The organism is Pseudarthrobacter sp. NPDC058196 (genome assembly GCF_042882685.1).
Classification (GTDB): Bacteria; Actinomycetota; Actinomycetes; order Actinomycetales; family Micrococcaceae; genus Arthrobacter.
Genome location: NZ_JBHVVN010000002.1, coordinates 288,245 through 510,721, shown reverse-complemented (window position 1 = coordinate 510,721; position 222,477 = coordinate 288,245). Strand labels below are relative to the sequence as shown.

Genomic DNA, 222,477 nt, shown 5'->3' with positions numbered 1-222,477 from the left:
CGGAACTCCGCCCCATAAGCCGTGGGCATGGTCAACATCCTTCCACGAGCACAAGCTCGCTAGGTCAAGGAGTCAACAAAACCGGGGGCAGTCCCAAGAACATGCGCCCCCAACTCGACGAAGTCATGTTGTGCCCGCAAGCCAGGACCATGAACTGGTGTTGGCCACCCCCGACCAACCCGACACAACCGGAACGAGGAACCGCATAACCCAGCCACAGTAGGCGGAAGGCCCACCAGCCAGGGACTTGAACCCGCCACCCACGCACCTGAATAGGCTCCGCGGCAGCCAGGCCAAAGCCCCGCGACCTAACCCGTCAGACGACGCGACCGCAGGCTTTGTACACACGTCAAAGCAAAATCGCCCCTGACGAGGGAATACGTCGTGCCCGAGGTGGGACTCGAACTACATTCCCACCCTTGGAAACGCTAGGAACCCGCGAAAACACGCGGAATACGGGCCAATCCTGGCCCTAAACCACCCGGCCCGAACCGCAGAGTGTGGACATTGTCCACAGTCTTTGATCGGGCAGTTAAGCGAAGTCCGCGAAGCTGACGGAATCTCCATTATCGGTTCTGGGAAATGGCCGAGGCAGGGAGCCCTGGAAGGGGCTCCAGGAGTACTCTTCGCTGCTGTCCGGTTCGGCCCATTCCCGGGCCGCGACGAGGTGTCCCTCAGCGGGCAGGCCCTGCTGTTCCGCAGCCGGGAATCTGCTGTAGGTGCGGCCGATGACCGTTTTGTCTCAGTTTGACCGGCCCAGGCTGCAGCGGAAGCTGCGGGAACTCTTGCTTCCTGCAGATCGGATGCCGACCATCGCTGACACATGCCTATGGACTAGTTTGTCGTATCGCAGAATGCACGCTGTGGCAGTGAAGAATTCAAGCCGCCATGATCTCTATCGGGCCGCTGCCTGGTGGGAACCTTTACTGTTCCTGCAAGTAGTAAGTAACCGCACTTTGCGGGTGGGGCGTCCAGCAGTGAGGCATCGCACTCCAGACCCACCTACACGGCGGTGGCGGTGGCGCCGGCGCCATCTGCACGCCAGCTCCCCCGGCCCGTGCCAGGTCGAGGTCAAGCGGCTTCACGTAGACAGCCGAGGGGTCAAAGGTGGGTGTTGCGAGTCCAATGCGACGCGAAGTGGTCAACATTCCTAGGGACTCAGTTACTGTGGGTACCGATTCCGGAACCTTTTCGGCTGGGGAGCAAATGAATGGAACCGCTTAGAGTTGGCGGTGGCAAGGGTGTTGTGGGTCTCGAGCCACCAGGTCTTATCCACCTTGTCTGGGATCCCGATGTTCGTATCGAGGAAGTGGATGCCAGGGCAGCCATGGCATCGGTCAACACAGTCGCCAACGGCGCGGAATACCCGATGCTTGTTGATATGGCCACTACACGTTCGGTGAGCCGGCAAGCCAGGGCTGTGTTTTCCATTCGTTGCGCAGCATCCCGGATCGCGCTTTTGGGCACCAGCCCCGTGGACCGTGTTTTAGCCAATTTTTTCTTGGGCATTCACGTCCCGCCATGCCCTACGCGATTCTTTACTTCGAGGGCCGCTGCACTGGAATGGGTCATGAGCGACAACCCCTAAGAACCTTTCGTGCGAGACTACATCACCAGCGTCCGGGCCCAGGCCGAGGAGAACGGCATCGACGTCCCGTGGGCTATATCCGTCGACTGGCAAATGGGCCGTTCAATCTGCGAAATCCGGCTTCCGCGTCAGGGATGGTGGGTCCAGATCAACGACTCCGCAACCCTCCGGGCCCTCGAAGCCCTGACACCCACAACGGCGGGACTGACCGAACGCCTCCAGCTCCTCACGTCCGGCTTCCTCACCGGAGACGACCGGGACCTGACAACCCTTTGACGGGCCGGTCCCCTGCCGGGTTCCAGGTCGACGTACTCTTTTGATCAACGAACAGCAGTAGCGAACTGATGGAGTGCAGTCATGAACGCTGATAACTACCTCCGGTTCATCTCGGAGTGCATTATCAAGGACCCTGATAAGGAGTCCGGTCTTCGCGATGAGGAGATGTACGGCCTCCACCTGAGCTGGTGCGCCCTCAACGGTAAGAAGCCGAGCTCAGACCACGTCTTTTGGTCGGCAATCAAGGAACTCGGGCACACGAGGAACTACCACCACGACGATGGCCACCACCTCTGGCCCGGCCTCTCAATGACGGGCCCGGCAGCATTGGATTACATCCTCTCCAGCCAACCTGATCTCATCTAGCGCCGGCAGCGCCTTCACCCATCACGACTGCGAGGGGCCGACGAGACCAGGGGTACGAACTGAACGGCAGTTCGCTTCGCTGTCGGCCCGGCCTTTGCGTGCTTTCGCGCAGGAACACGCTGCCCCTAGGAACAAAGATAGAAGCCTCCCGCGTCTATGTCAGCACGAAAAAGCACCCAATCCTTCACGGAGGGCCGCGGGACCGCAAGGATCCGGCGCACAGCAAACTGCCACGGGAACAGCCCTCATAATGGCGCCAGCCCTGCCGGTCGAGTGTGCACAGGGGCAGGAGGACTACGGCCGAGGGCTGTGGCCGGCCGGATCCGCGGAGTCCTCATCACTCCTGGGAATGCTGTCCTTGATGTGCGCCTCCTCGAGGTGCCGCTCAAGCTTTTGTTCGGCGTCCTTCCGCCGTCGACCTTGCGCCCACAGCTGCTCTTGAGTCAGCACTTCGTGGCGGTAACCGTGCCCGGTGTTCTCACCGTAGCCCCGGACCCGCCGCAGCGGGGCCTGATCCGAATCATTGAGATCCATGCAGGAATGATCTCACGACCAGAGTCCCGGAAACAGGGCCTCCGGGCAGGCGTCAGACGCATGAGCCCTCACATGCCATTACGGCTGATGGTGACAAGCGTGGGCGTGCGACGCCGTGCCTCAGTCAATGATTTCCATCTGGAATCCACAAGCGCACTTCAGGACCCTGGTGCTCAAATACACGTCCAGAACAGGCTCGACGCCCTCCTCCGAGGTCACCGGGGCATAGATGCTCCGCTTTTCTGACCCTGCAGTGTGCATGGGCTGACCACAGTGAATATACGTTCCGCCGAACTGCAAAACGCCTGATGATGTCCTGGAATCAGGGCGGTTGAGAACGCAGGCGACCTGGGCAACAGTAGCGGCATGGGAGTAAGAGAATTCGCACGCCATGGAAGTGTAGGCGACGTCAACGAGTACTTCCCCAAGAGCCGTGGCTGGCCCGTAGGGATTAATGGAAGCGCTGACCGAATGCTTGTTCGTGCAGCACACGGTGCACCAAAGCTGCTGGCCGATCGGCTGCGGGGAACTTCCGGGCCGGTGGACGTGGGAGGTAGGACAAGCCTGCAATGGCGCCAAAGACGACAAATGACCCGCCATGAAATGGCCGCCACGAATTTCTGCCTGTTAGCGGTCCCCTTCGGCGTTCGCGAGGGCCTCTCTGCCACAGACGCGTCATCGGCGCGAGGGTGTCCTCGTCCGGACCGCAGGGGCGCTTTAGAGACCCCTCCCGGCCGGTCAGGAAAGGCTGTGGATTGCCCCGGCCCAGCGGGCCCCGGAGACGGCTTTGCGGACTGCCTCGGCGCGGGCGTCGAAGCTGATCTTTGATGTCTTCAGAGGATCGGCGGATTGACTTGCCGGGTCGTCGGAGGTTCTCGATTCTGTGGGAGGGGCTGCCGTGCAGGAGTCGGTGATCAGACCCATGCCGCGTACTCTCGGACGGCGGCATGCCTGCCACGGACTCTTTTCTTGGTGGTAAGGGGTTTGGTACGGCCATAACGGTGCCGTCTGGTGCTGTTAGGCGGAACCTGAAGTCAGATTCCGCGTCGTTGAACAGTTCGAACATTCCTGCCAATGCGATCGTTTCGGTCTCCGGACCCCTTGGACCGGACACCACGAAAGCGCTGACAACGATGCCAAGCGCACGGGCGCTAACGATGACGGTATCGCCGGCCTGCCTCACGACGATCTTGCCGTCGACGATGATCATCAGCGCCCGACTGTCGGGGTGGGATCTGCGAACCTCATGAGCCACTGTTAATAAGCGAACCTTCGAACTATTCTGACGCCAACGTCCGTAGTTGAAGCGGGCGGATTCGCGCGCCAAGGTTCTGCATTGCTACGCCTCGTAGGACTTGTGGGCCGTGGGGCGGGTGGAGTTGCGTACAACAAGGGTAGGCGCGATCGGGGTGCGGTCCACATCGCGCCCTTCCATGGCACCTAGAAGCACTTCCATGCTCATAAGCGCTAAAGCCGTGAAGTCCTGGCGAACAGTGGTAAGGGGAGGCAGGAAATAGTCGGAGCCTTCGATGTCGTCGAAACCGACCACGCTCACGTCCTCCGGGACCCTGAGCCCATTTTCAGCGAAGGCGCGTATTAGTCCGAGAGCCGTGTGGTCGCTGGCTGCGAAGATTGCCTGCGGCACCTTATGTTCCCGAACGAGCTGGAGGGCGGTCTCATAGGCCCATCGCGGGCTCCAATCGCCTTCGAGGCACAGCCCTGGTGTGAGGCCGGCGTCGCGAAGCGCCGTTTCCCATCCGCGTTTGCGTACCCGGCCGTCGAACCAGTCCATGGAGCCGGCGAAGTGGGCGATGTCGGTGTGGCCCAGGTCTATCAGGTGCTGGGTGGCCAGCCGTGCACCCAACTCCTGGTTCTCCGAATAGGAGAAGACGTTGGGAGTCGATGAGGCTCCTGCTGCGATCATCTCCACCGGTACGCGGCACGAGGCGTTCCATACGGCAGCTGCCATCTCCACCACCGGGGCGATGACAATGATTCCCCCCACGCCGGTATCGTCCAAGGTGTCCAGGGCGGCCTGAACCGACTCACCATAAGGCCGTTCGACGCTAATGACAGTCGTGGCGTAACCCTTCCTGCGTGCAATGTTCTCGAGGGCCATGAGCGTGCCCACCGGGCCGAACCGGGGGGAGCCGTCGGAAAGTATGCCTATGGAAGTGGACCGGCTGGTGACCAGCGCCGTGGCGGCCCGGTTCCTGCGGTACCCGATGTCCTTGATGACCTGCAGAACCCGTTGCCGGGTTGCCGCACTTACGTCCGGTGCGTCATTGAGTACCCGCGAGACGGTGCCAAAGGAGACGCCGGCGATGCCCGCCACATCGTTGATAGTGGGCTTCCGGCGCGGTGGGGCGGCCGGTGGCCCCCCGTTCGCCTCGCGGGGAACAGCTGCGCCTGCCATGCTCACTCCTGTCTTGCGTCTCACGGTTGGAATCTCTCGGTTCCCTGCCTCTCGATCTTACGTCGGGCCGTAACCGCACATCCGCTGAAACAGCTGCTGACGTGACTCTTGACACTAATCTCCGTAAACGTTTACGATGATGTCCGTAAACGTTTACGAACTATCCGTGAACGTTTACGTGACCATTTATTTCAATGAGGAAAGGGAGCGCGATGCCCGACCAGATCGTCTACGCACTCGCGCTCGATCCGGACGCCGGGCTTCGGGATGTCGACCAGAACCAGTGGGCAAATCTCGAAGTGCTCTTGAGGGATACAGCGCCAGGCGATCTGGCAGTCGCTGTCCGCACCTTCGTCTCCGCCGGCTCTTCGGCGGTCGTCGGAATCTTCGATGAAGACCGTCTCTGGGCAAGCCTGGTGGTCTCCGTCGACAACTCGGGCAAACCCGCATTAGCGTCCACCCTTCGCGCCCCGGCCGCGGAAGCGGGCGGTGACATGTCGAAAGCGGCCAACGCGGCGGTGAAGTGGGTCCAAGCCCACCACGGACCGTGTTCCTTGGGCTTCTTCGTCGACAAAGTACACGCAGAGGCGGTCTTGAGAGCTTCAGACAAGGCCACCGCCATCCGCACAGCCTCGGCCTCCGGCGGCCTCGTCCTGTCCCCGGTGCCGCCGGCCCTCGCTATCGCCCTCGCCTGAGCTACCCCAGGCGTCCATCCCATCCACCCAAAGCACTGGAGAACAATGATGATCCGCAGGCTTCCCCTTGTGGCCCTTGCCGCAGTACTGTCCCTTTCCGTCGCTTCCTGCAGCAGTTCGGCAACGAGCTCGTCGAATGCTCCCGACTCCGGCGTGTCCGGCAAGGCCCAGAAGGCCCTTGATGAGATCAGGGGACAGGTCCTCAGCAAGGGCCCCAACGGCGAGACGCCTTCGCCGGCGTCGGCAGCAGACCTGACGCCCCAAGAGATCGACAAGGTCAAGGCACTCAACGCCAAAGCAGCCATCGTGATGCACTACGGTGGCAACGACTGGGCCACCGCCCAGATCAACGGACTGAAGACCGAGTTCGACAAGCTCGGGATCAAGGTCATTGCCACGACTGACGCTAACTTCAAGCCGGACAAGCAAGTCTCGGACATTGAGACGGTCATGTCGCAGAACCCGAACATCATCGTCTCCATCCCCACGGATCCTGTGGCTACCGCCTCCGCCTACAAGAAAGCCGCGGACGCCGGCACCAAGCTCGTCTTCATGGACAACATCCCCCAGGGACTGACTGCCGGCAAAGACTATGTGTCCGTTGTTTCCGCTGACAACTACGGCAACGGCGTCGTCTCTGCCCACCAAATGGCCAAAGCGCTCGGTGGCAAAGGCAAAATCGGAGTTATCTTCCACCAGGCCGATTTCTTCGTGACCAAGCAGCGCTATCAGGGATTCAAGGACACGATTACCAAGGAATACCCGGACATCAAGATCGTCGAGGAAAAGGGGATTGCCGGTCCGGACTTCGCAGGAGATGCCCAGGCTTCCGCGAACGCAATGCTCAGCAAGCACGCCGACCTGTCCGGAATCTGGGCGGTCTGGGACGTTCCCGCAGAAGGTGTCATGGCCGCAGCCAGGGCCGCAGGCCGGCCGGACCTGAAGATCGCCACAGAGGACCTCGGCAAGAATGTCGCGATTGCACTGGCCAAGAATGAACTTGTCGTCGGCCTTGGAGCCCAGGTTCCGTTCGACCAGGGCGTCACGGAAGCCCGGCTGGCCGCAGGAGCGCTCATCGGCAAGACAGCGCCCGCTTATGTGGCGCTGAGTGCCCTTCCGGTTGACCACTCCAACGTCCTGGACGCCTGGAAGCAGGTCTACCACGAGGACGCCCCGAAGGACATCCAGGACTCCTACAAGAAGTAGCGAACGCCGCGGCGCGGGGGTCCCGCCCCCGCGCCGCGCCGAAAGGGCAACGATGAATACCGCAGACAATGTCGTCGAGATGCGCTCGATTTCCAAGAGCTTCAACGGCGTTCCCGTATTGAAGGATGTCAGCTTCGACGTCCGCAAGGGTGAGGTCCACGCGCTGGCGGGGGGCAACGGCGCGGGAAAGTCCACGCTCATGAAAATCCTTCAGGGCGTCTACCAGGCGGACGCCGGCACAATCCTCATCGGAGGCAAGCCAACCGCCATCAACTCGATCCAGGACGCGAAGGCCGCCGGGATCGGAATGGTCTTCCAGGAGTTCAGCCTGGTACCGACCCTGACCGTTGCACAGAACATCTTCCTGGCCGCCGAACCGCTCGCCAAGGGCGGGCTCATTGACGACCGTGCCGCGGTGCGCCGCGCCAGGGAGGTTTTCAATGAGATGGAGGTCGACGTCGACCCGCGCGCCGGCGTCTCGCGGCTCGGCACCGCCTACTGGCAGCTGACCGAGATCGCCAAGGCGCTTGCGCAGAATGCCCAGGTGCTCATCATGGACGAGCCCACTGCCAGCCTTGCCCGGCATGAGTCCGAAGCGCTCTTCGAACTGATTGATCGACTAAAACAGCGAGGTATCTCGATCATCTATATCTCCCACCGCATGGATGAGGTGTACAGGCTGGCGGATCGGATCACCATCCTCCGCGACGGCCGCCACCTCCTCACCGCGCCGCTGACGGACGTCACTCCCGAACAGATCGTGGAAGGCATCGTCGGCAGGAGGATCGAAGGCCAGCTCTCCTATCGGGCGCGTGATCATGGCGCCCACGACGCGGAGCCGCTGCTGGAAGTCCGCGGACTTAATGCAGGCCACCGGGTGAGGGACGTCTCGTTCGTGCTCCGGCCCGGCGAAATCCTCGGCCTGGCAGGGCTGATGGGCAGCGGGCGAACCGAGCTCGCCCGTGCCCTCTTCGGCATTGACAAGGTGGACAGCGGTCAAATCCTCCTGCGGGGCAAAAAGGTCAACCTTGGCTCGCCGCAGCAGGCCATCAATGCCGGCGTTGCCCTCATACCGGAGGACCGGAGGGCCCAAGGCCTCGTCTTGGAGCACTCCGTCCAGGACAACCTGCTGCTGCCGCTGCTTGGCCGGATTCAGAAGGGGCCCTTCCTGGATGGCGCCAAGGGCAAGGAGTTGTCCTCGTCGCTGATCAAAAGGTTCGCAGTAAAGGTCGCCCACCCGCACCGCCCGGTGCGGCTCCTCTCAGGCGGCAACCAGCAGAAGGTGGTGATTGCCAAGTGGTTGGGCACCGATCCGGACATTCTGATCCTGGATGAGCCAACGGCCGGCGTCGACATCGGCACCAAAAGCGAAATTCTGGACATGATTCGGGAGCTTGCCAGTGCCGGCAAGGCCGTCATTGTCATCTCCTCCGAGTACCCCGAACTACTCGCGGTCAGTGACCGCGTCCTCGTCGTCAAGGACGGCTCCATCATCCGTGACATCCCCCGCAGCGAGATCGCTGACGAGGAATATCTCCAACTCGCAGTACAGGGAGTCTGAAAGTGAGCAAGGTAAACACCGTCGCGCCCCGGGACACCGTGGCCCCCCGAAACTTCGGCACCATACTCAAGGAACTCGACTGGCGTCGCTACGTCATCTACATCGGCTTCGTCGTCGTTTTCCTCTTCTTCGCCGTTCTCCTCCGCGACCAGGGCTTCCTGTCGCCGAACAACCTGCTGAACATCTTCCGGCAAACCGCCACGATCACCGTCATCGCCGTCGGCATGACCTACGTGATCGCGTGTGCGGAGATCGACCTTAGCGTTGGATCCGTGGCTGGCCTCTCCAGTGTGTGCACCGCGATGGCGCTCTCCCAATGGGGCCTGGTCCCCGGCATTCTCGCCGGCCTCGCCGTCGGGCTTGTCGTCGGATCGATCAACGGTGCCTTGGTCAGCCTCCTTGGCATCCCGTCGTTCCTGGTGACACTCGGCATGCTGGGCATAGCCGTCGGCGTCGCCCAGTGGATCACGGCGTCGGCGCCCCAGCCCATCCTGAGCGATACGTTCAACATGGTGTTTGGATCCGGCAACTTCGGTCCTATTCCGGGCCTGGTTGTCTGGAGTGCAATCTTCGTCGCCATCGGCGCCGTCGTGCTGAACCGTACCAGGTTCGGCCGCCAGGTCCTGGCCACAGGAGGAAACCGCAACGCCGCGGAGTTCACCGGCATCAACACCAAGCGCATCAAATTCCAAGTGCTCCTCATCTCGGGCATGGTGGCAAGCGTCGCCGGCATGCTCTACGCCGGCCGGCTCCAGTCCGGACGGTTCCAGTGGGGAGCGGGAGACGAACTCTCGGCCATCGCCGCCGTCATCCTGGGCGGAACCAGCCTCTTCGGCGGGTTCGGCTCCATCATCGGCACCCTCTTCGGTGCGCTGTTGATAGGCCTGATCAACAACGGGCTGATCCTCGCCGGACTCGACAGCAGCCAACAGCAGGTAGTCCGCGGCGTCATCATCATCCTGGCCGTCGCCCTCGCCCGAAAGAAGTAGCGACCGTGGCTGTCCAACTACGCGCCGGAATTATCGGAACAGGATTCATGGGTTCTGTCCACGCCAACGCGGTCCGCGCAGCAGGCGGTGAAGTCATCGCAATCGCCGGGAGCAGCCAAGCTTCCGCAGAAGCCGCAGCATCGGCGCTCGGCGCCCGCTTCGCAGCCGAATCCCCTGAAACACTCATCGCACGATCAGATGTGGATGTCATCCACATCTGCACCCCGAACGCGACCCATGCCGACCTCGCACGCAAGGCCATTGCGGCAGGAAAAGCGGTTATATGTGAGAAGCCCCTCGCCACCAGCGTTGAGGACGCCCGGGAACTGACGAACCTCGCCGATCGGGCAGGCGTCGTCACCGGGGTGCCTTTCGTGTACCGGTTTTATCCGGCCGTCCGCGAGGCCCGCGACCGTATCCTCCGCGGCGACGCCGGCCGGCTCTGGCTCCTGCACGGCTCCTACCTGCAGGACTGGCTGGCCGGCGCGGAAGCCACAAACTGGCGCGTCGATTCAAAGCTCGGAGGAGCCTCCAGGGCGTTCGGTGACATCGGCGTCCACTGGTGTGACCTGATGGAGTTCACCACCGGGCACAGAATCACCAGGCTTGTGGCGAAGACCAGCCGGGCCTACGACGAACGCGAAACCGGCGGCCGGTTGTCCTCCGTTGCCACCGAGGACGGCGCCACGCTCCTGTTCGAGACGGACAAGGGTGCCACAGGGTCTTTGGTGGTCAGCCAAGTCAGTCCCGGCAGGAAGAACCGCCTCTGGTTCTCTTTCGACGGAACCGAAGCGTCATTCATCTTCAACCAGGAGCGACCGGACACCTTGCACGTGGGCAGGACCGAGTCCAGCTCCGACATCGCCGTCGGCCCGCAGACCCTCAGCACACCCGGCGGCCGGCGATACGCCAAACTTCCCCCGGGCCACCCGCAGGGATACCAGGACAGCTTCAACGCCTTCGTCGCCGACGTATACGCAGCTATTCAGGGGCTGGCACCCGAAGGCCTGCCTACGTTCCGGGACGGCCTGCGCGCAGCACTCATTACCGATGCGGTCGTAGCCTCTGCTGCCCAGCAGCGGTGGGTCGACATTCCCCACGACAACGACCTCATCGGATCACTCAAGTCTTCCCCAGCAGCTGAAAGGCAAAAGCAATGAAACTCGGTTACTGTTCCATCACCTGGGGCGGCGTGGTCGGCCACCCTCAAGGCGTGACGAGCGTGAAGGACCTGTTCTACATGACCCACGGGTCTATGCGGGACGCGGTCCGGGACATCGCCTCGGTCGGCTACCAGGGTGTTGAAATGTTTGACGGCAACCTCGTGGAATACGCGGAGAAGCCCGAAGAACTCAAGGAAATCCTGGGTACCGCCGGAGTCGAACTAACAAGCGTCTATACCGGGGCGAACTTCATCTACGCCGACATACTTCCGGACGAAATGCACCGCATTCACCGCGCCGCCGAATTGGCCGCGAGCTTCGGAGCGGAACGGCTCGTCGTGGGTGGCGGAGCACGGCGCGCCGCCGGAACTACTGACGAGGACTACCATCGCCTCGGTGGGGCTCTGGACGGAGTAGCGGACATCGCGGAAGGCTTCGGCCTGTCGGCAAGCTACCACCCGCACCTGAGCACCATCGTCGAAAGCCCGGAAGAACTGGACAGGCTGATGCCGCTCACCCGAATCGGCTTCTGCCCGGACACCGCACACCTTGCAGCCGGCGGAGCAGACCCGGCCGCAGTCATCCGGAAGTACCCCGACAGGATCCAGCACGTCCACCTCAAGGACTTTCAGAAGGACCCTTTCAACTTCCTGCCACTGGGACAGGGCGAGCTGGACTTTCCGGACATCATCGCCGCCATCCGGGAAAGCGGATACGACAGCTGGCTCATGGTCGAACTCGACAACTACGACGGCGACCCCCGGGAAGCAGCAGTCCTCAGCAAGAAATACCTCGACAAGCTCCTCTCCCACTAATTTTCAACCGCAGGGGACTGCCACAGCCGGCAGCTGCCCCGCCCTCCGGAAGGAACAAGATTCACATGCAGAACCTCAACGTCGGCCTCATCGGAGGCGGCTTCATGGGCAAGGCCCATTCACTGGCTTACGCCGCCATGCCCATGTTCTTCTGGCCCGCACCTGCACTCCCGGTCCGCAAGGTCATCGCTGAAGCCAACCCGGATCTCGCCGCGGAGGCGGCCCGCCGCTTCGGGTTCGAGAACTCCACCGCGGACTGGCGCAGCATCATTGATGATCCGGACATCCACGTGGTAGACATCGCCACGCCCAACCATCTCCACGCCGAAATTGCTATCGCCGCCGCCGAAGCAGGGAAGCACATCATCTGCGAAAAGCCCTTGGCGCGTACGGGCGAAGAATCCAAAGCGATGTACGACGCGGTCAAAGACAAGAACATCGTCCACATGGTCGCCTTCAACTACCGGCGCACACCCGCCGTCGCGCTGGCAAAGAAATACATCGAAGAAGGGGCAATCGGACAAATCCTCAACTTCCGTGGCACCTACCTGCAGGACTGGAGCGCCGACCCCAACTCCCCGCTGTCCTGGCGCTTCCAGAAATCCATCGCAGGTTCCGGCGCCCTCGGCGACATCGCAACGCACGTCATTGACATGGCGCGCTACCTGGTCGGCGAGTTCAGCGCCGTCAATGCCCTCCTGTCCACCTGGATCCCCGAGAGGCCGCTGCAAACCGGTGGCGCCGACGCGCTGGGCTCCGTACGCGGCGGAGAAGGCCCGCGCGGCCAGGTGGATGTGGACGACGAGGTCATGACCATGATCCGCTTCGCCAACGGAGCGGTGGGTTCGGTGGAAGCAACACGCAACGCCCACGGACGGAACAACTACATCACCTTCGAAATCCACGGGACCGAAGGAAGCATCGTGTTCAACTATGAGCGGCGCGACGAACTGCAGGTCTGCTTCGCTTCCGACCCAGGTGACCGCCGGGGATTCCGGACCGTTTACACCGGGCCCGCACACCCCTACGGAGAAGGACTCTGGCCCATCCCTGCCCTCGGCATTGGATACGGCGAAACGAAGATCATCGAGGCGCACGACTTCTTCAAGGCCATTGCGGAAGGCGGAAGCGTCAGCCCGAGCTTCGCCGACGGCTACCAGGTAGCCCTCATCGATGACGCAATCGTCGAGTCCGCTGCAAAAGAATCGTGGGTCGACGTGCCACAGATCACCGCCTGACCTAAGCGGGGAGGGCCGGCACAAAGCCGTCCTCCCCGAACCGCGCACCCACCATCAAGGAACACGAGATGCCAAATCCCCTTGCCCACCACCAGGAACCCGCAGAAGCCTGGCTAATGCCGGTCTTCATCGCCAAATCCGGGCACGAAACCGACCTCCAAGACGCCCTCCACAACCTGCAGACGCTAAGCCGCAAAGACCCAGGATGCCTGGAGTACACCGTCTTCGCGGACGGGCAGCGACCCGGCACGTTCGTCCTCTTCGAAGGCTGGGCCCGCCGCGAGGACCTCGAAGCACACAACGCACAAGACCACGTAAAGGACTTCGTGAAGGGAGTCGACCAGCTAGTGGCGGTACCGTTCTCCGTCACTCCCCTCACGCCTTTCAGCTGATCCCTACCGAGCACCAAGGAGCCCCCATGCCCCGCCCCTTCACCCTGTTCACCGGCCAGTGGGCCGACCTGCGCTTCGAATAAGTCGCCCGCCTCGCCTCCGGCTGGGGCTACGACGGACTGGAAATCGCCGTCTCCGGAGACCACCTGGACGCCTGGCGCTGGGACGAACCCGGCTACATCGACTCCAAACTGGAAATCCTTGACAAGTACAACCTCAAGGTCTGGGCCATCTCCAACCACCTCAAAGGCCAGGCCGTCTGCGATGACCCCATCGAGTTCCGCCACCAGGCCATCGTCGGCTCCAAAGTCTGGGGCGACGGCGACCCCCAAGGCGTCCGCCAACGCGCCGCCGAGGAAATGAAACACACCGCCCGGCTCGCCAAAGCACTCGGGGTGGACACCGTCGTCGGGTTCACCGGCTCCGCCATCTGGCAATACGTGGCCATGTTCCCGCCCGTCCCGGAAAAAGTCATCGACGCCGGCTACCAGGACTTCACCGACCGCTGGAACCCCATCCTGGACGTCTTCGACGAACAAGGCGTCCGGTTCGCCCACGAAGTTCACCCCTCCGAGATCGCGTACGACTACTGGACCACCGTCCGCACCCTCGAAGCGATCGGCCACTGCGAAGCATACGGCCTGAACTGGGACCCCTCGCACATGATGTGGCACGGCGTCGACCCCGTCTCCTTCATCTGGGATTTCAAGAACCGGATCTACCACGTGGACTGCAAGGACACCAAGATCCGCCAGACCGGACGCAACACCGTCCTTGGCTCCGTCGATCTGGGCCCCAGCGGCCCCGTACGTAGTTACGCACCGTGGAATACGAAAGCTCCTCCGCCCCGTGCTCTTCGATCAGTCGGGCCAAAACCCGGCGCGCAGTATGTCGCTGTTTTCGCGGAGCTGTCGTGTCCTCGACCAGCATCGCATCGATAGCCCCTTTGAACGGGTACAGCCGCCAGGACACACCTCGCCGAGGCTTCCGGGCCGGCGGGATAGCCGATTCCAAAGCCCGCCTTACCGTCCATGCCGGACCGCCAACGCACGAACCGACAGACCTTCAACTCGGGCGTCCCTGCGGATCTGCGCGAACAACTCCACTCTCGACTCCATCCAGACCAGCCCTCCGCCGTGTCCATGGACTGATGAATCCAACGTTGAAGGCGGGGCAGTATCACCGTCTCCAATGCCCGGCGAGTCACGAAGTGGGGCCAGAAGTAACCGTCCTACCGGGGCCATCCAAACCGGCGGTCAACCGGTCTGTGTCGATTGCGCCGCTATCACACAGGACTACCACTGTTCTCGCTGCGGCACGGACACTCAGGGCACTACCGCCAGAACACGTGCGTCCGCTGCTCGCTTAGGGAGTACTTCACCGCCCCTATGAAAACGCAGCAATTAGGACTCTGATGCCCGGCATAGTCGTTGGCATACGGCTTACCAAGGCAAGCCTCGCAGATCAACAATTCCGTCGGGCCAAGCCCCGACCGGCTTGGTCCCCTCGCAGATCAAGGTCGGACCAGCACTCTCAATCACGCTCATGGCATCGCGTGGCGAAACATCTCGAATGCGAGATTCAATAAGCGTGAAGCGGCACGACTGATAGAAAGGCACGATCCCTTCACGGCAACCGAGTAAACCGAAATCGGCAGGAGCCAAACCACGCATAGCTTCTTGCAGTCTAAAAAGAACCTCGCGCCCGACCCCATGGCCACGAGCCTCGGCAGCTGTCAGGACACCACCCACGCCTGCGACGAGAACCTCATCATTGCCCACACCTATGAAGCGGCGTGCTGAGGCAGCATATCCAACGAGTTTGCCACCGACACGTGCGAAGCAATGCAGCTCACCTCGCGCGTAACCGTAGCCTCGCTTCGGATTCCAGGAACCCCAGTCTTCCGAATATTCACTATCGAATAGAACCGCCATATCCGCGTAGTCACGGGTGGAGAGTTCGGTAGTCCAACGAAGTGCGAGTGTTGTCACCAGGCCACACTAACAATCGCCCCGCCAGCACCCGGCCAGTTGGTCTCGCGGCAGAGGCAACAGCTCGGTCTGGTGGCGGTTTCGCTGAGTCCTGCCGAGCATGTAACGTTCGCCAGCCTCTCAGGAGAACGTCGACTACGTCCAGGGTCAGGATGGGTTACTTCAGGTGCCGGACTGCTGCCCCAGTTCGCCACCTGGGTGGGAAGTGTATCCGTGCGGTCGACCCAGAGGGACATCGGCCCTGTCTGAACCTGGTTCGGTGCGGAATGCTTTCCTCCATGCCGTTCCTTCTTGAGTACCGGACCGACCACGGAGCTGGCTGGTTGACGGTTGCGGGCACGAACTCCAGGGACGCCATGGACAAGGCCGTGGAGCCTTAGGCACCGGCGTCGCCAGCCAGCTGCTGGTCACCGTGGGTGATAACCCCGAACGCGTCACCACCGAAGCAAAATTCGCAGCCCTCGTCGGCGTCGCCCCGATCCCCGCATCATCGGGAAAAACGAACCGGCACCGGCTCAGCCGGGCCGGGGACCGGCAGGCCAACAAAGCCATCCACCGCGTCGTCCTCGTAAGAATACGCTACGACAGCCGACCCCGGACCTACCTGGCCAGACGACGCCAGGAAGGCAAAAGCACCAAGGAAATCATGCGCTGCCTCAAACGCTACGTCGCCCGGGAAATCTACGGCCAGCTCCTCCACCCGTCCCCCGCCCCAAATCGTGGAAACCTCCGCAGAACACGCACAGCCAAACGGCTAACCCTGCAACAAGCCGCCGACGCCCTGCACGCCTGGCCCACCACCCGGTCTCGACTCGAACGCGGGCTCAGCCACGACAACGACCTCCACAAACGCTACGAAACCTGGCTCAACCGCCAGTCCCCCGCGATCGTCCAGACGCCACATCCTCTGTCGGCCCGCATGCTGCCCGCCTGACCATGGCCGCACAGGAACCGGGGTCAAGGGCGGCCGCAGGCCGTCGCGCAGCGACAGCCTGCGCGACCCTTGAGGCCCGGAACGGCGGCCAAAGTAACCTCGGCAACGCGTGGCCGAGCGACCCATTGACAGCAATAGGAGCACCAATTTCCACACCCCCTATTCGCTTGTCACAAGCTTTTCGCTAACAGCAACTGATGCCGGAGAGGGGACCTCCTTAATCTGTGTCGGGACCTTTGCAGTAGAGTTCATTGCTCGCGCCGCAGTAGCCTGCTGGGGCGGGGAGAGCCAGCAGTCGTGACTCTCTCACCACAGTCGTTCGCACCATTAAGGATCCGAAATCTTCTCGGGGTCTGTAAACGGCCCGCATTTCAGTAACTCTCCACACGCAACAGAACCCTGCTGTTTCGGCTTCGCCGAGTAGTGTTGATTGCGGATACAGGTCGGTTGGCCCGCGGGAAGTGTTAGGAGTCGAGGCAGTGGCAGGAGCAGCGACGCATCCGGAGGTGAATGCCTCCGATTCCAACAAGCACCCGCGGCGGATGAATATCAAAGAAGTCGCACAAATGGCGGGCGTCTCCTACGGCACCGTCTCCCGAGTGCTTAACGGCCATCCCGAAGTCAACGAGTCTACTCGGCAGCGGGTATTGCAGATCATCAAGGATGTGGGGTACCGCCGCAATCGGGCCGCCACCACTCTTGTGACCAACCGCTCGACCTCCATCGGCATCATAACCGATGGGTCCCCGCGTTTTGGGCCGGTCGGGACGCTTCTTGCGCTGGAGAATGTGGCCAGACAGAAGGGATACTCAACCACCGTAGCTTCCGTCGAACCCCCGTACGAGGACTCGATCCCAAGCGCCCTCAACACCCTGGAAGACCTCGGAGTCGACGGCATAATCGTCATAGCGCCGCTGGTGTCAATGGCTGCTGCAGTTTGGAGCGCAACGCGTCGGGTGCCTCTTGAGATGATCGCAGCAGGGGTTTCCTCCACACCGGACGTCTTCACCTACTCTGAAAATCAAGAGCTCGGGGCGCGTCTTGCAACTCAGCACCTCATTGACCTCGGACACACCGACATCGCCCACATCGCAGGTTCCATGGACTGGTTTGACGGCCGCGTACGAAAGCGCGGGTGGAAAGCGGCACTCCACGATGCCGGCCTGGAACCGGGCCTGTGCCTTGAGGGTGACTGGAGCCCAAAATGGGCATATGAAACTGGCCTCCAGCTCGTCAAAGAAAAAAAGGTACCTCAGGCGATCTTCGCCGCCAGTGACCACACTGCGCTTGGCCTCATTCGCGCCTTCGCCGAGAACGGCGTCCGCGTTCCCCACGACGTCAGCATCGTCGGCTTCGACGACATAGAAGGCTCCGACTACTTCCTCCCGCCTCTTACGACAGTACGCCAGGATTTTACGTCCCTGGCTGCCGTGAGCATCGAGGTCTTGCTTGGCGTGGTCGCCGGCAAGGTTGTCGACCGCGTTCCGGCTGCTCCTGCGCTGATCCCCCGCCAAAGCGCAATACGAGCAGGCAACTAACTCCAGTACCTCTCGAACTTCGCAATGCACAAAAAATCGTATTGTGACCCTTGACACCTGGTCCGTAAACGTTCACGATAGATAACACCGTAAACGATCACGGAAATCTAAACCTCAACGAAGAGGAAGGAGTGCAGGGTGAACGACACCATCGCCCAAGCCCTCGCGCTCCGTCCCGGTGTGGCATTCGATGACGTCGATGCGACACAAAGGGCGAATGTTGAAGAACTTCTGACTAAGGCAGCATGGTCCGACAAGGAGGCCGCAGGTGCTGTTAGGGAGTTTGTCCCCGCTGGCTCTTCAGCCGTCGTGGGTGTGGTCAGCGGTGGAAGCCTCTGGGCAAGCCTAGTCGTCACTGTTGACGGCACGAGCTCGCCTGTGTCGGTCACGACGGTGAACGGCAGTGCGGAGGAGCTCTCCGGGGATCTTGCCGCAGTGGCAGCAGAGTCCGTGCGATGGGTCCGTGCTCGACGCGGCGCCTGCTCCATGGGGCTGTTTTTCGACAAACGGCACGCTGAGGCCTTTTTGGACGCCCCTGACAAGGCTGCTGCAATTCGCACAGCCTCTGCCGCCGGCGGGTTGATCCTGTCGCCTGTCCCCCCTGCTCTGGCGATCGCCCTCGTCTGAGCAACCAGTCCACGTAAATATCCCATACCTCTCAACATGCAATGCCCTGCCCGAAAACAGTGCCAGGGCGTGATCAGCACGACCAAACTGAAGGGAACGAGAATGAGAACGTCAGTAACGGCTGGGGCCCTTGCCCTCGCCACAATGGCTTCGCTGCTCGCAGGCTGCGCCTCGGACACAAAGGGAGCTCCCGGCGGGGCGGAGAATCCGCTTGCCCAGGTAAAAGCAAAAGACCTGATACCCGAAAACATCGTTGGGCTCGGCCCGAACGGTGTTAAGTCCGGGACCCTCGACGACATCAAGCTCAGCGACGAGGAAGTCGCGCAGGCCAAGCAGCACAAGTTTCGGGTCGGCATCGTCATGCAGACCATGAACATCGAATGGTCCACGGAGCAGGTCCGAGGCATTACCGAACAGCTTAAGAAATACAACGCCGAGGTCGTTGGAGTTGCCGATCCCAACTTCGATGTCCAGAAACAGGTGTCCGGTATCGAGAACATGATCCAGTTGAAGCCGGACGCAATTGTGAGTATCCCTGTGGACGACACAGCAACGGCAGAGGCATACCGCAAAATCGGAGCTGCCGGGATCAAGCTCATCATGATGGACAACGTGCCCTCCGGTCTGAAATACCCGACGGACTACCAGGGCATGGTGTCTTCGGACAACCAGGGCAACGGCGCAGTGTGCGCTGAGGCGCTGGCAAAGTACATCCCCCAGGGAGGCACCGTGGGCGTCCTGGACTTCGGCGTCGACTTCTTTGTGACAAAGGAACGCATGAAGGGCTTCGTGGACTGGATGAAGAAAAACCGGTCGGACATCAAGATCAAGGTTACGGAATTCCTCGATCCGGCTAACTCGGGCAAGGACGCCGGTAATTTCCTCACTGCGAACCCGGATGTCCAGGGCATGTTCACTGAGTGGGAAGTCCCAGCTGTAGGCATTGACCAAGCGCTGCGAGCCCAGGGCAAGACGGTCCCGATCACGGCAGTCAATATCGCCTCTGACGTCGCGTCCGACCTCGCTACTGGCGGGAACATTAAGGCTCTTAGCGCCCAAGTCCCCTATGACCAGGGCCTGGCCGAGGCCGATATGGCGGTCAAGGTCCTCCTGGGCGGCAGCGCGCCGAACTGGCTCGCTTTCCCGGCGGTACCGGTTCTGCAAAACAACCTCACAGACGCGTGGAAGCAGGTCTATCACCAAGATCCGCCCAGCCAACTGACTGAGGCGTGCAAATCCACCGATGGCTGCTCGTAAGTCCCACCAACAACCCCCGAAATATCGCAGGAACAAGGAGATCTAGATTATGGAAATTATTCAGGACCACAACGGAGTACCAGCCAAGCACGGGCGGGCTTTCGTCAACGGAGTCAGGCTGCACTACTCCATCGCAGGTGAAGGTGAACCCCTGTTCCTCCTGCACGGTGTGCCGAAGACTTCCTACCACTGGCGCCGGGTGATCCCGCTGCTGACTCCGTACTACACCGTCATCGCCCCCGACCTCCGAGGCTTGGGCGACTCCGAACACCCCCAAGGCGGCTTCGACATGAAGAACATGGCCGAGGACATAGCCCAACTGGCCACGCACCTGGGCTATGAGACTTTCTACCTCGTTGGAGAAGACTGGGGAGCCTCCACCGCCTACCAGGTCGCGGCGCAGTACCCCGAGCGGGTAAAAAAACTCGTCTACCAAGAGATGATCCTCCCCGGTTTCGGACTCGAAGACTACTCCTTCCTGACGAAGGAGAACGTCAGTACCTACGTCTGGCTCTGGCACATCAACTTCTACAGCGTGCCGGACTTTCCGGAACTGCTGATTACGGGCAAGGAGCGGGAGTACTTCAACTACTTCATCAAGCACGAGACGCACAACCCCCAGGCGATCACCCCCGACGCTCTGGACGAGTACGTCCGCTGCTACTCCTCGCCGGGCGGGTTGCGGAGTATGTTCGCCATTTACCGGGCCACGCTCGAGGATGCGGACCAAAACCGCGAGGCTGCAAAAACTAAACTCACTATGCCCGTCCTGGCTGTGGGAAGTGAGTTCTTCATCGGCGCGGACAACGAGCGGCAGATGCGCGAAGTTGCCGATGACGTCAGGGGCGTCATCCTTCCTTGGGGCCATCAGTTGGCAGAAGAGGATCCAGAGGCTCTCGCAGAGGCCTACCTGCAGTTCTTCAAGGAATAACAGCACATCAGGATGCGCGGGACGACCACCGTCAGTCCCGCGCATCCCGAGATCGAGAACCGGGATCACGGCGAACCCGGAAAGCTCATTCCCCTAAACCCCATTTCATTTGCCTCAGGTTGAAGTCCGCCCGCCGGCTTCCCTGGTCATCAGAAGGACCACTGTCATGACATGCAGAAAGACACTTTCCGCTGGGGCCGGCCTGCTTGCCGCGATCGCCCTCGCCCTGTCCGGATGTTCCAGCGACGCCGGCAGTAGCGGAACATCCTCCGGCGCCGCCGTCGTAGACGCTTCCTCGATCTCCCCCACCGGAATCGTCGGCCTCGGCAAGAACGGGGAACAACCCGCCCTTGCGGACGCCCTTAAACTCAGCGACGAAGACAAGAAAAAAGTGGCCGAGGGTAAATTCTCCGTCGGTATCTCTATGAACACCATGGACATCGATTGGTCTCGCTTGACAATCCAAGGCATTCAAAAAACTCTCGGCGATCTCGGCGTTCAAGTTATCGGCGTAACGGATGCGAAGTTCAAGGTTCAGCAGCAGATCGCAGACCTCGAAAACCTGATCACCAAGAAGCCGGACCTGATCATCAGTATCCCCACTGATGATGTTGCTACCGCCCAGACCTACAAAAAGGTGGCGGCCGCCGGCATCAAGCTCGTCTTCATCCACATGCCCGCTTCCGGGCTCTCTTACCCCTCCGACTACCAGGCAGTGATAGCTCCGGACAATCAGGGCAACGGCCAAATTGCCGCTGCGGGACTGTCCAAGTTCATCCCACAAAACGGGACTGCAGGGATCGTTGATTTCGCTGTCGACTTTTACACCACCAACCAGCGCACCAAACGGGTTAAGGAGTGGTTCAAGGAGAACCGTCCTGACGTGAAGATCAAGGAAGTCGGCTTCACAGATACGAATGCCGTCGGGCCTGCCGCAGCCAACTTTATGACGGCAAACCCTGATGTCAACGGGCTATTTGTCATTTGGGATTCGCCGGCTATGCAGTCCGTCGCGGCCCTTCGGAACGCCGGAGTTAACGTCCCGATCACGACGATTGACCTCGGCACGGAAGTCGCAGTCGAAATGGCCAGCGGCGGCTACATCAAGGCCATAGGTGCTCAGGAGCCGTACAACCAAGGAGTCGCGGAGGCCATGGCAGCCGCACACGCCCTGATTGGCAACAAAGTTCCGGCGTGGGTTGCTCTTCCGGCCGTCGCCGTGACTCCGGGGAACCTCCTGGCGAAGTACGAGGAAATCTTCCATTCGGCGCCGCCACAGGAAGTCCTCGACGCATGCAAGTCCTCCGGGCTCTGCGGGGGCAAGTGACATGGTCAGCATCAGCAAGCCGACAGCAACACAAAACAAACACATCAAAGCCGCGACGGACGCCGGCCATGCCGGGGAGGTCAACAGGGAGCCGCTGCTTCAGGCCCGTGCTGTCAGCAAGGCTTTCAGCGGAGTGTATGCGCTGAAGGACGTCGATTTCGATCTGCGCCCCGGCGAGGTTCACGCGTTGCTTGGCCCCAACGGCGCCGGGAAGTCCACGTTGATCAAGATCCTCGACGGCGTCCAGCCACAGGATGAAGGAAATGTCGAGGTTGACGGCCGCGAACGCGTCCAATCGGACATCGCAACGGTCTTCCAGGAGCTCAGTCTGGTCCCATCCCTCTCGGTCGCCCAGAATATCTTCCTCGGCAATGAGCTGCGCAACGCCTTGGGTATGGTGCACAAAAAGAAGATGAATGTCGTGGCCAAGAAACTCATCGACTCGCTGGGTCTGCATTTGCCGCCCGACGAATTGGTTGAGAACCTCTCGGTCGCCTCCCGGCAGCTTGTCGAGATCGCGAAGGCCATACATCGAAATGCCCGGGTCCTGGTGCTAGATGAGCCGACTTCGACGCTGACCAAAGCAGACCAGCTGCTGCTGTTCAACAGCATCCGCGACATCCAAAAGTCAGGAGTGGGCATCATCTACGTCACCCACCGCCTCACCGAGGTCTTCGAACTGGCCGACCGGGTGACGATCATCCGAGACGGCAGGAAGGTGCTGACCGCCGACGTAGCCGATTTGGAGATGAATTCTCTGGTCCGCGAGATCACGGGCGCTGAGCCCCAAGAGCCAGGACCTCCGAAGGAGGCGTTTGACCGGTTCGCGCACCCCGAGCTGCTGCCCGACTCCATCGGCGGACCGAAACTCCAGATAACCGGGCTCGCAGGGGACCGCTTCTCCGAGATCAGCCTGAACGCTGTGGCTGGGAGGATTGTCGGCATCGCCGGTCTGATCGGTACAGGCCGGACAGAATTGCTGGAAACCATCGGCGGCATGCGCCGCAGCACCGCCGGGGAAATCAGGCTCAACGGTCGGACAATCAATTTCAAGCACCCGTGGGAGGCGCTTAACGCAGGAGTCGCACTCGTTCCCGAGGACCGGCATCGTTCGGGCCTCGTAATGCAGCACTCAATCCAGCGGAACCTCGCCCTGGCTCACTACAAGTCGCTGCGCAAGGGCGGTCTCATTGATAACCGGGCAGCACGGTCGCTGATCAGCGGCCTCGTGGAGACGCTGCAGGTCAAGACGAACTCGATCGAAAGCCCCGTCCAGACATTGTCCGGCGGCAACCAGCAAAAAGTCGTCTTCGCCAAATGGCTTCAGCCGGGCATGCATCTCCTGCTCCTCGACGAACCGACGCAGGGTGTGGATGTCCGCGCCCGGCAGGAGATCTACCGGGTCATCCGCCGGTTCGCGGAAGAGGGAGCGGCAATCATCGTCGCCTCCTCCGACTTCGTCGAGCTCCAGGAGCTGTGCGACGAAATCTGTTTCATGACCTCCACTTCCATGACTGAGCCGGAGAAGGTCACATCGGACATGACAGATCAGTACATTTATTCAAGACTCAATGAAAGGGTTCGTGAGAGCCATGAGCGCGATCACCAACAGCATTAGCCTGACCAGGCCGCAATGGGGGAACCGCACCCCACTGGACTTTATCCGCGAATACTTCGTATATATCGCGCTGGTGGGCCTGGTGCTTTTCTTCTCCATTGCGTCGCCCGTCTTCTTCAGCGTGCAGAACTTTGCCAACGTGGGCCGGCAAACCGCGATCGTGTCCATCATCGCCGTCGGAGTCACGCTCGTCATTGTCAACGCCCACATCGATCTCTCCGTCGGCAGCGTATTCGCACTCTCCGGAATGGCTTCCGCACTGGCACTCCAGCACACTTCGAACTTCTGGGTGCTCGGAGCTCTGGCTGCCATTTCCGTGGGTGTCATCTTCGGATTCGTCAACGGATTCCTCACGGTAAAACTGGGAATCCCAAGCTTCCTCGTAACCCTCGGAATGCTGGGCGTCGCCCGCGGCATCGCACTGCTCATAACGGACACCCGGCCGGTGATCATCGCCAACCGTCCCTACTTCAGCATCTTTGGTGACAGCAGCATCCTCGGCATTCCCATCGCCGTTGTCTGGACCATCGTGATCGTGGGGCTCGGCTTCCTGCTCCTGCACAAGAGCGTCTTTGGGCTCCGCGTCTTCGCCACCGGCGGCAATCCCCAGGCAGCACGCTTCACGGGCGTCAAAACCCACCGCACCGTAATTCTGTCGTTCGTCATCACTGGCGCCCTCGTCGGTGTGGCCTCGCTCCTGTTCACGGGCATCGCCCACGCCGCCCGGCCGGACGTTGGGGTCGGCCTGGAACTGGACGTCATCGCCGCGGTCATCCTCGGCGGTGTCAGCCTCTTCGGCGGCCGGGGAACGATCATCGGGGCCCTTGCCGGATCCCTGATCATCGGCATGATGAACAATGGCCTGGTCCTCATGGGGGTCGATTCCTCAGTGCAGCAAATCATCAAGGGTGCCATCATCATCGCCGCTGTGTCCCTCAGTAAGAAATAGCAGAACTCGCAAAGGAGCGATTGAAATGTCAGCAACTGAAACACCGAACAATGGATTCTTCCGGGTCGCCCGGAACAGCGACGGAGCATGGAGTTTCGTCGACCCCAAGGGCAAACCCTTCATCTCCCTTGCCCTCAACCACATAGACGACACAGACCTGCGCTACCCGCACAACGTGGAAATCTTCGAGCGCAAATATGGCTCCCGTGAATCCTGGACGAAAGGGGTGGTCCGCGACCTCCAGGACCTGAACTTCAACACAATCGGCTGGACGTCCCAATACATCAGCGGCGGCTGGGGTGAGGCGCTGGACTGGTTCGGGGACCCCGTTGACCTCGGCCATTCACTACCCTGGCCCGATCAACACTTGCTGGACGCCGCGATGCCGTACGTCGTGCAGATCCGCGTGCAGGAAATCGAGGACTGGAACGGCCACCCCGCCTTCCGGGACGTCTTCGGGGAAGACTTTCAGAAGTACGCTGACTGGATCGCCCGACGCATGGTCTCGGACCACAAAAACAGCCCTAATCTGATCGGCTACTTTCTCGTGGACATCCCCGCCTGGCTTCCCCACGCCGCCGGCAGGTTCTGGCCCGGATTCGAAGGGCTCAGCCAGGAAGAGCACGACAAGAAGCTGTTCGACGTGGCAACGCAATACTACAAGACCATCACCGAGGCCATCCGCCGCTACGACCCCAACCACCTGATCCTCGGCGACCGCTACAACGGCAACAAAGGCATCCCGGAAGCGGCCCTGCGCGCGATGGTCCCCTTCGTGGACGTCCTCTCCGTCCAGTACTTCACCGGCAAATCAGACGAGGAGTACAAGACTATGATCGATGACCTTCGCCGCTGGCACGAACTGACCGGCAAGCCCGTTGTCATCGCCGACATCGGCAACTGGGTACCCACGGACATGAACCCGCACCGGACCAGTGACATGAACACTCACGCCGAACGCGGCGCGGACTACGCAAACGGACTCGCGAAGGTGATGGCAGAGCCCTGGATCATCGGCTGGCACTGGTGCGGTTATATCGAAAACCTCGGCCGGGGGTGGGGAATCAAGGACCCACAGGACGAGTTCTACTCCGACATGACTGACCAGATCCGGGAAGCCAACGCCAAAGCCCAGGCTACCGCCGAACAACGCAGGTAACACCGTACCCGACCTGATCAGGCCCGCCGAAGGTACAAAGAGCTACCCGGCGGGCCTGAGCCTAACGGACAGCATTCACGTCCGGATCAGCATGCCACCCCTGCACCGGACCCGCCTGCGGCCAATACACCCTTGGCCCATCGCTCGCGCACAAGGGGCGGTTGCCGGAGCTCGCAGCGAAGCGGCCAAGTCACTTTGTAAACGTTCACAGCACCACCAATCCTCTGCTTGAAAGGCAGCATCATGAAACTCGGATACTGCACCATCACCTGGGGCGGCGTCGTCGGCCATCCGGCTGGTGTAACCAGCGTCAAGGACCTCTTCTATCTCACCCACGGCTCAATGGACGGCGCCGTTAAGGACATTGCCGCAGCGGGTTATCACGGAGTGGAAATGTTTGACGGCAACCTCGCCGAATATGAGGACAAACCGGAACAGCTCCGCGGCATCCTGGAGAAAGCCGGAGTCTCCCTTGTCAGTGTCTACACCGGAGCTAACTTCATCTACGCCGATATCCTCCCGGACGAGTTGCACCGCATACAGCGCGCCGCCGACCTCGCAGCCACCTTTGGAGCCGAGCGCCTCGTGGTTGGCGGAGGTGCCCGTCGCGCCGCCGGCACCACAGAGGAGGACTATCAGCGACTTGGGGACGCCTTGGACAGGGTCACCGATATAGCCGAGGCCGCGGGATTAAGCGCCAGCTACCACCCGCACCTGGGCACCATCGTGGAGAGCCCGGACGAGTTGGAGCGCCTTATGCCCCTCACCAGGATCGGCTTCTGCCCGGACACAGCGCACCTTGCCGCAGGCGGGGCGGACCCAGCCGCAACCATACGGAAGTACCGGGAACGAATCCATCACGTCCACCTCAAGGACTTGGACAAGGAAACCTTCTCCTTCCTTCCCCTTGGGCAGGGCGAGCTGAACTTTCCCGACATCATCCAGGCCATCAAAGAGAGCGGCTACGACAGCTGGCTCATGGTGGAGCTCGACGAGTACGGCGGCGACCCCAGGGCAGCCGCCGAGATCAGCCGCAAGTACCTCGAAGAACTCCTCCACTAACCCACCAACTCCTCCCCGAAAGGAACACGATCGTGAAGAATCTCAATGTCGGCCTCATCGGAGGCGGCTTTATGGGCAAGGCCCACTCTCTGGCCTATTCGGCCATGCCTATGTTCTTCTGGCCCGCCCCCGCCATGCCCGTCCGCCACACCATCGCCGAAGCCAACGACCAGCTCGCCGCCGAGGCCGCTCGCCGATTTGGCTTCCAGAACTCCACCGCCGACTGGCGCCAGATCATCGATGACCCCGACATTGACGTCGTCGACATCGCCACACCAAACCACCTCCACGCCGAGATTGCCATCGCCGCCGCACAGGCCGGCAAACACATCATCTGCGAAAAACCCCTCGCCCGCACAGTCGAGGAAGCCAAGGCCATGTACGACGCGGTTAAGGATGCTGGCAACGTGCACATGGTGGCCTTCAACTACCGCCGTACTCCCGCCGTCGCACTGGCAAAGAAGTACATCGAGGAAGGCGCTATCGGTCGCATTCTCAATTTCCGCGGCACCTACCTCCAGGATTGGAGTGCCGACCCCAACTCTCCGTTGTCCTGGCGCTTCCAGAAAAATATCGCCGGCTCCGGAGCCCTCGGCGACATCGCGACCCACGTCGTGGACATGGCACGCTACCTCGTCGGCGAATTTTCCTCAGTCAACTCGATCCTCTCCACCTGGATTCCTGACCGGCCACTGCAGACGGGGGGCGCGGACGCCCTCGGGAACGTCCGCGGCGGCGAAGGCCCACGCGGGGAGGTCGACGTTGACGATGAAGTCATGACTATGATCCGCTTCACGAACGGCGCTGTCGGATCGATTGAGGCCACTCGCAACGCCTACGGCCGAAACAACTTCATCACTTTCGAAATCCACGGTAGCGAAGGCAGCATTGTCTTCAACTACGAACGACGTGACGAACTTCAGGTGTGCTTTGCCTCCGACAAGAATGACCGGCGCGGATTCCGGACCGTCTACACCGGCCCCGCCCACCCCTACGGCGACGGGCTCTGGCCGATCCCTGCGCTGGGTATCGGCTACGGCGAAACAAAGATCATTGAGGCTCACGACTTCTTCAAAGCCATCGCCGACGGCGGCAGCGTCAGCCCGAACTTCGCTGACGGCTATCAGGCGGCGCTCATTGATCATGCGATCGTGACCTCCGCTGACAAAGGCGCCTGGGTAGACGTACCAGCAGTCGCGGGACTGGCCACAACCGCCAGCTAGGAAGCCGGGAGACGGAGGAAGTTCCAGCTTGCTCCGCCTCCCGCCCGCCCGGGTACGGATCCTGCTGGCAATCCCACTCCAACACATCAACGCTGGCCAACTTCACCACGGAATGCCAAAACACCCGGACGCAGGAATGCACCCGCTCACCTTGCGTAAATCTCTAGCATGCAACGTCGCTACATACCCACGCAGACGCTCACACCCGCTCTTCCGCCATGGCTCGAGAAAGAACAAGAATGATCCCCTCCACGACCCCTCCGCCCAAACTCTTAGGGGTGGCGATGATCGGTTACGCCTTCATGGGCAAGGCCCACTCCAACGCCTGGCGGAATGTGGCCAGTTTCTTCGACGTCCCGGCCTTCGAGCAGAAGGTCCTGGTTGGCCGGGACGCCGGCGCGGTGGCTGAGGCCGCGGCGAAGTACGGCTGGGCCGAGTCAGGCACGGACTGGCGCACGGTGGTCACCCGGGATGACATCGACATCGTGGACATCTGCGCCCCCGGCTGGATGCACGCCCAAATCGCCATCGCCGCTCTGGAGGCCGGCAAGCACGTCCTCGTCGAAAAACCCCTGGCCAACACCCTGGTCGAGGCCGAACTCATGACCGCCGCCGCAGCCAAAGCCCGCGCCAAGGGAGTGCAGTCCATGATCGGTTTCAACTACCGCCGCGTCCCAGCCCTGGCCCTGGCGAAGGAACTGATCGCCGAAGGCCGCCTGGGCACCATCCGGCACGTCCGCGCCGCGTACCTGCAGGACTGGCTCGCCGACGCCCAGGCCCCCATGACCTGGCGGCTCAGGAAGGAAACCGCTGGGTCCGGCGCGCTCGGAGACATCGCCTCCCACGCCATCGACCAGATCCAGTACCTCACCGGTCAAACCGTGCTGGAGACCTCAGGGGCGCTGAAGACCTTCGTCAGCCAGCGCCCGGGCCAGAACAGCCTCGAGAACGTAACAGTCGACGACGCCGCCTGGGCAACATTCTGGCTTACCGGCGACGTTGGCGCCTCGGTCGAAGCATCCCGTGTCGCGACCGGCCAGAAGAACTGCCTCCAGATCGAAATCTACGGAACAAATGGCTCCTTAAGTTTCAATCTCGAGAATCTGAATGAACTTCAATTCCTCGACGCCACCCTTCCGGTCCGTGAACAGGGCTTCCGCAGGATCCTGGTCAACGAACCCGAGCACCCCTACCTCGACGCGTGGTGGCCGCAGGGGCACATCATCGGGTGGGAACACACCTTCACCCACCAGATCCGCGACTTCCTGACCGCCATCAACAGCGGTAAAGCACCCTCGCCGTCGTTCGAAGAAGGACTTCAGGTTCAGCGCATCCTGTCCGCTGTCGAAGAATCAGCCAACAACAAGAGCACTGTGACGACCGTGAACCTCGGAGCGTTCGCCACTGAAGGAGCCTGAGCATGCCCCGCCCGTTTACCCTGTTCACCGGCCAGTGGGCCGACCTGCCCTTCGAAGAAGTCGCCCGCCTCGCCTCCGGCTGGGGCTACGACGGACTGGAAATCGCGGTCTCCGGGGACCACCTGGACGCCTGGCGCTGGGACGAACCCGGCTACATCGACTCCAAACTCGAGATCCTGGACAAGTACAACCTCAAGGTCTGGGCCATCTCCAACCACCTCAAAGGCCAGGCCGTCTGCGATGACCCCATCGACTTCCGGCACCAGGGAATCGTCGGATCCAAAGTCTGGGGCGACGGCGACCCCGAAGGCGTCCGCACCCGCGCCGCCGAGGAAATGAAACACACCGCCAGGCTCGCCAAAGCACTCGGCGTGGACACCGTCGTCGGGTTCACCGGCTCCGCCATCTGGCAATACGTCGCCATGTTCCCGCCCGTCCCGGCAAAAGTCATCGACGCCGGCTACCAGGACTTCGCCGACCGCTGGAACCCCATCCTGGACGTCTTCGACGAACAAGGCGTCCGCTTCGCCCACGAAGTCCACCCCTCCGAAATCGCCTACGACTACTGGACCACCGTCCGCACCCTCGAAGCCATAGGCCACCGCGAAGCGTTCGGCCTGAACTGGGACCCCTCCCACATGATGTGGCAGGGCATCGACCCCGTCTCCTTCATCTGGGACTTCAAGGACCGGATCTACCACGTGGACTGCAAGGACACCAAGATCCGCCAAACCGGACGCAACACCGTCATGGGCTCCCACCTGCCCTGGGGCGACCCCCGCCGCGGCTGGGACTTCGTCTCCGCCGGACGCGGCGACGTCCCCTGGGAAGCCTCCTTCCGCGCCCTGACCGCCATCGGCTACACCGGCCCCATCAGCATCGAATGGGAAGACGCCGGCATGGACCGCCTCCACGGCGCCCCCGAAGCCCTCACAGCACTCAAGAAATACGACTTCCCCGCCTCCCAAACCAGCTTCGACGCCGCCTTCAGCAGCAACGACTGAGCTTCCCGCCATGCACAGCCTCCGCCCTGGCCAGAAATGCGAGGTTTGGATCGCTTCGCCCAACGGCCAGCGGGAGCGCGCCTACTCCACGGGGATGTGCTCGTAGAGGCACCCAACTGGACGCTCGACAGCCCGGGCGCTGGTGGTGGCTTGACTCAGGAAGCTAGCTCTACCCGGAAGGCGTTTATGATCAATATCAAACTGATCACGCCCCCTCTGCAGTTCGGTAGAGCCTGCGCTTGCTCAAAGATTCTTCGTCAGCTCTCGGCACCTTGCGTGCCCGGACCTATTAGATCCGGGCGAAGACGGTCCTGGAGGTGGATTATTCCTTCTGGTACATCCAAACCTGACGTCACGCAGATGCTGAGGGAGACTCGGAATAAGACCATATTCATCAGTGGACATGAGAAATCTGAGCGTCCGAAGCTGTACCTGGGCAGAGGGCCGGAACGGAAGCTCACCATACTGGCATTGAGGCAGCATCAGCAAGATGTCCGGCACCTGCTGCGAGTGTTATCGCCGTACCAGGTGCTGTGAGATCAACTCACCCGAGGTTTTGAGACACCAGTACTAGCCGTGGATGAACAATTCCCACCGGCCAGAAAACCATTCCTTGAAGCGTCTCGTGCCACCGCAAGGCACCCCACGAAAAAAGTCAGACATAAGTGTGGACACTGTCCACACCTTGTTTGGCAGGACTAACGGGAACTCGCGGCTCTCACAGGCACGGTCAAGATCGCCCCGCAGAGGCGCTCCGTTGCCAGATCTCGGAAGTCATGTCGTACCTACTCCCCCGGCACATGCATAGGTGTAAGCCACCAACGGCCCACCGAACAAAACCGGAACGAGGAACCACAAGACCCAGTCACAGCAGGCGGAAGGCTCACCTAGCCAGGAACTTGAACCCGTCACCCCACACACCTGAACAGGCTCCGAGGCAGCCAGGCCACAGCCCGCCAACCAACCGTCAGAGCGACGCGACCACAAGCTTTGTCAACACATAAAAGCAAAATCGCTTCTGACGAGGGGATATGCTGTGCCCGAGGTGGGACTCGAACTACATTCCCGCCCTTGCAAACAGTGGCGTCCCGCAAAACATACGGAATCTGGGACAGTCCGGCACCAGTTCGACCCGGTCCGAAGCGAAAAGTGTGTACAGCGTACACACCCTAAATTGGCAACGTCACGGCTTTGCGGCCAGCAGCCCAACGCACGGCGCACAGGTTCCGGCTGCAGACAAAATGCGCGTCCGAGATTCGGCATCATCGCCCGATGGCGGGCAACAGCTTTTGTCTTCGATTTTTTCGCGCTGATCACTCACTGGCGTCCCCACCGCCGCGTTGCACATCGAGGACGGAGAAAACGGCCAAGACGTCCTGTTGGCCGACGCGGACTGGCTAAACCAACGGCTAATCGAAGTTATCGCTGACCTAGTGATAGGAATGCTTAGCGAAAAACACGCGCTTCGTAGCGAGGACAACGACCGAGGTATGGCATTCTCCGACATCTCCTACCTTGCACTCATCCGGGTAGGCCAAGCAGCCAAGTATGTAGAGCCGGCCTTGTCGTACATTCCGGAAGAATATCGGCCTACCCCTATCGATACCCGGCCTCCAGCCACCGGCGGAGCCTAGCATCGCCGACAAACTCCGGCCGGATGGGTCAAAATGAAGGCTCGACAAGAAAGCCCTCTTCTTGAACGCGGTCAGGTTCTGAGAGCACACGTTGAAGGATCAGCTCCTGCTCGTTGAGGTTCCGGATATCCCTACTTACGCCTTTGCCCCGACCTGATGGTCTTGATAGCGCGTCGACCGACCCTGCCGGCCGTTCCTGCTCGGCCAAGCCCGCACCACCCGGGCTATTCAAAGTTCCCCGGAGCACCGTGCACCGGGTCCGAAGAACGCCAGGTGGCCTTAGCGAGCCTTTGAACTTCGCGAACTCCTGACAGAACAGCACGAGCTCGCCGTCCGCGTTGGCATAAGCGGGGCTGTCGTAGAGCGGGACCGCGCCGGCTTTTGTTGACTCGGGGTCTTAGGCCGCTACGAACCCGTTGGCGTGAGTTTTCCCAGCCGTCTTTGCCTTCGCTGGCGGTGGTACTGCTATCGAACAAGACCTGCTAGCGAACAGTCTCCCAGTCAGAATCAGTAAATGGCTCAAAGCCTGGGCGGACGAATCCGTCCAAACGAGCCAAAAGACGGAAGTGGTAGCCCACCGCGGGACCGTTGGCCTGTTCGGCCGATACGCGATGTCCTCGGGGGTCAGCCAGAATGCTCTGCACAAAGCTTGCCAACGGGTCCGGAACGAACCCGAGAATTAGTCCCTCACAATCTTCGACCTGGACCGCCAAGGAATTAACCGGGTTAGCTTCGTCCGGACTTAGGCGCAATTCCTCACCTGGCTGAAGCTGACTGATACGCCGCTGCGCGACTTCTGAAATGTACCGAACGCCATGGACCAGAAACAGTTGGGAAAAAGACCCATCAGCCGACACCTCCGGCATAGGTACCAGCTCGATCGTGTCTCCAACGCGACGGCCACCTGTTCGATTCAGCACTTCGAACGGTGCGGCGTCAGCTGAAAGCCCCAACGCTCTCAACGCCTCTGGTCGGTCTGGACGCCGAGACGAAATCACACGTTCGGCAAATATCGGAAACAGCTGGGGTGAGCGGTAGGCATGCGCCGCATTGCTCAGTCCTGGGAGAGGCGAAAACCAGTTAGATTCGACAGATTTTTTGATGTACTCGAAGCTGTATTCGTTCTTTTCAAAGGACAGAAACCCAAGCGGACGGTATAACTCACCGTCGCTGGATTTCCGCGTCACAAGCAGACGATGTGGCCTGATGCCAGAAGACTGCCGCGCGGGCCTATTTAGAATGCTGGTAGCCATCGCACAACCTCTTTCTGTTGGCCGTCAGTAGTTCATCGGTAAATCTACGCGCCCCCTCTGACATCGAGGGTACGCCGTCTAGTACTGCCACCCAGTCAGACCGCTGAAGGCTCTGGATGCGATCCACCCATTCGCGTGCTTGGTTTGATGCAAGTTCAATACCCTCTAAGGCTACGTCCAACAACGTGAACTTCTTGCCATTCTCAAACCTGTGAGCCTTCGCGCGCGCTGCCCATGCTTCAACGCCGTCACTCCATATTTTCGGCAAATCCTCCTCGTTTAGGCCCGAGGCCAGTGAGCTGCCGTGATCGTACGACTTCGCGAGACGTCGTTCTCCCCCTCGATCCAGCAGACCCCAGTTCAGGGCGTGACGATCCGTGTTTGCTATCCACGCGTCGAAAAGCAGGTACCCCACGAACACGTCAAACGCGGCCCATTCCGCCACATCGGTCCCCGGCGGCCCGAATGCCCCCGACAGCAACTTAGAGATGTTGGCAAGGTTGCGGCCGATTCTGTTCCGCGGTCGGGGCTCAGGATCAGTGTCGCAGTTGAGGTAACCCGGAAATTCCGAAAGGTAGGTGTTCCCAGGCTGTAGATCCCAACCGTCAGGGATCACGTTTCCCGAAATGATCCCCTCGCCCCGGCTCCGAACGGCCACTTCAACTCGGGCCGCGGGAAGGGCTAATAGCTTCGAAAGCTCGGAGGCAATTTTCTCCACTTGGTCATCTCGGCGTCGATACGACCCGCCTGGTTTACCACCAGGGAGGGTTATCGGTCCGTACTTGGCTGGCTTGAACAGCCACCAGTCTGAGCGACGAGACTGAGGCGCTGTTGAAGGTTCGGCTATCCAGGCCTTGTCATCATCGCCGCCGGGCTCCTCTGCCATGATGGGCCAAGCTGTAACGTCGAAAATTTCAAACTGACTCATCGCCGCTGGGCGCTCCGTGACGAACGCGAGTCTGCTGCGCCGGCCCAGGTGATTAACATGCTGAAACTGTATCCCGTGAGCAAGGGCGTGACCCGGTGTTGGCCTGAGCGACATCCTGGGTTGTTGTCTCAACATCTTTACGTCTTAAATCCAGCATAGGCTTACGGGAGCACTACAGACCTTGTAACGAGAGGCATCATGTTGCAGGTCCCGTGGCAGTCCTAGTGCGCACTGTCGTATTCACACGACAATGCCGTATATGGATATTAGACGGTACGCAAGCGCCATTCACGTGGCACAATGCGACTCCCAGGACACAGGCAGTATTGCGAAAGCCTTTAGAACGCGACTTTCAAAGGCTTAGCTCTGAGCATGTCTCGGTTCCTATGAACGTAACTCCTTCTGAAGCCGGATCGCCGGAAGCGGGGACGCTGTTGACTTGCGAAATTGCGATCGAGCTGCATGACATGCCAGCGACACGTTAGAGTTCTGTTGAAGGATCAACACGTGCTACTGCAACAATGTCACTCATTGATTCGATTGACTGTGGGCTGAGTACCGGGTGTGGGGGTAACGGTGGGGTTTTACGTTCGGAAGAGCCTGAAAGCAGGCCCGTTCAGATTTAACCTGAGTAAGTCCGGACTTGGCGTAAGCGCCGGGCTTCCCGGTTTTCGGGTTGGTTCCGGTCCTCGAGGCAACTATGTACGTATGGGGTCGGGCGGTGTTTACTATCAGGCTTCAGTTGCTGGAGGCAAGCAGTCTCCTCAGAGTCCGGGTATCCTCTCAACTCCTGTTCCAACGTCGTCCGATGTGGTCTTTGAGGACCAGCGCGGCGCCAGCGTTCAGGCCCTTGCCCCCACTTCCTCCGGTGACCTTGTGCAGCAACTCAATGAGGCCGGAAGCCGTAAACCCCTGACTCGCTGGATTGTCATCGCAGTCGTGTTGCTGGGCTTGATCACAATGCCTTTTGGCCTCGTTGTTTGGCTGCTCGGCATTCCCGCCATCTGGTGGGTTGTTCAGCGGGACCGCGCCAGGCGGTCCGTAGTCATCTTCTACGACGTCAACGACGGGCACGCCCACCAGTTTCAAGCGCTCGTTGACGCCGGAAGTCTACTGGGACAAGCTCAGAAGATCTGGCGAATTAACGAGGCCGGGACCCTGCAGTCCGGCCACCAACAAAAGGTCAACGCAGGCGCTTCATCCTTGGTTGGACGTTCCATCGCTGGATTCAGCACGAACGGCCCACGGGAGCTCGTGACGAACATCGCCGTACCGGGCGTAACTGCCGATAAGACTGCAATGTACTTCCTGCCGGACCGCGTCCTCCTCTCGCATAACGGCGCATTCGCGGATGTCACGTACGACTCGCTGCGGACTCGTCAGCGCTCGACTAACTTCATCGAATCCCCCGGCGCCACTCCTTCTGATGCCGTCCAGGTTGGATCGACATGGCAGTACGTCAACAAAAACGGCGGTCCGGACCGGCGCTTTAAGAACAACCCACTGTTACCCATCATGAAGTACACGGAAGTGGAGATCGACAACGCGAACGGCTTCAGATGGGTACTCCAGGTATCCAGCGCGGATGCAGCATTTCGCTTCGCCAGCGAACTGGAATCAGCTGCGGTCAATGAAATTCCCAACCCCAGCCAAGCCCTGGTCGCTCCACCCACTTCACCTCAGCATGACTTCACGCCCGCACCGGCTGTACACGCACTCAACCCCGCAGCTCCGGTTCAACCCGAGCCAGCTAAACACCCAACGCCCGCCGTCACGCCTGCAGTTGCGGCCAAGCGGAAGGCACGTTGGTACGGGCCGGAAGAGTCACTGGATCTCGGCAACGGCGTCCGCATTCCAGGCATGGTCTACGCCGGTCAGGAACTCACGTCCCCGCGAGGTGGCACGGAGCCGTCCCTGATCAACCCAACGCTTCGGGTCGACTCCCGCACCCCGGACTGGGCAGGCCAATGCCTGAACTACTGGCCATCCTATGCCGACATCACGCCGGCGGGGCGAGCCGCCTACCTCTCTTGGTTGGCCCAAGGCCGCCGACTTTCAAATACACCGATCGGTTACGTTTTTCTGTTCATGTATGGGCTTGAACGCCGCGTCCTCGTGGACATAGCCCAGCAACCGGACTTGGCTTCGGAACTGAGCGGAATCAAAGGGGAGATGTCGGCGCTGCTCGAGGTGTACGAGGACTCAAGTGGTTCCTTCCGATCCTACGCATCCCGCTTTGTCGACGTCATCGACTTCATGATGCTGCAGGCTGAGGACGAATCCGCCAAGGTCCCGGCCTTGAGCGAATCACGGTGGGACGTACCCTTAGCTCTCCGAGTACACCTTGGCTCCTTCGCCGCCGACGGCAAGGCCATTCCCGCCGACTGGGCGATGGCATGGGGATGGTTCCACCCTGACGTCGCTGTCCGCACACCGGCGACCCGCTGCACTGAAGAGTTTTCACAGCTATTCCGACTCCGCTATCATCAGCGTTTCGGCGAGGGATTCACCGTCCGACCTGGCGCATCGAAAGTTCAGCTCAGTTACACGACCGCCAATTCCCAGATCGGCGCTGCCACCATGACCATGGGTGAAATCGCCGACGTCTTCAACCAGCGTGCACCTCAAAAGAAGCTCGCAGCCTTGTTCGACGACATCACCTCAGAACTGGACCCATACAGCCGCTGGCTCGGCCGCAACAGCGACAAAGCAGGAACCCTGACAGCAGCAGCGCTTCTGCCACGCGACCTACTCGTCGACGCAGAAGGTCCGGTAGGTGAGTTCCGTACCTGGGTGAAGCTAAGGCTCGAAGAACACCGAAGCGTGGTGTTGACCGGTCAGGAACTCTTCGAACACTGGTCCCCCAGCAACGGGGAGAAGCTCTCCAAGCCCGAAGCCGTCAATCTGGCGACACTTCTCGACGGCTTCGGCATAGGTCTCGAACCCGACGTACGTTTCGGCGGCACTGCTATCACTCCAGAATTACCTGTCGTCCTCTTCGACACAGAGCCCGGCAGCCCTCACTCGCCAACGCCGTCATACAGCACGGCCCTGACCATGACGCACCTCGCCGCCGCCGTTATTGCGGCCGACGGAGACATCTCACCCGCCGAACTGGACCACCTGACTGCCCACATCGAATCTTCCCTGCAACTGACCTCGGCCGAACGCACTCGGCTCCACGCACATCTCCAATGGCTCGGAGCATCAGAGGTGAAGCTCACCGGCCTGACCAAACGACTCAGCACACTCACCACAACGCAGAAAGCAGCCTTGGGAGACATGCTAGTGACCGTCGCAGCCGCGGACGGACAGATCGCGCCGAGTGAAGTGAGTACCCTCCAGAAGATCTACAAACTTCTCGAGTTGGACACCGACGTCGTCACCAGCCGCCTCCACGCCGCCATGTCCGCGCCGAACGCTGCCGCAGCGGGACCAGTCACCGTTCGGCAGGCAGGAAAACCAGACCCAGGAATTCCCATCCCCGCGCCCCTACCGCTGGCAACTCAAGATACGCCGCCGGCAAGCACCTACCTCCTCGACTCATCGACGATCCAAGCAAAGATGGCCGAAACCGCGGAAGTCTCTGCCCTTCTTGGTGACATTTTCAGCGACGACGATCCGGCCTCTATCGCACCAAAGGCAAACCCGTCCGCCGTACCAAGTTCGACCGCCTCGGCGCCGACCGAGCAGCCCAGCTCAACTATCGGGGACCTGGATGCATCTCACTCCAACCTCGTCCGCGCACTTGCTGGGGTCACTCAACTCCCCTGGGCTGACTTTGAAGACCTCTCCGCGCAGCATGGTTTACTGCCGCAGGGCGCCATGGACGCCGTCAACGAAGCCGCGTTGGACGCCGCTGACGAGCCGCTGCTTGAAGGCGACGAAACCCTTACCATCAACTCGACCGCACTGCAGGAGCTTTTGGCATGACCGTCTCACCTCAGACCACCATCCGACCACGCGAACGTGACGCGCTCCTGCAATCGCTGCGCGCCGGCGTCGTTCCCAGAATGGGACAACAACACGTACAGGTAGGACGAGTTAACGAAGTCAAAGCACTCCTGTCCGATATCAACAGGATCAACGACGGCGGCTCAGGCAGCCGTTTCATCATCGGAGACTACGGCTCCGGTAAGACATTCTTCCTACATGTCGTGCGATCAATCGCTCTGCAGCAAAAGCTCGTTACCGTCCACGCGGACCTCTCCCCCGACCGCCGCCTTCACGCAACTGGCGGACAAGCCCGCAGTCTCTACGCCGAACTCATGCGCAACATGGCCACGCGGGCCAAGCCCGACGGCGGCGCCATGTCCAGCGTCGTGGAACGGTTCGTGTCGCAAGCCCTGACGGAATCCCGGGACACCGGCACACCTGTCGAGAGCATCATCCGCAAGAGCCTGTCTGAACTCTCCGAGCTCACCGGCGGCTACGACTTCGCTGAAGTCATCGCCAAATACTGGCAAGGACACGACACCGGCAACGAGCAACTCAAGTCCGATGCTGTTCGGTGGCTGCGAGGAGAATTCGCCACCCGCACCGACGCTCGAGCGGCCCTTGGCGTCCGAACCATCATTGATGACTCCAACTTCTACGACCAACTCAAGCTTCTCGCACGGTTCGTCCGTCTGGCGGGCTTCGGGGGTATCCTCGTCTGCCTCGACGAGATGGTCAACCTTTACAAGCTGGCCAACACGCAGGCTCGAAACTCCAACTACGAACAAATCCTCCGGATACTCAACGACTCCACCCAAGGCAGCGCAGCAAGCCTTGGTTTCATCTTCGGCGGAACACCCGACTTCTTGTTGGACCCCCGCCGCGGCCTCTACTCTTACTCCGCGTTGCAATCACGTCTGGAAGAAAACAGCTACGCCGTCGACGGACTCGTGGACTACTCCGGGCCCGTCCTGCGACTGGCCAGCCTGACGCCGGAAGACTTCTACGTCCTGCTGACCAAACTCCGGCACGTCCAGGCCGCCGGAGACGAATCGGCCTACCTGATCAGCAACGAAGGCATCACCCAGTACATGAACCACTGCGCTCAGCGCATCGGCGACGCATACTTCCGAACGCCCCGGAACACGATCAAAGGCTTCCTCGACCTACTCGCCGTGCTCGAACAGAACCCAGACCGCGTCTGGGAGGACCTTGTGACGGGCATCAACATCGAACGGGAGTCCAACCCGGACCTGGCTCCATTGACTCCCGCCACGGACCCTTCTTCTGCGCCCACCCGAACCCGCGACTTCCTCACCGACCCCGCAACAAGCGAAGACCGCCTCACAACGAACAACACCGATGACGAGCTCTCAGTCTTCAAGCTCTAGAGCGTCCGAAGCCCACACAGCTTTTAGTCGGCTTCATCGAAGTGTTCAGTCGTGGATTTGGGAACAGAAATGGGAGCATCTGCGCCCTGCCCAGGCCGAAGCCATCGAACCAATCCTCCGCGGAAATACGGACGTCATCATCAGTGCAGCTACCGCCTCAGGCAAAACAGAGGCGGCCTGGCTACCAATCCTGTCGTCCCTGGCGGCGGCACGAGACAAGGGAACACTGCCCAGTGGGGTGAAGGCACTCTACATCTCGCCATTGAAGGCCCTGATCAACGATCAATACGGCAGGCTCGAATCTTTGGCCGGCAGAACGGGCATGCCGATTCATCGCCGGCACGGTGATGTAAGCGACAGCGCCCGCAGAGCCCTCAAAGAATCACCCGACGGACTCCTGCTCATTACCCCGGAGTCCTTGGAAGCGATGTTTGTTATCCAAGGGAACCGCCTACCGTCCATGTTCAATGGACTGCACTACGTCGTGATCGACGAGCTGCACTCCTTCATCGGCACTGAACGCGGGGCGCAGCTGCAATCGCTCCTGCACCGGGTAGAGCTGGCAATCCGGCGACGGGTCCCGCGCATCGGGCTCTCCGCCACCCTCTCCGACCCCTCCATCGCCGCGCGCTTCCTCAGGCCAGGCAACGAAGAAAACGTCCACGTGATCGGAGGCCACAACGATGATGCCGCCGAACTCCGCATGCAGCTGCGCGCGTACATCACCAGCGGTGGCGGGGTGTCCGACGCCGAAGAACACACTGAGGTCGAACCGGACAAGCTGGCAATCGCCGACCATCTTTTCCAGAACCTGCGCGGACAGGACAACCTGGTATTCGCCAACTCGCGTGCCAGTGTCGAAACCTACGCCGACCTGCTCAAGGGCATGAGCGACCGTGCGCGGGTTGGCAACGAGTTCTTCCCCCACCATGGCAACCTATCCAAGGAATTCCGGGAAATCGTTGAGTCCCGGCTAAGGTCTGCCGAGACACCAACAACGGCAGTCTGTACCTCCACACTCGAGATGGGAATCGACATAGGCTCGGCCGACGCCATAGCGCAAATCGGCGCACCAGGCAGCGTTTCCGCGCTCCGCCAACGTCTGGGGAGGTCAGGCCGACGAGGCAAACCGGCAACTCTACGCCTATACGTCTCGGAACGACCAGTCGATCACCGGACCCCTCCGGTAGATCAACTCCGTGCCGAGCTATTCGAAACTGTCGCCACCGTCGAACTGCTTCTCGAAAAGTGGTACGAACCACCCAATACAGACGGTCTTCACCTCTCTACATTCATTCAACAGACTTTGTCCGTGATCGCCCAACACGGCGGCGCGACGGCCGCCGAAATATACAACGCCCTGTGCGAGGCGGGTCCCTTCACTCACATCGATCAAGCCATGTTCATTCAGCTACTCCGCGGACTGGGCAACAAAGACATCATCATGCAGTCATCCGATGGCATCCTCCTGGCTGGAACCAAGGGCGAACGGCTCATCAACCACTACAGCTTCTATAGCGCCTTCCACACGGCCGAGGAATACCGGCTCGTCTCCTCAGGCCGCACGCTCGGATCAATCCCCGTCGATCAACCGCTTGTAGAAGGCGGCCTCCTGATCTTCGCAGGACGCCGGTGGCGCATCCTTGACATCGACATCGCCGGCAAAGTAATCAACCTGACCAAGGCCGGAGGCGGCCGACCCCCATCTTTCTCCGGTAGCGGCATCCAAATAGCCGATGGCATACGTCAACGGATGAAACAGCTCTACGAAACTCTGGACGTACCCATCTACCTCGACGAAACGGCACGAGCGCTCTTCCAGGAGGGCCGGGCCGCATACGACAGACTTGGCCTCCGAGAGAGCCCACTCATCAGTTGGGGAGACGACACTATTCTCGTCCCCTGGGTCGGGGACAGGACCATGAACACACTCCATGTCCTTTTCAGCAGCGAAAGCTACGAGTCAACTCTCGACGGTGTAGGCATGACGCTCCGGAAGACTTCACTTGAACAAGCAGCCACCCTCCTCGAGTATCTGGCTAATCTCCCCACACCCAATCCGTCTGACATAGCCAGCAACGTCATCGTCAAAGAGCGCGACAAGCATGATGTCTACCTCGACGACCAACTACTCACGCACTCCTACGCGGCCGCAGCGCTCGACGTCGAGACAGCATGGCCACTCATCAAACATTTGGCCGAAGCAACCACCAGATTCGCGGTAGACCCGACGAACAACCGGCCGAAATTGCTCGTCACAACGAACACCGAGCCCATGATTGAACTCGCTGACGCCGGACCCTATGCCGTCATCGACGTCGAAACAACGGGGTTCTCACCACAGAGAGACCGCATTGTCGAAATTGCCATCGTGCACCTCAACGAACAAGGAATCATCCAGGACGCATGGTCAACACTTGTCGACCCCCAGCAAGCAACCGGCCCAAGCCACGTCCACGGAATCACGAATCACGACGTCCGAAACGCCCCACGGTTTGCCGACATACTCCCTCGCCTTCAGCAACAGCTAGCCGGACGAACTGTGGTGGCACACAATGCCTCTTTCGACCTCGGATTCCTAAGGACCGAGTTCCAGCGAGCGGGAGTGACGATGCCGAACTGGCCTCTCGTATGCACAATGCAACTTACAAGGAGCTATCACCCCGGCGAGAGCGCCTCCCTGGCAGACGCCTGCAAACGACTCGATATCGAAACCGGCAAAGCGCACACAGCTGCCGCCGACGCCCTCGCAGCGGCCAACCTACTCTCCTCGTACATCGGCAGAGACCCTAACGTCTCCGCTCGGCACGACCCACGCACGTCCTCTACCACCGACTTCACCGAGCATCGCCGATAACAGCGCATCTGTCCCAGGTCGACCTCACCCCAGCACTGCCCTACGGAGTCATGCACGAACCAGACCACGCGAGCAGCTTGATAAAGGACCTTCAGCTAAACCCTACAGACCTGTTGGAAGACACCCCACCAGGGCATCAGAAAGTCAGCGGACACGCGTCGGACAGGGCATGACCTTGCATTTTCTGAAGGTGACACGAGGAATTCCTAGACCCAACCCGGACACCGTGGGCTGATTCTCCGACGCACGGTGTCCGATTTTTCTAACCGGACTGCGCCGCATGGTCTCCAACGCACGCGACCATGTGAATGTCTGGCCAGTCCACCACGATTTGAAACGATCGGATATCGACATCCCGAAATTCCTGCGACCGGAGGGGACCGAATAAATCAGACATAAGTGTGTACACTGTACACACCCCCTTTGACAGGGCAAATGTGCTACGCAGCTTGCCGCGTGCCCTGAAGTGGCCTTTTCGGTAACTCCCAAACACAGCGTGGCCAGATCATGTTGTAACCATCCGCCCGGAACCATGAAGAGGTGTAGGCCAACCACGGCCCACCCGACTATACCGGAGCGAGGAAGCGCCAGAACCCAGTCACAGCAGGCGGAAGCCCCACCGGCCAGGGACTTGAACCCGCCACCCCACACACCTGAACAGGCCCCGCGGCGGCCAGGCCACAGCCCGCGACCAACCCGTCAGAGCGACGCGAAACAAGTTTTGTACACACGTCAAAGCGAATTCGCCCCTGACGAGGGAAAACGTCGTGCCCGAGGTGGGACTCGAACTGTATTCCGGGCCTTGCAAACACTCGGCTCCCGCGAGAACATGCGGCATTCGAAGAAGTCCGGCAGCTGTACGAGGCAGTACGAGACGAAATGTGTGGACATTGTCCACACCCCATTTTCAGGGGGTCAAGGGCTACCGGGGCACCAGATGCCCAGAAATCTGGGCGGCAGAGTCCAACAAGTCGATAGTGCCCGCGGCGACTCCGACGACGAGGTCGAAGCCTTCCTCCGTGGTGAAGCCATGCCGGTAACCGTTGATCCAGAGCAACAGCACCATGAGCGTCCACGCGGTCCGTTTGTTTCCATCAATGAGTGGATGGAACCGTGCGACCGACTCCAACAACGCGGCCGCCTTGACCGCTAGTTCCGGATAAGCCTCCGCGCCCATGACAGTTGTCGCCGGCCTGGCAAGTGCCGAGGCCAACAAGCCGACATCACGGACATGGAAGCCGTAGCGATCAACTACCTGAAGTGCATCCTCAATGTCCAGGTACGCTGTCACGCGTCCTCAAGGCGCTTCAGCAACTCAGCATCATGACTCATAACAAAATCAAGGCCCTCGCTGATTTCGCGCCGCCGCGCGTGGCGCTGCAGAACCAACTCTGCCCCCTGCAACAGCAGCGCGGACTTGGACGTGTGTTCCTCGGCAGCCAACTTCTCCAGCCGCCGATCGAGGTCTTCAGGGACACGAAGATTCATAGCCATGCCCTTATGGTACCAAAGCGGTACTGACACCTCCAGCAATCCGCACCCGCCTTTGATTCGACTCCCGAGCTCAAGGGGCCGAGGCCGCAGGCATAAAGTCTTGCTGGCTGTCTCTTTCAGTCGGCCAGGCGCCTACCTCCGAAGGGTGTTGTCAGCTTTACCGAACGGCCGTTATCAGCCTTCGAATTTGGCCGGGGGAAGGCTCGGAGGACGCCCCTGGCATCGTGACTGGGCCTTTTCTCTCACCTGCCGGGTCGTGACAACGTTATCCCCGCGCAGTTTCGACGTTTTGCCCTCAGTCGCCGGCCTGCCATCACCCTTGGGAGGAGTGGCGCTTCAAGGGTAGCCCACGGCGGCCATCCGGAGCCATGATCGCAGCATGACTGATCCCCAACGGAAGCTGTCCGCCGCCGAACTCGCCGAGGCCGGGCTCACCGGCTGGCACGTGACCGGCGAGGCCCTCACCGCCACCTTCAAGACCCGGAAGTTCTCCACCGGCCTGGCGCTCGTAAACCGCATCGGAACCTCCGCCGAGCAGGCCAACCACCACCACGACCTCACACTCACCTACCCCGAGGTCGGCGTCACGCTCTCAAGCCACGACGTCGGCGGGATCACCAGCCGCGACATCGACCTGGCCCGCACCATCAGCGGCCACGCCGCAGGCCTCGGAGTCGCCGCCACGGAATGAGTCCGCGCCGCCGGGCACGCGGCGAACAGATCGTCGAGGCGCCAAGCGGATACGCCAAGAGCCTCCGTCGGGGCCGGCACCATCCTCGCCGCCGGACACGCCAACGCCGCATTACAGACGGGTGCCAAACTCCTGGCAGTCCCGGAGTCACCCCCGCCCTGCTCGACCATATGCTGTCGCTGGACGTTCCAGCACTTCCCCGCGTGCATTTCTTCAACCTGCTGTAGCCGGAATAATGGCCACTTTGGCCTCACCACGCAGGCAGCCACGAATGATGAAAATAAGATTCCTGCGCTGGGCAGCCTTATGGCAGCGCCAAAACTGCCAGTTCCCCGCCTCAGAAGACTGACAGAATCACCATTATCGGCCTTTCAAATAGGCCGGGGATATCTAACGACAAGTACCCGCCCTAGCGTGCTTCGTCGCCGGTGGCTGGTTGACCAACAACGGCTTCACTGCGGCGCTTGAACGTGAAGGTCGAAGACGAGGACGCTACTCTCCTGACTGCTGATGTAGTTCGTGATGAAGGATTTGAAAGCGTGGTGCATCGGGTCATACAGTGCCGGGTCAGTGATCAATGGTTCACCGACGTAATAGTTCCGATCACCCTGCGACGCGAAAGACACTATGTAGGCCTGATGGAATCCCTGCCCTAATCCTTCGGGGCTGTTTTGTGCCCCGGACTCGATACTCAGGATGTAGGGGCGCCCATCCCGCTTGGATGTTTGTATCTCGTGGAACTTTTGCTCGATTTCTTGTAAGTCCTTGCCGTCGATATCGTCACGGTAACGGAACAGCACGATGTGCCGGACAATCCCCGGGCCATAGTCAGGCCGTGTCAGCGATATTTCGCGTTCATTTTCGGCGTCATCCGTCATGTGCGCCCTGCTCCTCTGTTCTCTTAGGCGGGAACGGCGTTCCTTCCCTGTCTGGGTTAGTGAAGCCAGGGCTGCCGAGACCGAGCGGGCCAGGCAGGGCGCCGTTCCAGCCCTCTATGCCGTGTGGTCCTCAGCGGGGCGCTTCAGGGCGCGGCAGCCCGTGAGGAGTCGGCCCGTTCCAGCCATTTCTCTGTCTCAAGTGTGACTTCCTCGATGCTCTTTCCGGTCCAGCGGGAAATTGTGATGTTCACCTGCGCCTGGAAGTTGGTGACGAGGTCGAGGTCGGGATTGAGCAGCCACTGGAGCTCCATCCCGTCCATCAGTGCGATCAAAGAGCGCGACTCCAGATCGATTGCATCGTCAGGAAGCGGCAGGATGTCGCCGGCGTCCCTGGCAATGCTTAAGTGCCGATTGAATCCGTGGAGCGAATCTTCGTAACGCTTGACGATAAAGTAGCGGGCGGGATGTTCTGGATTTGAGGCCTCAGTGCTTAGGGTCAGGAAAAGTTCAATGAACCCCCGGTGCGTCGTGTGGTAGCGCATGAGCGGAATCAGGGCCCGGATGTGTTCAAGACCTGTATGGGGTCCCTGCCAGCGGGACGATTCTTCCTGCCAGTGGCGCAAAACCGCTATCAGCAGCCCTTCTTTGCTGCCGAAGTAGCGGATCAGAGCCGCTCCGGTCACGCCAACTTCCTCGGCTATGTGACGCAATGAGCCCGCGTGATACCCATGCCTGGCGAATATGCGTGCAGCCGCATCGACGATTTCCTGGCGCCGCAGCACCCCTTTTTTATACGGGCCTCGGCTCGTGAGTGAAGCTGACATGCCACCTCTTCCCTTCCTCGGTATCCCATCCTATGGCCCTCTTGCCAAATCAGGAACACCTGTTTATGTTTGGCGAAACCGAATCGCTCGGTTTCTTTTGGATGGCCACGCGCACATCCAGTGAGACAGGTGTTCAGATCAATGAGGAGATGTACATGTCCGCTCTCGAACAGCACGAGATAACAGCCCGATGAAAAAACCAACCTTGTTTAAAGGCCACACCCGACGCCTAACCGGCGTTGCCGTCGCAGCCGGCATAGCAGCCACGGCCATCGCACCAGCCGTCGCGTCGCCACCGCTGGCACCCACCGCGCAACCGGCGGAGCCCTCTGCCCTGGGTGAAGCCGCATACCAGCGACCTCTTGGACTCATCGGGAGCACCCCATGCAGCACTCACGACTGGCAACGCTGTGCAGGCGATACCTCCGAACCCAATACCTCGCCGTTCCAGCTCGGCAACCCCATGGCTCAGCCCGGCCTCGGGATTCCGCTCGGCGGACTCGGAGCAGGTTCTTTCATGATCAATCAGGCCGGGACCTTCGGTCCATGGAACATGGGCGGGTCCACAAACACGAACTACGAGAAGCGCATCCTGCCCCAGGCCGCGATACACATTCGTGAACAGCAGCCAGGCCAAACTGCCACGACCAAGACGCTCGCCGTCAACAGCTCCGAGTTCGGGTCCGTCCTCCCTGCCTGGTCGACCCTGGACGCTGGGAGCGGGACATACAGTGCGCTCTACCCCTTCGGCCGCATCGACTACGCCGACCCCGTACCCTCCACATCCGTGTCAACAACGTTCTGGACACCAATCGTGGCCGGCAACGACGAATCCTCATCCCAGCCCGTGGCCTACTTCGATGTGGAACTCACGAACGAAACGAGCAAGCCGACGAACGTGTCGACCATGTTCACCTTCCCCAATGCTCCAGCACACGTGGGCAGCACAGTACAGAACACCCCCAGCTCCGTTCCCAGTGTCCGCACCGGCTACACCAGCCGCGAGACCGAGGATCACAGTAACAAAATCACCGGTATCACACTGGGGGCTTCCAGCCCCGCTAACACCGCAGACTCGCAGAACAGCGAGTGGACCACTGCTGTGCGAAGTGAACCCGGACAGCGAGTCACCTACGCAACATCCTGGAACGCCGACGGCGACGGCTCTGACATCTACACCCCCTTCAGTGCAACCGGCAGTCTCCCCAACTCGGCCCTCGACGGCAGCAACTCCGCCAGCGCCCTCGCAGTTGAGATGAACCTGCCGGCCCATAAAACGCAAACCGTTCACTTCGTCCTGGCCTGGGACTTCCCCCAGATCACTTTCGGTACTGCGGGCGACACATCCTGGATGCGGCGCTACACCTCCTTCTACGGAGCGCGTGAAGACGCGCAAAACAACTATGTCCCGGGCAGTTATCCCGGCAACCAGGGCTTTGCCATCGCTGCGCGGAACCTCGCACGCGTGGACGAGGCAAAGGAAGCGGTGGAACGCTGGTGGAAGCCGGTAGCGCTCGATGACACGGTGTCGCCCGCGGTCCGCATGGCCGCGCTGAACGAACTCAATCAGCTCACGTTCAACGGCTCCTTCTGGGAATCCGGCCTCGTCTCCACTCCACACCAGAGCGACGTACCCCGGGTAGGCGCGGCAGTCCCTGGCACCCACCTGTTTCACACGCTCACGGGCGGTGGCTGGGCCGACGCCGGGGAGGTCGACGTCCAGGGTCAGATGGCGATTGCCCTGCGTGAGCTGTTTCCCTCCATCGAAGCCGACTCTGTCCGCGCGACGTCCGAGATGATTGCCCAAGACCCCAACGGCCGGGCGCCCGGCAGCCCGGGCTTCAATCCGCCGATCGACGGCTATATCTGGTGGCAGCTGAGCGCGCCGTGGCTGCTGTGGGAGAAATCTACCGGCCCAGCCGCACCCGAAGATACCTTCTTCGACCGTCCGGTCAAGTACCTCCTCCGCGCGTACGGCGCGTATCGCAGCTCGGGCAACGATTCTCTGTTGCGCGAGACATATCCGGCGATGCTGCGTGCATGGACGCACGACGTCCAACCCCGGATACCGCAGGGAGACACGCTTCCCACGGAGCCGGCCGTCTTCGCCAGCACCTATGACGTGATGGGGCAATCCGGCGGAGTGCACGGGGTCTACAACTCCGGCCTGTACATCCTGGCCACAGAGATCATGGCAGCCGCTACTCAGGACGCTAAACGGCTCGGGATCTCCGAAGCCTCGGCGGTCAATGTCGACGCCCTCAATCACACGCGGGCCAGTTCCCAGGCCGCGTACGAGGCCGCGTTCTGGACCGGGAGCTACTACAAGTTCACCGATGCAGGCGCCAGATCCTCCGACGTCTTCGTCGACGTGCTGTGGCCTCAGCATGTGGCCGAGCAGCTCGCGCTGCCCGACATCAATCCGCCCGAACGCATGGCCGCGCACCTGACGAACACCTTTGACCTTCTCACGCAGGTGAAGGACTCCACAGGGCATACGCTCGGAGCGCCGAACCTCGTCCCGAGCGGGGGCAAGCCCTACCCATTCCTGCCCAACCGGCCCAGGGAAGTCGGTTTCCAAGCGGCAGAGGTGTGGACTGGAACGAACTTCGAGGTCGCCGGAACGCTCATCCGGGAAGGCCACCGACTCGGACGACCCGACTTGGTCGCCGATGGAAACGAGCTCGCGGAGGGTCTGGTGCACCAGATATACAGCCCCACCGCGGCCGCTGGCGGCGCCTACGCCTTCAATACCCCCGAGGCGTGGAACGGCTACGACACCACCACCTACCGGGCGGCCTACTACGTGCGAGCCCTGGCCGCCTGGGACACGTACGCGTCGGCCCGCCGCCAGTGACAGCGCAGACCTAACGGGCGTGCACCAAACTGAGAACGCAGGGTCGGGGCCGAGACCCTGCGTTCTCATCCCGTCCGTGAGTCAAAGGTTCGGGCCACCGTCAGATGCGGTATGCCGGCACTTCATCGGCCAGTATCGAAAAGCCGTTCATGCCTTAGTTCGACCTGGCATGAACGTACGAGCGTCGCAGTGACGAGTATTCCTTCAGGCATCCCTGCTTCCATCACGCCAACTTCCTCGGGCATGTGACTCACAGGGCCTGCCCGCCCCCATGTCGGGACAATTTTCATGCGGCGGCATCGACGGCTTGCCGGGACCGCTGGACGACCTTTACGGTCCGGGCTCTTGAGTGAAGCTGACGACCACCTGTTACATCCCTCCGTACCAAGCTCCGTCGCGCTCTTGCCAAATTCAGAACACCTGTTTATATTTGGTGAAAAGTAATCGACCAGTTCGTTTTCGAGTGGCCTAGCCCACACCGGGTGACGCAAGTGTTCAGATCAATGAGGAGATGCACATGTCCGCTGTCGAACAGCAGGAGAGAACAGCGCCACCGCTTTTAGGCGTCGGAATACTGGGAGCAGGCCCAGTGACGCAGGCAATTCACCTACCCACCCTGGCCAGGCTCACCCGAACATTCTTTGTCGCCCATGTGATGGACGTTGACGAGGGCATTGCTGAATCAGTTGCCGGACGTGTAGGCGCACGCTTTTCCACCAGCGTCGAAGCGCTGCTGGCAGACCCGGAGGTCGAAGTAGTAGTGATCTGCAGCCCCCACCAGTTCCACGCCGAGCAGGTCATCGCAGCGTGCCGGGCCGGCAAGCGCGCGATCCTGTGTGAAAAGCCATTTGCCATGAGCGGTGAAGAAGCGGCCCGGATCTCGGACGTTTCTGCCGAGACCGGTGTGCCAATCATTGTGGGCGCGATGCACACTTTCGACCCGGGGTGGACAGCAGCGGTGGAAGCCTGGGGCGACCTGGCCGAGACAGCACACACCTTGCGGTCATCAATCGTGCTGCCTCCAAATCCCCGATTTGAGGATTTCGCCACGGAGGTCGTTGCCCGCCCGGCCACTCCCCCGGCTCCTGACCTTCGCGATCCCGCGGTCTTGGAGGGCTCGATCCGCGGAGGCGTGATGGGTCTGGCGATCCACGACCTTCCGCTGGTGCGCCGATTCGTCCCGTCGTTCACCGATCTCGAGGTACTTCACGCCCAGGCCCTGGAGCCGTTCGGCTACCTGATACTCCTCCAGGCCGGTGGCCGGACCATTGATCTGCAGGCCGTCATGTCCGACAACTGGGAACCTGAATGGACCTTCGAAGCGATAAGTGACACCCAAGCACTGAAGGTGACTTTCACACCCTCCTATGTGCAGGCCGGATCCGCCGTCGCCGAAATATCCGACGGGAAAAAGACTCAAGTCTTTGGCCCCTTTGACGCCAACGGTTACGAGGGGGAATGGCAATTGCTTGCGCTCCTGGCACGGGGCGAAGCCAACCCTCCAAGCGCCGACACTCTTATCCAGGACCTGCAATTCGCACTCGCAACAGCCGACGCCGCGGCGTCGGCAGCACTGAAACGACAAGAGGCCGCAGCATGAGAACCACATTCGACGTTCATGCCGACAACGGCGCCGCCCAGACGGGCGCGGTCGCGTCTGTCATCGCGTCTCTGCCGATGTCCCTCGCACCCGCACAGGCGGATACCGCGGCGCTGCAGGGCGTGTCCGGGACGAACGGGTGGGGGCATCGAGCCGCCGAAACCATCACCAAAGGTGCGGCCGGGGTCGCGGTGATAGCGCCGGAACCAGGCGACACGCAGTCCCTGGAACGACTGGCGGCCAGCAAGTCAGTGCCCGTGGTGCTCGGCTTCCGCTGGGCTTCCAACCCTGCCGTAGCCCACGCAGCGGAGGCCTACAAACAGGCGGCCCCTGACAGCGGCCTGGTTGAAGTAACCGCATACATACGCAACAGCATTCCCATTGAGCAGGTGAGGGCCGAACTCCTGGTGCTGGCCGCGAGACTTCTGGGACCCCTTGATGCCGTTCGCACTCTCCGCACCAACAAGAACGGTTTTGCCGTTGCTGCCACCCTCACCGGATCAGGGACGCCCCTGACCATAGCGGCCGTAGTCTCAAACGCTTTGAACAACGACGTGCGTGTCCGGATGCTGACCAGGAACGGTTGCGTCGACCTCTCGATCCCTGCTCCTGACACAGCCCGCCCGGCAACGCTGAAGAGAACAGACCCCCAAGGTGCACTGATCTCTCCAGCACATTACGAATCATCCCACCGCGCAACCTGGAAACGCCTGGCAGCCCTGGCTGCCAGCGGTTCCACCGCACCGGACCTCGCGGAATTCCGAACCGCGATCGCATACCCCTAGCAGGCCCAACCCATCCATCTCAACGAAGAGCAAGGCCCGGGACACCAGGCCAGAAAAGGAAAGAACAATGACGAATCCCAACAGCACTACCGCCACATCAGTCTCACGCCGCGGCTTCCTTGGACTCACCGCGGCAGCTGCCGCAGTTCCGCTTCTTGCCGCCTGCGGCGCAGGATCCTCCCAGGGTGGAGGTTCGGGCGCCGGGGGCACCGTGAAGTTCTGGGACATGCCATGGGGTCCAGCCGCGTACACGGATGCAGCCAAGAAAATCACGGAATCGTATGCACCCGAAGGTGGAAAAGCCCGAGCGGCCTATCAGTCAATCCCGTGGAACAACTACTACCAGACCTTCTCTTCGGCCATTGCCTCCAAGACGGGGCCGGCAGTATCCACCGGTGCCGGATTCCAGGCGTTCCAGTTCGAAGAGCAGAACCAGATCGCCTACGCCGACAAAGTTGTCGAGGAACTCAAAAAGAACGGCATGTTCGATGATTTCCTTCCCGGCGTGCTCGAACCCTTTGCGTCCGACAAGGGCTACATCGCCATTCCCTGGCAGCTGGATCCGCGGGTGTTCTGGTACCGCAAGTCACTCTTCGAGCAGGCCGGAGCTGAACTTCCCAAGGACTGGCCCACACTGCTGGAAGCCGGCAAGAAACTCAAAACAATCGGGGCGTTCGCCTTCGGTACCGGCGCCGGCGCCGGAAACAACATCGGAACCCAGTCCGTGGTCCAGATGCTGATCAACAACGGCGGCGGCCTGTTTACCAAAGACGGCCAGCCGGATGCCCTCAATGACCGAAACGTCGAGACCGTGGAGTTCATCCGCGAACTCGTCTCCAACGGCATCGTTGACCCGGCCGCAGTGAGCTACAACGAGGACAGCCTCACCAGCCAGTGGAAGGACAAGAAAATTGCCTTCGGACTCCACTCTCCTGGCCTTACCGAGCGCACCGGGGACACCTCAGGTGACATCCTGGTCGCCGATCCGATCGCTGGCCCACACGGCGACAAAGCGACCCTCACATATGGCAACAACATCATGATGTACAAGAACACCCCGTCGCAGGAGTCTTCTGAGGCGTTCCTCGTCTACTACCTGGGCCAGCTGAAGGAACTGTGGAAGCAGGGCGTTGTGGGAGCCATGCCCGTGTTCAAATCCATCACAGAGCTTCCCGAGTTCCAGAAGGACGCCAACAACGTCAAGATCATCAAAGACTGGCAGCCGATCTCCAAGACGTTCAGCGCCCAAGGCACCAGGCTCTTCGCAGCGCTGGCAGCCGTTGAAGGTGGCCAGTTCCTTGGCCAGTTCACGCAGACGGTACTTGGCGGGAAGACCGATGCGAAGACCGCCCTGCGGGACCTGCAGTCCGGCATCGAATCAGTAATGAAAAAGTAAAGGCTGAAACGTGTCCTCATCCACTGCCCGCATTGGCCTGGACCGGGCCCGCCGGGGCGTATCCCCCGGCGGGCCCGGCAGGCCGGGAAACCGCAAGAGCAAGCTCAGTACCCAAACCCGCCGGACCTTCTTTTGGCTATTGTTGCCCTCGGTGGTCCTCCTGGTCCTCATCTATGCCTATCCACTCATTTATGCCGGAGTGCAAGCCACACATGACGGTTCCCTGATCGAAACCGGCAAGTTCATCGGTGGGGAGAACTTTGCAAGTGTGCTCTCGTCGTCGGCGTTCTGGAAGGCCGCCCGATTCACCGTGCTGTTCACCCTCGTCGGGGTGTTCGGCTCCTGGCTTGTCGGAATGGGACTGGCCCTGCTGTTGCGCACCAAGATCCCGGCAAACGGAGTCTTCAAGGTGTTGCTGCTCCTGCCATGGGTAGTGCCTATCGTCGTCTCCGCAGCCGCCTGGAACTGGCTGGTGGCGACGCCCGACAGTCCTGTCCCTGCACTGTTCCGCGGCCTCGGCCTGGGTACCCCCTTATTTCTGGCCGACCCTACCTTGGCCGCAGTTACCGTCATGATCTTCAAGGTGTGGGTCAGCTTCCCGTTCATGATGATGATGACATCCTCAGCCTTGGCATCCGTGGACACTTCCGTCTACGAGGCAGCCAGCATGGACGGAGCCAGCCGGTGGCAGCAGTTCAGCCAGATCACTCTCCCGCTGATCTCCCGCTCGACCTACATCAGCTGGATCCTCATGACGATCTTTTGTGTCAATGACTTCCCCACCATTTACCTCCTCACCGGTGGCGGTCCCGTCGATGCGACTACTTCCCTCGTGGTTTTGGCTTACCGCACCGTCTTTCAGAACTTCCAGACGGGCCCGGGCGTAGCTATCGCCTTCCTCATGACTCTCACCCTCGTCGTGGTGTCGGTCATTCTCTACCGCCAGATCCGAAAGTCGAGCATCGAATAATGAATGCAGTACTGCATACCCCCACGGAAGCTGGCCGCCGGCTTCCGCGAGCCACAAGCAAACCCCCTGTGCTTCCTGAAGCCGGTTCGCGCGGGCGTTGGTGGAGGTTCGTCCTGGTTCTCCTCCTCACCGCCATCGTCCTTATCCCCATCATGGTCACGATCGTTCTGTCCTTAACACCAGGACGGACTAGTACTGCCACAGGCCTTACTCTGGAGAACTTCGGCTACATCTTCTCCCAAACACTCGCCACCACCTGGTTGCAGAACAGTTTGATCACCACGTTGGCGACGGTCGTTGTATCAGTCGCCGTGGCGGCACCGGCCGGCTATGTCCTCTCCCGAGGCAGGAGCAAGGCAGTCTCCGGCTACTCGCTGCTCCTGTTTGTCATGCAGTCCCTGCCGATCATCACCTCCGTGGTACCGCTGTTCATCCTGTTCGCCGGGATGGGGCTGGTGGACAACCTTCTGGGCCTGACCATCATCTATGTGGGGTCCACGATGACCGTGGCGACATGGATGATGGCCGCGTACTTCGACTCCATTCCGATGAGCCTGGAGGAAGCAGCCTGGATCGATGGCTGCTCGGTCTTCGGGTCCTTTACCCAGGTCGTGCTGCGCAACTCCCTGCCAGGAGTGCTCTCCACAGCGATCTTTTCCTTCCTGCTCGCATGGAACGACTACCTCGTGGCCATCGTGTTCCTTCGATCAACCGAGATCATCACCCTGCCACTGGGTGTCCAGTCATTTTTCCAGCAGAACCTTACCGACTGGAGTTCAGTCATGGCCCTGGCCGTCGTGATGATGGTCCCGCCAATCATCGTCTTCGCCACCCTGAACAGGTACTTCAGCGTCGGCGGAATCGGAGGGTCCCTCGCCGGACGCTGACACACGCGACAAGCTCGACGCAAGAAAATCGTCAAAGGAAAACATGTCCTACTCCCTCCAGCTGTACACGCTTCGCGATTCCCTCCAGAAAGACTTGCCTGGCACCATCAGGAAAGTCGCTGCTATCGGCTTCACGAAAGTGGAACCGTACAACTTCGTGGCTACAGTCAAAGAGCTCAGCGCCGCGTTGAAGGAAAACGGCCTCACGGCTCCTTCCGGCCACGCCCCGCTTTTAAGCCAGGACCAGGATGAGATCTTCGCCGCGGCGAGGGAACTCGGCATCACGACAGTTATCGATCCGTTCCTGCCGGCAGAACACTGGCAGGACCCAGAAAGCATCCTGGCCACAGCGGAGAAACTTAACGTTGCGGCCCGGAAAGGGGCCAAGTACGGCATCCGCGTTGGGTACCACAACCATGCCTGGGAACTGGAGAGCACCATCGACGGCGACACGGCCCTCGAGTACTTCGCCAGCAAGCTGAAGCCCGAAGTTGTTCTGGAAGTCGATACATATTGGGCGGCTGTGGCCGGGCAAGATGCCGCTGATCTGCTGACACGGCTCGGTGACCGGGTGAAGTTCATCCATATCAAGGACGGCCCGATCAGTATCGACACGACGGCCCAGCTCCCTGCCGGCGAGGGAGCAATGGACGTCCCGGCCATCCTCCGGGCAGCCACATCATTGGAAACAGGTGTAGTCGAATTTGATGACTACTCGGGGGACCTCTTTGAGGGGATCAGCAGGTCCCTGGCATACCTGTCCAGCGTCGAAGAACCGGGCGCATGACCGCTATTGCCCTGGCCCGCCTCCCGCACCTCGGCCACACAGGGCCCGTGGGAACCGTCTAGAAGCAACTCAATACATTCCCAGCACCGATGAGCCCCGAGAGCCGGATATGCGTTCACGGGCAGTACGCAGTCCAGCTTCCGGCGCGCCAGAGTACGTTACTTCGACGCACGGCAATCGAGCAGACGCTTCGGTGGACCTCCTCCGCGCAGATCAAGGACATACGTTGCCTGATTCCCAGTCAAAGACAACCTACGTGCCTGCCCCATGGAAGCCTGTCGACGACTGGATAACACTCAAGAATCAAGACGTTGAAATTTTCAGGAATGGACGGCTGATTGACCACGGCCGGGTGGATGACGTTACGAGCGATGGATCCCTGTTGTGGTTGATGCACGACGGAGCGTCGACCAGGCGCATTGCAGAAAATCTGCCAGGAACCTATATCCGACTCGCCTTATAAAAGTGCTGGTTTCGGAAGCATGTTCTTGCGCGTGCTCAAGTCCAGGCGTACAACCGTCCGGATCCGCGCAGTGCGCCCCCCGCCCGCGCCCAGAAAGGAATAGACCATGACAGACCACACCGTCCACATCGAGAACCGACAACTCCAAGGGCCGCACGGGGAAATCCCGATCCGCATCTATACACCATCGACGTCCCGCGCCGAGCCGGTCGGCGTGGTGTGGTGCCACGGGGGATCTTACATTTACGGCGACCTCGACATGGCCGAGAGCGACTGGGTCGCCACCAGCCTGGCCGAGGCCGGGATTTCCGTCGTCGCAGTAGATTACCGACTCGCTCCGGTCCCTCAGTGGGCCCTCGACCTCGGCGCCGAACCGGGCGCCGGTAACGCCTACTACCCCGCAGCGGTCAACGAGATAGAGGCTGTCCTCGCTTGGGCGAACACAGAACTGCATTCGCAGAGTCCCGCCGGCTGGGCACTGGGTGGAGCAAGCGCAGGGGGGACCCTCACAGCAGGATTGACTCTGCGTCTGCGCGATCAGAGCCTCGTCATGCCCTCCAGGCTGCTACTGGCCTACCCTCTCCTGCACCCTCAATTGCCGCAGTTCCGCAGCGAACTGAAGGCAAAGCTCGCCGAACTAACACCGGCCCCTGGCATCCCCCTAACACCGGAAGGCGTCGCAGGGCTGACTTTGAACTATGTGAACGGCGCCCCCAAGCAGTTGGGCGACCCTTACGCGTTCCCTGGTGGGCATGATCTCTCCGGCTTTCCACCCACGTTCATCCTCAACTCGGACGTGGACACCATCCGCGCATCCGGCGACGCCTTTGCCGCCGAACTCGCTAGCGCGGGCGTGGACTTGTTAACCGTCAGGGAACACGGAACAGAGCACGGACACCTCAACGAACCGACGACGATCGGTGCCCAGCGCAGCATCAATCGCATGATTGAGTGGCTTACCTCACCGTGGGCTTACGGTCGATCTGCCGATAGCTCGTCGGCGAGCACGGAGACCTCAACGCGGTGACCACCCCAGGTCCCCTCTCCATGTTGACTGATGAGCAATCCCGGGCTCCGGCCCGTCCTAGAGATCAGCCTGCCTGTGAGTTCTCGCCACGATTGAGCGTCACCAAAACGGCCTGCGCGCAATGGCAGTCATCCTGAGGCTGGATCGTCTGCCGGCGCCAAGGGGTCCTGGGCCCGAACTCAAGGCAGATGATCTGTTCGTCCATTCCCCTGCCAGCTTATTCACCAGCCCAGGAGGGCACATGTTCCACGACACCCAACGGCCGCCCACCGACGAGGACAGCCTCATCACACCCAGCGACCTGTTTGGTCATCAACCGCTCTCGCTTTCTGTTCAGGTCACGACGGAGGACGACACACAGAGCCGGGACCAGAAAATCAACGAAGTCGTCGACCAACTGATACCTGCCGCGTTCGAACACAGGCACGGCATCCTCGTCACGCAGCAAGACGTCGACTTGTACACCGTCCAGGTTGATCCGAGCGTGCCCTGCGGCACCATCCATGAAAAGCGCCACTGACACAACCAGATCGGCACCGATTCCGCGCACACTGTCGCCCTGCCGGCCTCCCCTATCTCCACGCTCCTGCATCGAAAGGAAGTCTTTTGGACGAGAAGTCACACAAGAACACGCCGCTGATCGGTACCGACGTTGGAGGCACCATGCCGTCTCGCTCAGGCCTCGCTGAACTCCCGCTCGAAAGCCGACGTACCTTTGGGGTTGCGATGATCGGTTACGCCTTCATGGGCAAGGCGCACTCGAACGCGTGGCGGAACGTGGGCTGCTTCTTCGATGTTCCGGCATTCGAACAGAAGGTGCTCGTGGGCCGGGACGCGGGCGCCGTGGCCGAGGCCGCGGCCAGGTATGGCTGGGCGGAGTCGGCTACGGACTGGCAGACGGTGATCACCCGGGATGACATCGACATCGTGGATATCTGCGCGCCGGGCTGGATGCATGCCGAGATCGCCATCGCAGCGCTGGAGGCAAGCAAGCACGTGCTGGTGGAGAAGCCCCTGGCGAACACCCTGGCCGAGGCCGAACTCATGACCGCAGCGGCCGCCAAGGCCCGCGCCCGGGGAGTGCAGTCGATGATCGGCTTCAATTACCGGCGCGTCCCGGCCCTGGCCCTGGCCAGGGAACTGATCGCCGAGGGACGCCTGGGCACCGTCCGGCACGTCCGCGCAGCCTACCTCCAGGACTGGCTCGCCGACGCCCAGGCCCCCATGACCTGGCGGCTCCGGAAGAAAACCGCCGGGTCCGGCGCCCTGGGCGACATCGCCTCCCACGCCATCGACCAGATCCAGTTCCTTACCGGGGAAAGCATCCTTGAGGCCTCCGGGGTGTTGAAGACGTTCGTCACCCAGCGGCCGGGCCCGGACGGCCTGGAGGACGTCACCGTGGACGACGCCGCGTGGGCAACCTTCTGGCTTACTGGAAACATCGGCGCCTCCGTCGAAGCATCCCGTGTGGCGACGGGCCATAAGAACAGCCTCCAGATCGAGGTATACGGCACGAAAGGCGCCCTGACCTTCGACCTGGAAAACCTCAACGAACTTCGCTTCCTGGACGCAACAGCTCCGGTCCGTGAGCAGGGGTTCCGCCGGATCCTGGTCAACGAACCCGAGCACCCCTACCTGGAGGCGTGGTGGCCGCAAGGACATGTGATCGGCTGGGAACACACCTTCACCCACCAGGTCCGGGACTTCCTGGCCGCCATCGATGCCGGGACCCCGCCGTCGCCGTCGTTCGAAGAAGGACTGAACGTCCAGTACGTCCTGGACGCCGTGGAGGAATCCGCGGCCAGCAAAAGCACCCTCACCGTCGTGCGCCACTAGCGCCCCGCCACCAGCCGCCGCCCGCCACCAGCCAAGGAGCCTCCATGCCCCGCCCGTTCACCCTGTTCACCGGCCAGTGGGCCGACCTGCCCTTCGAAGAAGTCGCGCGCCTGGCCTCCGGCTGGGGCTACGACGGACTCGAAATCGCCGTCTCCGGGGACCACCTGGACGCCTGGCGCTGGGACGAACCCGGCTACATCGACTCCAAACTCGCCATCCTGGACAAGTACAACCTCAAGGTCTGGGCCATCTCCAACCACCTCAAGGGCCAGGCCGTCTGCGATGACCCCATCGACTTCCGCCACGAAGCCATCGTCGGGTCCAAAGTCTGGGGCGACGGCGACCCCGAAGGCGTCCGCCAACGCGCCGCCGAGGAAATGCAACACACCGCCCGGCTCGCCAACGCACTCGGCGTGGACACCGTCGTCGGGTTCACCGGCTCCGCCATCTGGCAATACGTGGCCATGTTCCCGCCCGTCCCCGAACAAGTCATCGACGCCGGCTACCAGGACTTCGCCGACCGCTGGAACCCCATCCTGGACGTCTTCGACGAACAAGGCGTCCGCTTCGCCCACGAAGTCCACCCCTCCGAAATCGCCTACGACTACTGGACCACGCACCGCACCCTCGAAGCCATCGGCCACCGCGAAGCCTTCGGCCTGAACTGGGACCCCTCCCACATGATGTGGCAGGGCATCGACCCCGTCTCCTTCATCTGGGACTTCAAAGACCGGATCTACCACGTGGACTGCAAAGACACCAAGATCCGCCAAACCGGCCGAAACACCGTCCTGGGCTCCCACCTGCCCTGGGGCGACCCCCGCCGCGGCTGGGACTTCGTCTCCGCCGGCCGCGGCGACGTCCCCTGGGAAACCTCCTTCCGGGCGCTGGCCGCCATCGGCTACAACGGCCCCATCAGCATCGAATGGGAAGACGCCGGCATGGACCGCCTCCACGGCGCCCCCGAAGCACTCGCCAACCTCAAAAAATACGACTTCCCCGCCTCCCAAACCAGCTTCGACGCCGCCTTCAACAGCAACGGCTAACGGTTGCAGGAACTGCTGACGGCCGATGTAACAAGCGGTGTGGTCACCGACCCTGAAAGCACGCACGTCGCCGCTGCTCGTCCGGAAGCCCGTTTGCGATCGCTCCTGCCCGGGTTCGCTGCCACGCAAACGTCAGAACCGGAAGATTCATAAAACAGCTAACAGAGGAGCAAACATCGGCATGACCTCACTTTCGATGATGGGTATCGACATCGGCGGCACCGGCATCAAGGGCGGCGTCACTGACCTCACCACTGGCCGCCTTGAAGGAGACAGGGTCCATATCGCGACCCCAAGTCAACGCACTCCCCAGGCCGTCGCTGACGCTGTTGCAGACGTAGTCCGGGAACTGGAGCAGCGAATGGAAGCGCAATCGGTGGGTGCACCGGTAGGGATTACTTACCCCGGGATCGTCCAGCACGGCGTTGCCCGCTCAGCTGCAAACCTGGACCCGTCGTGGGTTGGCTTCAATATTCAAGCCCTCTTCACAGGACGTCTTGATCGAAGTGTCGAGGTCATCAATGACGCGGACGCTGTTGGCTTGGCGGAAGTGAAATTTGGTGCTGGCAAAGGTGTGAATGGCAAAGTCCTGGCAATCACGCTGGGAACAGGGATCGGTTCGGCATTCGTATTCGACGGAAAACTGGTACCCAACTCTGAACTGGGCCACCTCGAGGTCGGCGGGATTGTCGCGGAAACCAAGGCATCGGCCGTCGCCCGCGAGAGAAACAACCTGAACTGGGAGCAATACAGCGTGATCCTGCAGCGCTACTTCTCTCACATTGAATTCCTCTTCTCCCCCGACTTGTTCATCGTAGGCGGCGGGATCTCAGCTCGCGCCGATGAGTACCTTCCCAGGCTGAAACTGAATGCCCCGATCGTGCCGGCCAAACTAAGGAACGACGCGGGCATCATCGGCGCCGCCCTTCAGATAGCTGCTCTTCACCCGGATGCAATTGCCGAACCGCCATCAAGGTCCCCGTTGTAACGTGCAGGTTGAAGTACGCCCCAACCCAACACGGGGGCGGCCCGTTTTGGGCTCCGGAAATGGGGCAATCCAGCCGTGGCCGCTGAGAGGCTGGGCTCAGCCGACGCCCGTACCCAAGGACAATCTTTGTGCGTAATCTCCAAGCCGGGCGGGTCGACTTCTTTATGGACAGACCAGCACTGGAAAGACGTCGGGTAATGCATCCGAACAGCAGGCCAGCACAAGCACTTGGCATGGCTTACCTAGTCATTGGCGTGCCCGCCAATCCCGCCGCCTGGTGAACTTGAGTCCCTGGCGAAAGCGCCCAGGCAGAAGGCGCAGGGATCCCCGATGGCACAGGGCGCCGCGGTGACGGGCTTGGACGTCTATCCGGTCGTTGGCCTGGTGGGGCTTAGAAGGGGAGCGGTAGTTTGGCTGTGCGCCCGCTGTCGAGCGTGATGACTTCACCGGTCAGGAAACCCGAGCGGTGACTGGCCAGGAAAACTGCGAGTTCGCCGACGTCTCTGGGCTCGCCCAAGCGGCCCGCGGGGTGCAGCCGATGCAGCGCGTTGCGCGCGGCGGCGGGATCCGATTGGGACTGCAGGTAGTTTTCGCTCAGTTCCGAGGTGATCCATCCTGGTGCGATGGCGTTGCACCTGATGTTGTCCGGACCCAGGTCCACGGCGAGGGCCTTGGTCATGCCGTGGATGCCGGCTTTGGAGGCGGCGTATGCTGCGTGCTCTGGATTGGCGGCGAGACCTTCGATTGAGCCGATGTTGATGATGCTTCCGCCTCCCGCCTGTCGCATGAACGGCAGCACGGCCTGGGCAAGGAACAGTGGGGTCCGCAGATTCAGTGCCATCATCATGTCCCACTCCTCCGGCAGGATGTCGGAGACGCCGCGCTCGAACATGGTGCCGGCATTATTGACCAGGACGTTGAGGCCGCCGAAGCGGTCCACGGCTTGGTTGACGACGGAGGAAAGGATGCGCGTGTCCACCAGGTCCGCTTGGATGGCGAGTACTGAGGGATGGGCTTGGAGGTCAGGATCGAGGGGCTTGCGCTGGACTACGGCCACCTGGGCCCCCTCTTGCAGGAAACAGTCTACGATTCCACGGCCGATCCCTTGACCGCCGCCGGTCACCAGAGCTGTCTTGCCCTCAAGCTCCATGTTTCTGCTCAATCTGTTTAGGTGGTCGGTCTGCTGCCAGCGAATCAGTCCGTTTCCGGGCTACTGCAAAAGAAGCAGCTTCCGGTATCGCACTCATCTGCATCTTGAGTGGCCTCGGCCAATGACTGAACGCGCTCACCCGCCGGCTCAGCGTAGAGCATGACGGACATGACTTACTCGCCGTACATCAGGTTGGTGAGGAACGCGTCAAGCTGGCGGCGGGGAAATGCTTCATCGCCGCTTGCGGTGAACGGACGTGCCTGGTCGAGGTAAAGCCCCTCCCACGGTGAGCACTTCAGCTCCCCTGCCTCGAAGGGGACAGCCTCGAAGGCCGTGACTTCCGCTGCGGGCGACGGTGCCTGGACGGAGGTCACATGGGCGTGTGACGGGGCTGCGTAACGGTGGCCGAAAGCGGCGAAAATAGCGCGGTGGCCGATGGAGATCGACATGATCAGTTTTCCTTCCTTGTGGCGGCTGCAGGACAACCCCGTCCCAGAGCTCGGCAGAACTTTTTGAACGTAGCGTTCGTAGATTGAACGTGACATTAGTGTGGCATACCTCACCCCAGCGGTGCAATGCAGTGCGGTAAAAGATTTTCTACTTCTCGCTGTCCCCTCGGGCCATTACGACAACCCTTGGCTTGTCGGCGCTGCAGACCAGCAGCCGGCCGCGCCCTAGCTCTTGGATGATCCAGAAAACACTTCGATCCAGGGCGAGCATGTCAATTTGCCCAACCGTACTCAGGCCATTCCTGGGGAGCACTTGCACCACATCCCCGCGGGACAACTTCGACCAGTCCGGGACCGGCGAGGGGAGCGGGGGTGTGCGACGGAGCCGTGGAGTACGGGAGTATCCGGGCATGTCTTGATTCCGTTCTGCTGGGAAGATTTCGGGCGCTCCGGCCTTGCAATGAAGGATAACGAGGGCCACAATGGAAATGTTCATCTGATGAACGTCACGTTCAATTTATTACTCTAGGGTTGCTGCTGCAAGACCTTGCATCAACGGAGATGATGGCCATGAAACGAGGGGAAAAGCCCACTGCCGGCCTCCGCCACACCGCGCCGTCGCAGATCGTACCTGCGTCTGCCACGCCGCATTTTGTTCCCGTTCAGCCAGCCGGCTACGAGCGTTCTCTCTTTCCGGACGTGGCAGGATGACCAGACCCCATTGGCGTCGGCAGCAGAAGCAAAAGCCTCGCAGAGACCCCGCTGAAGTAATACGGGAACGCGATGCACGCAGGACGGCAGCTCTTGCTCAGTGCGTGAGGGAAATCAACAGCGACATGGAAGGACGCGGGCTGACACACAGCCTCGTGGCCGAGCGCGTGGGCATACCAGTCCAATACGTGCGCTGGAAGTATCCATCCCTCGAACATCTGCTGGCCATGGCGGATGCCCCACGCTGACCTGAGGGCAACAGCTTGGCGCCACTGAAGGACAGCCGCCCACACTTCCGTTCGAGACAGAGCCGCCCCGATGGTTGTCTGGCTCGCCCGCCATAGGCCACACCGCTAAGCTCCCTGTCCCCAAAGCAATCGCAGGTAAGCGCCGGTACGTTCCGCAGATTGCCCCCCACTACCCAGCCTGGCTTATCGCCAAGTGACACCAAAAGGAGCTTCAGTCAGGAGTCGCCCGGCTCGAAGCCCAGGAGCGCCTTCGCGATGTCCTTGCCCGCCATTCGAAGGTCATTGATCGTGTCCGGCAGGCTCTCCGAGTTCAGCCGTTGCTCTGGTCCGTTGACCGACACGATGCCAACCAGGGCGCCTGCCACGTCCCGGACCGGCACCGCCACAACGAAGAGTCCTTCTTCGAGTTCGTTGTTGAGCAGGGCGTATCCGTGTTCGCGAACCGTATGCAGTTCGTGGATGATCGCGTCCCGCTTGGTGATGGTGCTCGGCGTATAGGCTTCCAGTTTCTTGGGCAGCGCCTTGATAACTTCCTCGTCGGTCATCTCTGCAAGCAGGAGCTTGCCCGTTGCACTGGCGTGCACCGGGTAGGTTTCACCGACATACATGGTGACGTTCAGGTACCGGGAACCGGAGGCTTCAGCGATAACGTCATAGGCCAGTGCTTCACGCACCATGGCAAAGCTCAGGGTCTCCTTTAGCTTTGCCGCGTACTCCTCCAGGATGGGCTGCACCCTGGCCACGGCGCCAGTATAGGGGTCGGCCAGCCGGCCCAGCCGTGCCATCTCCCAGCCCAGTGTGTAGCGGTTGTCGACCCGGTCAACAAACCCCGTTTGCTCCAGGCTCAGCAACAGGCGGAATGCGGTGGGGCGCGTCATTCCGACAGCCTGGGCGAGTTCGGTGACAGTGATGCCTGCCCTGTGCTGGCCGAGCTCACTGAGCAGGACGGTGGCCTTGATAACGGACTTGTTGGTGAGGTCTACTGCCTCGCCGGCCGCGACATCGTCACCGGCTGTTACCGCTTGTACGTCCACGCCTGTTTCCGTTGCCACATTAAACCCCGGTTCCGTTCATGTCTGCTCAAGGCAATGATGCCCCGACTGGCTGTCTCCACCATCCTATGCCTCCATAGAGCGAACGGGGCGTTCAGGAATCAGGCGACGTCACCCCGCTACAGCTGATTCGGAGGCCCGTGCCGCCAACCGGGCTGATGCTGCAACGGCCTCACGTGCGGCCACGGCCAGCAAACCGTTGTCCGACGCCGTGGGCATGAAGCGGAAGCCAAGTGTGATCATCTTTTCGGACAAAACCGGCTCCCCGGTGTAGATGCCGGGGACTACGCCCGCATCAATGCAGCGGCGGGCAACATCGGCGAGGATGCCGTCGGCGCCTTCGCCGGTGAGTTCCTCGAGCGTGATCCCCAGGCTGAGGGAGAGATCGTAGGGGCCAACAAAGACGGCGTCGGGTCCGGTGGACAGGATGGCGTCAAGGTTTGCCAGACCGGCGGCCGTTTCGATCATGAGGATGCACAGTGCATCGTCCTGCTGGTTTCCCGGGACCGGTTTGGGGTAGCGGGGACTGCGACGGGTGGGGCCGTAGCTGCGCTTTCCACGTGGAGCGAAGCGGGTGGCCGCTATCAGGGCCGCTGCCGTGGTTGCATCTTCCACGGTGGGAAAGATGATGCCGCCTGCGCCGGCATCGAGCACCCTGCCAACAGTGCCGGCCTCGTGCCCGGGTGCGCGGACGATCGACGGCACGCCAAACAGATGGGCAGCTTCGATCAGGGGCTGCAGTTCGGAGATTTCAGCACCGCCGTGCTGGCCATCGATACAGATCCAATCGAATCCTTCGGCGGCCAGGATGTCGACCGCTGCCGGGTCCCGAAAGCTGACCCAGGCGCCCGGGTGGGTGCCGCCGTCGTCGAGGTTCAGGCGGGGCGTGGGCAGGCTGGTGGAGTTGGCGCTTTCACCGTAGATCTTCATGGTGTCCCTTCGGCAGATTTCAATGATGTTGGGTGGCATTACTTGGACGCCTGGCCGGGGAGGTCCCGGCCAGGCGTCCATGGTGGTTGTTGAATGGTTAGTGCTGCAGGGCAGGCTTGCCCAGCGGCGCGGAGGTGTCGCTCAGGCTCAGGCCCTTGGTTTCCGGTGCAAGGTACTGCGAGATCACTGCACCCAGCACGCAGATGCCTGCGGCGATCAGCATCGTGGTTCCGACGCCCAGGCCATCGACGGACAGGGGAAGGATGAACGTTCCCGCCGCTGCGCCGATCCGTGAGAAGGCGGTGGCGAAGCCGACGCCGGCGCCGCGGATTTCGGTCGGAAAGACCTCGCCGGGATAGACGCCGGTCAGGGCCGTTGAGACGGCGTTGAAAAACGAGAAGATGATGAAGCTGATCAGGATGATCATCGGCGACATGTGGGAGAACAGGCCGATGACAACCAGGGCGGCGGCGGCAATCCACATCGGCGGGATGGACAGTTTGCGGCGTCCCACTTTTTCAATCAGGAACATCGCGGCCAGGGAACCGGCCACCACGACGCCGTTGAGCACCAGCGCTCCTGCCAGGCCGTCTTCGACCCCCAGGCTTTCCAAAACGATGGGCGCGAAGGTGGCGATGGCGAAGTAAGGGGTGACATTACAGACCCAGTACATGCAGACGAAGATCGTGGAGTTTCGGTACTGCGGGGAGAAGAGCTTGCCGAAATTCGGCTTCTCGGACTTCTCGTGCTCCAGATCCTTGACGTCCGCGTCCTCCATGAACTGGTGGGCGATGGCAAACGCTTCCTCACGACGCCCCTTGCTGAGGAGCCAGCGCGGGGATTCAGGTGATCCCAACCGGAGCAGGAACACAATGAGCGACGGCACGGTGCTCATGCCCAGGATGATGCGCCAGTCGGCGTGGATTGATGTGGACATGTAGTAGCCCACAGCGTAGGACAGCAGGTACCCCACGTACCAGGCAACCTCCTGGAATGCCATGAGTTTGCCGCGCAACCTGGCTGGTGAGAATTCGACAAGAAGCGGCCAGCCGATGGCATAGTCCGCCCCGATTGCCATGCCCATGAGCAGGCGGATGACAAAGAGCTGCCAGGCGTCCGCAACAAAGAACTGGGCGGCGGAACCGACCAGGAAGATCGCGAGGTCGACAATGAACATCGGCTTGCGGCCGACCTTGTCCGCGAGGTAACCGCCGATGGGGCCGCCAAAGAAGATGCCAATCAGGGCAGAGGCCCCAATAAGCCCCTGCATGGTAGCGGACAGGCTCAGGTCAGCCGTCAAAGCGGGCATGACCAGACCGATGCCGCCCAGGATGAAGCCGTCAATAAACATACCGCCGGCGATCACGCCGCTGAGCTTGATCAGGAACTTCTTTTTTTGCGGGTCCTGGGGCGCCAGGGACTGCACGGGCAACCGGCGGGAAGGTGTTACAGATGAATTCACGATGGACTTCCTTGTAGATCGTGCTGCTGGGGAGGGATGCAGGCGCCGGTGGAATCAGCGCGAAGAGGAGATTTCGGCCGAAACATTGACCGGGGGCCGTTCATTTCTCGAACGTCGTGATCAAAAATATGGCATGGGCCACACTGGCTGTCAAGAGTTACACCGCAACAAGTCCCTGCGCTCCCGCCGGACGCGGTCGCGCCGGCGGCGACACCTCCGCTATCACGGTCACCTCTTGACAGTGAGTTGGCTTACATTCTAGATTGAACGCAATGTTCACAAATTGAACGCTCATCATTCCAGTAACGGCTTTGTCCGGCACGAGTCCAAGGAAGCACCGCTGCCATGAAAAACGAACCTCTCAGCCTTTTCGCTTTTGACGTTTTCGCCCCGTCTCACCTGACTTCCGGGTCGTGGCGGAACGATGCGGACCAGGGCTACCGCTATACCGATCTGCAGTACTGGACGGGCATCGCGCAGATGCTGGAAAAGGCCGGCTTCGACGGGATCTTTTTCGCCGACAACGTGGGCTACCACGACGTGTACCGGGGAAATGGCGACGCCGCGCTCCGCGACGCCGCACAGTTTCCCATCAACGACCCCACCGTGCTCATCAGCGGCATGGCCGCCGTCACCAGGCACTTGACCTTCGGGGTCACCGTCTCGGCAACGTATGAGCCGCCTTACCTGCTGGCCCGCAAGTTCAGCTCGCTGGACCACCTCACCTCAGGCCGGGTCGGCTGGAACATCGTCACCTCCTACTCCGAGGCCGCCGCCCGCAACCTGGGCAAGCAGCAGCAGCTCACTCCTGCAGAGCGGTATGACATGGCCGACGAGTACATGGACGTGGTGTATAAGCTCTGGGAAAGCTCCTTCGAAGAGGACGCCGTGGTCCGCGATGCCCAATCCGCGACATACATCGACCCGGCAAAGGTGCACCCCATCGAGCACGCAGGCGAGCACTTCACGGTGCCCGGTTTCCACCTGTGCGAGCCTTCCCCGCAACGCACCCCGGTACTGTTCCAGGCTGGTTCCTCCGCCAGGGGCATGGAGTTCGGCGGGAAGCACGCCGAGGCCGTCTTCATCCAGAGCACATCCGTGGAGGGTGCCAAGCGCAGCGTTGCCAAGCTCCGCCAGGCCGTCTCCGACGCCGGCCGCGACCCACGCGACGTCAAGATCGTCATCCTGCTCACCGTGGTGGTGGCGCCCACGGACGAGGAAGCCCAGGAGAAGTACCAAAAGGCCGTGGACAATGCGCCCATCGACGCCGTCCTGGCCCGCTTCAGTGGCTGGACCGGCATCGACATGGCCGAGTACGAGCTGGACACTCCCCTGCGCTCTGTCGGTACCAAGGCAGGGCAGTCCATGGTGGACATGTTCTCCAAGGCCGACCCCGACCGCGACTGGACCCCCCGCCAGATCGCCGAGTTCCTCGCCGTTGGCGGCACCGGATCCACGATCATCGGCTCCCCGGAAACCGTCGCCGCGGAACTGCGCCGCTGGCGCGACGAGGCAGACATCGACGGCCTCAACCTCAGCTACATCACCAAGCCCGGCGGCTGGGAGGAATTCATCGAACTCGCCCTGCCGGAACTGCGCGCCCAAGGCATCATCGCCCCGGCCCGCGCCGAGGACCAGGAGCCGGTCACCCTACGCGAGAAGCTCTTCGGCCAGAAATACACGCTGGACGGCCACCCAGCCACGGCCCAGCGCGCCAAGCACCTCAGTGAGGCCGCCCGCTAGACGCGGCACCGCACAACGGAATCATCACCTAAGGATCTTGTAATGACTGAACAAACTGACGTCGTCGTCATCGGCGCCGGCCTGGCCGGCCTCATCACCGCCCGTGAGCTCAGCAACCGCGGCCACAACGTGGTGGTCCTCGAAGCCCGGGACCGCCTGGGCGGCCGCCTGTACACCGAGCGCCGCCTGGGCCAAAACCTGGAACTCGGCGGAAACTGGCTGCACTGGACCCAGCCCCATGTCTGGGCAGAGGTCACCCGCTACGGACTTGAAGTCTCCCGCGGCCCCCGCTCGGAAGAAACCTACTGGCTGGCCGGTGACGAAGTGCGGCGCGGCAACTTGGACGACTTCATGAAACTGATCGACCCCGGCATGACCCGGCTGCTCGAAGACACCGTGAAATGGCTCCCCCGCCCGGACGCCCCCCTGACGGTCGAGAACCTGACAGAAGTTGACCAGTACAACCTGCAGGAAATGCTGGACAAACTGGACCTCTCCGAGGACGAGCGCAACGCCAACGAAGCCGCCTGGGTGGGTCACTTCAACGCACCTCTGAACCAGTGCGCCTACGTCAACGCGCTGCGCTGGAATGCCGGGTCTTCCGGGCACTGGCACCTGATGCACGAGGCCTCGGCGATCTACCGGCTCAAGGACGGCAACGACACCCTGGTGAACGCGATTGCCGGCGACACGGATGCGGAGATCCGCCTGAGTGCCCCCGTCAACGCAGTGCGCCATACCAGTGACGGAGCCACGGTGTTCTACGCCGACGGGCAGGAGATCGAGGCCAAGAAGGTGGTCATCACCCTGCCGCAGAACGTGCTGCACAAGCTCGATGTCCAGCCCGCCCTGTCCGAAGGCAAGCTCGCACCCAGCCGGGAAAAAACCGCATCCCAGGGCGTCAAAGCGTGGATCCGGGTCAAGGGTCCCATCAAGCCCTTCTTCGCCTACTCCGCCCAGGACAAACCGCTCTCCGTGATCCGGACCGAATTCGTCGGCAAGGACGACGCCGTGCTGGTGGGCTTCGGTGCCGACGCCAACCGCATTGATGTCACCGACATCGACCAGGTCCAGCAAGCGATCAAGGTATGGCGGGACGACCTGGAAGTCCTCGAGGTCACGGGTCACAAGTGGGGCGAAGACCCCTACGCCGAAGAGACGTGGCTGGTCCAGCGTCCCGGCCAGCTCACCAAGTACCACGCCGCACAGCAGGCCAGCGAAGGCGCCCTGCACTTCGCCAGCGGCGACATCGCCAACATCTGGGCCGGATTCTTCGACGGCGCCATCGAAAGCGGACTGCGCGCGGGCCGCACTGTCCACGCAGAACTGAAGGAGGATCAACCATGACCGCCACCGCCATTGCCCCCGGGACCATCGACTCCGACCGCTACCGGGCCGTCATGCGGCACCTGCCCACCGGCGTCGCAGCCATCTGCTCCACAGATCCGGTGACCGGCACCCAGAACGGCATGATCGTGGGAACCTTCGCGTCCCTGTCGATGGAGCCGGCGCTGGTGACCTTCAGCGTGATGCACTCCTCCACCAGCTGGCCAAAGATCTCCCAGGCCGGGATCTTCAGCGTCAGCCTGCTCGCCGAGGACCAGCAACAGGTCTGCCGGGCACTGTCCGCCAAAGGCGAGGACAAGCTCAGCTCCGTTGCGTGGTCCGAGTCGGACTGGGGCACCCCGCACCTCCACGGCTCCCTTGCCTGGTTCGACTGCCGGATTGAACAGCAGTTCACCGCCGGTGACCACCTCGTCGTCATCGCCAGCGTGCTGGACATGACACCCGCTGAGCAGGCCTCCGCCCCGCTCATCTTCCACGGCGGCCGCTTCGGAAGCTTCCGCGAAGCCGCCTCCTAATCCGCACTGCCTGGCCGCATCTACCTTCTTCAAGGAAACCCTGACATGGATATCACCCCAGCCGCTGAAAAAACTCCCGACAGCGACATCACCCCGGCCCTCTACCGCCAGATCCTGGGCAAACTGCCCACCGGCGTCACAGCCATTACCGGCATCAATGACGACGACGAAAAGCACGGCCTCGTCGTGGGCACTTTCCAATCCCTCTCACTCGAACCGGCCCTGGTCATGTTCTGCGTGGACAAGTCCTCCTCAAGCTGGCCGAAACTGCGCAAACTGCAAAAGTTCACCGCCAACATCCTCTCCGACGACCAGATCAGCATCTGCCGGTCACTGTCGAAGAAAGGACCGCAGAAGTTCGAGGGCCTCCCCTGCACCCCCGGCCCCCTCGGAACCCCCCACCTCGACGGCGCCACCGCCTACATCGACTGCATGGTCACCGCAGAAGTCGTCGTGGGAGACCACTACATGGTCGTCGGGGCGGTCACCAACATGACTGAAGGAAACGGTGACGCACTTCTGTTCCGTGGTGGCAAGTTCGGACAGTACCTCCCCATCGAAATCCCGGCGCCCGAAAGCGCAGCACCGGCCGCACCGCAATCAGTACCAGCAAGGAGCGCATCATGACCCGCAGCGAAGCCATCCTCAAAGCCTGGAACGGCGCCTGGGGCGACGGTGATCTCGCAGCATTCGAAAACCTGCTGGCACCGGACTATGTCCGGCGGTCCAAATCGGGAAGCGAAGACTACGCGAGCCTTAGGAAGACCATCGAAGCCATGCACACCGCGTTCCCCGATTCCAGCACCGAAATCCTGGACATCGTGGAGGACGGCACCAAGGTGGCAGTCCATTGGAAAACGACAGGCACCCACCAAGGCGAGTTCATGGACGTCCAAGCCACCGGCCGCAGCGTCAACGTGACCGGCGCATCGTTCCTGCGCTTCGAAAATGACAAGCTCGCCGAGGAATGGGTCATTTGGGACCCCCGCGAACTGCTCTCAGCACTCGGAATCTGGCACCTAGGGCCAGGCAACGCCTAGCCAGAAACCCCGACCCACTTTCTACTGCCTCGGAAGGCACCCCATGACACTTCACGGACACTCCCTGATTGCCGGAGAAACCACCGCCGGAACCACCGGAACCACGAACGGGATCAACCCGGCCACCAACGAAGCAGTGGAACCCACGTACACGCTGATCAGCGAAGACCAGCTGCGGGCTGCAACCGAAGCCGCCGCTGACGCCTTCGATTCCTTCAGCGCACTAGACCCCGGACAACACGCACGCTTCCTGGACACCATCGCCGACAACATCGAAGCCATCGGTGACGAACTCATCGAACGGGCCTCCACCGAAACCGGCCTTGGCCTGGACCGTTTATGCGGCGAACGGGCGCGTACTGTTGGCCAGCTGCGACTGTTCGCCGACGTGGTGCGCCAGGGTGACTTCCGCGGCGTGCGCATCGACCCGGCCATCCCCGACCGGGCACCCCTGCCCAGGGCCGACATCCGGCAGCGCCAGATCCCCCTTGGGCCGGTTGCCGTGTTCGGAGCCAGCAACTTCCCCCTGGCGTTCTCCGTTGCCGGCGGTGACACCGCCTCCGCGTTCGCCGCAGGCTGCCCCGTGATCGTAAAGGCCCACAACGCCCACCCCGGCACCGCCGAACTCGTCGGCCAGGCCATCGTCAAGGCCGTCACGGACCTGGGCCTGCACCCAGGCGTGTTCTCCCTGGTCTACGGCTCCGGGGCGAGCATCGGCCAGGCCCTGGTGGCAGACCCGAACATCAAAGCAGTTGGCTTCACCGGCTCCCGCGAAGGCGGCACGGCCCTCATGCGCACCGCGGCTGCACGGTCTGAGCCCATTCCCGTCTATGCCGAAATGTCCTCAATCAACCCGGTCTATGTGTTCCCGGGCGCCCTGGATGGCGATGCAGAGACCCTGGCGAAGCAGTACGTCACCTCCGTGACCGGCAGCTCGGGGCAGCTGTGCACCTCCCCCGGCCTGGCCTTCGTCCCCGCGGGCGACGCCGGCGACCGGTTCGCTGCCGCCGTCACAAAGGAAATCGCTGCACTCTCCGGGCAGACCATGCTCAGTGGCGGCATCGCCTCCGCGTGGCAGCACGGCCACGATGCACTCGACGCCGAGACCGACGTCGAGCTTCTCGGCCGGGGCCAGAAAGGCCCCGGCGAGAACGCACCGGCACCGGCCGTGTTCAGCGCCGAACTTAGCGTCTTCACCACAAACCCGGTACTGCACGAGGAAATATTCGGGGCTGCGTCCCTGGTGGTCCGCTATAAGGGCATCGATGACCTGGTCGAAGCAACCAACAAGCTCGACGGCCAGCTCACCGCGTCGCTGCACATCACCGAGGACGACTACGCCGCTGCCGCGCCGCTCATACCCGCCCTTGAGCGAAAAGTGGGCCGGATCATCATCAACGGCTGGCCCACAGGCGTCGAAGTCGGCCACGCCATGGTCCACGGCGGCCCCTACCCCGCCACATCCGACTCCAAAACGACGTCCGTTGGCACCCTGGCAATCGAACGGTTCCTCCGCCCCGTGGCCTACCAGAACTTTCCGGAGCAACTGCGCCCCGCACCGCTCCAGGACGCGAACCCCTGGCACGTCAACCGCCTCATCGACGGGCAACCCGAACAGCGCTAGGCCCCGCCGCGCCCCATCTTCCGGCCCCGGGCACGCCTCCCGCAACGAGTCGCCCGGGGCCGGAACCCCAACACACAGAACTGAGGAACCATGTCCACCATCACACTCGACGATGTCGCCGATACGCTCCGCACCGCACGGCTTCAGGGACAGCCCGTACCGGCTCCGACCGAGACCTGGCCCGGCCTGGACGCGGACGCCGCATTCCAGGTCCAGAAGATCAACGTCGAACACGCATTGGCTGGCGGTGACCGGCTAGTCGGCTACAAGCTCGGCAACATCGCAAAGGTCATGCAGGACGCCTTCGGCCTGGACCAGCCGGACTACGGCCACCTGCTCGCCAGCCTCTTCGCCTTCGAGGGCACAACCTTCAAACGCGACAACTTCATTGCACCCTATGTGGAACTCGAACCGGCGTTCGTGCTCCGCTCCCGCCTGGGCGGCCGGAACACCACCATCGCGGACGTCATCAACGCCATCGATTACGCGCTGCCCGCCATCGAAATCATCGACTCGCGTGTGCAGAATTGGGCCATCGGCCTGCCGGACACCCTGGCGGACAACGGCTCCACCGGCGCCGTCATCCTCGGCGGCACCCCCCGGAAGGTCACCGACCTGAACCTGCGCGACACCCGCGGTGTCCTGACCTTCAACCACCGCGAAATCATTTCCGGCACCACCGGAAACATCCTCGGCAACCCCCTTGCCGCCGTCGCCTGGCTGGTCAACCGCCTCGCCGACTACGACGTGGAGTTCGAAGCAGGCCAGGTCATCCTTCCCGGCAGCTGCCTCCAGGCCGTTCCGATGAACGAAGCCGGCCGCTGGTCCGGGACCTTCGACGGCTGGGGCACCGTGGAATTCGACGTTTCGGCCTGATCATGCGCCTGGCCAACATTTCCGGACGCCTCCACCTGGTGACGCCCGATGACCACGTCATCGATGTGGCGATGGAAACGGGCGGACATTTCAGTCCACGGATCCAGGACTGCTACGAACGCTGGTCAGAACTCCGCAGTGTCGCCTACACGCTGGAGCAATGGCGCGGGACACCGCTGGCCGAGGTTCCGCCGTCCTCCTTCGGAAACCCCGCGCCGCAGCCCCGGCAGGTCTTCGCGATCGGGCTGAACTACGCAGCCCACGCCGCGGAAGCTTCGCTGGCCGTACCCGATGACCTCACGGTGTTCACCAAGTTCGTCACCGCCCTGACCGGTCCACACGGAACCATCTCCCTGCCGCCCGGCACCGTTGACTGGGAAGTGGAACTCGTCGTGGTGATGGGCCGCGGCGGGACGGGCATTCCTGCCGAAGAGGCGTGGAAGTACGTGGCAGGCGTCTCCGTGGGCCAGGACCTCTCAGAGCGGACTCTGCAGTCATCCGGGCCCGCGCCCCAGTACAGCCTGGCGAAGTCGTTTCCCGGGTTTGGACCCATTGGGCCGCTGCTGGTGACCCCCGACGAGTTTGAGGACCCGGACCGGATTGAACTGGGTTGTTCCATCAACGGCGAAGAAATCCAAAAGGGGAGCACATCGGACATGGTGTTCCCGGTGCCCGAGATCATCGCCCGCCTTTCACAGGTAACGCCCTTGCTGCCCGGTGATGTAATTTTCACCGGCACGCCAGCCGGCGTGGGCGTTGGTCGTACCCCCCAGCGCTTCCTCAAACCGGGGGACGAGCTGCTCAGCTGGGTGCAGGGTGTGGGCAAAATGCGCCACCTGATGCAATAACGGGGCAAAAACAGTAAGCGTGAATATGTCAACGTGATTCACGGCCATCATGACGGCTTGATTGAGGACCACCGTCTGGAGCAATGACGAGGCTCGGACGGGCGAATAGGGACCGTTCGGGGCGGACAACTGTAAATCGCGGATCAAATAGGAGTTCCTGGTAAAGGATCACCCGGTGGCACGTCCCCTGTGGAGGTGAGGGATGGTCGACACCGGGGCTAGGGTTTTCCCATGGAACAGGAAACCGGAAATGTGCGCCTGATGTTCTTGCGCGACCAAGTGGGGTTGGTACCCAGCGAGAACTATCCGGATGTAGCAGCTGATTTGCTTGTTGAGGGCTATGACTCTCCCTCGCTTCGCGAACTGGCCGGACATCTACGGAATGATCCACGGGGGGCAGCTGATTTATGGGTCCAGGTCCGGGAGGAGTTGGGCAGGCCCTATGAGGACGACGGCGACGCTCGGCGAGCATTGGTTCGGCACTGGCTCCAACAAATCGTTGACGGCGTCCTCGACCCATACCTTGGGACAAATCTCATTCTGGGCCATGCTTGGCACGAACTAGGTCAGCCCACGGAGTTGAATTATTTGGTTGTCCTCAGGGACGACTGGGACGACATGCCGCAAAGCCGGGAGGATATTTGCAACAAGATTGTGGAGGCGGCGCACGAAGTGTTGATTGATTGGTAGTCCGTCGAGGGCGCTCATCGCAAGGAAGGATCACCCGCCTAGTGGAGGATCGTCTATCGTGGCAGTTTGCCCCTACCGTCCAGAAGTTGAGGTATTCCTGGATCGCGCCGGTCGTTCGCCGCTGCACTACGCAGCACTTACGGGCCCGTCTAGGAAATGCGCTCAGCCCTAATGCGCCGAACAAGAACTTGAGCCACAGTCTAGGAGCCGGCCGACTCGATCTTCGAGGGGATGCAGTAGTAACGAGTCCGCCCCACGCGCTTAACTAGACCGCCACGGACAAAGCATTCCAAAAGATCCAGGAGTTCAACGCGATTTAGGTTTGTCGAAACTCGTTCTTGGTGAGCTCTCCGAAGCTTATTCATTGCTGGCAGATCATCCATCGCGAGCGCGGCTTCTCCGGTGAGCGATCCGTGCAGAGCAAGCAAGTGTTGGACGTCGTGCCGGTTGAGCCCGGGTGTACGGCCGGTGTGATTGCGGTGGTTCAACTTAACGAATACATCAGCAAGTGTTGGCTCGGAGTGGTTCTCCGGGAAGCGACAGCCTCGGCAGACCCACGGGTTCTGAGTGGAACGGCGGGACTCTGGCAACTTGAAAATCCTCTCCCCGGGGATCCAAGGAGCTCCGCAAACACCGCAGACACCGGAGTACTTGGAGAGGATTCCGAATCGCTCCTCAAAGTTACCTCGCGGCTGATTCCTAGCAAACTGGGGTCGAGAATCAGGCAAGCGATGGAAGTTTGTCATGTCTTTAAACCTACGGCGTCAGCTGGCGGGAACTGCGCTCCAGTAGGGACAACGAGGACGCGTCCGAGAAGCGGCCTCCGGAACAGCTAGACCTAGGCTTTGAGCTTCCGCGGATCAGGGAACCCGAGCGAGACATACCCCGGAGCCCGCTTGTTCAGGGACGCGGCCAGTACGGGTGTGGATTCGTCGTAGTAGTCGTGAACGGTCGACACAGTTTTCCCCGGGTACGGCCGGATTACCCGGCCGACGTACTGGACCAGTCTGCCTTTGAACGACACAGGCGCTGCAAGGAACAGGGTATCCAGTTTTGGGCAGTCAAAGCCTTCTCCAATGTATGAGCCGGTGCCCAAGACCAGCAGAGGCTGCGCATCATCCGTGCTGGCAAGGAGGTCGACGGCGGCCTGTCGTTCCTTGGCCTTCATCGCCCCGGTGAAAACCACCGGGTTCAGACCAGCCGCCTCGAACCGGGACCTCAGGGACTCAAGATGGGCTTTCCACGTCGTCAGTAGGAGGATTCGGGAGTTCTGTTCGTAGGCTTCAATGACGTCGTCGTAGATTTGCTGCAGGCGTTCCTCGTTGGCGATCAAGTCCTTGTAGATGGCAGAGATCCCGCCCGGTTCGCTGGGGTCTGCGGCGCCGTCGTACACGTATGAGGTCCGGTGCAGTTCCAAGGCCAGCGTCGGTTCGGCAATCGCGTGGGCGTGGGTTGGCAGCTGCTGCGGAACAGCTGGGGAAATCGTGTGGGAGATTTGGCCGAGCTGGTGATAGATCAGCGAGTCCAACTTGTCGCGGCGGTATGGTGTTGCCGTCAGCCCCAGCCAGTACCGGGCCTGGATCTGGTTCATGACGTGGGTGAACGCTGCCGCCGGGACGTGGTGACATTCGTCTACGATGACGAAACCGTAGTCGGCGGTCAGCTCGGCAACATTTTCCCGCCGTGCCAGCGTAGGCAACAGCGCGACATCGACCCGCCCCGTCGTCTTGGCACGGCCACCTCCGATTTGGCCGCACTGCTCGTCCATGAATTGGCGGATGCGGCTGCGCCATTGCTCCGCCAAGGCTTTGCGATCAACCAGAATGAGGGTTGAGACGCCGCGCAGTGCCATCGCAGCACACGCCATCACAGTCTTTCCCGTACCGGGCGGGGCTACCAGGACTCCGTGCTCGGCGGCAGTGGCGGCGTCCAAGCCGCTTTGTTGTTCGGAGCGCAGGCTGGCCGAGAACTCGAAGCTTTGAGCCGTGCCTCGCGCCCGTTGATCATCAATGCGCAGCGAGCTGCCACTCGATTCGACGAGTTGCTGTAACAGGGGCAACAAACCACGGGGCAAGATAAGGTCGCCGTCAAGCGTTTCGTCGTAGTTCCGCAGGTATCGAGGAATGTTCCAGGTGGACCGCCTCTGGCGTTGGCGTTCATAGAACTCCGGGTTCGGCATGGACGCGGCATGCTTGACGGCCGCGATCATTGCTGGTCCAAGGTCCGCAGCTTTGATCGTCAGACGGGAACCGAAACCTGCGCGGACAATCATCGCGGGGCGCGGAACAATTTTGGACGATTGGGGCAATTCCAGCCGGCGAACTTCATTTCCCAGCTTAACTGCCGGAAGTCTCCGGATATGTTCGCGAACTTCACGGTCCGAAAGCCGATCCAAACTGGAAAGATACGCCCACTGGTCCTCATATGGTTCGAGGGTCGTGGTGTCGAGGAACAGGGTGGTGCCATGCTGCCGGCGCTTGCCGTTTAGCGGTGCGGCTATCAGGTTCCCCATACCCTTGCCTGAGTGAACGTCTTGGGCGGGAAAAAGCCTGTCGTAGCTGGCCAGGCTCATGCTGCCTCGCAGTGCCATCGCCTCATGAATGAGGCCGGTGCCAAGCTGGCGAGCTGCAGAGGCAGGGACTGCCGCGCTGAAGAAGATCCAAACATGGGCACCACGACCGGACTGGGACACTTCCAGGGCCGCGGGAATACCTCGAAACCGAGCAGCCTTAGCGTACGCAAGTGCATCGAGCATTGCGGCGCCGCCGTCAAAGTCCGCTGCGACCCACCAGCAGGTGTCCTGTTCCGTCAAGGGATAGAGGCCAATGTGCTGCTCTCCGCGCAAATGGTCGGCAACGACTAATGGAGTAAGCGGCAGGAACCTGGCGCCTGCGATGTTCGCGCCTTTACGCCAACCACCGGCGACGGCAGGAACCCAGCCGGAGCGCCCGTCCCGCGAGTTTTCCCACCGGACTGCGTACACATCATTGCGCGCCCTGAACAGATCCTGGAAGAGCCGGACTTTCGCTTCCGGAGACGAATCCATGGTGACCGGACCATGGTGCACCACTGAAGGAAGTACAGCCTGAGCCAAGTGGGCTGGCTTTGACTCCGCTTCCGTGAGTTCCAAGAGCTTCCGCAGTCTGGCGTTGTCCAGACGAAGCTCCTCGAGCTCACGTCTTAACGCCCTGTCTGCCGCACGGGAAAGGCCCGGCAATGCAGTTTGCGCACCAACTTCAGGAGTGTCTTCAATCACGGTTCCAATTCTCATACAGCCGGCAGGGAACCACGGAAACTTGCGGAATCCGCGGCAGTCTAGGGCTGCGTGAACGTCCGGGACGAAAAGTGTGGACACATCCACACTTTCTTTTGGACCCTATCCCGGCATCGGAGCACTCAACAGGAGACCCTGCAGGCTAGTTTGGACGAGGCTTACAAAGAGGCGGAATCCTTGTTATCAGCGTTCGCTGCATCTCAGCGCTGAAGGCCGGGGACTGTCCATGTTCTGCTATGACTTTGTTTCGTTTGGGTGGCTTGTATGGACCTGCTCTAGGTAGACAACCTGGTCCACAACGTAAAACCAGATGCGTGCATCACCCTTCAAGGTGGGCTTGTGCTGCCATCTGTCGTGGGTAACGCCGCCTCGTGACACGCTGCCCAGATCACCACGCAATCTGTAGTTCGTTGGTGTCGTCACTTGCGGAGTGCGGGTAAGAAAGTCCCATGAATCCACCAGTGAGTTCCTGATCGTGGCTTTCAGATCCGTCCAACCGCGTTTAGCCTGTACAGATGCGAAACGCAGCTCGTATTCGCTCTTCTTTGTCGGCCTCTCGACCTTTTCGCTCTTGGCCATCCCTTAGGGACGCTCGACAGTTTCGGCGTCGTCAAGCCATTCGATCGTTTCCTTGCCGAGTCCGGCGGCGATGGCAGTTGCCGTCTCGCGCCAGGCATTGAGTTCCGCAATGGCCAGATGGGGCTGGTTGGTTGCGAAAGAGGCTCGCGCTGCTGCCACGATCTCCGAGGCGCATGTTTCCCGGTCCATCTGACTCAGGGCAAGCATCCAGGGAAATCGATCACTCATGCGGTTCGCAAGCGTCCCCTCTGTACTGGTGGTAACAGCAATTAACTGCGCGGCCAGTTCCAGCAGTGACGCACGTGCCCGGTCTGCACTCTCGGACATGAGCACCAGATGCTCGCCGTCGCGTCGAGTGATTTGAATCGGGTGATCCGCTGCAGCGGCAAAGGCCTCAGCGGAGGCGCGGCTTAGTTCGGAAGACTGGAACGTCGTTCGGGAAGTGGCTAATGCGCTCATACACCTACACTACTTCAGATCACGTTCTGAAGTCTAGCCAGCTGTCCCTGCAGACGCCCACGTTGTGAATGCCTGCCCACGTAGGTCATGCCGCCTGATTCCCCGACGGTGATGAACCCACAGGCGCTCCGTCGCCGCTTGTTCATTCTGATGTCCCACTGATGTCTTGGCGGGTGGTCTCGCCTGGACCGGTTCGCTGCAGCGCGCCCGCAGGTTTGATAAGCCCGTCGCGCAGCCCAGAGGTCGTTCCCCTATCCGAACGACATCCCACCCGCAGAGAGACCCGGTGCCGATCGAAAACAAAGCAGACATAAGTGTGGACAATGTCAACACCTCTTTGGCAGGACAAACTGAGCACCCTCAGCGTCTGAACGGTACATAGAGCGAGCTTTTGCAGCAAAACCGCACCAATGTCGGTGTCGTCATGTCGTACCCGTCACCAGGAACCATGAATAGGTGTTGGCCACCCACGACCAACCCGAAAGAACGGAACGAGGAACCATATAACCCAACTACAGCAGGCGGAAGGCCCACCGGCCAGGGACTTGAACCCGCCACCCGACACACCTGAACAGGCCCCGCGGCGCCCAGGCCACAGCCCGCGACCAACTCGTCAGATGACGCGACCACAAGCTTTGTCAACACGTCAAAGCAAAATCGCCTCTGACGAGGGAATTTGTCGTGCCCGAGGTGGGACTCGAACTGCATTCTCGGCCTTGCAAGGGCTGGCAACTCCCAAAATCATAGGCAATCCGAGCAAATTCGGGCGATGTACGGCTCAGTCCGAATCCGAATGTGTTGACACTGTCAACACCCCAAAATCTTGTACGACACGGCAACACGGCCCAGGCGTCGCACCCAAGCGGTGCGCAGCAACCCCAGAGCCGCCCTCTTGAAAGCGCTCTCTCGGGAATCCTCAAATCAGCGACCCCCGGCTCTTCAATATCGGGAATAGCCCGTCTGCCGCTTGCGGAGAAGCGGGGCTTATGCGGCAGGATTATCCCGCCAGAGTTCGAGCGATCCCGCGTTCGTGACGCCGATCCGTTCCATGGCTGCCTGGGCGATAAGCAAGGGCCCCCGGGGGCGAGACAATGCAAAATTCAACGGGGGGCGCTGCGCCCATAGAAAATCATCAAGGAGAGCACTTCAACCTCGGTTTACCGGTAAACCAGCGCGCAAAGAGGGACTCCATCTAAAAGCGCTGGAATCCCTCTTTGCGTGGATCTAGTGCTTACCGGCGTTCGCCATAATGAGGACGACGATCAGCAACCAGACGACGCCAGCGATCGTGTCGATCCATCCAAGGATCTTTCCGAGCGTGGCCGAGTGGTGCAGCGCTTCTGCCTTCCTTGCATTCGAGATCGCAAGGGGGCCAAAGACGATGCCAAGAAAGAAGAACCCGATCACACCGAAGATGGTCGCTTTTTCTTTGAACTTCGAGCCCTGAAAATGTTCTAAGGAGTTGTTCTGCTGCACGTTCGGGTAATTCGGATACTGGTAAGGGCTGCTGTTGGCCGGAGCCTTGCGGGTAGGACATAACGGACCTTTCTGAGTGCTGGATACGCGGGGCTCCCCGCGCTACCGCATCTGTCCGCCGTCGATCGTCCCCCGGCTAGAACATACCCTGCAACAGGGTGCTGGGAAAGACTTCTCCCTTGATGTTTCGGAGATGTGCCCCCGAAAATCATCCCTCATGGCTCGTACGCGTGGAACGGGATATTCCATGTTTCTCAAGAATGGCGCAGGAATCGATCAAGAAATGCTCAAGAATGAATCAAGGCTCGATAATCAAACTTCAGTCATTGGCATTTCGAGCAATGGGCAACTAGATCATAAGTAACTCGCGCCTGCTCCAGAGAAACTTGCGATAAATGACAATGCGCTATCAGTAAACCTTGGCTCTACCCTCTCTATTTTTGCCTTTATTACGGGCAGTAATAGTTATGCTAAGTGCCGGACCATGGGGATTTTGTCCCATTGCGCGGCCACCTGCTACACATTGTCTACTTGACTTGACGCGGACCGAATAGACAGTTTGTCCGCGCAAGAATGAATGTGGGGGCAATCAAGTATGGGGATCTCTTCGCTGCTGCAGGGTAAGCGCCGCAGGGCGGCGTCCGTTTCGGCGTTGGCCAGCATCTCATTGGCAGCCGCTGCCCTTGCTTTCCAGTACGACGGACTTCCGGCTGCTGACCTCAAGCTCAATGACGGCGGCGTCTGGGTCACCAAGCAATCGGACCTGCTGGTGGGCCACCTTAACTTTCCCTCGCGGGTGCTGGATTCCGGGCTTCGCACCAAGGCGCCGCAGTACAACATCCTGCAGCAGGGCGACACGGTACTAGTTCATGACAGCGCCAACTCCACCCTTACCCAGATCGATCCAGCGAGGGTGACGCTCCTTGGAAGCGGATCACTTCCTGCCGGCGCCAGCGTCTCCGCGGGAAGCGACACCGCAGCCGTTCTCGCCGACGGCGACCTCTATGCAGTCCCGGTAGGTAGCATCGACGGGCTACGCCTGGGGGGAGCCGAGCCGCTGGCAAAGCTGGGCGAAGGTGCCGTGGCAACCATTGGTCTTGACGGCATCATCCATGCCTTCTCTCCGACGCTTGGCGAGGTTCGTGACTACGCTCCCTCCGGCCAGGATTACGTTCAGAAATCGGCCCGCAAACTCGGCAATGTTCCCAAAGACGCGAAACTAAGTGTGGCTGCAGTTGGTTCCGAGTCCGCGGTGTTCGACTCAGGCACTGGTGACTTGTACCTTCCCGGCGGGCAGAAGGTTGCCATTCCTGACGGAAAGGACGCGGTTCTGCAACAGAGCGGACAGGCCAGCGACCACGTGTTGGTTGGCACCCTAAGCTCCTTGGTGTCCCAGCCTCTCGACGGCGGTGCCGCCACGATCACTAGGTCTCCAAAGACGGGTGCGAATTCTGCACCCGCAGCCCCTGTCTGGCTGAATGGTTGCGCTTACGCCGCCTGGTCCGGGACCTCAACGTACGTGCGTGATTGCGGCGCAGGAAAGACCGAATCCGGGGCCGTGCCAAATGCCCCAGCCAACAGCCAGTTGGTCTTTCGTGTGAACCGCGATGCAGTCGTCCTGAACGACGTACAAGGGGGCGGCGTCTGGCTTGTTACCCAGAAAATGCTTTTGGTCCAGAACTGGAACGACGTGGTGCCGCCTCCGGATATCCAGGATGATCAGGAACAGAAGAGCCCGGACCAGCAGGTCACCCTCCCGAAACGGACCGAACAAAACCATCCGCCCGTCGCCGTCGACCAGCAATTCGGTGTGCGGGCCGGACGCAGCACTATCCTGCGCGTCACCGAGGACTGCTCCGACCCTGACGGTGATGTGTTGGCGGCCTCGCTGGCAGGCGCAGTGCCGCCCGGCGTCGAGGTCCAGGCCGCCCTCGGCGGGGCGGCACTGCAGGTAGCTGTACCGGCGAGTGCCACAGGCTCCCTGAGCTTTAAGTACCGGGTCGATGATGGAAGGGGAGGGACGGCAGAGGCCACCATCACCCTGGCGGTACATCCTGCGGGGCAAAATTCGCCGCCAGAGCTGAAACGTCCGCAGTCAATCAAGGTTGAGGCCGGTGCGACCCTCCAGCAGGACGCCCTCCAAGGCTGGCGCGATCCCGACGGCGACCAGATGTACCTCAAGTCCGCAACAACGACTTCCGGCGACCGTGTCACCTTCCGGAGCAGCGGCATCATTGATTTCGCGGCGGTTTCGGGCCAGACGGGAGTCAAGGAAGTCAAGCTCGTTGTTTCGGACGGCACGGCCGATGCTGAGGGCGTACTCCGCGTGGAAGTGCTGCCCAAGGGCTCGCTGAGGCCAATTGCCAACGCGGACCGGATGACGGCGGTCGCCTCGACACCCCTGACGATGTCTCCGCTGCTTAACGACATCAGCCCCTCCGGGGCGCCACTTCGGCTCGCAAAGTACGACACGGTCCCCGGGGCCAGCATCACCGCCGATTTCAACGCGGGCACGATTACGTTCCAGATGGCTACCGCCGGCACATATTACATGCAATATTTGGTGACCGATGGACCCAACTCCGCGGTCGGGCTGATCCGGATCGACGTGCTGCCGGGGAGCGGTACCAGCCGTCCGGTTGCCGTAAGCGATGTCGCCATGGTCCCGGTGGGCAGATCAGCCTTGGTGGACGTCCTCGCCAACGACAGCGACGCCACAGGCGGGATCCTCATTGTCCAGTCAGTTGAGGTGCCAGCTGGCCTGGGGATCACCGCAGAGGTGTTGGAGAACCGCGTTGTCCGGGTGACTGACACAGTGGGTCTCAGGCATCCTGTGACCTTCCACTACACGGTCTCCAACGGCAGCCAGGCCTCACTGGGCGAGGTCCTCGTCCTACCCGTGCCGCTTCCCGCTACATTACGTCCCCCTGTCACGGTCGACGACTCAGCGACGGTAAGGACCGGCGATGTCGTGACCATCGACGTGCTGCACAACGACTACCACCCCGACGGCGACACCCTCACCCTCCTTCCCGACCTCGTAGCGCCGAAGCCCACACCCGCTGACGGCGTGGCCTTCATCAGCGGCGACAAACTGCGGTTCAAGGCCGGCCAGAATCCGGGAACCGTTCACGCGACCTACGAAGTGGCCGATTCCCAGGGCAACCGCACGGCCGGTTACGTGACGATTCAGGTAGTCCAGGAGGACGACGCACATAACTCGGCCCCCCGGCCGCAGCCCATCACGGCCCGCGTTATCGCCGGCAACACCATCCGCATCCCCGTGCCGCTTGACGGCATCGATCCCGACGGCGACTCCGTAGAACTCCTGGGCCAGCGCGATGCCCCGAAGCTGGGCCGCGTTTCCGTCGGTGACACCTGGCTCAATTACGAGGCTTACCCCGACTCGTCGGGCCGTGACTCCTTCAGCTACGTGGTCCGCGATCGCCGCGGCGCTGAAGCGGTAGGCACTGTCGTCGTCGGCATTGCCCCGCCGAGCTACCAGAACCAGGCACCCTATGCCGCAACGGACACGGTGACGGCGAAACCCGGCCGCACGCTCTCTGTCCCCGTTCTCGCCAATGACAGTGATCCTGACGGCGACCCCATCCTGTTGGTCTCAGACGGCCTGACCTTGCCGGACGGCGTGTCCGGAAAGGTCAGTGATGGCCGTGTGCTGGTCACTGCTCCCGCACGCACTGGCCAGTACACCATCCGGTACACGGTAGCCGATACCTATGGCTCGAGCTCTGTGGGCTCGCTGGTACTGGACGTCAAAGACGACGCTCCTGCCCAGAGGCCCATCGCGCGGGACGATTATGTTGCGAAGATCGACATGTACGGCAAGACGTCGGCCGACGTCCCGGTCCTCGCCAATGACGAAAACCCCGATGGCGTCGCCTCTGATCTCCAGGTTTCCTCCGGTGACGCCAACGCCTCCCCGTCCGGTGGAACGGTCAACGTCAAATTCGGCGAGGAGTCCCAGGTCATCCTGTATACCGTCACCAACGCGGACGGCCTCACCGCATCGGCGTTCATCCATGTACCAGGCCTCAAGGACCTTCGGCCCGAACTATCGGTGACCAAGCCGCTTGAAGTGAAGACCGGGGACACGCTCACCATTGCTCTCACCGACGTGGTTAAGGTGCGGGACGGGCGCGTTGCCCGCATCGCTACAGCCGACAGCGTGAGGACCGCCCATTCCAATGGCGCTCCGCTCCTCAAAGACGAACACACCTTCGTCTACACTTCGGCGGCAGACTACTACGGACCCGATACCCTCACGGTCCAGGTGACCGACGGAACAGGCCCCGATGACGCCACCGGCCTCTCCTCCACTCTCTCCATCCCCATTCAGGTCATCCCCGCCCAGAATGTGTCCCCTACCCTGCTGGGCACCACCATCGAGGTGACTCCCGGGGAAGCCGAGACCCCGGTCAACCTGGCCCGACTGTCCCGCGACCCGAATCCTGGCGATCTCGAGCGCTTGGCGTACAGCATCAAAGACAACGTTTCGGGCGGCTTTTCCGCGCGAATCGAAGGACAGCGACTCTGGGTGAAAGCTGACGCCTCCGCTGCGCGCGGTTCGAGCCAAAGGGTAGCTGTGCAGGTCAGTGACGGAACGTCCGTTCCGACGAGTGCCACGTTCACGCTGACCACAGTGGTCTCATCCAGGCCACTCGCAGCAGCCAATGATGACGTGGTGGTTGATGCTAAGGCTGGCCAGAAATCTGTTGTGGACGTGCTGGCCAACGACGTGAACCCGTTCCCGGAGACGCCACTCAAGCTCAACGGTACCCGGGTGGACGCTGGTTCGGGGGCCGCGGAGCTGGAAGGCGACAGAGTTGCCATCACCCCCAGCCCGGACTTCGTTGGCGTCATGATCGTCAGCTATGAAGTCCAGGACGCGACCAACGCTCCGGAGCGGCAGGTCGAAGGCCATGTGAAGTTGACCGTACGCGGAAAACCCGGAGCCCCGGGTACGCCCTCGGTGAGTTCGATCCAGGACAGTACCGTGGTGCTCGCCTGGGCTCCGCCGTCGAATAATGGCTCACCCATCACCGGCTACACGGTGTCCTCGTCGAAGGGCTACTCCAAGTCGTGTCCGTCGACCACGTGCACCTTGGACGGACTCACCAACGACGTCGAGTACACGTTTACCGTGACGGCAACCAACGACGTCGGAACATCCGACCCTTCGCCGGCCTCCGCGCCTGCCCGGCCGGACGCGCGGCCCGAGGCTCCCGCAGCACCCGCGCTGGTGTTCGGGGACAAAAAGGTTTCCGTATCGTGGACCGCGCCGGTCAGCCACGGTTCGCCGGTGACGAGCTACACGCTGGAAATCTCTCCCGCCCCCGCCTACGGCTCGGTCCAGAAGACCGGCGTTGCGGGCACTTCAATGGTGTGGGATGGCCTTGAGAACGGCGTCGCCTACCAAGTGCGTGTCCAGGCAAATAACCGTGCACCCGAGCCGTCGGCGTGGAGCCCGTATTCGGCCTCCGTCATTCCCGCCGGCGTGCCGGACGCACCGGCGCCGCCAACAACCTCGCCGTCCACTGCTGTGGGCAACCAGGCGCAGATCGTGGTGACGTGGGCACCCCCGAATTCTAACGGCGACCCCATCGCGGACTACACGCTCAGCATTAAGCGTGGTGGTGGAGTCGTGAACTCCCTCACGCTCGCCGGGACCAACCAGAACGTCACGGTGGACACCAGCGAATCCGACTACTCCTTCTCCGTGACCGCCCGCAACAAAGCAGGTGTATCCGCGCCGAGCCCGGATTCCGCGCCGCGTCGGGCAGCCAATGCGCCTTCGGCACCCGCCAGCGTAACGGCCACCGAAGGCGACCACAGCTCACAGGTCAGCTTCACGCCTGGCCCGTTGAACGGCAACCGCCCGAACGAGATCAGCTGGCGCTGGAAGGCGACCCCGGGTGGTTTGACCGGCTCCTTTGGCAGCGCAACGACCGGCACAATCTCGGGCCTGGCCAACGGCACGTCGTACACCATCCAGGTGTGGGGCGAATCAACCGTCCAAGGCGTCTCGCCGGGCCCGGCCACGTCATCGAACTCGGTAAATCCCTACGGGGCACCCCTTGTCCGCAACCTCGTCGGCGCAGGTGGGGACGGCACAGTGTCTTTCACTTGGTCTGTGGACGGGAACGGCCGGAACATCACCAGCGTGCAGGTGAACACGTCCGCCGGAAATACATCCGGCGGAGCGGGACTCACGAGCTACACAGCCTCAGGACTTGGCCCAAGCCAGACAGTGAACGCCACCGTCACGGTGACCACCGATGCCACTGACGCTGCCCGGAAGACGGCGTCGGGTTCGGCGTCCGCGACCAGCAACCCGGTCCGGCTGAGTATTTCGCGGGGCGATCCTGACCCAACACAGGCCGGTACCTACTTCTTGAAGTTGAACTACGCGAACCTGCCGGCTGGAACATACACACTTCAGTGTTACGCCAACGAGACGTCGGGAGGCACAAAGCCGTATTCCACCGCGTCTGCCTCCCTTGGGGGCTCAGGCACATGGCAGGGGTGTGGCCACGCCAGCTGGACCCCAGGTTGGTACGAGATCAGGCTGAGCGGGCCGTATTCCGCGACAGTCCACCAGAACGTTTAAGGAGCGAAGCATGACAATCACCCAGGAACAGGCCACGTGGTTCGCCGGAACCTTCCAGCAGCTCAGCGACAATATCGGGCAGGCCGTGCTCGGCAAGCAGGAGATCATCCGGCTCGTCCTCACCGCACTGCTCGCGGAAGGGCACCTGCTGCTTGAGGACGCGCCGGGGACAGGCAAGACGCAGCTGGCGAAATCGCTTGCCGCGACAGTGCACGGGACGCATCACAGGATCCAGTTCACCCCTGATCTTCTGCCATCGGACGTCACCGGCATCACTGTCTACGACCAGCAGACCCACCACTTCGAATTCCACCGGGGTCCCGTGTTCGCTTCCATCGTCCTGGCGGATGAAATCAACCGGGCCTCCCCGAAAACCCAATCGGCACTCCTTGAGGTCATGGAAGAAGGCAGGGTCACGGTCGACGGCGTAGGACACGAGGTGGGCCGGCCCTTCATGGTGATTGCCACCCAGAACCCGATCGAGCAGGCCGGTACATACCGGCTGCCCGAGGCGCAGCTGGACCGCTTCCTGATTAAAACGAGCATCGGCTACCCCGACCTCCAGGCAGCCGAGGCGATTCTGGGAGCTGCCTCGACGCGCGACCGCTCATCCACTGTGAACGCCGTCATCACCACGCAGGCGGTGTCCGACATGGCAGGCCTCGTGGACGGCGTGCACGTGGATTCGGCGGTGCTCCGCTTCACGGCCCAACTTGCCGAGGCAACGCGAAGTGATCCGAACGTCCGGCTCGGCGTCTCGGTACGTGGCTCGCTGGCGATCATCCGGGCTGCAAAGGTGTGGGCGGCCACGGAGGGGCGCTACTTTGTGCTTCCCGATGACATTAAGGCGCTGGTCCTCCCCGTCTGGCAGCACCGGATCGTCCTCGACCCGGATGCGGAATTCGCGGGAGCGACCGCGGAATCGGTCTTGGCCCGGGCCCTCGCAGATGTTGCCGCCCCACAGACGCGCGGCGCGGCCGCGTGAGCCAGGCAGCGGAGAGGCGGCCGCTCGCGCGGCTGCTTCCGCCTGCGCTGCTCTCAGCAAATCTGGCGCGGTTTCAGGGGCGGACGAGCCCCATCCTGGACAGAGCCAAGGCGGCCTCCACCCGTCTCCGTCCGGTGTGGGTGGCTGCGGCGGTAAAACTTGGCGTTGTGAGCAGGCCCGGGTGGATTTGTCTCGCGGTGATGGTCGCGGCCCTCACGCTGGGACTCGCGCTGGGCTGGCGTGAACTGTGGGCTGCTGCCTGTGTTCTTGGCGTGCTGTTCCTCGCAGCCGTGGGATTTGTCCTCGGTAAGGCCGGGTATGAGGTCACGATCGACCTGGCCAGCAGGCGGGTGGTGGTCGGGGAGCAGGCCGTGGGCCGGCTGCTGGTACGCAACCTGGGAACCCGCGCCATTGCTCCCGCACACGTTGAGCTCCCTGTTGGCCGCGGCCTGGCTACCTTCCAGGTGCCGCGTCTTGGAGCTGGGGAGGAGCTTGAGGAGCTCTTCACCGTCCCTACCCAGCGACGCGCTGTCTTGCAGCTTGGCCCGGTCCGTTCCGTGAAATCGGATCCCTTACACCTGCTGCGCCGTGCCGGAGGACTCAACGAACCCACCGAACTCTATGTGCACCCGCGCATCGTGCAACTCGCCAGCTCCTCCACCGGCCTCTTACGGGACCTTGAAGGGATCGCCAAGCAGAACATCTCGAATGACGACATTTCCTTCCACGCCCTGCGCCAATACGCGCCGGGGGATGACCGCCGCCATATCCACTGGAAATCGAGCGCCCGTGCCCAGAACCTGATGGTCCGTCAGTTCGAGGAAACCCGCCGCTCACAGCTGGCCATCCTCCTCGCCTCGCGGCCTTCGGAGTACGCGGAGCCGGACGAGTTCGAGCTCGCCGTCAGCATCGCCGGATCAGTAGGCGTGCATGCCCTGGCAGACGGGAAGGCAATCACGCTTCTCGGACCACATCGCGCAATGGCACGTCACACGAAGGGGCAACTGTTGGATGGCCTCTCGGCTGTGGAACTCAATGACCGCGCCCGGCCTCTCCAGGAACAGGCAGGGACCATCGCAGCGCACGCTCCGGGCGCTTCGATCGTGGTGCTTGTGGCGGGCTCCCGGGTTGGCCCGCAAGACCTTACACGTGCTTCTTCACGCCTTCCGATGGCGGCTCACCGCCTTGCCGTCACCGTCAACCCGAACTCCGGGCTCCGCCGACGGACGTCCGGCGATCTCACACTGCTGACGGTGCCCACCCTGGAAGACCTCGGCGCCGCTCTCCGGAAGGGGCTCTGATGGCTCTGGCAAGACCCGGAGGCAAGGCAATGGCGGCCGTCATTGCGGCCGTCGCGGTTGCTCTAGCGCTGGTCCCCCTCTACCCCGTCTATGGGGAACCTGACTTCTGGTATGCGGCCGGCGGGGGCGTGCTGCTGGGAAGCCTCGTCGCTGCGGCTGGGGCACGTTGGCGCCTGGGACCCCTTAGGGTCGCGGCTATCGCCGCAGTCGTTTATTTCGTCGCTGGTGGAGCCCTTGTCCTGCGTGCCGAGAGCCTTTTCGGGGTGGTCCCGTCACTGGATGTACTCAAAGCCCTGGCGCTGGGCCTTATCCAGGTCTGGAAAAGCATGCTTACCGCGGCCACACCGGCCTCCGGTATGGATTCGCTGCTGATTGCCCCGTATGTCCTCGGAATGCTCGGAAGTGTCGTGGCGGGAAGTATCGCGCTTCGCGGAAGCCTGCCTCAGTGGGCCGCTCTTCCAGCTGGTGCGCTCCTGCTCGTGGCGGTCGCGTTCAGCACGTACACGGCTTTTGTACCCGCAGTCGTCGGCGCCGTTCTGACCGTTCTGCTGGCAGCGTGGGCACTCCGCAGCGGGGGTGCCGGCGGCGCCGGAAACCTTGCCCTCGGCCACGTGCCCGGCGGCAGCCGGCGGACCACGGCAGCTGCCACGCTTGTTGTCGCACTCGGTGCAGGCCTCGCAGCCGGGGCGCTCACCCCGCTTCCAAACGACCGCGCTGTCCTGCGTGACGCCGTCGTTCCTCCGCTCGACGTTCACGACCTCGCGAGCCCGCTCACCTCATTCCGCCAGTTCACCAGCGCGGGGGAAGCCCTCAAGCTCTTCACGGTCCAGGGGCTCCCGCAAGGCACAGCCATCCGCCTGGCAACACTGGACCAATATGACGGCATTGTCTACCGGGTCGCAAACAACGGTTCAGCCGGTGCCGGCCAGTTTTCCCGGGTGGGGCGCAACATCGTCAACACGGCAGAAGGCGACCACGCTGCTTATTCGGTGACCATCGACCAGTTGACGGGGGTATGGATGCCGGACGCTGGATACCTCGATTCGATCCAGTTCGGCGATGGCGGCCAAGGCAATCGCCCCGGAGGCCTCAACTACAACCCGGGTACCGGAACCGCGGTCATGGTCGGCGGCGTCCTTCAGGATGACCAGTACACGGCCGAAGCCGTCCTTCCTAAGACCCCGGACGATGCGGCGCTGGCTTCGGCCCGTGTTTCTCCGATGACGCTTCCGGCGCCACAAAACGTTCCCGAGATCGTCGGCACACTTGCGACCCAGTTCACGGCGGGCGCCTCAACCCCCTGGGCACAGCTGAAGGCCATCGAAGCCAAGCTCCACACGTCCGGATTCTTCAGCCACGGCCTGGAAGGTGAAGCGAGGTCGCGGGCAGGACATACCTCCGAGCGCATCTCCACCCTGCTCGAGGGGTCCCAGATGGTGGGCGATGACGAGCAGTACGCAGTGGCGATGGCACTCATGGCCCGGGAGCTGGGCATTCCGGCACGGGTGGTTATGGGTTTCCGTCAGGACCACCCGGCCGCCGGGAGCAGCACCATCACCGGGGCCGACGTTCACGCGTGGGTGGAGGTGCCTTTTGAGCACCTCGGTTGGGTGAGCTTCGATCCAACACCGCCCACTGATCAAGTTCCGAAGCAGGAAGTGCCGCAGCATCAGCAGAAGCCGCAGCCCCAGGTACAGCAACCGCCGCCGCCGGTGATTCCGCCCGTCGAGCTGCCGCCGGCTCCGCCTGTCAAGGAGGCCTCTGACGGGTCCACTCCCAGTGACCTGGGCGTGTGGGCAGTGCTGCGCTGGACCGGGACCGGTCTCGGCATTTTCGCCTTACTGCTGGCTCCCGTCGGACTGGCCGCGTGGCTTCGTTCACGGAGGCGCCGTGCGCGTCGGGCAGCGCCACGCGCAGCAGACCGTATCAGCGGCGGATGGTCCGAGTTGGTTGACGTGGTGGTTGACCATGGCGCCGTGGTTCCTGTGGGAGCAACGCGTCGTGAGGAAGCGGAGCTGCTTGGAGAACACTTCCGGGAAGAAGCGATCGCTCCGCTGGCCGTCCGCGCGGATCATGCCGCCTTCGGTGTCGGCCAGCCGGATGACGCCGAGATCGCTGCCTACTGGGCGGATGTGGAGACAGCAGCCGGGCGCATCCGAAGGGCCGTCGGTTGGCGGCGACGCTTGGCAGCTCGGTATTTCCCGCGTTCTGCGATGCGCGACTTCCGGCTCAGGCATGCCGGGTTTTCCTTCCCCTCCATCAAACATCTCCCATGGAAAAGGGCAAAGAACCAATGATCGAACTAGCCTGGGGAGCGCATACGGACCGAGGGCGACGGCGGGAACTCAACGAGGATTCCTTCGTCGCCGAACCGCCCCTGTTCTTCGTTGCTGACGGAATGGGCGGACACACCGCCGGGGAACGTGCCAGCGCCACCGCAATTGAAGCCTTCTCGGAACTCCGAGGCCGCTCCCTGGTGGGGCTCGACGACGTCGAACGCGCCTTTGCGCGAGCTGTCCGGGACGTTTCGGGTATCGGCGCCGGCATTGACGCCGCCGGCACCACCATCTCGGGTGTGGCGGTCACCGAACAGGGCGGCGAGGCTTATTGGCTCGTCATGAACATCGGAGATTCCCGGACATACCGTCTCGCGGCCGGTGTGCTTGAACAGATCAGCGTGGACCACTCAGAGGTGCAGGAATTGGTAGACAAGGGCGAGATTTCGTCTGCGGAAGCCGAACGCCATCCACGACGCAACGTGATCACAAAAGCTGTGGGCGCCGGATCCTACGACGAGCCCGACTACTGGCTCATTCCGGTAGCGCAGGGAGACCGGATCCTGGTCTGTTCCGACGGCCTAAGCAAAGAGCTTGACACGGCAAGGCTGACGCAAGTGCTCTCGGAAGAGGAATCTGCGCAGGCTGCGGCTACCCGGCTCGTTCACGAAGCTTTGCTGCATGGTGGCCGCGACAACATCACCGTGGTTGTCGTTGATGCGATTCGGGACGATGGGCAGGGCGCTTTAGACGACACCCAAACGCACGTGTTGGATGAGGACACGCTGCCACGCGACCTCAGCAAGGAAAGGACCGGGGATGGGCCGATACAGTTCGGGTGATTGGTATGCGCTCGTGACAAACGACGGCGTGGCGATGCTTCCCAACGGCGTCTCGCCTGAGTTGGCAGAAAACGTCTGGCTGGCGTTGGGTGCCGGCGGTGGTCTCGCCGCCGTGCTCGAGGGCATCGTTGGCGGTTTCGGCACGAGCCTCTCGGCACTGCCGCCCTTCGCGATCGTCTCACGCGCCCCCGCCGGGGACGAAGTGCGCGCCGCCGTTCGCGGGCCCCTTGAGGTCCGGATCACCTCAGCGGCAGGAGAAGTAATCGTCGGGGGGATGGGAGTAGCCACCTGGAACGAACGCGGCGTGGACGACGCCGAATCTGTCCTGGTCGGCATCGCCGGCGCCGGTGCGCCGCGGCTCCCTATCAAAGACGGCGTAGTACTCGCAGGCCAAGTCGCATTCCAGTTTAGTGAGCGCGGCACAATCCCCTCAGCCCCCAAACTGCCGGCAGCCTATGAGCAGCCGGAGCCCTCAATGCCGCGGCACGAGGAGCCCGAGATCACAGAGCCACAGCCGGCCGAACCCGCGCTGGACGAACCAATCATCGAAGCACCCGTGTTTGAGTTTCCCGGGCCGCTTGCTGGCCACCCCCGGATCGACGAACCGGTGCTGGAACAGCACATACCTGACACAGGAGACCCCGTAACGGAAGTAGAGCCGATAGATCCTGTTGCCAGCGACAAACAGCCAGCCGCGAGCAGCGAGAGCGGCGATGGCGGAGAGGCTGGGGCGAGCGGAGAGACGACCATTGCGCCGCCCCTCCTCATGGAGCCGTCATCAGAGGACGGCACGGGCGAGGAACTCCCCGCGACCGAGGACTACGACGGACTGCTCTACGGCGATACCACCAAGAAGTCAGTCGAAGGCGCCGCCGTCCGCGCCTTCGTGGACCCCCTTCCCGAGACGGGTTCCGTCCCGCCCGGAATGATCTCGGGATTACCGCAATTCGGGTCTGAAGGCCTCCCCGAACCGGCACCCCAGACCAGGCTCGGGGACCACGACGACGAAACGATCTCGGTAGCCAAGGTCCAAGCGATGCTAGCGCAGGCGCAGGGTCAGCCCGCGTCAGCCGTCCCTGCCGGACCCGGAACTTCTGCCCTTGGGGCTCCCGCCACCCTGGTGGTGTCCACCGGCGAACGGGTTACGCTCGACCGGGGCGCCGTCGTCGGACGCCGTCCCCAGCTCGTCCGGGTCCAAGGCGGCAACGTGCCGCGCCTGGTAACCGTCCCAAGTCCGAACCAGGACATCTCCCGCAGCCACGTCGAGTTGCGCCTCATCGGCCAGGACGTACTTGCCGTTGACCTGAACACGATGAACGGAACGAGGCTGCTCCGCCCCGGCTGCGACCCCGTCCGCTTACAGCCCGGAGACTCAACCATCCTTGTCGCCGGCGACAGCCTGGACCTGGGCGACGGCGTCGAACTGGCATTCGAGGGACTCCGATGAACGCGCGCCGTCCACCTTCAGCGGCGCCGGAGCTCCCGGGATTCGAGTACCTCCAAGTACTCGGCTCCGGCGGTTTCGCCGACGTATTCCTCTACCAGCAACTCCTTCCCCGCCGCCAGGTAGCTGTCAAGGTGATGCTTTTCGACAAACTCGGCACCGACACTGTCGCGGAGTTCACTGACGAGGCGAACCTCATGGCGCAGTTGGCCACGCACCCCTCGATCGTCTCGATCCATCAGGCGGGCATCTCCGCGGACCGCAGGCCCTACCTGGTGATGGAGTACTGCTCCAAACCAAACCTTCAGACACGGTATCGCCGCGAACGGCTTTCGGAAGCCGAGACGCTGCGCATCGGCGTGCAGATTGCCGCGGCCGTGGAAACCGCTCACCGGGCCGGTATCCTGCACCGGGACATCAAACCCGCAAACATCCTGGTTACCGACTACGGCCGGCCGGCACTGACCGATTTCGGTATCGCGGCGACCACGGGCTCCGGCGCCGAAGCCAGCGGGATGTCCATTCCGTGGTCGCCACCGGAATCGTTCGCGGCGCCGGCGCAAAGCGACGCGACCTCTGACGTGTACGCCCTCGCCGCAACGCTGTACACCCTGCTGGCCGGCCGCTCACCATTCGAAGTTCCCGGGGCTTCGAACACCCAGGTGGACTTGATCGGCCGGATCACGACCTCCCACGTCCCGCCCATCGGCCGCTCTGATGTGTCCAACGCCTTGGAGCAGGTCCTGCGCAGAGCGATGTCCAAGGCGCCGGGCGACCGGTTCCCGTCCGCCATGGCCTTCGCCCTCGAGTTGCAGCGGACCCAGATCGGGCTTGGGATGCAGGCCACGGCTATCGACGTCATGGAGGAAGAGTTCATCCTTGAGCAGGCCGCTGACGACGACGACGGAACCCGCATCCGCAACATTGTCAGCATCCAGGCCCAGGCCTCCCCGCCGGCACCGCCGGCGAAACATTCGCTGTTGGGAAACCGGCCGTTGCCCGGGAACCCAGAGGAGGACCCGCTCTTCGGCGTCACGATACAGCGGGGCGTGGCCTCTGCACGCCCCGCGGCCTCCGGCCTGGCGGCGCCGCCGGTGCCGGACACCATGCTCCGTCCTGTCTCTGTTGACCCGAAAGACGATGGCGCGGTGGGGCCTAGACCCCGGCGCCGTTTGGCCGTGATCGGGATTGCCGCCGCGACCCTGGTCGCGGGCGGCGTTTTGGCCGCCATCCTCGGCGCCTCCGGCGCCCTGAGCAACCCGAAGCCCGAGAACCGGCCCAGCACGGCGGCTCCGGTTGCGATCACTCCCGCCGGCGGTTCCGTTCCCGCCATAACGGCCGTCACGGGGAAGGTCGAGGGAAGCAACGTGGTCTTCACCTGGAAGAACCCGGATCCCAAGGAAGGAGACGGGTATTTGTGGCACACCGTGGAGCAAGGGTCATCACCCCCCCTGGCCGCTACCAACGATCCCACCATTACCGTCCCGGTATCGGCCAATGGGCGGACCTGTGTTGAGGTTCTCCTGCGGCGCTCGTCCGGACGAACGTCGGAGAGCCCAACCCTGGGGTGCGTCCGGTGAGCGGCCCCGACATGCAGATCGAGTTCTGCGGCGAGTGGTTTCCCGTGACACGAGAAGCCCTTTTTACGATCGGCAGGGACGCAGACCTTGTCGTAGATGAGAATCCGTTCCTTCACCGCCGGTTGCTGCAGGTGTCGTGGCTCGATGGTTTCTGGGTGCTTGCAAACATCGGCTCACGTATAGCGGTGACGGTCACCGACGGGGCAGGCCGGCTGCAGTCCTGGCTCGCACCCGGGGGCCGGCTCCCCCTCGTCTTCGCACGCACTACCGTCGTGTTCACTGCCGGCCCCACAACCTATGAACTGGCGCTGCACGCCTCGGAGCCGGCCTTCGCGTCCACGGACGTCTCCTCCCATGAGGGCGTGACAACCATCGGATCAGTTTCCCTCACTGAATCACAGCGGGTCCTGATCGTGGCCCTCGCGGAACAGATGCTCCGCTTCGAGGGGAGCGGGCGGGGTGAGATTCCAACGAACGCAAAAGCAGCCCGCCGGTTGGGCTGGGCGCTCACCCGGTTCAACCGGAAGCTGGATAACGTCTGCGACAAGTTCGACCGCATCGGAGTTCAGGGGATGCGCGGCGGGCTCACCTCCTACGCAACAAACCGGCGTATTCGACTCGTCGAATACGCCATCACCTCACGGCTAGTCACGCGAGCGGATCTCGCACTTTTGGAAAAGGGCGTTCAATGAGGCTCAAAATCTCGCTGCGCCGCAGCAGCGGCGTATCCGATGTGGTCATCACGGCCGATGCTACGGCGACCGTCCGGGACATCGCTGCCAAGCTGGCCGCCGCCGATCCCGCCGCTGGGGGCAAGCGGGCAGCTGTGCCGGAAGCCGGGTACTCGCTGCGGATCGCCGAGCCCGGCAACGCCCACCAGATGAGGGAACTTGATCCTGAGGCACTCATCGCGGACGCCGGGCTGCGGTCAGGCGCCGTGGTCGAGCTGTTCGCCCTGACCAGCCAATTCCAGGCCCCGGGTACCGACCGCGGCCCGGCGGCGGCGGTGCTGCGGATCCTGTCCGGACCCGACAGCGGGCGGGAGCATACTCTTCCGTTCGGCGCGAGTGTCGTGGGCCGGGACCGCGATGTCGAGGTCCGGCTTTCCGACGGGCTCGTCTCCAAACGCCACGCGCGGATCAATGTCGGCGAGGCAATCGAGATTATCGACCTGAACTCTTCCAACGGCGTGGTCATCGGTGGTGCACCAGTAGCCCGCGCCGTGCTGACGTCTGCTGACGTGGTTATGCTGGGCGATACCTCACTGTGCATTGTTCAGCTGCAGAACTCGACCCGCGCGCCCGGGGGGAGTGCCATCGTCGATTTCATCCGCTCCCCCCGCATCGTCGCCCGCCATCGCGGCGAGGAATTCACGGCGCCGGCGCCGCCGCGGTCCCCCCAGCGGCAGCGATTCCCCTACCTCGCGTTGATCGCACCTCTGATCGTTGGCGCCGTTCTCTTCCTCTTCACCGGCCAGCTTCTCGGTGTCGTCATGATGGCGATGAGTCCGCTGCTGCTCCTGGGGAACTACATCGACAACGCCTTGGCAACCCGCCACACCTCCAAAACGGAGCGTACACGCTTCGATGGAGCGATGCTGCAATTACAGGACCGGATGGAACAGGCACGGGACGCCGAGCGGCGAACCCGCACGGCAGAGCTTCCGGGCACAGGCGAGCTTATGGACGCGGCCCGGCAGCTAGGCCCGCTGCTGTGGTGCGAGCGTCCCGAACACCCCACCTTCCTCGCGGTGCACCTGGGTCTGGGGCGCGCCGAATCCCGCAATGTCCTCGTACTGCCGCAAAGCAATGACACGAAACCAGAGTTCTGGGAGCAACTCCTGCAGCTGAAAGCGGAGTTCTCCACCGTTGATCGGGTGCCGATCGTCGCCCAGCTCAGGAGTTCGGGGGCGCTCGGCTTCGCGGGCAATGCCCGCGACCGTGAAACGGTAGCCTGCGGTGCCGTATTCCAGATTCTGGCCCGCCACTCGCCGGCGGAAGTCGTTGTGGCCGGGATGGTTTCCCCGGCCTCGCGCCCAGCGTGGGAATGGCTCAAATGGATGCCGCACTCCACCTCCGTGCACAGCCCGATCGAAGGTCCGCTGTTGGCCGACGGTCCCACTGCCGCGTCCGTGCTGCTCGCACAGCTGGAAGGGCTCATAGAAGGGCGACGGGATGCGCTCTCCAGCGCAGCCACTCTCCAGCGCGGGCCACTTGACCCCGACCGCGAGGAGGAGCTTCCGGCCCCAACGCTCCCGGCCGTGGTGCTCGTCGTCGACCACGATGCGCCCGTCGACCGGGGGCGTCTGACCCGTCTGGCGGAACGGGGCGCCGATGCCGGCGTCCACGTCATCTGGTGCGCGCCCAGCGTCGATCGCCTCCCCGCCGTATGCCGTATGTACGTGGCCCTTGACGGAACCGATTCCGGTGCTGTCGTCGGCCAGGTCCGTCTGGGTGAGCGGACGATGCCGGTCGCTGCAGAGCACATCGACCCGGCATGGTTGGAACAGGTGGCCAGGGGTCTAGCGCCGGTCGTGGACATCGGGTCCCCGGAGGATGACGATTCCGATCTGCCCAGGCAGGTCTCCTATCCTGCGCTAGCCGGACTGGACTTGCTCGAACGGCATGAACGCATCATTGAACGGTGGCAGGAAAATGAATCACTCACGGTTCGTGACGGCTCCCCCGTCCGCCGTCGAAAGGACGGCAACCTCCGGGCACTGATCGGCCACGCCGGCTCAGAGCCGTTTTACCTCGACCTTCGACGCGACGGACCCCATGCACTCGTTGGCGGCACGACCGGTTCGGGTAAATCGGAATTCCTTCAGTCGTGGGTGCTCGGCATGGCCGCCGCGAACAGCCCTGACAGGCTAACCTTCCTGTTTGTCGACTACAAAGGCGGCGCGGCCTTCGCCGACTGCGTGAAGCTGCCACACGTCGTCGGACTCGTCACCGATCTTTCGCCCCACCTGGTCCGCCGTGCACTGACATCGTTGCGGGCCGAACTTCGATATCGTGAGCGGCTGCTCGAACGAAAAAAGAAGAAGGACCTCGCCTCGCTGGAACGCACAGGGGATCCGGAATGCCCGCCTAGCCTGGTCATCGTCGTCGATGAGTTCGCGGCACTCGTCCAGGAGGTCCCCGAGTTCGTCGACGGCGTTGTGGACGTCGCCCAGCGCGGGCGTTCCCTAGGTCTGCATTTGATCCTTGCGACGCAGCGGCCCGCCGGCGTGATCAAGGACAATCTGAGGGCCAACACCAACCTTCGCATTGCGCTGAGAATGGCCGATGCAGACGACTCCGCGGATATCCTGGGCAGCCCCTTGGCTGCTCACTTCGACCCGGGAATCCCGGGGCGGGGAGCGGCCAAGACCGGTCCCGGGCGTCTGCGGACCTTTCAGACCGGCTACCTCGGCGGACATACAACTTCCGAGGCGCCCCCGCCCCAGATTGATGTAGAGGAACTTACCTTCGGCGCCCCAACCCTGTGGGAATCACCGGAGACGGCGAGCGTCCCGGAGGAGCCGGAAAACGCCGCTACGGACATAGGCCGCCTCGTCGGCACGATCTCATCCGCGGCTGACACAGCCGGCGTACCCCAACCCCGGCGCCCGTGGCTTGACACATTGGCACCGATTTACAGTCTGGGCAAGTTGCCGAACCCCCGTACAGATGAACGCATTCCGATCGGCGTCCTGGACGAACCCGAGATCCAGTCCCAGCGTCCTGTTTACTATGAGCCGGACCGTGACGGAAACATGGCAATATTCGGGACCGGCGGTGCCGGTAAGAGCACCGCACTGCGCACCATAGCGGCCGCCGCAGCCATTACAACCCGTGGCGGTGCGGCCCACGTCTACTGTCTGGATTTCGGGGCAGGCGGCCTCAGAATGCTCGAGTCCCTCCCGCACGTAGCAGCTGTAGTATCCGGCGACGATGAGGAACGCGTAATTCGCGTTCTCCGCCGCCTGCGCGACATCGTCGACGAACGTGCAGTGCGGTACGCGGCAGTGGGAGCCGGCACAGTTGGCGAATACCGCCAGCTGGCCGGCGCACCCGATGAGCCAAGAATCTATCTGCTGATCGACGGGGTCGGCGTGTTCCGTGAACAGTATGAGTTCGGCAGCCCGCAAAACTCCGCCTGGTTTGCCGCATTCACCCAGATCGCGGCCGATGGACGCCAACTCGGCGTACACATCGTGATGACAGCCGACCGGCCCAACGCGGTTCCGACTTCAATCGCAGCGACAGTCCAGCGCCGGATCGTCCTAAGGCTCGCGGCCGAGGACGAATACGTGCTCCTGGGCGTCGCCAAGGACGTGCTCAACCCGGCTTCACCGCCTGGACGCGGAATCTTTGAAGGCAACGAGCTGCAGTTCGCCGTGATTGGCGGCCACGCAAACCTTGCACTCCAAGCACGCGAAGTGCAGCAGTTGGCGGCGAGCATCGGCAGAGGCGGCAGCAGGCGTCCGGAACCAATCGGGAAACTGCCTGACCAAGTGGAACTCTCGGCATTACCGGAATCCTTCGAGCAACGAGCCGTGATCGGTGTGGACGATGTAGCCCTCGGCCCGGCGGCCATCGAGTTGAAGGGCCCGTTCATGGTCTCGGGCCCCCCGAGCAGCGGAAGGTCCACCGCACTCGCCACCCTCGCAGCAGCGGTTCGCCGGAGCGGGTCGGGAATGTCCAGCATCCTGCTGAGCCCACGACCCTCGGCGCTGTCACGACGGGGCGGATGGACAGCCTCAGCGGATCGGCCCACCGACGTCGCTGCCCTGTGTTCGCTGCTCATCAGTCAGCTGGAAGAAGCACCCGACGGTGGGCCGCGAATGGCCCTCTTCATCGAAAGCGTCACTGAATTCCAAGGAACTCAGTCGGAGGCCGACCTCAGCCGGCTGCTCAAACTGGCGGTTAGCACTGATCAATTTGTTGTGGGCGAAGCCGAAGTGTCCACCTGGTCCCAGGCGTACTCGATCACCCCGCATTTCAAATCCGGCCGGCGTGGGCTGCTACTTATGCCCGGTGATTTGGACGGCGATCTGCTGGGCGCTTCGCTGGGGCGGATCCGGCGCAGCGATTTCCCGCCCGGACGAGGGTTCCTCGTTGCCAAGGGCCGTGCTTCCCGGCTTCAGGTGGCCGAAACGGGAGCCGCGGTCGAATGGTGAATCATCCCCATCGACCAGCGATAAGGCCGCGGATAGTTTTGCTGCAGCGCACCTGCAGAAAGCGAATCGGAACCGGCAAACGGTTTCGACTACTAAAGAGAATGGAGAACGCACATGGCAATGTGGGGACTTGATGTCCAGCAAGTTCGTCAGCTGAGCTCGCAGCTCAACCAGAAGGCCGAAGAGATCCAGTCGATCCTCGGCACCTTGACGACGTCACTCGAAGGCACCCAATGGCAGGGCCCGGATGCCACCGCATTCCGGAACGAGTGGGCCGGAGCGCACTCGAGCTCACTCAGGCAGGTCGCCCAGGCCTTGCACGACGCTTCGCAGAAAGCGTCCATGAACGCGACACAACAGGAAAACGCTGCGCAATCGTGACCATCGTGAGGGGCGGTCTTGCAACCGCCCCTCACAAAGAATTCGGAGGTTGGAATGACAATGTACGGCGCAGACGTCGCGGCATTGCGCTCACTGGCCGCGCAACTCGATCGCGCTGCCGACGAGCTCGATGAACACCGGGCATTTTTGAGCAACGCCGTCCACCAGAGCCCCTGGCTCGGTCCCGATGCTGACCGGTTCCGCGGGCAATGGGACGGTGAACACAACACGCGTGTCGCGACCTCAGCCCGACTGCTTCGCGACACAGCCGCGACGGTCCGCCGGAATGCCGACGATCAAGAGCGCGTCAGTGCGGTGGACGGTGGCACGGCGCGAAGTTCTTTCCCGGCGAGTAAAGAAAACCTTCAGGGTGAACGGATTGCAAATGGGGTCGAGGCTTCTCTCTTCTCGATGGATGTCGCGGAAGCACTGAAGAAAGTCGCTCCGTTCTCAAACGATGCGGTCAAAACCCTGGCAGGGCTCCTCGGAACGGATAGCGAGAAAGTCATGGCCAAGATTGAGGAGCTCAAGATCCCGAACTCGATTGAGGGTTTTTCCAAGGCCCTTGGGGTGCTCGGCGTCGCTGATGACGCCGTGACAATGGTTCGGGATTTCGCGTCCGGCAACGTCATCGATGGGGCCCTCGGAACGGCCGTAACAGGGACTTCGGCTGCCGCGGTTGCTGGTGGGTTCGGACTGGGTTCTGCGGCGTTGGCCACTGCCTGGCCACTGGAACTGGCAGCGACGGCGCTGAAGGGCTTTGTCGACATTACCTTGCCCGTCAATGCCGAGCGTCAGGATGAGACATATCGCATGGGCGCTGAGTCGCTCTTTGGCCCTGACATTGACCCCAATGACCTCACACCCGCACAAGCTCAAACAATGGTTGACCACTACTCCGGTCCAATAGGGGTTGTAAACATGATTAGTGACACAATGGACGCTTCCGCGAAGCGGATCTTTCCGTGGAACTGGTGACTTCCATGGAAACGAATCACCTCGTTCACCTCACCGCGCCTGAGTTCGCTGCTTTAGTACAAGCCGGGAGCGCAGCGGACGTCCTGTTCGAAGGCGCATTCGAAACGCGCCTGGGTCGAGCACGGGAGTTGAAGTCTCTAGGGGCTTTGTGGCTGGCGATACGCCACGATGCCATGCCCGAAGCTGAGCGCGGCGCCTTTCCAATTGCGATCAAACGGGCGATCGATGGTTTGCTCACCGCGAAACACCTCGTCTCATGGGTTCCATTCCATGGGGGCGAACTACGCTCGTTCGTTTTCTTTGGCCCCGTCGCTGCGACGGTGGTTTCACTCACAAATAAGGGCCTCCTAGACATAAGAGGACTAAACAATTGTGCAGCTCTCGACATGTTCGCAAATACCGTGACTGAATCAAATTCTTTAAGGTTCGTGGTCACAGCTAAAGAGCTGGAAGGTGCGGCACGAGTTATGGCCTGGCAAGACAACGTGTTGTCGGACCGTCGTGACGGAGCAACAGGCGAAGAAGCAAATATGGTTCGGCACGATGCGGCTAACCGAATAGTGCGGAATCTGGCAGCCATGATCTGTGATGAACAGATAGCCCCCGATAATGGTCTGACCTGCGGACTGCAATCGCTTTGACAAGCCAAGGAGGATAGGTGGGCAAGCCACACAAATACGCCTGGAACGGCATTGATATCGAGACATCCTTATCAATCGAGCAGGTCGCCAACATGGCTCAGCGTGCCGCACAGGAAAGTACCGGCGACCTGCTCAAAGGCAAACAACGGGTCGTCTCAACACGATCTGGTGACCGGCAGATCGAATTCAGGATCAACGACTACCTCATCTCTTTCAGCAAGCTCATGGTGTTCTTCCTGGACTTCGAGGAACGGGCCGGAGTCACCTTCGCCTCCACCCGCATCGAGTGGTACCTGACCAACCAGCAAACGGTTGGCGGCTTCATTCCCGTATCAACGAAGAGGATGGTGGCGCACCACACCTATCTACAGTTCGCACGTAACCTTGGCGACCAAGTGCGTGCAGCGGAACCGTCCGCCCGGGTCCGCCTACGCGAGGGCATCGAGGTGGAAGGCACGGGAACACCTGATGTCGGTGAGGACCCACAACAGGTGCCCGGGACGAGCCTCTCAATAACCTCGACCCCACCGCCCCCTCCTCCACCGCCCCCTGCCCCTGCCCCGCATCGGACGCCCGAGCCGCCGCGCCCACCGTCGTACTCCCCATCAATCCAAAAAGCGGTTGCGCTACCGTCCTTGCCGCCCGCCCCCGTGCCCCCCGCCCCGGCTGCGTTGCTGGGTATGGTCACCGGAGTGCCGGGCTACACTCGCTCACCGGATAATCCCACTCCCCCATCTCCGTCGTCGACTGTTGGCCCAAGCCACCTGGACTCCCAAGTGCACCCCGACGACGAGGACGTCGATGCCACAAGGCGGGCCGGAGCCGGGGCGGGCGTGCGCTGGGAAATGGAACTGCCCGATGGCCGAAACGTTCAAATTCGCGAGACCGTGGTGGTCGGGCGCAATCCGTCACCCCCCTCGGATGCGCCGACAGCCGCCTCAGTCAGCTTGGTTGACCACACGAAATCGGTATCCAAGACCCATGCAATGCTCAACGTCCGCGACGGCATGGTCTGGATCACGGACCTGCACTCGACCAATGGGACGGTGCTGACAAACCCGACGGGAGAAATCGTTGTGAGTACGGCCGGGAACCCAATGCCGGCGGGCGATGGCTGGCAAGTGGGTTTCGGCGACTATGTCGTACAACTGAAGGGGAAATAACGGTGTATTGGAGCATTTACGATGTCCTGATGCTGGTATCGGGACTCATCACCCTCGTCATCGTCATCGCACCAGTCAAAGGGATCACTCCCCGCACGCGCATCACAGCGGGCGCGATCGGCGGGGTGCTCGTGTTCGCCTCGCTGCTGCTGGCAAGCATCCCGTTCTTTCGTTATCCGGGCATCGTCGTCGTCGCCCCTGCGATCGCGCTCCTGAGCGCTATCGCCGTAATCGGCAAAGCCGTGCGTGCCCAGAGTTCCCTTCAGATAGGACAACAGGGCCACACCCTTCACCATCAGGAACCTGACCCGATGTCCGGCCCGGCACACCCCCAAGTCGAAGCAGACGTCCAAAGCATTTCTGCGGACCTGACCCCGGCGGAACTGATGGAACTCGCAGCCCGCGATAGAACCAAGTGGGTCGAGATAGCCCAGCACCCCTCGGCCTACCCCGACTTGCTTGAATGGCTAAATCAGTATGGAAGCGCCGATGTGAAGGCCGCCGTGGCCGCACGCCGTCACGTCGACGCACCGGATCCTGCCTAGGACCTATAGGCTCCGCAGGCCAAGGGGTGCGCTTGTTGCCGTCTACAAGGGGATGGAAGCGCGCAAGTGAGTCAAGAAACGCGGCAGCTTGAGCGCCAACTCCGGGTACGTCTGGGAGCCCATCACGGTTTGCAGGCGTTGCCAACGCCGGTGCCAGGAGACCGACGTCGCGAACATAGAAGGTGGAGCGGTCAACGACCCGAAGGGCGTCCTCAATGTGTCCAGGTAGGCGGTCACGTATCCTTCAGGCGGGTCAACAATTCAGTGTCGTGTCTCGTCACGATATCCAGTCCCTGATTGTTCTCGCGGCGACGCGAATGACGCTTCAAAAGCAGCTCGGCACCTTGCAGCAAAAGAGCCGACTTAGACATATGTCCCTCCGCAGGAAGCTGCTCCGGCCGCCGATAGCGATCTTCGCGTACACGCAATTTCATGCTCGGCCAGGCCCTGCGACGGCTGGCGGACGCACGCGAGCCAGCCTTATAAAGCAGATATAAGTGTGGACAGTGTCCACACCCCCTTTGGCCTGACAAATCGAGCATCCCCTGGGCTGACGTCTAAGAGTGGCCCCTCAAGAAAAGTTTCGCACCAAGGTCGGTGTCGTCATGTCGTACCCGTCACCAGGAACCATGAATAGGTGTTGGCCACCACGACCAACCCGAAAGAACGGAACGAGGAACCGCAGAACCCAGTCACAGCAGGCGGAAGGCCCACCAGCCAGGGACTTGAACCCGCCACCCCACACACCTGAACAGGCCCCGCGGCGGCCAGGCCACAGCCCGCGACCAACCCGTCAGACGACGCGACCGCAAGCTTTGTCAACACGTCAAAGCAAAATCGCCCCTGACGAGGGAATACGTCGTGCCCGAGGTGGGACTCGAACCGCATTCCCGCCCTTGAAAACACCGGGGAGCCGCGAAAACAAGCGGAAACCGGGGCAGTCCGGAGGCTTTACGGCCCAGTATGAGGCGGAAAGTGTGGACATTGTCCGCACGCCCTTCTAGTTCAGTTCAGGGCACTTTGAACGGTAGTGGCCTGGTGTGCGGCAGTGACCACATTTCCGGGGCTTTGGCGCTGTTGACTGGGAAGCTGACTCCTCGGCTACGGGGCTGCTCGTCGTCGTGCCGGTAACCTGCAGATCGTCGAAGTAGCCGGGGGCAGCCAGAGCGTCTGCAGCACGCTTCAGCTGGATCAGCTCACCTGCGGTCAGGACGTTGTCTGCGAAGGCGGCTTCGCGCATCAGTTCCAGGAACCGTTCATTGAGACCGCGGACCTGCTCCGCGCCCATGCCGCCACGACCGGCGACCTTGGCCAAGGCTTTGGCTTCGTCACCGATAATCTTGCCGTCTTCCAAGGCGAGGGCGAGTGTTTCGAGATACTCTGCCGCTGCGGCGTCGCTTACGTCGCTTGTACTGATGGGAAGGCGGGACATAAGGGAATGCATCCAACCGTCCGAGCCTTTCCGCAATGAACTGGCCCTTGTCATGGGCGGCACTGTGCCGAGGCGGTAAGGATCGAAAAGACCCCGCGCCGGGTCATGGCCGAACTCAATCCCTGGCCGGAATCGGTCGAGCATCAAAGGCAGCAAAGCCGCCGTAGCCCTAACGTCCCCGAGGGCAGCGTGTGCGTCTACAAGCGGTATTCCTGCATGCTGGGCGAGCGTGCCGAGCTTGTGATTTGGCGTATCAAAAGTTTGCTGCCCAAGCCACAGCGAACAAAGGGCTGGCATCGTCGCTGGTTTCATGCCAGCGCGGGCCAACTCGGCCGCGATGAACCGTTCTTCGAAGACTGCGTTGTGCGCGACAATGACCGTGCCGTCCAAACGCGCCAAGACGTCGGCCACCACGTCGGAAAACAGCGGGGCGTTCCGGACAGCATCGTTGCTGATTCCGTGGACAAAAACGGCACCGGTGTCGCGGCCTTCCGGATTCAAAAGTGTCGCATATTCATCCTCGATGCGACCGTTCTTGTCCACTCGTGCTATGGCCAATTCAATAACACGATCACCTTTGCCGGGTGAGAACCCGGTTGTTTCGACATCGATCACGGCAAAGGAACCGTCGTGAACGTAACCCTGTCCAGTGGAGGGCCCGCCGTAGCTAAACAACTCACCAACACGCCCAGGCTGGGCGAAGCGCATCGGCACACGCTCCACGTGACCCGGCTCCGGGACCGCGCGGGGCCGCGTGTATGTCAGCGGTTTTCGCACATCGGCTTTCGGAGCCTTGGCCTGCAAGGAGGACAATACCTTCAGTGCCCGCCGTTTCTTTCTGCGTGACAACCACCAGAAAAAGACAACGACGAACAACAAACCAAATAGGACTTCCATGGGCTTCCTTTATCGCAGCAAGAGCCCGATATTACCACCCGCCTTTCCCGCTGAAATGCACTTCGCGCCAGTGCTCGAGTACCAGGAAATTCACCTTTCAGCTTCTCGCTCCAGAGCTGCCCGAAAGGGCCGTTCCCATTTCACTGCATATTCACACCGATACCGTCGGATTGTGCCAAGGGGACCTCCAAAAGTCATGCTGCTTGATCTGCCTGGACGGATGAATGAGTGGATGCTGTATCGCTGCTTGTCATTCTGTTATGTCCAATGATCGCTGGGCGGGTCCTTCGCGCAACCAGGGCGCTACCGCGCCGACCCCGGAACCGAAAACTTCTGCACACCTATCGTGAAAGCAGTGCCCGCGGATGAAGTTTTCGCCCCCGGCGCCGGTCCCCCAAGTTGCACTACGGCCCCACACCAGCGGATGGTCCCCTACCAGAACGACGCCCACCACCAACAACCGCAGACGCAAGGGCAAGGAAAACCAGGGATCATGGAAAAGCTCACGATAAAAACACCACCGGATATCCTCAGCTTCATCGGGCACACCCTAGGGTTCTGGCCAAAAGAAAGCCTGGTCTGCATCACCCTCAACGACAACAGCATCGGCGCGACCCTGCGGATCGACCTCCCCCGCCAACCCGGCCAGGAACTCCCCTACGCACGCACCGTAGCCCACTACCTCACCAGCGACACCACCGCCACGTCCCTACTCTTCGCCGTCTACACCAGCGAACCCTGCCAACCCGGACATCCCAAACCCCACGCCGCCACCATCGCCGCCCTCACCGGCGTCCTCGCAGAACAAGGCCTCACCATCCGCGATGGGCTCTTCGTCGGTGACCAGACCTTCTCCCCCTACGACGGCGAACCAGGCCACGAACTCGCCCTCCCGGTCAGTTCGACCCAAACCAGCGCGATTAATGCCGAATTTATTTACCGCGGCAGCGCCGTCCAACCCACCAATCAAGTCACCCTCCCAACGTCCAGCCAGGCACTTGCCAAGGCGGCCGCCGTCGAGCACCACATGGACACCATTCAATCCTTGCCGGCCGCCACCGCGACGTCTCAGGCCCGGGAACTCTGGGCAGGCATGCTGGACTCCGTGTCCTTTCCCAGCGATGACGACTTCAATGCCCTGGTCGCCAACCTCCAATTCCCAGCCATCCGCGACCGCCTCATCGCCGACATCCCCGGCCTCGAAGAACCCATGCAACGCATCCTCTTCGCCCAAACCGACGGCGCCCCGAAATGGTCGCGCATCGAATGGGCACAACAACTGCTCCTGCACGCATACACGCGGACCAGCCCCCAACACGCAGCCCCAGTCCTCACCACCATCGGCTACATCAACTGGTGGGAAGGCAGAGGCAGCAAAGCACACCAATTCCTCCAACTCGCCCTCGACACCGACCCCTCCTACCGCCTGGCACGCCTCAGCGACCAGATGATCGGCTCCGGTCTCGTCGCGGGATGGAACATGAACAAGGAAACCGCCTTCAAAGCCTTGCCCTTCGAGTAGCCTTCGAGAGGACAGCGACTCAATTCGCGCCATGGGCTTGGTTGGGGACTGCGACCTTACCGGGTTCGCTCGCAGCTTCATCGGACGAAGGACAGCTTTACGGAACGTCCGTTATCGGCGCTCAAATAACGGGAGTAGTAGTAGCTGCGAGAACTCCCGCGACTCGACGTGTTCCGCGTTTCCGCAGGTCAGCAGTCCTTTCGCTTCGAAGTCGAACACGTCAAAAGCTGCCCGATTTGGTGCGCTGGCCGCCAAGGCTATAGGTTTCCTGCATCTAATGCATGTTTCCATGGTTTAGGGGTTGCTGTGAGTGGTTCCGTCCCGGGTTTCGTCCCGCGGATGCTGGTTGATCCTGACATGGGGCTGTTCCGGGCCGATGAACGGGTTTTCACGGCGGTGTTGGATGGGTGGCGTGCACAGATGCTCGCGCGCGGGCTCACGACGGAAACCATCAAACAGCGTTGCCAGTTGCTGGAGCGGTTTCAGAAGTTCACCAGTGAGTTTCCGTGGCAATGGGGTCCGGCGGACATTGAGGATTTCCTGGTGAGCTGCGTTCCGGTGAGAAGCCGATCAGCCTGAAAACGCTGCGTTCGTACAGCAACGCCGTGGCGATGTTCTGCGCCTATCTGACGCATCCCGGTTACGGTTGGGGCGAGTTCTGCGAACGCACTTTCGGCGATATACCAAGCCAGATCTGCTTCGAGTGGAACATGCCAAGGCACACCACCGACGACGCGGTGCCGGCGCAGCGTCGGTCATTCACCAAGGCAGAACTGCAGCGGCTCTTCGACTACCGCGACGATCTCATCGACCTGGAATACGCGGCCGGCAGCAAGCGATGGCTACCGCTGTTCCGCGACTCGGTGGCCTTCAAGGTTTTGCTATGCCTACGGTCTTCGCCGACGTGAAATGACCATGCTGGATCTGGAGGACTTCGGCCCCAACCCTCATATCAGCGACTACGGACGGGCCTCTCGTCTCCCGAAACGGCAGCGTGGACTGGCTCTGTTTTCGACTCTCTTGGTCGGCGCTGCCGTATGCATTTCTGAGCCGCGGCCTGACCGCTCATCAAGAGGAATCAGTGTCGGTCAACCCGTCCAGCCCGAGGACGGCGTGATCGAGTTCAGGCCAGTCCCACGAATCTAAGAGCAGGTGCTCACCCGCGCGGTCTGCCGTCCAGCCCGAGCCACTGTGATGGTTGAGCCAAAGTACGGAACGGCGTACGTTCACAACGTGGCTTTAGGTGAAAAATCGGCGGCTTACAGCCCAGCATTGATCGGAGCGGGTTCTAGTCTCCGCGGAACCCTCACGGCTACCGGCGACAGGATCTTGGTCTATGTTGCTGGCTCGCAGACGACGCGCACCGGTGCCGCTGCTGAGGTCGGAGCTTCTCGCCGGTGCCCTCATTGGTGCTCGCCATGAGGGTGCGCGTATGGGGATCTACATGCGAACAGTGCGGCCGTCGTTGAGGCGTTCATCGCGGCCGAGCTGATAGGGGTACTCGGCTGCCGGTAGAACCGTCCAACCGTGAGGCCAGCACGAGTTTCCGTATCATGAGTCATGAGCACGCTTCCTAAAGCCTTGTCTCCAGTTTGGCCCTGCTTCTGGTGGGCTGCGCTGGAGCTCAGACGGGGATCGTTTTAACGTTCCGTCAGCGAGGACGACTCCTGGAATGTAGGTGCGACTCATCCCAGATACGACTCGTTGAGTCCCCGCGATCAAGACCCAAGTGTCGAAGGAGCAGTGGCTAATGCCGATCTCCCGGCTAGGTTCATCGCGTCGCGGCAGCGCATTGTGTTCGACGAGTAGGCCGCGGACGTATTAAGGGTGCGGGGACGGCGGCAGCTCGTCGAGGCGGGCGTGGGTGGTCACAGGCTCGGCTGCCAGTTGTTGGAGGAACTCGGTGACGTGCGGCCGCTGTATCCACGTGAGTCCGCTATTAGCGCTTCATGGACTTCAGTGCGGTGCCAATTGTCTGAAGAGCGCGGAGGGCAGGCTGGTTGTCAGCTGGGCTGAGGAGCCGGTCGACGGTCACGGTTAGGATGCATGACCACCAGCGGTTTCCTGAGTGGAGTTCGCCTTCTGTCCCGCATCAGAAGCAGTCAACGTTGAGCTGGACACCGGAGCATTTCCGGCAGGCCGGCCGCGTGTCGATGCGGCCGGGCAGCACGCCTTGGTGGCCGCATGAGCAGGTTCCGCGGGTTCTTTTGGCCTGCTGGTAGAGTAACCGCAGATTCCGCCGTCGGGCCACCGGACAACGATTTAGTGGTGTTCGGTGCAGCGCACGCAGACTTCCGCCCACTTTGCGGGGTCGCCGACTTTGCGTGGCCTAATCATCGTCCGGTGGCAGCACCCGGATCCGTCGGGCGATCGGCCCGCCGGATGCGATGCCCATGTCTTCTGAGCCAAGGACGCTACAAAAAAGGACTGACCATGCCGCAACCAAGGGTGCACTCAGCGTGTCTCGGATCAAGTGACACGGGACATTTGTGCTCGGAATTCACGTCAAGGCTAGCTAGCGTGTCCGGCATCGGCGGCGACGCGCGCGTCGAAGTGTGCAGCCAGCAGTTCGCCGGAGTGGACGATGTGTTGCTGCATGGCGGACCGCGTGGCCTCAGGGTCGTGAGCCTGAATGCCTTTTAGTAGTTCGGCGTGGTCGTTCATGGTGGCCTGGGGCCAGCCGGGAATGGAGGAGTAGAACTGCCTGGGGACGTAACGGGTGACCAGCCCCAGGACCCAGACCGTTTTCCGGGAATTGGCCATGAGGTTGATCTCGCGGTGGAAGGCGTGGTTCTTTTCTTCCAGAAGTTCGTGTTTGTTCCTAGCGGCGGCAGCGCTCAGTTCGTGGTGAAGTGCTTCGAGTTCGGCCACGTCATGTTCGCTGGCGTTGGATGCCGCCCGGGCGGCCAGTTCCCCGCCGATGAGGGCCTGGACCTGAAAGAGGTCGCGGATGTCTTGTCCGGTCAGGGGTGCCACCACGAACCCGTGCCGCGGCACGAGTTCCAGGAAGCCTTCCACACGCAGGGCCTGCAGCGCCTCGCGGGCCGGAGTGGTGGAGATGCCCAGGTCCTCGCCGATCTCCTCGGGACGGACCAGGGTCCCAGGCCGCAGTTCCCCGGACATAATGAGGCCCCGGATATGGGCGGTGGCCTTTTCGCTCAGTTGCGGGCGTGCGCTGCTGCGGGGGCTGCGGCTGGTCATGGTCTGCGGGCTCTTTCTGATCAATTTCCCCACCTAACATACGGCATCAGCCACCGCAGACATTGAGCAGCACGTCGGCGGTGGAGACGAACTTGCGCAGCACCTCCATGCTTTCGTCGGATTTCAGGTCCAGGACGATGCTTTGACCGGTTCAGCCAAACAGAGTAGCTGGCCATCCCGTGCACTCTGGTGTCGTAGCCACGGGCGAAGTCTCCGGTGTCCCGGTCGATTTTGATGCCCGCCAGAGGGAGGTGCCCATTTACTGTTCCTTTCCTGCGCGCTGCAGGATGCGTTTGGCCCGTTCGGTGACGGGGCGGTCGATCATCTGGCCATCGACTTGGGCGGCGCCGCCTTCGGCGCCGATGACGGACTGTGCCCACTCTAAGTCGGCCTCCGTGGGCGCGAAGGCCCTGTGGATGGTGGCCAGTTGTGTGGGGTGGATGCAGAGTTTGCCGCTGAAGCCGAAGTTCCGGCCGAGCTGCGCTGATTCGGCCACGCGGGCGGTGTCCTTGATATCCGTCGAAGGTGAATCCAAGGGTGCGGCGATGCCGGCGGCACGGGAGGCCAGGACCAGCTGGGCCCGGGCATGGTCCAGGAAGCGGTCGCCGCCGTCGGCGTCGATGTCCAGGGCGAAGTCGATGGCTCCGAAGGCCAGCCGGGTCACGCCGGGGATGCCGGCAAGTTCCACCGCGTTCACCACGCCGAGCGCGGATTCGATCAGGGGGATAAGCGCCAGGTGTTTGGGCATGTCGGCGCGCAACTGGCGCAGGGCACCCGGGTCTTCGGCCTTCGGCAACACAATGCCGAGCAGGCCTGACCCCGGCGCTTGGGCGGCGGCGAGCAGCAAGGTGATGTCGGCATCGTAGTGGCCGGAGCCCTGCGGGTTTACCCGCACTAGCGCAAGCACCTGTGTGCCGCCGTCGGACGGTGCCACAGCCTCAACTGCCGCAGCCAGAGCCGCGGACTTGGCCTCCGGCGCCACCGCGTCTTCCAGGTCGATGATGACGACGCCGGCACCCGCGGCGGCTGCCTTGGCGAACCGTTCGGGGCGGTCGCCTGGAACGAACAAGGCGGTGACGGCCGCGGCGACAGTTTCCGCGGCGGTCAGGCCGGCCGCCGTGAGGCCTGCGGGCGCCGTCACTGGAAGTCCCCGATTGAGGGCAGCGTGGACTCGTCGGGGCGGGCGGATTCGACGCCAGGGAGGTGGCCCTGCCGGTACACCATGAACGTCCTGCGGTAGCTGATCACGATCTTGCTGTCCTGGTTGAAACCCTCGGTGGCCACGGTGACCAGGCCCAGGTTTGCCCGGGACTTCGATTCCCGGACAGAGAGGACCTTGGAGCGGGAGTAGATGGTGTCCCCCTCATAGACGGGGTTCGGCATGCGGACCTCGTCCCAGCCCATATTTGCGAAGACGTTCATGGACAGGTCGATGGTGGACTGGCCGGTGACCAGCGCCAGCGTGAAGGTGGAGTTGACCAGCGGCAGGCCGAACTCGGTGGCCTTGGCGAAGTTGCGGTCCACGTGCGTTTTGGCGACGTTCTGTGTCATGAGCGTGAAGGACTGGTTGTCCGCCTCTGTCACGGTCTTGCCGAACGGGTGGTAGTAGATGTCGCCGGGTGAGAAGTCCTCGAACAGCCGTCCTGTCCAGCCCTCCACCACGCGGGTTTCGCGTGCCACTGCCTGTGTCGCTTCGTCGGTCATCATCGATCTCCTTGACTCAATATATTGCAAATCCTTGATCAGTTTGCGGGCTACTTCCTTGCAATGTCAAGGTTGCGGACCTTTAGTGGACCCCAGAGTGAGGTCTTGCAAGTTGCTAATATATTGGCGTATCGTCATGTTCCGGCAGTGACAGAAGGTCGCCGTCAACCATTCAAAGGAGAACCGATGCATACCCTCACCGCCGGACTGGACCAGCTGCGCGAGCAGACCCGCCTCCTGTGCGCAGGCTTCCCGGACGAGTACTGGCGCGAGACGGACCGCAACCGCCGCTACCCGCAGGAATTTGTGGACACGCTTACCGAGGCCGGCCTGCTCTCCGCGCTGATCCCCACCGAATATGGCGGCCTTGGCCTGGGCCTGACCGAGGCGTCCGTCATCATGGAGGAAATCAACAAGTCCGGCGGCCACTCGGCAGCATGCCACGCGCAGATGTACACCATGGGCGCATTGCTCCGGCACGGCAACGCCGCCCAGAAGCAGGCTTACCTGCCGCAGATCGCTGCCGGCTCACTTCGGCTGCAGGCGTTCTCCATCACCGAGGACAAGGCCGGCTCGGACACCACCAGCATCGAGACCGCAGCCGTACGCGACGGCGACGATTTCATCATCACCGGCCACAAGAGCTGGACCAGCCGCATCGAGGAATCAGACCTGCTCTTCGTCCTGGCCCGCACCTCCGAAAAGCCCGACGGCAAAGGCACCGACAAAACCCATGGCCTGACCCTGTTCCTGGTGGACCTGCGCCAGGTCCGGGCCGAACAGCCGGAAACCCTCGAGGTGGTCAAAGTCCGCACCATGTTCAACTACGCCACCAACCAGATCCACTACCACGGCATGCGCGTGCCGGCATCGGCCGTGATCGGCGAGGTAGGCAATGGCTTCCGCTACGTCATCGACGGCTGGAACGCCGAGCGCATCCTGCTCGCCTCCGAAGCAATCGGCGACGGCTACTGGTTCACCAAGCGCGGCGTGGACTACGCCAACAGCCGCGAAGTGTTCGGCCGCAGGATCGGCACCAACCAGGGCGTGCAGTTCCCCATCACCGATGCCTACATGAAGGTCCGCGCCGCAGACATGATGCGCTACGAAGCCGCCCGCCTCTTTGACGCCGGTGAACCCTGCGGCGCAGAAGCCAACATGGCCAAGCACCTCGCCTCCGAAGCCAGCTGGGCCGCCGCCAACGCCTGCCTCGACACCCACGGTGGCTACGGCTTCGTGGACGAATACGACGTCGAACGCAAGTTCCGAGAAACCCGCATGTTCCAGGTGGCCCCGGTCAACAACAACATGATCAAGAGCTTCGTGGCCACCAAGGTCCTGGGCCTGCCCCGCTCCTACTGACAGCAAAACGGTTGCGGACTCACACGAGCCCCGTGAAACAACCGGTCTTCGCTTCGAGGGCATTGACGATCGCCAGGTGCTTTGCAGCTGCACCGGTCGGACGTCCCTCGTCGCGGGAGGTGACATCCGTCACCGCGCACCCTGCAGTGGGTCCCCCACTAACAAGGGCTCGCGTCGGGACAGAGCCATCCGGATTAAATCGCAGCAGCAAAGACAGCGAAGAGGGACTTGAAAATGAGGACAGCGTTGATTAGCCGGATAATGCTGGGACTGTCAGACTGTTTTTGTCGAATCATCAGCCGTAGATTCGGAAGTCCTGGTCGTCACGGCTTGACCCTTGTTGGGATAGACCCTCCGGGTGTCTTTGCGTTGATCTGTCAGTCCAGCGACTGGGCAGCAACAAACACTGCCGCCGGGCCAGGGCGTGACCTGATAGGAGCCTGGAGCCAGCATTCGACAGCGTCCCCATGACAGTCCTGTCCACCCGCCGGCGACAGCGTGATATCCACGTTATCCGGCAGGAGGCAGCACGCACCATGGCACCAGAATCCCTCATACCCAGCCGCTCAGGACACATAGTCATTGGCGTCGACACGCACAAACACGTACACGTCGCCGCCGTCATGGATCCGATCGGGGGCATCCTCGACACCCTGACGGTGACAACCGATTCGGCCGGCTTCGCCCGGCTGCTCATCTGGGCTGTCTCGTTCGGCAAAATCATCGCCTTCGGCATCGAAGGAACGGGCTCCTACGGGGCCGGACTGACTTCGTTCATCCGCAGGCAAGGACACAAGGTGGTCGAAGTGAACCGCCCCGACCGGCGCATGCGCAGGCTCGCCGGGAAATCCGACACCCTCGACGCCGAGAACGCCGCCCGCGCAGTACTCGCCGGATTCGCGACCGCTGTCCCGAAAACCGCTGACGGGACAGTGGAAATGATTCGCCAACTCAAGATCGCCCACGACACCGCCGTAAAGGAACGATCCGCCGCGATGGTCACACTCAAGGCCATGCTCATCCATGCCCCGGAACAACTGAGAAAGGACACCGCAGAAAAAACACAAATCATGCTCGCCCGCCATCTGGCCGCCCTTCGCCCCCGGACCCTGGACACCCCCGAGGACGCCGTCCGTCACGCCCTCCGCTCCATAGCCCGACGTTGGCAGAACCTGGATGCCGAGGCCAACGAACTGGCCGGCATGATCGAGAACCTAGTCACCTGCACCGCGCCCCAACTGCTGGACGCCTACGGAATCGGACCCGACACCGCCGCCGAGATCCTGATCGTCGCAGGAGACCACCCCGAGCGCATCCACTCAGAAGCAGCGTTCGCCAAACTCGCCGGCATCAGCCCCATCCCCACCGGCTCCGGCATGTCCTCCGGCCGCCACCGTCTGAACCGCGGCGGACACAGACAACTCAACGCAGCCATCTACCGCACAGCGATCGTGAGGATGAAATTCCACGAACCCACCATTGCCTACGTCGCCCGCAGAACCGCCGAAGGAAAATCCAAGCGCGACATCATCCGCTGCCTCAAGCGCTACATCATCCGCGAGGTCTACCACTTACTCAAACCCACCTCGGCGACCGGCGTTACCACGGGTTGACAACAATAGGAGCATCAACGCCGTAGCTGAAAACTTTTTCTCGCATCTGAAGACCGAGGTCTACCAACACCAGACCTTCCCGAGTCGGCGTGCCGCCCGGACGGGTGTCATGGACTACATCGAGTCCTGATACAACCGGAAACGCCCCAACGCCAGAGCAGGCCACCGCACGCCGGTCGCTGTCCAGGTCAGCTTCAGACCCGGGACCAAGAAACCCAGGCCGCATTACCGAAATCAACGAAGAACTGTCTCAGAAACTTGAGTGCGCAGGCTTTGCCGTCCTGCCAGGGGTGGGGATCCGTGGTGCCGCTGATATCAGGCCCCCAAGCCCCCGCCCAGCGTGACAATCCACGCCGGATCCACCGTCATTCAAACACTCCCGCGCGCCGCGCACGGTTTTACCGTTTAGGTTCTTCACGGTTTGACGGCAGGCGGTGGCGTCAATTTGCGAAAGGGATAATGCGGATCGGATGCAAGAGCACGAGATCCCCCGCTGTGCATCAACAACCTCGGCGGCCTTGCTGTAACAAAAGTTATTGCTCGTGGTTGAGCCGCATGGTGATCTTGCCATGACGTTGACCACTTCGGAGGGTTGCCGCCCGTAGCACTTGGATGGCGCCGGTTAATCAGATCGTCCACGAACTAGCGTCGGTCTAGCTGGTTTGGACTGAGTTGAGGCGACCCACACCCGCGAAAGGAACCATGAAATGAGCTTGAGTAGCGAACGCACGAGTCCGGGCCCAGCATCGAGACCTGCTAGACGCGTTGTCGCGGCGACAGTGGTCGGAACGACGCTTGAATGGTACGACTTCTATCTGTATGCAGCCATGGCTACATTGGTATTCGCCCCGCTCTTCTTCCCTTCGTCGAGCTCAGTGGCGAGTCAGCTCGCCGCTTTTGCAACCTTCGCAGTTGGCTTTGTCGCCCGACCCGTTGGTGCTGCGATCGCCGGTCACTTCGGAGATCGAATAGGACGCAAGCGTATGCTTGTCATCACCTTGCTTGCCATGGGCGTTGCTACGACTGCTGTCGGCCTTCTCCCCACCTTCGACACTATCGGAATGGCTGCGCCGATTGCGCTAGTGATACTTCGGGTGGTGCAGGGACTGGCGATGGCAGGAGAGTGGGGCGGTGCCGTCGCGATGGCGGCGGAGCACGCCCCAGCCGGTCAACGCACACTCTACAGCTCCGCCCCTATGATCGGGTCGCCGCTGGGGGTCGTGCTGGCGAACGTAGTCTTGCTTGCTCTTGTCACCCTTCCGGACTCTGTCTTCATGTCCTGGGGGTGGCGCATCGCATTCCTCTTGAGCATCGTTCTGGTCGTGATCGGAGTGTGGGTTCGCCGGTCTATCGACGAGAGCCCGCTCTTCGATGCCGAGGTCGCCCCCGAGCCTGTTCGAGTCCCATTGGTCGAGGTCCTGCGGAATCACGCTGGCACGCTTCTCAAGACCACCGTGGTGTCGGGTGTTCCTGGGGTGGCCACCTACATAGTCCTCGCCTACATCCTAAGTTACGGAACCAGCGAAATCGGCTATTCGAAAGAGCTACTGTTGACGATCGGGATCGTTGTCTGCATAATTCAGGCGGTCCTAATTCCAGTGCTGGCCTCCCTCGGCAAGCGCACCAACCCGCTGCGCTTGATCGTCATCGGAGCCGGACTCCAGGGGATAGTAAGCCTGCTTTTCTTTCCGCTCTTCGACTCGGGAACGGGCCTCTTGGCGTTCATTGCCTGCGTGGCGGTCGTGGCCCCCACCGGACTCGTCTTCGCGGTTCTTCCTGTGGTCCTCATCGACCGGTATCCTCCGAAAATCCGCTACACAGGCATCTCGATGGCCTACCAACTGGGCGCGATCGTCGGCGGCGGGTTTGCACCGCTCATCGCGACCGCGATCCTCGCAGCGACGGGCAGTTCATTCTTCATCGGTGTCTACATGGCCATGGCGAGCCTCGTAATGATGCTCTGCGGAATCAGCCTGCGTCGGCCCGAGAAGAGAGTCGCGCTAATGCAGAGCGGCGGGGCGTCGTGACGCTCGCACGATGCTTTCTCCCACCAGATTGAATCGAATCAGGGGCGACCAGTCTGCGTCGCGCAGACCGTCCCCCTTTTCACAAAGACTAGTTCGAACATGAGATCTATGGCTGTGCACCCATGCTCGTCAAGCGTCCCCGTGGGCCGGGCGCCGTCACCGCGCGCATCGCCTACCGCCAACCTTCCACGGCCAAGCAAGATACATCGCATCCAGAGAGAGCGAGGACCCGGTGACCAGAGCCGCCATCATCGCGCCGGTGCGCACCGCAGTCGGCGCGTACGGCAAGACCCTCAGACCCGTCTCCGCTGAGGACCTCGGCGCCACGGTCGTGAAGGCCGTCGTCGAACGCAGCGGGATTGATCCGCAACTCATCGAAGACGTCGTCTTCGCGCAGTCCTATGCCAGCAGCGAGACCCCCTGTGTCGGCCGCTGGATAGCCCTTCAGGCGGGCCTTCCGATTCACACGGCGGGCATGCAGCTTGACCGGCGATGCGGCAGCGGTGTGCAGGCCATCGCGACCGCCGCGATGATGGTGCAGACCGGTGCCGCGGATGTGGTGGTCGCGGGCGGCGTCGAAAGCATGAGCAACATTGAGTACTACACGACCGACCTCAGGTGGGGTTCGCGGTCGGGCAACGTGACGATGTACGACCGCCTCGACCGTGGCCGCGAACGTTCACAGCCCGTTGAACGCTTTGGCTACATTTCAGGCATGATCGAGACCGCGGAGAACGTCGCAAAGCGTTACGGCATCACCCGTGAGGAAGCCGATGCGTTCGCCCTGTCAAGCCACCAGAAGGCGCAGGCGGCCTGGGACCGGGGCGCCTTCGATGACGAAGTTGTTCCTGTCTCGGTTCTGGAGCGCAAGGCTGCCCCGATCATCTTTGCCCACGACGAAGGAATCCGCGGCGACACCACAATGGAGACCCTCGCCGGACTCCGCCCACTCATCAAAGGCGGCGTCACCACGGCCGGTAACGCCAGCCAGCAGAATGACGCCGCTGCCGCCTGTCTGATCGTCTCGGAGGACAAGCTTGAAGAGTTCGGCGTCGAGCCCATGGCCTTCCTGGAGGGCTGGACCGCCGTCGGCTGCGAGCCGGCAGAGATGGGCCTCGGTCCCGTTCCCGCCGTCGAGAAGCTGTTCAAACGCACCGGGCGCACCTTCAACGATGTCGACCTGGTCGAGCTCAACGAGGCCTTCGCGGCCCAGGCACTCGGCGTGCTCAAGGGCTGGGACTGGGACGACCGGGAGAAACTCAATGTCAACGGCTCCGGCATCTCACTCGGCCACCCGGTCGGCGCCACCGGAGTGCGGATCATGACCACGATGTTGCACGAACTGCACCGGCGTGGCGGCGGCCGCGGCCTTGAAACCATGTGCATCGGCGGCGGCCAGGGCATGGCCGCGCTCTTCGAGGTGGTGTAGCCGTGGCAGGCCACACCCTCAGGCCCGCGCCCCTCGCGGGCCTCAAAGTCGTAGAAATTTCAGCGTTCGTCGCTGCCCCTCTCGGCGGCATGACCCTCGCCCAACTGGGCGCCGAGGTCATCCGTATTGACCCCATCGGCGGTAACATCGACCACAGCCGATGGCCGGTCACCAAAGACGGCACCAGCATCTACTGGGCCAGTCTCAACAAAGGTAAGAAATCCGTCGCACTCGACCTCAAGAGCGAAGAGGGGCAGGCCGTCGCTGCCGAAATCATCGCTTCCGCCGGCATCCTGATTACAAACCTGCCGGAACGGGGCTGGCTGAGCTACGAAAACCTTTCCAAGCACCGCGCCGATCTCGTCATGCTGCGACTCAACGGCAACCAAGACGGCTCCCCCGCGGTCGACTACACGGTCAACGCTTCCAGCGGCTTCCCGACCGTCACCGGCTTCGACGAAGCGCAGGTCAACAATACGCTCCCCGCATGGGACGTCGCAGCTGGCCTGTACATTGCGACGGGTGTGCTCGCTGCCGAGCTTGAGCGCGGCAGGTCGGGGAAGGGGCAGGAAATCACCATCGCCCTCTCCGACGTGATGCTCGCGACGGTCGGCAACCTCGGCTACATCGCTGAAATCCAGACCAACGGCAACTCGCGCGGCCCTTTGGGCAACGCCCTCTACGGTGCTTACGGTCAAAGTTTCGCCACTGCAGACGGCCGCGAGGTGATGGTTGTCGCGATCAGCAACCGCCAATGGCGTTCGCTCGGTGAGGCCACAGGCCTAACCGAGAAGCTGGCGATGATAGGTCCGATGCTCGATGTTGACCTGACCACGGAGGGCGGGCGCTTTGAGGCCCGGGAGGCCATCGACGCGGTGCTTCGCCCCTGGTTTGCTAGGCACGCGGCCGAAGATGCCACGAAGCGCCTTGCCGATGCCGGCGTACTCCAGGGAGTGTTCCGTACCTTCGAACAGCTTGTCCACGAGGATCCACGCTGCACAACGGACAACCCGCTCTTCACTGAGATCGAGCAAACCGGAGTTGGCCGGGTGTTGGCACCGCGCAGCCCGCTCACCTACCACGGATCGCAGGCCTCCGAGGCGGTTCCTGCTCCCGTCCTCGGCGAAAACACAGAAGAGGTACTCGCCTCGGTGCTTGGTAAGTCCGAAGAGGACATCGGCAGGCTTCATCTGCACCAGGTGATTGTTCCTGACCGGCTGCCCACAGTACACACGACACAACTTGACTCTTCGGAAGGGTAAAACAATGACTTTGCTTGACGGACGCACCGCGGTCATCAGCGACGCCGCACAGGGAATCGGCTATCCGATCGCGGAGACATTCATGGCAGAGTAGGCGAATATCGTAATCGCCGACATTAATGCTGGTGCTGCCACCGAGGCAGCGGCCAAGATCGGAGGTGGGGAACGGGCGGTCGGCGTCGGCTGCAACGGCGCCGTGGGCGAGGACATGAATGCTCTAGTCCAGGCTGCCACCGGCTCCTTTGGCTCGCCCGACGTGTTTGTGAACAACGCCGGCATCACCCGCGACGCCACAATGCGCAAGATGACAGAGGAAATGTTCGACCAGGTCCTCGCCGTACACCTGCGCGGCAGCTGGCTGCACCTGGGCAGCCGCAAATGTGATGCGCGAGCAGGAGAAGGGCGGCTCGATCGTAAATACCTCATCGATCTCGAGCAAAGTCGGATTCACGGGGCAACCAACTGCAGCGCAACGAAAGCCGGCATCATCGGCCTCACGAAGGCGGCCGCGAAGGAAGTCGGATTCGCTGGTGTTCGCGTCAACGCCGTCCAGCCCGGTCTGATCCGCACGCCCTTGACCGAGACCATGCGTGAGGACATCATGGAAGCTCGCCTGAAGGAGATTGCACTCGGTCGCATGGGCGAAGCTGCCGAAATCGCTCAGGCGGCGTTGTTCGTGGCCAGCGACATCTCGAGCTACATGTCTGGGACGGTCCTTGGGGTCACCGGCGGGCGACACATGTAGACAATGGAACCTATGCCCGGTGCCGGTGGCGGAGCACGCTTGGCCACCGGACCTTTACTTGCTGCGGAGTGACTGTGAGTGCCGTCCTTCAAAATACTCGGCCAGCTTCTCCCCGGAGTTTTGGATGTGCCGTATTATCGCCGCACGAGCTGCCTCAGAATCATGCGCAACTATCGCCTCAATCACCGCAGAGTGGTCCGCGGCTGTGATCTCAGGCCATCCCTCGATCTGAGAATATAAGGCCCGGGAAACATACTTGGCAAAGTTTCCGAGGGCCCAGCGCAACCTGTCGGATTGCGCCATCAGGTAGACGAACTTGTGAAACTCGTGGTTCTTCTGCTCGAGCATCCCATGATCGCCCTGCTGCGCTGCCTCCATCAGATCACCGTGCAGCGTGAGCAAAGTGTCCATTTGCGGTTCACGAGCCCGCTCTGCGGCGCGCGCCGCAAGTTCGCCCGCGATCGGGGCGTGAGCCTCGAAAATGTCGCGAATATCATTGCGACGAGCGGCACCACCGTAAACCCTTTGCCTGGAACGAGTTGGAGGAAGCCTTCCACACGCAACGCCTGCAGCGCCTCCCGAACAGGCGTGGCAGAAACCTCAAGTTCTTCGCCGACGGCTTCAACTCCGTATAGAGGTGCCAGGAGCGATCTCACCAGCCATAATCGATTGTCTTAGATACGAGGCCACCTCGTCGCTGGGCTGACGACGCCTGCGAGAACTCGCTCTTACCATTTATCCTCCAACCCGAGTGCGGTCCTGCGTTTGCCACGGAAGCCCTTTGCCTAGTACCGGAACTGGTCCCACGTCAAGGTTCGTCGGAGTGCCTTGGGGAGTGCTGCGATTACGTGGATGAGGGCATCGCCGACGTTCTGGGCCGTATGGCTCCTCAGGATTGGGACGAGGAGCTTGCGCCTGGACTTGCGTTCGACGAGCGTGGCGATGGCCGAGCGCTGGCCGCAGCCGAAGATGAGGTCGCCCTCCTTACGGTGTTGTCGAGGGCGATTTCCGAGCTGTCGTAGTGTTTCGATTACCCTCGGGTGGCGGGTATAGCACAGGCCTTCTAGCCGCTTAGACGGCTCACTTGGAATGGCCGCCCGCTGCCCGCAGATAACTCGACCGCTGATTGAGACTTGCGATTTTGAATCGCTGGGTAAGGACGTGCCGGCGCGGTTATCGGGAGGGCAACTGAATCGGACTTGATCGAAAAGGAGCTAAGATATGCCGGCATTCTGGGTAGGAATCGACTCGGGCAAAAGAGCCCATCATTGCGTCGCGATCGATCAGAAAGGAACGGTGCTGCTTTCAAGACGGGCCGAGAACGACGAAGGCCTGCTGCCCGTCCCCGGGCGGATCGTGCATCATGCTGCGGGGACCTATCGCGGGGGACGGCACGACCGACGCGAAAGATGCCCGGATTATCGCCAACCAGGCACCCATGCGCACTGACCTCCAACCCGTGCGCCGTGCTGACCCGATCAGTGCGGACTTGCGGCTCCTGACCGCACGCCGGACCGATCTCATCTGTGACCGGGGCCGGGCGATCAACCGGCTTCGTGCACGCTGCTGGAATACTTCTCTGCGTTCGAGCACGCGTTCGACTACTTCAAGAAAGCATCCCTCATCCTTCTCGGTGGCTGCCCGACTCCGGGGGCATACGCCGGTTCGGCCTGACCCGGCTCACCGGCTGGCTGAGGAAGCGCGGCTGCCGGAATAGTGCCAGGATGGCTGAAAAGGCTGTTGATGCTGCCAACGCCCAGCACACAGTCCGACCTGCCCAGTCCATGGGCTCGGCCCTGGTCGTTCGACTGGCCGCGCAGGGCAGCGCTATCGATCTAGAGATCGCCGATGTCGATGCCCAGATCACCGATCTGTTCCGGCAGCACAACAGTGCGGAAGTTCTGCTGAGCATGGCTGGGTACAGTCCCGCGCTTGCCGCAACCTTTCTAGCCGACATAAGCGGCAACCTGGACGCGTTCGACCCTGTCAACCGACTAGCCAGCGTCGCGGAACTGGCACCGGTACTACGTGATGCCGGACGAATCAGCGGGAATCTGCACCGACCGCGTCGATTCAACCGCAGGCTTCTCCGGACCTGTTACCTCGCCGCCCGTCCGGTCCAGCCTAAAAACAGCCCGGCCTCGTGAACCTACTACGACCGGAAACGCAGCGAGGAAAATCCCATAAACAGGCGCCAACGCCCTTGCAAGGCGCCGCGTCAACGTCCTCTGGGCCATGCTCCGCGACCACGCCGTTTATCACGAACCAAGACCAGGCGTCAGCGCTCAGCCTCCTTGATTAGAACATTGAGAATCCTTACGCGGGAGGTCGCGGCTCGTGTGACAAAAGTCGCTGACCGGGATGCAACGCGGCTCTAGCGTGTCTTCATATCAACTCGTGATGAGTGTTTCGCTTCCAATGAAGGGGAGGGTGAATTGGAACGGTCAAGATCTATGCCGATCTCGGCTCCGGGCTCACCGGGATACGTGTCTGCGATGCGGACGATCTTCAGTTCGCCGGTCTCCGCACGCGAGTTCGTCGGGGAGGCCTCGCGGTGACCGCCGAGCAATGGATCGACGCCCGCGGAGTGCGCACCCGCGTACTGACAGCCGGACCGAACGGCGCGCCGCCCGTGCTACTGCTCCACGACGGCGGCTGGGGGGCTTCTGCGGAAATGTCGTGGGAACGCGTAATTCCGGTCCTCGCGCGCGAGTTTCAGATCGTGGCCCCCGATATGATCGGTTACGGCGGTACCGACAAGATCGGATTTTTCGACCGATCCGGAGTCAAGGTCCGTACGGAGCATCTACTGGCGGTCCTCGATCGTCTCGGTATCGAGTCGGCCGCGTTCGTAGGGAACTCGTTCGGCGGGACGATCGCAGTGCGCGCCCTCGCCGACCCAGAAGCGAGGAGCCGGATCAGTGCAGTGGTGAGCATCAGCGGCACGGGCGGTCCCTGGAAGACCGAGAAGGCGCTCTCAGAGCTCACTCGATTCGACGGGACCAGGAAGGACATAGAGCGTTACGTCGAATTACTCGGTATCGACCCGGAAGACGCCGAATACGTCGACCGTCGACTGGCATGGGCGCGGGAGCCTGGCCACTACGAAACGATGTTGGCCGCGCACCTGCAGGTACCCGACGTCTTTCCGCGGTCGAGTCCGGTTTCACAGGACCTTTTCCCCGAGTCGCTGCGCGGTGTCGACACGCCCACGCTGCTGATCGCGGGGCGAGACGACGACCTCTTACTCTCCGAGTGGACGCGGCACCTTGCAGACGAACTCGCGGCGGCGCAGATTATGGTGATGCCGACGGGCCACAGCCCGAATGTGTCCCATCCCGACGATACCGCTCGCATGCTAGGCCAGTTCCTGCGCAGCCACCTCGTCCCCCAGCCCACTGCGGAGTAACCGGGACAGTCGATCGATGCCCGGCGGTGTCCAGGCCTGGTGGCAGTAGGGGCAATGGCCGATCAGGGCGATGACGGCCACCTGGAGGGCAGCCAGGGTCTGGTAGAAGCTCAATTGGCCGCCGCCGTTGCTCTTGGGTCCGGCTCCAGGCGCGGGGCGGTGATGAACAGGTGGGCGGCGGTGACCAGGGTGACGTGGTGGTGCCGGCCGACTCAGGTGCGGCCCTGGAAATGGTCGAGTCCAGGCCGTGCTTGAGCTCGCGGTGGTCGTGCTCGATCCGCCCGCGGATCTTGGCCAACCGCACCAGTTCGGCCAGCATACCGGCAGGGTCCCGTCCGCCGCCCGGGGGATGGTGCGGTGGGCTGGGCTCACCCGCAGTGCGGTGAACCGGCTGCTCCTCACCGCCGACCGGTTCGTGGGATCGGTGCGGGTGCCGGTGCGCCAAGTGATCTCGGCGAACCGCTCGGGGTGCTCGGTCGCGAAGTCGTGCACCGAGCACGGGGCCTGGTGGTAGCGGGCAGGCGCGGCGGGGGCCCGCGCCCGGAGTAGTCCATCACCGCCGGGGTGGCCTCGGTCCGATGCGCGCTGGTGTCGGACTTTATGGACATCACTTACGTGATCTGGCGCTCGCCCAGAGCGGTGCGCCAGGCACCGTTCTGTCCGTAACCGGCATCGGCCACCACCACCGGGGGCCGGTGGCCCCAGCCGGCCAGCTCATCGAGCATCTGCAGCGCCAGCTCCCATTTGGGCCGGGGCCGCACCGCTTGGGGGAGGCCCGCCTTCGCCCGGCGCGCCCTGACCTGTTCGGCCTCCTCGGCGGTGGCCGCCTGCTCGTCCCAGGAGGCGGGCACAAACAGACGCCAGTCCAGCGGGCAGGAGGCCTGATCGGTGACCGCGTACACACTCACCGAGATCTGGCAGTTGCCGATCTTGCCCAGCGTGCCGGTGTACTGCCGGGCCACCCCGGACGAGGGCGTGCCCACGTTGGGGAACCCGGTGTCATCGACCACCACGCCTCCGGCGCACCAGGAGGTGTCAGATGGTCTGTGTAGGTGTTCCGGCGTCGGCGTGCATGAGAGAACACTCTGACCATGACAAATTCGAATGATGGGCTTGATGATGAGTTCGCTGCGAAAGTGGCTGCCGCCGGGGACATGGAAAGACCCAGAGACAGCGGGGTCTTCGATGAGCTGATGCAGCAGATTGATTCCGGTGAACTGCAGATCGATGGGAAGGACGGCTTTCTGAGCCAAATGAAAAAAGCGGTTATGGAGCGCGGACTCCATACAGAGCTCTCCGAACATCTGGGTTACGAGAAGGGCGACCGGGCGGCCCGGTTGCTGCCGAACGCGCGCAACGGCTCTTTTCCCAAGACGTTGGCCAGCCAGGTCGGGGATGTTGAGTTGGCCGTCCCGCGCGATCGCAACGGGTCCTTCAATCCGCAACTGGTACCCAAGGGATCACGCCGCACCGGGGGCCTGGACGACATGATCGTCAGCCTTTATGCAAGCGGAATGACGATCCGCGATATCCAGCACCATCTGGAATCCGCCATCGGCACAGAGCCCTCCCGCGAGACGATCTCGAAGATCACCGATGAAGGTCCTCGAAGAAGTCCTCATCTGGCAGCGGCGGCCGTTGGATCCGATTTATCCGATCCTGTATCCGGACGCGCTCGCCGCTAGACGGGGCGCAACAGGTTGAGCGCGAGACCGCGTACTGGATCCGGTGGTTCAACGAGGAGCGACTGCACTCCCCGATCGACTACCGACCGCCAGTCGAATACGAGCAGTTGTACCGTTAGAACCAGACGTCGAACCTCAGGCCGCCAGAATCAGCAAACCCCTCCGACAGAGCCAGTGCGATTCAAACTCGGAGTGACCATCACCAACGCGGCCGTGCCCTAGGAGCCTGCTGAAATATCGGCTGGGTTAGGCGCGTCGGCTGGGTTGGTGGGGCTGTTGGTTAAGACTGGTCTTATGCAGGGACGCGAGGATGCGCAACGCGGGTATTTGGATGTGGAGGCACTGGCCGGGGAGTTGTTGGCTCCGGGCAGTGTCTTCGCTTTTCTGACCAGGAATGTTTCCGGATTCGATGATGGAGGATCTGTTCCCGTCGCGGCGGGGCCGGCCGTCGGTTCCGGCGCCGGTGATCGGTTCGGTGCTGGTGCTGCAGGCGTTGCAGGGGGCTCTCGGACCGGGAAACGGCGGAGGCTTTGATGTTTGATCTGCGGTGGAAGGCTGCGTGTGGATACGGGCTGACCGATACGGCGTTCCACCCGTCCACGCTGACGTACTGGCGACGGCGGCTGGCGGCATCGAAGAACCCGCACCGGATGATGGAAGCGATCGCCGAGGTTATCGCCGAGACCGGGGTCCTGCAGGGCAAGCGCCGCCGAGCGGTGGACTCCACGGTCCTGGATGACGCAGTCGCCCGGCAGGACACGATCACGCAGCTGATCGCCGGCATCCGCCGCTTCGGCCGCGACATCCCTGACGGGCAGGAACTTCTCGCGGCGCACGCTACCGGGTATGACTACACCCGGACCGGTAAACCGGACATCGCATGGGATGACCAGGACGCCAAAGACGGGCTGATCTCCGCGCTTGTCACCGACGCCGCCCTCGCCTTGCTCGCCGCGGTCGATCCCGAAACCCTGGAGGACAAGGCCGCGGACGCGTACGCGCTGCTGGCCTTGGTTGCCGGGCAGGACGTGGAACCGGCTGAGGACTCGGACGGGACCGACGGGAGGTGGCGGATCGCCCGCAGGGTCGCCCCGGACCGAATGATTTCTACGGTGGACCCGGACGCCCGGCAGGAGCACAAAACCCAGTCCCGTCAGCAGGACGGATACAAGGCCCACATCGTGATCGAGCCTGACACCGGGCTGATCACCGCCGGTGAGCTGACCAAGGCCTCCGGGCCGGAGAACAGCGACGGGGCCGTCGGTGCCCGGCTGATCGGCATGGACCCCACAATCACCGACACCACCAGCGTGACCGTCTTGGCCGATTCGGCCTACGGTTCCGGAGACATGCTCGCCGTCCTCGCCCGCACCGGCCATACCCCGGTGATCAAACCCTGGCCGCTGCGCCCCGCCATCGAGGGCGGATTCACCCTCGATGACTTCACCATCGATGAAGCTGCCGGGACCGCGACCTGCCCGCACGGCATCACCCGAACCATCACCGTCAAACGGCGGGTTACGTTCGGCGCCGCCTGCACCGGTTGTCCGCTCCGGGCCCGGTGCACCGCCTCACCACTGGGACGCGAGCTCGAACTCCACGAACACGACGCCTTACAACGCGAACACCGCCGGCGCGCCACGGACCCGGCCTTTCAGCACGAGTACCGAACCCACCGGCCTATGGTCGAGCGGTCCATCGCCTGGCTCACCCGCGGCAATCGCCGTGTTCGGCACCGCGGCGTCAGCCGGAACAACGCCTGGCTCCAGCTGCGGATCGCGGGACTGAACCTGCGACGCCTGCTCACCCTCGGACTGACCAGGAACGAGGGATCCTGGGCGTTGGGATGAACCAACCGCCCGGACCCCGGCCCAAGAAAACCACTGGAAGACGCCCCATATCAGGGGCACAATGAAACCAAGCGGCAGAACGACCCCGTTGTCGCACCCAGAGTGCTGACCAGAACACGCCGCTAGACGGCCCATTGGTGGCGTTCCGCCCGCCCAAACCACCGTTGTTCACCACCCTCCTAGGGGCAGACGCATCTGTTCTGCTCTCAGGTGGTGTTCGACCCGGTGTGCCCGGGCTGCGAGAGGGTCGGGCGTCTGCGAGTTCGCGTCGAGCGGTCGCCGCGCTGTAATGCGTCCCCGGCCGCCTGCACCACCGTCCGCGTGCCCACACCCAACACCGTTGCCTTACCGTCGAACTCCAGACGCAGTCTTACCGTTGATGGGAGAAACTCCCCGACCGAGCGCCAATATGTCCCTACAATCCGACCGCAGAGTCAAGCGTCCGCGTCACGTGCATGAGATTGAATAATGGATGCGTGCGTCCGTGTCGCAGCACAGTGGTGGACGTCAGCAAAGACGACGCAGGTTATCGGGATCGATGATCGCGAGAGTGCGGCCTTGGCGTACGAGGAGGCCGCGTTCCTGGAAGTCGGACAACTCTCTGCCGACTACCGTGCGCACCGACCCGATGATCTCCGCGAGATGCTGTTGGGTCTGGTGAACGATAAGTCGGCCACTTTCCTGCACAGCCAGATTGAGCAAGGCTTGAGCGAGCCGCTGGCGCACTGTGAAGAAGATCCCGTCCGTCAGCAGCGTATGACCCGAGACCATGTCCTCGGCGAGCCATTGTCCGATGCGCCAGGCGACAGCGCCCTCCCGCTGCGCGAGTGTCGAGAGCCGTTCACGGGAGAGGCACATCACACTGGACGTCGTTGAAGCCCTAATGACGATTGGCAGCTCCGTGGGACCCAGCTGCGGGAGAAATGCGGGGGCGAGTCCGGTCATGTCGCCGGGGCCGAGGAAACGCATCGCCGCCATGCGCTCGATCGAGCTGACGTAGATGATCACCCGGCCCGAGCACACCACGAGCACACTCGGACGGTCCCAGCGTACGGTCTCGTCACGCTGCAGCCTGATTAAAGATGCGCCTGCGAGCAGCTCGCGGCGAAAGGAATCGGGAAGCTCACTCAACCTGCTGCCCTGCCAGGCAGCCTCCAGATCGGCCGTCCGAGCCGATGCCGCCTGCCACGGGGCCCGCTTTTCTGTGCCTCGCATACTTGGCGACATCACTGTCATTGTCGAACTCCTCAAAGTCACTCCGGCACCGGTTTGACGCGCTGGAGGTAATGCCGCTGACCACGAGGTCTTGCTGACGCTGGACGACGTGACGGGGCTCACAATCCTGAACTCTAATGGCAGATCGAGCGTGTGTCAAGCGGGCGCGTTGACTCATTGAAAACCTCCGCGTAGCCGGATACGTTGCCTCATTTGAAAACCTCCGCGTGTGGCGTGGTTGAGGGTGTTGGGGGCGGGTGCAGGTTATGCCCGTTTTCTATGGAGCTAACGATGGCCCAGCGGCAGGCTGTGACTAAGAACAAAGCCCTCGCTTATCAAGGCGCTGGTCGTGCCGGGAAGTCCCGGATCCTGGACGAGCTGGTCGAGCTGACCGGGTGGAACCGCGACTATGCCAGGGCCGCCCTAAGGGACGCCCTGGTCTTGAAGATCGTCCGGCCACGGCCGGGCAGGGCGCCGGTCTATGGCACTGACCTGCTGCCGGCACTGATCCGGTGCTGGGCCGTGTTGCGTGCCCCGGCAGGCCGGTTACTGGCCCCGATGCTGCCGGTTCTGGTGCCGCTGCTGCGCCGCGACGGTGAGCTTGATCTGACCGACGAGCAAGCCGCACTCCTGATACGGATGAGCGCGGCGACAATCGACCGCAAACTCGCCGGCGAACGGTCAAGACTAGTCCTGCGGGGACGGTCCCATACCAAGCCCGGCACGTTGCTAAAATCCCAGATCCCGGTCCGGACCTGGGCCGAGTGGGACGACGCCGTCCCGGGATTCGTGGAGATCGATTTGGTTGGGCACGAGGGCGGCAACAGCTTCGGGGAGTTCTGTTTCACCCTGACAGTGACTGACATTTCCACCGGCTGGACGGTGAACCGGTCCGTGCGGAACAAGGCGGCCAAATGGGTCTTCGAAGCCCTCGAACACGTGACCTCGGTGTTCCCCTTCCCGGTCATCGGGATCGATTCTGACAACGGCTCCGAGTTCATCAATGACCATCTGCTGGCCTACTGCCAGGAGCACCAGATCACGTTCACCCGTTCCCGGCCGGGGAACAAGAACGACGGCGCGCACGTGGAGCAGAAGAACTGGGCCAGGGTTCGGGAACTGGTCGGCTACCTCCGCTATGACACCGCCGCGGAGCTGGAGAAGCTCAACGCGATCTGGGAGCTGGACCGGGTCTTCACCAACTATCTGCTGCCCCAGCAGAAACTGCTCTCCAAGCAGCGGCACGGCGCGAAAGTGACCAAGAAACACGACGCCCCTGCCACACCGCACCAGCGCGCGATCCGGCACGAGAGGATGCGTAAACGCCCGATCATTCGGATGAACGCGGCCTTCAAGCAGATCAAGCCCGGCGCTCTCTCACGCCAGATCCTGGCACTCACCGCACAGCTGGAAACACTCTCACGGGCCAAACAACCCGCGGCAGCCAAACCCGTCAACAGGGCCTGGAACAACTAAGAAATCCGGAGGTTTTCCAATGAGGCAACGAAGCCGTCAACCGGAGGTTTTCAGATGAGGCAACGAATTACCCTTCCCGGAGGTATTGCAATGAGGCAACAGGGCGCCCGCGTTGACTCATCAAAGATGCCCGCGTAACTGCTATCGAAGAATCATTTGGTAATGCCCGCGTAGCGGCGCGTCTGCCGGGGTGGTATCCGCCGGCCCGGCACTGTGAGCCATGGAGCTTTCGATGAGCGAACGCAAGGCCGTCACGAAAATCACCGCCCTCCGATATGCCCGGTCGGACCGGGCCGCCAAGAAGACAATTCTTGACGAGCTGTGTGCCCTGACGCTTCGGAACCGTGACCACGCGCGGAAGGCACTGCGGCGGGCGCTGGTGCTCAAACAGGCCAAGCCCCGGCCGCCCAGGCCCCAGCTCTACGGGGAGGACGTGATCGAGGCGCTGCGGTTCTGCTGGGCCGTCCAGGGCACCCCGTACGGGCGTCTGCTGGCAGCGGCGCTGCCGGACTTGGTTCCACGGCTGCGCAGGTGCAAGGAGCTAGATATCGAGGACGGGACGGCGGCGTTGTTGCTAAAAATCGCCCCGGCCACCATCGACCGCCGACTCAAGGCAGACCGGGGCAAACTCGACCCGAGGGGCCGCTCCCACACCAAGCCCCGAACACTGCTCAAGGACTCCATCCCGATGCGGACCTGGGCCGAATGGGACGATGCAGTGCCGGGGTTTGTGGAGATTGATCTGGTCGGGCACGAGGGCGGAAATTCCAGGGGTGAGTTCTGCTTCACCCTGACGATCACTGACATTTCCACGGGGTGGACCGAGACCAGATCTGTGAGGAACAAGGCCCAGAAATGGGTGTTCGCCGCGATCAAGGTCGCCACCGCGGCGTTCCCGTTCCCGATCCGGGGGATCGATTCGGACAACGGGAGCGAGTTCATCAATTGGGGGCTGCTGCGGTGATGTGAACAAGAGCAACTGACCTTCACCAGGTCCCGGTCCGGGAGCAAGAACGACGGCGCCCATGTGGAACAGAAGAACTGGCATGTAGTGCGCCAAACCGTCGGATACCACCGTTACGACACGGCGGCGGAACTGGAGCTGCTGAACCGGATCTGGGCGTTGCAAGGGCGGCTGACCAATCACTTCGGACCCCAGCAGAAACTCCAGAAGATCCGGACCAGCGCAAAAATCAGCAAGAAGTACGACCGGCCGTCGACCCATACCAACGGGTCCTGGCCGACGAAGGTGCGGTCCGGCCCAGCGAGAAGGCGAAGTTGAAACGGGAAAACAATCCCCTGAATCCCGCGACAATCCAACGTCAAGTTCAAGCGCTCTGCGCCGAACTGCTCACCCTGACCACCGCCAAGCAAGGCCCTAAAAGCCAACCACCCATCCGGGCACAATCAAATGATTCTTCGATAAGAGCTACGCGGGCATCTTGACATAATTCCCCGGGGCCCCCTCGGCGCATCGGCGAGCTGCGTTGCCAAAGGATGTGACGAGCACGTCGATATCATCGATCGTCATTGCCCGAGGGCGGCCGGCACCCCAGGGGCTTTGCACGGTGGATGCTGACCAGGCAGCGCGTCCTCAGCAGGTGGCCAATGCGCCCCGCCATGCCAGATCTGCTGGAATACTTTCATGCCAGTCCGCTGAATCCGGGGCATGAACGTTGATATTCCCGGATTATTTCGTCATCCCACAGATGCAGCCCGAAGGTGAAGCTGGATGGGTGAATCGAAGCAAGCTCGAGGAAGCTAAGCCCGACGCCGGCGCGTGCGCGGTCATAGTGATAGGCTTCCAGCTCTTCGGTCAGCCTGCCCTTTCCGAGATAGGTTCCGTGCACGGATGCGGACGATCCGGTTGGGGACGGTCACGCCATTGATGTCGATCCGCTCGAAGTTAGACCACCTTGAGCATAAGCTTGCCGACATGATCGCCGGAAAACGGCATGACCATCGCAGCGGGAAAATTTTCGATGCCCTCGACGATTCGCTCGGGTGCCTTGATCAGGCCCTGCTGAAGCCATTCGGTCAGCGCGGCGATGCCTTCGGAAGACTGGGGCAAATAGTCGAAGTAATTGAAGGCGGTCCATGTCGCCAGCTTGCTCATGATCGCAAACCAATTCGCCAGCGCGTACGGCGCGCCAGTGCGGTTATATTCCGCGATCGCGCCGCATGAGACGATCCGCGCTCGCTGGGCCAGATTCGCAAGGCAGGTGTCCAGCATCTCCCCGCCAACATTATCGAAGTAAATATCCATGCCATCCGGGCAAGCTTCGCGTAGTGCGGCGCCCAAGTTCCTGGCCTTGTAATCGATTGCGACATCGACCCCCAACTCGTCGCGTAGCCAAGTGCATTTCAGGGGGCCACCCGCAATGCCGACAACACGACAGCCCATCATCTTGGCAATTTGGACTGCGATCGATCCAACCGCGCCGGCCGCCCCGGAAACGACGACCGTATCTCCCGCGCGAGGCTTGGCGACCTTGATCATGCCAAAATAGGCCGTCAGGCCTGTCATGCCCAGAATGCCCAGGTGAGCAGGAAGCGGCGCAACGTCAGCCTGCACCGCCAGCAATTCGTCCTCGTGCAGGCACGCATATTCTTGAACGCTCGCTGTCGCGGCAATATCGCGCACAAACGTGCCAATCGGAAAGCGCTGGCTCCTGCTCGCGATCACCTCTCCGACCCCCCAAGCTTTGATGGGTTCGCCCTCGCCTACGAGCACAGCTCTTCCCCCTTCCTCGTTGCGATCCTCCCACTCGGAGTGACTGGTGGGGTTCATGAACAGGCGCAGGCCGGGATCGATGGAAACATAATGTAGACGCATTACTACCTCACCGTCGCGAGGTTCTCTAACTGCTTCTGTGACGAGTTCGAAATTTTCCGCGACGGGCAACCCATGAGGGTGAGATTTCAGTCGCCACTGGCGCGCCGCATTTATCATCGTACTCTCCATCTTTTCATCCCTCTTTGGGGAGCTTTTTTATTTTTGACCACAGCTTGGCGATCATCATCAATCAACCCTGCCCGTCTCACGCCGCTCAGATCTGCCGCGCTACGATGTCGCCATGTGTGAACGCCATCATCGCGTCCCGGGGCGAGTACGCATCGCCGACGACCAGGACCTCCGTGCTGTGCCTGCGCGCGGCATCCAGCAACGAAGTCTCGGGTAGCCGACTCTGCGCGAGCACCACAGCTGCGACTGGTCCGAGCTCAATGATCTCGCCCGTGAGCATATGCTGCGCGCGGACTCGGCCGTCTGTGGCCGAGACGAGATCGGTGCGCTCTAGTAGGGTGCAGCCCCAGCTCTTAAGTCGGTCCAGAAGGTCCGTGCGATGCGTGAAGCCGGTTGATTGGCTGATCGTCGGCAGCGGTGTCGTGATGATGACCTGGTGTCCGCTCGCGGCCAGCTGCTCGTAGGTGACCATCGCCTCCTCGGTGCCGAGAGAGTCGTGGACGACGAGGGTTTTCTTCGGTGTCCCGACGAGCTTCTTGAGGGCGAGCTCCGGAGAGTGCACGGCGACCGAGCCATCCGTCGAGAACGACGGCGGCGGGGCGATGGACCCGGTAGCAAGGACGACGACGTCGACCCCGGCCGAGGCGAGCACCTCCTCGTCGACGTGCACGTTCAGCCGCACCTGCACCCCCATGCGGGCCAGCTCGGCCTCGAGCCACGCGGTGGAGGCCACCAGCTCGTGCGCACTCGTGACGTTCGTGATGCTGCCGAGCCGTCCCCCAGCTTGGCTGCTTGCCTCCAAGACCACCACATCGTTACCCCGACGCGCTGCGATCTCGGCCGCCTTAAGCCCGGCAGGTCCTGCCCCGACCACCACCACAGACCTCGGCGAGGCGACCGGCTGCGGGTCATTACGACGGTACTCGCGACCCACGTCGGGGTTGTGGAAGCAATAGACATCACCCCCTGCACCCAACCGATCGATGCATCCTTGATTGGCGCTCACGCAGAGGCGTACGCTGTCTGCTTCGCCGCGCTTGGACTTTTTCAGGATGTCGGGGTCGGCGATGTGCGCTCTTGTGAGCCCGACGAAGTCGCAGTCGCCGCGCTGAAGTGCGTCCTCGGCCGCCTGCACAGTCGTCACCCTGCCGACGCCCAACACTGCTGCTTTACCGTCGAGCTCCTGCCGCAGTCTTGCCGCTGATGGGAGGAACTCCCCGAGTGGGCGCCGGTATGTTCCCACGACTCGCCCGTAGTCCGACGCCTGGGACCCGTGCGTAGGGTTGAAGTAGTCGACCATTCCCGTGTCAGCGAGCTCGAGGGCGATCTCCAGGAGTCGCTGCTCGGTTAGTCCCCCGGCCTCTGGGGGCCGGAAGTCCTTGGTCGCGATGCGCACGCCCAGCACGCCTTTCGGTCCGATCCCGGCCCGAACGCGTGCCGTTACAGCCCTGAGGAAGCGCGTCGACGGTCCCCACTCATCAGTGCGTTGGTTGCGCCACGGGGTGAAGGACTGCTGCAACAGGTAACCGTGTCCAGCGTGCAGCTCGACGCCGTCAATGCCGCTCGCGACAGCAAGCTCGGCTAGTCTGCCATAACCTTCGATGATCGCCTCGATCTCATCCGGGCTCATTTCGTGCGCAACTTCGGTGCCGGACGTGGACGGCGCAGCCGAGAAGGCGACGAGGCCCGCCCCGTCCGAGGGAACCGACTCATCGTAGTTGACACCCGGGAGTGACGAATTACCCTGCACTCCTGCGTTATGCAGCTGCACGAACGTGGCACACCCATGTTCCCGCGCCACATCCGCGAAGCGACGTAGCTTGGATCCGACGTGCTCGAGCTGAAACGGATGCTGAGCGTCCACACCCCAGACGGGAAGGGCGCTCAGACCGAAGAACCCGACGCCGCCCTCCATGCGTCGTCGCACATACCCGAGGTACTTGTCCGTCGACCTCTCGTGGTCGTTTTCCCAGTGACGGTACGAGAACTTGTGGGATGTGACCGCGACCCGATTCTTCAGGACCACCGGACCGAGTTCGAACGGCTCGAAAAGCTTCACAGCATGACCTCCCAGTGAGTGTTTCCCCCCTGCCCTGAGTGGGGGTCATAGACCGGCCCATTCTTGTGCGCGCGCATCACCATGTGCAGCGTCCTCTCTGTATCGGCACGTGTGGTTCCGAAACGCTCGCCGCTGGGCAACCTCGGCCTTCCGTGCCATTTGGCTTTCCTGAGGGACGTTACGGGATTCACCAGGAGGTCTCAGCGACATTGGTCACAGTGACGCCGGATCTGGCGGGCCATTGTCCGCAGTCATTCATGTCCTTATTTCGGCTGGGCGCCTACGTGTGATGACTTCGGAGGGTTCCGATCTAGCAAGGGAGACTGGAATTGATGTCAGCACCAAGGAAGTTCGATGCGGAGACCTGGGAGCGGGCCGTGCGGATGTACCACGAGCACCTGTTGGACATGCAGTGCTCCAAGCCCGCGGCCCGCAGACATATGGGCTGGCTGCTGGACCTGAATCAGGCCACCCTCCGCTACTGGATCGAGGACCGCCACACCGCTGAAGGGGCCAAATGCGGATGTAGTCGCGGCGCGCACCTCGATGAGATCCAAGCGCTGAGAAACGGGCTGACCGCGCTGGAACGGGCCAACGAGATCCTCAAGACGTGCGCCGCTTTTTTCGCGAAAATAGTCGCCGGAACTGCCTTACAGAACACTAGTGGGCATCTCCGTTAGTTCGTCGGGGTCGGTCCAGGCGGTGGGGTCGTTGAGGTAGAGTCCGCAGGCGGTGTCGAGGGCTTCCTCGGCGGCGCCGCCGAGCCCGTTGGGCAGGGTGGCGTCCTGGTAGTCGTCGTGGCTGGCCCGGTAGATCGCGAAGCCCCGCCGGTTGGCGTATCCGGCGTAGCGCAGCCGGCACAGCCGCAGCGGCTGGTCGTGCTCGGCGGTGAGGGCGTCGATGTAGGCGAATCCGCCGCGGAAGCGCACCTGGATGCGGGTCAGTTGGGGCCAGCGCTGGCGGGCCCGGGCGGTAAGGCGCTGCTGCAGGGAGGTCTTCGTCGAGGCCGGGATTGGCGGTGCCATGCCCCTATCGTCACCGATTGCCCACGGCCGGCGCGGGTGTCGGGGCCCGGGCCGCGGCCGGTATGGCCAACGCGGCCATCGCCGCCGAGAAGGGCGTGCACGTCGATACGGTTCGCAAGTGGCGGGCCCGGTTCTGCACCGACCGGCTCCAGGGCATGGCCGATCGGCCCCGGTCGGGCCGGCCGCCGGTCTACACCCCGTTGCAGGTTGCCGAGGTCAAGGCCCTGGCCTGTGAGCCGCCGGCCAACTCGGGCCTTCCCCTGTCACGCTGGTCGCACGCTGAGCTGGCCGGTCAGGCACGCGATCGCGGGATCATGGCCTCTAGCAGGGCACCCGAGGGGGCCCGGCGATTCATGAGTCACGACTGGAGTGACGCGACCAACTCCTATCCTCGCCTGCCGGTCCCAGAACAGCCACCACAAGACTCACAGCGATTCCCCAGCACCAGAGCTCTGAGCGACCGTCCAAGAACCCTCAGCACCTGCGGTCACAAGCGCCCCGGACTGCAATGATCAGTGCATATATAGGGCATGCACGCCGCACCTCTGCCCGAGAGGGCGGGCTCGTGCGACAAAAGTCGCTGACCGGGATGCAACGCGGCTCTAGCGTATCTTCATATCAACTCGTGATGAGTGTTTCGCTTCCGCGATGAAGGGGAGGGTGAATTGGAACGGTCAAGATCTATGCCGATCTCGGCTCCGGGGTCGCCGGGATCCGTGTCTGCGATGCGGTGCTCGTTGGCGGATTCGACGGCCGCGACTGGCTCGGCGGCCTACTTTCCGAGGACGACATCGTCATCTGGTTATTCGTCCACCCTGTCGCCGCGCCCGCACGCTCGTCGCGAGGGTTGAGGGATCGGACCCGATACAGGCATTGAGCAGCACCGGGCGATCTTCGCAGAACTGCTTTGTGACACGCGGATTGGAGCCTCCAGTCCCGTCGTCCTCGACGATGTGTCGCGCACACAGCGGCTCAAGTTAAACCCCACATCATGAGACACCCCAACCGTGTGTGACTCGCGTCGCGCCGGCCAGGCACTCACCATCAATCAGGTCATAAAGACGAAGGAAAAGATCGAATGACGACGACACCCAAACAGGCCGCTTCCCCAAATGAAGCCCCAAGGATCCTTGATGCTCTGGTGATCGGGTGCGGCATCGCCGGGATCTACCAGTTGCACAAACTAAACCAAGCCGGCCTCGACGTCCGCGCGGTGGACGCCGCTGAGGGCATCGGCGGCACCTGGTGGTGGAACCGCTACCCGGGAGCTCGGTTCGACTCCCCGTCCTATCTGTACGGCTTCTTCGCGTCGAGCAAGCTTTATCGGGAGTGGCGCTGGAGCGAGCGCTATGCAGGACAGCCAGAAATCGAGGCGTACCTCAACAATGCGGTACGTGAGTTCGGTCTCGTCGATCTCATCACGTTGAATACAAGAGTCGAATCCATGCGCTTTGACTCCGAGCGAGCCGTGTGGACCGTTCGGACTAACACTGGTGAAAAGGTGGAAACGCGGTTCGTGGTGCCGGCGCTCGGCGTGTTGTCCCGCCCGCTGGTACCCGAGATTACTGGCGTAGAGAAGTTCGCCGGACGGGTGCATCACACTGCAAGGTGGCCCAAGGAGCCGGTCGACCTGTCCGGTAAGCGCGTGGCCGTGGTGGGGGTCGGGGCGTCCGGCGTTCAGATTGCCACGGAGATTGCGAGCGAGGTCGATGAACTCGTGGTATTCCAGAAGTCGCCGCAATGGGTGACGCCACTACACAACGAGGATATCAGCGAAGACGAGTTCGCTCAGATCCAGGATTCCTACGACGAGTATCACGAGCAGGCCATGAGTTCGTTCATGGGTTTCGTGGAGACCTACCTCGCGGCGCCCGGAGATTTTGCCACTCATACGTCGCAACAGCGACGCGAAATTTTCGAGGCTGTGTATAACATGCACGGCTTTCTCAAGGTCTTGGCAAACTATCCCGAGGTGTTCGCGGCCGGTGAGGCGAACGAAGCCTTCTGCGCCTTCTTGGCCGAAAAGATCAGGGAACGGGTCAAGGACCCAATTCTTGCCGAGAAGCTGATTCCGGATCACCCCTTCATTTCGAAGAGGCCACCGTTCGATAGCGGTTCCGGCTATTACGAGATATTCAACCTTCCGCACGTCAAACTCGTGTGTACCCCCGAGACGCCGATCGTCCGGATTACGGAGTCGGGTATTGAAACGACGAAGGAGCATTTCGACCTCGACGTCATCGTGTTCGCAACCGGATTCCATGCCATCACCGGGGAGTACGAGACTATCGATATCGAGGCGCACGGACAGAAACTCAACAACAAGTGGGCAGACGGGCCACAGACGTACTTGGGCATCCAAACACCCGGATTCCCAAACATGTTTTTCGTCAACGGGCCGCAAGTCCCAGGGGGGAACGTGCCCAGGTGTGCCGAACCCGGTTCCGACCTCATAACCGACCTTATCGTCGAGTCACTCAAGCGCGACGCATCGGTCGTCGAAACGACCACGGAGGATGCTAAGGCATGGACAGCTATCGTCGCGGAGAGCGCGCACGGAACGGCCTTAGGCAGCGCCAACAACTGGCAGCGGGGCGCGAATGTTCCGGGTAAGAAGCCAGTGCCGTTCATGTTGTACATGGGCGGCCTAAATAACTACGTGGAATATCTGAACAAGTCGCGGATGAGCGGGTTCGAGGGATTTCTTTTCGACGGAGCAAAGGCATCCACTCCTTCGTCGCCGAAATCAGTTACCGACGGAAGTTTGGCTCATCACTCGTAACCATTCAGGTCCCCTTCGACGTGGTGGCTTGATCCGGATCTCATCGTCGAAATACTGAAGCTGTTCGTTTTTCTGTGTCTTTCCACCGCAGGTGGTTGGTATGGCCGATCCGTCGTTGAAGTTTTCCGATGCGAGTCGTGAGGAGCTGGTTGAGCTCCTCGCCCAGAGTAATGCTCTGCTGGCTCGGGCCCGGCGGGTCATCGAGGGACAGGCCAAACAGATCGCTGTCCTGCAGGGGCAGGCAGAGCAGGTCAAAGTGCTGGCGGGGAGGTTCGCCGAGCTCGAGGGGTCAAGTCCTGTTGAGTGGTCTACCCGCTTCGTGATCCTTCGGGTCTCTGGGGCTTAGTTGTCGAGGTGGTTGTGGAGACTGTCGCTGAGGTCGGCGACGTGGCTGGTGCGCTGGTTGTAGGACCGCGGTGCATATCGTGCAGAAGCGCCACGGCAAACGCCAGATCCTCGAGCACCTCGAAATCGGCTCATGATGAGGTGACCCTGGCCGCCCTGGATCAGGTGGCCAGGGAGGAGATCCAAGCTGGCCAAATGGCCTTCGACCTCGATCTAGACACCGACGAAACCACCACTGTCCCCTGCAACGGGCATGGACGCCGGGGCCGGGTTGGCGCTGCACGGACTCGGCCCCGGGTGGGAGGTGCTGGAACAGGCCTACGAGAGGATCGGCTTTCCCGGTGCCGTCGATGACGTGGTCCTAAAGCAACTAGTGCTGGAGAGGGTGATCGAGCCTACCTCGAAGCTGGACTCCCTACGGGTCCTGGCCGAACTGAACGTGGCCACTTCGCCGACGGCCAGGCCATCGAGACCACCACCGAGCTGAAGAGGGGCACCGAGTCCTCACGACGGCGCGCGGTATGGCCGTACCTGTTGGCCCGCGAACACCGCGATCGGCGGAGACACAAGCTGCAGGTTCAACGGGCCGAGCACAACGCCGCCGGGCGTAGACCCAACGCAAGGCCCGATTCCCGACGACTGGCCAGTGGAGGTCCCTGAGCGGGACTACGAGGCTGCCGATACCGATGAGCATCTCTTCGGGCTCAGGGGCTATGTGACGAACACCAGCATGAAGGCGCTTTCCGGGACCGGAGTGGTAGCTGCCGATCACTCACTGTTCGAGGTCGAGGCCTCGTTCTTCGATGGCTAAATCTGACCATCCGTGTTCTGCGCTCTGTCCGTGTCCCGGCACCTCCAGATGGCCACCGGGCTGAGCCTGCGCCTGATCATCAGGACCCCCTAGCCCCTGCGTGAGGGCGTGGCCGAGATCAACGGGACCATCGCCACCATCCCCGCAGCCCTCACCCCGAAGCCAAGGAAATCCTCAGATCACTGCCCCAAAAAGTAGGGCACTAGGAATGAGCCAAGTCGGGTTTGAGTGGTGTACACGCTTCGTGATCCTTCAGGTCTCTGGGGGTTAGTTGTCGAGGTGGTTGTGGAGACGGTCGCGGAGGTCGGCGACGTGGCTGGTGAGCTGGTTGTAGTGGTCCCCTTCGTTTGGTCCGCAGATGGCCTGGCGGCCTGCTCGATCGCGATCTGCTCGTTGAGACTCGCGGTGTGCAGCATCGTCTGGACGCCGAGCAAGTCCAGCACCTCGGCGAGCAGATCGTCCTCGTTCAGGTGGCTGCTCATGCCGCTGCCTCCAGCTCGGGAGCCCATGTTCGGCGTCGACCGTTCATCCAGGGGTGCGAGCTGGCAGCGGGCCAAGACCTCCGGCCGAGGTGGCGTCGGCCTTCGGTCCATTCGTCGGTCTGCTCGGCCAGCACGGCCCCGACCAGCCTCACGATGGCTGCCCGGTTGGGAAGATCCCCAACGAGTCGGTGCGGCGCCGGATCTCGCTGTTGAGCCGCGCTGGGGGGGTTGTTGGACCAGATCTGGGTCCACACGTCCTTCGGGAACGTCGTGAAGGCCAGAATGTCCGCCGGGCGGCGTCGAGGTGTTCGACCACCGCGGGCAGCTTCTCACCCACATAGTCCAGCAGCCGGTCGAACTGGGCGTTGACGCTGGCGGTGTCGGGCTGATCGTACACGCTGTGCAGCATGGCCTTGACCGCCGGCCACATCGACTTGGGAGTTATGACCATCAGGTTCGCCGTATGGTGAGTTCGGCACCGATGCCGGGCGGCCCCAGGCAGATTCGCTTAAGAATCGCGTCCTTGAGCCCGGGGCGTCCCAGGTCACCAGCTTCACCCGACCAACGGGCCACCAGGTCCGCAAAGAACTGGTTCCACGCCCCCCGTCTCGGCTGTGGCCACCCGCAGGCCCAGGACCTCACGGTGGCCGTCGGCGTTGATGCCGGTGGCCAGCAGCACCACCACGTTGATTACCCGGCCGTGCTCGCCGACCTTCATCGTCAGGGCGTCGGCGGCCACGAACATGAACGCGCCCGCCTCGCCCAAGGGCCGATGCCGAAAGGCCTCGACTTGCTCGTCCAGATCCGCGGCCATCCGCGAGACCTGGGACTTCGACAGGGCGTTGATGCCCAGGGTCTTCACCAGCTTGTCCATCCGGCGGGTGGACACCCCGGCTGCCAGGTAGCACTCAGCGACCACGGTGATCAACGCGAACTCCGCTCTCTTGCGGCGCTGCAGCAGCGACTCAGGGAAGTACATCCAGGAGCGCAGCTTCGGGATGGCAACGTCCACGGTGCCACCGGGGTATCCAGCTCGCGGCCACGGGAGCAGATGCGCTGGACCGTACGGGTCGTGGCGGGTTTGCCCCACTCGGCCCCGACCACCGCGTCGGCGTCGGCGGAGAGCAGGGAGTTGATGACGGTCTGCAATAGGTCGCGCATCAGGTCCGGGGAGGCCTCGGACAGGGCTTCGCCGAGCAGGCCTGCAGGGTCGACAATGTAAGGAGCGGTCACCGTGGTGAATCCTTTCGAGGATTCTGTGGAAGGTTCACTCGAAGGATCACACTGGTGCCGCGCCCACGTCTGGAACAACGTGCCAGGCCACCCGCGCGTTGCACCACTCTATGGGGCACTACTCGGCTACGCCTCGGCCCGGCGGGTGTTGGGTCGTGGACAACGGGTCCTCACACAACGGCATGCGCTCCATCGACCGGATGCACACCGCCTGGCCGACCGCGACCTGGTTGACCTGCCCGTTCACGCCTCCTGGCTGAACCAGGTCGAGAACTACTTCTCCATCCTGCAGCGCAAGGCCATCACCGGCAGGGACTTCACCGACCTCGACCAGTTCGCCCAACGCGTGCTCGCCTTCCAGGACCGCGACAACACCACCGCCGAACCCTTCGACTGGAAATACACCCGCCACGACCTCGGCGACAACCTACAGCGCCTGAGTGAACACAAACACGACCTCGCAACCTAACCCCCGACGAACTAACGAAAATGCCCACTGGCGGGGGCGAGAGCGAGCGGACATGCCCGCGACTCTCACGGTCTAAACCATCAGGTGCTTCGAGGACCGTTAGAACCCGCCAGGAGTCTCCGAGTGTCTGGCGGTCAACGCCCAGCGACCGTGGCTACCAGGTCTGCCGGGGAGTCGGGTCGGTGGGATGAACGCCAAGCGACATGTCCGTCGGGCCGGACGATTGCGAAATCGCGACGGTACAACTCGCGCGCCGACTGATGGTCGATGGCGACGTGCTTCATCGGAACTCCGAGATCTCCCGCGGCAGCGAGAATGTCCTTAACCGCACGTGGATCGCCACCGAAGTTCACGAGAGTGAATTGGTCTGTGAAGTTATCGATTATCGAGTTGTCCGGGGACAGGAACACGTGTGGTGCCCGCGCGCCGGGACAGGCGGTTGGGGTGTAGACGAGTGGATCCGCGGCAGTGATGGTGCCGATCTCGTCCTCATCCGCGGCGGTCGTGATGACAGGTGAATCCGGGTAGCCATAGCCGAGCTCCGTTCCGAAGCTCTCGTTCTCACCACGCCGATCCGCATAGTGGGCGGTGAGTCGGGCTCGCAGTTTCTCTCCGGCGTCGTTGTCCTGGGCCAACAGATGGGCATCGGCACCGACGATCTGTGCGGCATCGGAGTGAACCCTGGCGTTGTGGACGGCACGATCGCGATTCGCCACGCCCACCGGCCGGCGCTCTGCGTCGTAACTGTCCAGCAGCCGTTCGCCACCCCACCCGTTGATCACTGCCGCGAGTTTCCATCCGAGATCCACTGCGTCCCCAACTCCGGTGTTCATCCCATAGCCTCCCGTGGGGATGTACTGATGGGCGGCATCACCCGCCACGAAGATTTGCCGGTCCCGGTAGCTCGAGGCAACAAGTGCCTGCGGCTGCCACACAGAGTGTTTCAGGATCTCGTCGACCTCGATGGCACTGTTGGTGTGTAGGCGTAGGAACTCCACGGGATCGATCTCGTCCACGGTAGTACCGGCCGGCACGCTCGCCTGCATGGTCCACGTGTCTTCTTCGTCCTGGGCGACAATGACCACCCGCCCGATCGGACGCGCCATGAATATGTGCCAGAACTGGCCGAAACGATGCAGCGTGCGGACATCGCGCGAGCGGAAATGGACCTGACAGGAGGTACCTAGGGCACTGCGTTCGCCCTCGAGGTGGATGTTCGTCGATCGTCGCACAACCGAGTGCGCCCCGTCACACCCCGCTACGAATGTACTTCGCAACTGGTGCTCGTCACCGTTGGCGGACCGGATCGTGGTCACCGCACCGTCTGCCTCCTGCCGCACCGCAACAACCGCCCAGGGCCGACGGACATCGATGAACGGTGAGTCGAGGCACCGCTTCATCAGAACCGCTTCCATCCGCTCCTGCGAAATCCGCTGCCAGGGTTCGCGCGGCTGCGACCCGTCGTTCGCCGCCGTGATGGTGTCGCGCATTTCCTTCTGGCTCGGCAATTCCCAGCGTCCGTACTCGTACCCATCGAGGCCCGAGGTGAAGATGACGTCAAAGGAATACTGCTCGCCTACGCCGGCGCGTCGGATGTCGTCGAGTGTTCCCCACCGACGCATGAGCTCCATGCTCCGAACATTTGTGAGATCCATCTTCGGAAATGTCGTGGTCTCGGGGTTGCGCTCCACGAGCACTGACTTCACTCGGTGCATCGCCAATTCCAAAGCGAGCGCCATGCCGACGGGTCCCGCACCCGCGATCACCACCGGCGTATCGACGTCCGGCGGCAGGTCATGCTCGCGTGCGCCTGTCATGACCCACCTTGCGGCGCCGACAGCGGGTTTGCAAGCGCCCACTTCCTGGTCATGATCTCCGACTCGGCGACACCATCGGACAGCGCCCGCACCATTGCTCGTGGATCATAAAATGGCCCGAGGGGATCGTCCGCGTACTCTGCGCTCTCCATATAGTCGGTTGAAGCTTCCGGCGTCGAGAAGTTGTCGACCTCAAGTTCGACCACATTCCCGTCCGGGTCCTCGTAGTAAAGCGATGTGGTCACCCCATGTTGGATTGGGCGTGCGGGAAGGATGCCTCGCGACTCCAGGGAGGTGTAGCGGTTCGAGAGAGCTTGTAGGGTCGGCAGACCGAAAGCCGTGTGGTGAAGGCCGGGGGTCGTCGCGGTCCGCGGACCGCGTTCGGCGATCTGCTTGAAGGCGATCCGGTGATGCTCGTCGTCGAAGGTGATGAAGCACAGTGGACCGTTCTCGAAGACGACGTGAGCGTCGAGCACGGTGCAGTACCAATCACGCATGGCGGCGACCTGAGTCGTCTGGAGGACTACGTGGGCGAGATGAAGCGACATGGATTTCCTCGTCAATCTTTGTTGGGTTGGTGGGTCATTCGCGCGCTGGCTAGTCTCTGCAGGGCGCAGTCGGTGAGGAAGGTGTGGATAATCTCCGCCGTCCTCTCGGGCATCGTTACGTTCGGACAGTGCCCGGCCGGCAAGATCTCTATGCGTGCGTCTGTGAGCTCTGAGGCCAGGTGCTCGCCCCAATCCGGTTCGAGGAGATCGTCCTCCACGCCGTGAATGATGAGAGTCGGGACGTTGACGCCGCGCAAGGATTTGGGGAAGTCGTTCACCGGTACACTGCGTCGGATGGCGTCGGGGACGGTCAGGCGCGGGGCGGACATCGTCTCGTAGTGGCCTGGCACATGGGACCACGCCAACCGCCGATCGACGTAGTCGCTGTCCTGGTCATCGATCCCGAGTAAGCGGACCAGCCTCCGCATGTCCTCACGTGTTCCGTCGAATCGGGTTAACTCTGCCGGCGCTTTGGGGGTCTTCCAAGGGCCGCCTGTGCCGCCCAGGGTCACGGCAGCCGAGATCCGGCGCCGGTAGTTCGGATCGGTCAGCGCCCGGATAGTCATCGTTCCGCCGAAGGAACTGCCCACGAATGGAAGTGAGATGATTCCCAGCTCATCGAGCAGGGCGAGCACATGCTCGATCTGCACAGTTACGGTCGACGCGGCGAAGTTGTAGATCTTGTCCGTGCCCCCGTAACCGATCAGGTCCGGTGCGATGACCCGGCGATCCTGCGCGAGGATAGGGATCATGCTCTCCCATGACATGTCGGCCGATGCCCCCCACCCGCCATCGTGAAGTAGCAGGATCGGCGGTGCCTCGGAATCCCCTGCGACCAGCACTCGCGTGCGCACCCCGCGGACTGTGTAATGACGTTCTTCGATCATCGTGCGACCACCACGTCTCTCGTCTCTCTCTGCTGGATTGGGCTCTTCCCGAGTACGCCGAGAACAGCGTCCCGGAGCGCTCCGGCGAGATCGTCTGGAGCCTCAGCAACGCGCCAGCCGACGAAGTTGTCGGGCCGGACGAGGATTGCCCCGCTGTCATCGATCTCGCCGCGTACCGAGTGCCAATCCCCGGAGACGAGGCGGTGACCTTCGTCGCCGATGACGGAAACCGTGATAGGCAGACCGATCTCGTTCGAGATCTCCGCCGCAGCGCTCGACCACCCAGGACCGTCTGCGGAGGTGATCACCGTGAACCCGTTAAGCGGAGCCAGGTCGTGGGTGGATACCCGCTCTCCGTCGGGCGACTGCAGCCAAACATGCGGCAGGCGATGCCCGGGCCTGGCCTCCGGTGTGTAAACCGAACCCATCGGATCGCGAGGCGGCGGCGCCGATCCGTCCGGGACCACCGCCGCGCCTCGATCCGAATACACGTACCCAAGGTCGAGATCGTGGGGGTTAAACTCGATCCGTTGCGTCTGCCAAACCTCGTCCAGAATGGCTCTGCGAGCCGCGCCCATCGGGGTGTCGGCCACCAGCTCCGTGAACACGTCGCGGCGCTGTTCACGCGACATCTCGGGACCTATGCCCAATCCGGCCACGAGAGTCCTCCCAAGGTTCTGGAAGGTGAACATTGCCCACTCGACCTGCAGTGCGTCGATTGCCCTCCGCTCGGTCGAGTATGAATCGAGCAAGGAATCCGGTGCGACGCCGGAGGTGACCGCGGCGAGTTTCCACGCGAGATTGTCTGCGTCCTGGAAGGCTGAGTTCAACCCTAGTCCGGTGGTCGGTGGCTGGCGGTGCGCCGCATCGCCGACGATGAGCACGCGCCCCGCACGAAATGTCTCGGCGACCACAGCCTCCAGGGACCAATGACTGATACCCATCATCGACACTTCGAGGTCGTCGATCTTCAGCAGGCGCCGGATCAATTCGACGGCCCCCTCATCATCGATATCGGCTGCCGGGTCGCCAGCCGCAAACCGGATGTTCAGACGCCAGCGTCGGACGTCTTGCGGGCCACGGCCCCAGCCGGCTTCGCCGGATCCCTGGGGTACGAGAACGCCGCTGCTGTACGGCCCTCCGTCCGGATTGACGAAGAACCAGATGATCACGTCGTTCTCGGGCAGATGTGGCCCCAGGTCTGATTCGAAGATGAGACTAACCATGTCCGCGAGGCCGCTCTGGCCTTGGGGGATTACTCCGATCTCCGGACCGATCGTGCGCCCTCCGTCCGCAGCCACCAGATAGTCCGCATGGACAGTGGTGCGCTCGCCCGTCTCCTTGTTGAGGATGGTAGCGGTGACTCCGTCGGCTGCCTCATCGAAGTCGGTCAGTTGGTGCGAGAAACGGACGCGGTTCGGATTCCGCTCTTCAGCTGCGCGACGGAGGATCGGTTCGAGATCCCATTGCGGCAAGATCGCGCACCGTTCCGGACTGTCCCGCTCATGTATGGCTCGGTCGGGGTCGGCGAATCCGAGGAACGGAGCTATGTGCAGGCGCTGCCGGTCGATGGCATCATCTCCCGCTAGGGAGGTGTAAAAAGCCACTTTGGATACGCTGTCGGGATGAGGACCGAGACTGTAGATCTCCTGCGCCAGACCGTGTCTGCGGAAGATCTCCATGGTTCTCTGTGTGTAGGAACCTGCTTTGGGCAGGGTCGCAGTCCCGGGATGCTTTTCCACCAGGAGATGCTCGACGTTTCGGTCGGAAAGAAACGTCGATAAGGCGAGTCCGCACCCGCCTCCCCCGACGATCAACACGGGCACTCTCATATCAGTTCTCCTCCATTTGGGTTAGGTGTCTGTGGTGGCCTGGAAGTTGCTCTTCCTCGTCGACCCGCGGGAGCGTGACGTGCTCTTCGTGGATGTCGATCGTGATCCCCGGCGTTAGCCGTCGGACTTCGTCGAGATCTGTTGCCAATCCCAGTGCGATCAACCTGTCGCCTGCAGGCTGGAAGATGCCGAGCTCGGTGTAGATGCGGGTGACCACACCGGGCGCGGTGAGTGGCAGCGAACAGCGGGTGACGATCTTCGGCTCACCGTGGCGTCCCAGGTGTTTCATCAGAACGATGACCTCACGCGCTCCTAGGGCTAAGTCCATGGCGCCCCCGACAGCAGGAGCCTTGACGCCCCCGGTGGACCAATTTGCCAGATCACCGGCGACGGACACCTCGTAGGCGCCCATTACGCACGCGTCGAGATGTCCGCCTCGGATCAACGCGAAGGACTCCGCGTGATCGACAATCGACGCTCCTTTAACGAGCGTGATCGGACGTTTGCCCGCGTCTATGAGGTTCATGTCCTGCTGATCACCGGTGGCGTTCGCACCGATACCGATGACGCCATTCTCGGCTTGCAGGATCACTTCTCGACCGTGAGGGATCATTTCTCCCACGAGTTGCGGCATCCCTATCCCGAGGTTCACCACGGAACCGTCAGGAAGATCGATCGCCACCTCCCGCGCGACTCCGACTGGTTTAAGTCCGGGGAATCGACCTTCCGACGACGCCGGACGCAGCGCGCTCATCGGCCGACCCGGACGACTCGATCGACGAACGGTGCCGGGGTCATGACATGATGTGGGTCAATCGACCCCAAAGGCACGATTTCCTCGACCTGGGCAACAGTCAGCGTCGCGGCCGAAGCCATCGCGGGCGCGAAGTTCCGCGCCACGTACTGGTAGGTGAGGTTGCCCCACCGGTCCCCTAGCCGGGCGCTGATGAGCGCGACATCGGCTCGGAGCCCGTATTCGAGCACTTGGGTGACACCGGCAATTTCGCGATGCTCTTTTCCCTCAGCGAGAACTGTACCGACCGTCGTTGGAGTGAAGAATCCGCCGATGCCCGCACCCCCTGCCCGAATGCGTTCTACCAGCGTTCCCTGCGGAACGAGTTCGAGGTCAATCGATCCAGCATTGTAACGCCGATCGAATGCCGCCGAGTCAGCCGAGCGTGGGTACGAGCAGATGATCTTCGCAACTGCCCCGGTCTCGATTAGCCGAGCAAGCCCGTCCGATCCGATCCCGGCGTTGTTCGAGACGACCGTAAGACCGGTCAGTCCTAGCTCACATAGACCCTCGATGAGCGCTACAGGTGACCCTGCCCCGCCGAACCCGGCGATGAATGTCGTCGCGCCGTCTTTGATGCCGCTCAAGGCATCGAGCACGTCGGATCTCACCTTGTTGATCACTACTCACTCCTGTTCCTCTATTGACTAGCAAAGTAGATTCTGGGAGCTGACGTTGCAGCCACTTTGGTCACACATCCGGTGACGAACTAAACATCTTTGCAGATGAGCGAGGTCAGCTCGCGGCTGCGTAACCTCGAAAACGAGCGAGAAGAACGCATGACCCGCAGGCCTGTTCGGCGATGTGTCCCGCCACCGGAACTGCGCCGGGCATGGATCTGCATCTGACCCGGATCCGCGAGTCGTGCCCGCCGGCGGGCGCGCTTCAAATGAATAACCCTCTGGCTTGGGACAATGGGAGTTGCGAAGCAACCAGGACCCAGCCCGGAAAGGACACCTGTTCGGTGGCACCTCCACGGGGCGAAAAGCGCCGCACGAAGTTGGACGCGAAGAAGGCGCGGGCCTGTCGGGTACGGATCGGGGCCCCGGACCCTGCGCTGTCCCCGGCGGCCGGGGTCGAGGCGATCCGGGAGGCCGACCGGGTCCTGGGCCTGGCCTCGGCGCTTGATGCCGGGATCGGGGCGGTGAATGAACGGGACCGGGGCCTGCCCGGAGGGCAGCTGCTGGTGGCGGTGGCCTCGGCCCAGCTGGCCGGGCAAGACTTTCTGGTCGGGCTGGACCCGGCGTAGGGCCGATGTCGCCGGCCAGCAGCTCGAACCGGTCCCGACCCCGGCGTCCACGACCGCGGCCGGGATCGCCCGGCGCTTCGGCCCCGGGCAACTGTCCGGATTCGAGGCCGGCATCGGCCAGGTCAACACCGCCATGCTGGACCTGGTGCCGCCGCTGCGGCGCGCCTCGCTGGCCAAGGGTTGCCACGACCGACGGGGGATGGCACCGACGTCGAGGTCTACGACCGGCCCAAGGACAAGGCCGCCCATGCCTAAACCGAGGCGCTGACCCTGCGCCCGCACATCGGGTTCGGGGCCGAGGCAGGCATCCCGTTGGCCAACTAGTTGATAGGCGGCATCGTGGACCCCCGCAGCAACTGCGTCGAGCTGCTGGACCGGTCCATCGCGGCCCTGCCGTCCGGGTGGAGACGGTCGGTGCCGGTGGGATGCCGGCTACTTCGCCGAACACCTGGCCGCAGCCTGCGTGCAGTGCGGGGTCGGGTTCGCGATTGGGGCCAAGCGCCATAGTCCAGGAACGGCATGAATTCGCTCCACGCGTTTTTCCACAGCCGGGTGACGGCCGGATACTGCCGGCCCCATTTGGCCGGGAAGTCGACAAAACGTTCCTTCGCCGCGGCCTCCGACGGTGCCGTGTAGACCGGGCGGAGATCACGGGGCATTTCGTCCCAGGACTGGCGGGCGGCCTACCGGAACGTGTTGCGGACCAGGTGGACGATGCAGACTCCCGCTGTCAACCTGCTGCCGGATTGGGTGATCTTGCGGTGGGCAGGGTGGAGTGGCGGGCGGGCCGGTGTTGCCCGTCCGTTTGGGTGCCGGGAGAGTCAGCCGGCGTTGCTCAGGGTATTTGCCCCGGTGTTGGTGTGCGTGGTGGCGGCGCCGTTGTTCCCGGCGGCGCGGAGGGCCTCGTCGCGGTGCGAGTGGAGCGTGGGGTCGTATTCCACGTGGTCCTGCCAGCAGCGCCAGAGAACACGGACCAGCGGGTTCCGATGCCGCGCGGGGCACGGTGATGGCACCGACCGGCTGCCCTGGCCTCCTGGCAGAGGTGGCCGGAGCAGTGCGGGTCTTCACGGACGGCGACGAAGGTCCACCAGTCGATCGAGTGGCGCATGCGTTTGTTCGCTTCGTAGCGGAACCGCACCTGCCGGCTCCGGCCGGAGGCGCGAGTGACCGAGGCGAGTCCGGTCTCAGCCAGTGGTGCACCGGCGGTCGGGTACCGGGAGCGGTCCTCACCTACTCCGGCGAGCAACGTCGCGGCGGTGACCGGTGCGAGGCCGGGAAAGCTGGTGAAGATCCTGGTGTCCGGGTGCTGAGCCAGCAGCTGGTCAATCCCTATGTCGTAGTCGCGCAGGTGCCGGGCGAAGCGCTTCTGCAGCATGATCTTGCCCTCGGCATTGACCAGGCATAACTGATGGACTTCCGCGCCCCAATCAAACCGGCAAACAGGTCGGAGGATTCGGAATGATGATGTGGCTGCGCCATAGGTGTCCTCTCCGGATAGATTCCACCTGTCATCGGTACGCGCGGCAGCCTCGCGTCAGAACCTTATCTCGGCAATCGTCCTGGGTACGTTGCAACTCCCACTGGCTGATTTACGATTCTGCCCCGCGGCGGTCGAACGGGTCTGCATGGGGAGCTCGAAGGTGACGCGTCTCCACAGGTTCTGCCCGCCACGGTGCAGGTGGCCGACCGAGCGGTTCTGTCCACACCATTGTGGACAGATAAGGTGTGCACGATGGTCAGCGCCCACACATTGGAGACGACTTCCGGCAGGCCCTTGAGCCCTTCGCAGACCAAGAAGAAGCTGTCCTTGACCCCGCAGTTCTTGATGTCGGTGAGCACGCTCATTCAGAACTTCGCGCCCACGCCGCCGGTACCGACCCACGGGCCCCGAATGTCCTTCTCCCCGCCCAGCGTCACCCAATCGCCAGGCTGGCCGGGCTGGACGATGCGCCGTGGTCCGGGCGTCCACCGGTCTTCACCCCGGTCTAGGTCGACGGCGTCAGGCGCGCCTGCACCCCGCCGTCGGATAAGAGCGTTCCACTGACCCGGTGGTCGGCCGCCGAGCTGGTGCGGACGGCCCTCGAGGAAGGACTGGTCACCTCGGGCAGCCCGGCCACCTTGGGTCGCTGGCTGGCTGCCGATGCGATCAGGCCCTGGAGAAGACCGGTCGAGCCCTTCACGCAGCTCGTGGCCAAGGTGATGACCACCGAGCCCTACGCCTCGGCCCGGCGGGTGTTGGGTCGTGGACAACGGGTCCTCACACAACGGCATGCGCTCCATCGACCGGATGCACACCGCCTGGCCGACCGCGACCTGGTTGACCTGCCCGTTCACGCCTCCTGGCTGAACCAGGTCGAGAACTACTTCTCCATCCTGCAGCGCAAGGCCATCACCGGCAGGGACTTCACCGACCTCGACCAGTTCGCCCAACGCGTGCTCGCCTTCCAGGACCGCGACAACACCACCGCCGAACCCTTCGACTGGAAATACACCCGCCACGACCTCCGCGACAACCTACAGCGCCTGAGTGAACACAAACACGACCTCGCAACCTAACCCCCGACGAACTAACGAAAATGCCCACTAGCAAGACTCAGGTACTCATCGTCCTTCTACAGACGGTTCGGCGACGACTTCGTTCTCAATGACGCCTATTCCAGTGACTTGCACTCGGACACGGTCGCCCAACGTCAGCCATTTCTCCTGCACTGCACCGACACCTGCAGGCGTACCAGTGGCGATAAGATCACCGGGTTCGAGCGTGCACACTTGTGATATTTGGCTGACGATCGCCCACGGGCTGAGGATCTGGTCCGCCAGAGCGCCCGATTGGCGGAGCTCTCCGTTCACCCATGTCCTGATCTCGGCGGAAGCAGGATCAAACTCGTCGGCGGTCACGATCCACGGGCCGATGGGCCCATGTGTATCGAAGCTCTTGCCGAGCCACGCCTGAGACGTCGTCGTCTGCCAATCGCGCACGGACACATCGTTGGCGACGACGTAGCCGGCGATCGCTGCCCGGGCCGCAGATTCGTCGCCATCTCTGAGACGTCGGCCTATGACCACAGCTACTTCGCCCTCGTAGTCCAGAAGAGTCGACTTCCGCGGGAGCCAGATCGGGGAATGGGGCCCGCTGATGCAGGAGACCTGTTTGTTGAAGATCATCGCGAAGCGAGGATCGGGATAGGCTTGCGCGACCAGTTGATTGCGTCGATGTGCCGATTGCGCACGTGCCGTCGTTCCTCCGGACACCTCTGCCACATGGTCGCGGGTGTTCATACCAGCGGCGAAGTATTTGCCGGGCCGGGAGACCGGCGCCAGCAGTTCAAGCGAATCGATTGGCACCGAGGGTCGGCCGTCGGCTCGTGCATCGGCGCTCATCCGCGACCACAGGTCGGACCCACCCCCTAGGATGTCTTCGACCTCTAGCCGATAACCGAGTTGCTGGGCATCGACCAGTCTCTCGTCCACCACTATTCCGATGCGCGGTCCGTGGTCGGACATGTACCGTGCCAGTTTCACTTTCTAGTCCTTTCGTGGGCGGGGCGTCGTCGGGTCATCTCTCGACCCCGAGGTCGATACAGTAGTTGGCCACGAGTTCGTCGGCGACTACTGAAGTCACACTCCCCGGCAGCCAACGGGGGTGAACCGGCCCGAGTTTTGTAGGGACTGTTTTCCGAGGAGGATGACAGTATGCCCAAGCAGTACCCCAAAGAACTCAAGGACCGTGCGGTCCGGCTGGTGCTTGATCACCCAGATGACTATGAGTCCACTGCGGAAGCGATCCGCGTTATTGCCGGACGGCTGAATATCGGTCGCGAATCTCTCTGCGCAGGTGGGTGGTCCAGGCCGGGGCGGATCCCGGAGCGCATCCCGGGACAACCACAGCCGAACAGGAGCGCATCAAGGCTCTTGAGCGGGAAGTCCGCGAACTCAAGCGCACGAACGAAATCCTGAAATCTGCAGCGTCGTTCTTCGCCCGGGAGCTCGACCCGGGACACCGCAGCTTGCGAGCTTCATTTCCAAGCATCAGAAGGAATACGGGGTCGAGCGGATCTGCATGGCGCTAAGTGAGATCGGCGCGCAGATCGCCCCGTCCACCTACTACGCCGCACTCAACCGCGGTGCCTCCGGACGCTCTGTGACCGACGCCTGCATCGTTGATGTCCTGCGGACACGGCATGGCCGCAACGAAGAGAAAGCGGCTCCGGAGAGTATCCATGGACACAAGAAGATGTGGCACTGGCTGCGCCGCAACGGTCACAAGGCGGTAGCACGTTGCACCGTGGAGCGGCTCATGCGCCAGGAAGGCATGCGCGGGGCCGTAAGGCTGAAACGTGTTCGCACGACCAGGCCTCCAAAGGATGCTGTCCGCGCCGGAGACGTGCTCAACCGAAACTTCACAGCGCCGGCGCCGAACAGGGCCTGGATCACGTACTTCATCTATGTCAGGACCTGGTCCGGATTCGTATACACGGCCTTCGTATTCGATGTGTTCTCCCAGAAGACCGTCGCCTTCAACGTCGCATCGGAGAAGACCACCCCGTTGGTCCAAACCTGCCTCGACATGGCTATCTGGTCCCGCAAGAACGCCGACCAACCGGTCAATGACGGCTTGATCCACCACTCCGATTATGCCGAGGTTTGCGTTAAGCCGGGGAATCCGGGCTTGGCCTGTGCCGGCGCGGTTGGCTGAGAATTCGCGGCTTAACGTTCCGGGTGTGTGGCGCTAGCGTCCGCCGCATCCATGCGTCTATCGGAAAGGCAAAGGTCATGGATACGACAACAGTGGAACATCGCGGCGCGGTCGTCACAGCGGCGCTGCACGCAGCTGGCTACCAGGAATCAACAATTGGTCAGTACCGGACGAGCATCAGGGCGCTGACCGGGTCGCCGCCGATCGCGGCGGGGTATAAACACCGGAGCTGGGCTCCGAGTTCGCGGCGATGACGACGAGCCCGCGGACCGGTCGCTTCAGCGCCCAGCGGCGCTTCGATTACAATCGCCTGGTGGGTGTGTTCGATTCCTACCTGCGCTCCGGGGAGGTGGTGTTGACTCCGCGCACCCGTGGCGGTGGCGAACGTCATCCGGGATCCAGGGAGTTGATCAGGCTCGCGACCAGGTGGGAAGAGGACCTGGCTGTTCGGGAGCTGGCTCCGGCGACCCGGGAAGCCTACGGGCGGGTCGCGCGCGGCTATCTTGTGTATTTGGAGGACCAAGGGATTCGGTGCCTGGACGAGGCCGGTCCGGGCACTGTCACAGGGTTCTTCGCGTCCTTGTTGGAGAGGTGGGCGGCATCGTCCTTGTTCTGGGTGGTGTCGAACTTCCGCCCGTTCCTGAAGTTCACCGGACGCCTGGACCTTCTTGAGGCGGTGAATCTGCTGGGAATGCGCCGCAGCCACCTGATCCTGCCCGTTGTGCTGACGAGGTCGTGCGACGGGTTGGCAACGCGTGCGCGTCGCCGGGGCCGGTCAGCAGCCGGGACGCCGCGGTCACCCTGCTGGCGCTGATGACGGGTCTGCGGGCCTGTGACATCATTGCCCTGCGATTGCCAGACATCGACTGGCGCGCCGGGACGGTCGGACTCGTGCAGCAGAAGACCGGCAACCCGCTAACGCTGCCTCTGCCGGGGCCGCAGGAGGCCGGGCTGGGGATGGTGCACACTCACCGGCTGCGGCACAAGCGGCGATGAACGTCATCGCGACCGGCGGGACTTTGGTCCAGGCGCAGGAGCTCTTGGGCCATCGCAGCGCTGTCAGCACGCGGGTCTCCGCCAGGGTCGATGTTGCGTCGTTGCGGACGCTGACGGTGCCGTTCGGGCAGGTGCCGCGATGAGCCTTTACGACGACCTGGACGTCTACCTGGCCCGGCGCCGGGCCCTGGGGTTTCGGCTCACGACGGTTGCGTATCTGCTGCGTCAGTTCTGCGGCTGGCTCCAAGATCACTGGAAGACTGATTCGCGACGAGACCTGTCCGAACACACCATCTGCGCTTACCGGGATACGTGGCGGATGCTCATCACATTCCTGGCGGCCAGGACCGGGTCCAGGGCCGGGCGCATCGACTACCGGACCGAACTACCCGTCGCCGCGCGGTCTGCTCGACATCCTCGACTGGCAGCAGATGGACCCCGGCGAAGCCGCCCAAGCCGTCGAAGTCTCCGCCGACCCCGATCGCTACCACAACAACGAACCCGTCGCCGAGACCATCCTCACCACTAGTAGCACCGTCACACCTGCGGGCATCGTCGGCGCGACGTCATCGTCGTCACGCGTAGTGTTCCCGTTACCCGAAGGAACCTGGGTGCTGACCTCGCCGTTCGGGATGCGCATGCACCCGGTCACCGGTGAATGCAAGATACACACCGGCACCGACTTCGCAGCACCCGACGGCACCCAGATCCTCGCCGCCGCCGACGGCACCGTCTCCACCGCAGAATTCTCCGGCGGATACGGCGGGCTCATCCTGATCGAGCAGACCATCGACGGACAAACGGTGGCGACCGCCTACGCGCACATGCGGCAGCACGGCATCCAAGTCACACCCGGCGATCAGGTGCGGGCTGGGCAGCACATCGGCGACGTCGGCAGCTCGGGGGACTCCACCGGCGCGCATCTGCATTTCGAGGTCCGCCCTGGCGGCACCGACGGCGAAGCCATCGACGCCGCAGCCTGGCTCAACCACGACGGCGCCGCGAACCTTCCCGAAGCGACAAGCGGATCACCCGCCGCCTGCCGCACGGCGGGTGCCGCGGGCACGCCCGCGGGTGTTGACGGTGACCCTGACCGGCTTGTCGACGATCCCACCAGCTCGGGTCAGATCACCTCGCGCCTGCTGCACCTCTACCAGCAGACCCTCGCCGCCTACCCGGAGACTGGATGGGGCTGCTATTCGCCCCGCCCCGGCACCAAGTCCGAGCACCCCCTCGGAAGGGCCTGCGACATCACGTTCGGAAACCAGATCGGCCAACGCCCCAACGCCGCGCAACTTGACGCCGGGTGGGCCGTCACGAACTGGATGAAAGACAACGCCGACATCCTCGGCGTTGAATACCTCATCTGGCAAGGCCAAATCTGGTCCGTCAGGCGCGACGGCGACGGCTGGCGGCCCTACAACGGCGCACGGCATCCACGACCCTAGCGACGTGACCGGAGGTCACTACGACCACCTCCACGACCCTAGCGACGTGACCGGAGGTCACTACGACCACCTCCACGTCACCGTGAAAGCCGGGTGATCGAGATGGGCGTCTTCCCCGATTTCGACGGCTTTAGCGGCATCGGCCACCTTCGCGAGCATGTACCTCGTGATCGCCTTCATGTCAGGATGGGAACCCGTTGTGACGATCACAAGTTCGGATGCGGGTACGACGATCAGATACTGGCCATCGGTGCCGTCACAGTAGTAGACCCCGTCTTCGCAGACCCAGAAAGCGTAACCATAAGCGAACCTGGGGAACACTCGTGAACCATCGAACATTGCGGGCGTCCTCACCGGAGGCCGCGTCGCATCGGTTACCCAGGACCTGTCAACGAGAGCGGTGCCGTCGACCAGCGTTCCGCCCGCGAGCACCAGTTCACCGAACCCCAGTAGTTCGGCTCCTCGTCGTCCACGATTGTGCCAACGCACCCCTCGCAAGTCAGGCGCGGAGGACAGAGCCGGTCAGGCTCTCATGACCTGGCCCCCACTAACTGAGATCACTTGACCGGTAATCCATCCCGAGAGATCGGAAAGGAAGAATGCTGCCATGGCGCCGATATCCTCCGGGCGCCCTAACCTTGGAAGCGGAGTCGCACGCTGAAGCTCCTCCCGCATCTCCTCAGAAATAACCGCCATCGCGTTAGGAGTGAGCACCATGCCAGGCGCAATGGAGTTGCTCCGGACATTGTCGGACCCATAAACGGAAGCAACGTGCCGCATCAGGCCCCCGATCCCAGCTTTCGAACTCGCGTAGGCCAGTTGTGAAACGCCTACTAAGTACGCGGCATCAGACATGAGGTTAACGATCGAGCCGTACCCCGACTCGACAAGGTGTGGCATCGCATACTTGGTAGCCAGCATGAAACCAGTCAAGTTCACGTCGAAGGTCCGCTGCCAAACCTCCAACGGCATGTCGGCCACCTTAGTGTCCCGACCAAAGACCTCGGGTGCGAGTTCCGCGGCGACGTTAAAGAGGCCATCAAGCTTGCCGAACTTCTCGATTGCGGCAGCCACTAGGTGCCTGATGTCGCTTTCGACAGACAGGTCCGCCTTCACAGCGATCGCGTCGCCGCCCGCATCCCGCGCGGCTTGCGCGGTCCGCTCTGCGGATTCCTGAAGTAAATCACCGACTACAAGCTTCGCTCCGCTAGCTCCCAGATAGGTGGCTGCCGCAGTGGCAATCCCTCCTGCCCCGGCAAAGACCACGACCTTTCCCTCTAGGCCCGGCATTCTAAACTCGCTGCTATTCATCAGGTTCCTTTCGGGGGTCCAACTCGGTGGATACCGCGGTTGTGGTGTGTCACTTCGACGTCCTCGCTCATCAGAGTGCGCCTAGTGTCGAGGTCGTCGCTGTTGTAGCAGTCGACTTGGGAGTTCGCGACGGCTAGAAGATTTTCGGAAGCATTCATTGTGGCTTCTTTGTTTCGTCCGACGAAGCTGTCTGATTGAGTTGCTTCAATTTCCCCTCGGGGAGGCCCACACGTCGTCCCGTCGCACCAAGCGAAGTACACTGCCATCTCCGTCGCAACCGACGAATACACTGCCGTCAGGACTGGCTGCCAAGTCGTTGAATGGCGTCCACGGACCGGGTGCATTCGGCGGGAGACCGCCCACTACCTTCGGGGTTACCCCAGCGCCGCCACCGATGGGCAGATTGTCGGCAATGACTGTTGATGCCCCCGATTCGAGCGAAAGGTGGTGCAGGCTACGGCTGCCACGCGCCAAGACATACAGGTCGGACCCATTCACCGCCAGGCCGTGCGGGTCATCTAGTCCGTCGATGACCATCGACACTCCGCGACCGTCGACACGCGAGACGATTCCTGCATCCCCTTGGACCACGAAGAGCGACCCATCAGCAGCAACAGCGACCCCCATGGGGCGCGCTAGACCCGAAGCCACGGTTGTTATGACGCCATCGCGATCGATCCGCACTAGCCTGCCCTCGGAGGATTCAGCGACATAAACCGCTCCGTCAGCCGTGGCCGCCAAACCCACGACGTCACCGAGGCCAGTCGCAAGCGTCCGGTGCCCACCTCCCGGGTCGGTCTTGACGACAGTGCCCGCGGTCGTTGCCATCAGAAGCGACCCATCCTCCGCGAAGGCCACTGATCGGAGAACGCCGGGAAACCCAGCGTCCATAAAGGTTCCCAAGCGCTCCACAGGGCCGTTTGCTTGAACCGCTGCGTAGCTCCAAGCATCGGCTATGTACAGGGTGCCGTCGTCTGACACATCAAGCCCCATCGGGCCTATAAAGCCGGGCTGCACGACGTCTCGGAGCGCGCCTTGAGTCGTGATTTGCGTGATTCGGCCATCAATCATATTCGAAACGAACAGCGACCCATCCGGGCCGAAGGCACAGTTGTCTAGGCCAGGAGCGAGTCTGGCTAATGTTGTCGTCGCTCCCGTTCGCGGATCGATGGTGAGGACCGAACCCCCGGCCTCAGTCGTAACGATGTTCCCATCGGGCGTCGCTTTGACCGCCACGGGCACGCTGAGCCCGCTCACGACCAGATGTGGGTCCCCCCCGTCGTCGGGATCCACACTCCAAATCTCGCCGGCTAGGACCGACGGGAAATACAGTCGACCATCCGTACCGACGCTCATCCCATTAGGCCACTGAAGACCCTCTGCTACAAGCCGTCGTTCTCGTCCATCTGGAAAGAGTTCAAAAATGCATCCGTCGGGCCGGAATTGGCCGACGAACAGTCGATCTCCGCTAGTGGTAATACCGTTCGCATCCGGCACGTTCGAGTCGATCACTTTGAGCCCACCGAGGCTGTCACGTGCGGACACACGACCCAACTCCATTTCGGCGATGTACATCGTACCGTCTGCACCGAATGCGATGTCATCGGGACAAGTGATGGGATCGTCCGTGCGGCATACCGTTCGGACCACTCCACTCTCTGGCGTGACGGCGCTGATCTCGCTTCCGTACGCCTCGGCAACATAGAGTTGGTTGTCAGGGCCGAAGCTAATGCCGTTTGCGCCGATCAGCGCCGAAGGCCCGGCCACGCGCGATAGCGACCATTGTGACGCCGTCCGCACGGATGGCGGGGTAGCGAAACCATAACGGCCCGACTCGCTGACTTTTGGTGTCGTCGTCATTCGATCTTGCCCTTCGACTTTGGGTGTCGTCGTCATTCGATCTTGCCCTTCGACTTTGGGTGTCGTCGTCATTCGATCTTGCCCTTCTACTTTATGACCTGATTGATGGTGAGTGCCTGGCCGGCGCGACGCGAGTCACACACGGTTGGGGTGTCTCATGATGTGGGGTTTAACTTGAGCCGCTGTGTGCGCGACACATCGTCGAGGACGACGGGACTGGAGGCTCCAATCCGCGTGTCACAAAGCAGTTCTGCGAAGATCGCCCGGTGCTGCTCAATGCCTGTATCGGGTCCGATCCCTCAACCCTCGCGACGAGCGTGCGGGCGCGGCGACAGGGTGGACGAATAACCAGATGACGATGTCGTCCTCGGAAAGTAGGCCGCCGAGCCAGTCGCGGCCGTCGAATCCGCCAACGAGCACCGCATCGCAGACACGGATCCCGGCGACCCCGGAGCCGAGATCGGCATAGATCTTGACCGTTCCAATTCACCCTCCCCTTCATCGCGGAAGCGAAACACTCATCACGAGTTGATATGAAGATACGCTAGAGCCGCGTTGCATCACGGTCAGCGACTTTTGTCGCACGAGCCCCAACTGGGCTGTGTCAAGGAATTTAGACAGTCCTAGGTGATTTCTTCGTGAAGTCAAGTGGTCAGCGGCGTGGCGCGCTATCAAAGAGCCAACCTGGATCCGTACCGGCGGTAAGACGCTTGCGGATCTGTGCCGGCTGACACCCTGGACACTACAAGAGGCAAGAACAAACGCGAGATCATCCGGTGCCTCAATCGCTACGTCATCCGTGAGGTCTACCACCTCGTCAAAATCGACCCCACCCGCAAGAATTAGGACTTGACAACTATTGGAGCATCAACGCGCTGATGGAGACGATCAACAGGTTGTACAAGTACGAGTGCATCCGGTCGTCGATCTTCCACGACGGACTGTACAAGACGGTCTCGGACGTCGAGTACGCCACCGCCGCATGGGTCGAGTGGTTCGGGCAATGAACGGTTCCACTCGAGCCTCGGGTACGTCCCACCCGTCGAGTTCGAGCAGAGCTACCACGCCGCTCGGGGCCGAGAGCTTCAACCCGGCGCAGTACCGCCCTCCTGATGTCATCTTGCGCGGTCTGCCTGGCTGGCTATTAGGGATATAGTCACCCCAGTTGTTATGAACGCCTTTTGAAAAGCACTCTTCTGACGATCGGCGTACTGAGATCCGGCGTCACAGAAGAGGTGAGACCGGATCGCAGTACTTCGTGTCATCGGCGCCTTTCGGGGAATGCCGCAGGCCCCTTCGTCGTGGACGTGTCTGCGTCAGCACGCCGAACGTCCATTCGGGAGATGACACATCAGAACTTACGGTCCGCCACCCGGACACGCCCGGCCCGAGCGAGTGCGGCTTGCAGCTTGGTAGCGGGCACCGGCGCAGACGGGGCTTCAGGCATCCGTTCCATGGGAGTATCCGGATCGGCGAGATAGAGCTGTGTGTAGGCATCCGACTCAGGCTCGAACTTCCAGCTGTCCACCAAGAGGCCTACGTCGACGGTGTCGAAACCGATCCTGTCGATGAGAGCAGCTGCCTCTGCCTTGGCAACCTCATCATCACTGGCGATGGGCAGAGCGCTCCGGTCAGCAGCACCGACTGGGCGGGCCAGCTGAGGGATGTGGTGCGACATGATGTTGTTGAAGGCCTTGACCAGAGGAACCCCGTCGAAGTGTGCCTGAACGAGTTCACTCGTGGTTACTCCATGACTGTCCAGTTGGGGTACTCGCCCGTCCCGGAACGGGTAGTAGTTACTGGTGTCCAACATCGTCTTGCCTTGCAGGCCCTCGGTGGGAATCGCCGCGTAGGCCGTGAGAGGCACGGAGAGCAGTACGAGATCACCAGCCTCGGCCGCATCGCGGACAGAACCTGCAGATGCCAGAAGCCCCAGTTCGGCAATAAAATCGGCCAGGCTCTCTGGGCCCCGGGAGTTGGCCACAACGACATGTATTTCTGCCGCTACTGCGAGGCGGGCGACCGCCGACCCGATCCTCCCGCTCCCGATTATTCCGAGTCTCTGCATGCATCTCCTTCCTGTTTATATGTCGATGGTGCAATGTTCCATCACGTTCCACGTGGGCCATTCTGCTCACGTACGCAGGTTGGCGTTCATTCTGCCTTCGCGCCTTCTCGCATTCACCGTTTCCCGCTGGCCTCGTAGTTCCGACTCACCAACGCTCGGCGTAGATCGGGTCGTGCGGGTAGAGCGCACCAAAGTTCGAACTAGGAGGGATACCGAACAGCTCGCCGTAGTCCGACTCTGGGTTCAGCCGCTGCGCGAGATCCCATATACACGTCCTCGACAGGACCTTCCACTCGCCGTCGCGCCGCTCACAAAAGTCTCGATATCGGCCGCACAGCAGATCGACCGCGGTGCCATCAGTCGGCACCTTGGTGTAGATAAACGCGGTCTCACGCTTGGCCTGATCACCGTCGAGTTCCACCAACATGTTAGAAATGTAGTGACTGGCCTTGTGTGAGGACACCTTCTGAGCTTCAAATGCCTTAGTGCAGAAGTCATGGGAGAGTCCGACGAAACTGCCATGGTCGTCAGTGGACTCCGGCCAGAAAGTCGACTTTACAAGCTCAAGGTCTTTGCGATCTATCCCGCGGCAATAGCGGACCATGTTCTCGTAAAGCGCTTGCTTGGCGATCAACGCGGTCACCATTTGGCGCTCTTCAGCATACGCAGCCGATTCGTCAACGGCCGACCCAGCTCTCGGACTCACCGGGCGATCTCCCTGCCAAGACTATGAAGCTGGTCCTCTGCTGGGGCGAGCGTCACGTGCAGCATCCTTTCCGCTATGTCCAATTCCTCTCCAATGTCCAGGTCCAGCTTGTGTTAGGGGCTCTAGCGATCCGGCTCGCCCCCGGATCTCGGTCCTCCACGCCCCGTCGCTGAGGGCGACGCGGGATCCACGCGCAACATCGGCTGCCACGACCAAGGGACAGGCGTTGCCATGCGGCAGGGTATCGTTCACGGGCGATGCAACGTTAGGAGCTCAACGACGCGCCGCGCCGCGTGGGTTCCCGATTGCAGTGCGCCGTCGACTCCGACCAACGCATTCGCGAGCTCCGCGCTCGCGAACACCATACGACTCTCCGCGGTTTGAAGGTAAGGCACAGCCCGAGACAGTTGGCGGGGCCGGAGGTGATGCTGCCCGCCTCGCGCATACAGGTCGCTGCCCCAATTGTGTGAGAAGACGTCTACGATCTTCCCACGCGGAAGCGGGAAGATCGTCTCGAACTCCTTAGCGAGCCTGTCCTTGTCCCAAGTGTCGATATCGTCGCTGAGACTGAAGCCTAGGATCGTAGTGAGACCGTCTGGTCGGACGATGTCCTTTCGTGCATGCACCAGCGGGGCATCGGTCCGGTCTGCGCGCAACACGAACAGATCCTCGACATCGCCCTCGACCAGCGCCCAGATTTTGGTTAGGTGAGGCGTCGCATAGACCTCGTCCACGTCGGTCCGCTGGGAGGGAAGCTTTGGATCGACGTCGAGGGTAGGCCAGATCGTCGGCGGCGTGGCAACGATGCACGCTAACGCCGTGTAGGTCTCGCCAGCCTCCGTGTGCACCGCCACTGAGGTCTCGTCGTGAACGATCCGGGCGACCGGAGATGCCAGCCGTATATGGGCGCCGGAATCGGCCGCGATGCTGTCCACCAGCGCTTTCATGCCTCCCGCCAGACGGAAACGGCTTGACATCTCAAGCATCCTATTCAAGCTGTGGCCGGCCATCGCGTAGTGCTTCACGAGAGACGATACCCCGGCTTGATCTCTCAACCCGCTGGTGCGAACGGTCATCCAGGCCTGGAGCCACGCCGCCTCCTCACGGGTGAGGTCCAGCTGCTCCACGCGACTGCTGACGGAGAGCTCGTCCATAGCGACCAGGGCGTCCTTGTCGAACCAGGGGTCGAATGGACGAGGGATAGACTCGCCGAGTCCGCGGAAGAACGCCTCGAGCCCCTTGCCCAGATGAGTGAGCGCCTCGTGGGCAGCGAGGCGCGTCAAACCGTCGTCGTTCGCGAGCGCGAACGTGGAAAAGGAGCCGACCTCAACAACCTCGAGGCGATAGCGCATGATCTCGGCCCACAGGTGTGGGTTCAGCCAGTGCACGTTCATGGCACCCATCTCGATGGGAGAGCCATTCCAGTCCGCCGTCCACGCCCGCCCACCGAGGTGATCCTTGGCCTCCAAGAGCAACACGCGCTGATCGAGCATCCGGAGCTCGCGCGCCGCCACGAGACCGGCGAGGCCGCCTCCCACGATAATCACGTCATAATCCGGCATCTCTTTTCCTTTCGTTGAGGTTCGCCCGTGACCGACTCGCTCCGAATCGCCGGCGACTCTGTTCGTATCAGATATAGAAACAGTGCTCGCAGGTGCTTGCGGGCGTAGCGCATCTCGCTGGTGTAGACAGCAGGGCCTGGATCACGGCCAGGGTCACGATCTCCACGTCGCTGATCTTAGGTGCGGTCTCGACCCGTGACCGGACAGGGACACGCTATGAATGGACAAACATCAGATCATCGATGGTTCCATGCAGTGAGGTGGCAAGGGTGTTCAGATCGGCGTCCACGCGGACCTCCTCGAAAAAGGCTCCCACGCTGACCCAGCCACTTGGACTCACTCATTTAGGCTGAGGGGAGCACAAACGGCTCAAGTACGTCAGGAGCGGGAACGACCTTCGCGTCAAGGTAGTGGATCCCGACCGGCTGAAGCCGGCCGCGAAGATCGGCATCAAAGGCAGCCGCGACATCGCGAGGCGTCCATCCGCCCGGCCGGTACAGCGGTTGCGCGAGAACGTGAGGTTTCGTGACCAGCGAGAGTTTGTCGCCGTCCTCCATACGCACAATCTGTCCGTTGATGTCCGTGCTTAGGTCCGAGAGCAGGAACACCGCGATCGGTGCGACGGTGGACGGGTCCGGTGCGGTATCCAGGAAGTCGGCCTTCTCGAGGGGACCGCTTCCAGGACCTCCTGCGCGCTCGGCATAGAACTCCACAGTGCGGTCCAGCATCACCGTCTTGGCGTACGGAGAGATGGCGTTGACTCGGATTTTGTTCCCCGAGGCCTGCATGTCTGCCGCCCAGCAGTAGGTGAGCGACGCGATGGCACCCTTACTCGCCCCATAGCTGCTCGTGTACACCAGGCCCGATTGCGCACCAGACACGACGTTGATAATCGAGCCTTCCTCGCCCATTGCGCGCAGCGCGTGAATAGACAGGAAGTGAGCGCCGAAGACGTTCACCTCGAAGGAACGCCGGATCTCTGCCTCGGTCTCTTCACCGGCCTTCGCCGGCCCGTAGAAGGCAGCGTTGTTGATCAGGCCATCGAGCTTGCCGAATGCATCTACCGTTGCCCGAACGACACTGTCGGTACTGTCCCAACTGGAGATGTCCGCCTCGATCGCAATCGCTGACCCACCATTTTCTCCGATCGACTCAGCAACCGCTCTAGCCTTGACCCCATCGAGGTCAACCACCGCCACGTTTGCACCCTCCACAGCCGCAGCGCGGGCGTAGGCCTCGCCCAGCCCCTGACCTGCGCCCGTGATGATTACTGACTTTCCGGTGAGCAGTCCATCACTCATGAACAACATCCTTTCGACATAACGCATTGGAGAACGTCACACATGACACCTATCGCACCAATGCCTGTATGAATCAAACTATTATCTGCCTATCCACCGTGGTGCTCTCCGTGCCCTTCATGGGTCTCTGGGAAGAGAGACTAGAGGCGGGCTGCGCCCCGGTCAGCAACTTTTGTCACAGGAGCCCCGACTTCCCAGGGAAGGAGGTGCCAGGGTGCAGCGTTCCCGCCCTGTAGTTGGCGTAGGCGTCATCGGTTCACAAGTGGAAGTATCGCTCGGGTAGCCATCCTGCGTCGGTGCGCGATAGCGATAGCGATAGCGAGGGTGGTGGTGGTGGTCTCGTCGTGCTTGCGGTGTACCCGGACGTTGATCGGCACCGCGATCAACGTCCGGGGCCATGGTGCTTCGATCTGGCAGACATGCCCGAAGGTTAAGGAGCGCAGGAACGAGCCCAGTGTCGTGGGCGCGTAGCAGGCGCTGAACAGCCGCTTCATCGCCCCCTGGCGGAGGATGGCCATGTCGTCGATGCTGTCAGCGCCGGCGCACATCCCGGCGACCAGAGCGGCGACCTTCGCCCCGGCGTTGGCGCCCTTGTCTGTCGGCACGCTCAACCGCTGCCCGGCCAGTTCATGCAGGCCGGCTTCGGCCGCAAGTTCCATCACCGGCACCAGTCCTGGAACTTCGCCGCCACTTGCACGACCGTAGCCCCTGACGTCGTCTTGACCTTCCGCACGTGGGGGCTCACACACCGAATCTACCCATCGGCTAGCGCTGCCCCGGACACGAGACCGAAAACCTGTGAACAGCACCGATCACACTGTCGACGATTGAAACAGCATCAACTTGTGGAACCCAGGTTCTTGACACAACCCCGTCGGGGCTCGTGCGACAAAAGTCGCTGACCGGGACGCAACGCGGTTCTAGCGTATCTTCACAGCGACTTCTGACGAGTGTCGCGGCTTCCGATCATCGAAAGGGACTTTATGACTGCGAATATTAACGACGAGCGGGGTGCTGGATTCCGCTTCTCGCATATCGGGTTGTGTGTGTCGGACATCAAGCGGGCAGTGACCTTTTACCGGGACGGGCTTGGCTTCACTGAGGGCATCGCGAGGCCGATAACCAACGACCACCGGGACCTTATCGGGGTGGACGATGGAGTGGATCTGCGGGGCAGCACCCAGTATCTACGGTTGGATGGACTACTGCTTGAGCTCATCGAGCTGGAATCTCCGGAGAGCATTCCTGCTTCCGCCCACGCGGTGCGCCCCATGCACCACCGCGGCATGACTCATCTCTCGCTCCATGTCAATGACATTGACACAGCGATCGAGACCTTGACCACCCACGGGGGAACCTATCTCGAACAGACCAGGCTCGACATCAAGTGGCCCGAGTCCTCGGCCGTCGTCCTCTTCTGCCTCGACCCGGATGGCAATCGAGTAGAGCTCATGCACTTCACGAACGAAGTTGACTTCGGTTAATAATAGTTCTCGGGTGTCGAGAAGACCGTGTGAGGCGCCGCCCGCCTGATATGTAGGTTTGGCTCTCAGGAGTCGTAGGTGAGCGGCCCCCGGGTGTTCGGTTCCGGGGCCGCTCACTTTATGTGCCCGATGCAGTTGATCGGCGGCAGCGGGGCGAGTCATTTTCGACTGGCATGGTCAGACTGATATTCGCGGGTTGGGTACCGCATGACGATTATTTGGCCGGAGCGGTCGGGCGCCTAAAATAGGGCGTCGGAGCGTGTTGGGCGCCTGCTCATAGTCGGTCTCCGGTTGGCTCCGCGTGCTCGCCACGTCGCTGCCACGGTCGGCCGGTGGGCACCTTCTTGGAGGTTCAGGCCGCGTTCATAGGTACTCCTAGTTGGAGCGGGACGGCCAGCGACCGGCGACCAGCCTGCGAGTTCGCGGGCAATCGCCGTGTTGGCTTTGACGGACTTCTGCTTCCGGGCATCGAAATGCTCCCACGGTGCAGCCGGTGGTTCCCTTCGAGCGCGCGGATCCGGGTTGCCGGGTCGACCAGATCCGGTTGGTGCAGCATCCTGAGGCCGGGGCGGGCGAACGGTCGGAGGTGATGCCAGGCGGCTTCGATCAGCAGTTTACGGGCATGGTGCTGCCGGCTTTAGTGATCGGGCCCTGACCTCGGGACTGGCCGGAAGACTGTTCGATGGGAACAAGGCCGAGGTAGGAGCCGATGGAGGATCCGGTGAACCGGGTCCAGTCACCGATCTCGACTGCCAGGCCGAACGCGGTGGTTACCCTGGATGCCGCGAAGACACATCAACCCGTTGATCACGGGGGCGTACCTGCAGCGTGACGTGGCCATGACCTGCTTATCGATGCGTTTGAGATGAGCGGCGAGCAGCTCGGCCTATTCCAGGTCGGCGTCGTAGGTGAACTGATCGACCGCCGTTAACTGGACACGTGTTGGATGCAAAAGCAAAGGGCCGCGACAGGCATGCGTCGTATGCTGGCCGATCCCGGTCTTCCGGCGCTTCAGTGAAGAACTCGAATCGGTGCAGTTCGGGGTCCTTGCGTTGGCAAGAGCAAGAGCGGCAAGAGCCCCAGCTCGGGGGCTGACGTGGCGATTTGCGTGACCGGCGGTCCGAGCGGAGGTGGCTTCGCAATTGCGGAGAAGTTCGCCGCATCACCACCAAATCACATTCGAACGATTTCGAGAGGTAACAAAAGGAAGATGCAAGTCTTGGCAGAAATCCGAGTCGAGTACAAGGCCGAAGTGGACGAAAAGCTGGATGCCGCCGTTGCAGCCGCTCGTAGCCATGCCTCCACAGACCGGACCCGCGGAGTCCTCGTGACCCGGCACGATTTTGACCATTTCTCAGTGGCACTTTCACCAGACGTTCCGTTCGGACTCATCTACGAACTCGACCGTGCCCGGAGCATCTAGCTGACAGACCCACGTCGCTGCTGGACGGCTATCACTGGACGCTGGCTCCATTCACCGCCACTCACTCATGTAGGTCGGTCCGGCACCGAGTGGAACCCTACTCTGGGTCTCAGACTGATGACATTCCGAAGACACTGAGAGAGTCATCGACTGGTCCACGCCCGCTAAATAGTTTTTTGAAGAAATGAATCGGTACCGAGCGACTGGGCAGTGGATATCTGCCAGAGCCGGTTGTTGGCTAAAGGAAAGAGCAAAGTGACACGGATTGGCGTTGTGGCCGAGTTAGGTCGCGAGACGAGGGTGGCAGCGACGCCTGTGACTGTGAAGCAGTTGTTGGGGTTGGGGTACGAGGTTGTGGTAGAGAAGGGAGCGGGGGAATCGGCGTCTTTCCGTGATGAGGACTACACTGCCGCTGGTGCCCTGGTTGTGGGTGCTGATGAGGCGTGGGGGTCTGAGGTGGTGCTGCGGATCAATCCGCCCACTGAAGAAGAGATTAGCCGGCTTGCCGCGGGAGCGACCCTCATTGGCTCGTTGAGCCCTGCTCTGCGGCCTGAGCTGGTGGAGGCGTTGGCGGCGCGGCCGATCACGGCGCTGGCGCTGGATGCGGTGCCGCGGATTTCCCGGGCGCAGTCGATGGATGTGCTCAGTTCGATGGCGAACATCGCGGGCTACCGGGCTGTGATTGAGGCCGCGCACGAGTTCGGCCGGTTCTTCACGGGCCAGGTCACGGCGGCGGGCAAGGTTCCGCCGGCGAAGGTCCTGGTCGCTGGGGCCGGTGTCGCCGGGTTGGCGGCGATCGGTGCCGCGAGCAGCCTTGGTGCGATTGTTCGGGCGACGGACCCGCGGCCTGAGGTCGCCGACCAAGTGAAGTCGATCGGCGGGACCTACCTCAAAGTAGAGGTCGCCGAGGAGATGAAGTCTTCCGACGGGTACGCGAAGGCGACGTCGGATGCGTATAACGCCCGGGCTGCGGAGATCTACTCCGAGCAGGCAGCGGATGTGGACATCATCATCACCACGGCCCTGATCCCCGGCCGTCCGGCACCGAGGCTCCTCACGGCCGAGGACGTTGCGGCGATGAAGTCCGGCAGCGTCATCGTGGACATGGCTGCCGGGCAGGGCGGGAACGTCGAAGGCTCTGTCGCCGGCGAACGCATAGTCACGGACAACGGTGTGGTGATCCTGGGTTACACGGATTTGCCGGCCCGTTTGCCGGCGCAGGCGTCCCAGCTGTACGGGACAAACATGGTGAACCTGCTCAAGCTCCTCACCCCGGAAAAAGACGGGGTCCTGCGGATCGATTTCGACGACGTCGTCCAGCGTTCCGTGACGGTGGTCCGGGAGGGTGAGAAGACCTGGCCCCCGCCACCGGTCCAGGTCTCCGCCGCACCCGCGGCCACCGCCCAGGCCCCGGCCGCTGAAAGCACCGCGCCAAAGAAGAAGGACGGCTTCAGCCCGGCCGGCAAGGCCGGTCTTTTTGCCGCGGGCATCGCTGCTCTGTTTGTCGTCAATACGGTGGCGCCGGCGCCGCTGCCGCAGCACTTCACGGTCCTGATGCTCTCGATCGTGGTCGGGTTCTATGTCATCGGGAAGGTCCATCACGCCCTGCACACCCCGCTGATGTCTGTCACGAACGCGATCTCGGGGATCATCGTCGTCGGGGCACTGCTGCAGGTCACCTCCGACAACATCATCATGCAGGTCCTCGCTGCCGTCGCTGTCCTGCTGGCCAGCATCAACATCTTTGGCGGCTTCGCCGTCACCCGGCGCATGCTCGCCATGTTCTCCGCCGGAAAGGCACGGTCATGAACGCCGCCACCCAAGCAGCAGGAATTCTATCGAGGAGCCTTACCGTGTCTGACACCGTCTCCGGTCCATTGACCGCCGACGCCATCGCCGGAGCGGCGTACATCGTCGCGGCCCTGCTGTTCATCCTCAGCCTCGCCGGCCTGAGCAAACACGAGAAAGCCCGCGCCGGGGTCATCTACGGCATCACCGGGATGATCATCGCCCTCGCCGCGACAATCTGGCTGACCCTGCAGGAGGCCTGGGGCACCGGCGCGGGCCTGACCGGCCTGGTCCTGCTCCTGGCCGCGGTCCTCGTCGGCGGTGCCATCGGGCTCTGGCGCGCCCGGGTGGTCGAAATGACCGGCATGCCCGAGCTCATTGCCCTGCTGCACAGCTTCGTGGGCCTCGCCGCGGTCCTGGTCGGTTGGAACGGCCACCTCGAAGCCCCCGCCCTGTCCGGCGACCTTCTGGCTGTTCATCATGCTGAGGTGTTCATCGGCGTGTTCATCGGCGCGGTGACCTTCACCGGCTCGATCGTGGCATTCCTGAAACTCTCCGCCCGGATGAAATCCTCACCGCTGATGCTGCCGGGCAAGAACGCGATCAACCTCGGGGCGCTGGCCGCGTTCGTCGCCCTGACCGTCTGGTACGTCAACGACTCCCAGCTCTGGCTCCTGATCGTTGTAACCCTCCTTGCCCTGGGGCTGGGCTGGCACCTGGTCGCCTCCATCGGCGGCGGCGACATGCCCGTGGTCGTGTCCATGCTCAACAGCTACTCCGGCTGGGCCGCAGCCGCGGCAGGCTTCCTGCTGAACAACGACCTGCTCATCATCACCGGCGCCCTGGTCGGCTCCTCGGGTGCGTACCTGTCCTACATCATGTGCAGGGCCATGAACCGGTCCTTCATCTCCGTGATCGCCGGCGGCTTCGGCATCGCCGCGCCCACCACCGGCGGAGATGCAGACCAGGGCGAGCACCGCGAGATCACCGCCGAAGCAACCGCGGAACTGCTGGCCAACGCCTCGTCCGTCGTCATCACCCCCGGCTACGGCATGGCCGTAGCCCAAGCACAGTACCCCGTTGCTGAACTCGCCCACCAGCTCCGCGAGAAGGGTGTGAACGTCAGGTTCGGCATCCACCCGGTCGCAGGACGCCTCCCAGGACACATGAACGTCCTCCTCGCCGAAGCCAAAGTCCCGTACGACATCGTCCTGGAAATGGACGAAATCAACGACGACCTCGGCGACACCTCCGTGGTCCTCGTCATCGGCGCGAATGACACCGTCAACCCCGCCGCCGCCGAAGACCCAGGCAGTCCCATCGCGGGCATGCCAGTCCTCAAAGTATGGGAAGCCGAAAACGTCATCGTGTTCAAACGCTCCATGGCCGCCGGCTACGCAGGAGTCCAAAACCCCCTCTTCTACCGCGACAACTCCCAAATGCTCTTCGGCGACGCCAAACAACGCGTCGAAGACATCCTCCGCGTCTTCTAACGAGAGAAGAGACCATGCCCATACGTCATATCCTCCACAATGTCGCGGTTCAGAAGGCAAAGCTCTCGGGCGTGCTGAAGGGAAATCCCTGTGCAGAGGAAACGCCAGCACCCCGGCAACCAATCAACATCGACGAGTTTTCTGCATCCCCCTGGGTTGGTCTTCATTACCGCCATGAGTTCTTGCTCCACTACAGGCATGAGTTATTGGTGCAGCACCTCAAGGGACTAACGCCTCTAGATACGTGCCAGTGAACGGGCTTACAGAACTCTCCGGGAAGACATCGTCGAGTGCCATCTTCTGCCGGGACCTGTTCTGGCCCAAGTCGAATAAATCGGAACGGCTTGGACGAGGCAAGGGACATCAACCCAATCTCGACTACCCTGCCGGCCCCAACTACCACCTCATCGGCTTCGACACTCCGACTTCTACACCGATCTTCGTGGCCAGCCGCGTCACGAGCTCGACCGCATCTGAAAGGAAGGAGGATCATCCATGTCCCCGAAAGAATGGACACTCAATGTTCAACCGCATCAGTGGCCCACACTCCGCGGAACGGCAGTCGAAATCTGGCTGCATGGGCGGCTCCATCGACGGGGCCTGGTAGATGCCGTGATGCCCGATGAATCAGGCCTATGGCTGGCTGCTGACGGGTCGGACAGGCGGGAGTTCATCAGCATATGTGCCGGCGACGAGATCCGGGCATGCGTCCCCAACTCGGCCATGGCCTGCTAAAGGGGCATACCGTGCCCCCTTCCCTCGTCATTCGCCCCGCGAATCAGGTGCACCTATCAGCTGCGAGATCCGATAGCTCACCAATTCACGCATGACGAGTCCGGTGTTCGTGCGCTTTACCCCGTCGGTCGCAAGGATACGTCCGGCCACACGGTACAGATCGTCGGCGTCGCGGGCAACGACATAGACCAGTAAGTCATTGAGACCGCTGAGCCCCTGGACCTCGATGACCTCCGGAATGTCGCCGAGCGCCTGGCTGACAGAGGTCAGCTTGCGCTGGGTGACTTTAGTAACCACATAGGCGCTCAAGGGATATCCCAGAAACGCCGGGTCAATCCGGCGCTCGAACGTCCGCAGCGTCTGTTCCTCGGCATACCGGCTAAGACGCGAACGCACGGTGTTTCGCGCAAGACCTGTGGCCTCTGCCACGGCGATATTAGTGGCATCAGGATCATCAATCAACGCGCGCAGCAGCGCTGCGTCGATGGCATCGGCCCTTCGTTGCATGCTCAATATGAACACCTTCCTCAATCATCCAGCTACGCTATTTGCGCATTATGCTCATAATACATCGCATGGCTTGCGCATTATGAGAATTGATGCTCGAATTAATAACAGATTCGCAGCACCATGGCGCAGGGTGCCGCAGGAAACACCTTCCACCCGCCGCTGATGCCGGCTTCACAAGAGCCTTCTGCCCCGCTTACGGCCACCATCCCAGCGTCGGGAATCACGCCCGTCAAGCCATCCACTCCACTTCCTAAGGCGCCACACATGAACCAGATTCCCGCAAGCGAGGAACGCACAGCCTCCGCTACTCCCGGATATGACGACCCATATCTCGATACGCTCGCCGCTATCGAACAGCGTGTCCTGTGGCTGGCGACTTCCGTGATCCACCACGCCAACCGGGTTCGCCCCAACGTTTCAGGCATCAAAGTCGGAGGACACCAGGCCTCCAGCGCCTCCATTGCCACAATCATGACCTCCCTGTGGTTTGGCCAGCTCCGCCCCGAAGACCGTGTTTCCGTCAAGCCACATGCCTCACCCGTGCTGCATTCGATCAATTACCTCCTGGGCTGCCTGGACGAAAAGTACCTCACTACGCTGCGTGAGTTCGGGGGGCTGCAAAGCTACCCCAGCCGTTCGAAAGACCCGGACCCGGTTGACTACTCCACCGGCTCGGTCGGCATCGGCGCCACAGCCCCCATTTGGGGTGCCATCTCACGGCGCTACACCGAGACCGTCAGCGGAACCCCCAATCGCGGGCGGCAGTATTCGCTCGTCGGTGACGCCGAACTGGACGAAGGTGCCATCTGGGAGGCCGTCCTGGATTCTAGCGTGGCGGAGCTCGGCGAAATCGTCTGGATCGTCGATCTCAACCGGCAATCGCTGGACCGGGTCGTGCCAAATATCGCGGCTGGAAAGATCGAGCGCCTCTTCGCCGCAGCCGGCTGGCAGGTGATCACCGTCCGGTTCGGGCACTTGCTGGAAAGCCTCATGGGCCGCCCCGGAGGAGATGCACTGCGCCAGCGCATCGTTAACATGTCAAACCCCGAATACCAGCGCCTGCTGCGCTGCTCTGCCCCGGAACTGCGCGACCGTATTCCAGGTGCCGGCGCAGGACGAGACGCCATCACCGATCTGATCTCAACAGTGGACGACCACACACTGTTCCGCGCCATCAGGAACCTCGGCGGCCACGATCTGGCTGCGCTGCGCGATGCCTATGCCCAGATCGATGATTCCAGACCCACAGTCATCATCGCCTACACGGTGAAGGGCAACGGGCTGCCGACAGAGGGCCATCCGCAAAACCACTCCTCCCTGCTCACGGCCGGCCAGTACCGGGAGCTTGCAGAACGATTCGGTGAAAACGCCGACGCTCCCTGGAACCGCTTCGACTCCTCGACTGCGGAGGGAAGGCTGATCTTCAATACGGCAGAAGTACTCCAGCGAGATGCCGAGGTGCCCGTCGCACCGCCACAGGTCCCTACCGATCTCGGCAGGACCCCCTCGGGCACAGCCACCACCCAGGCTGCCCTCGGACGTGCTCTGCTCGACATTAAACGCGCCGCCCCCGACGTTGCCCGCCGCGTGGTAACAGTCAGCCCCGACGTAAGCTCAAGCACTAACCTCGCCGGGTGGGTCAACAAAGTGGGTGTCTGGTCCGTTGAAGAGCGCCAGAACTGGTTCAGCGACGACTCGGAAACGGTCATGCACTGGCGGGAAAATCCCACGGGCCAACACATCGAGCTCGGCATAGCAGAGGTCAACCTCGTAGGACTGATCAGCGAACTCGGCGCAACCTGGAGCCGTTGGGGCCAGCCCCTGTTCCCGATCGGCGTACTCTATGACCCCTTCGTGGAGCGCGCCCTGGAACCCTGGTCCTACGGCATTTACGCAGGCGGGCAATCGATCCTGGTGGGGACCCCCTCAGGGGTTACCCTCGCCCCGGAGGGCGGGGCACACCAATCAATCAAAACGCCCTCCATCGGGCTTGAACAGCCAGGCTGCATCAGCTACGAACCTGCGTTCGCCCTCGAAGCCGAGTGGACACTGCTGGCCGCCATGGCGCAAATGGGCCGCCCCGGCGGCAAGTCTGCTTACCTCAGGCTCTCCACCAAGCCCGTTGATCAGCAACTGGCCGAAATCCCCGAGGATCCGGCCGCCCGGGAGCGTCGACGTCGCCAAGTCGTGGCCGGCGGCTACCTGCTGCGGACCGTTAAGAACCCCAGCGCGACCATCGTCACCATGGGCGCACTGGTGCCCGATGCGATTGCCGCCGCCGACCGCCTCGGGGCCCAGGGCAGACCCGTTGACGTGGTGTGCGTGACATCTCCAGGGCTGCTTTACGAAGCCCTGCAGAGCAGGAATGGTCAGAAGGAAAACGCAGAGACCTGGATTCTGGATCAGATCCTGCCGCCCGAGCGCGCCGTGCCGATGATCACCGTGCTCGACGGACACCCGCACACGCTGGCCTTCTTAGCCAATGTCAACCAGGTGAAGAGCAGGAATCTCGGCGTAAGCCAGTTCGGTCAATCCGGGGACATCGACGATGTGTACCGCTACCACGGCATTGACGTCGACAGCATCATCCGCGCCGCACTCGACGTCGCGGAATGACAACGATGATTGCCGCTGACGTAACCACGTTCCTGCCACGGCATGCAGGCGTCCCCCTGAATACTTGGGCAGGCCCAGAAGGTCCCTCCTCGGCCTGCAGCATTCGGAACGGCGCCATCACAACCGGTGCGAAAGCCATTGTCTGGAGCCTCGAGGAGCTGGGCATTTCTGCCATATTCGGCATACCCGGGGGCAATGTCATACCGCTCTACGACGCCCTCATGGATTCGCGCACCGTGCGCAACATCTTGACCAGGCATGAGCAGGGGGCCGGCCATGCAGCTGAGGGCTACGCTGCAGCTTCCGGCCGGGTCGGCGTTGCGGTAGCAACAAGCGGACCAGGAGCAACGAACCTCATCACGGCAGTCGCGGACGCCTACTTCAATTCCGTCCCGATGCTCATCATTACCGGACAGGTGTCCTCGGCGCTCATGGGTACCGACGCGTTTCAAGAGGCAGACATCCTAGGAATGACGACGCCCATCACTAAGCATTCCTTCCTGGTAACTGCAGCGGAAGACATAGCCCCCACAATCGCCAAAGCACACCTGATCGCGTCGACAGGAAGGCCCGGACCCGTCCTGGTCGACATCACCAAGGATGCCCAGCAGGCACCCGTCACCTTCCAGTGGCCAGCCCAATCCAAACTACCTGGATACCGATCAACGACACATGCCAGCCGCCGCCAAATCTCCTTGGCAGTGCAGCACATCCGTGAGGCAACGCGGCCCCTGTTGTTCATTGGGGGTGGTGTAGTCAAGGCAGCCGCCACGGCCGAACTCCGCCAGTTCGTGGAATCAATTGACCTGCCTGTGGTCACAACGCCAAAAGGGCGCGGAGCGTTCCCCGAAGCGCACGAACGCCACCTGGGTGTTACAGGCCCTTACGGTCATGCCTCGGCACGGATCATGCTTCAGGAAGCTGACCTCATCATTGCCATTGGAACAAGCCTGAATGCAATGACGTCCTCGAGCAGCCCAGAACGCTTCGCGCACACGGCAAAACTCATACATGCAGACATTGACCCCGCAGAAGTTGGCAGGATTCATAAGGCAGACGTATCCATCGTCGGTGATGCCAAAGACGTCCTGCACGCCCTTGCGGAGGCATTCTCCGGCACTGACGCGCATGCCCCCTCCGCTGGCCTCGGGAAGATGCCGCTTCAAAACACTGACGGCCACGATCTCCGGGATGGTGGCCGCGACCCGGACAACGGCCTGCTGAACCCAGACTACGTCTTCGCCAGGATCAGCGCGCTTACCGGGACCGAAGCAGTCTTTGCCATGGGAGCCGGCTACCACCACACAATGGCCGCGCAGAGCCTGCAATGCAACCGCCCGAATTCCTGGTTGAACTCAAGCACCCCGGGCTATGGCGTCCCCGCCGCGATGGGCGCCAAAGTCGCCGAACCCGATCGCGCAGTATGGGCCATCGACAACGACAGATACTTTCAAATGACCAACCAGGAACTCGCCACCTGCACCCTTAACAACATCCCCATCAAGGTGGCAATTTTCAATACCAGCATGTCCACACAAGGCACGACATCTCCCGCAGGCCCGGAACCCGACCTGGTCAAACTAGCCGAGGCGTACGGCGCGATGGCTGTCCGAGTCAGCAATCCAGAGGACATTGACCACGCCATCAAGCTCGCCATGGACACCAACGACCGGACAGTCGTTCTCGATTTTGTCATCAGCGCCAGGGCTATGCGCCCAGAAAATAGGGTCGGTTACCCATGCAGCTCTCCCACACCGGCCGGGACGAGTAAACACAGCTAGTTCGACCTGCAATCAAGCAACACAGCCCGCAACCGGCCCGCCCAAATACGCGACCGCACGGTGGGCTGATCCCCCACACCACCCTGCAGGGCATGGCACAAGGGCTGCCCAAAATGAACCACTCTTATCGCGCCGGTGGCAATATCGCGACCAGCACGTTGGCTAAAGGAAAGAGCAAAGTGACACGTATTGGAATCGTGGCCGAATTAGGCCAAGAGACAAGAGTGGCGGCAACGCCCACCACCGTTACTCAGCTGCTCGAGTTGGGGTACGAGGTCGTGGTCGAAAAAGGCGCCGGGGAGCCCGCATCCTTCCGTGACGATGCTTATGCCGAAGCGGGTGCCCTGGTTGTGGGTGCTGATGAGGCGTGGGGCAGTGAGGTGGTGTTGCGGATCAATCCGCCCACCGAGGATGAGATCGACCGTCTCACCGACGGCGCGACGCTGATCGGGTCGTTGAGCCCTGGATTGCGGCCTGAGCTGGTGGAGGCGTTGGCGGCGCGGCCGATCACGGCGCTGGCGCTGGATGCGGTGCCGCGGATTTCCCGGGCGCAGTCGATGGATGTGCTCAGTTCGATGGCGAACATCGCGGGCTACCGGGCTGTGATTGAGGCCGCGCACGAGTTCGGCCGGTTCTTCACGGGCCAGGTCACGGCGGCGGGCAAGGTTCCGCCGGCGAAGGTCCTGGTCGCTGGGGCCGGTGTCGCCGGGTTGGCGGCGATCGGTGCCGCGAGCAGCCTTGGTGCGATTGTTCGGGCGACGGACCCGCGGCCTGAGGTCGCCGACCAAGTGAAGTCGATCGGCGGGACCTACCTCAAAGTAGAGGTCGCCGAGGAGATGAAGTCTTCCGACGGGTACGCGAAGGCGACGTCGGATGCGTATAACGCCCGGGCTGCGGAGATCTACTCCGAGCAGGCAGCGGATGTGGACATCATCATCACCACGGCCCTGATCCCCGGCCGTCCGGCACCGAGGCTCCTCACGGCCGAGGACGTTGCGGCGATGAAGTCCGGCAGCGTCATCGTGGACATGGCTGCCGGGCAGGGCGGGAACGTCGAAGGCTCTGTCGCCGGCGAACGCATAGTCACGGACAACGGTGTGGTGATCCTGGGTTACACGGATTTGCCGGCCCGTTTGCCGGCGCAGGCGTCCCAGCTGTACGGGACAAACATGGTGAACCTGCTCAAGCTCCTCACCCCGGAAAAAGACGGGGTCCTGCGGATCGATTTCGACGACGTCGTCCAGCGTTCCGTGACGGTGGTCCGGGAGGGTGAGAAGACCTGGCCCCCGCCACCGGTCCAGGTCTCCGCCGCACCCGCGGCCACCGCCCAGGCCCCGGCCGCTGAAAGCACCGCGCCAAAGAAGAAGGACGGCTTCAGCCCGGCCGGCAAGGCCGGTCTTTTTGCCGCGGGCATCGCTGCTCTGTTTGTCGTCAATACGGTGGCGCCGGCGCCGCTGCCGCAGCACTTCACGGTCCTGATGCTCTCGATCGTGGTCGGGTTCTATGTCATCGGGAAGGTCCATCACGCCCTGCACACCCCGCTGATGTCTGTCACGAACGCGATCTCGGGGATCATCGTCGTCGGGGCACTGCTGCAGGTCACCTCCGACAACATCATCATGCAGGTCCTCGCTGCCGTCGCTGTCCTGCTGGCCAGCATCAACATCTTTGGCGGCTTCGCCGTCACCCGGCGCATGCTCGCCATGTTCTCCGCCGGAAAGGCACGGTCATGAACGCCGCCACCCAAGCAGCAGGAATTCTATCGAGGAGCCTTACCGTGTCTGACACCGTCTCCGGTCCATTGACCGCCGACGCCATCGCCGGAGCGGCGTACATCGTCGCGGCCCTGCTGTTCATCCTCAGCCTCGCCGGCCTGAGCAAACACGAGAAAGCCCGCGCCGGGGTCATCTACGGCATCACCGGGATGATCATCGCCCTCGCCGCGACAATCTGGCTGACCCTGCAGGAGGCCTGGGGCACCGGCGCGGGCCTGACCGGCCTGGTCCTGCTCCTGGCCGCGGTCCTCGTCGGCGGTGCCATCGGGCTCTGGCGCGCCCGGGTGGTCGAAATGACCGGCATGCCCGAGCTCATTGCCCTGCTGCACAGCTTCGTGGGCCTCGCCGCGGTCCTGGTCGGTTGGAACGGCCACCTCGAAGCCCCCGCCCTGTCCGGCGACCTTCTGGCTGTTCATCATGCTGAGGTGTTCATCGGCGTGTTCATCGGCGCGGTGACCTTCACCGGCTCGATCGTGGCATTCCTGAAACTCTCCGCCCGGATGAAATCCTCACCGCTGATGCTGCCGGGCAAGAACGCGATCAACCTCGGGGCGCTGGCCGCGTTCGTCGCCCTGACCGTCTGGTACGTCAACGACTCCCAGCTCTGGCTCCTGATCGTTGTAACCCTCCTTGCCCTGGGGCTGGGCTGGCACCTGGTCGCCTCCATCGGCGGCGGCGACATGCCCGTGGTCGTGTCCATGCTCAACAGCTACTCCGGCTGGGCCGCAGCCGCGGCAGGCTTCCTGCTGAACAACGACCTGCTCATCATCACCGGCGCCCTGGTCGGCTCCTCGGGTGCGTACCTGTCCTACATCATGTGCAGGGCCATGAACCGGTCCTTCATCTCCGTGATCGCCGGCGGCTTCGGCATCGCCGCCCCTACCACCAGTGACGCCGGAGAGCAGGGCGAGCACCGCGAAATCACCGCGCAGGCCACCGCCGAGATGCTGACCAACGCCTCGTCCGTGGTCATCACCCCCGGCTACGGCATGGCCGTGGCCCAGGCCCAGTACCCCGTCGCCGAACTCGCCCACCAGCTCCGCGAGAAGGGCGTGAACGTCCGGTTCGGCATCCACCCCGTCGCCGGGCGCCTGCCCGGACACATGAACGTGCTCCTCGCCGAAGCCAAAGTCCCCTACGACATCGTCCTGGAAATGGACGAAATCAACGACGACCTGAACGGCACCTCCGTGGTCCTCGTCATCGGCGCCAACGACACCGTCAACCCCTCCGCCGCCGAAGACCCCGGCAGCCCCATCGCCGGCATGCCCGTCCTCCGCGTCTGGGAAGCCGAAAACGTCATCGTGTTCAAACGATCCATGGCCGCCGGCTACGCCGGCGTCCAAAACCCCCTCTTCTACCGCGACAACTCCCAAATGCTCTTCGGCGACGCCAAAACCCGCGTCGAAGACATCCTCCGCTCCTTCTAACAGACAACACTCACGAGACGGAGGTGTTCATGCACAGGCACCCGTTACCGGCTAACAGGCAGGCCCGTAAGGTGGTCGAACCAGCCACATCCAATGGGAACGAGCATACAGTGGAAGCACCTGCACCGCTTCACTCCTTCGATATTGACGGCTTTGCTGCATCCGCATGGATTGGACTGCACTACAGACACGAATATCTGCTCCATTACCGGCATGAGTGGTTGGAGCGGCCTCTCAATGACTGATTTGGTCGGCTTTGCCGCCAAAGCGCCGTGTGCGGACATACCCGCCCGCGCACTGGTGGTGCGGCCGCGCAGCTCCACCAGTCCGGGCACTTCCTGGCAACACGCCGCCTTCCGCACCATGATCAGCTGATCCCCGACTGACGGCCCGCAGCGGCGCGAGCGGCCGGAAGAGCAGGTCGGGCCCGCAGCTCATAGGTTCGCATGACACAAATACTAGGAACTCCTAGTATTTACTAGGAACTCCTAGTAAATTGGTCCTAGCCTATTTATTCGAAGTATTCGCAGCAGGAGGAAAGTACCGTGAAGATCATTGTTCTGGTGAAGCAGGTGCCCGACACCGAGGAGGAGCGCAGGCTCGACCCCGCGACGGGGCGGCTGGACCGCGACGCCAGCGAGAGCGTCGCCGACGAAATCAACGAGCGTGCCCTCGAGGTGGCGCTGCGTTATAAGGATGGCAACAAGGGCAGCGAGGTCGTGGTGCTGACAGTGGGTCCGGCCTCCGCGGCGCAAGCTCTGCGCAAGGCGCTGTCCATGGGGGCGGACTCCGCGGTGCACGTGGTGGACGACCGCCTGGAAGGTGCCGACATTGCCATGACGGCCGCCGTCCTGGCCGCTGCCGTGCAGCGCACCGGCTTTGACCTGGTTGTCGCCGGCAACGAATCGACCGACGGCCGCGGCGGGGTGGTGCCGGCCATGGTGGCCGAGCACCTCGGGCTGCCGCTGCTTTCCTCACTGAACACCGTGACGCTTACCGCGGGCACGGTGGCCGGGGAGGTCAGCGTGGAGGCCGGCAGTCTGGCCGTGAGCGCGACCCTGCCGGCCATCGTGTCGGTGACCGAGCGGGCCGCCGAGGCCCGGTTCCCGAACTTCAAGGGCATCATGACAGCCAAGCGCAAGCCCCTGGTCACCCTGTCACTTGCGGACCTGGGTCTGGACCCCGTAGCGGGCGGCGCCTCAACGGTGCTCACCCTTTCCGAGCGACCGGCACGCACTGCCGGCAAAAAAATCGTCGACGACGGAACCGCGGCCCACGAACTCGCCGAGTTCCTGGTCGCCGGCCGCCTGGTCTGACCCGAGGAGATTGACATGACCAACGTACTGGCCCTGATTGAAATCACCCCCACGGGCGCCATCGCCACCAGCGCACCGGCCCTGATTGCAGCGGCCGCCAAGCTCGGCACGCCCGTGGCCGTCGTGGCCACGCAGCCCGGAGAGGGCGCCGCCCTGGTCGCGCAGCTCGGGACCCTCGGCGCGCAGCAGGTATATCTCGCGGAAAGTGCACACGTGGGCCGGCTGCTGGCGGCCGCCCAGGTCGAAGCGCTCAGCTCCGCGGCCCGGGCGCTAACACCGTCCGCCGTCATCGTGGCGAACTCGGTCGAAAGCCGCGAGGCCGCGGCCCGGTTCGCGGTCCGCACCGGCGCCGGGCTGCTGGCCGACGTCGTGGACGTCAGGGCGGCCGGGGACGGGTCCGCCGTCGGCGTTCACTCGGTCTTCGGCGGCGCCTACACCGTTAAGGCAACCTTGCAGTCCGGCCCGGCGGTCATCACCCTGCGCCAGGGCGCCCTGGATGAGCGGGCCGCCTCGGCAACCCCCTCGGTCACGACCGTGGCACTGGACGTCGAAGACGGAAACGCCGCCAGGATCGACGCGGTGCACCCCGCGGGAACCGGTTCGGGCCGGCCGGCGCTGCGCGGGGCGGCCACCGTGGTTTCCGGTGGCCGCGGCCTGGGCTCGAGGGAGAACTTCGTGCTCGTCGAGCGGCTCGCCGACGCGCTCGGCGCAGCAGTCGGCGCCTCCCGGGCCGCGGTGGACGCCGGCTACATCGAACAAAGCTCCCAGGTCGGCCAGACCGGCATTACCGTGTCCCCGCAGCTGTACGTGGCGCTGGGGATTTCCGGGGCCATCCAGCACCGGGCGGGCATGCAGACCGCCAAAACCATCGTGGCCATCAACAAGGACGAGGACGCCCCCATCTTCGACGTCGCCGACTTCGGGATCGTCGGCGACGTGTTCACCGTGGTGCCCCAGCTGATCGAAGCCATCGAAGCCCGCACCAACTAACGCCGCTGTTCGGCCTTTCCCTGGGCCAACCAGTAACCGGGACCAGCACTCAGGAAGGGGCAACCCGTCATGCCGACGACCATCAACAAAAAGCCAACCAAGCCCGGGAACAAGAGGGCAAGACTGGCCGCCGCGGTCACCATAGCCGTGCTCGCGCTGGCGGCGGTGGTGCTCAGCGCTCAATGGCTGCGGACGCTCCCGGCCGTTCAGGATTTCCTGAGCACGTACCCGGGACAGGCCGAACTGCCCGGGACGGCACCCGTGGGACTGCCTGCCTGGCTGGGCTGGCAACATTTCCTCAACGCGTTCTTCCTCGTGCTGATCATCCGTTCCGGCTGGCTGGTACGGACCACGGCCAAGCCCAAGGAGCATTGGACCCGGAACAACACCGGACTGATCCGGACCAAGGGAAAACCGGTCAAAATCAGCCTGAACCTGTGGTTCCATCTGACCCTGGACGCGCTGTGGGTTCTCAACGGCATCACCTTCGTCATCCTGTTGTTCGCCACCGGCCAGTGGATGCGGATCGTCCCGACCAGCTGGGAAATCCTACCCAACGCCCTGTCCACCGCGATCCAGTACGCCTCTCTGAGCTGGCCCACCGAAAACGGCTGGGTCAACTACAACTCGTTGCAGGTGCTGGCTTACTTCTCCATTGTCTTTATTGCCGCGCCCTTGGCGCTGGCTACCGGCCTGCGGATGAGCGGTGCCTGGCCGAAGAATGTCACCACTCTGAACCGGATCTACCCGGTCGAGCTGGCCCGGGCCATACACTTCCCCGTCATGCTTTACTTCGTCGGCTTCGTCCTCGTGCACGTGACACTCGTCTTCACCACCGGCGTACTGCACAACTTGAACCACATGTACGCCTCCAACGACGGTGCTGGGTGGACCGGGTTCTGGATCTTCGCCGCCGCCCTTGCCGTCATGGTCGCCGCCTGGTTCCTTGCCCGGCCGCTGTTCCTGCGGCCCGTCGCCTCACTGACCGGCAAAGTCAGCAAGTAGCCGCGGGAGGCAGCCGGCCCTGGCGGGCCGTAGCGCAGGATCCCCAAAACACATAGTAGGAAGTCCTAGTAATAACTAGGACTTCCTACTATATTGAAATTAGAATTCACATCTTCGACAGGACACACCATGTTTGAACTTAACGAGGACCAGCAGGCGCTGGTTGCGATGGTGCGAGACTTCGCCAACGAGGCCCTGGCCCCGAACGCCGCGAAGTGGGACGAGACCAAGCACTTCCCTGTGGACGTGCTGGCAGAGGCTGGCGCGTTGGGGATGGGCGGGATCTATGTCCGGGAGGAGTTCGGCGGTTCTGCACTGACGCGTAGCGATGCGGTGCTGATCTTTGAGGAACTGGCCAAGGCCGATCCCACGATCGCCGCTTACATCTCCATCCACAACATGGTGGTGTGGATGATTGATTCGTTCGGCAACGATGAGCAGCGCGCACAGTGGGTGCCGCAGCTTGCGTCCATGGAAGCATTGGGCAGCTACTGCCTGACCGAACCGGGCGCCGGTTCGGATGCTGCGGCGCTGAGCACCAAGGCCGTGCGCGACGGCGGGGACTACGTGCTGAACGGGGTCAAACAGTTCATCTCCGGGGCTGGGGCCTCGAGCTACTACATTGTGATGGCCCGCACCGCCGACACCGGAAACCGCGGCATCACCGCCATCGTGGTGCCTGCCGACGCGCCGGGCCTGTCTTTCGGCGCGAACGAGAAAAAGATGGGCTGGAACGCCCAGCCGACCCGCCAGGTTGTTCTCGAAAACGTCAGGGTTCCGGTTGCCAACCGCCTCGGCGAGGAAGGCAGCGGCTTCGCCATCGCCATGAAGGGCCTCAACGGCGGCAGGATTAACATGGGGGCCTGCTCCCTCGGCGGCGGGCAGACGGCCTTGGATAAGTCCGTGGCTTATTTGAAAGAACGCCAGGCGTTCGGCGGCCCGCTGATCAACCAGCAATCACTGCTTTTCCAAATCGCTGACATGGAGACTGAGCTCGTAACCGCGCGAACGCTGCTCTGGCGGGCAGCGGACGCCCTGGACAGAGGAACACCCGATACGGTGAAGCTCTGCGCGATGGCCAAGCAGGTCGCTACAGATGCCGGGTTCAGTGTCGCCGACAAAGCCATCCAGCTCCACGGCGGTTACGGTTACCTGTCCGAGTACGGTCTGGAAAAGATCGCCAGGGACTTGCGGGTCCACCAGATCCTCGAGGGCAGCAACGAGATCATGCGTATGGTGGTCGGCCGCATCGTGGCGGGGTCCTGACCGTGGAACCACTCATGGACAACGACGAGATCCTGGTGCGCCGCGACGGCCACCTGGGACACATCATCCTGAACCGGCCTAAGGCCCTTAACGCCCTGACGCACAACATGGTGACCCGGATCGCCGCCACCTTGGACGACTGGGAGCACGACGACGGCGTCGCAACGGTGCTGCTGACCGGGGCGGGGGAACGGGGCCTGTGCGCCGGCGGTGACATCGTCGCGATCCACCGTGACGCGATGAACCACGGGACCGCTAGCGAACGCTTCTGGGCCGATCAGTACCGGCTCAACGCCCGGATCGCGAACTACCCGAAACCCTATGTCGCGGTCATGGACGGCCTGGTGCTCGGCGGAGGCGTCGGGGTCTCGGCCCATGGCTCGCTGCGCGTGGTGACCGAGCGGACGAGGGTCGGGATGCCGGAGACCGGCATCGGGTTCGTTCCCGACGTCGGCGGAACCTATCTGCTCTCCCGCGCACCCGGTGAAATGGGTACGCATGCTGCCCTCACCGCCGGAACTTTTTCCGGCCCCGATGCCATCGCGATGGGCTTTGCGGACTATTTCTTGGACAGCAGCACACTTCCCGACCTGACCAGGGCGTTGGCTCTGGAGGGAGCTGCAGATGCTGTCAAGCCCTTTGCGGGGAACTACCTCGCAGGGGAAGCACTGGCCGCAGAGCGGTCCTGGATCGATACCTGCTACTCCTTTGACTCAGTCGAAGAGATCCTCTCATCACTTCGGGCCTCGAAAGTGCCTGCCGCCCGGGCCGCTGCCGAGTCCATCCTGGCAAAGTCGCCGACTGCGCTGAAGGTGACGCTGGAATCACTGCGGCGCGCCCGAACGACGGGCAGCCTGGAGGAGACCCTGGAGCAGGAATACCGGGTCGCCCTGCGCTGTTTTGCCGCCCCGGACCTCGCCGAGGGGATCAGAGCGCAGGTGGTCGCCAAGGACCGGCGCCCGCGCTGGTCGCCGGACACGCTGGGAGCTGTGTCGGCCGCTGACGTAGCCGCCTATTTTGCCGACCTGGGCGCTCGTGAATTGCGGCTGCCCGTAACGGTTTCGCGCAAAAGCACCCCGACACCCTGAGCCACACCCCGAGCTCAGGCCGCACAACTAAAAGGATTCCAATGGGTAAGAAAATAGCTTTTGTTGGACTGGGACACATGGGTGGCCCGATGGCCGCGAACCTGGTCAAAGCCGGCCACAGTGTGTCCGGTTTCGACCTTGCACCGGATGCTCTGGACCACGCCCGGAAGTCGGGCATCGACGTGGCCGACTCCGCCGCGGCAGCCGCGGCGGGAGCCGACGTCGTCATCACCATGCTTCCGGCAGGACGCCACGTGCTTGGGGCATACCAGGGCAAGGACGGTCTCTTGGCCGTCACCAGCCCGGGAACTCTCTTCCTGGAGTGCTCCACAATCGCGGTGGAGGATGCACAGGCCGCCCACGAAATGGCCGCCGCGGCCGGGCACCGCAGCCTGGACGCCCCCGTCTCCGGCGGCGTGACCGGGGCGACGAACGGCACCCTGACCTTCATGGCCGGCGGCAGCGCCGAAGACTTCGCCGACGCCGAGCCGATCCTGGCCGCCATGGGCGGCCGGATCGTGCACTGCGGCGGACCCGGCGCCGGGCAAGCCGCAAAGGTCTGCAACAACATGATCCTGGGCATCTCCATGATCGCCGTGTCGGAGGCCTTCGTCCTGGGCGAGAAGCTGGGTCTCTCCAACCAGGCACTGTTCGACGTCGCCTCGGCCGCCTCCGGCCAATGCTGGGCCCTGACCACCAACTGCCCTGTCCCCGGCCCGGTTCCGGCCAGCCCCGCGAACCGCGACTACCAGCCAGGCTTCGCCGGGGCGCTGATGGCCAAGGACCTCGGCCTGGCTGTCCAGGCCCTCGAATCAACCGGCGTCCAGGCCCGGCTCGGCTCCCTCGCGGAGGAAATCTACCGGCAATTCGCCGAGGGCGAGGGCGCAAACCGTGACTTCTCCGGCATCATCACCGAAATCCGGGCCAACGCAAGCGTGGAGACAATGGCATGAGCGATTACCAGACCATCCTGGTCAAACAGGAAGGACGCGTCGGCGTCATCACCCTCAACCGTCCCGAAGCCCTCAACGCACTCAACGCACAACTGTGCAACGATTTGCTCGTGGCAGCCCTCGCCTTCGATATCGACCCCAGCATCGGGGCCATTATCATTACCGGCTCGGACCGGGCCTTCGCCGCAGGGGCGGACATCAAGGAAATGGCATGCCGTAGTTACATGGACATGTACACCCAGAACTGGTTCGCCGGCTGGGACGACCTGGCCAGGGTCCGGACACCAATGATCGCCGCCGTCGCCGGCCATGCCCTCGGAGGAGGCTGCGAGCTGGCCATGATTTGCGACTTCATCATCGCCGCGGACAACGCCAAGTTCGGGCAGCCCGAAATCAAGCTCGGCGTGATCCCGGGCATGGGCGGCTCCCAGCGGCTGACACGGGCCATCGGAAAGTCCAAGGCCATGGAAATGGTGCTCACGGGCCGGACCATGGGCGCAGATGAAGCCGAACGCGCCGGTCTGGTCGCCCGGGTCGTCCCCGCCGCCGGGCTCCTGGACGACGCACTTGCAACCGCAACAAAGATCGCGGGCATGTCCAAGCCGATAGCGCTGTTGGCCAAGGAGGCCGTCAACGCCTCCCAGGAGATGTCATTGGCCGACGGCGTGCAGTTCGAACGCCGACTGAACCACTCCTGCTGGGCCACCGAGGACCAGAAAGAAGGTATGGCCGCCTTCATCGACAAGCGCGCACCGGAATTCACCCACCGCTGACACTCCGCACTCCGGCCCCGGCCGACGGCCCACCACCCTGAAAGACGAGAAACCATGACCGAAGTAAGTGTTGACCCCCGAACCGGTGCCATCCTGGACGGATTCGAACAACTGATGTGGATCGACGGCGAACGAACGGAGGCGCGCACCGGCGAGTGGCGCGAGGTAAAGAACCCCGCCCTCCGCGAACAGGTGATCGCCCGCGTGCCCTCCGGCGGAGCAGACGACGTCGACCGCGCCGTCTCCGCCGCACGCCGCGCGTTCCCGGGCTGGCGCTCGGTCCACTTCACCGAACGCGCCCGGGCACTGGCGAAAATCGCCGACGACATCGAGGAACAGGCTGAGGAGTTCGCCAGGTTGACCGCCCTGGACACGGGCAACGCCCTGCGCACCCAGGCCCGCCCCGAGGTTGCCACGCTCGTGGCGCTGTTCCGCTACTTCGCCGGCGTCGCTGGCGAGGTCAAGGGCACCACGCTCCCGGCCGGGGACAACCAGCTGCACTACACCCGGCTCGAACCCCTCGGCGTCGTCGCCTGCATCCTGCCCTGGAACTCACCTCTGATGATCGCCGGATTCAAGGTCCCTGCCGCGCTTGCCGCCGGGAACACCGTCGTCCTCAAGGCCGCCGACGACGCGCCGCTGACCATCCTGCTGCTGGCCGAAATCTGCAACCGGCACCTCCCCGCCGGCGTCCTGAACGTACTGACCGGACGCGGCAGCGTGATCGGCCAGGCACTGTCGACCCACCCCGGAGTCGACAAAGTCTCCTTCACCGGCTCCACCGATGTGGGCCGCGGCGTCGCGCGCCAAGCCAGTGAACGGCTGGCCCACGTGTCACTCGAACTCGGTGGCAAGAACCCTTCCATCGTGTTCCCCGACGCCGTCGATGACGAGCTGATCGACGGACTCTTGGCCGCGTCACGGTTCACCCGCCAGGGCCAGAGCTGCACCGCCGGATCCCGTTTGTTCCTGCACGAAGACATCTACGACGAAGTACTCGAACGCCTCGTCGCCAAGCTCGGCGCACTCAAAGTCGGCGACCCCCTCGATGAAGCAACCGACATGGGCGCCATCATCAACGCCAGCCAACACCGCCAGATCAGCACCTACCTGGACGAGGGCAGGGCCGACAAAAGCCTGACCGTTGCCCTCGGCGGGAACGTCCCCACCGAAGGGCCGCTAACGGAAGGCTACTACCACCTGCCCACCGTCTTCGGCGGGGTCCGGAACGACTTCCGCCTGGCGCAGGAAGAAATCTTCGGCCCGGTCCTGGCAGCCATCCGCTGGAAAGACATCGACGAGGTGGTCGCCATGGCCAACGATTCCCACTACGGTCTCGCGGCCTACGTGTGGAGCCACAACCTGGACAACGCCCTGAACACCGCGCACCGCGTCGAAGCCGGCTGGGTCCAAGTCAACCAGGGCGGCGGCCAGCTCGTGGGCCAGTCCTACGGCGGCTACAAGCAAAGCGGCATCGGCCGTGAGGTCTCCCTGGAGGGCATGCTGGCCGGGTTTACCCAGACCAAGCAGATCAACGTCAAGCTGAGGGGCTGATCATGGCGAAAACGACCACGACAACGACGGCGACGGCGGGGCCGCTGGCCGGAGTGACCGTGCTGGACCTCAGCCGCGCCCTGGCCGGCCCGTACGCCACGGCGCTGCTTGCCGACATGGGGGCGACCGTGATTAAGGTCGAGTCCATTAAGGGCGGCGACTCGTCCCGGTCCTGGCCTCCATTCGAGAACGAGCACAGCCTCTACTTCGACTCGGTCAACCGCGGCAAATCCTCCGTCGCCGTCGACTTCTACACACCCGAAGGCAAAGACCTGCTCCGGAAACTGGCACTGGAAGCCGACGTCCTGATCGAAAACTTCCGCCCCGGAGTCCTGACCACCATGGGCCTGGACCCCGAGGAGCTTCGGGCCGCCAACCCCGGACTCATCATCGCCTCCGTGACCGGGTTCGGCACCACCGGACCGCTGGCCCTGGCCGCAGGCCTGGACCAAGTCGCCCAAGGCATGTCCGGACTCATGTCCGTGACAGGCCAGGACGCGGACCACATGGTCCGCTTCGGCGTGCCGATCGTGGACATCTGCACCGGGATCTTCGCCGCCTACGGAATCGCTTCGGCCTTAGCCGGCCGAGCCCACACCGGGTTAGGACTGGACATCTCCACTTCGCTGCTGGAATCAGCACTCGCCCTGTCCGCATTCCAGGGGCAGCGGTACCTCAGCAACGGCGAGGTCCCGGTGCCCCAGGGCAACGACCACCCCGTCCTTGCACCCTACGGGGTCTTCACAACCGCAGACATCCCCGTGATCATTTCCGTCGGCAACGATAAACAATGGCTCCAACTCTGCGAACTCGTCGGAGATCCGGCCCTGGCCCAGGACCCGGACTACTCGACCGGACGGGACCGATCCATCAACCGCAAGGCGCTGGCACGGCGGCTCGAGGAACTCCTCACCGCCCGGCCGGGCCTGGAATGGCTCGATGCCTTCCGAGCCGCGAAAATCCCCTGCGGCCCGATCTATAACTATGCAGAGGTCTTCGCCGACCCTCAGGTGGCGGCCGTGGACATGATCCGAACCGTGAACCGGCACGACGGCAGCGAACTGCCGCTGCTGCGCGGCCCGCTCTCCGTCAACGGCAACCCCACCCCGGTCCGCAAGGCACCTCCCGCGCTAGGCGAGGACACCCGCAAGATCCTCGAAGACCTCGCCTTAACACCCGGGCAAATCGAGAAGCTCATTGCCTCCGGCATCGTCCGGGAAACACCCGCCCTCGAAGAGGTCGGGGCATGACCGGGACAGCGCCGGAGGCTATCACAGGATCGCTGCGCGTCGAACACTCCGGTGCGGTAGCGACTATCGTGATCGACAACCCCCGACTCCGTAACGCACTGAACAGAGACATGTGGCAGCAGTTCGAACCACTGCTCGACAAACTGGCCGCTGATCCGGGTGTCAAAGTATTGGTCGTGCGCGGCGTAGGAGGCAACTTCTCCGCCGGCGCCGACATCAGCGACCTCATGGCCATACTCCACGATCCGGAAAGCGGAGCGCACGACGGCGGCCACGTCACCGCCGGAGAAAACGCACTCGCAAATTTCCCCAAACCAACCATCGCAGCCATCGACGGCTACTGCATCGGCGGGGCCTGGCAGATCGCCGGAGCCTGCGATATCCGCATCGCAGCCGACACTGCCACGTTCGCCATCACCCCCGCCAAGGTCGGCATCATCTACCCACTCTCCGGCATCGAACGTCTCGTCCGCCTCGCCGGACCCGCCACCGCCAAATACCTGCTGCTCACAGGCGACTTCATCACAGCACCCGAAGCACACAACCTCGGCATGCTCGCCAAAGTCGTCCCCGAAAGCCAGTTCCAGAACGAAATCCAGGACTTCGCTCACCGGCTCGCCACCCGCTCTCAACTTTCCATCCAGGCCACAAAACAGATCATCGACGCAATCGCCGCCAATGGCCCAACAGTTCCGGCGATCAGCGGCTACTGGCAGGACCAAATGGCCGCGAGCGATGAACCGCAAACCGGCATTCGCGCCTTCTTACAGAAGGAGACACCAGTGTTCACATGGACCGAGCCACGCCCAAAGGCTAGATAGAGAAACGTGTCTCCACGAAGTCGCCCGCTTCATAGCGAAACCTGCCCAACACCTGGTTCAGGTCATCCACTTCTGAGGCGCTGAAACCGGGATCGGTGAACACCTTGTCATTGAGATCCCGGGTGGCCTGTTCCACCGCGGCTCGTCCCCGCGGGGTGATTTCAACCAGCCTGGTCCTGCCATCTTCAGGGTGAGCAGCACGCCGGACAAGGCCTGCCCTCTCGAGACGGTCCACACTGTTGGTGACGCTGGTTGGATGCACCTGCAGGCGTGCACTTGCCTTAGCCATCGGCAAGGCTCCATCCCGGGTAAAACTGAGCAAGGCCAGCAGTTCAAACCTCGCGAAAGTAAGCCCATGAGGCTTCAAGACGGTTTCTATGCGCGACAACAGAATCTGCTGCGTCCGCATGATCGATGTCACCGCCGCCATGCCCTCGGCAGCCGTCGCCCACCCGCGATCTTGCCAATGACGCCGGGCCTCCGCTATGGGGTCCATCAGCAGTGGAACAGAATCAGACACGTTTGGCTCCCATTCTTGTCAAATGGCTGATCATCAATTTTCACACGGAATGCTTGCACGTCCTAGTTATTCCCTGCGGCGGTGCCGGCATTTCCTGTTCAGGTGTTTATGGCTTTGTCTGGTCGTCCCTATGGTGGGTTCCGAACAACAACTGGCAACAGCCACTGCTGACACCCGATAATGGCGCATTGGTTTCCGCCCGGATCCTTGGGCGTGGAGTGGCTGGGAGTGGGCAACCGCTGGCAGGTTCCCCGGCCGATGGGATGACCTGCACGGAAACTTCCGGACCGTCTACGCCGGCTCCAGCCTAAGGGCATGCCTGCTCGAGGTGCTCGCCGCCTTCCGCCATGACGCCAGCTAGCAATGGAGCTGGACGAGATCGTCGAGGATGACGAAGACGAACTTGCCGGCACCTACTGCGCCGTGACGGACTCCCGGTCCATACCTGTCCTCCATCCGCACTACATCGGAGTGGTGCTCAGCCTCGGACTCTTAGACCTGGACGCCGCAGCCCTAAAGATGCCCGGCCGCGCCGGCTGACTCAGGCAATCGCCGCTTGGATCTACGAGACAACAGACCTTGACGGTGTTACCTTCGCGTCCCGCCATGGCGACGACGTGACGCTCTGGGCAATCTTCGAACGGCCAGGCGATCCTCACGTCAGCCCGAAGCTAAGGCACGCCAGGCCCGAGGAACTGCACCACGACAGCGATGCAATCAAGGACGCCTTCCGGACGCTCGGCCTGACTTGGAGGAGTGAATAGTCCGCCCCGCTCCCCCGCTCCTCGCCCTGCTTGACGGAAGGTCCTTTATCGGCCTCTTAAACAGGGCGGGGAGTTGTCGTAGAAGGGGCTGTTTCCGGCCGCCTTTCGGTGGCCCGGTCGCGTGAAGCAGGCTTCGAAAGGCACGCCCTGCTGGCCGCTGGATACTGCAATCGCTTCGCGCTGAGGCATACCCAGACTCCTTTATTATCTTGCTCCAGGGTGCCTTCACGAACTCAAACACAAACTCACTGCTCGGCACCTTGCCGCCGAGCAGACCCGAGCACGAGTTGCGCGTAACTCCCCCATGGCGCTTGAGCTAACCCTTGCTGCCCTCCGGCGGGCTCGGGGTCTCTCTTCACTGGAAGAAGCCCTCGCCCAAGAGCTTCGCGTTTCGGTGCCGCGCTTCGCCCTCCCGGACTTCGCCGAAGGAATCCGCGCCCATCTGATTGACCGCGATTCGGGACCCAGCTGGGCGCGGCTTCCCACCGATCCACGCTGGACAGAACCCTTCTTTGCCATTACATTCTGCAGAACTTCTCATCTCTGATATCTGAGGAGTAAGTCGGCGATCAGCTCCCACATCAGCGCCCGCGCCCAAGCGCTGGTCGGCAAGCTTCTCGGCGGGCTCGCTTTCGTCAGTGTCGCAGGGAATTGGTGGGAGTGCGATCACCGCCGCCCGCATGCACACTTCATGTCCTAATTCAGGTATGGGTCAGCACCTGCCGCAATCTGTGCGTGTAGCGACAGGTGTCGACCTTCAGGTCGGGGCTCAAGTGAACGATGCGCGGAATGCTGCTAGGGCGGCATCGCCAGCTTCGATGCCATGACCTCCTACTGCGCCCGCTTCCATGCCGATTACTCCTGCGTATCCCGCCTCTCGGAGGGCCTTGGCTATGGCCGGGTAGTTGATCTCGCCAGTGCCAGGCTCGAAGCGGCCGGGAACATCGGCCACTTGGATTTCCCCGATCTCCGACTGAGCCGAGCGCACCGCTTCGATCAGGTTTCCCTCGCCGATTTGTGCATGGTACAGGTCTAACATCATCTTCACGTTGGGGTGATTGACGGCGTGTACGAGAGCATGCGTATCCTTGGCGCGGGCCAAGGGGATGCCGGGGTGATCGAGAATGGTGTTGAGGTTTTCCAATGCGAACGTAATGCCATGCTTTTCGCCGAGTTCGCCGAGTTTTTCTAGCGTACGCAGTCCCGTCAGCCACATTTCGCCTGTCGAACGGTATGTTGGTCGGACAGCGCGACCTCCCTCGCCCAATTCGGCGGGGTGGACCACCATTCTCTCAACGCCGAGTTCCAAGGCAGTGGGGATCAGTTTTTCGGCGGAGGCCAGGACCTCGTGAGAATTGGCGGAGTCGATGACACTGCCGCCGAAGTATCCGCTCATGGAGGAAAATTTTGCTCCGGTCGCAGCGAGGGCCTGAATGTCCCGGCCTCGGGTGTCCCACAGTTCCACTTCAAAGCCCTGCTCGTGGATCCGCTGCACGCGCTCGATCAGGGGCAGCTCCCCGTAGACCATCTCGGCGCAAACGGCTAGGCGGAAGCTCATTTTCCGGCTCCCTGCAGATGCACAGCACTCTCGGCAGGGAGCAGGTCAGCAATTTGCGAAACCTCAACGGGCAGCCCTGTCTCCGCTGACTTGAAGGCAGCCAAGGCCACGGCCAAAGCATTACGCGCATCAACACCACCTGGCGCCGTCACGGCTGAAGCCGCCGAAGGAGCACCAGCATAACCGCGCCGCGCGGCGACGTCGTCAGCAAAGTGAGCGAGTTCCTCCGTGTAGGCGTCGTGGAACAAATGGATGTTCAGACGCGTGGTTTCCGAGCCAATGCCGGCCGCCGTGTAGCTGGTCGCATTGGTGGCCTGCGGCGTGCCGGCGGTGACCATACCGGCCGAGCCGAAGACCTCGCCGCGGACGTCGTAGCCGTAGAGTGCGTTGAAGTTCGCTTCCGCCACGGCGATGGCGCCGTTGCTGTAGATGACGGTTACCACGGCGGTGTCCAGCAGGCCTCCTGCCCTCGCCTCAGGCGCCACCAGGGCATCGGCCACTGCATGGACTTTGACCGGCAAGGCTCCGGGGTTGAGCCAGTTGAGTGTGTCGAAGTCGTGGATAAGGGTCTCCAGGAAGATGGTGCCTGGCGCGATTCGCTCAGGGTTGCTGAGCCCCGCCTTGGTGCCCGGGTCGCGTGTGAGGGAGCGCAGCAGTTGCGGGGTACCCACGGCACCGTCGTCGATGAGCTTGCGGGCTGCGGCGAAGTCGGTGGAGTAGCGGCGGTTGAATCCGAAACGGAGGACGACGCCGGCCTCGTCCGCGGCGGCGATCGCGCCGTCAAGTTCCTTGATGGTCCGTCCGCCGGGCTTTTCGCAGAAAACGTCCTTTCCGGCTTTCGCAGCGGCGATGATGAGGTCCGAGTGGAAGCGCATCGGAGCCGCGATCAGCACCGCATCCACGTCCGGATCCGACAGGACGTCCTCTACATCGGTGCTGATCTTCGTGACTCCAAGATTGGTCGCCAGTTCTTCGACCGCGGGAAGGACAGGATCGGTGATTGCCTCAAGCCGCGCGTTGGGAATGCGGCGGGAGATGGATTCAGCATGAAATTTGCCGATCCATCCGGCGCCAATCAAAGCGATGCGGACGGGCCGGTCTTCGGCGACCGGGTGCTGGATATACGTCATTGGTGCTCCTAGGGAATGTGTTTTAGATCGTTCTAGATGGATACTAGGGCCCGATCTCACCCTCTGTCTAGATCGTTCTAGAGATATGCCAAGAATTCCATCGCGCCTGTCGTCGTGTGCATCGGCCGGAAGCTTGTTCCCTCTCGCGGGCGCCGCCAAGTGCATTACCCGCTCGCTAGAGGGAAGAAGCTTAAAGGTGGTTGCAAGGCCGGGAGGTGCGACGGTGAGCTTTGGATGCCCACTTCTTGATAGTCTAAATGATCAACGTATTCATTCAACTTGTGTCGCCACTTGACGAACACACATTGACGAGGCGCAACATGGAAGCAGACGTAATGAGGATGCTGAAGGCATCACAGAGCGATAAACCTTTGGCTGAGGGCTCGGCAGACGCTTTGTCTCGCGTGCCCCTGTCGGTTGAGCGCCTGCGGCCTCCTACAATTGCCGATGTTGCGCGGATTGCAGGAGTTTCGCTGCCGACGGTTTCCCGTGTACTCACCGGCAATATACCGGTGCGCGAGGTAACGAAGGAGCGCGTCCGCGCTGCCATGAAGGAGTTGGGTTATCGACCTAATGGTGCAGCCCGCGCGCTGGTGCAGGGGCGGCAGCCGATCGTCGGCGTCATCACACGGGACACCACACTGTACGGATACACCCGGATGCTGGCCAATATCGAAAGCCGCGCACGTCAGGCCGGCTATTTGGTCGCCATCGTCGCCCTTGACCCCGCGGACTTACAGAACTCGATATCCGCGCTCGATGTGCTTCTCGGGCAGCCGATCGTCGGGGTGGTAGTCCTTGACTACACCGCCTATGACACCCGCCTGAAAGACAGCTTGGGAAACCTTCCCATCTCCACCGTGATCCACGGTGACCAGACCGATATCGATGTCCCCCATGTGCGGGTCGATGACAGAAAAGCGGCGTACGAGGTCACCAATCACTTACTTTCACTCGGTCACCGGACCGTACATCACGTCGCTGCTCCAGCTCGCGGTGGGGAACCACAAATCCGCGAAGCCGCCTGGCGTCAGGCCCTGCTCGATGCGGGTGCGCGTATTCCCGAGGTCCATCGGACCGACTGGTCCATTGCCGCCGCCCACAAGGCCGGCGCCGCCTTAGCCAGCGACCCCGAAGTGACCGCGGTGTTCTGCGCCAACGACGAACTGGCCTTCGCTGTCATGCGCAGTATTCACGAAGCAGGTAAGCGGGTCCCCCAGGACATTAGTGTCGCCGGCCTCGACGACCAGCCACTGGCAGGTGTCTGGGTGCCGGCTTTGACTACCTACCGGCTCGATTTCGATTGGGCAGGAGTGGCGGCCCTGGAACTGCTAATGGACCTCGACGCGCCGCTCACCAGATCCGGAGAGCCTTTGTCGGGTCTAATCATCAGAGAAAGCACGGCCCCTCCCCGGTAACTGCGTAAGACGGCTGGACTGGCCCTGATGCGAGGCATGGAGTCGGTGCGCGGGTGCATGATCCATCCCTTGCTGGTTGCGGTTCGGCATCCAGGCTTGAGCGGCACCTTGTAGTCACGCGCGGAAAAAGTCGTGCTCGGCGCTCCATGACCGGTCAGCTGATTGTTCGTCGGACCCGCGTTTGCTCCGCGCTATCGGCCTCGTTCACACACAGCAGGATTCGGGCACGGAGTGCGCCCGTGCACCGTAGCCGGGGGCACGTCGGTGGCCAGGCATGCAGGGTCGCGCCACCACGACTGTTACGCCGTGGCGGGACCCATCCCCGTTTGAAGCCGGTGCCGTCCTCGACCGCCCGCACCGGCATTGGCGGCCGAGAACGGTCCAAAAAAACTTCTCAAGATTAAATGATCAACGCTTGCAAGGGTCCATGTCAGGACATATGCTTTCTTCTAATCAATTCTGATCAACGCTATCATTTAGCGGTCCGACGCAAAGGAGCATCGTTTGTACAACCTACAGTCCACACCCGCCAACACGGCTGTGGCGGAGGATGGATCGGAAGAATCCGAGGCCATGCTTTCAATTCGCTTCGTCTGGAAGACCAGCAGAATGAAGCTGTCCTTCCTTGCCGGCCCTGACAGCCCCGTGATTCTGAACAGCATCAGCGACGACGAGTCTCCCCTGACGCGAACTCTGCAGCCGATTGTTGAACTGATGGCAACAGGCGATGGCCGCGCCCGGACAACGACACGTTTCACCAACACCGGAGTGGGATCCCGCCTTCGCTACACCAGCCATTCCGAGCGTAGTGAAGACGGAGTCGCTCAGCTGGATGTTGTCCAGCTAGACCCTCTTACGGGCCTTAAAGTCACGACATCGTTTACCGCATCCCCTGAGTTGGCGGCAGCCCGGGTGAGGACCACTGTGGTGAACACTTCGGATGCTCCTGTAATCCTTGAAGCAGTGAGCTCCTTTGCTGCTGGCGCTTTCGTCTATCCGGGTGAGTCGACGAAGGACCTGCTCTTGCACTCAGGTACCGGGGAGCAGCTCGCGGAATTCCGATGGAGCACCCAAGCACTGTGGAGCCAGGAAAACCTCGCCGATTTCAACTCCGCGAACATGAACCAGCCCGGCCGCGGCGGTGTCGAAAAGGTCAGCACGTCCACGTGGTCAACAGCTCGGGCACTTCCTACGGGAGCACTCGAAAACAAGGTCACGGGCCGCTCCTTTGCCTGGCAGATCGAACACAATGGGGGATGGCGCTGGGAGGTCGATAACATCCGCGAGGACGAAAACTCCGTAGCCCTTGTGCTTCTCGGCCCCGAAGACCTCGATCACCACTGGGCGGACCAGCTTGAGCCGGGCGAAGCGTTCACGTCCGTTCCGGTGTCGATCGCCGTGAGCTGCGCCGGATTCGAAGGCGTCATCGCGGAGCTGACACGCCACCGCAGGTGGCTCCGCCGCAAGCAGAACGCCGACACCAATTCGGTGCTGGTATTCAACGACTATATGAACACCATTAATGGCGACCCGACGACTGACAAGCTGCTTCCCCTGATCCAAAAGGCAGCAGCCGCCGGCGCGGAATGCTTCTGTATTGATGCCGGCTGGTACGACGATACAGCTGCTGGAGATTGGTGGCCGTCTGTCGGCGAGTGGCTCCCCTCGGTCCGCCGTTTCCCCGACGGTGGACTGGAGCGGGTCATTGCCGCCATCCGTGAGGCGGGTATGGGCGTAGGAATCTGGCTCGAGCCGGAGGTTATCGGCGTCGACAGCCCCGTCGCCCAGCAACTCCCGGACGCTGCATTCCTCCAGCGTCACGAACGCCGTGTCACCGAACACCAGCGATATTTTCTTGACCTGCGCCACCCCGCTGCCCGCGCCCACTTGGACGCGACATTCGACCGGCTCATCACAACCTTCGGCATCGACTTCTTCAAGCTGGACTACAACGTAACGCCCGGCCCTGGCACGGATTTCGATGCCTTCTCCACGGGCGCCGGACTGCTCGGACACAACCGCGCGCACCTGGAATGGTTCGCCGGACTCCGCCGCCGCTACCCGACGGTGATCTTTGAAAACTGCAGTTCCGGTGCCATGCGGTCCGACTTCGCGATGCTGGAACTGTTCGACTTCCAATCAACTTCCGACCAGGAGGACTTCCGCCTCTATCCCGCCATCGCCGCCGGGGCGCCAGTGCAAATGCTCCCGGAGCAGGCCGGCAACTGGGCCTATCCGCAGTCATGGATGACTCAGGAGGAAATCTCATACACCATGGTCACCGGCCTCAGCGGCCGACTCTATGCTTCCGGACACCTGAACCGGATGAACACGGATCAGCTCGAACTCGTCCACGATGCCTACCGGCAGTTCAAAGCGATCCGTAGCAACATCGCCGAGTCCACCCCGAGCTGGCCCACGGGCCTTCCCCAGTGGTACGCCGACACAATCGCGCTGACACTCTCCGGCCCGGAGGCTGATCTCCTCTACGTCTGGAATCGCGGCGATGAAAATTCAGAAATCACGCTGGCCCTTGGTAACGGGGTCCGCGCGGGGCACCTTGCTGAAATCTACCCCCGCACCCTCGCAACATGGGACGTTACCGACGGTCCAGGAAACACCGTTCGGATGCGCCCTGGCATCGACGGCCCCACGGCCCGGGTCTACACCATTCAGCGCGGCTAACCTCCTACCCATCTGCAGTAACCCAACAAAAAAGGACAAGCAATGAAGCTTTCTCGGAAAACGGCGCGGGCGGCAATGGCAGCTCTCGGCGTCGCTACCCTTCTTGTCAGTGCAACCGGCTGCAACCGCGGAACCACTTCCTCAGCCACCGACGAGGTCCAGTTCTTCCTCAACGCCGGCACCGACACGCCCCAGTACAAAACATTGAACGACCTCATCGGCAAGTTCAAGGCCGAGAAGGGCATCACCGTCAAAATGACGACCGCGTCGTCGGACTACGAAGACCAGATGAAGGTCAAGCTCGCCTCGGGCGACATCCCCGACATCTTCACCACACACGGCTGGTCAGTGGGGCGTTACAGCCAGTTCCTCGAACCCCTCAACGACCGCTCCTGGGCGTCCAGGGTCAACCCGGCCCTGGACTCAGCAATGCGTGACAGCGACGGCAAGATATATGCCTTCCCCGGCGCCTTCGACACAGCTGGCATCGCCTACAGCAAAGACGTCCTCGACAAGGCGGGCATCGACCCGGCAACAATCACCACGTGGGACGCCTTCGATGCCGCCGCAACGGCGATTGCGGCCACGGGAAACACCCCAATCTTCTCCAGCGGCAAGTCCCAGGGACCGGCAGGACATATGGCTGACTATCTGGCCGCCGACTCCTTCACCGACGACGAACTAACCCAAATGAAAAACGGTACCTTCGTCGACGCCGCTTACACAAAGGTCCTGGACCGCGTGAAGTCCTGGCAGAGCAAAGGCTGGTTCAACAAGGATTACTCCTCAGCCTCAGAAGATGACATGGCCCGCGCCCTCGCCAACGGAACCGCCGGCTTCGAGATCTACAACAACAGCATCCTGGCTTTGGCACGGACCTACAACCCGAACGCCAACCTTGGTTTCATACCGCTGCCTCCCACCAATGGCAGCACCCCGTACTTGATCGGCGGTGAGGGAGTCGATTCGTTCGGTGTCTCCAAGACCAGCACCCACAAAGACAACGCCCTGGCATTCCTGGACTTCCTCGCACAATCCGACAACGCAGCTGCCCTGGCTGAAGCCAACGGTGCAGCAGCAGGCCTGAAGGACGTCAAGGTCGACTTCGGCAAGCTCACCTCCAGCTTCGACAAGTACGTCACCAGCGGCTCGACGCCTGTGAAGCCCTATTTCGACCGGGTCTACCTGCCCAACGGTTCCTGGAACTCGATGGTCGCAACCACAGATTCCGTAATTTCCGGACAGTCGGATGTGGTTGGCGCCGTCGCTCAGATGAAGAACCAATTCAACACGCTGTACGGCCAGAAGTAGCAGCCGAAAGATGGGGGGCCTGCCCGTAGACCTCAGGCAGGCCCCCTTCCGCCCGCCGATTCAAAACCTCGCGAAAGCAAAATCAACATGAGTCAACAAACCGCCCTCCCCCGGGCCACCAAGGGGGTCGAATCACCAACAGGACCTCGGCCGCGACGGCATCGCGGCGGGACGATGAATCTGATGTACCTCCCAGCGATTGCGATGGTAGCGATCTTCATGATCTACCCGCTCGTGCAGGGCATCGGGCTGGCATTCACAAACTGGGACGGGTACTCCCCGACCAAAGCCTTCGTCGGCCTCGATAATTTCGCGAGGCTCTTCAGCGACACGACCTTCCATACCGCACTGGTGAACACTCTCATTTATGGCATTGGAAGCACCCTGCTGCAGCAGATCTTCGGCCTCGGTCTCGCAGTTGCGCTGGACGGCGCAGGGCGCACAAAGTCGTTCGCACGTGCCCTAATCTACCTTCCCGTGCTGGTTTCGCCCGTCGTGATGAGCATGATGTACTACTTTCTCTTCCAATACGACCGGGGCGCACTGAACGACATCCTTGTCTCGGTTGGCTTTGACCGGATCTCCTGGCTTTCCACCGGTCCGGGAACAGTCACCATCGTTGTCCTCATCAACACTCTTCAGTTCGTAGGTACCTCGATGGTCATCTACCTTGCCGGCCTCCAGGGCATCGGTCAGGAAGTCAACGAGGCCGCCGAAGTCGACGGGGCTCGCGGGTTCCGACTCTTCCGCTCCATCACGTTGCCCCTGCTGCGTCCGGCCATCATCTCCAGTGTCATCATCAACCTCATCGGCGGGCTCAAGCTTTACGACGTCGTCCAGGTCCTCACCGGGGGCGGCCCCGGATACTCCTCACACTCAGTTTCAACCCTGATCGCACGCAGCTACTTCGGACAGCAGGCCGCCGGATATGCCTCCGCCATGGGCGTTGCGCTTTTCGTCCTGATCGCAGCGGTCTCCATCTTCCTCGTTGCGCGCATGGACAGCACCGGAAAGGACCTCTGATGGCTACCACAATCGCACCTAAACGAGCTGCCGTCAGGCGAGTGAAGCGCACCTCCCCGGCACGGAAGCTCGGACGCTGGGTCTTCATTATCCTCGCGGTCATCACGCAGGTGACCCCTTTCTACCTGGCCGTGACCACAGCTTTCAAACCCATCACCGACACCACTTCCCTGTGGCTCCCACCCGTGAGCGGCGGAACCCTGGACAACTTCGCTACCGCCTGGGATGCCGGGCACCTCGACTGGGCCTTGGAGAACGGCCTGATTGTTACGGTCTTCAGCACTGCACTGACATGCATCATTGGCGCCACGGCCGCCTATCCCCTCGCGCGGCGAAGCACGAGACTGAACCGCTTCGTCTCACTCGCCATCCTCGGGATGCTCATGGTCCCCCCTCTGAGCATCCTGGTTCCGCTCTACACGATGCTCGCCCAGCTCGGTCTGCTGAACACTTACATCAGTCTGATCCTCGTCCTCACAACCCTGCAGCTGCCATTAGCGGTCTTCCTGTTCACACAATTTATGCGCACCCTGCCACCATCACTCGAAGAGGCAGCATCGATCGACGGTGCGGGGCTGGTAACGACATTCGTCCGCATCGTACTGCCCTCGCTGAAGCCGGTCATAGCAACCGTCGTCATCCTCACCGCAACAAACGTGTGGAACGAATTCGCCATGAGCTCATACATTCTGAATAAAGCAGAAGTCCGTACCCTTGCACCCGCCGCGGCCAGCTTCTTCGGCGCCCAGGGCAGCAACATCGGCGCCGCGGCCGCCGCAGCCCTTATCGGCCTGCTCCCGATCCTCATCGCCTACCTCTTCCTTCAAAAATACTTCGTCAAAGGCGCTCTCGCCGGAGCAGATAAATAGGCAGCTCCACGGCTTGTAAAATTCCGCCCAGGTCCGAACCCGGCACCGCGGGCAGACCGGGCCGTGTCCGACAGCTACTCAGGGAACCATCGCCAACGTGCGGTCGCAGGCGGGAATCACGGCGACGTCCCGGTCCAGGGCCTTGACATCTACGCCGCCCCACAACAACCACCATGTCATTGTTAGCGCCAATTTTGATCTAGGAGAAATAGAAATGACCTCACCGTTGGGTCCAACAACCAGCTATGTCATCGGAGTGGATTTCGGCACCTTGTCCGGCAGGGCTGTAGTGGTTCGGGTTGCAGACGGCAAGGAACTGGGCAGTGGCGTTTACGAGTACCCCCATGCGGTGGTTTTGGGTGCCCTGCCGACGGATGTAGCGGGCGACGGCGCCGCCCGGCTTCCCGGGGAATGGGCACTCCAGGTGCCCAACGACTACCGAGACGTCCTGCGGGTTGCGGTGCCGGCAGCGGTGGCCGAGGCAGGGATTGACCCGGCCGCCGTCGTCGGAATTGCCACGGATTTCACTGCCTGCACCATGGTGCCTGTCAAGGCTGACGGCACCCCGCTGAACGAGGTGCCCGGGTTCGAGAACCGGCCCCACGCCTACGTTAAGCTGTGGCGCCATCACGCCGCGCAGGGCCAGGCCGACCGGATCAACCAGCTAGCCGTGGAGCGTGGCGTGGACTGGCTGCCGCGCTACGGCGGGCTGATCTCCTCGGAATGGGAGTTCGCCAAGGGGCTGCAGCTCCTGGAAGAGGACCCCGAGGCCTACGCGGAAATGGACCACTGGGTCGAAGCTGCGGACTGGATCGTCTGGCAGCTCTGCGGCCAGTACGTCCGGAACGCGTGCACCGCCGGGTACAAGGGCATTTACCAGGACGGGCGGTATCCGTCGGAGGACTTCCTGGCTGCCCTGAATCCGGAGTTCAAGGATTTCGTCAGCACAAAGCTGGAGCACACCATCGGCCGCCTGGGTGACGCCGCCGGGTACCTGACCGCGGAGGCTGCCGCCTGGACCGGGCTGCCGGCGGGAATCGCTGTCGCCGTGGGCAACGTGGACGCCCACGTGACGGCTCCGGCAGCGGGGGCGGTGGACCCGGGCCAACTGGTGGCCATCATGGGCACCTCCACCTGCCACGTCATGAACGGTACTGAACTGCGGGAAGTGCCCGGCATGTGCGGGGTGGTGAACGGCGGAATCGTGGACGGGCTGTGGGGCTACGAAGCCGGCCAGTCCGGTGTGGGCGACATCTTCGCCTGGTTCACCAAGTACGGGGTGCCGCCGGAATACCACCAGGCGGCCGAAGCGGCAGGCCTGGGCATCCACGAATACCTCACCGAACGTGCATCGCAGCAGGCGATCGGCGAGCACGGACTGATCGCCCTCGACTGGCACTCCGGAAACCGCTCCGTACTGGTGGACCACGAACTCTCCGGCATCGTGGTGGGGCAGACCCTGGCCACCCGCCCCGAAGATACCTACCGCGCCCTGCTCGAAGCCACCGCGTTCGGCACCCGCACCATCGTGGATGCTTTCCGGAACTCCGGCGTCCCGGTGAAGGAGTTCATCGTGGCCGGCGGCCTGCTCAAGAACCCGCTCCTGATGCAGATCTACGCGGACGCAACCAACCTGCAGCTGTCCACCATCGGATCGGCCCAGGGCCCGGCCCTTGGCTCTGCCATCCATGCCGCCGTCGCGGCCGGCCAGTACGCAAACATCCGCGAAGCAGCAGCCGCCATGGGCTCCGAGCCCGGTGAGGTGTACACCCCCATCCCCGCGAACGTGACCGCGTATGAGGAACTGTTCCAGGAATACAAGGCGCTGCACGACTACTTCGGCCGCGGCACCAACGATGTCATGCACCGGCTCAAGGCGATCCAGCGCAAGGCAGCCGGTTCCGTTTTGCCATCGGCGGCCAGCGCCTCCGCAGCCGCGGCGGAGGTGTCCGCGTGAGCGCCGGAATCCTGGATACCATCGCCCGGGTCCGGGAGGAGGTCTGCGCCCTGCACGCCGAGCTGACGCGTTACGAACTGGTGGTGTGGACGGCAGGCAACGTCTCGGCAAGGGTTCCCGGCCACGAGCTGATGGTGATCAAGCCTTCTGGCGTCTCCTACCAGGACCTCACACCGGAACAAATGGTGGTCACGGACCTCCACGGGAAGCCCGTGGCGGGAGACGCGACAGGTGAGTGGGGCAACCCCGAACTGTCGCCGTCGTCGGACACGGCAGCGCACGCCTACGTGTACCGGCACATGCCAGAAGTGGGCGGCGTGGTGCACACGCACTCCACCTACGCCACCGCCTGGGCTGCGCGGGGTGAGGCCATTCCGTGCGTGTTGACGATGATGGGTGACGAATTCGGCGGCTCCATCCCGGTGGGACCGTTCGCCCTGATCGGTGACGACTCAATCGGCCACGGCATCGTGGAAACGCTGAAGAACTCCAACTCGCCGGCAGTCCTGATGCAAAACCACGGCCCGTTCACTATCGGCAAGGACGCCAAGTCTGCGGTGAAGGCGGCTGTGATGTGCGAGGAAGTGGCCCGCACGGTGCACATCACCCGGCAGCTTGGTGACCCGCTGCCCATCGACCAGGGCCACATCGACTCCCTTTACGCCCGCTACCAGAACGTCTACGGCCAATAAAGCCGGGCCAATTGCGCCCGTAGCCACCAAGAACTTTCCAGGAGAACCCATGAGCACCGCAGCAAACACTTCCCTTGACGCCTATGAGGTCTGGTTCCTCACCGGCAGCCAGCACCTCTACGGCGAGGAGGTCCTCAAGCAGGTGGCCGCGCAGTCGCAGGAGATCGCCAACCGGCTCAACGCCTCCTCCGAGGTTCCGGTACGGATCGTGTGGAAGCCGGTCCTGACCGATTCCGATGCCATCCGCCGCACCGCATTGGAGGCCAACTCGGACGACTCGGTCATCGGCGTGACGGCGTGGATGCACACGTTCAGCCCGGCCAAGATGTGGATCCAGGGCCTGGACCTGCTCCGCAAGCCGCTGCTGCACCTGCACACCCAGGCCAACCGCGACCTGCCCTGGGAGGACATCGACTTCGACTTCATGAACCTGAACCAGGCCGCGCACGGTGACCGCGAGTTCGGCTACATCCAGTCCCGGCTGGGCATTGCCCGGAAGACCGTCGTCGGGCACGTCTCCAACCCCGAGGTGGCGCGCCAGGTGGGTTCGTGGCAGCGTGCCGCCGCAGGCTGGGCCGCCGTCCGCACCCTGAAGCTGACCCGATTCGGCGACAACATGCGCAACGTCGCCGTCACCGAAGGCGACAAGACGGAGGCCGAGCTGCGTTTCGGCGTCGCAGTCAACACCTGGTCCGTCAACGAACTCGCCGATGCCGTGCACGGCGCTGCAGAATCCGACGTCGACGCCCTGGTCGCCGAGTACGAGGACCTTTACGACGTGGTCCCGGAACTCCGCGCAGGCGCCGCCCGGCACGACTCGCTGCGGTACGGCGCCCGGATCGAACTGGGCCTCCGGAGCTTCCTTGAAGCCAACGGATCGGCCGCGTTCACCACCTCCTTCGAGGACCTCGGTGCACTCCGCCAGCTCCCGGGCCTGGCCGTGCAGCGGCTCATGGCCGCCGGGTACGGCTTCGGCGCCGAGGGCGACTGGAAGACCGCCATCCTTGTGCGCGCCGCGAAGGTCATGGGCGCCGGCTTGCCCGGCGGCGCATCGCTGATGGAGGACTACACCTACCACCTGGAACCCGGCTCCGAGAAGATCCTCGGCGCGCACATGCTCGAGGTCTGCCCCTCCCTCACCACCACGAAGCCGCGCCTAGAAATCCACCCACTCGGCATCGGCGGCAAGGAAGACCCCGTACGGCTCGTCTTCGACGCCGACGCCTCCCCGGGCGTCGTCGGCGCCCTCTCCGACATGCGGGACCGTTTCCGCCTGGTGGCTAACGCCGTGGACGTCGTCCCGCTGGACCAGCCGCTGCCCAACCTGCCGGTGGCCCGTGCGCTCTGGGAGCCCAAGCCCGACTTTGCCACGTCCGCCGCCGCCTGGCTCACCGCAGGCGCTGCGCACCACACGGTACTGTCCACCCAAGTGGGCATGGACGTATTCGAAGACTTCGCCGAAATCGCCAAAACCGAACTGCTCACCATCGACGAAGCCACCACCATCCGCCAGTTCAAGAAAGACCTGAACTGGAACGCCGCATACTACAAACTGGCCGGCGGACTGTAAACAGAACGTTGGCAGCAACTTGCCGGCAGAAAGGGACGAGGCACCAGCTTCGTCCCTTTCCTACTTTAGGCATTGAGAGCAGGACAAAGTACCGGGCAGACGCGTCCGTCCGTCACCAGGAGCGCAGTATCAGAGGGGCCCGGTCCCTCTAAATGAAGAGGGAAACCCCTGCAGCGTCCTGGCTCTTGAGTCCCGTGGGCACCGAAGGGGAGGCGTCCGCGGAAGCCACGGGTCAGTGCTTTCGCTAATGCATGACGGGGCATCAAGAGGCACACCCTCGAAAACCACTCAGACAGATATATCCGCTACACCAATGCCTGACGCCAGCGCACTGACGCACTAAAGCTGTCTCCAATACCAAGGGCAGCACGCCGGTCCTGCAGGGCTGCGTCCCGACCTGGCAGGGACAGGATGAGCGTCTAGGACTGGAGTTCAGGATGGCGGAATTTATGCCTAGGTTTCGCATGCGTCGCTCACTCGTGGCGGCCCAAGTCCGTACCCAGCCCTCTCGGGGTGGGAACGGACTTCGTCGGCCCGGCATGCCAAGTTGTTGTCCCATGAGCTTCTGGCCTCGGAGTGGATGCGAAATGTCTAGATCGTTCTATAGACTGCTTTAGTCAAGGAGGAATATGACAGAACAGCAGCGCCGCCCGACCCTGATGGATGTCGCCAAGGCAGCTGGCGTATCACGGGCACTGGTCTCCATCGTGATGCGCGGCGCCCCCGGCGCCGCCGAGGAAACGCGCGAAAACGTCCTCGAAGCAGCCCGGAAACTCGGTTACAGGGTGGATACCCGGGCAAGGCTGTTGCGAAGTACCCGGACGAAGCTTCTGGGCCTCGTCTTCTCCAGTTCACAGCCGTTCCACATCGAAATTGTTGACGCCGCCTATGCCAAAGCAGCAGCCAGGGGCTATGAGATAGCCCTGAGCGCAGTCGCGGTCGGCCGCCCCGAAGCCCTGGCCATAGAGTCACTTCTCGACATGGGTGCAGAAGCACTCATCCTTATCTCCTCCGCGCTAAGCAACAACGACCTCGCCAGATACGCCCATCACGTACCCGTTGTCAGCCTCCTTCGGGATGACGTCGGGGATTCAGTTGATTCAGTCAGCAGTGATGATAATGCCGGTATTCGAATCGCCTTGGACCACCTCACCAGTCTGGGCCACCGACGCATTGTCCACGTCGACGGCGGAACGGCCGTCTCATCGGACCAGCGGCGGTCGGCGTTCCGCGAGGAGATGCTTCGCCACGGCCTGGAGCCCGTGGTCGTGCCGGGCGGACCGTACGAAGAAGACGGCTTGAGGGCCGGGCGCATCCTGCAGGAGGATCTGCCTACGGCGGTCATCGCCTTCAACGACAGGTGCGCTTTGGGCGTCATGGAGAGCCTCCGCGCCACCGGTTTAGGAGTCCCCTTTGATGTATCAGTCCTGGGGTATGACGATAGCCAGTTCGCCCGGCTTAGCTATGTGCAACTGTCGTCCATCAGCCAGGATGCTCCACTCCTTGCCGCCGCGGCAGTCGACCGCGCAGTTGACCGGGTCGAAGGACCCTTGCCCCCTTCACATGTCATCCGAATGCCACACCTGCTGATTCGCCAGACAACAGCTCAACCAAACCTCCAACAATCCGACGGCGGCTCGACCGCACCGTAAGCGTTACTCTGGCTACTGCCTGCGGCGGCCTCATATGATCCAGCAGCGGCGAAGTCACGAATGCCTGTCGCTGGAGCACGCCCCCACCTGACAAACGTCTCTTGCCTTGCCCGCGGGGAGCGGCGGAACTGATTATCCTGCCGCTGCCCACATCCGGGGACAGTCCTCACGCGTTATCCACTGCTGTTGCTGCCCAGGAGCTACCTCAACGCTCCCGCTTACAGCCGTGGATAACCCGAATGGACCCCGCCCATATGCAGTTGAAAGCGGAGAACTACTTGTGTTGCCGGCGACATGGATCGCGACGAGAGGTTGTGTATCGGATCTCTGCTAGAAGGAGCGCTTCACGCAGACGGTTGACGGGAAGAACTGCGCCACCCGATTCAGCATCGGTCCGATGCTCGCCTCAGTTGTCCTCCCGGCCGTCCTCTTCGACTCCGCTGAGGGCATGCACACGGAACTGAGTGGATACCGGATGATCCGGGTTTGGGGCTAACTGGCTTGTGTACGAGGACGGTGGGGTCCAACTGGTCTTGCGGGGAGTTTTTTCGTTTTTGGGCTAGGCCATTGGTGTAAACATTCCTGTGGCCCGGCCGTCGTCGTCGAGCATTCTCCCGAGGTGTTTGCCAGTCTGAATCACCAGGGATCGGTCACCGATTTGAGCGCCGTGAATGGAGTGTTCCAGCAACACCTCAAGGCGCTGCACGTCGTCGAGGTTTCTGAGCCAAACTGACATGATCAGGTTGTATTTGCTGGCGGCGCGAACAGCCAGACGGACCTCTTCAATCCTGGCCAAAGAGTCGCGCAGCTTTTCGATCGAAGAGGCAGGGACCTGCATGAAGTACCAGGCATGAACGGGCCACCCCGAGTACGGTCTGGCGATGTCGGTCCGAAATGAAAGCTCCCGCTTGCTCCGCATCGTTGCAATTGCATCTGACACCCGCTGGCTGGTTGTTCCAGCCTTGGCGGCTATGTCTGTCGTGCTTGCCCGACCGTCAATGGCAAGTTCGGACTCAATGACTCGCCTCAGGTGGTCGGGAACCTGTTTGGGGGCTCGGGCCCGCGGCGGGCGAACTGATGGGATGCGTTGCACTTCAGCGGCAGTCAGGTCTCTCAGACGCCAGGCGCCTCCTTCCTTGATTATGTCCGTGACCAGGTGTGTCCGAGCTGCGCGAATTGACGGGAACTCCCCCCAACCATGAAGCAGGAACGTAGTAACGTCCTGCTCGGTCTTAGCGACCAGCGTGACGATCAAGTCACGACTACCCGCAGTGAAGTCCACTGAAATGACGTCCGGAAGCTGTGCCAGAGCCTCGAAGGTGGCTACCGCACTGCCGGGACTACATTCCACCTCAATTAGGGCAAAGGTGGAGCGGCTCTGGCCAGGACGATAGGCGCTAACCCACGCAAGGCCGCCTGACGACAAGCGGTGCCACCGCCGAGCCAAGGTCACCGCATCCGCCCCTACCACTGGGGCAAGGTCACTCCATGAAGCTCTTGGATCAATTTGCAGTGCATGGATCAACCGCAAGTCAACCGCATCAGGCTCGTATTTCTTCGTCATCAACCCAATTGCAGCACCTTTTCCTGCAAAGTAACCACCCGGAAACAGTGGCGAGTAACACTTCGAGTGACCGAAGTTCCCCATAGGCCCGCTGCCTGGGCCGACTCTGCCATATGGAAGGACGTCCATGACCGTCACCGAAACAGACCTGTCACCCGATGGAGAATTCAGCCCCGGAATGTCGCCCACGGATTCGGCAGTAGTGCAATCTGATCGTGCCGAGCTGATCTCTGCGGTTACGACGATCGTCAGCGAGCACTTGCCCGTTTTCACTGATCTGAGTGATGCCATTTGGGACCATCCCCAGCTGCGGTGGGAAGAATTTGATGCCGTCGAACGACAGATCGCCATCGCCGAGCAGCACGGCTTCCGCGTCAATCGGAAGCTCGGCGGCATTCCGACGGCCTTCTCGGCCGAGTTCGGACATGACGGTCCCGTCGTCGCCGTCCTTGGTGAGTACGACGCCCTTGCAGGGTTGAGCCAAGCGTCCGGTTCTACTTCGCCAACCCCGGATCCCGAGAACACGACCGGCAATGGTCACGGATGCGCCCATCACCTCCTCGGAGCGGGTTCTCTCCTTGCTGCAGTCTCGGTCGCCAAATATCTACAGGCCCGCGGTCTTCAGGGACGAGTGCGATACTACGGTTGCCCGGCCGAGGAAGCCGGATCCGGCAAGGCCTACCTTGTCAAAGCCGGAGCCTTCGAGGACGTCGACGCCGCTGTGACCTGGCATCCAGTTCCCAACACGTCAACTCGCCAGTGGTTGAGCCTGGCCAACATCAACCCGGTGTTCCATTTCCGTGGGGTTGCCGCTCATGCCGGCGGCGCCCCACACATGGGCCGCAGTGCCCTGGATGCAGTCGAACTCCTCAATGTGGGCGTCAATTTCCTTCGTGAGCACATGCTGGACACCTCGCGTATCCACTACGCCATCACGGACGCCGGTGGCGAATCCCCCAATGTTGTCCAGTCCCAGGCGTCCGTCTATTACTTGGTTCGAGCCAAGACGGTCCGCGAAATGCGGGAGCTCTACGAACGGGTCCTCAAAGTAGCCCGCGGCGCCGCCCTGATGACCGAAACCGAGCTGACGGTCGAAATACAGGGAGCAACTGCGGAGCTTCTGCCAAATGAGGTCCTGGAACGAGCCATCCACAGCATCACCGAACACGTAGGCCCTGTGCCCTTCGACGATGCCGACGAGGCGATTGCGAAGCAATTCTTGTCGCAGTATCCCGAATCCGAAGTTGCTGCGGTGCGGCAGCGTTACGGCATACCCCGCGACGACTACGCTACCCTCCACGGCACCGTGCCGGCCCTGACTCCTTCGGTCCCGCGCCACCAAGAGACGGGCTCCACTGATGTTGGTGACGTCAGCTGGGTTACTCCTACCGTGCAGATCTTTTCTGCGAGCATGGCCATGGCCACTCAAGCACATTCCTGGCAGTGGGTCGCCCAGGGAAAGCTACCAGCAGCTCACAAAGGGATGGCCCACGCTGCCAAAGTCATGGCGAGCACCGTCGTGGAACTCCTCACGGACGCAACGCTGTTGTCCCGGGCCAAGGAGGAATTCCGCGAGGTAACCGAACGGATGCCGTTTAGCTCGCCCATCCCCGACGGCGTAGTTGCACCACCACTGCGGGGCAGTAACGACTAAGCATCCCCCGGCACTACGACGGTTCCGGCATTCGTGAGGTATGGGCCACCGACGACGTGGCCCATACCCGGCAGCACCTCGCCACCCTTCGCGAGGTTCCCTTGATGGCATTGAACTTATTGCCTTGAAGGCCCAATCAATCTCGTTCCTCATCCTTTTGGAGCAGCCATGCGCTTGACGAATACCCCCAACACGTCCGAACGCCTCGCCCGACCTGTCAGGTCCGGGGCGTCGGCAGCAGTCGGATTTCTGATTGTCCTGGAATTTGGCAGCGGTCTATTGCAGGGCTGGATGGCCCCGCTGCTTCCAGCCATCGCCACAACCCATGGCGCCTCTCCGGCGTCACTGAACTGGATCATGGCCATCTACTTGCTGGCAACCGTTGTTGCCGTCCCCGTCCTGGCAAAACTGGGTGACATGTTCGGGCACAAGAGGCTCCTCGTCTTCGCCACGGCGGCCGTTGCCGCCGGGTCGGTTTTGGTGGCCTTCGCACCAAGCTTTGAGTGGCTCCTCGTGGGCAGGGCGCTGCAGGCACCCCTGGGAGCGTTCTTACCACTGGAATTCGCCATCGTGCGGCATAAGGACCCGGAGAACACCGGCAGGAGCATCGGCAGACTCGTGGGGGCCCTCACTCTGGGCGGCGTCGCCGGAGGGCTGATCTCCGGCTTGGTCATGGATGCCCTGGATAGCCTCACACTAACCCTGCTGGTCCCTGGCATCTTCATGGCCTTGTGTGTCCCTGTCGTTGCACTCCTGGTTCCAGAGACGACGCTTCTCAAGAAGGGTTCGATTGACTGGGCTGGCGCAGCGCTGCTGGGACTCGGAATGCTGGCACTTTTGGGCGGCGTCTCAAACGGCAACACGCTTGGCTGGGGTAACCCTCTTGTTGTGGGCGGAATCGGTGTGGGAACCGCATTCTTGGTGGGCTGGGTCTTGGTAGAACGGGCGGTTGCCCACCCCCTCATCGACCTGCAGGTGCTGACCCGTGGAATCGGACTGCCCGTTATTATGGCTCTCCTTGTCGGAGCGCAGATGTTCGCCTCCAACACACCGAGTTCCTTGTTTCTGCGGGCCGACCCAGCCCTGGGATACGGGTACGGGCTCAACGCCTCTGCGGCAGGCCTGGTGCTGGCAAGCTACGCCTTCGCACTTTTCCTTGGCGCAACCTTCAGCGATCATCTCGCTAAACGCATAGGAGCCAAGGGCACAACCATCGGCGGGGGCCTCGTCAGCGGGTTAGGCTACGTGCTCATGGTCATGTGGCCCGGCACAGTTCTCACTTTCAGCGCCTGGCTGTTCATATCAGGGGTAGCCTCCGGCATTTTGATCGGCGTCCTGCCAACAGTCATCGTCCAGCGTGCACCCGCCGATTCAGTGGGCATCGCTTCTGCAATGTACAACACGTCCCGTTCTGTCGGCGGGGCCATAGCCGGCGCAGCATTCGTGCTGGTCATGTCGTCAGTCGTCACCACCACCACGGCAAGTGGAGTCGCCTCCGCCGTCCCGTCACATGATTCGTACCGGATCGTGTGGGGTACCTGCGCCGCCCTATGTTTTGTGGTTTCATTGCTCGCCACCAAGCTGAAGAGCGCTCCGGCCCAAGACCCGGCGTCGAATCCAACAGATAGCGCAACATCCGACGACCCCGCTGAAAATGCCCTTTCAACGTCCTCGATATCGAAGGCATAACCATTGCCCAATAGCGGGAATCAGCCTGAGCCGACCACTCCTGCGGGGCATCAGTGACATCAGCAGAGTTGGGTCTCTAAGGCTGTGCTTTCACCCTCAGACACAACGAGGCCGATCCCCGAACCCGTACTGCGTACCTGAAGGTTCGTCGGCCGCAAACTCCTTGCCCGAAGCATTGCATGAGACCCTGCCCTGCCAGGGCCTATGCCCGAAATAACCACCATTGATGACTAACAATTTGGAGGAAACAATGAACCAATCCAAACTCTTGTGCGACATTGTCGACAACCTTGCCCCTCAGTTCACCGCTCTCTCAGATGCCATCTGGGACACCCCCGAACTCCGGTGGGAAGAGCACCGATCCATGGCCACGCACATCGCATTAGCGAACCAACACGGGTTCATTGTCACCCGCAATGTTGCCGGCATCCCGACAGCTTTCTCCGCTGAGAAAGGAACCACGGGACCGGTCATCGCTTTCCTCGGCGAGTACGACGCACTCGCCGACATGAGCCAAGATCACGGCAACCCGGAACGATGCCCTAATGGACTTAGCGACTCCGCAATCGGTCACGGCTGTGGTCACCACCTCCTGGGGGCCGGTTCTCTGCTGGCTGCGATTGCCGCGGCCCGATACCTCGAGGAGCATAACCTTCCAGGGCGGATCCGATACTACGGATGCCCGGCAGAGGAGGCTGCGGCAGGCAAAACCTATATGGTCAAAGGCGGCGCATTCGAAGGAGTGGACACCGCCATAACCTGGCACCCCAACAACGTGACAATCCTCCGCCAGGTGCTGACACTCGCCTACGCACAGGTCTATTTTCACTTCAAGGGAGTCTCTTCCCATGCAGGAGTATCACCGCACCTGGGCCGGAGCGCGCTCGATGCCCTCGAACTTGCTAACACCGGGGTGAACTTCCTCCGCGAACACATCCCAGATACTGCACGCATCCACTACGCCATCACCGACGCGGGCGGGGCCTCACCGAACGTTGTCCAATCGCAGTCCACCGGTTTCTACGTCATTCGCGCAGACGACACAGCCCAAATGCGCGAGCTCTATGAGCGGGTTCTGAAAGTTGCCCAGGGAGCCGCCCACATGACGGAGACGGAACTCACGGTGGAATTTGACGGTGCGTGTTCGGAAATTCTCCCCAACGACACTCTCGAACAAGCCTTATACCGAACCGTGCTGGGCCTCGGACCTATACCGTTCGACGCCGGAGACCAGGCAGCGGCCGCGGCCTTCGCTGACAGCCTGGAAATGCGGGAGATAAAGACCGCGAAGCTAAACACCGGTTGGGCAGCCCACGACCCCCGGTACCTGCATGACACTATCCCCCCGACGGAATTCGATCGGCCCCGCACACGAATGACGGGCTCCACTGACGTCGGCGACGTCTCCTGGTCGGTTCCGACCGTGCAAATCATGGCATCCACCTACGCAATAGGTACGCCCTTCCACAGTTGGCAAGCAGTCGCACAGGGCAAACTGCCCTACGCACACAAAGGCATGATTTACGCTGCCAAAGCCATGGCCGGCACAGCAATCTCCGTTCTCAACGATCCCGAACTACTGGCAGCAGCCAAAGCCGAACACGCACTAGCAACCGCTGAGAACCCCTACGTTGTTCCTTTGCCAGACGACGTCGTGGCGCCTCCACTACGAACAATTAATGAAGCCTCTACCATGCTCGTCTAGTTGTAATTCCCAAGGACGTTGTGAACAGCGTGGCGTGATGTAAAGAGTGAGGGCCTCCGGTATCGATTTGGGTTACCACACTCATTTCGACGCCAGGAGGCCCTCGTGTCCTACGTTACCCATGCCAACGCCGACCTCACACCCAAGGCCAGGGGAAAGCTTGCCCGCCTGGTCATTGAGCAGGGCTGGACGCTCCGCCGGGCAGCTGAGCGGTTTCAATGCTCGCCGGCAACGGTCAAGAAATGGGTCGACCGGTACCGGGTCGTGGGCGAGGACGGCATGGTTGATGCATCGTCCCGACCGCGACGGAGTCCGAACCGCACCCCGGCGCGCACGGAGCGGCGGATCGTGGCGCTGCGCTTCACCCGCCAATGGGGACCGCACCGGATATCCGCCCACCTGCACCTGGCGCGCTCAACCGTGGGCAAGGTCCTGGCCAGGTACCGGATGCCGCGGCTGGCCTGCGTGGACCATGGCACCGGACTGCCGGTTCGCAAGCCCGCGCCGCAGCGCTATGAACACGAGCACCCCGGGGACCTGGTCCACGTCGACATCAAGAAACTCGGCCGCATCCCTGACGGAGGCGGACACCGCGCCCTGGGTCGTGCCAAGGGACGCCGTAACCGACGCGCCGGGACCGGGTACGCCTACCTGCACCACGCCGTCGATGACCACTCAAGACTCGCCTATTCCGAGATTTTGGCCGACGAGAAGAAGGAAACCGCTGCCGCTTTCTGGCTCCGCGCTGCCACGTTCTTCGCCGCCCACGGAATCGCCGTCAAGGCGGTGCTCACCGACAACGGCTCCTGCTACCGATCCAGAGCCTTCGCGGTCGCCTTGGGCCCCCACCTCAAGCACCGGCGGACCCGCCCCTACCGGCCACAAACCAACGGCAAGGTAGAACGCTTCAACCGCACCCTCACCACTGAATGGGCCTATGCCAGGCCATACACCTCAGAGGCCGAGCGCGCCGCCACCTACGAGGGCTGGCTCCACCACTATAATCACCACAGAACCCATACCGGCATCGGAGGCAAGACCCCCATCAGCCGCGTTCACAGCCTCAGTGGGAATTACATCTAGTGCGCTATGAGCTTTTGGCCACGGCCGAGTGCGTAACTGGAGTTGCCAGGTCCGGAGCACCTCCCGCACGGGTTGGTAGTTGCAGTTCAGTTGAGGCACACCCCAACCTGACGCATGGGGCCCCTGAGGCCTATGACTTCCTTCCGGAAGGCCTTTGGAACTCAACCAGACAGGATGAGGTTCGACGCCCGGGTTGAGAGACCTGCCCCGCCGGCGCGGTCCTTTGTCGCTGCCCCCAAAAGCAGTTTGACGACAGGCCGGTTATCGGTGTTTGAGGGGCGGCGCTGCTCAAAAGGGCTGGTCCTGGCATCGTTCCTTTGCGTTTTCTCCCGTATCCCACGTTCGTCGCGGCCTGGATGAGTCGGGTCGGCCAGGACTTCCAGCGTCTCCTCGCATTCGGGCAGTCCTCCGACGTCCTCCCGCTGGCCAGGACTTCGGGAGTTCGCCGTCGAACGGCCCCGGGGCGCAAAGGCTTCCCTCGAGGCAAACCTGTGCGGTTGCATGTCCTCCTAGTCAAGAGCCTGGAGGACCTGATGCAACGGATTCAAGTATTGGTGCGTCGGACCTCGAACCAGCGCCAAAAAGGTCATCGGATACTACAGCCATGCACTAAGGAATTAAGAAACTGATGTGGAGTCCCCACCGCATCGGAGCACACATAGGGACCCTAAAGGATCCAAGCAAAAGGAATCCTTGACAGAGCCTTAAGGTGGCCCTATGTTTGTTGCAACCGATCTCAGCAACCGATCTCACGTCTTAAGTGAATGCAACCGATCTCAAAGGAGAGACTCGATGATCAAGTCGCTCATTCCCGGACTTTCGGTGGCCCCGCGTTTAGCAGGCGTCGTTTTGGATACGGCATGCTCCCGCGTTAACAATCCAGTCCACAGGAGAAACTCATGATCAAAAAGCGATGGGGCCTGGCACTCGTCTCAGCCGTCGTAGCCAGCCTTGCCCTCAGCGGCTGCTCCCCCTCCACTTCGGAACCCGGCGGGCCGGTGACGCTCAGTTACTGGGACTTCCTCGATCCCAGCCAGGACAATCCGCGATCAAAGGCGTTGAAGGAAAACATCGCCAACTTCGAGGCGGCAAACCCCGACATCAAGATCAATCTCTCGGTGGTTTCGCTGGGCGACATGTTGAACAGGCTGCCGCAGTCAGCAGCGGCAGGTCAGGCACCGGACGTGTTCAAAATGTTCACCCCGGTCGTCCCCCAAATGGCCGCTGCCGGCGTCTACTCACCGCTGCCGGATGCTGCATCCAGTGTCACTGACTGGCTTCGCCCCACCGACACTCTCGCCGGTCCTGACGGCAAGCAGGTGGCGGTGCCCTATGAATACCGCACCTGTGCGCTGTACTACAACCAGAAAATTCTTTCTCAGATCGGTGCGGCAACTCCAACCACCTACGAGCAAGTCGTTGACGTGGCGCAGAAAGCTGCGGCAGCTGGATTTACCGGGTTCGGAACCGGGTTCTCGGACACTGACAACTCGGCCATCATCAGCACTTTCTTCAACTGCTTCATGACCCAGGTTGATCAGGAAATATGGGCCCAAGACAGACAGGCAGATTTCGCCACCGAAAAGGCCGAGGAGTTCGGCAACCTCCTTTCCAAGCTCCGGGACGCAAAGGCACTGGGTAGCAACGTCGTTTCCGACACGTACGGCACCGTAGCCGACGGCATGGCCAGCGGCACTGTCGCAATGTCGGTCATGGGCACCGAACGAATCGTCTCGTTCGCCTCCCAAAACCCGGACGTCAAGTGGACCTCCCTGCCAAAGGCAACTACTGGAGACACCACCGGCACCACCATTGGATGGACTCTGGGAATAGGCTCGGGAAGCAAAAATACTGAAGCGGCCTGGAAGTTCATCGAGTACATGACCGGTCCTGAAGCCGGCGCGAAGATGGCCACCGGCGGTGAGGTCCCCACGCGTTCGGCCACGTATGAGCAGCCGTTCTTCTCCACGCCCGAAGCGAAAACGGTGAATGACATCGCCGAGTACGTGAAGAGCAACAGCGAACCCCGCACCTATTCCGATAACTGGACCTCGCTGGCCACCGGTCTCTCCCAGGCCGGGCAGAGACTAACCCTCAACAATCTGTCGGGGAGCGAGTTTATCCGTTCCGCCCAGGACGCGGCCAACAAGAAATAGCCCCCAACGTCCGGAGGGAGCCTGAACATCAGGTTCCCTCCGGAAGGGAGAGATAATGTCAACAAACAGTCGCACCCGCACTTCATCTCAGGCGGCCACTCCACCCTCCGGCACCCAGGCTTTCCGCCGGGCTCGTAAAGACCGCATGGTCTGGCTGTACGTCGTCCCCGTCACTGCCGTGTTTCTCTTTGTCTTCGTTGGACCGCTCATCTACACGGCCTGGACAGCGCTCCATGAGACTTCGTATTACCAGATTGGAAAATTCTCTGGTCTAAACTCTTTCGTGGAGCTGTTTGGGGACTCCGAGCTGCCGGCCCGCATCTGGACAACGCTGGTATTTTCGATCGGGGCGCTGGTCATCGCATTGCCCGCGGGACTCTTGTCTGCGATGGTGCTGAACAACCTGCATCGGTTCAAGCGCTCCATCCGCAGCCTCTTTCTATTGCCGTGGCTTTTGTCCCAGGCCACAGCAGGAACAATCTGGCTTTGGTTTCTCAACCCCAACTACGGGCCGGCCTCAGCTATCACCCAATCCCTGGGGTTCGGTCCTACTGATGTCTTCTCTTCCCCGAACAGCGCGCTCGTTGCCGTTACTCTGATGACGGCGTGGTGGTCCTACCCGCAGGCCATGCTTCTCTTTCTCGGGGCCCTTCAAACCATTCCAGTGGAACTGTACGAAAGCCTCAAAGTGGACGGCGGGGGCATTCGGCACGCATTTCTCAACGTCACCTTGCCTTACCTACGCAACACGATCGTCTCCGTAGTGGTCGTTCTACTCATGCTCTATGTGCAGATGGTCACCATCATCCTGGTGACCACACGGGGCGGTCCCATCGGATCGACCGAGACGCTGTCAATGCGGGTCTACAACCAGATGTTCGACAAGTTCGATCTTTCCGGGGCATCAGCGACGGCCATCCTCCTTTTTGCCGTAAACATTGTCCTCACTCTTGTCGCGATTCGTTTCCGACGGAAGGAAAGCCTGTGAGCACCACAACCTCGCGTCGCCAAGGCGGCCGGCTCGGCGCGGTCCTTCGGGCGGTTCCGGCCTGGGCCTACGTCATCCTCTCGGCCGCGGTCGTTCTGCCGCCTGTCGCATGGATTGTCTCCACGTCGCTGAAAACCGCCTCGGATACCATCGAGTTCCCGCCGCGGTGGATTCCGGACCCGCTCTCATTCGAGGGCTATGTCGGCCTGCTGACCTCAACGAACAGCCGGTTCTTTATTAACTCCCTGATCTACGCCGTGGGCTCTATCATTCTCGCGTTGGCGATTTCCATTCCTGCGGCATATGTTGCCACCAGGTACCGGAGCCGGCGCATGGAAACCCTGATGACCGGGATCCTGGTGCTTTCGATGGTTCCCGCGATCGTGGTCTTCATCGCCCTGTACTCCATGTTCGTCAGAACCGCCCTGATCAACACCTACCCGCTGCTGATCGTTGTCTACACGGCCATCATCTGTGGACAGACCATCCTGTTTCTGCGCAACTTCATCGAAAACATTCCCGTGGAGATTGAGGAAGCGGCCGCAATTGACGGCTGCTCACGGCTGCAGATCCTGTGGCGCATCATTCTGCCGCTCATCCGCCCCGGTATCGCCGCAGTAGCAATCTTCATCTTCGTATTCGTTTGGAACGACTTCCTCGTAGGCACCGTACTGGCCACTACAGAAGACATGAAAACCGTCCAGAACGGCATCGTGCGTTACATAACCACCGGTTTTGGTAGCTTCTGGGGACTCTTCGCTGCATTCATCGTCGTTGCCTTCATCCCCGTTCTCTCAATCTTCTTGGCGTTCCAGCGCTGGTTCGTTGCCGGGATGACGTCCGGTGGTGTCAAGGGATAACCGAAGCACGAGTTCCCCTACGCCTAACCTAAACAGGCAAGCCACATGACCGCTTCCCCGCGGTCATGTGGCTTGTCTGTTGGACCAGCTCACCGGATCTGCAATTTCTAAACCCTGACAGGCCGCGAAAGCCCGGGATCAACGTAATCCCGGGCTTTCGGACCCTGTTGCTGCCTCCAACCCTCTCCGCCGGCGTGATGGGTCGTCTTTTCCAGGATGCGGTCAGCTTAGTTGTCGCGTGGCTGCCAGTCTGGCGACTGGATTAGCTCCACACGGTTACCGTCTGGATCGAGCAGGT

The 222,477-nt window shown here is 62.2% G+C and carries 182 protein-coding genes and 16 pseudogenes (1 of these 198 running past the window's edge); 136 read left to right on the top strand and 62 right to left on the bottom strand.

Features of this window, described 5'->3' with window-relative positions:
* The first annotated feature begins 1,597 nt into the window (after window positions 1-1,597).
* Together ACFVVC_RS05055 and ACFVVC_RS05050 are read left to right on the top strand one after the other, a co-directional pair.
* The gene (locus ACFVVC_RS05055; protein ID WP_387449829.1) at window positions 1,598-1,864 is read left to right on the top strand and encodes a hypothetical protein; all 267 of its coding nucleotides are present in this window, start codon (window positions 1,598-1,600) and stop codon (window positions 1,862-1,864) included.
* 81 nt (window positions 1,865-1,945) lie between these two features.
* Window positions 1,946-2,230, top strand: a complete 285-nt coding sequence (locus ACFVVC_RS05050) for a hypothetical protein (protein WP_387449827.1) — start codon at window positions 1,946-1,948, stop codon at window positions 2,228-2,230.
* Between the two features lie 294 nt (window positions 2,231-2,524).
* Here ACFVVC_RS05050 and ACFVVC_RS05045 read toward each other — a convergent pair whose 3' ends face one another.
* From ACFVVC_RS05045 to ACFVVC_RS05035, 3 genes are all read right to left on the bottom strand, one after another.
* Window positions 2,525-2,764, bottom strand: coding sequence for a hypothetical protein (locus ACFVVC_RS05045; RefSeq protein ID WP_387449825.1), 240 nt, complete (start codon window positions 2,762-2,764; stop codon window positions 2,525-2,527).
* A 738-nt stretch (window positions 2,765-3,502) separates the two neighbouring features.
* Window positions 3,503-3,688, bottom strand: a complete 186-nt coding sequence (locus ACFVVC_RS05040; RefSeq protein ID WP_387449823.1) for a hypothetical protein — start codon at window positions 3,686-3,688, stop codon at window positions 3,503-3,505.
* A gap of 415 nt (window positions 3,689-4,103) precedes the next feature.
* Window positions 4,104-5,180: a LacI family DNA-binding transcriptional regulator gene (locus ACFVVC_RS05035; RefSeq protein WP_387449821.1), complete on the bottom strand. Its 1,077-nt coding sequence runs from the start codon at window positions 5,178-5,180 to the stop codon at window positions 4,104-4,106.
* Between the two features lie 212 nt (window positions 5,181-5,392).
* Here ACFVVC_RS05035 and ACFVVC_RS05030 point away from each other — a divergent pair, with 212 nt between their 5' ends.
* The 9 genes and pseudogenes from ACFVVC_RS05030 to ACFVVC_RS04990 form a co-directional block, all read left to right on the top strand.
* Window positions 5,393-5,875: a hypothetical protein gene (locus tag ACFVVC_RS05030; RefSeq protein ID WP_387449819.1), complete on the top strand. Its 483-nt coding sequence runs from the start codon at window positions 5,393-5,395 to the stop codon at window positions 5,873-5,875.
* Window positions 5,876-5,920: 45 nt separating this feature from the next.
* Window positions 5,921-7,081 carry a substrate-binding domain-containing protein gene (locus tag ACFVVC_RS05025; protein WP_387449817.1) on the top strand — a complete coding sequence of 387 codons (1,161 nt, stop codon included), beginning with the start codon at window positions 5,921-5,923 and terminating at the stop codon, window positions 7,079-7,081.
* Between the two features lie 52 nt (window positions 7,082-7,133).
* Complete coding sequence (locus ACFVVC_RS05020; protein ID WP_387449815.1) at window positions 7,134-8,642, top strand: sugar ABC transporter ATP-binding protein; 1,509 nt, start codon at window positions 7,134-7,136, stop codon at window positions 8,640-8,642.
* A gap of 2 nt (window positions 8,643-8,644) precedes the next feature.
* Window positions 8,645-9,631, top strand: a complete 987-nt coding sequence (locus ACFVVC_RS05015) for an ABC transporter permease (protein ID WP_387449813.1) — start codon at window positions 8,645-8,647, stop codon at window positions 9,629-9,631.
* 5 nt (window positions 9,632-9,636) lie between these two features.
* Entirely contained in the window at window positions 9,637-10,791 is a 1,155-nt protein-coding gene (locus tag ACFVVC_RS05010; protein ID WP_387449811.1) for a Gfo/Idh/MocA family protein, read from the top strand.
* Entirely contained in the window at window positions 10,788-11,609 is an 822-nt protein-coding gene (locus ACFVVC_RS05005) for a sugar phosphate isomerase/epimerase family protein (RefSeq protein WP_387449809.1), read from the top strand. Before ACFVVC_RS05010 ends, ACFVVC_RS05005 begins: the two co-directional genes overlap by 4 nt.
* A 65-nt stretch (window positions 11,610-11,674) precedes the next feature.
* Window positions 11,675-12,847, top strand: a complete 1,173-nt coding sequence (locus ACFVVC_RS05000; protein ID WP_387449807.1) for a Gfo/Idh/MocA family protein — start codon at window positions 11,675-11,677, stop codon at window positions 12,845-12,847.
* 68 nt (window positions 12,848-12,915) lie between these two features.
* Window positions 12,916-13,239 carry a putative quinol monooxygenase gene (locus ACFVVC_RS04995; RefSeq protein WP_387449805.1) on the top strand — a complete coding sequence of 108 codons (324 nt, stop codon included), beginning with the start codon at window positions 12,916-12,918 and terminating at the stop codon, window positions 13,237-13,239.
* Between the two features lie 26 nt (window positions 13,240-13,265).
* Window positions 13,266-14,021: pseudogene (locus ACFVVC_RS04990) on the top strand (sugar phosphate isomerase/epimerase family protein); the annotation flags it as partial.
* Between the two features lie 16 nt (window positions 14,022-14,037).
* Here the strand turns inward: ACFVVC_RS04990 and ACFVVC_RS04985 are convergent.
* Window positions 14,038-14,357: pseudogene (locus tag ACFVVC_RS04985) on the bottom strand (IS21 family transposase); the annotation flags it as partial.
* A gap of 324 nt (window positions 14,358-14,681) precedes the next feature.
* Window positions 14,682-15,230: a GNAT family N-acetyltransferase gene (locus ACFVVC_RS04980; RefSeq protein ID WP_387449803.1), complete on the bottom strand. Its 549-nt coding sequence runs from the start codon at window positions 15,228-15,230 to the stop codon at window positions 14,682-14,684.
* 391 nt (window positions 15,231-15,621) lie between these two features.
* Here ACFVVC_RS04980 and ACFVVC_RS04975 point away from each other — a divergent pair.
* The 13 genes and pseudogenes from ACFVVC_RS04975 to ACFVVC_RS04915 form a co-directional block, all read left to right on the top strand.
* Window positions 15,622-16,164: pseudogene (locus ACFVVC_RS04975) on the top strand (transposase); the annotation flags it as partial.
* A gap of 479 nt (window positions 16,165-16,643) precedes the next feature.
* Window positions 16,644-17,702 carry a LacI family DNA-binding transcriptional regulator gene (locus tag ACFVVC_RS04970; RefSeq protein WP_387449801.1) on the top strand — a complete coding sequence of 353 codons (1,059 nt, stop codon included), beginning with the start codon at window positions 16,644-16,646 and terminating at the stop codon, window positions 17,700-17,702.
* A gap of 138 nt (window positions 17,703-17,840) precedes the next feature.
* Complete coding sequence (locus tag ACFVVC_RS04965) at window positions 17,841-18,329, top strand: hypothetical protein (protein ID WP_387449799.1); 489 nt, start codon at window positions 17,841-17,843, stop codon at window positions 18,327-18,329.
* A 102-nt stretch (window positions 18,330-18,431) separates the two neighbouring features.
* On the top strand, window positions 18,432-19,586 hold the full coding sequence (locus ACFVVC_RS04960; RefSeq protein ID WP_387449797.1) for a substrate-binding domain-containing protein: 1,155 nt from the start codon (window positions 18,432-18,434) through the stop codon (window positions 19,584-19,586).
* A gap of 49 nt (window positions 19,587-19,635) precedes the next feature.
* The gene (locus ACFVVC_RS04955) at window positions 19,636-20,517 is read left to right on the top strand and encodes an alpha/beta fold hydrolase (protein WP_387449795.1); all 882 of its coding nucleotides are present in this window, start codon (window positions 19,636-19,638) and stop codon (window positions 20,515-20,517) included.
* Window positions 20,518-20,941: 424 nt separating this feature from the next.
* Entirely contained in the window at window positions 20,942-21,844 is a 903-nt protein-coding gene (locus ACFVVC_RS04950; protein WP_387449793.1) for a substrate-binding domain-containing protein, read from the top strand.
* 1 nt (window position 21,845) lies between these two features.
* Window positions 21,846-23,462 (top strand): sugar ABC transporter ATP-binding protein, encoded by a 1,617-nt coding sequence (locus ACFVVC_RS04945; RefSeq protein WP_387449791.1) that lies wholly within the window; start codon window positions 21,846-21,848, stop codon window positions 23,460-23,462.
* Window positions 23,437-24,411 (top strand): ABC transporter permease, encoded by a 975-nt coding sequence (locus ACFVVC_RS04940; protein WP_387449789.1) that lies wholly within the window; start codon window positions 23,437-23,439, stop codon window positions 24,409-24,411. The genes ACFVVC_RS04945 and ACFVVC_RS04940 overlap by 26 nt, the downstream gene beginning before the upstream one ends.
* A gap of 25 nt (window positions 24,412-24,436) precedes the next feature.
* A complete protein-coding gene (locus ACFVVC_RS04935) occupies window positions 24,437-25,570 on the top strand; it encodes an agarase (RefSeq protein WP_387449787.1) in 1,134 nt (377 codons plus the stop codon).
* A gap of 243 nt (window positions 25,571-25,813) precedes the next feature.
* Complete coding sequence (locus tag ACFVVC_RS04930) at window positions 25,814-26,632, top strand: sugar phosphate isomerase/epimerase family protein (RefSeq protein ID WP_387449785.1); 819 nt, start codon at window positions 25,814-25,816, stop codon at window positions 26,630-26,632.
* 32 nt (window positions 26,633-26,664) lie between these two features.
* Window positions 26,665-27,855, top strand: coding sequence for a Gfo/Idh/MocA family protein (locus tag ACFVVC_RS04925; RefSeq protein WP_387449783.1), 1,191 nt, complete (start codon window positions 26,665-26,667; stop codon window positions 27,853-27,855).
* 239 nt (window positions 27,856-28,094) lie between these two features.
* On the top strand, window positions 28,095-29,273 hold the full coding sequence (locus tag ACFVVC_RS04920; RefSeq protein WP_387449781.1) for a Gfo/Idh/MocA family protein: 1,179 nt from the start codon (window positions 28,095-28,097) through the stop codon (window positions 29,271-29,273).
* A 2-nt stretch (window positions 29,274-29,275) separates the two neighbouring features.
* Window positions 29,276-30,277: a sugar phosphate isomerase/epimerase family protein gene (locus ACFVVC_RS04915; RefSeq protein ID WP_387449779.1), complete on the top strand. Its 1,002-nt coding sequence runs from the start codon at window positions 29,276-29,278 to the stop codon at window positions 30,275-30,277.
* Window positions 30,278-32,393: 2,116 nt separating this feature from the next.
* Here the strand turns inward: ACFVVC_RS04915 and ACFVVC_RS04910 are convergent.
* A complete protein-coding gene (locus ACFVVC_RS04910; RefSeq protein WP_387449777.1) occupies window positions 32,394-33,164 on the bottom strand; it encodes an HIRAN domain-containing protein in 771 nt (256 codons plus the stop codon).
* Complete coding sequence (locus tag ACFVVC_RS04905; protein ID WP_387449775.1) at window positions 33,142-34,050, bottom strand: hypothetical protein; 909 nt, start codon at window positions 34,048-34,050, stop codon at window positions 33,142-33,144. Before ACFVVC_RS04905 ends, ACFVVC_RS04910 begins: the two co-directional genes overlap by 23 nt.
* Window positions 34,051-34,668: 618 nt before the next feature.
* Here ACFVVC_RS04905 and ACFVVC_RS04900 point away from each other — a divergent pair.
* From ACFVVC_RS04900 to ACFVVC_RS04890, 3 genes are read left to right on the top strand one after another with little or no spacing between them, the layout of a single operon-like run.
* Complete coding sequence (locus tag ACFVVC_RS04900; protein WP_387449773.1) at window positions 34,669-38,025, top strand: TerB N-terminal domain-containing protein; 3,357 nt, start codon at window positions 34,669-34,671, stop codon at window positions 38,023-38,025.
* Window positions 38,022-39,419 carry an ATP-binding protein gene (locus ACFVVC_RS04895; protein ID WP_387449772.1) on the top strand — a complete coding sequence of 466 codons (1,398 nt, stop codon included), beginning with the start codon at window positions 38,022-38,024 and terminating at the stop codon, window positions 39,417-39,419. Before ACFVVC_RS04900 ends, ACFVVC_RS04895 begins: the two co-directional genes overlap by 4 nt.
* The gene (locus tag ACFVVC_RS04890) at window positions 39,391-42,276 is read left to right on the top strand and encodes a DEAD/DEAH box helicase (protein ID WP_387449770.1); all 2,886 of its coding nucleotides are present in this window, start codon (window positions 39,391-39,393) and stop codon (window positions 42,274-42,276) included. The genes ACFVVC_RS04895 and ACFVVC_RS04890 overlap by 29 nt, the downstream gene beginning before the upstream one ends.
* A gap of 922 nt (window positions 42,277-43,198) precedes the next feature.
* On the opposite strand, the gene ACFVVC_RS04885 is transcribed toward ACFVVC_RS04890, so the two are convergent.
* Window positions 43,199-43,567 (bottom strand): type II toxin-antitoxin system death-on-curing family toxin, encoded by a 369-nt coding sequence (locus ACFVVC_RS04885; RefSeq protein WP_387449768.1) that lies wholly within the window; start codon window positions 43,565-43,567, stop codon window positions 43,199-43,201.
* Window positions 43,564-43,770, bottom strand: a complete 207-nt coding sequence (locus ACFVVC_RS04880; RefSeq protein ID WP_240685144.1) for a ribbon-helix-helix protein, CopG family — start codon at window positions 43,768-43,770, stop codon at window positions 43,564-43,566. Before ACFVVC_RS04880 ends, ACFVVC_RS04885 begins: the two co-directional genes overlap by 4 nt.
* 379 nt (window positions 43,771-44,149) lie before the next feature.
* On the opposite strand from ACFVVC_RS04880, the gene ACFVVC_RS04875 reads away from it, so the two are divergent.
* Window positions 44,150-44,461 carry a 4a-hydroxytetrahydrobiopterin dehydratase gene (locus ACFVVC_RS04875; protein WP_387449766.1) on the top strand — a complete coding sequence of 104 codons (312 nt, stop codon included), beginning with the start codon at window positions 44,150-44,152 and terminating at the stop codon, window positions 44,459-44,461.
* 452 nt (window positions 44,462-44,913) lie between these two features.
* Here ACFVVC_RS04875 and ACFVVC_RS04870 read toward each other — a convergent pair whose 3' ends face one another.
* Both ACFVVC_RS04870 and ACFVVC_RS04865 read right to left on the bottom strand, forming a co-directional pair.
* Window positions 44,914-45,339 (bottom strand): Dabb family protein, encoded by a 426-nt coding sequence (locus ACFVVC_RS04870; protein ID WP_387449764.1) that lies wholly within the window; start codon window positions 45,337-45,339, stop codon window positions 44,914-44,916.
* Window positions 45,340-45,482: 143 nt separating this feature from the next.
* Entirely contained in the window at window positions 45,483-46,163 is a 681-nt protein-coding gene (locus tag ACFVVC_RS04865; protein WP_387449762.1) for a TetR/AcrR family transcriptional regulator, read from the bottom strand.
* A gap of 190 nt (window positions 46,164-46,353) precedes the next feature.
* On the opposite strand from ACFVVC_RS04865, the gene ACFVVC_RS04860 reads away from it, so the two are divergent.
* The 12 genes from ACFVVC_RS04860 to ppgK all read left to right on the top strand — a co-directional run bounded on the left by ACFVVC_RS04860 (window position 46,354) and on the right by ppgK (window position 60,805).
* Window positions 46,354-49,020 carry a GH116 family glycosyl-hydrolase gene (locus tag ACFVVC_RS04860; protein WP_387449760.1) on the top strand — a complete coding sequence of 889 codons (2,667 nt, stop codon included), beginning with the start codon at window positions 46,354-46,356 and terminating at the stop codon, window positions 49,018-49,020.
* A gap of 511 nt (window positions 49,021-49,531) precedes the next feature.
* Window positions 49,532-50,620 carry a Gfo/Idh/MocA family protein gene (locus tag ACFVVC_RS04855; protein WP_387449758.1) on the top strand — a complete coding sequence of 363 codons (1,089 nt, stop codon included), beginning with the start codon at window positions 49,532-49,534 and terminating at the stop codon, window positions 50,618-50,620.
* Window positions 50,617-51,405 carry a hypothetical protein gene (locus ACFVVC_RS04850; protein WP_387449756.1) on the top strand — a complete coding sequence of 263 codons (789 nt, stop codon included), beginning with the start codon at window positions 50,617-50,619 and terminating at the stop codon, window positions 51,403-51,405. The genes ACFVVC_RS04855 and ACFVVC_RS04850 overlap by 4 nt, the downstream gene beginning before the upstream one ends.
* A gap of 67 nt (window positions 51,406-51,472) precedes the next feature.
* Window positions 51,473-52,801: an ABC transporter substrate-binding protein gene (locus ACFVVC_RS04845; protein ID WP_387449754.1), complete on the top strand. Its 1,329-nt coding sequence runs from the start codon at window positions 51,473-51,475 to the stop codon at window positions 52,799-52,801.
* Between the two features lie 10 nt (window positions 52,802-52,811).
* Window positions 52,812-53,771, top strand: a complete 960-nt coding sequence (locus tag ACFVVC_RS04840; protein WP_387449752.1) for a carbohydrate ABC transporter permease — start codon at window positions 52,812-52,814, stop codon at window positions 53,769-53,771.
* Window positions 53,771-54,658, top strand: a complete 888-nt coding sequence (locus ACFVVC_RS04835) for a carbohydrate ABC transporter permease (protein WP_387449750.1) — start codon at window positions 53,771-53,773, stop codon at window positions 54,656-54,658. Before ACFVVC_RS04840 ends, ACFVVC_RS04835 begins: the two co-directional genes overlap by 1 nt.
* A gap of 43 nt (window positions 54,659-54,701) precedes the next feature.
* Window positions 54,702-55,445, top strand: coding sequence for a sugar phosphate isomerase/epimerase family protein (locus ACFVVC_RS04830; protein WP_387449748.1), 744 nt, complete (start codon window positions 54,702-54,704; stop codon window positions 55,443-55,445).
* A 569-nt stretch (window positions 55,446-56,014) separates the two neighbouring features.
* On the top strand, window positions 56,015-56,935 hold the full coding sequence (locus ACFVVC_RS04825) for an alpha/beta hydrolase (RefSeq protein ID WP_387449747.1): 921 nt from the start codon (window positions 56,015-56,017) through the stop codon (window positions 56,933-56,935).
* 241 nt (window positions 56,936-57,176) lie between these two features.
* A complete protein-coding gene (locus ACFVVC_RS04820) occupies window positions 57,177-57,455 on the top strand; it encodes a hypothetical protein (RefSeq protein WP_387449746.1) in 279 nt (92 codons plus the stop codon).
* 143 nt (window positions 57,456-57,598) lie between these two features.
* Window positions 57,599-58,771: a Gfo/Idh/MocA family protein gene (locus ACFVVC_RS04815; RefSeq protein WP_387449872.1), complete on the top strand. Its 1,173-nt coding sequence runs from the start codon at window positions 57,599-57,601 to the stop codon at window positions 58,769-58,771.
* A 44-nt stretch (window positions 58,772-58,815) separates the two neighbouring features.
* The gene (locus ACFVVC_RS04810; protein WP_387449744.1) at window positions 58,816-59,817 is read left to right on the top strand and encodes a sugar phosphate isomerase/epimerase family protein; all 1,002 of its coding nucleotides are present in this window, start codon (window positions 58,816-58,818) and stop codon (window positions 59,815-59,817) included.
* A 181-nt stretch (window positions 59,818-59,998) separates the two neighbouring features.
* Window positions 59,999-60,805 carry a polyphosphate--glucose phosphotransferase gene (gene ppgK, locus ACFVVC_RS04805; protein ID WP_387449742.1) on the top strand — a complete coding sequence of 269 codons (807 nt, stop codon included), beginning with the start codon at window positions 59,999-60,001 and terminating at the stop codon, window positions 60,803-60,805.
* 391 nt (window positions 60,806-61,196) lie between these two features.
* Here ppgK and ACFVVC_RS04800 read toward each other — a convergent pair whose 3' ends face one another.
* The 5 genes from ACFVVC_RS04800 to ACFVVC_RS04780 all read right to left on the bottom strand — a co-directional run bounded on the left by ACFVVC_RS04800 (window position 61,197) and on the right by ACFVVC_RS04780 (window position 66,807).
* Complete coding sequence (locus ACFVVC_RS04800) at window positions 61,197-61,955, bottom strand: SDR family NAD(P)-dependent oxidoreductase (RefSeq protein WP_387449870.1); 759 nt, start codon at window positions 61,953-61,955, stop codon at window positions 61,197-61,199.
* A 173-nt stretch (window positions 61,956-62,128) separates the two neighbouring features.
* Window positions 62,129-62,404 (bottom strand): hypothetical protein, encoded by a 276-nt coding sequence (locus tag ACFVVC_RS04795; RefSeq protein WP_056393943.1) that lies wholly within the window; start codon window positions 62,402-62,404, stop codon window positions 62,129-62,131.
* Between the two features lie 1,174 nt (window positions 62,405-63,578).
* Window positions 63,579-64,397: an IclR family transcriptional regulator gene (locus ACFVVC_RS04790; RefSeq protein ID WP_387449740.1), complete on the bottom strand. Its 819-nt coding sequence runs from the start codon at window positions 64,395-64,397 to the stop codon at window positions 63,579-63,581.
* A 129-nt stretch (window positions 64,398-64,526) separates the two neighbouring features.
* Window positions 64,527-65,384, bottom strand: coding sequence for an HpcH/HpaI aldolase/citrate lyase family protein (locus ACFVVC_RS04785; RefSeq protein WP_056393941.1), 858 nt, complete (start codon window positions 65,382-65,384; stop codon window positions 64,527-64,529).
* A gap of 58 nt (window positions 65,385-65,442) precedes the next feature.
* A complete protein-coding gene (locus ACFVVC_RS04780; protein ID WP_235509896.1) occupies window positions 65,443-66,807 on the bottom strand; it encodes an MFS transporter in 1,365 nt (454 codons plus the stop codon).
* Window positions 66,808-67,152: 345 nt separating this feature from the next.
* On the opposite strand from ACFVVC_RS04780, the gene ACFVVC_RS04775 reads away from it, so the two are divergent.
* The 9 genes and pseudogenes from ACFVVC_RS04775 (at window position 67,153) to ACFVVC_RS04735 (ending at window position 75,490) form a co-directional block, all read left to right on the top strand.
* Window positions 67,153-68,550, top strand: a complete 1,398-nt coding sequence (locus ACFVVC_RS04775) for an LLM class flavin-dependent oxidoreductase (RefSeq protein ID WP_387449737.1) — start codon at window positions 67,153-67,155, stop codon at window positions 68,548-68,550.
* A gap of 27 nt (window positions 68,551-68,577) precedes the next feature.
* Window positions 68,578-69,897: pseudogene (locus ACFVVC_RS04770) on the top strand (flavin monoamine oxidase family protein); the annotation flags it as partial.
* Complete coding sequence (locus ACFVVC_RS04765; RefSeq protein ID WP_056393934.1) at window positions 69,894-70,412, top strand: flavin reductase family protein; 519 nt, start codon at window positions 69,894-69,896, stop codon at window positions 70,410-70,412. The pseudogene ACFVVC_RS04770 and the gene ACFVVC_RS04765, both read left to right, overlap by 4 nt.
* Before the next feature lie 45 nt (window positions 70,413-70,457).
* Window positions 70,458-71,039 carry a flavin reductase family protein gene (locus ACFVVC_RS04760; RefSeq protein WP_387449734.1) on the top strand — a complete coding sequence of 194 codons (582 nt, stop codon included), beginning with the start codon at window positions 70,458-70,460 and terminating at the stop codon, window positions 71,037-71,039.
* Window positions 71,036-71,452: an ester cyclase gene (locus ACFVVC_RS04755; protein ID WP_387449732.1), complete on the top strand. Its 417-nt coding sequence runs from the start codon at window positions 71,036-71,038 to the stop codon at window positions 71,450-71,452. The genes ACFVVC_RS04760 and ACFVVC_RS04755 overlap by 4 nt, the downstream gene beginning before the upstream one ends.
* A gap of 43 nt (window positions 71,453-71,495) precedes the next feature.
* Window positions 71,496-73,076 (top strand): aldehyde dehydrogenase (NADP(+)), encoded by a 1,581-nt coding sequence (locus ACFVVC_RS04750; protein WP_387449730.1) that lies wholly within the window; start codon window positions 71,496-71,498, stop codon window positions 73,074-73,076.
* A gap of 90 nt (window positions 73,077-73,166) precedes the next feature.
* Entirely contained in the window at window positions 73,167-73,952 is a 786-nt protein-coding gene (locus ACFVVC_RS04745; protein ID WP_387449728.1) for a 2-keto-4-pentenoate hydratase, read from the top strand.
* A gap of 2 nt (window positions 73,953-73,954) precedes the next feature.
* The gene (locus ACFVVC_RS04740) at window positions 73,955-74,800 is read left to right on the top strand and encodes a fumarylacetoacetate hydrolase family protein (RefSeq protein ID WP_056393925.1); all 846 of its coding nucleotides are present in this window, start codon (window positions 73,955-73,957) and stop codon (window positions 74,798-74,800) included.
* Window positions 74,801-75,031: 231 nt separating this feature from the next.
* The gene (locus tag ACFVVC_RS04735; protein ID WP_144599659.1) at window positions 75,032-75,490 is read left to right on the top strand and encodes a hypothetical protein; all 459 of its coding nucleotides are present in this window, start codon (window positions 75,032-75,034) and stop codon (window positions 75,488-75,490) included.
* Window positions 75,491-76,328: 838 nt separating this feature from the next.
* Here ACFVVC_RS04735 and ACFVVC_RS04730 read toward each other — a convergent pair.
* The 4 genes from ACFVVC_RS04730 to ACFVVC_RS04715 all read right to left on the bottom strand — a co-directional run bounded on the left by ACFVVC_RS04730 (window position 76,329) and on the right by ACFVVC_RS04715 (window position 81,278).
* Complete coding sequence (locus tag ACFVVC_RS04730; RefSeq protein ID WP_387449725.1) at window positions 76,329-78,746, bottom strand: DEAD/DEAH box helicase family protein; 2,418 nt, start codon at window positions 78,744-78,746, stop codon at window positions 76,329-76,331.
* A 252-nt stretch (window positions 78,747-78,998) separates the two neighbouring features.
* On the bottom strand, window positions 78,999-79,343 hold the full coding sequence (locus tag ACFVVC_RS04725) for a hypothetical protein (protein WP_387449723.1): 345 nt from the start codon (window positions 79,341-79,343) through the stop codon (window positions 78,999-79,001).
* 3 nt (window positions 79,344-79,346) lie between these two features.
* The gene (locus ACFVVC_RS04720) at window positions 79,347-79,802 is read right to left on the bottom strand and encodes a prevent-host-death protein (RefSeq protein ID WP_387449721.1); all 456 of its coding nucleotides are present in this window, start codon (window positions 79,800-79,802) and stop codon (window positions 79,347-79,349) included.
* Window positions 79,803-81,026: 1,224 nt separating this feature from the next.
* The gene (locus ACFVVC_RS04715) at window positions 81,027-81,278 is read right to left on the bottom strand and encodes a hypothetical protein (RefSeq protein ID WP_387449719.1); all 252 of its coding nucleotides are present in this window, start codon (window positions 81,276-81,278) and stop codon (window positions 81,027-81,029) included.
* 595 nt (window positions 81,279-81,873) lie between these two features.
* Here ACFVVC_RS04715 and ACFVVC_RS04710 point away from each other — a divergent pair.
* The 14 genes from ACFVVC_RS04710 (at window position 81,874) to ACFVVC_RS04645 (ending at window position 105,206) form a co-directional block, all read left to right on the top strand.
* A complete protein-coding gene (locus ACFVVC_RS04710; RefSeq protein ID WP_387449717.1) occupies window positions 81,874-87,906 on the top strand; it encodes an Ig-like domain-containing protein in 6,033 nt (2,010 codons plus the stop codon).
* Window positions 87,907-87,916: 10 nt separating this feature from the next.
* Entirely contained in the window at window positions 87,917-88,891 is a 975-nt protein-coding gene (locus ACFVVC_RS04705; protein WP_387449715.1) for an AAA family ATPase, read from the top strand.
* Between the two features lie 167 nt (window positions 88,892-89,058).
* Window positions 89,059-90,192 (top strand): DUF58 domain-containing protein, encoded by a 1,134-nt coding sequence (locus ACFVVC_RS04700; protein WP_387449713.1) that lies wholly within the window; start codon window positions 89,059-89,061, stop codon window positions 90,190-90,192.
* Complete coding sequence (locus ACFVVC_RS04695) at window positions 90,192-92,489, top strand: transglutaminase family protein (protein WP_387449711.1); 2,298 nt, start codon at window positions 90,192-90,194, stop codon at window positions 92,487-92,489. The genes ACFVVC_RS04700 and ACFVVC_RS04695 overlap by 1 nt, the downstream gene beginning before the upstream one ends.
* Entirely contained in the window at window positions 92,465-93,310 is an 846-nt protein-coding gene (locus ACFVVC_RS04690) for a PP2C family protein-serine/threonine phosphatase (protein ID WP_387449709.1), read from the top strand. The genes ACFVVC_RS04695 and ACFVVC_RS04690 overlap by 25 nt, the downstream gene beginning before the upstream one ends.
* Window positions 93,311-93,323: 13 nt before the next feature.
* The gene (locus tag ACFVVC_RS04685; RefSeq protein ID WP_387449707.1) at window positions 93,324-94,757 is read left to right on the top strand and encodes an FHA domain-containing protein; all 1,434 of its coding nucleotides are present in this window, start codon (window positions 93,324-93,326) and stop codon (window positions 94,755-94,757) included.
* Window positions 94,754-96,334, top strand: coding sequence for a serine/threonine-protein kinase (locus ACFVVC_RS04680; protein ID WP_387449704.1), 1,581 nt, complete (start codon window positions 94,754-94,756; stop codon window positions 96,332-96,334). The genes ACFVVC_RS04685 and ACFVVC_RS04680 overlap by 4 nt, the downstream gene beginning before the upstream one ends.
* Window positions 96,335-96,345: 11 nt before the next feature.
* Window positions 96,346-97,026 carry a hypothetical protein gene (locus tag ACFVVC_RS04675; RefSeq protein WP_387449868.1) on the top strand — a complete coding sequence of 227 codons (681 nt, stop codon included), beginning with the start codon at window positions 96,346-96,348 and terminating at the stop codon, window positions 97,024-97,026.
* Window positions 97,023-101,498 carry an FtsK/SpoIIIE domain-containing protein gene (locus ACFVVC_RS04670; RefSeq protein WP_387449702.1) on the top strand — a complete coding sequence of 1,492 codons (4,476 nt, stop codon included), beginning with the start codon at window positions 97,023-97,025 and terminating at the stop codon, window positions 101,496-101,498. Before ACFVVC_RS04675 ends, ACFVVC_RS04670 begins: the two co-directional genes overlap by 4 nt.
* 114 nt (window positions 101,499-101,612) lie before the next feature.
* Entirely contained in the window at window positions 101,613-101,879 is a 267-nt protein-coding gene (locus ACFVVC_RS04665; protein WP_387449700.1) for a hypothetical protein, read from the top strand.
* Window positions 101,880-101,933: 54 nt separating this feature from the next.
* A complete protein-coding gene (locus ACFVVC_RS04660) occupies window positions 101,934-102,857 on the top strand; it encodes a WXG100 family type VII secretion target (protein WP_387449698.1) in 924 nt (307 codons plus the stop codon).
* Window positions 102,845-103,498, top strand: coding sequence for a hypothetical protein (locus tag ACFVVC_RS04655; RefSeq protein WP_387449696.1), 654 nt, complete (start codon window positions 102,845-102,847; stop codon window positions 103,496-103,498). Before ACFVVC_RS04660 ends, ACFVVC_RS04655 begins: the two co-directional genes overlap by 13 nt.
* 17 nt (window positions 103,499-103,515) lie before the next feature.
* Window positions 103,516-104,661 (top strand): FHA domain-containing protein, encoded by a 1,146-nt coding sequence (locus ACFVVC_RS04650; RefSeq protein WP_387449694.1) that lies wholly within the window; start codon window positions 103,516-103,518, stop codon window positions 104,659-104,661.
* Window positions 104,662-104,663: 2 nt separating this feature from the next.
* The gene (locus ACFVVC_RS04645; RefSeq protein WP_387449878.1) at window positions 104,664-105,206 is read left to right on the top strand and encodes a hypothetical protein; all 543 of its coding nucleotides are present in this window, start codon (window positions 104,664-104,666) and stop codon (window positions 105,204-105,206) included.
* An 85-nt stretch (window positions 105,207-105,291) separates the two neighbouring features.
* Here the strand turns inward: ACFVVC_RS04645 and ACFVVC_RS04640 are convergent.
* The 3 genes and pseudogenes from ACFVVC_RS04640 to ACFVVC_RS04630 form a co-directional block, all read right to left on the bottom strand.
* Window positions 105,292-105,351, bottom strand: a pseudogene (locus ACFVVC_RS04640) (hypothetical protein); the annotation flags it as partial.
* 88 nt (window positions 105,352-105,439) lie between these two features.
* A complete protein-coding gene (locus tag ACFVVC_RS04635; RefSeq protein ID WP_387449692.1) occupies window positions 105,440-105,640 on the bottom strand; it encodes a hypothetical protein in 201 nt (66 codons plus the stop codon).
* Between the two features lie 566 nt (window positions 105,641-106,206).
* Window positions 106,207-107,535, bottom strand: coding sequence for a PolC-type DNA polymerase III (locus ACFVVC_RS04630; RefSeq protein WP_387449690.1), 1,329 nt, complete (start codon window positions 107,533-107,535; stop codon window positions 106,207-106,209).
* Between the two features lie 493 nt (window positions 107,536-108,028).
* On the opposite strand from ACFVVC_RS04630, the gene ACFVVC_RS04625 reads away from it, so the two are divergent.
* The 3 genes from ACFVVC_RS04625 (at window position 108,029) to ACFVVC_RS04615 (ending at window position 109,965) form a co-directional block, all read left to right on the top strand.
* Window positions 108,029-109,057 carry a DUF4192 domain-containing protein gene (locus tag ACFVVC_RS04625; RefSeq protein ID WP_387449688.1) on the top strand — a complete coding sequence of 343 codons (1,029 nt, stop codon included), beginning with the start codon at window positions 108,029-108,031 and terminating at the stop codon, window positions 109,055-109,057.
* Window positions 109,058-109,363: 306 nt separating this feature from the next.
* The gene (locus ACFVVC_RS04620) at window positions 109,364-109,636 is read left to right on the top strand and encodes a hypothetical protein (RefSeq protein WP_387449686.1); all 273 of its coding nucleotides are present in this window, start codon (window positions 109,364-109,366) and stop codon (window positions 109,634-109,636) included.
* 26 nt (window positions 109,637-109,662) lie between these two features.
* The gene (locus ACFVVC_RS04615) at window positions 109,663-109,965 is read left to right on the top strand and encodes a hypothetical protein (protein ID WP_387449684.1); all 303 of its coding nucleotides are present in this window, start codon (window positions 109,663-109,665) and stop codon (window positions 109,963-109,965) included.
* 1,603 nt (window positions 109,966-111,568) lie between these two features.
* Here ACFVVC_RS04615 and ACFVVC_RS04610 read toward each other — a convergent pair.
* From ACFVVC_RS04610 to ACFVVC_RS04600, 3 genes are all read right to left on the bottom strand, one after another.
* Window positions 111,569-112,258 (bottom strand): GntR family transcriptional regulator, encoded by a 690-nt coding sequence (locus ACFVVC_RS04610; RefSeq protein ID WP_387449682.1) that lies wholly within the window; start codon window positions 112,256-112,258, stop codon window positions 111,569-111,571.
* Window positions 112,259-112,517: 259 nt separating this feature from the next.
* On the bottom strand, window positions 112,518-113,399 hold the full coding sequence (locus ACFVVC_RS04605) for an HpcH/HpaI aldolase/citrate lyase family protein (protein WP_387449680.1): 882 nt from the start codon (window positions 113,397-113,399) through the stop codon (window positions 112,518-112,520).
* A complete protein-coding gene (locus ACFVVC_RS04600; protein ID WP_387449678.1) occupies window positions 113,396-113,962 on the bottom strand; it encodes a MaoC family dehydratase in 567 nt (188 codons plus the stop codon). Before ACFVVC_RS04600 ends, ACFVVC_RS04605 begins: the two co-directional genes overlap by 4 nt.
* Window positions 113,963-114,148: 186 nt before the next feature.
* Here ACFVVC_RS04600 and ACFVVC_RS04595 point away from each other — a divergent pair, with 186 nt between their 5' ends.
* From ACFVVC_RS04595 to ACFVVC_RS04565, 7 genes are all read left to right on the top strand, one after another.
* Complete coding sequence (locus tag ACFVVC_RS04595) at window positions 114,149-115,324, top strand: acyl-CoA dehydrogenase family protein (RefSeq protein WP_387449676.1); 1,176 nt, start codon at window positions 114,149-114,151, stop codon at window positions 115,322-115,324.
* 467 nt (window positions 115,325-115,791) lie between these two features.
* Window positions 115,792-116,937, top strand: a complete 1,146-nt coding sequence (locus tag ACFVVC_RS04590) for an IS110 family transposase (protein WP_387449674.1) — start codon at window positions 115,792-115,794, stop codon at window positions 116,935-116,937.
* A 13-nt stretch (window positions 116,938-116,950) separates the two neighbouring features.
* Window positions 116,951-117,067 (top strand): IS3 family transposase, encoded by a 117-nt coding sequence (locus tag ACFVVC_RS04585; RefSeq protein ID WP_387449866.1) that lies wholly within the window; start codon window positions 116,951-116,953, stop codon window positions 117,065-117,067.
* Between the two features lie 577 nt (window positions 117,068-117,644).
* The gene (locus tag ACFVVC_RS04580; RefSeq protein ID WP_387449671.1) at window positions 117,645-118,964 is read left to right on the top strand and encodes an MFS transporter; all 1,320 of its coding nucleotides are present in this window, start codon (window positions 117,645-117,647) and stop codon (window positions 118,962-118,964) included.
* Between the two features lie 232 nt (window positions 118,965-119,196).
* Complete coding sequence (locus ACFVVC_RS04575) at window positions 119,197-120,393, top strand: acetyl-CoA C-acetyltransferase (RefSeq protein WP_387449669.1); 1,197 nt, start codon at window positions 119,197-119,199, stop codon at window positions 120,391-120,393.
* Between the two features lie 2 nt (window positions 120,394-120,395).
* Window positions 120,396-121,655 carry a CoA transferase gene (locus tag ACFVVC_RS04570; RefSeq protein WP_387449667.1) on the top strand — a complete coding sequence of 420 codons (1,260 nt, stop codon included), beginning with the start codon at window positions 120,396-120,398 and terminating at the stop codon, window positions 121,653-121,655.
* Window positions 121,656-121,755: 100 nt separating this feature from the next.
* Window positions 121,756-122,400 carry an SDR family oxidoreductase gene (locus tag ACFVVC_RS04565; protein WP_387449864.1) on the top strand — a complete coding sequence of 215 codons (645 nt, stop codon included), beginning with the start codon at window positions 121,756-121,758 and terminating at the stop codon, window positions 122,398-122,400.
* A gap of 54 nt (window positions 122,401-122,454) precedes the next feature.
* Here the strand turns inward: ACFVVC_RS04565 and ACFVVC_RS04560 are convergent, their stop codons facing one another.
* Window positions 122,455-122,883, bottom strand: a complete 429-nt coding sequence (locus ACFVVC_RS04560) for an FCD domain-containing protein (protein WP_387449862.1) — start codon at window positions 122,881-122,883, stop codon at window positions 122,455-122,457.
* On the bottom strand, window positions 122,778-123,056 hold the full coding sequence (locus tag ACFVVC_RS04555; protein ID WP_387449665.1) for a GntR family transcriptional regulator: 279 nt from the start codon (window positions 123,054-123,056) through the stop codon (window positions 122,778-122,780). The genes ACFVVC_RS04560 and ACFVVC_RS04555 overlap by 106 nt, the downstream gene beginning before the upstream one ends.
* Before the next feature lie 192 nt (window positions 123,057-123,248).
* Here ACFVVC_RS04555 and ACFVVC_RS04550 point away from each other — a divergent pair, with 192 nt between their 5' ends.
* The 4 genes and pseudogenes from ACFVVC_RS04550 (at window position 123,249) to ACFVVC_RS04535 (ending at window position 126,323) form a co-directional block, all read left to right on the top strand.
* Window positions 123,249-123,422, top strand: coding sequence for a hypothetical protein (locus tag ACFVVC_RS04550; RefSeq protein ID WP_387449663.1), 174 nt, complete (start codon window positions 123,249-123,251; stop codon window positions 123,420-123,422).
* Window positions 123,423-123,621: 199 nt separating this feature from the next.
* Window positions 123,622-124,698 (top strand): annotated as a pseudogene (locus ACFVVC_RS04545) (transposase).
* Between the two features lie 256 nt (window positions 124,699-124,954).
* Window positions 124,955-125,809, top strand: coding sequence for an alpha/beta fold hydrolase (locus ACFVVC_RS04540; protein WP_387449661.1), 855 nt, complete (start codon window positions 124,955-124,957; stop codon window positions 125,807-125,809).
* Between the two features lie 247 nt (window positions 125,810-126,056).
* Window positions 126,057-126,323, top strand: coding sequence for a hypothetical protein (locus ACFVVC_RS04535; protein WP_387449658.1), 267 nt, complete (start codon window positions 126,057-126,059; stop codon window positions 126,321-126,323).
* Between the two features lie 97 nt (window positions 126,324-126,420).
* Here the strand turns inward: ACFVVC_RS04535 and ACFVVC_RS04530 are convergent, their stop codons facing one another.
* Window positions 126,421-126,819 (bottom strand): transposase, encoded by a 399-nt coding sequence (locus tag ACFVVC_RS04530; protein ID WP_387449656.1) that lies wholly within the window; start codon window positions 126,817-126,819, stop codon window positions 126,421-126,423.
* Window positions 126,820-126,963: 144 nt separating this feature from the next.
* On the opposite strand from ACFVVC_RS04530, the pseudogene ACFVVC_RS04525 reads away from it, so the two are divergent.
* From ACFVVC_RS04525 to ACFVVC_RS04515, 3 genes and pseudogenes are all read left to right on the top strand, one after another.
* Window positions 126,964-127,495 (top strand): annotated as a pseudogene (locus ACFVVC_RS04525) (transposase); the annotation flags it as partial.
* Window positions 127,452-127,613, top strand: a complete 162-nt coding sequence (locus ACFVVC_RS04520; protein WP_387449860.1) for an integrase core domain-containing protein — start codon at window positions 127,452-127,454, stop codon at window positions 127,611-127,613. The pseudogene ACFVVC_RS04525 and the gene ACFVVC_RS04520, both read left to right, overlap by 44 nt.
* A 175-nt stretch (window positions 127,614-127,788) precedes the next feature.
* Window positions 127,789-129,344: pseudogene (locus ACFVVC_RS04515) on the top strand (IS1182 family transposase).
* Between the two features lie 507 nt (window positions 129,345-129,851).
* Here the strand turns inward: ACFVVC_RS04515 and ACFVVC_RS04510 are convergent.
* Window positions 129,852-130,580, bottom strand: a complete 729-nt coding sequence (locus ACFVVC_RS04510) for a Crp/Fnr family transcriptional regulator (protein WP_387449654.1) — start codon at window positions 130,578-130,580, stop codon at window positions 129,852-129,854.
* Between the two features lie 288 nt (window positions 130,581-130,868).
* On the opposite strand from ACFVVC_RS04510, the gene ACFVVC_RS04505 reads away from it, so the two are divergent.
* The 3 genes from ACFVVC_RS04505 to ACFVVC_RS04495 all read left to right on the top strand — a co-directional run bounded on the left by ACFVVC_RS04505 (window position 130,869) and on the right by ACFVVC_RS04495 (window position 133,317).
* Window positions 130,869-132,035: a DDE-type integrase/transposase/recombinase gene (locus ACFVVC_RS04505; protein WP_387449652.1), complete on the top strand. Its 1,167-nt coding sequence runs from the start codon at window positions 130,869-130,871 to the stop codon at window positions 132,033-132,035.
* Window positions 132,036-132,267: 232 nt separating this feature from the next.
* Window positions 132,268-132,999: a hypothetical protein gene (locus ACFVVC_RS04500; RefSeq protein WP_387449650.1), complete on the top strand. Its 732-nt coding sequence runs from the start codon at window positions 132,268-132,270 to the stop codon at window positions 132,997-132,999.
* 63 nt (window positions 133,000-133,062) lie between these two features.
* A complete protein-coding gene (locus tag ACFVVC_RS04495) occupies window positions 133,063-133,317 on the top strand; it encodes a hypothetical protein (RefSeq protein ID WP_387449648.1) in 255 nt (84 codons plus the stop codon).
* 361 nt (window positions 133,318-133,678) lie between these two features.
* On the opposite strand, the gene ACFVVC_RS04490 is transcribed toward ACFVVC_RS04495, so the two are convergent.
* The 3 genes from ACFVVC_RS04490 to ACFVVC_RS04480 form a co-directional block, all read right to left on the bottom strand.
* Window positions 133,679-133,885, bottom strand: a complete 207-nt coding sequence (locus ACFVVC_RS04490; protein WP_387449646.1) for a hypothetical protein — start codon at window positions 133,883-133,885, stop codon at window positions 133,679-133,681.
* Window positions 133,886-133,941: 56 nt separating this feature from the next.
* Window positions 133,942-135,000 (bottom strand): NADP-dependent oxidoreductase, encoded by a 1,059-nt coding sequence (locus ACFVVC_RS04485; protein WP_387449644.1) that lies wholly within the window; start codon window positions 134,998-135,000, stop codon window positions 133,942-133,944.
* An 85-nt stretch (window positions 135,001-135,085) separates the two neighbouring features.
* A complete protein-coding gene (locus ACFVVC_RS04480; protein ID WP_387449642.1) occupies window positions 135,086-137,059 on the bottom strand; it encodes an NAD(P)-binding protein in 1,974 nt (657 codons plus the stop codon).
* A 332-nt stretch (window positions 137,060-137,391) separates the two neighbouring features.
* On the opposite strand from ACFVVC_RS04480, the gene ACFVVC_RS04475 reads away from it, so the two are divergent.
* Window positions 137,392-137,739, top strand: a complete 348-nt coding sequence (locus ACFVVC_RS04475) for a transposase (RefSeq protein ID WP_387449640.1) — start codon at window positions 137,392-137,394, stop codon at window positions 137,737-137,739.
* Here ACFVVC_RS04475 and ACFVVC_RS04470 read toward each other — a convergent pair.
* Window positions 137,710-138,084 (bottom strand): hypothetical protein, encoded by a 375-nt coding sequence (locus ACFVVC_RS04470; RefSeq protein ID WP_387449638.1) that lies wholly within the window; start codon window positions 138,082-138,084, stop codon window positions 137,710-137,712. The genes ACFVVC_RS04475 and ACFVVC_RS04470 overlap by 30 nt on opposite strands.
* On the opposite strand from ACFVVC_RS04470, the gene ACFVVC_RS04465 reads away from it, so the two are divergent.
* The 4 genes from ACFVVC_RS04465 (at window position 138,078) to ACFVVC_RS04450 (ending at window position 142,022) form a co-directional block, all read left to right on the top strand.
* Entirely contained in the window at window positions 138,078-138,596 is a 519-nt protein-coding gene (locus ACFVVC_RS04465) for a helix-turn-helix domain-containing protein (RefSeq protein WP_387449636.1), read from the top strand. The genes ACFVVC_RS04470 and ACFVVC_RS04465 overlap by 7 nt on opposite strands.
* Before the next feature lie 566 nt (window positions 138,597-139,162).
* Window positions 139,163-140,866: a flavin-containing monooxygenase gene (locus ACFVVC_RS04460; RefSeq protein WP_387449634.1), complete on the top strand. Its 1,704-nt coding sequence runs from the start codon at window positions 139,163-139,165 to the stop codon at window positions 140,864-140,866.
* 100 nt (window positions 140,867-140,966) lie between these two features.
* Entirely contained in the window at window positions 140,967-141,212 is a 246-nt protein-coding gene (locus ACFVVC_RS04455) for a hypothetical protein (RefSeq protein WP_387449632.1), read from the top strand.
* 645 nt (window positions 141,213-141,857) lie between these two features.
* Window positions 141,858-142,022, top strand: coding sequence for a hypothetical protein (locus ACFVVC_RS04450; RefSeq protein WP_387449630.1), 165 nt, complete (start codon window positions 141,858-141,860; stop codon window positions 142,020-142,022).
* Between the two features lie 179 nt (window positions 142,023-142,201).
* On the opposite strand, the gene ACFVVC_RS04445 is transcribed toward ACFVVC_RS04450, so the two are convergent.
* Together ACFVVC_RS04445 and ACFVVC_RS04440 are read right to left on the bottom strand one after the other, a co-directional pair.
* Window positions 142,202-142,504, bottom strand: coding sequence for a hypothetical protein (locus ACFVVC_RS04445; protein WP_387449628.1), 303 nt, complete (start codon window positions 142,502-142,504; stop codon window positions 142,202-142,204).
* Window positions 142,501-143,665: pseudogene (locus tag ACFVVC_RS04440) on the bottom strand (transposase). The gene ACFVVC_RS04445 and the pseudogene ACFVVC_RS04440 overlap by 4 nt, the downstream one beginning before the upstream one ends.
* 73 nt (window positions 143,666-143,738) lie before the next feature.
* Here ACFVVC_RS04440 and ACFVVC_RS04435 point away from each other — a divergent pair.
* Complete coding sequence (locus ACFVVC_RS04435) at window positions 143,739-144,206, top strand: hypothetical protein (RefSeq protein WP_387449626.1); 468 nt, start codon at window positions 143,739-143,741, stop codon at window positions 144,204-144,206.
* 134 nt (window positions 144,207-144,340) lie between these two features.
* On the opposite strand, the gene ACFVVC_RS04430 is transcribed toward ACFVVC_RS04435, so the two are convergent.
* From ACFVVC_RS04430 to ACFVVC_RS04405, 6 genes are all read right to left on the bottom strand, one after another.
* On the bottom strand, window positions 144,341-146,023 hold the full coding sequence (locus ACFVVC_RS04430; protein ID WP_387449624.1) for an FAD-dependent monooxygenase: 1,683 nt from the start codon (window positions 146,021-146,023) through the stop codon (window positions 144,341-144,343).
* Window positions 146,020-146,571 (bottom strand): VOC family protein, encoded by a 552-nt coding sequence (locus ACFVVC_RS04425; protein ID WP_387449622.1) that lies wholly within the window; start codon window positions 146,569-146,571, stop codon window positions 146,020-146,022. Before ACFVVC_RS04425 ends, ACFVVC_RS04430 begins: the two co-directional genes overlap by 4 nt.
* A gap of 11 nt (window positions 146,572-146,582) precedes the next feature.
* The gene (locus ACFVVC_RS04420; RefSeq protein WP_387449620.1) at window positions 146,583-147,458 is read right to left on the bottom strand and encodes an alpha/beta fold hydrolase; all 876 of its coding nucleotides are present in this window, start codon (window positions 147,456-147,458) and stop codon (window positions 146,583-146,585) included.
* Complete coding sequence (locus tag ACFVVC_RS04415; RefSeq protein ID WP_387449618.1) at window positions 147,455-149,290, bottom strand: FAD-dependent monooxygenase; 1,836 nt, start codon at window positions 149,288-149,290, stop codon at window positions 147,455-147,457. The genes ACFVVC_RS04420 and ACFVVC_RS04415 overlap by 4 nt, the downstream gene beginning before the upstream one ends.
* Before the next feature lies 1 nt (window position 149,291).
* The gene (locus tag ACFVVC_RS04410; RefSeq protein ID WP_387449616.1) at window positions 149,292-149,972 is read right to left on the bottom strand and encodes a CoA-transferase; all 681 of its coding nucleotides are present in this window, start codon (window positions 149,970-149,972) and stop codon (window positions 149,292-149,294) included.
* A gap of 68 nt (window positions 149,973-150,040) precedes the next feature.
* A complete protein-coding gene (locus ACFVVC_RS04405) occupies window positions 150,041-150,706 on the bottom strand; it encodes a 3-oxoacid CoA-transferase subunit A (RefSeq protein WP_387449614.1) in 666 nt (221 codons plus the stop codon).
* A 341-nt stretch (window positions 150,707-151,047) separates the two neighbouring features.
* On the opposite strand from ACFVVC_RS04405, the gene ACFVVC_RS04400 reads away from it, so the two are divergent.
* A complete protein-coding gene (locus ACFVVC_RS04400) occupies window positions 151,048-151,332 on the top strand; it encodes a hypothetical protein (RefSeq protein ID WP_387449612.1) in 285 nt (94 codons plus the stop codon).
* Between the two features lie 320 nt (window positions 151,333-151,652).
* Here ACFVVC_RS04400 and ACFVVC_RS04395 read toward each other — a convergent pair.
* From ACFVVC_RS04395 to ACFVVC_RS04385, 3 pseudogenes are all read right to left on the bottom strand, one after another.
* Window positions 151,653-152,000, bottom strand: a pseudogene (locus ACFVVC_RS04395) (transposase); the annotation flags it as partial.
* A 446-nt stretch (window positions 152,001-152,446) separates the two neighbouring features.
* A pseudogene (locus ACFVVC_RS04390) lies at window positions 152,447-152,707 on the bottom strand (transposase); the annotation flags it as partial.
* Between the two features lie 335 nt (window positions 152,708-153,042).
* Window positions 153,043-153,249 (bottom strand): annotated as a pseudogene (locus ACFVVC_RS04385) (transposase); the annotation flags it as partial.
* A gap of 150 nt (window positions 153,250-153,399) precedes the next feature.
* On the opposite strand from ACFVVC_RS04385, the gene ACFVVC_RS04380 reads away from it, so the two are divergent.
* Window positions 153,400-153,888, top strand: coding sequence for a hypothetical protein (locus ACFVVC_RS04380; protein WP_387449610.1), 489 nt, complete (start codon window positions 153,400-153,402; stop codon window positions 153,886-153,888).
* A gap of 45 nt (window positions 153,889-153,933) precedes the next feature.
* Here the strand turns inward: ACFVVC_RS04380 and ACFVVC_RS04375 are convergent, their stop codons facing one another.
* Entirely contained in the window at window positions 153,934-154,854 is a 921-nt protein-coding gene (locus ACFVVC_RS04375; RefSeq protein WP_387449608.1) for a fumarylacetoacetate hydrolase family protein, read from the bottom strand.
* A 538-nt stretch (window positions 154,855-155,392) separates the two neighbouring features.
* Between ACFVVC_RS04375 and ACFVVC_RS04370 the strand changes: the two genes are divergently transcribed.
* The 4 genes and pseudogenes from ACFVVC_RS04370 to ACFVVC_RS04355 all read left to right on the top strand — a co-directional run.
* Window positions 155,393-156,028 (top strand): DDE-type integrase/transposase/recombinase, encoded by a 636-nt coding sequence (locus tag ACFVVC_RS04370; RefSeq protein ID WP_387449606.1) that lies wholly within the window; start codon window positions 155,393-155,395, stop codon window positions 156,026-156,028.
* 250 nt (window positions 156,029-156,278) lie between these two features.
* On the top strand, window positions 156,279-156,842 hold the full coding sequence (locus ACFVVC_RS04365) for a hypothetical protein (RefSeq protein WP_387449876.1): 564 nt from the start codon (window positions 156,279-156,281) through the stop codon (window positions 156,840-156,842).
* Entirely contained in the window at window positions 156,764-157,024 is a 261-nt protein-coding gene (locus tag ACFVVC_RS04360; protein WP_387449604.1) for a tyrosine-type recombinase/integrase, read from the top strand. Before ACFVVC_RS04365 ends, ACFVVC_RS04360 begins: the two co-directional genes overlap by 79 nt.
* A gap of 377 nt (window positions 157,025-157,401) precedes the next feature.
* A pseudogene (locus ACFVVC_RS04355) lies at window positions 157,402-158,569 on the top strand (M23 family metallopeptidase); the annotation flags it as partial.
* Here ACFVVC_RS04355 and ACFVVC_RS04350 read toward each other — a convergent pair.
* The 3 genes from ACFVVC_RS04350 to ACFVVC_RS04340 form a co-directional block, all read right to left on the bottom strand.
* Window positions 158,533-158,811: a hypothetical protein gene (locus tag ACFVVC_RS04350; RefSeq protein WP_387449602.1), complete on the bottom strand. Its 279-nt coding sequence runs from the start codon at window positions 158,809-158,811 to the stop codon at window positions 158,533-158,535. The pseudogene ACFVVC_RS04355 and the gene ACFVVC_RS04350 overlap by 37 nt on opposite strands.
* A gap of 183 nt (window positions 158,812-158,994) precedes the next feature.
* Window positions 158,995-159,783, bottom strand: coding sequence for an SDR family NAD(P)-dependent oxidoreductase (locus tag ACFVVC_RS04345; RefSeq protein WP_387449600.1), 789 nt, complete (start codon window positions 159,781-159,783; stop codon window positions 158,995-158,997).
* Between the two features lie 204 nt (window positions 159,784-159,987).
* Window positions 159,988-161,715, bottom strand: coding sequence for an SMP-30/gluconolactonase/LRE family protein (locus tag ACFVVC_RS04340; RefSeq protein ID WP_387449598.1), 1,728 nt, complete (start codon window positions 161,713-161,715; stop codon window positions 159,988-159,990).
* Between the two features lie 797 nt (window positions 161,716-162,512).
* On the opposite strand from ACFVVC_RS04340, the pseudogene ACFVVC_RS04335 reads away from it, so the two are divergent.
* Window positions 162,513-162,756, top strand: a pseudogene (locus tag ACFVVC_RS04335) (integrase core domain-containing protein); the annotation flags it as partial.
* 238 nt (window positions 162,757-162,994) lie between these two features.
* Here the strand turns inward: ACFVVC_RS04335 and ACFVVC_RS04330 are convergent.
* The 6 genes and pseudogenes from ACFVVC_RS04330 to ACFVVC_RS04305 form a co-directional block, all read right to left on the bottom strand.
* The gene (locus tag ACFVVC_RS04330; protein WP_387449596.1) at window positions 162,995-163,711 is read right to left on the bottom strand and encodes an NADPH-dependent F420 reductase; all 717 of its coding nucleotides are present in this window, start codon (window positions 163,709-163,711) and stop codon (window positions 162,995-162,997) included.
* A 145-nt stretch (window positions 163,712-163,856) separates the two neighbouring features.
* Window positions 163,857-164,357 carry a nuclear transport factor 2 family protein gene (locus ACFVVC_RS04325; RefSeq protein ID WP_387449594.1) on the bottom strand — a complete coding sequence of 167 codons (501 nt, stop codon included), beginning with the start codon at window positions 164,355-164,357 and terminating at the stop codon, window positions 163,857-163,859.
* Window positions 164,358-164,665: 308 nt separating this feature from the next.
* On the bottom strand, window positions 164,666-165,979 hold the full coding sequence (locus ACFVVC_RS04320) for a flavin monoamine oxidase family protein (RefSeq protein ID WP_387449592.1): 1,314 nt from the start codon (window positions 165,977-165,979) through the stop codon (window positions 164,666-164,668).
* A 214-nt stretch (window positions 165,980-166,193) separates the two neighbouring features.
* On the bottom strand, window positions 166,194-166,319 hold the full coding sequence (locus ACFVVC_RS04315; protein WP_387449590.1) for a hypothetical protein: 126 nt from the start codon (window positions 166,317-166,319) through the stop codon (window positions 166,194-166,196).
* A gap of 4 nt (window positions 166,320-166,323) precedes the next feature.
* Window positions 166,324-167,280 carry an SDR family NAD(P)-dependent oxidoreductase gene (locus ACFVVC_RS04310; RefSeq protein WP_387449588.1) on the bottom strand — a complete coding sequence of 319 codons (957 nt, stop codon included), beginning with the start codon at window positions 167,278-167,280 and terminating at the stop codon, window positions 166,324-166,326.
* A gap of 380 nt (window positions 167,281-167,660) precedes the next feature.
* Window positions 167,661-167,939: pseudogene (locus ACFVVC_RS04305) on the bottom strand (IS1380 family transposase); the annotation flags it as partial.
* A 324-nt stretch (window positions 167,940-168,263) separates the two neighbouring features.
* Between ACFVVC_RS04305 and ACFVVC_RS04300 the strand changes: the two are divergent.
* A complete protein-coding gene (locus ACFVVC_RS04300) occupies window positions 168,264-168,764 on the top strand; it encodes a VOC family protein (RefSeq protein ID WP_387449585.1) in 501 nt (166 codons plus the stop codon).
* A 493-nt stretch (window positions 168,765-169,257) separates the two neighbouring features.
* Entirely contained in the window at window positions 169,258-169,419 is a 162-nt protein-coding gene (locus ACFVVC_RS04295) for a hypothetical protein (RefSeq protein WP_387449583.1), read from the top strand.
* Here the strand turns inward: ACFVVC_RS04295 and ACFVVC_RS04290 are convergent.
* Window positions 169,371-169,475: a transposase gene (locus tag ACFVVC_RS04290; RefSeq protein WP_387449858.1), complete on the bottom strand. Its 105-nt coding sequence runs from the start codon at window positions 169,473-169,475 to the stop codon at window positions 169,371-169,373. The genes ACFVVC_RS04295 and ACFVVC_RS04290 overlap by 49 nt on opposite strands.
* Before the next feature lie 508 nt (window positions 169,476-169,983).
* Between ACFVVC_RS04290 and ACFVVC_RS04285 the strand changes: the two genes are divergently transcribed.
* The 4 genes and pseudogenes from ACFVVC_RS04285 to ACFVVC_RS04270 all read left to right on the top strand — a co-directional run.
* A complete protein-coding gene (locus ACFVVC_RS04285) occupies window positions 169,984-170,187 on the top strand; it encodes a hypothetical protein (RefSeq protein WP_387449581.1) in 204 nt (67 codons plus the stop codon).
* A 255-nt stretch (window positions 170,188-170,442) separates the two neighbouring features.
* The gene (locus ACFVVC_RS04280) at window positions 170,443-171,996 is read left to right on the top strand and encodes a Re/Si-specific NAD(P)(+) transhydrogenase subunit alpha (protein ID WP_387449579.1); all 1,554 of its coding nucleotides are present in this window, start codon (window positions 170,443-170,445) and stop codon (window positions 171,994-171,996) included.
* On the top strand, window positions 171,993-173,468 hold the full coding sequence (gene pntB / locus ACFVVC_RS04275) for a Re/Si-specific NAD(P)(+) transhydrogenase subunit beta (RefSeq protein ID WP_387449577.1): 1,476 nt from the start codon (window positions 171,993-171,995) through the stop codon (window positions 173,466-173,468). The genes ACFVVC_RS04280 and pntB (ACFVVC_RS04275) overlap by 4 nt, the downstream gene beginning before the upstream one ends.
* Before the next feature lie 361 nt (window positions 173,469-173,829).
* Window positions 173,830-173,940, top strand: a pseudogene (locus ACFVVC_RS04270) (hypothetical protein); the annotation flags it as partial.
* 290 nt (window positions 173,941-174,230) lie between these two features.
* Here the strand turns inward: ACFVVC_RS04270 and ACFVVC_RS04265 are convergent.
* Window positions 174,231-174,710 carry an Lrp/AsnC family transcriptional regulator gene (locus ACFVVC_RS04265; RefSeq protein ID WP_387449856.1) on the bottom strand — a complete coding sequence of 160 codons (480 nt, stop codon included), beginning with the start codon at window positions 174,708-174,710 and terminating at the stop codon, window positions 174,231-174,233.
* A 267-nt stretch (window positions 174,711-174,977) separates the two neighbouring features.
* Here ACFVVC_RS04265 and ACFVVC_RS04260 point away from each other — a divergent pair, with 267 nt between their 5' ends.
* The 15 genes from ACFVVC_RS04260 to ACFVVC_RS04190 all read left to right on the top strand — a co-directional run bounded on the left by ACFVVC_RS04260 (window position 174,978) and on the right by ACFVVC_RS04190 (window position 193,331).
* The gene (locus ACFVVC_RS04260; protein ID WP_387449575.1) at window positions 174,978-177,329 is read left to right on the top strand and encodes a pyruvate dehydrogenase; all 2,352 of its coding nucleotides are present in this window, start codon (window positions 174,978-174,980) and stop codon (window positions 177,327-177,329) included.
* A complete protein-coding gene (locus tag ACFVVC_RS04255) occupies window positions 177,326-179,110 on the top strand; it encodes a thiamine pyrophosphate-binding protein (RefSeq protein ID WP_387449573.1) in 1,785 nt (594 codons plus the stop codon). The genes ACFVVC_RS04260 and ACFVVC_RS04255 overlap by 4 nt, the downstream gene beginning before the upstream one ends.
* Window positions 179,111-179,289: 179 nt before the next feature.
* Window positions 179,290-180,843, top strand: coding sequence for a Re/Si-specific NAD(P)(+) transhydrogenase subunit alpha (locus ACFVVC_RS04250; protein ID WP_387449571.1), 1,554 nt, complete (start codon window positions 179,290-179,292; stop codon window positions 180,841-180,843).
* Entirely contained in the window at window positions 180,840-182,315 is a 1,476-nt protein-coding gene (pntB, locus tag ACFVVC_RS04245; RefSeq protein WP_387449569.1) for a Re/Si-specific NAD(P)(+) transhydrogenase subunit beta, read from the top strand. Before ACFVVC_RS04250 ends, pntB (ACFVVC_RS04245) begins: the two co-directional genes overlap by 4 nt.
* Before the next feature lie 237 nt (window positions 182,316-182,552).
* Window positions 182,553-182,690, top strand: coding sequence for a hypothetical protein (locus tag ACFVVC_RS04240; RefSeq protein WP_387449567.1), 138 nt, complete (start codon window positions 182,553-182,555; stop codon window positions 182,688-182,690).
* 170 nt (window positions 182,691-182,860) lie between these two features.
* On the top strand, window positions 182,861-183,631 hold the full coding sequence (locus tag ACFVVC_RS04235; protein ID WP_387449565.1) for an electron transfer flavoprotein subunit beta/FixA family protein: 771 nt from the start codon (window positions 182,861-182,863) through the stop codon (window positions 183,629-183,631).
* 15 nt (window positions 183,632-183,646) lie between these two features.
* A complete protein-coding gene (locus ACFVVC_RS04230; RefSeq protein ID WP_387449563.1) occupies window positions 183,647-184,621 on the top strand; it encodes an electron transfer flavoprotein subunit alpha/FixB family protein in 975 nt (324 codons plus the stop codon).
* A 69-nt stretch (window positions 184,622-184,690) separates the two neighbouring features.
* Complete coding sequence (locus tag ACFVVC_RS04225) at window positions 184,691-185,626, top strand: cytochrome b/b6 domain-containing protein (RefSeq protein ID WP_387449561.1); 936 nt, start codon at window positions 184,691-184,693, stop codon at window positions 185,624-185,626.
* 129 nt (window positions 185,627-185,755) lie between these two features.
* Entirely contained in the window at window positions 185,756-186,892 is a 1,137-nt protein-coding gene (locus ACFVVC_RS04220) for an acyl-CoA dehydrogenase family protein (protein WP_387449559.1), read from the top strand.
* Between the two features lie 14 nt (window positions 186,893-186,906).
* The gene (locus ACFVVC_RS04215; protein WP_387449557.1) at window positions 186,907-187,980 is read left to right on the top strand and encodes an enoyl-CoA hydratase/isomerase family protein; all 1,074 of its coding nucleotides are present in this window, start codon (window positions 186,907-186,909) and stop codon (window positions 187,978-187,980) included.
* Between the two features lie 41 nt (window positions 187,981-188,021).
* A complete protein-coding gene (gene mmsB / locus ACFVVC_RS04210) occupies window positions 188,022-188,933 on the top strand; it encodes a 3-hydroxyisobutyrate dehydrogenase (protein ID WP_387449555.1) in 912 nt (303 codons plus the stop codon).
* A complete protein-coding gene (locus tag ACFVVC_RS04205; protein ID WP_387449553.1) occupies window positions 188,930-189,706 on the top strand; it encodes an enoyl-CoA hydratase in 777 nt (258 codons plus the stop codon). The genes mmsB and ACFVVC_RS04205 overlap by 4 nt, the downstream gene beginning before the upstream one ends.
* A gap of 54 nt (window positions 189,707-189,760) precedes the next feature.
* Complete coding sequence (locus tag ACFVVC_RS04200) at window positions 189,761-191,260, top strand: aldehyde dehydrogenase family protein (RefSeq protein ID WP_387449551.1); 1,500 nt, start codon at window positions 189,761-189,763, stop codon at window positions 191,258-191,260.
* A 2-nt stretch (window positions 191,261-191,262) separates the two neighbouring features.
* Window positions 191,263-192,510: a CaiB/BaiF CoA transferase family protein gene (locus ACFVVC_RS04195; protein ID WP_387449549.1), complete on the top strand. Its 1,248-nt coding sequence runs from the start codon at window positions 191,263-191,265 to the stop codon at window positions 192,508-192,510.
* Window positions 192,507-193,331, top strand: a complete 825-nt coding sequence (locus tag ACFVVC_RS04190; protein WP_387449547.1) for an enoyl-CoA hydratase/isomerase family protein — start codon at window positions 192,507-192,509, stop codon at window positions 193,329-193,331. The genes ACFVVC_RS04195 and ACFVVC_RS04190 overlap by 4 nt, the downstream gene beginning before the upstream one ends.
* Here ACFVVC_RS04190 and ACFVVC_RS04185 read toward each other — a convergent pair.
* Entirely contained in the window at window positions 193,324-193,827 is a 504-nt protein-coding gene (locus tag ACFVVC_RS04185; protein WP_387449854.1) for a MarR family winged helix-turn-helix transcriptional regulator, read from the bottom strand. The genes ACFVVC_RS04190 and ACFVVC_RS04185 overlap by 8 nt on opposite strands.
* Before the next feature lie 211 nt (window positions 193,828-194,038).
* On the opposite strand from ACFVVC_RS04185, the gene ACFVVC_RS04180 reads away from it, so the two are divergent.
* The 3 genes from ACFVVC_RS04180 (at window position 194,039) to ACFVVC_RS04170 (ending at window position 195,162) form a co-directional block, all read left to right on the top strand.
* Window positions 194,039-194,212 (top strand): RES domain-containing protein, encoded by a 174-nt coding sequence (locus ACFVVC_RS04180; RefSeq protein ID WP_387449852.1) that lies wholly within the window; start codon window positions 194,039-194,041, stop codon window positions 194,210-194,212.
* Between the two features lie 2 nt (window positions 194,213-194,214).
* Complete coding sequence (locus ACFVVC_RS04175; RefSeq protein ID WP_387449545.1) at window positions 194,215-194,391, top strand: hypothetical protein; 177 nt, start codon at window positions 194,215-194,217, stop codon at window positions 194,389-194,391.
* Window positions 194,392-194,802: 411 nt separating this feature from the next.
* Window positions 194,803-195,162 (top strand): enoyl-CoA hydratase/isomerase family protein, encoded by a 360-nt coding sequence (locus ACFVVC_RS04170; protein ID WP_387449850.1) that lies wholly within the window; start codon window positions 194,803-194,805, stop codon window positions 195,160-195,162.
* 222 nt (window positions 195,163-195,384) lie between these two features.
* Here the strand turns inward: ACFVVC_RS04170 and ACFVVC_RS04165 are convergent, their stop codons facing one another.
* A complete protein-coding gene (locus ACFVVC_RS04165; protein WP_387449543.1) occupies window positions 195,385-196,173 on the bottom strand; it encodes a TIM barrel protein in 789 nt (262 codons plus the stop codon).
* Window positions 196,170-197,303: a Gfo/Idh/MocA family oxidoreductase gene (locus ACFVVC_RS04160; protein ID WP_387449540.1), complete on the bottom strand. Its 1,134-nt coding sequence runs from the start codon at window positions 197,301-197,303 to the stop codon at window positions 196,170-196,172. Before ACFVVC_RS04160 ends, ACFVVC_RS04165 begins: the two co-directional genes overlap by 4 nt.
* 257 nt (window positions 197,304-197,560) lie before the next feature.
* Between ACFVVC_RS04160 and ACFVVC_RS04155 the strand changes: the two genes are divergently transcribed.
* The 9 genes from ACFVVC_RS04155 (at window position 197,561) to ACFVVC_RS04115 (ending at window position 210,480) form a co-directional block, all read left to right on the top strand.
* The gene (locus tag ACFVVC_RS04155) at window positions 197,561-198,721 is read left to right on the top strand and encodes a LacI family DNA-binding transcriptional regulator (RefSeq protein ID WP_387449538.1); all 1,161 of its coding nucleotides are present in this window, start codon (window positions 197,561-197,563) and stop codon (window positions 198,719-198,721) included.
* Between the two features lie 504 nt (window positions 198,722-199,225).
* Complete coding sequence (locus ACFVVC_RS04150; RefSeq protein ID WP_387449536.1) at window positions 199,226-201,406, top strand: glycoside hydrolase family 36 protein; 2,181 nt, start codon at window positions 199,226-199,228, stop codon at window positions 201,404-201,406.
* Window positions 201,407-201,448: 42 nt separating this feature from the next.
* A complete protein-coding gene (locus tag ACFVVC_RS04145; protein WP_387449534.1) occupies window positions 201,449-202,717 on the top strand; it encodes an ABC transporter substrate-binding protein in 1,269 nt (422 codons plus the stop codon).
* 183 nt (window positions 202,718-202,900) lie between these two features.
* Window positions 202,901-203,740: a carbohydrate ABC transporter permease gene (locus ACFVVC_RS04140; RefSeq protein WP_387449532.1), complete on the top strand. Its 840-nt coding sequence runs from the start codon at window positions 202,901-202,903 to the stop codon at window positions 203,738-203,740.
* A complete protein-coding gene (locus ACFVVC_RS04135) occupies window positions 203,740-204,609 on the top strand; it encodes a carbohydrate ABC transporter permease (RefSeq protein ID WP_387449530.1) in 870 nt (289 codons plus the stop codon). The genes ACFVVC_RS04140 and ACFVVC_RS04135 overlap by 1 nt, the downstream gene beginning before the upstream one ends.
* A gap of 214 nt (window positions 204,610-204,823) precedes the next feature.
* Window positions 204,824-206,566: a ribulokinase gene (gene araB / locus ACFVVC_RS04130; RefSeq protein ID WP_387449528.1), complete on the top strand. Its 1,743-nt coding sequence runs from the start codon at window positions 204,824-204,826 to the stop codon at window positions 206,564-206,566.
* Entirely contained in the window at window positions 206,563-207,258 is a 696-nt protein-coding gene (locus ACFVVC_RS04125; protein WP_387449526.1) for an L-ribulose-5-phosphate 4-epimerase, read from the top strand. Before araB ends, ACFVVC_RS04125 begins: the two co-directional genes overlap by 4 nt.
* Before the next feature lie 49 nt (window positions 207,259-207,307).
* Window positions 207,308-208,828 (top strand): L-arabinose isomerase, encoded by a 1,521-nt coding sequence (araA, locus tag ACFVVC_RS04120; RefSeq protein WP_387449524.1) that lies wholly within the window; start codon window positions 207,308-207,310, stop codon window positions 208,826-208,828.
* Window positions 208,829-209,457: 629 nt separating this feature from the next.
* On the top strand, window positions 209,458-210,480 hold the full coding sequence (locus tag ACFVVC_RS04115; RefSeq protein ID WP_387449522.1) for a LacI family DNA-binding transcriptional regulator: 1,023 nt from the start codon (window positions 209,458-209,460) through the stop codon (window positions 210,478-210,480).
* A 559-nt stretch (window positions 210,481-211,039) separates the two neighbouring features.
* Here the strand turns inward: ACFVVC_RS04115 and ACFVVC_RS04110 are convergent.
* A complete protein-coding gene (locus tag ACFVVC_RS04110) occupies window positions 211,040-212,044 on the bottom strand; it encodes an Lrp/AsnC family transcriptional regulator (protein WP_387449520.1) in 1,005 nt (334 codons plus the stop codon).
* A gap of 127 nt (window positions 212,045-212,171) precedes the next feature.
* Between ACFVVC_RS04110 and ACFVVC_RS04105 the strand changes: the two genes are divergently transcribed.
* The 7 genes from ACFVVC_RS04105 to ACFVVC_RS04075 all read left to right on the top strand — a co-directional run bounded on the left by ACFVVC_RS04105 (window position 212,172) and on the right by ACFVVC_RS04075 (window position 222,179).
* Window positions 212,172-213,698 (top strand): amidohydrolase, encoded by a 1,527-nt coding sequence (locus ACFVVC_RS04105; protein ID WP_387449518.1) that lies wholly within the window; start codon window positions 212,172-212,174, stop codon window positions 213,696-213,698.
* 168 nt (window positions 213,699-213,866) lie between these two features.
* The gene (locus ACFVVC_RS04100) at window positions 213,867-215,387 is read left to right on the top strand and encodes an MFS transporter (protein ID WP_387449517.1); all 1,521 of its coding nucleotides are present in this window, start codon (window positions 213,867-213,869) and stop codon (window positions 215,385-215,387) included.
* Between the two features lie 250 nt (window positions 215,388-215,637).
* Window positions 215,638-217,092, top strand: a complete 1,455-nt coding sequence (locus tag ACFVVC_RS04095; protein ID WP_387449515.1) for an amidohydrolase — start codon at window positions 215,638-215,640, stop codon at window positions 217,090-217,092.
* A 105-nt stretch (window positions 217,093-217,197) separates the two neighbouring features.
* Window positions 217,198-218,175 carry an IS481 family transposase gene (locus ACFVVC_RS04090; RefSeq protein WP_387449513.1) on the top strand — a complete coding sequence of 326 codons (978 nt, stop codon included), beginning with the start codon at window positions 217,198-217,200 and terminating at the stop codon, window positions 218,173-218,175.
* An 899-nt stretch (window positions 218,176-219,074) separates the two neighbouring features.
* Complete coding sequence (locus tag ACFVVC_RS04085; RefSeq protein ID WP_387449511.1) at window positions 219,075-220,331, top strand: ABC transporter substrate-binding protein; 1,257 nt, start codon at window positions 219,075-219,077, stop codon at window positions 220,329-220,331.
* A gap of 55 nt (window positions 220,332-220,386) precedes the next feature.
* Window positions 220,387-221,319, top strand: coding sequence for a carbohydrate ABC transporter permease (locus ACFVVC_RS04080; protein ID WP_387449509.1), 933 nt, complete (start codon window positions 220,387-220,389; stop codon window positions 221,317-221,319).
* The gene (locus ACFVVC_RS04075; protein ID WP_387449507.1) at window positions 221,316-222,179 is read left to right on the top strand and encodes a carbohydrate ABC transporter permease; all 864 of its coding nucleotides are present in this window, start codon (window positions 221,316-221,318) and stop codon (window positions 222,177-222,179) included. The genes ACFVVC_RS04080 and ACFVVC_RS04075 overlap by 4 nt, the downstream gene beginning before the upstream one ends.
* 227 nt (window positions 222,180-222,406) lie before the next feature.
* Here the strand turns inward: ACFVVC_RS04075 and ACFVVC_RS04070 are convergent, their stop codons facing one another.
* Window positions 222,407-222,477 carry the 3' end of a VOC family protein gene (locus tag ACFVVC_RS04070; protein WP_387449505.1) on the bottom strand. 391 nt of this gene lie beyond the right edge of the window, so only the last 71 of its 462 coding nucleotides appear in the window; the start codon falls outside the window, past its right edge; its stop codon occupies window positions 222,407-222,409.

Bases quoted from the DNA above. Each gene is read 5' to 3' on its own strand.
- ACFVVC_RS05050 (WP_387449827.1), top strand. From the start codon at position 1,946: ATGAACGCTGATAACTACCTCCGGTTCATCTCGGAGTGCATTATCAAG.
- ACFVVC_RS05045 (WP_387449825.1), bottom strand. From the start codon at position 2,764: ATGGATCTCAATGATTCGGATCAGGCCCCGCTGCGGCGGGTCCGGGGC.
- ACFVVC_RS05040 (WP_387449823.1), bottom strand. From the start codon at position 3,688: ATGGGTCTGATCACCGACTCCTGCACGGCAGCCCCTCCCACAGAATCG.
- ACFVVC_RS05035 (WP_387449821.1), bottom strand. From the start codon at position 5,180: ATGGCAGGCGCAGCTGTTCCCCGCGAGGCGAACGGGGGGCCACCGGCC.
- ACFVVC_RS05030 (WP_387449819.1), top strand. From the start codon at position 5,393: ATGCCCGACCAGATCGTCTACGCACTCGCGCTCGATCCGGACGCCGGG.
- ACFVVC_RS05025 (WP_387449817.1), top strand. From the start codon at position 5,921: ATGATGATCCGCAGGCTTCCCCTTGTGGCCCTTGCCGCAGTACTGTCC.
- ACFVVC_RS05020 (WP_387449815.1), top strand. From the start codon at position 7,134: ATGAATACCGCAGACAATGTCGTCGAGATGCGCTCGATTTCCAAGAGC.
- ACFVVC_RS05005 (WP_387449809.1), top strand. From the start codon at position 10,788: ATGAAACTCGGTTACTGTTCCATCACCTGGGGCGGCGTGGTCGGCCAC.
- ACFVVC_RS05000 (WP_387449807.1), top strand. From the start codon at position 11,675: ATGCAGAACCTCAACGTCGGCCTCATCGGAGGCGGCTTCATGGGCAAG.
- ACFVVC_RS04995 (WP_387449805.1), top strand. From the start codon at position 12,916: ATGCCAAATCCCCTTGCCCACCACCAGGAACCCGCAGAAGCCTGGCTA.
- ACFVVC_RS04960 (WP_387449797.1), top strand. From the start codon at position 18,432: ATGAGAACGTCAGTAACGGCTGGGGCCCTTGCCCTCGCCACAATGGCT.
- ACFVVC_RS04955 (WP_387449795.1), top strand. From the start codon at position 19,636: ATGGAAATTATTCAGGACCACAACGGAGTACCAGCCAAGCACGGGCGG.
- ACFVVC_RS04950 (WP_387449793.1), top strand. From the start codon at position 20,942: ATGAACACCATGGACATCGATTGGTCTCGCTTGACAATCCAAGGCATT.
- ACFVVC_RS04945 (WP_387449791.1), top strand. From the start codon at position 21,846: ATGGTCAGCATCAGCAAGCCGACAGCAACACAAAACAAACACATCAAA.
- ACFVVC_RS04940 (WP_387449789.1), top strand. From the start codon at position 23,437: ATGAGCGCGATCACCAACAGCATTAGCCTGACCAGGCCGCAATGGGGG.
- ACFVVC_RS04935 (WP_387449787.1), top strand. From the start codon at position 24,437: ATGTCAGCAACTGAAACACCGAACAATGGATTCTTCCGGGTCGCCCGG.
- ACFVVC_RS04930 (WP_387449785.1), top strand. From the start codon at position 25,814: ATGAAACTCGGATACTGCACCATCACCTGGGGCGGCGTCGTCGGCCAT.
- ACFVVC_RS04920 (WP_387449781.1), top strand. From the start codon at position 28,095: ATGATCCCCTCCACGACCCCTCCGCCCAAACTCTTAGGGGTGGCGATG.
- ACFVVC_RS04915 (WP_387449779.1), top strand. From the start codon at position 29,276: ATGCCCCGCCCGTTTACCCTGTTCACCGGCCAGTGGGCCGACCTGCCC.
- ACFVVC_RS04910 (WP_387449777.1), bottom strand. From the start codon at position 33,164: ATGGCTACCAGCATTCTAAATAGGCCCGCGCGGCAGTCTTCTGGCATC.
- ACFVVC_RS04905 (WP_387449775.1), bottom strand. From the start codon at position 34,050: ATGGCAGAGGAGCCCGGCGGCGATGATGACAAGGCCTGGATAGCCGAA.
- ACFVVC_RS04895 (WP_387449772.1), top strand. From the start codon at position 38,022: ATGACCGTCTCACCTCAGACCACCATCCGACCACGCGAACGTGACGCG.
- ACFVVC_RS04890 (WP_387449770.1), top strand. From the start codon at position 39,391: ATGACGAGCTCTCAGTCTTCAAGCTCTAGAGCGTCCGAAGCCCACACA.
- ACFVVC_RS04880 (WP_240685144.1), bottom strand. From the start codon at position 43,770: ATGGCTATGAATCTTCGTGTCCCTGAAGACCTCGATCGGCGGCTGGAG.
- ACFVVC_RS04875 (WP_387449766.1), top strand. From the start codon at position 44,150: ATGACTGATCCCCAACGGAAGCTGTCCGCCGCCGAACTCGCCGAGGCC.
- ACFVVC_RS04870 (WP_387449764.1), bottom strand. From the start codon at position 45,339: ATGACGGATGACGCCGAAAATGAACGCGAAATATCGCTGACACGGCCT.
- ACFVVC_RS04865 (WP_387449762.1), bottom strand. From the start codon at position 46,163: ATGTCAGCTTCACTCACGAGCCGAGGCCCGTATAAAAAAGGGGTGCTG.
- ACFVVC_RS04860 (WP_387449760.1), top strand. From the start codon at position 46,354: ATGAAAAAACCAACCTTGTTTAAAGGCCACACCCGACGCCTAACCGGC.
- ACFVVC_RS04855 (WP_387449758.1), top strand. From the start codon at position 49,532: ATGCACATGTCCGCTGTCGAACAGCAGGAGAGAACAGCGCCACCGCTT.
- ACFVVC_RS04850 (WP_387449756.1), top strand. From the start codon at position 50,617: ATGAGAACCACATTCGACGTTCATGCCGACAACGGCGCCGCCCAGACG.
- ACFVVC_RS04845 (WP_387449754.1), top strand. From the start codon at position 51,473: ATGACGAATCCCAACAGCACTACCGCCACATCAGTCTCACGCCGCGGC.
- ACFVVC_RS04835 (WP_387449750.1), top strand. From the start codon at position 53,771: ATGAATGCAGTACTGCATACCCCCACGGAAGCTGGCCGCCGGCTTCCG.
- ACFVVC_RS04830 (WP_387449748.1), top strand. From the start codon at position 54,702: ATGTCCTACTCCCTCCAGCTGTACACGCTTCGCGATTCCCTCCAGAAA.
- ACFVVC_RS04825 (WP_387449747.1), top strand. From the start codon at position 56,015: ATGACAGACCACACCGTCCACATCGAGAACCGACAACTCCAAGGGCCG.
- ACFVVC_RS04820 (WP_387449746.1), top strand. From the start codon at position 57,177: ATGTTCCACGACACCCAACGGCCGCCCACCGACGAGGACAGCCTCATC.
- ACFVVC_RS04815 (WP_387449872.1), top strand. From the start codon at position 57,599: ATGCCGTCTCGCTCAGGCCTCGCTGAACTCCCGCTCGAAAGCCGACGT.
- ACFVVC_RS04810 (WP_387449744.1), top strand. From the start codon at position 58,816: ATGCCCCGCCCGTTCACCCTGTTCACCGGCCAGTGGGCCGACCTGCCC.
- ppgK (WP_387449742.1), top strand. From the start codon at position 59,999: ATGACCTCACTTTCGATGATGGGTATCGACATCGGCGGCACCGGCATC.
- ACFVVC_RS04800 (WP_387449870.1), bottom strand. From the start codon at position 61,955: ATGGAGCTTGAGGGCAAGACAGCTCTGGTGACCGGCGGCGGTCAAGGG.
- ACFVVC_RS04795 (WP_056393943.1), bottom strand. From the start codon at position 62,404: ATGTCGATCTCCATCGGCCACCGCGCTATTTTCGCCGCTTTCGGCCAC.
- ACFVVC_RS04785 (WP_056393941.1), bottom strand. From the start codon at position 65,384: ATGCCACCCAACATCATTGAAATCTGCCGAAGGGACACCATGAAGATC.
- ACFVVC_RS04775 (WP_387449737.1), top strand. From the start codon at position 67,153: ATGAAAAACGAACCTCTCAGCCTTTTCGCTTTTGACGTTTTCGCCCCG.
- ACFVVC_RS04765 (WP_056393934.1), top strand. From the start codon at position 69,894: ATGACCGCCACCGCCATTGCCCCCGGGACCATCGACTCCGACCGCTAC.
- ACFVVC_RS04760 (WP_387449734.1), top strand. From the start codon at position 70,458: ATGGATATCACCCCAGCCGCTGAAAAAACTCCCGACAGCGACATCACC.
- ACFVVC_RS04755 (WP_387449732.1), top strand. From the start codon at position 71,036: ATGACCCGCAGCGAAGCCATCCTCAAAGCCTGGAACGGCGCCTGGGGC.
- ACFVVC_RS04750 (WP_387449730.1), top strand. From the start codon at position 71,496: ATGACACTTCACGGACACTCCCTGATTGCCGGAGAAACCACCGCCGGA.
- ACFVVC_RS04745 (WP_387449728.1), top strand. From the start codon at position 73,167: ATGTCCACCATCACACTCGACGATGTCGCCGATACGCTCCGCACCGCA.
- ACFVVC_RS04740 (WP_056393925.1), top strand. From the start codon at position 73,955: ATGCGCCTGGCCAACATTTCCGGACGCCTCCACCTGGTGACGCCCGAT.
- ACFVVC_RS04735 (WP_144599659.1), top strand. From the start codon at position 75,032: ATGGAACAGGAAACCGGAAATGTGCGCCTGATGTTCTTGCGCGACCAA.
- ACFVVC_RS04725 (WP_387449723.1), bottom strand. From the start codon at position 79,343: ATGGCCAAGAGCGAAAAGGTCGAGAGGCCGACAAAGAAGAGCGAATAC.
- ACFVVC_RS04720 (WP_387449721.1), bottom strand. From the start codon at position 79,802: ATGAGCGCATTAGCCACTTCCCGAACGACGTTCCAGTCTTCCGAACTA.
- ACFVVC_RS04710 (WP_387449717.1), top strand. From the start codon at position 81,874: ATGGGGATCTCTTCGCTGCTGCAGGGTAAGCGCCGCAGGGCGGCGTCC.
- ACFVVC_RS04705 (WP_387449715.1), top strand. From the start codon at position 87,917: ATGACAATCACCCAGGAACAGGCCACGTGGTTCGCCGGAACCTTCCAG.
- ACFVVC_RS04695 (WP_387449711.1), top strand. From the start codon at position 90,192: ATGGCTCTGGCAAGACCCGGAGGCAAGGCAATGGCGGCCGTCATTGCG.
- ACFVVC_RS04690 (WP_387449709.1), top strand. From the start codon at position 92,465: ATGGAAAAGGGCAAAGAACCAATGATCGAACTAGCCTGGGGAGCGCAT.
- ACFVVC_RS04680 (WP_387449704.1), top strand. From the start codon at position 94,754: ATGAACGCGCGCCGTCCACCTTCAGCGGCGCCGGAGCTCCCGGGATTC.
- ACFVVC_RS04675 (WP_387449868.1), top strand. From the start codon at position 96,346: ATGCAGATCGAGTTCTGCGGCGAGTGGTTTCCCGTGACACGAGAAGCC.
- ACFVVC_RS04670 (WP_387449702.1), top strand. From the start codon at position 97,023: ATGAGGCTCAAAATCTCGCTGCGCCGCAGCAGCGGCGTATCCGATGTG.
- ACFVVC_RS04665 (WP_387449700.1), top strand. From the start codon at position 101,613: ATGGCAATGTGGGGACTTGATGTCCAGCAAGTTCGTCAGCTGAGCTCG.
- ACFVVC_RS04660 (WP_387449698.1), top strand. From the start codon at position 101,934: ATGACAATGTACGGCGCAGACGTCGCGGCATTGCGCTCACTGGCCGCG.
- ACFVVC_RS04635 (WP_387449692.1), bottom strand. From the start codon at position 105,640: ATGAAATTGCGTGTACGCGAAGATCGCTATCGGCGGCCGGAGCAGCTT.
- ACFVVC_RS04630 (WP_387449690.1), bottom strand. From the start codon at position 107,535: ATGGAAGTCCTATTTGGTTTGTTGTTCGTCGTTGTCTTTTTCTGGTGG.
- ACFVVC_RS04625 (WP_387449688.1), top strand. From the start codon at position 108,029: ATGGAAAAGCTCACGATAAAAACACCACCGGATATCCTCAGCTTCATC.
- ACFVVC_RS04610 (WP_387449682.1), bottom strand. From the start codon at position 112,258: ATGACCAGCCGCAGCCCCCGCAGCAGCGCACGCCCGCAACTGAGCGAA.
- ACFVVC_RS04600 (WP_387449678.1), bottom strand. From the start codon at position 113,962: ATGACCGACGAAGCGACACAGGCAGTGGCACGCGAAACCCGCGTGGTG.
- ACFVVC_RS04595 (WP_387449676.1), top strand. From the start codon at position 114,149: ATGCATACCCTCACCGCCGGACTGGACCAGCTGCGCGAGCAGACCCGC.
- ACFVVC_RS04590 (WP_387449674.1), top strand. From the start codon at position 115,792: ATGACAGTCCTGTCCACCCGCCGGCGACAGCGTGATATCCACGTTATC.
- ACFVVC_RS04580 (WP_387449671.1), top strand. From the start codon at position 117,645: ATGAGCTTGAGTAGCGAACGCACGAGTCCGGGCCCAGCATCGAGACCT.
- ACFVVC_RS04510 (WP_387449654.1), bottom strand. From the start codon at position 130,580: ATGACAGTGATGTCGCCAAGTATGCGAGGCACAGAAAAGCGGGCCCCG.
- ACFVVC_RS04500 (WP_387449650.1), top strand. From the start codon at position 132,268: ATGAGCGAACGCAAGGCCGTCACGAAAATCACCGCCCTCCGATATGCC.
- ACFVVC_RS04485 (WP_387449644.1), bottom strand. From the start codon at position 135,000: ATGGAGAGTACGATGATAAATGCGGCGCGCCAGTGGCGACTGAAATCT.
- ACFVVC_RS04475 (WP_387449640.1), top strand. From the start codon at position 137,392: ATGTCAGCACCAAGGAAGTTCGATGCGGAGACCTGGGAGCGGGCCGTG.
- ACFVVC_RS04470 (WP_387449638.1), bottom strand. From the start codon at position 138,084: ATGGCACCGCCAATCCCGGCCTCGACGAAGACCTCCCTGCAGCAGCGC.
- ACFVVC_RS04460 (WP_387449634.1), top strand. From the start codon at position 139,163: ATGACGACGACACCCAAACAGGCCGCTTCCCCAAATGAAGCCCCAAGG.
- ACFVVC_RS04455 (WP_387449632.1), top strand. From the start codon at position 140,967: ATGGCCGATCCGTCGTTGAAGTTTTCCGATGCGAGTCGTGAGGAGCTG.
- ACFVVC_RS04445 (WP_387449628.1), bottom strand. From the start codon at position 142,504: ATGAGCAGCCACCTGAACGAGGACGATCTGCTCGCCGAGGTGCTGGAC.
- ACFVVC_RS04430 (WP_387449624.1), bottom strand. From the start codon at position 146,023: ATGACAGGCGCACGCGAGCATGACCTGCCGCCGGACGTCGATACGCCG.
- ACFVVC_RS04425 (WP_387449622.1), bottom strand. From the start codon at position 146,571: ATGTCGCTTCATCTCGCCCACGTAGTCCTCCAGACGACTCAGGTCGCC.
- ACFVVC_RS04420 (WP_387449620.1), bottom strand. From the start codon at position 147,458: ATGATCGAAGAACGTCATTACACAGTCCGCGGGGTGCGCACGCGAGTG.
- ACFVVC_RS04415 (WP_387449618.1), bottom strand. From the start codon at position 149,290: ATGAGAGTGCCCGTGTTGATCGTCGGGGGAGGCGGGTGCGGACTCGCC.
- ACFVVC_RS04370 (WP_387449606.1), top strand. From the start codon at position 155,393: ATGGCGCTAAGTGAGATCGGCGCGCAGATCGCCCCGTCCACCTACTAC.
- ACFVVC_RS04365 (WP_387449876.1), top strand. From the start codon at position 156,279: ATGACGACGAGCCCGCGGACCGGTCGCTTCAGCGCCCAGCGGCGCTTC.
- ACFVVC_RS04350 (WP_387449602.1), bottom strand. From the start codon at position 158,811: ATGTTCGATGGTTCACGAGTGTTCCCCAGGTTCGCTTATGGTTACGCT.
- ACFVVC_RS04345 (WP_387449600.1), bottom strand. From the start codon at position 159,783: ATGAATAGCAGCGAGTTTAGAATGCCGGGCCTAGAGGGAAAGGTCGTG.
- ACFVVC_RS04340 (WP_387449598.1), bottom strand. From the start codon at position 161,715: ATGACGACGACACCCAAAGTCGAAGGGCAAGATCGAATGACGACGACA.
- ACFVVC_RS04330 (WP_387449596.1), bottom strand. From the start codon at position 163,711: ATGCAGAGACTCGGAATAATCGGGAGCGGGAGGATCGGGTCGGCGGTC.
- ACFVVC_RS04325 (WP_387449594.1), bottom strand. From the start codon at position 164,357: ATGGTGACCGCGTTGATCGCCAAGCAAGCGCTTTACGAGAACATGGTC.
- ACFVVC_RS04320 (WP_387449592.1), bottom strand. From the start codon at position 165,979: ATGCCGGATTATGACGTGATTATCGTGGGAGGCGGCCTCGCCGGTCTC.
- ACFVVC_RS04310 (WP_387449588.1), bottom strand. From the start codon at position 167,280: ATGAGTGATGGACTGCTCACCGGAAAGTCAGTAATCATCACGGGCGCA.
- ACFVVC_RS04300 (WP_387449585.1), top strand. From the start codon at position 168,264: ATGACTGCGAATATTAACGACGAGCGGGGTGCTGGATTCCGCTTCTCG.
- pntB (WP_387449577.1), top strand. From the start codon at position 171,993: ATGAACGCCGCCACCCAAGCAGCAGGAATTCTATCGAGGAGCCTTACC.
- ACFVVC_RS04265 (WP_387449856.1), bottom strand. From the start codon at position 174,710: ATGCAACGAAGGGCCGATGCCATCGACGCAGCGCTGCTGCGCGCGTTG.
- ACFVVC_RS04260 (WP_387449575.1), top strand. From the start codon at position 174,978: ATGAACCAGATTCCCGCAAGCGAGGAACGCACAGCCTCCGCTACTCCC.
- ACFVVC_RS04255 (WP_387449573.1), top strand. From the start codon at position 177,326: ATGACAACGATGATTGCCGCTGACGTAACCACGTTCCTGCCACGGCAT.
- pntB (WP_387449569.1), top strand. From the start codon at position 180,840: ATGAACGCCGCCACCCAAGCAGCAGGAATTCTATCGAGGAGCCTTACC.
- ACFVVC_RS04240 (WP_387449567.1), top strand. From the start codon at position 182,553: ATGACTGATTTGGTCGGCTTTGCCGCCAAAGCGCCGTGTGCGGACATA.
- ACFVVC_RS04230 (WP_387449563.1), top strand. From the start codon at position 183,647: ATGACCAACGTACTGGCCCTGATTGAAATCACCCCCACGGGCGCCATC.
- ACFVVC_RS04225 (WP_387449561.1), top strand. From the start codon at position 184,691: ATGCCGACGACCATCAACAAAAAGCCAACCAAGCCCGGGAACAAGAGG.
- ACFVVC_RS04220 (WP_387449559.1), top strand. From the start codon at position 185,756: ATGTTTGAACTTAACGAGGACCAGCAGGCGCTGGTTGCGATGGTGCGA.
- ACFVVC_RS04215 (WP_387449557.1), top strand. From the start codon at position 186,907: ATGGACAACGACGAGATCCTGGTGCGCCGCGACGGCCACCTGGGACAC.
- mmsB (WP_387449555.1), top strand. From the start codon at position 188,022: ATGGGTAAGAAAATAGCTTTTGTTGGACTGGGACACATGGGTGGCCCG.
- ACFVVC_RS04205 (WP_387449553.1), top strand. From the start codon at position 188,930: ATGAGCGATTACCAGACCATCCTGGTCAAACAGGAAGGACGCGTCGGC.
- ACFVVC_RS04200 (WP_387449551.1), top strand. From the start codon at position 189,761: ATGACCGAAGTAAGTGTTGACCCCCGAACCGGTGCCATCCTGGACGGA.
- ACFVVC_RS04195 (WP_387449549.1), top strand. From the start codon at position 191,263: ATGGCGAAAACGACCACGACAACGACGGCGACGGCGGGGCCGCTGGCC.
- ACFVVC_RS04190 (WP_387449547.1), top strand. From the start codon at position 192,507: ATGACCGGGACAGCGCCGGAGGCTATCACAGGATCGCTGCGCGTCGAA.
- ACFVVC_RS04185 (WP_387449854.1), bottom strand. From the start codon at position 193,827: ATGGACCCCATAGCGGAGGCCCGGCGTCATTGGCAAGATCGCGGGTGG.
- ACFVVC_RS04175 (WP_387449545.1), top strand. From the start codon at position 194,215: ATGGAGCTGGACGAGATCGTCGAGGATGACGAAGACGAACTTGCCGGC.
- ACFVVC_RS04165 (WP_387449543.1), bottom strand. From the start codon at position 196,173: ATGAGCTTCCGCCTAGCCGTTTGCGCCGAGATGGTCTACGGGGAGCTG.
- ACFVVC_RS04160 (WP_387449540.1), bottom strand. From the start codon at position 197,303: ATGACGTATATCCAGCACCCGGTCGCCGAAGACCGGCCCGTCCGCATC.
- ACFVVC_RS04155 (WP_387449538.1), top strand. From the start codon at position 197,561: ATGATCAACGTATTCATTCAACTTGTGTCGCCACTTGACGAACACACA.
- ACFVVC_RS04145 (WP_387449534.1), top strand. From the start codon at position 201,449: ATGAAGCTTTCTCGGAAAACGGCGCGGGCGGCAATGGCAGCTCTCGGC.
- ACFVVC_RS04140 (WP_387449532.1), top strand. From the start codon at position 202,901: ATGTACCTCCCAGCGATTGCGATGGTAGCGATCTTCATGATCTACCCG.
- ACFVVC_RS04135 (WP_387449530.1), top strand. From the start codon at position 203,740: ATGGCTACCACAATCGCACCTAAACGAGCTGCCGTCAGGCGAGTGAAG.
- araB (WP_387449528.1), top strand. From the start codon at position 204,824: ATGACCTCACCGTTGGGTCCAACAACCAGCTATGTCATCGGAGTGGAT.
- araA (WP_387449524.1), top strand. From the start codon at position 207,308: ATGAGCACCGCAGCAAACACTTCCCTTGACGCCTATGAGGTCTGGTTC.
- ACFVVC_RS04115 (WP_387449522.1), top strand. From the start codon at position 209,458: ATGACAGAACAGCAGCGCCGCCCGACCCTGATGGATGTCGCCAAGGCA.
- ACFVVC_RS04110 (WP_387449520.1), bottom strand. From the start codon at position 212,044: ATGACGAAGAAATACGAGCCTGATGCGGTTGACTTGCGGTTGATCCAT.
- ACFVVC_RS04105 (WP_387449518.1), top strand. From the start codon at position 212,172: ATGACCGTCACCGAAACAGACCTGTCACCCGATGGAGAATTCAGCCCC.
- ACFVVC_RS04100 (WP_387449517.1), top strand. From the start codon at position 213,867: ATGCGCTTGACGAATACCCCCAACACGTCCGAACGCCTCGCCCGACCT.
- ACFVVC_RS04095 (WP_387449515.1), top strand. From the start codon at position 215,638: ATGAACCAATCCAAACTCTTGTGCGACATTGTCGACAACCTTGCCCCT.
- ACFVVC_RS04085 (WP_387449511.1), top strand. From the start codon at position 219,075: ATGATCAAAAAGCGATGGGGCCTGGCACTCGTCTCAGCCGTCGTAGCC.
- ACFVVC_RS04080 (WP_387449509.1), top strand. From the start codon at position 220,387: ATGTCAACAAACAGTCGCACCCGCACTTCATCTCAGGCGGCCACTCCA.